Raw genomic sequence first — 230,686 nt, forward strand, 5'->3', positions numbered from 1 at the left:
CGTCTCGCTGCCTTCCAGCGAGAACCGCTTCTGACCGACGTACTTGGTCTGCAGGAAGGTCTCGAAGGCCTCGGCGGCGTTGAGCTTGGACAGGATGTACTTCTGCTCTGCCGCGTCGGGATGCCGGTGCGGCACCTCGACGAGCTTCTGCAGCCACTCCCGCTCGTCGGGCTCAAGGATGTGCATGTACTCCACGCCGAGCGTGCGGCAGTAGGAGTCTCGCAGCACACCGAGCACGTCCCGCAGCTTCATCCGCTCGCTGCCCGCGAAACCGCCGACCGGGAACTCCCGATCCAGGTCCCACAAGGTCAGACCGTGCGACAGGATGTCCAGGTCCGGGTGCCTGCGCTGCCGGTAGTTCAGCGGGTCGGTGTTGGCCATCAGGTGGCCACGGGTCCGGTAGGCGTCGATCAGCTCCAACACCCTGGCCGTCTTGTCGACCGCGCCCTCGGGGATGTCGCTGACCCAGCGGACCGGCTCGTAGGGCAGCCGCAACGACGTGAAGATGTCGTCGTAGAAGCCGTCCTCACCGAGCAGGAGCTGGTGGACCCGGCGCAGGAAGTCACCGGACTCGGCGCCCTGGATGACCCGGTGGTCGTAGGTGGAGGTCAGCGTCATGATCTTGCTGATGCCCAGCTTGACCAGGGCCTTCTCGCTGCTGCCCTGGAACTCGGCCGGGTACTCCATGGCCCCGACGCCCACGATCGTGCCCTGACCGGCCGTCAACCTGGGCACCGAGTGGTTGGTGCCGATGGTGCCGGGGTTGGTCAGCGAGATGGTGGTGCCCGAGAAGTCGTCCGCCGTGAGCTTGCCGGTCCTGGCCTTGCGGATGATGTCCTCGTAGGCCTGCCAGAACTGCAGGAAGCTGGTCCCCTCGCACTTCTTGATGGAGGCGACCACCAGCGAACGCGAGCCGTCCTTGCCGGGAAGGTCGATCGCCAGGCCCAGGTTGACGTGCTCCGGCGTCACCATCGTCGGCTTGCCGTTGGTCTCGGCGTAGAAGCGGTTCATCCCCGGGAAGCTCTCCAGCGCCCGGACGATCGCGTAGCCGATGAGGTGCGTGAAGGAGACCTTCCCGCCGCGCGTCCGCTTCAGGTGATTGTTGATCACGATGCGGTTGTCGAACAGCAACTTGGCGGGCACGGCCCGCACACTCGTCGCCGTCGGCACCGTGAGCGACTGCTCCATGTTCTTGGCGATCGCGGCAGCGGCGCCCCGCAGCGGCTTGCGCTGCTCGCCCTCCGGCTTGTCCGCCGTGTCGGTGTGCCGGACCGGTGTCTTGGTCGCGGCCTTCTGCGGCGAGGGCTTGCTGGTGGCCGGCTGCGGCGTCGCTGCCGAGGGGGTCGCCGTCGGGGAGGTCACGGTGCTCGTCTTCTGTGAGTCGGTGGTCGAGGTGCTCTTCTTCGGCGCGGACGCAGCGGGCGCGGTCGTCGCGCCCTGTTCTCGCTGTCCGTTCCGCTGGGGGGACGTGGCCTGCTGATCGGCCTTCGTCTGGGTGGTCGTACCCGTCGATGAGGAGGTCCCGCCGACCTGCTGCCCGACTGATTCCTTGCCGTCTCGACCCGAACGGTGCGTGGGCTTGTAGTCGGCGAAGAAGTCGTGCCATGCGGGGTCTACTGATGACGGGTTGGTGAGGAACTGTTCGTACATCTCCTCGACCAGCCACTCGTTAGGGCCGAACTGTGACGCAGGGGTGCTGCTGGACACGGCTCCCGTTCGCCTCGCTCCGTCTGCTAGGGGTTATTGAGACACTTCTCCTAGGCTAATCCTCCCAAAGATGTGGTTGTTACAAGACTGGTGCCTGCACCCGACGACTCCGTCACAGGATCGATCACTGTATCGATTCTGTCGTTCCGTTGCCGCTCGTCGCCGTTGGGCCCGGCGTGTCGGCGGCGCGATCGGCCGCCCACAGGCCCGCATATCGGCCGCCCTGGGCGAGCAGCTCTCGGTGCGTGCCGCTCTCGACGATGCGGCCCTGATCGAAGACGAAGATCCGATCCGCCTTGGCTGCGGTGGCCAGTCGATGTGCCACGACGAAGGTGGTCCTGCTCGCCGCCAGCCGATCATCGGCCGCATGCACGATCGCCTCGGTCGCCGGGTCCAGCGCCGCCGTCGCCTCGTCCAGAAGCAACAGATCCGGCTCGACGAGTTCGGTCCTGGCCAGTGAGACCAGCTGCCGCTGACCTGCGGAGAGGTTGTTCCCTCGCTCTCCCACCTGTTGACGGAAACCCTGCGGAAGACCGCCGATCATCGGCAACGCGCCCACCGCACGCGCAGCGGACTCGATCTCGGCCGGACCCGCATCGGGCCTGCCGTAACCGATGTTGTCGGCGACCGTCCCGCTGAACAGATGCGGCTCCTGCGGAACGACGCCGAGGTGCCTGCGGTAATCGACGACGCCGTGCTCGCGGATGTCCACGCCGTCGACCCGGATCACGCCCTCCTCGGTCTGATAGAAGCGCCCGAGCAGCTTGACCAGCGTCGACTTCCCCGCGCCGGTGGCACCGACCAGGGCCACCCGCTCGCCTGCACCCACCCGCAGGGACACATCCGCCAGGGCCTTGCGCTGGGCGCCGGGATAGCTGAAGCCCACCTCGACGAACTCCACCTCGCCGCGCAGCCGGGACGGCACCGGCAGCGGCACGGCTGGTTCCGGGACCGAGGGCGGCGTCCGCAGCAGGTCACGGATCCGTCGGAGGCCGACCTTGGCCTGCTGATAGTTGTCGAAGACGGTGGAGAGCTGCTGCACCGGGCCGAACAGCAACCGCAGGTAGAGCAGGAAGGCCAACAGCACGCCGGGGCTGGTCGAGCCCGACGCCAGGGCGAACGCGCCCACCCCCAGCACGGCGATCTGCGCGACGTCCGAGAGCAGTGCGACGAACGGGAAGAAGATCGAGATATAACGCTGAGCCCGCAGTCGGATGCGCCGATAGTTCTCGCTGCGTGCGGCGAAATTCGCCGCCGAACGTGCCTCCCGGCTGAACGCCTGGGCGACCCGGACCCCGGACACATTCTCCTGCAGATCCGCGTTGACCAGGCTCACCTGCTCTCTGGCCTGCGTATATGCCGCCGAGGACAACCGCTGGAAGATCATCGTCGCGATCACCAACACCGGCAGCGGCGCCAATGCCACCAAGGCCAACGGCACATCGGTGATCAACAGGGCCCCGACGATGCCGAATAGTGTGAGCAGACTCACCACGGCATTGGCCAGTCCGGTCTGCAGGAAGTGCGACAGCGCATCGACGTCCGTCGTCATCCGGGTCATGATCCGACCGGCCTGCTCGCGCTCGTAGTAGTCCAGCCCGAGCCGTTGGAGATGGGAGAACGTGCGTACCCGCAGTAGGTAGAGCAGCGTCTCGCCCGCCTTGGCGGCCACCACGGTCTGCCAGGCCACCGTCAGCCAGGAGACGACGACGATCAGCACCCCGCCGACCGTCGCCCACTGCAGGGCCGTCGCGGCCCCGCCGGAGACTCCTGCGTCGATCCCGTAACGGAACAGGCTGGGCAACGCCACCGAGGCGATCGCATCGAGGCTCACCAGCAGAATCGCCAAGGCCAGCGGCCAACGCACCAGCCGGAGCAACTTGCGCAGCCGGAAATTCGGGTCCGGTGCCGTCGGGTCCTCGTCGTGCAGTCGAGGCCGGTCCAGCGCGGGTGGCAGCCGGTCCACCTGGGCGAGCAACTCCGGCGTGGGCACCATCCCGCCGAACAGCGAGGAGGAACCACCGGCGGCGCGCATCCCGGCACCGCCCGAGGACACGCCACGTCGGTCGTTGCCCATCCCCGCCGATGCGGAGACGCGCTGTCGGTCATCGAAAGCCAGCCCGTTGTCTGCGACCTCCGGCCACAGTGCAGCCGTGACGGCGGGCTCGGCGCCGTTCTCGCCGGGCGCGCTGCTGCCCGGGGAATCGATCGCATCCCCATGTGCCAACAACGCCCGGAACAGCGGGCAGCGGTCGAGCAACTCCGCCTCGGTGCCCACATCGATCACCCGACCGCGATCCAACACGGCGATCCGATCGGCCAGCGCGAGAGTCGATCGGCGGTGTGCGATCAACAGCGTCGTGCGGTCCTGGGTCACCGATTGCAGCGTGTCGTGGATCGCGGCCTCGGTCACCGCATCGACCGCCGAGGTCGCATCGTCGAGCAACAACACCCGAGGGTCGGTCAACAGCGCTCTGGCCAGTGCGATGCGCTGTCGCTGGCCGCCCGAGAGCGACAGGCCGCGTTCGCCGACCCGGGTGTCGTAGCCGTCGGGGAGCCGCTCGATGAAGTCCGCGGCCTCCGCAGCGACTGCGGCGGCCCGAATCTCCGCATCGGTGGCATCGGGACGGCCATAGGCCAGGTTGGCCCGCACGGTGTCGGAGAACAGGAACGCCTCCTCGAACACCACCCCGATCGCCCCGCGCAGCGAGGTCGTCCGGAGCTCGCGCACGTCCTGCTCGGCGCCCGGCGGCCCCAATCGGACCGCGCCGCCATGGACGTCGTAGAACCGGGGCAACAACAGCGAGATCGTCGACTTGCCGGAGCCTGCCGGTCCGACCACCGCCAGCGTCTCACCGGGCTCGATGCGTAGGGAGACGCCATCCAACACCGGATCGTCGCGGGTATAGCCGAATCGGACGTCCACCAGCTCCACGGCCACCGGGCCCTCGGGCAGCTCGACGGCATCCTCGGCCTCGGCGACCTCGGGTTGCGAGTCGATCAACTCGTACACCCGCTCCACCCCGGCCCTGGCCAGCTGCGCGCTGACCAACAGGCTGGACAGCATTCGGGCGGGCCCGACCAGGCCGACCATGTAGGTGGTGAACGCCAGGAAGGTGCCCAGACTGATGCTGCCGTTCATCGCCAACCAACCGCCGACCCCGAGGACGCCCACCTGACCGAGTGAGGGAAGCGCGGCGAGGGTGGCGGCCGGACGCGAGGTCAGGCGGGCCGCGCGGAGCCGGTCACCGAACAGTTTGCGGGCGGTGTTCTCCAGGGTGGCGACCTCGCGGTGCTCCTGCCCGAAGCTCTTCACCACCCGGACCCCGGTGACGGTCTCCTCGACCTGCTGGGCCACCTCGGATGCCCGCTGCTGCGCCACCCAGGTGGCCGGATAGAGCACCCGCTTGGTGCGCAGCGACTCGATGAACACCAACGGAAGGACCACCAGCGCCAACACCGTCAGCAGTGGGGAGAGCCAGAGCATCACACCGAGGGAGACGACGGCGAAGACCAGCGAGCCGGTCGCCAACGGGACCATCGACAGCAGGGAGTTGACCAGCTGGAGGTCGGAGATCGCTCGGGAGGCGATCTGTCCGGTGCGGACGCTGTCCTGCTTGCCCCCGTCGAAGCGGGTGACCGAGGCGAACACCGCCTGCCGGAGATCGTGCTGCACGTTCAGCGCCAGCCGACCGGCCTCGTAGCGCCGGACGAAGGCCGTCCCGAAGCGCAGCAGACCGAGCGCGGCCATCACACCGAGGATCAGCCACAGGCCGTCCGTTCGGCCCGCCACCGCCCCATCGACGGCCTCCCTGGTCAACAGGGGGATGAGGGCTTCCAGTCCTACGCCGACGACCGAGGCGATGAAGGACAACAGGACGGTGCGGCGATGCACCCAGCAGGCGGCCGACAACCTGTGGAGCCAGCCTTGCTGCGACTTTTCCGATTCGGCTGTTGCTTCGGTGTGGTGGGGGGAGCGAAGGGGCACCGAGCCAGGCTATGTCCGGGCGAGTCGGTGCCCCGCCACCCACTCAGGTGATGTCGCGCTTGTTGTTGGCCAACCAGCCTGCCGCGACGAAGATCGCGGTCCACAACAAGAAGACCAGCGCGGAGATCAACCACTGATCCGACATGTCCGTGAACATCGACATCTCCGGAGCTTCTGCGGAGAGCTGGTCGATGGTCACGCCGACCGAGTCCAGGAACGGCTGTAGCCCCAGGGTGACCGCCAAACCGAGCAGCGCGGCCGAGGCCGAACCACCGGGCAGATAGTCGGCCGCGTTCTCGACACCCATCTCGGCGAACAGCTGGGCGATCAGACCCTCACCGATCAGGACGAGCAATACCAGGGTGAGCACCACACCCGCCTGGTTGCTGATCAAGGCCCCGAGTCCCAACCCGAGAATGGTCCACAAGCTCATCACGACCACGGCGACCAGGCTGAGCAACAGCCAGCTACCGATGTCGGGGAAGCTGGTGAAACTCGCGCCGATACCCGCGCCGAGCGAGCCGAGGATCACCGAGACGAGCCCGTAGAGGGCGCCGATCGCGGCGTAGGAGACGACCTTCGCGCCGAGGACGCTGCTACGCGAGTCCGAGACCAGGAACGTGGTGGTGATCGTCTTGTGCCGGGCCTCGCCCGCCATCCCGAGCGCGCCGAAGATCCCCGCGAAGATCCCGGCCGCGACCAGGCCTGCGGCGAAGGTCAGTGTCGTCAGCAGGCTGGTGAAACTGCCGATCGACTCCATCTCGGACTCGGGGATCTCGGTGTTGACCGCAGTTCCGAACATGTTCCCGACCGTGCCGCCGAGCAACGCGAGCAGGAAGCAGAACAGCCCGGCCGGGATCAGCAGCGCCCACCACAGGTTGGTGCTGAAGATCTTGCGGAATTCGGACTTGATGAGCCTGTTCATCAGTGGTTCCCCCCGGTCCCGGGCTGTCCCTGGTTGCCGGGCGGTTGGTTGTACGGGTTGGACGGCGGCGCTCCGCCCTGCGGGTAGCCAACCTGCGGGTAGCCACCCTGTGGCGGGCCCTGTGGTGGGTAGCCACCCTGCTGCGGGCCACCCTGCTGCTGGTACGGGTTCTGCGCGGGGAAACCACCGGATCCCGGCGGCGGACCCCAGCCCGGCGGCGGTTGCTGCTGGTGTTGCTGCTGGCCGAAGCCCGGTGCGCCGACGTACTGGCCGCTGGTCATCTCGAGGAAGAGCGACTCGAGGTCGACGTGCTCCTCCTGGATCCCGTACACCGGGGCGCCCGCCTTCGCGGCGATCTCGGCGACCTGCTTGGTGGTGACGGCGCCGATCGCCAGTCGCCCGTCCGGAGTGCTCTCGATGTTCTGGTGGCCCGCTTCGCGCAACGCACCCACGAGCTTGTTCGCCTCGTCGGTCTGCACCAGGACCCGGCTGGGTCGCTGGGCACGCAGCTGGTCGAGCGAACCGTGGTACATCGACTGACCCCGGCTGATGATCACGACCTGGTCGACGGTCTGCTCGACCTCACGCAGCAGGTGACTCGAGATCAGCACCGTCCGGCCGCGCGAGGCGAAGTCCCGGAGGAAGCCACGCAACCACGCGATGCCCTCGGGGTCGAGGCCGTTCGACGGCTCGTCGAGGACCAGCACCTGCGGGTCGCCCAGCAGTGCCGTGGCCAAGGCGAGGCGTTGCCGCATACCGAGCGAGAAGCCCTTGGGCTTGCGTCTGCCCGCCTCGTAGAGACCGACCAGGCCGAGCACCTCGTTGACGACGCGGTCGGGCGCCCCGATCGCGGCGGCGAAGCTGCGCAGGTGGTTGTAGGCGGACCGCGTCGGATGGAAACTCTGCGCCTCCAATACGGCGCCGACCACCCTGGCTGGATTGCCGAGCTGATCGAAGCGGCGGCCGTTGATGGTCGCCTGGCCCGTAGTGGGATGCACCAATCCGAGCAGCATGCGAAGCGTGGTGGTCTTCCCGGACCCATTCGGGCCGAGGAAGCCGGTGACGGTGCCTGGCTCCACGGTGAAGCCCAGGTTCTGTACCGCTGTGACCGGCCCGAACTGTTTGGTCAGGCCTTGCACAACGATTCGGCCGGTGCCGTCGTGCACATGTCCTCCCCTGACGTAGGGATGTCAAGGGGCCATCCTGCCTCATCGATGAGACGGGCATCGCACGCTTGGTGGTAAAGGCGGATCGCCGTTCCTCGATGTTCGGGTGTCATCGACGCACGATTCATCGATGCGACGCTCGCCGCCGGTCAGGGCCTACTCGGCGGTGTCCTGCGGTTGAACTGGGCCTGTTGTTCCACGACCGTTCGCCGCTGGCCTGCATCCGAGGCAGGTCCGTCGCCCGGCGCTGCCGGTCGAACGACCTTGCCCGTCGGCTTGCGGACGACCGGCGCTGCCGCGTGTGGTGCCTTCGACGCGGGCCGAGGCCGGTCGGCGACCGGGGTCTCACCGTCGAACGAGGTCTCGTCGACCGGGAGAGGCGGGACCACGGTGCCCGTGACCTCGGTGACGCCTGGAGCGGGTGGTCCGCCGGCCGCAGTCCCGGCCCGGCGCCTGCCACTCCGCGAGCCTGCCTCGACGGTGGCCGAGCCTCGGGTCCAGGGGAAGACGAATCGGCCTGCGGCCCGACGCCGGTTGCGAGGCGCCTCGCCATCGCCGATCAGATGCCGGTGCGCCAGCATCCAGACGTTGCACGGCCAGCGTCGGCGCCGCCAACCGGACGGGCACGCCCGGCACCGGCCGTCCCCATCGGGTTGGTGCACGGTGAGCAGCAGCCGCCAGCCGTCGGCCAACCGTTGTAGCTCGGCGCGGGCCAACGGCAGCAGGGCGTCGGAATCCTCGCGGTTCGCGGCCTGATCGAGGTGGGTGAGCCGCGCGAGCACCGCGTGTCGCAGGGCCTTGTCGGCTGCGGTCATGGGCGTCGGTTCCCCGCCGTCCGGGCCGCCCGGTCCAGGGTGCTGCGCAGGCGTCGGGTCTGCCTGGCGGAGAGCACCGCGCCCGCTCCCGGCGGCGGCACGACGGCCACCTCGCCGTCGTCGACGAGCACGGTGACGGAGCGGTCGCGGCCGAAGGGATCGTGACAGGCGACCCACCAGGCCCGATCGTCGTCCGCCCGAACGTCGGCGGGTTCGAGGGCGCTCGCGGTCGCGATGCCGGTCGCCACCTCGTCGGTGGTCGTCGACTCCTGCGGCGTCGCAGGAGTCGGAATCGATGGTGAGGAAGCGTGTCGCTCAGTTGAGTTGTCCACCACATCCATCGTCGGGACATCGGCTGCGACACGCAGCGACTTCACCCCTACGCGGGAAAGTTCACCCATTTGACGTAGTCGTTCTGGGCTGAACGGGGCTTTCTAGACCGAGATCACAAATTCGATCGCCACCAGCTCGGTTTTCGGCCGTACATAGGCTTAGACTGATGGCGGCGGCTCGCTCCCGGTGACCCCCAGGCTGGTTGAGCGAGCCGCCCCTAGCGTCTGACGCCGACGCTGATCTCGTCAGTCTCCGACGACCTCGCCGACATCGACGTAGTCCATCGAATGTGCCTGGCCCACCGCCGCATTGACCAGCGTCCCCTGGTGCACGTTGAGCCCGCCCGCCAGTGAGCGATCCGAGGCACAGGCCGCCCGCCAGCCCCGGTCGGCCAGTTTCGTCACATAGGGCAGTGTCACGTTCGTGAGCGCGTGTGTGGAGGTGTGTGGAACCGCGCCCGGCATGTTCGTCACGCAGTAGAAGAGCGAGTCATGTACCCGGAACGTCGGGTCATCGTGGCTGGTGGGGCGCGAGTCGGCGAAACAGCCGCCCTGGTCGATGGAGATGTCCACCAGGACCGAGCCCGGACGCATCCTGGCCACCAGTTCGTTGTCGATGAGCTTCGGGGCCCGGGCGCCCGGCACCAACACCGCGCCGATGACGAGATCGGCCTCCACGACGGCCTGTTCGATCGTGTAGCTGTTGGCCGTGATGGTGCGCATCGTGCCGCCGTGGATCCCGTCGATCTCTCTGAGCCGGGCGACGTTGGTGTCCAGCAGCTCGACGTCGGCGCGGAGACCGACCGCGATGGTTGCGGCATTGAGCCCCGCGACACCACCGCCGATGACGACCACCCGCGCGGGTGCCACCCCCGGCACGCCGCTGGGCAGGATGCCCCGCCCGCCTGCCGGGCGCAGCAGCGAGTTGATGCCCACCATGGGCGCCAGCCTGCCCGCGACCTCCGACATGGGCGCCAGCAACGGCAGCGTCCGATCCTCGGTCTGCACCGTCTCGTAGGCGATGCCGGTGACACCGGAGGCCAGTACCGCCTCGGTCAGCGCTCGGTCACCCGCGAGATGGAGATAGGTGAACAACACCTGTTCGGAGCGCAACCTCGGATACTCCTCGGGAAGCGGCTCCTTCACCTTCAGTACCAGGTCGCCCTCGGCCCACACGGCCTCCGGCGAGTCGACGATCTTGGCGCCTGCGGTGGCGTAGTCGGCGTCGGAGATCCCCGAACCGACGCCTGCCCCGCTCTCCACCAGCACCTCGTGGCCTCGACCGGTGAGTTCGTTGACGCCTGCGGGTGTGAGGGCGACCCGGTATTCGTGATTCTTGATCTCGCGGGGTACGGCGATCCGCATAGCTGGTTCCCTCCACTGGTGAGCAGGCGAACTGATCGGCGGGTCCGCCCTCGTGGGAGTCACGATGCTGTCTGGCGCGCGTGCCTGTCATCGTTCCCGTGGCACGTCGGATCGGTGATCCGTTAGTCCTGCGCGGACAACGGACCGATCCCGGGGCGGGCCCAACGCCGGATCGTGAGCTGCATCAGCAGGGCTAATCGCACATCCGGGTCAGTCAGATCGAGATCGATCACCGCCTGGAGTCGTTTGAGTCGATAGCGCAGGGTGTTGGGATGAATCCCGAGCTCCGACCCGGCCGTCCTCGGGTCACCGGGGTGCCGCAACCAGGCGAACAGGGTGGGCACGTGCTGGGTGCCGTGTCGGGTGTCGTGGGCCGCCAACACGGCCAACGGGCCGAGATCGGTGAGATCTGCCCGAGCCGCTGTCGAGGCGAGTCGATGCAGGGACACCGCAGGCCACACCTCCTCCCACACCGCGACGACACCGGGCAACAACTCGGACCGCAACAGACCCAGCAGCTCGGCGGCCTGTTCCCTGGACCGAGGCAGCTCGCCCGGCTCTACCGGGGTGCCCACCGTGAAGGCGATCGAGTCCGAGTCGGCGGTATTCACCGGGAGAGCGCGTAACGCGGCCCGCCCGTCGGCGCCCGCCTGCACCACGGCGTAGAGCACCCCGCTCGATTCGGCGACCACGGGCGAGCGTCCGATCCCCCTGGCCACCTGCTCCTTCAGCGCCAGCCAGCTGCCCTCCGACTCCGGCGTGGTCGCCGGGAACCGGGGAGCGATCGCCACGACCCGATACCGACCCGAATCGCAACCCAACTCAGCGGCGGCCGCCTGCCAGCCCTCGCCGCCGTGTAACAACAGTCGCACCCGTTCCTGATGTCGGGCCGCCTCGGCATCCACGGTGGCCCGCCAGCGCAACAGACGCAGCGCCACCACCGGCCCGGCGTCGGCGAAGGCCAGGGCCCGTTCCGGGATGACCGGGTCCGGAACCACGGCCCACATCGACCCGAGCAGCTCGCCGCCCATCCGGATCGGCACGATCAGCCGAGGAAGGGTGCCATCCGGCTGCGCGGGCTCGAAGATCGCACTCTGCCCACGACTGAGCTTGCGGAACACTCCGCGCGACCGGAATCGCGCCAGCACATCGTGGGGTACGCGGCGACCCATGATGGTGTCGACCCTGGCCTGGTCCGTCCGGTCCTGCCGCGCCGAATACGCCACGACCCGCGACTGGGCGTCCTCGATGGTCACCGGCGCATCCACCACCGCCGCCACCGCATCGGCCAGCGTGAACAGATCGCCCGTCGCCGCCCCATGATCACCCCGACCATCGGCCGCCTCGGAGTCCGCCAGCATCGCCGCGTCCAGAACGGTGCGGAGCAGCCAGGTGATCTGCGCCCAGCCCGCCTCCGGTGACACCTCCACCAACGCGGTGCCCAACCGTTCGGCCAGCTCGCGCAGCTCCGGCTCCCGCGTGAAGGGCGGTTTGAGCAGCACCCCGGCGCCCTGTTGCTGGGCGCAGAGCTTGATCAGGTCGGCCGCATGCTCGGTCCTCGTCACCGCCACCCCCAGGACCAACTCGCCCGGGGCGGGCAGGTGCAGACTCGTCCCCTCCGCGATGGCGATGTCCACGACCTGACTGCCCAGCCCCGTGGCGGAGCGCACCCGCAGCAGGGTGGAGCTCATCCGATCCACCACCCCCGACACCGTGACCATCCGGCCTCCCGCGTTGCCGCCCGTGCCGCGTCCGCCCCGTTGCGGACCGGTCATCGGGTTGTTCCTCGGTGGTCGGGCGCATACCCGTCGACCCTCGTGCTGTGCGTGGTGACTGCGGAGGATAAATGCTTCGCCGCCGACCCCGTGGCGGGTTTCCCCCACCGGGTGTCGCCGACCGGTTCGTGGATGGGCCTCGCGGCTACGTCAGCAGGATCCAGCCGAGCCCGAGCAGTCCCAGCAACACGGTGGCGGCGGTGAAGAGCATCGGCAGGCGTCCGCTGGGCAGCGGCTCCGCCCGATGCAGCCGCTCGGCCGTCCGGCGATAGCGACGCAGCGTCAGCAACAGCAGGCCACCGGTCCCGGCCGCAGCAGAGACGGCCAGCACCGTGGCCACCACCGCGTTGATCTCCGCCGCCAGCCGGACCAACGCCAGCGACAGAACGACGAAGGCCAGCGCGGTGCGTCGCCACGACAGGGCGGTCCGTTCGGCCTGCGCCAAATCCCAGACCTCGACCGGCGGCGGGCCAGGTGTCATCGCTCCACCACGAGAACGACGAGGATGAACACTCCGAAGGCAAGCGACACGCTCACCAGCAGCACCCCGGCCGACAACGCGGGCAACGGCGAGCCGGTGCGCAACGCCCGCTCCGCCGCGATCCACCGCAGCAGCCCGAACACGCCGGTGGCCATCCCCGCGACCACCAGGGCGAGCGCGAGCAGCAGGTACGACGTGCGATCGGGGGCCAGTACATCCAGCCCCACACCGCCTGCGGTCAAGGCCATCGCGGTCCGCAGCCAGGCCAGGAACGTTCGCTCATTGGCCAGACTGAACCTCGGATCGGGCTCCGCGCCGACGCCGTATACCCGCCGTGGCCTGCGGAGCCGTTCCCGTCCCATGCCGGTCACCGTAACGCCGTCGGACACCGGCATGGGCGCGTCCGTGCCTCGACCAGCGGTAGGGGCACAGACGTGATCCACCCACCGTCGGGTTAGCGTGGCTCTCGTGCAGCATGAGGTGAACGGCCCAGAACGCGCCGTCAGCGTATGGAGTCCGTCACTGGTGTGGTTGCTGGTCGGCACCCTGGCGGTGTTCCCCGGCTTCTTCCTGTTGTTGTCCGTTGTCCCGCAATACGCGGCGGCGGGCGGCGCGGGCCCCTTCGGCGCGGGTGCGGGCACCGGCGTGTTCATGGCCACTACGGTCGGCATCCAGCTGTTCATGCCCAAGCTGTTGGTCAGGTTCGGCTATCGACCGATGCTGGCGGCGGGCGTGGTGCTCCTCGGCGCGCCGACGGCGCTGCTCGTGCCCTACGACGCGCTCTGGATCATCCTGCTGACCAACGCGGTTCGCGGTCTGGGATTCGGGATCGTCACCGTGGCCTTCTCCGCGCTGGTGGCCGAGCTGGTGCCGCCGCAACGGCGCGGCCAGGGCGCAGGCCTGTACGGCGGAGTGGTGGGCGTGGCCGGAGTCGCCGGGCTGCCCCTCGGGGTGTGGCTGGCGGGCGAGGTCGGCTATGCCTCCGTGTTCCTGCTCGCCACGGTGCTGCCCTTGCTCGCGCTGTTCACCCTGCCCGCGATGCGCGCGCCCGCCGCCGCGGTCGACACCAAGCGTCGCGGGGTGCTCCGGGGCCTGCTCGACGGCGGACTGCGTCGGCCCTTCCTGTTGTTGCTCGCCTTCTCGCTGTCCTCCGGCGCGGTGGTCACCTTCGTTCCGCTCTCCGCAGCCGACACCGCAGGCCTGGCCTCGTTGGCACTGCTCGTCCAGCAGGTCTGCGCCGCAGGTTCCCGCTGGGGTGCGGGCCTGCTGGGCGACCGCTTCGGCAACGGGAGATTGCTGGCTCCCGCCGTGCTGGCCGGGGTGACGGGCCTGGCGCTGACGGCCTGGACCTCGGGTCCGTTGCTGTTGGTGGGCATGGTGCTGTTCGGCCTGGGCTTCGGCGCGGCGCAGAACGCGACGATGGTGGTCATGCTGCATCGGGTCGACCGGGAGGGCTTCGGTGCGGTCAGCACGCAGTGGAACATCGCCTTCGACGCGGGCACCGGCCTCGGCGCCTCGGCGATCGGGCTGATCGTGCAGCTTGCGGGCTTCGAGATGGGCTTCGCCGCGGCCGCTGCGCTGTTGGCCGTCACCCTCGGCGGCGCCGTGGTGGACCGCACCGCCCGTTGAGACAGCCGGTGGATGAACCGATCGGGCGGCCTCCGTTGCGGAGACCGCCCGATCGCGGGTGCTGCATGGCCGTTCGATCAGAACGCGAAGATCGACCCGGTCGCGGCTTCGAGGATGCACTTGTTCGAATAGGTCTTCTCGTGGGCGACCGGGGTGCCATCGATGGTTCCCGTCGCCGTCGCCGTGTACGGCTGGTAGATCATCGTGCACAGCGCCTGGTCGTCGATGGCCTCGAAGCGATCGCCGACGGCCTTGAGATCCGTACAGGCCAGGGCGGGGTCGGGGTGATTACCGCCTGCGGGGTCGCAGGTCAGTACCGCAGTCCGCGTCGACGGCGAGTTCTGATGCGCCGAATAGCCCTCGCCTTCGCTGATGGTGAGGGTCAAATTGGTGGGAATCTGCCCCTCGGTGGTGGGTGCCGCAGTGCTGTCGCCGCTGACGTCGTTGACGCCGGTCACTACGGAAGCGGCAAGCATCGCGGTCGCGACGAGGTGATTCCAATACATGGTGGGTCCTCCTGGGAGCACTACATGCGAACTGGGGTAGGAAGGGTCTATCCGTTGAGTAGGCCGCAGTGCCAGGGGAGCGGGATTTCTTCCCTCATCGGGTATCACTCGATAGTGGACGGATACTGAGGGTTCGCTAAGGCGCGAGAGAGCACTGGAAGCATCGACGGTCAGATCACTCGAATGGGTAATGGGTGGTCGAAAAGTTGTTCCGAACCCAACGATTCGACGAATTCCGACTTGCTCGCATGGCTCGGAGCAGGGATATCTCGCTTCGGTTGACCGGTGACTATCCGATCAGGGCGAGGGTAACGACCCGGACACCCTCAGGACGCGGTCGTCTCCGCACTGAGCCAGTCGAGGTAGTCCTCGTTGCCGCCGAAGATCGGCGTGGCGATGATCTCGGGAACCTCGTAATCGTGCTGCGCTCGAATATGCGCGGTCAGTGTGTTCAACCGAGCGGTGGTCGTCTTGATGACGCACTGCCATTCCTCGTCGAACGTGACCTGGTTGTTCCACCGATACACACTGCGCACCGGGCCGAGAATCTGGACGCAGCCCGCGAGCCGCGCCTCGATGATCCCCGCCGCGAGCCGGTCGGCCTGCTCCTGGCTTGCCATGGTGGTGACCACCTGGCAGTAGACCGAGGGATCCGCCTCATCCGGCGTCGGGGACCCGAGGGCCGGTGCGGTTGCCGTCGGCGCGACCGTGGCGGCGGGGGCGGCAGGATCGGGTATCGACATCGGGCTCAACTCGCTTCCGAGTTCGCGGTTCGCCTGGCCCCTCTTCCTACCAAGCCACTGTGGAACCCGACAGTGCGAGACGGCGGAAGGGCGCCGGATCGAGTGTCGATCCGCCGCCCTTCCGAGTGGTGCGCTGTGACTCAGCGGCCCGCGTGCGGGGCGCCCTTGCCCTGGTGGCCGTGGTGCTCGTGGTGGCCACCCTTGCCGCCATCGGTGATGATCGTCGTGTTCGCGACGTCGTCGGTGATGGGGGCGTTGGTGCAGTCGTTGATCTGGGGCGACAGCACCGGGATGATGACGCCGATCACGGCGGCGACGTTGTTGCCGCAGAGCTGCACCGGGACGGCGCTGATGTTGTTGTCGTTGACCGCGTTGACGCCGTCGTTGTCGATCGAGTCGGCGAACGCGGGGCCGCCGAGCGTCAGGACACCGAGAGCGGCACCGGCTGCAGCGCCGGCAATCCGTGCGGAAGTACGCATGGTGTGCACCTTTCTCATACTTGATGAAGGGCGCCCGGCGAATCACCGCTGCGAATGGCAGGCGGGGGCCGGTTGCCGGTCTAGCTGATGGTGGAGATGGTCAGAACAACCGACCGGGCGACACTCAGTCCTGGAAGACGAGCTTGTTGCCGATGTCGTCGGTGACGGGCGCGTTGGTGCAGTCGCTGATCTGGGGCGACAGCACCGGCACGATGACGCCGATCACGGCGGCGATGTTGTTGCCGCAGGCCTGGATCGGCACGGCGCTGATGTTGTTGTCGTTGACCGCGTTGACGCCGTCGTTGTCGACCGAGTCGGCGAACGCGGGCGCACCGAGCATCATCACGCCGAGGGTGGCAGCTGCGGTGGCGCTGAGGACGCGTGCAGAGGTACGCATGGAAACACCTTTCTCAAAACAGACAAGATCGGACCTAGGAGCGATCGGATTGATGCTTGACCGCTCATAGGGGGTGGTACTGGCGGAGCAGGTGAGCATTCGGATTCCCTGCCCGCTGGGAGCAGTTATGTCGGAACCCGACTACCGGAACGGTGTTCGAATATCAGTCGAGACCTGCGAATCGCTCGCCTGTCGCGTGGGGTACGGCACCATGACTCGGTTGTCGATAGCACTCACGAGTCGCCGTCGCGATCAGGACTTCGAGCACCGCCTGAACTCCACTGATTTCCGACGAACCGGTATGGACGACGACGCCGATCGCGGCCCCACGTATTGCCGTTGCGGAGGTGGATGGACCACGGTGCTCATGGTGGTGTCCCTTGAGTGCGTGGATACGCCGTCGCTATCGACGGAGTGGGCAGGATGGGAACCGCCGACCGTCACTGCGCCAACCGAGGTTTCGGCTATGGCGCTCGCGCGACGAGTGGAGGTATCCACGTGCTGCCTTCCGTCATTTCATCTTTGACCGAGAAGCCCATCCCGCAGTGCTGCCCGGCGGGAAGTGCCGTCAGCATTCTGCACCATGAACCTCCCGATATTGACCGTCTACGCGTCATATCGGCCATTTACACCTTATAGAGTGAATCATCTTTGAAGCGGTTCGCTGGTCGTCGACGTGAAACGAGTCGGAGGGTATATGGCGCAATGGAGGGCTAATCAAGAAAACCGTGACAGGGGTGCACCGAATGGTGTACCCCTGTCACGGTCGATATTGCGGAAGCGGGCTCGTGAACTCAGCCCGAGTGCCGACTTCTATGCCTGTTGGAACCTCGGCTGTTGCTCCGGTCGATCAGCCGATCAGATCGGCAGCTTGCCGATGAGGGGCTGGGTCAGGCTGCCTGCGGCCGCGGGAACCTCGGTCAGCGAGGGAGTCGAGAGCGGCGACTGCGTCTTGGGCGCCTCCAGCGAGCTCGGCACCGTGAGGCCGCCACCGACCAGCTCGCCGAGTCCGCTGCCGTGCAGGGCGTTGAGCTCGGGGGCCTTGTTCGGCTGACGGACGTGGTGCTCGACCGTCGGCTCCGGGGCCGGAGCCGGTGCCGCCGCACCCGGCTTCGGGGCGTTGACGTTGCCCAGCAGGTTGCCGACCGGGTTCGTGCTGATCATGGAGCCCGCCTCGCCGATGGCGTCGGTGAGGGGCAGCTGACGGGCCGAGTCGGCGACGCCGCCGACCGCGTCTGCCGGGGCGGGCAGCGTCGAGGGCGCGCTTGCCGCCGGGTCGATCAGGCTGGAGACCTCGGCGGGCAGCAGGCCGGTGACCGGGCGCAGCACGCCGCCGAGATCACCGAGCTGTTCGGTGCCCTGCCGGGCCGTGCTGGTGGTCTCCCGTGCCAGGTCGGTCACCGGGTTCTGCCTACCGAGACCGTCGACGACGCCGGACACGGTGCCGGTGACCTCGCCGAGCGGCGCGGCCTCGCGAACCCCGTCGATGTCCGAGCTGATCCGGGTGAGGGCCTGGTCTGCGGCGGGGCCGACGACCGGGACGTCGGCGGTCTCCGGCAGCGTCGGCGTCGAACCGAGCGGTCCGCCGCTGACCGCGCCGGTGACCGGGCGGGTGATCGTGTTGGGGTCAAGCGGCTGCCCTAGCGTGTAGCCCTCGACCGCGTTGATCTCCACCGCCGTGTCCACCGCGGAGAATCCGGAGTAGTTCTCCGGCCGCTCCCGAAGCCTGGTCGACAGCAGGGTGTCCGAGGTGCTCTGGTCGAGCACGCCGGTGTTGCCCGGTGCCACGTCCAGTGCGATGTCGGGACGGGTCCGCTGCAGGGCGGTGACCTCGGCCACCTCGGTGCCGAGCGCGCCGCCGAGGCGGTTGACCCGGTTGACGTCCAGCAGCGGCCCGGGGGTGGTGAACTGGTCGGCGAGCGCCAGCGCGGTGCCCTCCAGGGTGTAGGCGGGCTGCACGAACACGTTCGGGATGCTGGCCTTGGCGGTGACGTCGGCGCAAGGCACGATCTCGCTGCCGGTGACGGCGTAGGCAGGTGACTGGCAGGAGTGCAGCGGCAGCTCGGCGCCGATGTCGGTCGGCACGTCCGCCTTGGAGGGCAGCCGATCGGTGGCGTCGGTGGCCATGGCGGTGCCGGCCCCCATCGCGGCGAAGCCCGCGGCCATCACCGCGGCCTGGAGCGTGCGCGAGGTCTTGGAAGGCAAGGTGACTGTCTCCTTGATGTCGTGCGGGAGTCGTTCGGTCTGCCGGATCGTGTGGACCGACGACTCAGGCGGGGGTGCGAACCGGACGGTCCGCGGTCGCGTTGTCGGTCGCAGTGCCGGGCGAGAGAAGCAGTCTTGGCCGTGAGGGCAGCCGCTGCCCGCCACCGGGCACGCACGTTCTCCAGGCATGATCGACCCGAAGACGATCAATTCGGCAGTACTTCGCGGTACAACCACTCGGAAGTGCCGCGAATTTAGCTCGATATGGGGATCTTCTTCGAGTGATCGACGGCGTGGGGAATCCTGCGCCCTCTCGCGAGGTCGCTGCGCATCTGTGCGCCGAGACGGGTCGTCGGCGTCGTCGCCTCGGCCGGTGAACGCCGACTCCTACGGGCGCGTCCCGCCGTTGTTGGGCTCCCAGGCCGAGGACAGGGCGGCGTGGGCCATGGTCGCCAACAGGGTGCGCATCGTGGCCAGATCGGTGTTGGTCGCGCTGTGCGGGGTGGAGTTGAGCAGTCCGAAGGCGGCATGGGTGGCGGCGAGCAGCCTGCCCCGCGCGGTGTGCGGAGCGATCCGCGCCGCCACGGCCACCCATTCCTCGACATAGCGACGTTGCAGGCGGCGTACGGTTCGCCGTTCGGCCTCAGGAACGTTGTCGAGTTCCCGGTCGTGCACCGTGATCAGCGCGGGCTTGCTCAGGGCGAACTCGACATGCCATTCGATCAGTGCGTCCAGCGCCGCCGCCGGCCCCTCGGCGGCCGCGACTCGGGCGGTGCCCTCGGTCAGCAGGCGTTCGCTGACCGCCAACAGCATCTCGGCCAGCACCGCCTCCTTGTTGCGGAAGTGCCGGTAGAGCGCCGGGCCGGAGACGCCGACCGCGCGCCCGAGGTCCTCGATGGACACGCCGTGATATCCACGTGCGGCGAACAGCTCGGCGGCGGCGTCCAGGATCTCCTGTCGCCGCTCGGCGGAGCGTCGCCGCGTTCCGGTCGACTCCTCCTGATGGTTCTGCCGCATCGGCTCAGAGTAGACGGCGAAGGTTAGCGGGCGTTAACATGCGGCTGGAGTTAATGGCCATTAACATCCCGCCCGGTGCCGTGCGCCCTGGTGGGTGCGAACGAGAGGCGGAAGCCATGGACGCACCCGTGCTGTCCAGCGCTGGCGATCCCCACGGCGCGGCCTTTCGCCGCAACGTCGACGCGCACACGGCGCTGGTCCAGGACCTGCGGCAACGGCTGTCGGTGGCGGCCAAGGGCGGCCCGGAACGTGCCCGGACCCGACACCTCGAACGCGGCAAGCTTCTGCCGAGGGACCGGGTGGACACGCTGCTCGATCCCGGTTCCCGTTTCCTGGAGCTCTCCCCGCTGGCCGCGAACGGCCTGTACTCGGACGACGCGCCGGGCGCGGGACTGATCGCGGGCGTCGGCCGGATCGCGGGCCGGGAATGCGTGGTGGTCGCCAACGACGCCACCGTCAAGGGCGGCACCTACTACCCGATGACGGTCAAGAAGCATCTGCGCGCTCAGGAAGTGGCGCTGCACAACCGGTTGCCCTGTCTGTACCTGGTCGACTCCGGCGGCGCCTTCCTGCCCAGACAGGACGAGGTCTTCCCGGACCGAGAACACTTCGGTCGCATCTTCTACAACCAGGCGACGATGTCCGCCCAGGGCATCCCGCAGCTCTCGGCGGTGCTCGGTTCCTGCACCGCGGGCGGCGCCTACGTACCCGCGATGAGCGATGAGAACGTGATCGTCCGAGGTCAGGGCACCATCTTCCTGGGTGGCCCTCCCTTGGTGAAGGCCGCGACCGGCGAGGTGGTCACCTCGGAGGAACTCGGCGGCGGCGACCTGCACTCCAGGGTCTCGGGCGTGACCGACCACCTGGCGAACGACGACGCGGACGCGCTGCGCATCCTGCGCTCCATCGTGTCGACTCTTCCGCCGCGCACCCCGGCGGCCTGGGAGATCGCACCCACCGAGGAACCCGTGGTCGACCCGGCCGAGCTCTACGGCGTGGTCCCGGTGGACTCGCGGACGCCCTACGACGTCCGCGAGGTGATCGCGCGGGTCGTCGATGGCAGCCGGTTCAACGAGTTCAAGCCGGATTACGGCCCGACCCTGGTCACGGGCTTCGCGCGCGTCCACGGTCATCCGGTCGGCATCGTGGCCAACAACGGCATCCTCTTCGGGGAGTCCGCGCTCAAGGGCGCGCACTTCATCCAGCTCTGCGATCAACGCTCGATTCCGCTGGTCTTCCTGCAGAACATCAGCGGGTTCATGGTCGGTCGGGAGTACGAGGCCGGTGGTATCGCCAAACACGGCGCGAAGATGGTCACCGCCGTGGCCTGCGCCCGCGTCCCGAAGTTCACCGTGGTCATCGGTGGTTCCTTCGGCGCGGGCAACTACAGCATGTGCGGGCGGGCCTTCGCGCCCCGTTTCCTGTGGATGTGGCCCAACGCGCGGATCTCGGTGATGGGCGGTGAGCAGGCCGCCTCGGTGTTGGCCACCGTCCGAAGGGACCAGCTCGAAGCCAAGGGCGAGGAGTGGTCGGCGGCCGACGAGGACGCGTTCACCGCACCGATTCGAGCGCAGTACGAAGAACAGGGCGACCCCTACTACGCGACCGCTCGGCTGTGGGACGACGGCGTGATCGACCCGGCGGACACCCGCACGGTGCTCGGACTGGCGCTGTCGACCTCGGCGAACGCACCGCTGGCGCCGGTGAACTACGGCGTCTTCCGCATGTGAGCGACGGAAACCATCGCCCGCCCGGGGCGGGCGGGCAGATCAGGACTGGAGGTAGCCGGTGTTCGAGTCCGTGTTGATCGCCAACCGGGGCGAGATCGCGGTGCGGATCGCCCGCACCCTTACCGACCTCGGCATCCACTCGATCGGCGTCTACAGCGATGCGGACCAGGATGCCCGGCACGTCGGCGCGGTGGACCGAGCGGTCCGAATCGGCCCGGCCTCGGCGACCGAGAGCTACCTGAACATCGACGCGGTCGTGGCCGCCGCCGTGCGCACCGGGGCGCAGGCGGTGCACCCCGGCTATGGCTTCCTCGCCGAGAACGCCGACTTCGCCAGAGCCTGCGCGGCGGCGGGACTGGTCTTCATCGGGCCCTCACCGGCGGCGATCGAGCTGATGGGCGACAAGATCCGGGCCAAACACGCCGTCGTCGCGGCCGGGGTGGGCGTCGTTCCCGGTCGGTCCGAGGCGGGATTGTCCGATCAGGACCTCATCGACGCCGTCCGGGAGATCGGCCTGCCGGTGCTGCTCAAGCCCTCGGCGGGTGGCGGCGGCAAGGGTATGCGGCGGGTGACGACGATCGAGGGGATCGCGGACACCGTGCGGGCCGCTCGTCGGGAGGCACGTGCCGCGTTCGGCGACGACACCCTGCTGGTGGAGCGCTACATCGAGCGGCCCCGGCATCTCGAAGTCCAGGTGCTCGCCGACCAACACGGCACGGTGCTGGCCTTGGGGGAGCGGGAGTGCAGTCTGCAACGCCGCCACCAGAAGATCATCGAGGAGGCGCCGTCGCCGCTGTTGGACTCCGATGCGCGTGCGGACTTCCTGGCCGATGCCGTGGCGGTGGCCAAGGCCTGCGCCTATGTCGGTGCGGGCACCGTGGAGTTCATCACCGACATCGAGGGCCGGGGACGCAGCTTCCTGGAGATGAACACCCGACTCCAGGTGGAGCATCCGGTGACCGAGCTGGTCAGCGGCGTGGACCTCGTCGAGTGGCAACTGCGGGTGGCCGCCGGGCAGCGGTTGCCCGCCGACCTCGGATCGACGGGACCAGGCGGGCACGCCGTCGAGGCTCGGGTCTACGCCGAGGACCCGGACCGGGGATTCCTGCCGACCGGCGGACGAATCCTCGATCTCGTCGAACCCGCCGGTCCCGGCGTCCGGGTGGATTCCGGCTTGCAGAGCGGGGCCGAGATCGGCGGTGACTACGACCCGATGTTGGCGAAGGTGATCGCCTGGGGGCCGGACCGTGCCACCGCGCTGCGCCGACTCGACGGTGCGCTGAGCCGGACCGCCCTGCTCGGCGTCACCACGAACGTGGCCTTCCTTCGCGCCCTGCTGAGCAGGGACGAGGTGCGCACGGGCCTGCTGGACACCGGACTGGTGGAGCGGGTCGTCGACGAGCTGGTCGAACCCCGGCCGCCCGAGGCGGTGCTGGTCGCCGCAGCGCTGGAGCGACAACTGGCGGCGGAACCCTCGGGCAACGTCGTCGACCCCTGGGACATCCCCGATGGCTGGCGGATGGGCGAGTCCTCGGCGCGACGCCGGTGGATCGGCCCGATCGGCGGCGACCAGGTGGAGGTCACCGTGCAGGGCCTGGCGAGCGCGGCCCGCATTCGGATCGACGGGGGGCCGTCGATCCCGGCCGCCGCCCGTTTCGAGCACGGCGAGCTGGTCGTCGCCTACGACGGGACCGTGCAGCGCTACCGACACGCCCGAACCGGCGAGGTCTGCTGGTTGGGCAGCGCCGGTCGGACCTGGGCATTGGTCGAGCGGACTCCGCTGGCCGAAGCCGGGCAGGACACCTCGGTAGCGGACCCGATCGTGCGCAGTCCGATGCCCGGCACGGTGCTCTCAGTCGCCGTGGCCGAAGGCGAGGAGGTTCGGCCGAATCAGCCGTTGCTGATCGTCGAGGCGATGAAGATGGAGCACACGGTGCTGGCCCCCGTGGCGGGGCAGGTGCGCGATCTGCGAGCCCGACCGGGCGCCCAGGTCGCCGTCGACGAGGCGCTCGCCGTCGTGGTCACGGCGGCCGAGCCCACCGATCCCGTTTCCACCTCGGCCGCTGGCTGAGGCCGACGGCCACCCGGCCGAGCCCGACTCGACCGACTCCGACCACCACGACTCGGCCACCGCCGAGGACGTGGGCGAATCGACCCGGCCGTTGCGACCGACCCGGCCGTCAACGAGAAGGAGTGTTCCCAGATGCTCGATCATCGGCTCGACGAGGAGTACGAGGCACTGCGGTCCACGGTGGCCGAGTTCGCTCGGGCAGAGGTGGCGCCGGTGATCGGCGACTACTACGAACGCGAGGAATTCCCTTATCCGATCGTGGCCGGGATGGCCGAGATGGGCCTGTTCGGGCTCCCGTTCCCCGAGTCCTACGGCGGGATGGGCGGCGACTACTTCGCCCTGTGCCTGGCCCTGGAGGAACTGGCCAGGGTGGACTCCTCGGTGGCGATCACCCTCGAAGCAGGCGTCTCCCTCGGGGCGATGCCGATCTACCGCTTCGGTACCGAACAACAGCGGCAACGCTGGCTGCCCGAACTATGTGCGGGCCGCAAGCTCGCGGCCTTCGGCCTCACCGAGGCCGACGGCGGTTCCGATGCCTCTGCCACCAGGACCACGGCCCGTGCCCAGGACGACCACTGGGTGATCAACGGCAGCAAGTCGTTCATCACCAACTCGGGCACCGACATCACCTCGCTGGTCACCGTCACCGCGGTGACGGGCACCAGGGAGGACGGGCGCAAGGAGATCTCGGCGATCGCGGTGCCCTCGGGCACCCCGGGCTTCACGGTGGCGGGCAAGTACTCGAAGGTCGGGTGGAATGCATCGGATACCCACGAGCTGGCCTTCGCCGATGTCAGAGTCCCCGCTGAGAACCTCATCGGCGAGCGGGGACGCGGCTACGCGCAATTCCTCCGCATTCTCGACGAGGGACGCATCGCCATCGCGGCACTCGGCGTCGGACTCGCCCAGGGCTGCGTGGACGAAAGCCTGCGTTATGCCTCCGAACGAGAGGCCTTCGGGCGCAACATCGGCGCCTATCAGGCCATCCAGTTCAAGATCGCCGACATGGAACTACGGGCCCACACCGCTCGGCTGGCCTACTACCACGCCGCCTCCCGAATGCTGCGCGGTGAGCCGTTCAAGAAGGAGGCCGCGATCGCGAAGCTGGTCAGCTCCAACGCGGCGATGGACAACGCCAGGGAGGCGACTCAGATCTTCGGCGGCTACGGCTTCATGAACGAGACCCCGGTCGGCCGGTTCTATCGGGACGCCAAGATCCTGGAGATCGGCGAGGGAACCTCCGAGGTGCAGCGGATGCTCATCGCGCGTGAGTTGGGTATGTCGGCCTGACCTCGATGCGCGGCGGCGGGGCGGCCTTCGCACCCGGCCCGCCGACCTCGGTTATTCGAATGCCTCGGCAGGTAGTGCGGGGATGACATGGCCTGCGGCCTGCGCCGCCGTCTCGCAGGCCGCGTCGAGATCGGGGTTGGTCGCCAGCACGCGGACACTGGAGGTGTCGGTCGCGGCGACGTCGATGGCACACATGTTGCCCTGGGTGCGGACCTCCCTGGCGGCACGGCCGCCCACCTCGGTGCTGGATGCCTCGGTGAGACCGTCGAGGTTCCAGTCGTCCAAGCCGCCGTAGGGATTGAGCGAGACCCCGACGCCGAGGTCGCCGTTGGTCTCCATGTCGACGATGATGCAGTTCCCGCGTCCCCGGTCGCCCTCTCGGTAGCTGGACGGCCCGGAGATTCCGATGTCGTCGAGCATCTCATCGGTGAGGTAATCGCAGGTCGTCGTCGCGTCCAGGTGCGGATTCGGCTCGACGTCGTCCGGTGGTGGCTCCAGGGATTCCGACTCGCTCGGCTCTTCGGAACCCTCGTCGCCCTCGGCTTCGTCGGTGGGTTCCTGTGACTGTTCGAGGAGATCGCCCATCTCCGGCGGGGGCGGAGCCGAACCCTCGGCCGGTGCCGCGCGACCGGCTTCCTGGGTGGTACACGCAGCGAGCAGGAGCGCGCCCGCAGCCACCAGACCACCGACTCGCCACCGGATTCCGACAGTTCTCACATCCGCATCCCTGAACGCCACGCCGGTATTGTGCCCGACACCTCCGGCGCCAACCCGTGGATTCGTCGTGTTCAGCCGGTTCCTAGCGGGATTGAGACCTTCGTTCGCGTCGCCACCCCGCCCTGCGGTCCGCAGGCTCGCGTCGCGTCGGCGACCGTCCATCGGTCGAGTGAGACGGACAGCGGCCCGTGCCTGGCAGGCGGGTTTCTCGCCAGCGGACGCCTGTCTCGGATCTGCTCGTGCCGTCTTGACACCATCCGCACCCAGTAGCACTGTTGGTTCATATAGTGCGTACTCTCCGCACTATATGAACGGAGGTTCGGGTGGCTCGGGTAGCGGGGTGTCTGGACGACCAACACGCCACGGCGATGGTCGGTGGCAGACCCCTGGCCGTCCTGGCCACGACGGACGCCACCGGCGCGCCGCACAGCGCTTTGATCTCGTGGTTCGTTCCGCTGGACGAGTGCACGCTGGTCGCCGCGTTGGACACCCGCAGTCGGCACGTGCGAAATCTCCGGCACAACCCGAGATTCGCGCTGCAGATCCTGGCCGACGACCTGGTGCTCGCGGTGAGCGGCCGGGCCGAGTTCGTCGTGGGCGAGCTGGCCTCAGCGCCGTTTCCCGCGTCGGCCGTTCGGCTCTCCCTGGAGACCGTGGTGGACCAGCAGCTGCCTCAGATGCAGTTCCGGGGGCCGAGTTACACCTTCGACATCACCAAGGGGCATCGCGACGCGGTGGAACGTCGGGTGCTCGCGGAGCTTGCCGCCACAGATCCCCGACCACCGTGGTCGACCGACCGACAGGAAGAACCCGCCTGATCGATCACCGGTCGCCGTCGCGGGCCCGCTCTGGGTGGGCCGCGGCGAACTCGGGAAAGGACTCCCAGCAATGAAGCTGAGCATCTTCTCGGTCACCGACCACTACCCGGCGCGTGACCGCAGCATCGCTTCCTTCTACGACCAGCTGCTCGGTGAGATCTCCTATGCCGAGGAGCTGGGTTTCGCCAACTATTTCATTGCCGAGCACCACTTTCATGATTACGGAATCGTGCCCTCGCCTGCGGTCTTGCTCGCGGCGGCCGCCCGGCAGACCAGCCGAATCGGCCTGGGGGTCGCCGTCGCGGTCCTGCCCTTCCACCAGCCGATGGTGCTGGCCGAGGAATACGCCATGCTCGACCAGCTCTCCGGCGGACGCCTCGCCCTCGGCGTGGGGTCCGGCTACCTGCCGCACGAGTACGCGGGTTTCGGCGTCGACCCGGCCGAGAAACGCACTCGTTTCGATGAGTCGTTGGAGATCATGACCAAGGCGTGGACGGGTGCGCCGGTCCACTTCGAGGGACGGCATCATCGGCTGTCCGGGGTCCGGTCGGCGATCACCCCGGTGAGCTCGCCGCCGCTGTGGGTCGCGGTGATCCGACCGGAGGCCGCCTACCACGTAGGCAGGCAGGGCCGGAACATCATGCTGATCCCCTACGCCTCCGCAACGGACATCGGGCATCTCGGCGAGGTCGTCACGGCCTATCGCCGGGGCTTCGCCGAATCCGGCGCCCCCGGACAGGGCGATGTCGCGGTCGCCCTGCACACCTATGTCGGCGAACAGCCCGACGTCTCCGACGAGGTCGGCCCCGCACTCGCCCAGTACACCGACACCAGGCTCTACCACAAGAGCCACCGCAGTTATGCGGAGCTGGTGGCGGCCGAGTTGGTGTTGTTCGGCGATGCGGACCTGGTGTCTCGTCGGATGCGTCGGTTGGCCGAACTGGGCGTCACCCAGTTGTTGGCCTTGTGCAATTTCGGTGCCCTGGCGCCGGAGCTGGTGAACGCCTCGATGAAGAGGCTGGCAGGCATCGACGCAGACTGACCTCACCGCGGGCCGTCGATCGAGCTGCGGAGGGGATGGCTCGACCCGGCCGACGAGTGGCGCCTGCGGATCATCATCCGCAGGCGCCACCGTCAATTCGTGGTCAGGAAGGATTCCACGGCGGACACGAGCGCCAGTGGTGTCTCGTCGGCGGCGTAGTGACCGGCGTTGGAGAACACCTCGAGGCGGGCGTTGGGATGCCACTGCAGCCAGGTGTTGCGCAGGGCATCGCCGTTGAGCGCCGGGTCGTGCTCGCCTGCGATCGCCAGTACCGGGGTCGCGTCGCCGACGATCGACTCGTGGAAGTCGTGCCGCGCCCAGTCCTGGAGGTAGGCGGCGAAGGCGGGCACCGTCGAGCAGTCCAGTGAATGACGCACCATCGCGTCCAACCAGAAGCCGCTGTGGCGGTTGCCGGTGGTCAGGTCGATGATCGCGCGTCGATTGGCGGGGTTCTCGGCGGCGCCCTCGAAGAGCTGCCAGGACTGATCGTCGAAGGGGACGCCGGATGCGGGAACCGGGGAGATGCCTGCCACCGAGGTCACCCGGCTCGTGTCCGCAGCCAGTACGGCGGCCGCGACCTTGCCGCCCATCGAGTGTCCTAAGAGTGCGAACTCGGACCAACCCAGGTGGCCGGCCAGCGTGAGGACGTCGGCGGCGGCTTCGGCCATGGTGAACTCGCCGTCGAGGTCCCGGGCCGCTCCATAGCCTCGGAAATCGACGAAGGCGTAGCTGAATCGGGTGGTGTCGAGGTAGGGCCGGATCGAGCGGAAAGCGGACCGATCGGAGAACCAACCGTGTAGCGCGATCACCCGTTGCGGTCCTTCGCCATGGATTTCGTGCGGTAGGACTGTCACCATCAGCTCCTCGTCGACGCGGCTGGCCAGTCATGTTGATCTCTGGTGTCGGACCAGCTTCGAGGTCGATGACTCGACTGTCAACGGTTCGAGATGGGTTGCTACCGCGCGGAGGTCACCGCACCGGGCGACCCTCGTTCGAGGGTGGCCGCCGGTGTCGGGTCACCTTGCGCCCCGGCGGCGGGGACCTCGGCTGCTCAGAATTGTTCGCCCGCGCTCATCACGTCGGCGATCCGCAGTACCACGGGAGCGATGGCCGACTCGTCGCCCTGGCCGATGGCCACGATGCCGACGCTGGCCACCGGGTGGCCGTGCGGCGGTCGGATCGGGGCCGCGATACCCCACGCGCCGGTCTGGAGTTCGCCGCTGGTCACCGAGTAGCCCCGCTGTCGTGCCTCGGTGATGGCCGCTCGTTCGCCCAGCACCGGCGGCCTGCCCGCCAGAATGGCGATGCCCGATGCGCCCCGGTCGGCCTCGTGCCGGGTGCCGACCCGGTAGGCGACGTGGGTGATCGTGGTGGACGGCTCGGTCACCGCGACGACGACGCAGGTATTGGCCCCATCGAGCGCCGTGACGAACGCCGTGGCCTGGGAGATCTCCGCCAGCTCACGCAATTGCTGCGCGAAACTCCGGCGAAGTTGCGGCAACACCGAGGACGCCAGCTCCAACACGCCGAGGGCGAGTTGGTATCGACCGTCGTCGGACTTGGTCACGAGCCGGTTGGCCTGCAAGGTGCCGATGAGTCGATAGACGGCGGTGCGCTCGATGCCCAGGCGTCGGGACAGCTCGCCGTGTAGTAGTCCGTCGGGATTCTCGCGGAGTTCCCAGAGGATCCGAAGCCCGCTGTCGAGCGTCTTGGCTCCGCGCGGCGGGTCGGCCTGCTGCGTGCCGTCGGAAACGGTAGTGGGCCGGGAGGTCCTGCTCATCGGCCGTGACCTCCCACCTTTGGATGATCTTCGCTCGCGATCCGGACGGGCCAATTGTGCACTATCTACGCACCTTTGCCAGCTCGGACGCGATTGTCGGGCAGGTCTGTGCAGTTCACGGCGGGAAATCGGCTAAGTCAATTTTCAACCTACTACCTTTCGGTCTATGTGTACTATATGAACAATTTGAGTAGAGTGTGCACTCTGTGGCATCCTTTTGCCAGGTTCCACCGGCGTCCGACGAAAGTCGGACGCGGCCCGGTGCCGCATCGCTGGAAGGTGGTGGAGTGGCTTGTCGATCACCAGGGCTCAGGCGATCCGACGGTATCCAGAACTGTCGTCGCTGGCGAAGATCAAGGACGAGGGCTGGGATTTCCACGTTCTCGTCGATGAGGCTGGCGAACCCTCCTGCCTCGTGGGCTACCGCAGTAGGCGGCAATTCATCGACGCGATATACGTCTACGACACGAATGAGACGACCGCGATCCGGATGAACGTGGAGCGGCCCGGAGTCGCGGGCGGCATCGTCTGGCAGTCCACAGGACCACTCGAGAACACCCTCGAAGAACTACTCGCGCTGCCTGCTCCCGGCGAGCGTTTCGCACCGGTGCTCACCCGCAAGATGGGGCTACTGCTCGGACTCGGTTGATCTACGCGCCGCGCGCTGACCATGCCTGCGCGTCGCGGCCGTCTGGCGGGCCTGCGGGTCCGACATCGCGCTTGTGCGGGCCTTTCCCTTCGCCGCCGACCACGGCGAAGACTCGCACAACAGGTCCGGTCCGACGACGGCGTGCTTGCCCCCACCCGTCGCCGGACCGGATGCGGTCCGAGATACCTCAGCGTTGGATGCCCGACGGGCTCACGCCGCGGTGCCTCCCTTGCCCCGCAGGTGGCTTCGAATCGCCAGCGGCGCCCCGGCCAGATCCTCGTCGTTGCACAACAACTTCACGTCGTAATACGGCGAACCGTCTCGATCGTCGTAATCCAGGTGAATTGCGATCACATCGACCGGTTCACCAAGCCATTCCTGCGCCCGACGCAACCAGGCTGCTGTTCGCTCCAGAGCGGTGGGCAGGTCGTCGTCCCGGAATTCCACCGGACGGTAGGGCACTCCTTGAACCTGGTCTCGCTCATGCTCTGGCCTTGGCAACGCGATCGCCAAGCCGGACTCGTCGAGTTCGAGTTGGATAGTTTCCTCACTCACTCCTGAAGCCTGTCCTAGTGTGTGCCACCAGGCAACTCCCACGGGTGTGACAACGCGCTCGCTTTCGGCGTCATCGCAGCTAGACAGGGGGGAGATCCCCAGGTGCGATCTGCGGTCGACGTGGGTATCCAAGAGTCATGCGGTCGATGTGGCGCGGCGCGATCTCCTTCGGACTGGTCAATGTCACCGTCCGGCTCTACGCCGCTACCGAGGACCACGATTATCATTTCTTCCAGTTGCATCGGAAAGATCATGGCCGGATTCGCTACAAGCGGGTATGCAGTGCCTGCGGCGAAGAGGTCGCCTACGAGGAGATCGCCAAAGGCTACGAGATGGACGACGGCAGGCTCGTGGTCTTGGAACCCGAGGACTTCGCCAAGCTGCCGATCACGACCGAACGGGCGATCGAGGTCCTGGAGTTCGTGCCGATCGAGAGCGTCGATCCGATCTACTTCCAACGCAGCTACCTGCTGGAACCCGAGAACCAATCCGTTCGCCCCTATGTACTGCTGCGGGAGGCGCTGGAACGGGTCGGCAGGCTGGCCGTCGTCAAGATCACCCTGCGGCAGCGGGAGACGCTGGCCATGCTGCGCGCCCGCGACGACGTGATCGTCCTGCACACGATGCTCTGGCCCGATGAGATCCGCCCCGCGAAGTTCGAGTTCCTCGGGCAGGAGGTGCCGGTCCGGCCGCAGGAACTGGAGATGGCCACCTCGCTGATCCAGAACATGACCGGCGAGTTCGAACCGGAGGAGTTCGTCGACGACTACCAACGGCTGCTCGGCCAGCTGATCGAGGCCAAGGCCAGCGGCGCGGAGATTCCCGAGGGCCCGCCGGAGGCCCCATCGGGTGGCGATGTCATCGACTTGATGGACGCCTTGGAACGCAGCGTCGCCCAGGCACGCGGGCGCGGCGAGGCAGCGGACTCGGCGGAGAGCGCCGAGAAGAAACCGGCATCGCGGCGCCGGGCAGGCCAGGGCGGCGAGACCACCCGGCAGGGCGCACGCGGCGGCGCAGGCACCCGGGCGAAGGCGGGATCGAGCCGGTCCAAATCCGCGAATCCCGCCGCCTCCACCGGCGGGAGGTCGGGCAAGACCGCCGACACCGGGTCGGCCAAGGGCGCGGGCAGCGGCGCGGCCAAGGGCGCCAGCGGCGCGGACAAGCAGACCAAGGGCGCCAAGGGCCAGCCGACCACCAGGCGCAAGACCACCGGACGCAAGCGCAGCGCCTGAGCAGCGGCCCGTACCGGGAAGCGAGCAGCCGGTACGGGCTTCGACGCGCCTCGCCTCAGGCAGGCAGCCAGTCGGTGTTCGCGCCACACAGCACGATCGCTGGGTGGCTCCCGGGCACCAGGCCTGCCTCCCAGGCGGCGAAGGGCGTCGCGGCCGCGGGTTCCACCGCGATCCGGAACTCCTCCCACAGCCGATCCCTGGCGGCGAGGATCTGCGCATCGCTGACCAGGACGGAACGCAGGCTGCCCGCCCGGGCGGCCTCGGACAGGATCGCGAAGGGCAGCTCCCCGGCCCGCGAGGCACCCAGCCCGGAAGCGGCGACCGAGTTCACCTCGGCGTCCACGGGCTCGCCCGCTTCGAGGGCGCGGTGCATCGAACAGCAGTGCTGCGGCTCGACCGAGATCGTCGTCAGGTTCGGGGCCACCGCCAGAGCGGTGCCCGCCGCGAGTCCGCCGCCGCCGGTCGCGACGGCGATGACATCGACCTCGGGCGCGTCCTGGACTAGCTCCCAGGCCACGGTGCCCTGCCCCGCCACAACCTCGGAATCGTCGAAGGCGGGCACATAGCGGGCGCCGGATTCGGCTGCGGCGGCCTGCGCGGCGCGGGCGGCATCGGCATAGACCCCGTCGACCCTGACCAGCTGCGCACCCAGCGCCTCGATACGGCGAGCCTTGCCCTCGGGGACCGTCGCGGGCACGTAGACCGCCACCGGCAACTCGGACAGCCGGGCACCCATCGCGACGCCGAGGCCGTGATTGCCACCGGAGGCGGTGATCACCTGGCTCGGGCGATCGCCGCTGAGTACCGCATTCAGCGCGCCGCGCAGCTTGAACGAGCCGGTCAGCTGAAGATATTCCAGTTTGAGCACCAGCGGTTTCCCGTCGACGACGACCCGCATGATCGGGGTGCGACGGGCATACGGCCGGATTCGCTCGGCGGCCTCGCGGACGGCCGAGGAATCGAGCGGTTGGACTGGTGTCGAGGACGGGACGCTGAGAGTCACCCGTACCACTGTGCCACCCGCCCGTCGATAGCTCGATCGATCGCCGATGCCACACGGTCGAATCCCACACCGGGTGCTGTCGCGGTGCCGCCCTCGATCACCTGCCAGGATGACTGTCGGAGGCTGATACCTGCACACCGTCAAGAAGCGACGAGCTGAATCGATGATCTTCGCGAGATCGAGTGGCATGACGGGCCCGCCGCGAGCGACCTGCCCCTACAGTGCCCATGAGGGGCCGGGTAAGTCGAAGGGCCCGGCTACAGCCGCAGCACCCGAGGTGGTAGGCAGTGATCGTGAGCAACCCACCATGGCCTGCGGGCACCGCGACCGCGATCGGCTCGATGCCGGGGACCGACGCCGTCGAGGCGGCCAGGATCGTCTTCGGCGAGCTGCCGGACCTCCCGCACCTGCCGGAGTTGCCCGCCAGGGGTGTCGGCGCCGATCTGCTCGGGCGCACCGCTGCCCTGCTGGAGGCGCTCCAGGTCGAGGTGGTGCCATCCGGTTACCGGCTGACCGCGAGGCCCGGCCGTGACCAGCGGCGCGCGCAGGACCTACTGCGCGCCGATCTCGACGCCGTGGACCAGGTCCTGCAGGAGACGAGACTCCGGCCGGAGCGGATCAAGATCCAGCTGGCGGGACCGTGGACCTTCGCCGCGAACGTCGAGCTGCCCAAGGGGCATCGGATGCTGACCGATGCCGGCGCGTTGCGCGATCTGGCGGAATCACAGGCCGAGGGACTGGCCCAGCACGTCGGCGAGCTGGCGACCAGGACCGGAGCCCGGATCATCGTGCAGCTGGACGAGCCGAGCCTGCCCGCAGTGATCGCGGGGCGGTTGCGTACCCCCTCCGGTCTGGACATGGTGCCCGCGGTCGCCGCGCCGGAAGCACAGGCCGTGCTCACCGATCTGGTCGAGGCGGCCAAGAAGGCGACGGGTTCGCCGGTCATCGTGCACTGCTGTGCGCCCGATGCGCCGCTCTCGGTGCTCGCCGGGTCCGGTGCCGACGCGATCGCACTCGATCTGACCGAGGCCGCCACCGGTTCGTCGCGGGAACTGGATGCCCTCGGCGAGCTCTGGGACTCCGGCACGACGCTGCTGATGGGGCTCGTCCCGGGCGCCGAGCCGACGACTCGACCGAGCCTGCGCGAGGCGGGCGCACCCGCGATGCGGCTGGTGGAACGCCTCGGCTTCCCCCGGTCGTTGCTGGCGGAGCGGGCCGTGCCGACACCGTCCTGCGGATTCGCCTCGGCGAGTGCGGATTGGACGCGACAGGCGATGAAGACCGTGGTGGATCTGGGGCGAGCATTCGTCGACCCACCGGAAGACTGGTGATCGCGTGAGCGATCGGGAACGGACCGCACAATGGGGACTGTGAAGAGATTCCTTCGTCGGCTCTGGCCTGCGGGAAGCGAGTCGGTGGATCCCGACGCAGGCGCGTCGCCCACCGAAGCCGACGCCGGGCGCGCCGCGGCGGAGTTCTGGGCCCGGTGGGAGCAACTGCTACCCGATATCAGTGCGGCCCTCGGCGACGGCGACCCCGATCGAATCGAGAACCGGCTCTGCACAGCGGTCAGCGAGGTGCATCCCAACCTGCACTTCTCGCTGGAACGGGGACACCGGGCGATCTACGCGCTGGTTATCAGCGCGCAGGGCGACACAAACCTGCGGGCCTACACCGATGCCTGGAAGGCCGCCGCGCCGCCGGACGACACCATCTGGGAGTACCACGACTCGGTGCCGCCGGTTCCGGATCCCAACGGGGTCACCGTGAGCCTCGGCGAGCACCGGATCCCGCTGGCGCAGGTGCGCGTCGCGGCGCTCATCGACGAGAAGGCGGGGCTGGTCGACGTCGCGGTGTTCCACCCGCTGATGTCCGAACTGGCCGATGCGGCGAAGGCGGCGATGACGTTCCTGCCGCTGGATGCCACGCTCGGCGAGCGACTGGCAGGCGATCGGCTGGGACGGGTGGAGACGGCGGAGCAGGAGCCCAGCGGGGCCATCGGGCTGCTCGAACTCCGCACGCTCGTCGAGGATCTCGATGAATCATTGCGGCCCGCGCCGCAGCAGCCGTCCGACAGCACCGCCGCCGGGCCCGTCGCCGAGGACGCCGCCTCGACCACGGAGCAGACCGAGGCCGACGCGATCGATCAGGAACTCGATCGACTGGCGGCAGGCATCGATCCGGGGGCGCAGGACAGTCCGGCCTCCGGGCCGGCGCCTGGCGCAGACGAGGAACAGCGGCGTGGCGGCGAGAACGAGGACGAGGACCGCCGCCACCGAGGGCACTGATCAGCTGTTCTCCGGCTTGTCTTTCGGTGCCCTGGCTGCGGGTCCCCCGGAGTCCGTGCGCGGGGCCTCGGCTGCGGAGCGGCCCTTGGGCTGCTCGGCGGGCCCACCCGCGTCGGCGCCGTCCTTCGGTTCGGGCATCGTCTCGATGCGGATCCGGGTGATACGGCGGCCGTCCATCTCGGTCACGGTGAAGCGGCGTTCCAGAGCCTGGGTGGATGCGCCCGGCTCCGGAATCCGGCCCAATCGGTGCAGCAGGAAGCCCGCAAGGGTGGAGTACGGCCCCTCCGGGAGCTCGAAACCGGCGGCCTCGGCTACCTCGTCCTGACGCAGTGCGCCGTCGACCTCGAGGATGCCGGGGCGGGAGGCTCTCTCCGGACGCAGGTCCGGGTCGTACTCGTCCTGGATCTCGCCGACCAGCTCTTCGACCAGGTCCTCGAGAGTGACGATGCCGTCGGTACCGCCGTACTCGTCGACGACCACCGCAAGATGCGAACCCGAGCTACGCAGCTGAGACAACGCGGGCAGCAGCTCCTTGCTGCCGGGAAGCAGCGCGATCTCGCGGACCAGGTCACCGACTCGCAGCCCTTGGGCGCCACGCTGAACGGCGGTCAGGACGTCGCGGACGTGCACGAAACCGATGACGTCGTCGGCCGAATCACCGATCACCGGGTAGCGCGAGTGCGGCCGGTCGATGATCTCCCTGGCGGCCTCGGCGAGCGGGACGGTCGACTCCAGGAAGGCGACCTCGGTGCGGGGCACCATGACCTCGTTGACCGTGCGGTCGGTCGCCTCGAACACGTCGACCAGCACCCGGCGTTCCTCGGCGGTGAGCTGGCGGTGCGTGCTGACCATCTCGCGCAGCTCTTCCTCGGAGACCTCCTCGTTCTGCTGGCGCGGGTCGAGGCCGAACAGCCGGACCACCAGGTTCGTCGAGTGCGACAGCAACCAGATGATCGGACGGGTCACCCCGGCGATCCGGTCGAGCACCGGGGCCACGAAGAGCGAGACGGATTCGGACTTCTGCAGTGCGAGCCGCTTGGGCACCAACTCGCCGAGGACCAGCGAGAAGTACGAGATGACGATGGTGATCAGGACCAGCGCCAATGTGCTGGCCAGCCCCTCCGGCACACCCCATTCGACCAGGACGGGCTGCAACTGCACGGCAAGCGTCGCGCCACCGAACGCGGACGCGAAGAAGCCGGCGACCGTGACGCCGATCTGCACCGAGGAGAGGAAACGGTTGGAATCGCCGTGCAGCTTGGCGACCTTCTCCCCGCGCTTGCCCTTTCCGCTCATCGCTCGTACCTGGCTGCCGCGCAGCGAGACCAGCGCGATCTCCGAGGCCGCGAAGAAGCCGCCGATGAGGATGAACAACAGGATGAGAAAACTGTTGAGTAACGTTCCGTCCATGTGATCAGGATGCCTCCTCGACCTCACCTCCGCTTCACGGTGGGTGCCTGCTCCGATACACCGCACACTTCCGGGTGGGTGGTCGGCAGGCTGCGACGCTAGGCGTCGGTGCTCGCCGCTAGCCTGCCCCGGTGACCAGCGAATCAGCGCAGGAGACGGACGTCCCGGACCTCGACCAGGGCAACCCCCGACCTGCGGAGGGCGTCGAGGATGTGCCCGCCGCGGAGCGGGAGCGCCACGCGGCCCTCGCCGAGGAGATCACCGGACACCAGTTCCGCTACTACGTGCGGGATGCGCCCACGATCTCCGACGGCGAGTTCGATCGACTCCTCGGCGAACTGGCCGAGTTGGAGCGACGGCATCCCGGGCTGGCCACCCCCGACTCGCCGACCCAGCGGGTCGGCGGCACCTTCTCCACCGAGTTCACCACCGTCGATCACCTGGAGCGGATGCTCAGCCTGGACAACGCCTTCGACGACGAGGAACTGACCTCCTGGGTCGATCGGGTCGAGCGCGAGGTCGGCGGCGACGCGCACTACCTCGCCGAGCTCAAGATCGACGGACTCGCGATCAATCTGCTGTACGAGAACGGTCGACTGGTCAGGGCGCTGACCAGGGGAGACGGTCGCACCGGCGAGGACGTCACGCTCAATATCCGCACCATGGACGACGTGCCGGAACGACTGCACGACAACTCCGAGTTCCCGGTGCCGGAGCTGGTCGAGGTGCGCGGTGAGGTCTTCTTCGTGCTGGAGGAGTTCACCGAGCTCAACGCGGGTCTGGTCGCGGGCGGCCGCGCGCCGTTCGCCAACCCGCGCAACGCGGCCGCAGGCTCGCTGCGGCAGAAGGACCCCCGCGTGACGGCATCCCGCCCGTTGCGCCTGATCTGTCACGGACTCGGCAGGCGAACCGGCTTCCAACCTGAGCGGCAGTCCGACGCCTATGCCGCGCTGCGCGCCTGGGGCCTGCCGGTCTCCGCGCACACGGTGGTGCTCGGCTCCAAGACCGAACTGGCCCAGCACATCGCCTACTGGGGCGAGCACCGGCACGACGCCGAACACGAGATCGACGGCGTGGTGTTCAAGGTCGACGAGGTGTCCCTGCAACGCAGGCTGGGCACCACCTCCCGCGCGCCGCGCTGGGCGATCGCCTTCAAGTACCCGCCGGAGGAGGCGACCACCGAGCTGCGCGACATCCAGGTCAACGTGGGTCGCACCGGCCGCGTGACGCCGTTCGCGGTGATGGAGCCGGTGAAGGTCGCGGGTTCGACCGTGGCGATGGCGACGTTGCACAACGGCGACGAGGTGCGGCGCAAGGGGGTGCTGATCGGCGACCGGGTGGTGATCCGCAAGGCGGGTGACGTCATTCCAGAGGTGCTCGGCCCGGTCGTGGACGCCCGCGACGGTTCCGAACGCGAGTTCGTCATGCCGACGCACTGCCCGGAGTGTGCGACGGAGCTGCGCTACGAGAAGGAGGGCGATGTCGACATCCGTTGCCCCAACGCGCGGTCCTGCCCGGCGCAGCTGCGGGAACGACTGTTCCACCTGGCGGGCCGGGGGGCCTTCGACATCGAGGTGCTCGGGTACGAGGCCGCCTCGGCCTTGCTGAGCTCGAAGGCACTGACCGACGAGGGCGATGTCTTCGACCTGGACGAGGACGCCCTGCATCAGGTCGACCTGTTCCGAACCAAGGGCGGCGAGCTGTCGGCCAACGGTCGCAAGCTGGTCCGCAATCTGGCTGCGGCCAAGGAACAACCGCTGTGGCGGGTGTTGGTCGGGCTGTCGATCCGGCACGTCGGTCCCACGGCGGCTCGGGCCCTGGCCAGGGAGTTCGGTTCGCTGGAGCGCATCGACAACGCCGACGAGGCCGAGCTGGCCGCCGCCGAGGGCGTCGGGCCGACCATCGCGAACGCGGTACGCGAGTGGTTCGCCGTGGACTGGCACCGGGACGTCGTCGACAAGTGGCGGCGGGCCGGGGTGCGCATGGAGGACGAGCAGTACGACTCGGTCCCACGCACATTGGAGGGACTGTCGATCGTGGTCACCGGTTCGCTGGAGACCTATTCGCGCGACGAGGCCAAGGAAGCCGTGATGGTGCGCGGCGGTAGACCGGCGAGCTCGGTGTCCAAGAAGACGGCGTTCGTCGTCGTCGGCGACGCACCCGGCTCGAAGTACGACAAGGCCATGCAGTTGGGCGTCCCGGTGCTCGACGAGGCCGGTTTCCGGGTGTTGTTGACCGAGGGGCCCGAGGCCGCCGCGCCGTTGGCCGAGCGGCCCGCTGACGCCGAGATAGACACGCCTGCCGGAGCCGACGGCGAGCCCACGACAGACGAGGGCGGTGCGGCATGACGCAGCGGGCCGACGCCGATGTCGAGTTACGCCGAGCCGTCGCCGCCGATTACCCGGCCGTCGGCGAATTGACGGTCGCCGCCTACCGCACGGACGGCTTCCTCGACGGCGATGAGGACTACGCGGCCACCCTGCTCGACGTGGCCCGCCGCGACCGCGAGGCCGAGGTCTACGTCGCCGCCGATGACTCGGGAACGGTGTTGGGCGCGGTCACCGTCTGCTCGGCGGACAGCAGCTATGCCGAGTTGGCCCGGGATGGCGAGCTGGAGGTCCGAATGCTGGCGGTGGCGCCCGCCGCCCGTGGCCGGGGTGTGGGCCGCCGCCTGATGGACGAGGTGCACTCGCTTGCCCGGCGTCGGGGCATGACACGCATCGTGCTGTGCAGCCAGGACAGGATGCTGGCCGCACACCGCCTCTACGAGCGTTTCGGTTTCGCTCGGTCACCCGAGCGGGATTGGAGCATCGGCGAGATCCGTCTGGTGTCCTTCGCCTTGGAACTGGCGGCGGACGCGAGGACCTCGCCTGCGTCCTGAGAGCGGTGTGAGCCATCACGGTGGGTTACAGCAATCATTGGCGTATGAGCCACCCCGACATCGGTCTGGACGCGCAATCAGTCGGCGAGGACACGCGCCGACACAGCCGTTCCACGAAACGCGAAGCTGTGGATCCGACGCTGCGGGCAACGGTGGGTCCCAACCGCACCGAGGAGCTACTCGCGCTGCGGGGCGTCGGCTGGGACGGTGATCTCGGTGAGATGCGCGCCGACCTGCGGCCGGGATGATCGCGGCCTTACCGATCGGCAGCCCGGGCTGCATCGATGCCCTGCCGGAATGCCGCGGCGAAGCCCGAGACCGATTCGTCGGGCGCGCCGCCGACCCCCACCGGATCGCCAGCCTGCTACTTCGGCAGCAGGCTCGCCACGATCCCGGTCAGATGGGCGAGTCTGGCCACCTCGGAGGCGCGGAACATCGGGCCGCCCGGCCTGCCCACCAGCAGCGCCCGGTCGGGCCTGCCCAGTGGCGTCGCGGCGAGTTCGGTGCCCAGTTCACGCCAGGTCTCGGGCACCCAGTCCTCCTCGCCGTCGAGGACGACCGCCTTGGCCAGCGGCATCCACGGGAGGTTCATGGACCGGGTCTCCGGCGCGGCCGAGCTGGCCGCGAGTCGGAAGGCGCCGTCGCCGTTCTCGGCGAACACCACGGCCCAGCCGGACCGGATGATCCTCGGCACGCCCTCGGCGAAAGCCTCCAGCCCGTGGCGGGGGTTGGCGGCCACCTCTTCGATCAGTTCGAGTTCGCGATAGGTGTCGAGCACGCCCGCGTAGGGGCGTACCGCGTCGACCTCGACGCCTTCCACCGATTCCGCAGCGGTGATCAGCACATCGGGAAGCCTGCCGGAGGGCAGCTCCACCACCAGGTCGTCGATGGCCACACCGACACCGCGTTCCACGATGTCGACGCTCAGAATGTCGGCACCCACCGTGCCCAGCGCGCTCGCGACCTCGCCCAGCTTTCCCGGCTGGTCGGGTAGTTGCACGCGGATCAGGAAGGACACGGGCTCCAACGCCTCCAGTTGCCTACGCGGAACCTTGCCGCCCGCGTCACGACCGGCGGATCGAAAACCCATCGCCGTGATTCGAATCGGAGACGATGATCTTCCTCATCCTCACCGCGCGCCGCAACCGCCTTCTGTGGAAGTCGGTCGCGAACACCACCGCCGTCGGCCGAAATCATGGCAGACCACACCGTCGGATAGATCGCCCAACCGAGTTCGATCAGAGTTTGGAACGAAATTTTCATCTCAACGCAGGTAAGCGGCTGGCTCCGGTTGGGATACGACCCGTGACGACCTGCATAGCGCTGCCCCATAGACTCGCGAGGTCTCGCACATCTCACCGCGACCAGGGGGGCTTCCACAGTGCCCAGCATCTCCCGTGACGAGGTCGCGCACCTCGCTCGGCTGGCCAGGCTCGGCGTGACCGACGACGAGTTGGACACCTTCGCTGGCCAACTCGACGTCATTCTGAGTTCGGTAGCTCAGATCGGCGAAGTCGCCGCCGAGGATATTCCGCCGACCTCGCACGCCGTGCCGCTCACCAACGTCTTTCGCGACGACGTGATCCGGCCAGGTCTCACCCGCCAGGAGGCGCTCGACGGCGCACCAGCCGTCGAGGAGAACCGCTTCCGGGTCCCGCGCATCCTCGGGGAGGAGCAGTGAACAGCCCGTTGATTCGGCTCACCGCGGCCGAACTGGCCGCCAGGATCCACGCCAGGGAGGTCACCTCCGTCGAGGTGACTCAGGCTCACCTGGACCGCATCCAGGCCGTCGATCCTCGGATCAACGCCTTCCTGCACGTCGACACCGAGGGTGCGCTCGACGCCGCCCGTCGGGTCGACGCCGATCTGGACGCGGGCAAGGCGCCGGTCTCGCCGTTGGCGGGTGTTCCGCTGGCGCTCAAGGATGTGCTGACCACCAAGGGCATCCCCACCACCTGTGGTTCGAAGATGCTCGAGGGCTGGCGCCCGCCGTACGACGCGACGGTGACGGCCCGGCTGCACGCCGCAGGCGTGATCGTGCTGGGCAAGACGAACATGGACGAGTTCGCCATGGGATCGTCCACCGAGAACTCGGCCTACGGCGTCACCCGCAACCCGTGGGACACCGACCGCATCCCCGGCGGTTCCGGCGGCGGCTCCTCGGCATCGCTGGCGGCCTTCGAGGCCCCGCTGGCGATCGGAACCGACACCGGCGGCTCCATTCGGCAGCCCGGCTCGGTGACCGGCACCGTCGGTGTGAAGCCCACCTACGGCGGTGTCTCGCGACACGGACTCGTCGCGTTCTCCTCCTCGCTGGACCAGGCGGGTCCCTGCGCGCGGACCGTGCTCGACGCCGCGCTGCTGCACGAGGTCATCGCGGGCCACGACCCGCTGGACTCCACCTCGATCGACGCCCCGGTGCCGCCGGTCGTCGAGGCCGCCAGGCAGGGCGCCTCGGGTGATCTGCGCGGAGTGCGGGTCGGGGTGGTCCGCGAGTTCTCCGGCGATGGCTACCAGCCGGGTGTGCTGCGGTCCTTCGAGGCCGCGGTGAAGCAGCTGACCGCGCTGGGTGCCGAGGTCGTCGAGGTCTCCTGCCCGCACTTCGACTACGCCCTGGGCGCCTATTACCTGATCGCGCCGAGTGAGTGCTCCTCGAACCTGGCACGCTTCGACGCCATGCGCTTCGGCCTGCGAGTGGGCGGCGACGATTCCCGCCTCGGCGCCGAGGAGGTCATGACCCTGACGCGCGAGACGGGCTTCGGTCCGGAGGTCAAGCGGCGGATCATGCTCGGTACCTACGCGCTGTCCTCCGGCTACTACGACGCCTACTACGGGCAGGCGCAGAAGGTCCGCACGCTGATCTCCCGCGACTTCGCCAGCGCCTTCGAGCGCGTCGACGTGCTGGTCTCGCCCACCACGCCCACCACGGCCTTCCGGATCGGTGAGCGGGCCGACGACCCGATGGCGATGTACCTGGCGGACCTCTGCACCATTCCGTCGAACCTGGCGGGCAACGCCGCGATGAGCGTGCCGAGCGGACTGTCCGACGAGGACGGCCTGCCGGTCGGCCTGCAGATCATGGCCCCGGCGATGGCCGACGACCGGATGTACCGGGTCGCGGCCGCCTACGAGGTCGCCCGCAACGCAAGCCAGGACGGCGCCCTGATCAACGGCGTTCCAGACATCACGGTCTGATTCGCATGATCGTCGAGGGAGGAGGTGCACGGTGCTGACCCGGATGGAGATCGACGGGTTCAAGTCCTTCGCGAACTTCGCCGTGGACCTCCCACCCTTCCTGGTCGTGTTGGGCCAGAACGCGAGCGGTAAGTCGAACCTGTTCGACGCGGTGCAGCTGTTGCGGCGGCTGGCGAGCGCGCCCTCGTTGTTCGATGCCTTCGCCGACACACGGGGTGAACTGGCGGAGCTGTTCCGCCGCTTCGAGGGGGGCGCACGAGCCGAGCAGATGAAATTCGCCGTCGAGGTGCTTGTGGAACCGGAGGTGGTCGATCCCTTCGGTGAACGAGTCACGGTGGCGCACACCAGGCTGCGCTACGAGCTGACCATCGGGCTGGCTTCCGATTCCGATGGCTTCCGCAGGCCTCGGGTGCTCCGTGAGTTCGTCAGACCGATCCCGGAGAAGGACGATGCGTGGCCGAAACGGGCACGCGCGTCCAGGGAGTTCTCATCGGCCAAGATCCGATACAACCGGGAGTCAGTGCTCCTGAGCACCGAGACCGATGCGCAGGGCAATCGGTTCTTCGAGATCGCGCAAGAGGGCGATCAGGGACGTACGCGGCAGCTGCCCGCGCATGCGGCCGAGGCCACGGTGCTGTCCAGCATCACCTCGGCTGCCGAGTTCCCACTGTTGTTCGCGCTCCGCCGTGAGTTGGAGTCCTGGCGCTTCCTGCAATTGGATCCGGCCGCGCTGCGCAAGCCGAGCAGTCACGAACAACGCGGGGACGTGCTCAGCGCTGACGGGGCGAACCTCGCGAAGGTTCTCCGCCGGATCGAACGGGCCACCGCAGGCGACTACGGCAGCGGTCTGGACGACATCGCGGCAGCCCTGGCGAAGATCATCCGTGGCTTCTCGGGGGTCGAGGTCGAGGAGAACACGGCTCGCGGCCAATGGGAGACCTACCTCACGACGCGCGACGAGGGTCGGGTCAGCGCCAGGGTGGCCTCGGACGGGACCCTACGGGTGCTGGCGTTGCTGGCCGCGCTGCACGACCCGGACCAGCGGGGCGCGATCTGTTTCGAAGAGCCGGAGAACGGCATCTATCCTCAGCGGCTTCGTGGGCTACTCGGCCTGCTCCGGGGATTGGTCACTGATCCATCCGCCGAAATCGATCAGTATCAACCGCTTACCCAACTGATTCTCTCCAGTCATTCGCCGGTGGCACTCACGGCGTTGGATCGCGCCGATATGGTGATCATGGACTGGTTTTCCAAGGTGGCGGATGACGGGGCCGGTCGGGTCTCGCGGGTGCGAAGGGTCCCTCCCGCCCAGCAGGAGTTCGAATTCAATGATCTTCCGGCACTGACTCCTGCGGAACGACGTGAGCTGCCGGGCATCGACCTCGATGAGGCTAAGCGGGTGCTGGAAGGTTGAGTAGACCGCTTGCGTCGGTATTGCTCGTCGAGGGAACGAGTGACGCCGACTTCCTCCGAGCTCTCGTCGATCGAGTCCTGCAGGACTCGGGTCGCTCCCACCCAGGGTCCGACTTCGAGGTGGCGGAGCCGATTGTGTTGCACCGTCGCGGAGATCGTCCGTTCCACGCATTCGCGGACGAGGTGCTGGCGATGCAGCCCTTACCCGCGTTGGCCTTCTGCCATTACGACGAAGCGCGCAACCTGGAACGGGGAGAATCGCAGGCATGGGCCTTGATGGTCGCGGCCTGGGCGGCGAACAACCCCTCCGACGACAGGATTCGACTTGTCCCGCTCGCCCCGGTTCGGGAGATGGAAAGCTGGGCCTTGGCCGATCTCGACGTGATCTGCACATTGGCTCGCTGCGACATTCGTCGGCCGGATGTGTTCGAGAGCGGGCTGCTTGATCAGGTGGAGAGCCTTACCTACCCGAAGAAGACCCTGAAGGCCGCGCTCCGCGTCGGTACGAAGGGTCGACGGACCTCGATGTCGTCGGAGGACACCTTCTCGCTGCTTGCGGAGCGGATCAGCCTCGACCGGTTGGGTCGGGTTCCGTCGTTCCGCACCTGGCGGGGTAGGACCGAGGACGCGTTGCGCGAGTTGAAATTCATCCGGGGACCGGGTGGCAGTGCGAGATAGCGACCGGTGATGTCGACGGCGGATCGGAATCGAGAGGTGCCGAAGATGGACGACTCGGAGATTGACATGACGAAGCTGAACAAGCTGTTCGGACTGATCGGAATCGTCGGTGGCGCTGCCGCCGCGTTCGGTCAGTTCCGCAAAGCCCGCAAGAGTTCGGATCGGCTGGAACTGGCCCACGCTCTGACCAACCTGGCCGTGACCGTCACCGGTGCCGCACTGTTCGCGCGCAGCCTCAGGAAGGACGACCAGGAGTGACCGCAGTGGCCGAGCTGATGGACTACGACGAGGTGCTCGCCACCTTCGATCCGGTGTTGGGGTTGGAGGTGCACGTCGAGCTCTCCACCGTCACCAAGATGTTCTGTGGCTGCCCCACCGAGTTCGGTGCCGAGCCCAACACCCAGGTGTGCCAGACCTGCCTGGGGATGCCGGGCGCGCTTCCCGTCGTCAACGGCAAAGCGGTGGAGTCGGCGATCCGGATCGGGTTGGCGCTGAACTGCGAGATCGCGCCCTGGTGCCGGTTCGCCAGGAAGAACTACTTCTACCCCGACATGCCGAAGAACTTCCAGACCTCGCAGTACGACGAGCCGATCGCCTTCAACGGCTACCTCGACGTGGTGCTGGAGGACGGCGAGACGGTCCGGGTCGAGATCGAGCGGGCGCACATGGAGGAGGACACCGGTAAGTCGCTGCACGTCGGCGGGGCCACCGGTCGAATCCACGGCGCCGAGCACTCCCTGCTCGACTACAACCGGGCCGGGGTGCCGCTCGTCGAGATCGTGACGAAGCCGATCGTCGGCGCCGGTGCCAGGGCACCCGAGGTGGCCAAGGCCTATGTCGGGGCGCTGCGGGATCTGCTGAAGTCGCTGGGCGTCTCGGACGTGCGGATGGACCAGGGCTCGCTGCGGTGCGACGCGAACGTCTCGTTGATGCCGAAGGGCACGACGGTGTTCGGTACCCGCACCGAGACCAAGAACGTGAACTCGCTGCGCAGCGTCGAGCGGGCGGTGCGCTTCGAGATGCGCAGGCAGGCCGTGCTGCTGACCCAGGGCGATTCGATCCGCCAGGAGACCAGGCACTTCGAGGAGGCATCCGGCTCGACGCGGGCGGGGCGACCGAAGGAGACCTCGGAGGACTACCGCTACTTCCCCGAGCCCGACCTGGTGCCGATCGCGCCGTCGGCCGAGTGGGTCGAGCAGCTGCGGTCCACCCTGGGCGAACCGCCCGCCGAGCGGCGCAAGCGGATCCAGGCAGAGTGGTCGCTCTCCGACGCCGAGCTGCGCGACCTGGAGAACGCGGGTGCGGTCGATCTGGTCGCCGCGACGGTGGCCGAGGGCGCGTCCTCGGACGAGGCTCGGTCCTGGTGGGTGTCCTACCTGCTGGCGCAGGCCAACCAGCGTGAGGTGGAGCTCGCCGCGCTGCCGATCACCCCTGCGCAGGTCGCCAGGGTGGTGGCCCTGGTCTCCGAGGGCGCGTTGACCAACAAGCTGGCCCGACAGGTCGTCGACGGGGTGCTCGCAGGCGAGGGCGAGCCGGACGAGGTCGTCGCGGCCCGAGGGCTCAAGGTCGTCTCCGACGAGTCGGCGTTGCAGACCGCGGTGGCCGAGGCGCTGGCGGCGAACCCGGACGTGGCCGAGAAGATCCGTGGCGGCAAGGTCGCGGCGGCAGGCGCCATCGTGGGTGCCGTGATGAAGGCGACCAAGGGCCAGGCCGACGCGAAGCGGGTGCGTGAACTCGTGCTGGCGGCCGCAGGCGTCGAGGGCTGAGTACCCATCGGATCCGGCGAGGCCACGGGCGGTTCGCACGCCCCGGCCTCGTCGGATCCCGCCCGCCGGTCGGCGGTGCTAGTCCTTGCCGCCCTCGCTGCCGGTGGGCACCCGGTCGATGAGGATCACGCGGTCGTCGCTGCTGGTCGGCTCGGCACCGTCCTTGTTCTCGGTGCCCACCCAGACGTAGTCCTCGACCCCGGCTGCGGCAGCGGAGAACCGGCCGAACTCGCCTTCGACAGTGGTCCTCGGCGGGTTGATGAAGGTCGACTCCGGGCCCAGGTCGAAGTTGATCAGCGATTCGTGGTCGCTCGTGAACACCAGCAGCATGTCGGCCCACGCCGCGCAGCCTGCGACGCCGGGTCGCTCCGGCCAGTTCCAGGCGGGCTCGCCGAGTGGGCTGCCCGGGTCCACCTGGTAGAGCAGATCGCGTTCCTCGGCTCGGTCGGTCACCCAGATCGTCTCGCCCGTCATCGGCTGGCACAGGCCTGCGGGCCCGACGAGTCCGCTGGTGATCACGGGCGTTTCCGGGTCCGGGTTGTCGGCGGCAGGCGCGCCGTAACCGTCGATGCGCAGCAGTTTGCCCGCCAGGGATTCCGGATCGGTCGCGGCCGCCGGGTCGGCGGTGGAGCCCGTGGCCACCAGTAGCGCACCGCGAAGATCGCGCCCGAGCGCTCCCATGGGATCGCGGGGTAGTCCGGTCAGCACCGGTTTGGGTTCGTCGCCCGCCGCGATCCGCACGACCCGGTTGTCCTCCGGCGTGCTCAGGTAGGCGTAGAGCAGGCTGTCCTCGGCGTAGTTGGGCGACAGTGCGATGCCGAGCAGGCCGCCTCCTCCCTCGGAGGCGTCGACGTCGAGGGTGGCGAACTCCGCCTCGGGCTCCGACTTGTCCTCGGGCTCCAAGCCCCACCGCACCCTGATGATCCGGCCGGTGGCTCGTTCCGCCACCAGGGCCTGTTCGCCGTCGGGGAGGACCGCGACCCCGGAGACCGGCTCCAGACAGGTCGCAACGACAGCAGGGTCGTAGTCGACACAGCCGTCCGGTGGCGGGATCTCCGTGGCGGAGGTCTCGGGAGCCGGAACGCCGGGCTGTTCGTCGGGGAACCTCGGGGCGTTGTCCGGCACCGCAGGAGGCGGCGGTTCGGGCTCCCATTCGGCACGGCTGAACTGTTCGTGTTCGGAGACGTCGGCGCAGCCCGCCGCGACCAATCCGAGCACGAGGAACACCGCGAGGACGGCCGGGCGGCTGACGAGGCCGCGTCTCGCTCTGCTCGGCATGTCCGCGAGCCTAGGCGGCGGCCGGTGAGCGGTGGGTGAGTGGTGTGCGATGCCGCCCTGCTGCGCGGCGTCGGGAGCCGTCGTGCCGTTGTCTGTGGTCCGGCGGCGCTCAGGGGGCCGCATGCTCGATCTCCGCACGGTGCAGCGCACGTTGCACCCCGGCGGCCCGTTCCACCAGCAGCGAGGCCTCGGCCAGGATCTCCTCGGGGGCCTCCAACGGGATGAAATGCGAGGCATCCAGGATGCGCAGCCGGGCCTGCGGCAGCGGCCCCACCGATTGGATGAGTGCCCGCCGGTCGGAGACCAGGTCATGACGCCCCACCATCGCGGTCACCGGGCACCGCAGATCGGCGATGGCCAACGGCGGCACCGAACCGATGGCCTGCAACAGGGTGGGGTACCAGTCCCAGTCCAGCCGCAGGAACGGCCGCAACACCTCGGCGACCAACTCCGGGTCGCTGGTCGGCAGCAACACGCCGCTACGGCGCAACACCGCCGCGAGTTGTTCGGCGGGCAGCCTCGGAAGCGTGGCCCCCAACATCGGGGCACTCAGTCGCAGGGCGTCCAGGCCACCGGAGGCGACCCGACCGACCAGACCGCCCGCCCGGAGCGGACCCTGCCCGGCGGAGCCTCGGAACAGGCCGGTGACGAGGTCCGCCGCCGCGCCCCACGGGCCCCGGACGGTGGCCAGCAGGTCACCGGGCGGCCCCGCGATCATCATGAGGCCGGTGATCCGATCGGGGAGCGTGCGAGCCAGCTCGGCCGCGATGGTCGCGCCGGAGGACCAGCCGATCACCGGCGTGCGCTCGATGCCCGCCTCGTCGAGGACCGCCACCGCGTCCGCGACGTGGTCGTCCAGCGTGATGTCGGTCGGGTCGGCCGGCTTGGCTGAGCCGTAGGTGCCCCGGTAGTGCCAGCCGAGGGCGTGGAGTCGGGCATCGGCGGCGGTGAGGCTCGGCCATGCCTGCGCGGGTGCTCCGATGGCGCCACACACCAACACTGGTGGGCCCGACGCCGCGCCGCGCCAACTCACCAGTGCGGTTCCGTCGCCCGAGATCGTGCTGCCTTCCCGCATCACGGAGAAGTCTGCCCCATCGGGCACGGATCCGACCGTTGGACAGGCTGGATCGGCGCTCGACCCGGCCGCGCCTGCCGAGACGAGAGTCCACAGTCCGTGCGGTCCAGCTTCGGAGGTAGCCCGCCGGTCGGGTTACGGTGGCTGCCGTGACGACAATCGTTCTTGTCCCTAACGAACGAGGGCTGCAGGCGCTGGCGGAGACCCCCGGGGTACGCGCGGTGCAATACGCGCCGGGCGAGAGGTTCCCGGCCGAGGCCGCCGATGCCGAGGTGTTGGTGCCAGGTTTCCTCTCGGCGGGCGCCGTGGAGGCGTTGGGCGAGACCATGCCGAGGCTTCGCCTGATCCAGCTGCTGTCGGCCGGCGCGGAGGTCTGGCTGCCGCGAACCCCACCGGGGGTGTGGCTCAGCACCGCGCGCGGGGCACACGGAGGCAGCACCGCCGAGTGGGCTCTGGCCGCGATCCTGGCGATCTATCGAGAGCTGCCCACCTTCGAGATCCGCAGGCAGCAACGCAACTGGGATCAACACGGCACCGACACACTGCAGGGCAAGCGGGTGCTGGTGCTGGGCGCGGGCGATCTGGGCCGGGAGATGCGTCGCAGGCTCGATGCCTCGGACGCACACACCACCTTCGTCGCGCGCACCCCGCGCGACGGCGTCCACGGACTGGCCGACCTGCCGGAACTGCTGCCCCAACACGATGTCGTCGTCGTGATGGTGCCGCTCACCGCCGAGACCACGGGTCTGGTCGATCGCGAATTCCTCGCCGCCATGCCCGATCAGGCGATCCTGGTCAACGCCGCACGCGGTCTGGTCGTAGACACCGACGCGCTGGTGGCCGAGCTGACCGCCGGGCGTCTGCGGGCGGCGTTGGACGTCACCGATCCCGAACCACTGCCTGCGGACCATCCGCTGTGGACGGTGGACGGCCTGTTGCTCACGCCGCATGTCGGCGGCAGCACCCAGGGCGGCCAGGATCGCGCGTGGGCGATCGCCGCGCATCAGATCGGCCTGTTCGCCGCGGGCGAGGAACCGACGAATCTGGTGGCGGGCGAATACTGATTCGGCATCATCTGTCCGAACAGATCGGTGAGTGCCCGTTCGCAGCATTACCCTCGTCGGGGTGACGACGAATATGGACGCCTCCGAAACTCGGCCGCTTCCCGGATCGGCCGGGCACGAGGGCACCGACCCCGGCCCGGCGATCGGGCTGCTGCTGCTCCGGCTGGTCGTCGGCGGCCTGTTCATCGCCTCGGGGACCGAGAAGTTCTTCGGCTGGGCAGGCACTCCCGGCCGGGAGGGCTTCGCCGACAGCCTCGCGGGCTTCGGGTTCACTCAGCCCGGGCTGTTGGCGACCATCACGGCGGTCGTCGAGATCGTCGCCGGATTGCTGCTGATCATCGGCCTGTTGAGTGCGTTGGCTGCGGTTCCGCTGCTCGGGATCTCGGTGGCGGGAGTGGTGTTCCGCTTCGAGGAGGGGCTGTTCCTCACCGACACGGGCGGCTTCGCCTTCGAACTGTTGCTCGCCGCAGCGACGGCGGCACTGGTCTTCTCCGGGCCGGGTCGTTTCGCGCTGGACAACGGCAGGCCGTACTTCAAGTTCCCGCTGCGCAGTGCCATCGTCTTCCTGGCGCTGGGCGGGATCATCACGGCAGTGGTGCTATTCCTGTTCCGCTGATTGGATAGGCGCACGGAGCATCGTCGATATTCGTAGGTCGTTCTCGGTGCGCCGTCTCGGCTGGTGATGCCGGTTCGAGTTCGCTTCACGGCGATGAATTCCGGTGTCCGGCTCTCGCCTCGACGGTGGTCCTGGCTCTACGCTGCCGGCCGTGACTAACTCCGACGACGGATTAGGCCGAGCCGCAGGCCCATACGGCAGGCGGCAGGTCGATGATCACGATTATTTCGGGCTCGATGCAGCCGCCGCCAGGGTCGCCTCCCGGCCCGGCTACACGGGCCCGGAGCTGAACCTTGCGCCGGAACGCACCGGCAGACACGCGATGGTGGAATCGCACGACGATGTCGATCGTGTCCGCCGCCGGGAACCGGCGCCCGAACCCGAGTTCCAACGGGACGACGATCCCTATCTCGTGGATGTGGCGGACCACGACGTCCTCTATACCCATGGCGACGACGATGACGATCGATACGCCGCCTCGACACCCGACCACGAGCCGGCGCGCACCACCGGATCGGAGCGGGCACGCAGACCCGAGGCCTCGGTGCGGGCGGAGCGGGACGACGACGAGTACGACGAGTACGACGAGTACGAGGACTCCGACGACGCATCGGACCAGCGACGCTCCTCGTTGACCGAGCCCGAACGGCTCGACGACTGGGATCCCCGGCCGAAGCTGCCCTCCAACGGGGGCGCCGACCTAGGTCTGCTGATCTTGCGTCTGGTGCTCGCCGGTGTCTTCATCACTCATGGCCTGCAGAAGGTGGCCGGGCTCTTCGGCGGCCCGGGCATCGATGGGTTCGCCGACTATCTGACCGGTGTCGGTTTCCAACAGGCCGAGATCCTGGCGTGGGTCACCGGCGTGACCGAGGTGGCCGGTGGCGCACTCCTCGTGCTGGGACTGGCCACGCCGCTCGCGGCTGCGGGTCTGCTCGCCGTGATGGCCAACGCCGTGTTGATCAAGTTCGCCGAGGGTTTCCTCCTCACCGCTGACGGCGGATTCGAGTACGAGGTGGTGCTGGCAGGCATGGCCGCCGCACTGCTGTTCGCCGGTCCCGGTCGCGTGGCACTGGACAACGGCCGCGGCTGGTTCCGGCATCCGCTCATCACCGGGTTCAGCTGCCTCGCCGTGGCGACCGGTGCCGGTGCCGCCGTCTACTTCCTCCTGCGCTGATCGCCTGCCTGCCGTCTCGTCTTCGAACCGGCGTCCGTCGGGGTATGTCCGACGCCGGTTCGAAGACGGACTCGAAACACTCGGTCTCGGCGCTGTGCGTGGGTGCAGCATTGCCGCGCATCGAATGGGCATCGGCATTCGCGGGCGGCGGTCGACATTGCTTTCCGTCGCGAGGATCAACGGATTTCACCCGGGTAGTCGAGCCGGCGAATCGGGGATTCTCACGGTGGGTGTTCCTCTGATCTCGGCGGTGATCTCGAGTTCCGATCGGCCGTCGACGAATAGTCTTCTGGCTCCGCCCGACCTCCGTTGCAGGTAGTCCGGCCGCGCGGTCGAATTCCGGTCGGGAGATCGTCGGCGGCTGCGGGTTCAACCGGCCGGTGGGTCGCGACCGAACCCCGCTGCCCGTCACCGGATGCGTCGCCGATCGGGTGAGGCGATCGCTTCGGTAGCGTCATGACGACGTCGACGGACAAGCCAGGGGAGCCCATGGAGCCGTTAGAACCCGACGACCCGCAGATCATCGGTCGGTACCGACTGGTCGGGCGGCTCGGGGCCGGGGGAATGGGCCGGGTCTATCTCGCGCTCTCCTCGGACGGCAGAGTCGTCGCCATCAAATTGATTCATCAACAACATGTGGCCGAACCGATGTTCCGCAGCCGGTTCCGTCGAGAGGTCGAGGCCGCACGTCTGGTCAGTGGCGCCTACACGGCAGCGGTGATGGACGCCGACGCCGAGGCCGAACAGCCCTGGTTGGCCACGGTGTACGTGCCGGGTCCCTCGTTGCGGGAGGTGATCCGCAGCCACGGCCCGCTGTCGGTCTCCTCGGTGCGCACCCTGGCGGCAGGCTTGGCCGCGGCCCTGCGCGAGGTACACCGAGTCGGGCTGATCCACCGGGATCTCACCCCGGCCAACGTGCTGCTCACCGACGATGGGCCTCGGGTCATCGACTTCGGGATCACCAGGGCGGTCGATTCCGGTACCGAGCTGACCGCAACCGGCCTGATCATCGGCTCACCGGGTTTCATGTCGCCGGAACAGGTCGAGGGCAAGGATCTGACCCCGGCCTCCGACGTCTTCTCCTTCGGCGCGGGGCTCTTCTTCGCCGCTGTGGGCAGCGGCCCCTTCGGCAAGGTCTCGTCGGCGGCGCTGCTGTACCGCGTCGTGCACACCGATCCGCTCTTCGACCAACTGCCTGCCGAGCTGCGGCCGCTCGTCGAGCCGTGCCTGTCCAGGAACCCGGCGCAGCGGCCCACCCCGGAACAGTTGTTGGACCTGCTCGGCCCGGTGCGCGGTGGGGCATCCTGGTTGCCCGGCCCAGTACGAGATCTCATCGAGAACCAGAATCACCAACTCCGGGTACTGCGGGATGGCACGGCCGCCTATGCGGACGCGGGCGACCCCGACATGACGGCCCGCGTCGGCAGGCAGATCGTGCAGAACCACGCCAGGAACGCGGCGCAGTCCTCGGTGCGGGCTGGGAACAGCGCAGGGGTTGGCGCACCGAACCCCGGGCCCGCATCGGCCGCACCGGGCACCCCGCCGGGTTCCTGGACGGGATGGGCCCCTATGCCGCAGCAGAATCGGGCCAACCATCCGCCTACCGGTCCGTCAGCGCCATCGATGGTCATGAAGGCGCCGAGGCAGCGCCTCTCGCCGACCTCGGCCAAGTACGCGGCGATCACCGTCTCGTTGGTCGTCGTGGTCGTGGTCATCGTGTCGATCCTCATCGCGTTGACGCGCACCTCCAACCAGGCGGCCGACCCGAATGCAGGCGGGCAGGACCCGAACCAGGCCGACTTCGACGACGGGACCACGGGGTCCGATCACGGTGAAACCGGCTACGACGATGCACCGCTGCCCTCGGAGTTCATCGGCCAGTGGACCGCGACCGTCACCCCGGTCGACGGCGAGGGCGCCCATTCCTATGCGGTGCTCGTGCTGGGCGAGGGCGAGGTGGGTGACCAGGTCGGTACCTTCCTCCGGTTCGTCTCGGGTTGCAGTGCCGCGATGGAACTGGTCTCGGTCACGGACGACACCGCCGTGTTCACCGAGGTCGATCAGTACAGCCAGGCCGATGGCCACACCTGCTCGCAGCCCGAGAGCACGACGCTGACCCTCGACGAGGCGGGCACCCTGCACTACGAGACGAGTGACCCCGCCCGAAGCGCGACCTTCGAGCCCGGGATGGAGGAGGTCCCCGAAGGGTTGTACGGAACCTGGTCGGGCACCGTGGACGGCGTCGAGTACCCGGACTCCGCAGAGACCTCCTCGGTCGCGGCGGAGATCGAGGTGGTCGCGGGCGCCCTCGGATCGGCCGAGGTATACGTCAAACTCGGCGAGGGATGCCATCACGCCTCGACCATCGCCTTCGCGGCGCAGGGCTGGGTCGCGGCCAGACAGACCCGGGTCGCCGGCGGTGGTTGCCCCCTGGTGCCGGTCAACGAGGTCCTGCTGATCGACGATTCCGGCCAGTTGCAGTACCGGGGAACCAATCCGAAGCTGTCCGGGACCTTCGGTCTGTCCTGATGCGGTTGGAGGACTTATCGAATTCGACGTCGATTCGATATGGCCTTCGCTCGACGTGCAGGGCGAAGGTCACCGCCGAACCGCTGGCAAGAGTGATACCGATCGAGCGGCCTAGGATGCAAGGCAACCGAAAGGCGTGAGGCGAGGCGACTTCGTTCTGTTGCGCGGGCGTGTTATTCCGCCGGAATCGGGGGCCGGTGTGACGGTGTGTGTGGGGAGGACGAGGGGATCGCCAGCGTCAGAGGTCGACGTCGGAGAACGACGCAGGGGAGATCATGGAGCCGCTAGCGCTCGGCGATCCACAGAACATCGGTCGATACAGGCTGGTCGGGAGACTCGGAGCCGGCGGGATGGGGCGCGTCTACCTGGCGTTGTCCCCGGATGGTCGGGTCGTCGCGATCAAGGTGATCCATCAACAGCATGTGGCCGACCCGATGTTCCGCAACCGGTTCCGGCGTGAGGTCGAGGCTGCCCGCCGGGTGAGCGGTGCCTATACCGCAGCGGTGATGGATGCCGACGCCGAGGCGGAACTGCCTTGGCTGGCCACCGTGTATGTCCCCGGTCCTTCGCTGCGGGCGGCCGTCCGAACGCATGGGCCGCTTCCGATCCTCTCGGTGCACGCACTGGCCGTCGGGTTGGCGGCCGCGCTGCGCGAGGTGCACCGCGCCGGACTCATCCACCGGGATCTCACCCCGGCCAACGTGCTGCTGACCGACGACGGGCCTCGGGTCATCGACTTCGGGATCACCAGGGCGGTCGAGACCGGTGCGGAGCTGACCGGCACCGGTCTGCTGATCGGATCGCCGGGTTTCATGTCACCGGAACAGGTCGAGGGACGCGACTTGAGCCCCGCGTCCGACGTCTTCTCTCTCGGCGCCACGCTGTACTTCGCCGCCGTCGGGACCGGCCCGTTCGGCAAGGTGTCCTCGGCCTCGCTGCTCTACCGGGTCGTGCACACCGATCCGCTGCTCGGCGAACTGCCATCGGAGCTGTTGCCCATCATCGAGCCCTGCCTCGCGAGGAAGCCCGAAGCGCGCCCCTCGTCGGAGCAACTGCTGGACCGGCTCGGCTCGGTGCGGGGTGGACTGGCCTGGTTACCCGGAACGGTCCGCGACCTCATCGAACGGCAGAACGAGCAGCTCCGCATCCTGCGGGACGGGGCAGAACCCGTCGATGACGACGATGCCGATGTCACGGCCCGAGTCGACCGACCGAGTAGGCATGCGCCGGTCACCCGGCCTCAGACGCAGCCGGCCCATCCCGGCCAGTCGCACCCGAATCCGCCCCGCTGGGTACCCGGTCCGGGACACCCGGCGGATCCGGGCGGCAGCGCAGCTGGAGCGAGGTCGGGCAGTATGCCGGAGCGATCCGGGGCGGGTACCCAGCTGTCGCCGCTCTTCGGCCCGCCTGGAGCGGACCGGGCTCGGAACTCGAATACCGTAGCGAGATACGTCGCCATCGCCCTCTCGCTGATCACCGTGGTGACCGTCGCCGTGGTGAGTCTCATCGCTGCCACGAATCGTGGGCGACAGGATGCGGGTGGCTCGCCTGGTGATTCGAGTGCGGAAGGTTCCGAGCAGACAGCGGACCCGCCCGAGGATCAGCCGATGCCGACGGACGCATCGGCAGGCGAACAACTGCCGGATACCTTCCACGGAGAATGGACCGGCTGGGTGATGCCCATCGACGAGGACCCCGACGACTACTTTCACGCGGTGCTCGACCTAGGCGAGAGTGCGTTCGGCGACGCGGCAGGCTCCGTACTGGACTTCATGGCCGACTGCACGACCGACCTCGAGTTGACCGGTCTGACGGAAGACACGGCGACGTTCTCGACCGTCGAACCGGAGAACCAGGACGAGGTCTGCCCTCGTCAACCCGAGACGACGACGTTGACGCTCGACGACGACGTGATCTATTACCAGACCACCGAGCCTGCCTCCACCTCGATCCTCACCCGGCCACTCGCCGAGATCCCCGAAGAGCTGCGCGGCGTCTGGGTCGGCACCGTCGAGGGGGCACGATATGGGGATTCCGAGGCCACGACGGAGGTCGACACGGTGGTGGAGATCACCGGTGGGGCGGTCGACGAGGCGGAGCTGCGTGTCCACTTCGACGGAGACTGCCACCATGTCTCGGAGATCGTCTTCGCGGACCCGAACTGGATCGTCGCCCGACACGAGGGCGCCCAGCCGCAGGGATGTCCGAGCGTGCCCGCCCGCGAGAACATGCACCTACTCGATCCGGATGGCGCTGGCTATAACGGCACCGCTCCCACGATGGAAGGCCAATTGGACAACAGTGCCGATGGCGACCTCGGAGGTTGAGATCCGATCTCGATTCGGCCTCGCCTGGGTCGTAACGTGCCGATCGAGATCGGCACATCGGCGGTCTTGGCGAGGGTGACGCCATCGAGAAGGCATGATCGGAGTCTGATGGGGTGACCACGGACGCAACGCCCCTCTCGGACCTCGTATTCGGGAACGATTAACGGAATCCGGGCGTCAGAGGGGATGCTCGTCGGCGTCGGGGGACAGCTGGACGAAACGGCCGGTCGCCAACGCTCGTTGGCCCTGCGTGGCGATCGGGCTGCGGCCGTGGCGAGATGAGCAGGGACGAGGGTTGGAGAGACATGGAGTCCTTGGCAGCCGACGATCCGAGGACGATCGAGCGATATCGGCTGTTCGGCAGGCTGGGCGCAGGCGGGATGGGGCGGGTCTTCCTGGCGTTATCCTCGGACGGCCGCACGGTCGCGCTCAAGTTGATCCACCAACAGCTCACCACCGACCCGCTCTTCCGCAGCCGCTTCCGACAGGAGGTGGAGGCCGCCCGACTGGTGAGTGGCGCATACACCGCACCGGTGATGGACGCCGACGCCGAGGCGACGGTCCCCTGGCTGGCCACCGTCTACGTGCCGGGTCCCTCGCTGCGCCATGCCGTCGCCGAGGACGGCCCGCTTCCGGTGTCCACCGTGCGCACCCTGGCGGCCGGATTGGCGGCCGCGCTACGTGAAGTGCACCGGGTCAACCTGATCCACCGGGACCTCACCCCGGCCAACGTGCTGCTCACCGAGGACGGGCCGCGCGTCATCGACTTCGGGATCACCCGCGCCGCCGACTCGACCGGCGGCCTGACCGCCACCGGAATGTTGGTCGGTTCGCCCGGATTCCTGTCCCCGGAGCAGGTCGAGGGCCACGAACTCACGCCTGCTTCGGACGTCTTCGCGCTGGGCGCCACCCTCTGCTTCGCGGCCTCGGGGACCGGCCCGTTCGGCACCGCGTCCTCCGCCGCGTTGCTCTACCGCGTGGTGCATTCCGAGCCGGAGTTGGACACACTGGAACCCGAGGTACGGGCGATCGTCGAACCCTGCCTGGCCAAGGACCCGACCGAACGGCCCAGCCCGGACGACCTGCTGCGACAGATCGGGGCCGTCGATACCGGGGACACCTGGTTACCGCAGTCCATCGTCGAGCTGATCGACAGCCAACGCGATCAGGTGCGCACGCTGCGGGCGGGCGCCGAACTCATCGCAGGCACTCCGGGCCAAGGCAGTGCGGCGCCCACTCCCGGCGACGCCGATGCCACCGACGCGGTGCCGGAGTCGGTACAGCCCGAGGTCGACGAGATGGACGCCCCGACGACGCGATCGAGGCCGTCCGGGGGAGCGAAGCCGTTCTCCCACACCCTGGTGTCGAGCTTGGAACCATCGGTGTCGCGTTCCATCGCCGAACATCCCGTTCGTGCGGGCAACGGTGGGCAGCCCCCAGCGCACACCAGGTTGCAGCCCCATCCGGCGGATGCCAATTCGCAATCCGGGTATCACCAGGTACCCCAGCCAACCCACGCCACCAACACTGCGGCGGCCGGGCCCGCCACCGCAACGCAGGCCACACCGCCCCCGCCGCGATCTCGCCGAGGGCGGGTGGCGGCACTGGGAATCACGGTGGTCGTGGTGATCGCCATCGTTGTGTTGGCGTTCAACCTGATTCCGCGTGGGGGCCTACCGGTGTCGGGTACCGGCTCTCCGGAGACCGGAGCTGACGACGTACGGAACGATCCACCGCCGGTGGGCGAGGTCGCCGGTGCCTTCGTCGATGAATGGGCGGGGCTCATCGAGTCGCCCGAGGACGAGTCGGAGACGGTCTACGTCAACATCCGGATCACCGGCGGCAACCTCGGGGCGAGCGTGGGCACGGTGACCGGCACGGTGACCGGCTGTTCGGCCGCGCTGATCTTGGACGATGCCAGCGATACCCGACTGCAGTTCCACGAGCGCGATCTCGAGACGGGGAATGAGGACGCGGACTGCCCGGACGAGTCCGAGAACGCGACGCTGGACCTGCTGGGCGACGGGACGCTGCGCTACACCAGCGATGACCCGGAGCGGTCCGGCACCTTCTCGGAAGCACTGGCCGAGTTGCCTGCCGAGCTCGAAGGCGAATGGAGCGGGTCGGTACTGCCCGCAGGCGAGGACGAGGACGAGGACGCCGAACCCGTGGAGGTCGAACTCGCCCTCGACGGCGGCGCGACGGGCGAGGAGATCGGCGTCTTCACCCGTCCGCTCGGCGGTTGTTCTGCGGTGCTGACGCTTCGGTCTGCTACCCCCGGCGAAGCCAACATCGTGGAGACGGACCAGGGCATCGTCAACGAGGGCTACGAATGCGTCGAGCCCGCGAGCACCGTGCTCCGGCTGACCGAGGACGGCGGACTGCACTACCGCAGCTACGAGCCCAGCCGGGAGGGCGTGCTGGAACTCGACTGAACTCGGCTCAGCGGTTCTTCACTGCGGAGAGGAAGGCGGTGAAGGCGGTGGTGGGGAACCGCAGGTGGGCTCCGTGGGGGTTCTTGGAGTCGCGGACGGCGATGGTCTCGCGGCTTAAGCGCAGCTCGACGCAGTGGCCGTTGTTAGTACTGCGGGTGGATTTGACCCACTGCGTGTCGGGGTGGTTGTTGGAGGAGGGGCTTCTCACGACAACTCCTTGGCAGTGTCCCGAATCAGGCGAAGCGACTCCTCGCGATCGAGCGCGCGTTCCTCTGCCTGGTGATAGGCCAGAGTGTACTCCCGGACGGTCATCGTGTGATCGATCAGCGAGGTAGAGGTGATCGTTTCCTGCCAGGCCAGCGTCGGTAGTCGAGGGCTGGTGAAGCCGACGAGATGGAAGCTGGAGCCATCGAGCGCGTCGAAACCTCCGGCGCTGAAGGGGATCACTCGCACGGTCAGGTTCTCCGGTTGCTCCGCCACGAGCCTGGCCAGGTGTTCGAGCTGTCCGCGAAGTACCGCGACCCCGCCTACGCATTGGCGTAGGGTCGCCTCGCTGATCACTGCGGTCAAATGCAGCGGATCGTCCTCGACGAGTCGTCGCTGCCGGGTCTTGCGTGCCGTGACGCGAAGCTCCTCCTCGGACAGCCGTAGGTTCGGCGCCGCTCCTCGAATGACGGCACGTATGTAGTCCTCGGTCTGCACCAACCCGGGAATCAGCCCGCCGCTGTAAGTACGCACGCTCTCGGCGCCGTATTCATAACCGAAGAACCGCAGTAGCTCGTTGCTGAAGATGCCGGTGTACCGATTCCACCAGCCGCGTTGCGCGCCGTGGTCGTGCAGATTCCACAGTTCGGCGGACTCGTCGGAATCGAATTCGTAAGACTTGATCAGCCGAGTCAGCTTGTCCTTGGTGGCGCGGGTGCGACCGCGTTCGATCTCGGAGACATGGGCTTGAGTGCACCGGGCCAGCCTGCCCGCCTCGGTGGCGGTAAGCCCGAGAAGATAGCGCCGTTCCCGGAGCCGAAGGCCGAGTTCCCAGATCGCGATGGTCGGTGACTGCGGTGCCATTCGAGTGCTCCAGCGCGGTGTCGACAGTGGTACCAGGAAGCGAACCACTCCGACGCGAACTAGATCAATTACACGTTTGAGTGACCAAATACTTATATAAATACGAGTACTGTGAGCCACATCGCAAACCAAACCGAGAGGAGGGTGTTCGATGACGCCGGATGGCGATGTGGTCCAACAGCCGGGTCACGATGATGAAGTGATCACGACCGTGTCCGAACCGAGGATGTGCGCCTTGCGGGAGCTGCGCGAGGACATCGAGGATCGTGTGGTGTTCGCCTGGGGGATGTCCATGGGCACCAGGTCCGTGCTCTGCTATCCCGACGGGAGCCTGTTCGCCACCTCGGGGCGGGCCGAGGAATCGGTGGCCCTCGGGGTGCGCGCGGGTCGCCGGATCGAACTCGTCTGGCTGGGATGAGCGCGTTAACCGGCGTCGAGCCGGCACAGACGGGCGGCCCCGACGAACCGGAGTCCGTCGAGGCCGCCCGTTGGGTGAGTAGGTCAGTGTGATCGGGTCAGGACATGCTCACCGGTTGACGTCGCGCACCGCGCCCATCGAGGCCGAGGTGGCCAGCTTGGCGTAGGCGCGCAGCGCCGTGGAGACGTGCCGTTGCCGGTCCACCGGCTGCCACGGCCGCTCGCCGGCCTCCATCTTGGCGCGTCGCTCGGCCAGGACAGCCGGTTCGACGAGCAGTTCGAGACGTCGTTCGCGGACGTCGATGAGGATCTGGTCCCCGTCCTGCACCAAGCCGATGTCACCGCCGTCGGCTGCCTCCGGGGAGATGTGGCCCACCGAGATACCCGAGGAACCGCCGGAGAATCGGCCGTCGGTGATCAGCGCGCACTTCTTGCCCATGCCGGTGCCCTTGAGGAACGCGGTGGGGTGCAGCATCTCCTGCATCCCCGGCCCGCCGGACGGACCCTCGTAGCGCACCACCAGCACCTCGCCTGCCTGGATGGTCTTGCTGAGGATCGCCTCGACCGCCTGTTCCTGGCTCTCCACCACCCGGGCCGGGCCCTGGAAATGCCACAGTTCCTCTTCGATACCCGCCGTCTTGATCACCGCGCCGTCGACCGCGAGATTGCCGCGCAGCACGGCGAGCCCGCCATCAGCCGTGTAGGCATGGGCGGCATCGCGAATACAACCGCCCTCGGCGTCGGTGTCCAGCGAGGACCAGCGGTTCTCCGTCGAGAACGCCTCGGTGGTGCGCACCCCGCCCGGCGCCGCGTGGAACAGCTCGATCGCCTGCTCGGAAGCCGATCCGGAGCGGATGTCCCACTCGGCCAACCACTCGCGAAGCGAGGGGCTGTGCACGGCACGGACGTCCTCGCGGAGCATTCCGCCTCGATACAGCTCACCGAGGATCGCCGGGATTCCACCGGCCCGGTGCACGTCCTCCATGTGGTAGTCCGAGTTGGGCGACACCTTCGACAGGCACGGCACCCGGCGGCTGATCGCCTCGATGTCGGCCAGCGTGAAATCGATCTCGCCCTCTTGGGCGGCCGCCAACACGTGCAGCACCGTGTTCGTGGATCCACCCATCGCCATGTCCAAGGCCATTGCGTTCTCGAAGGCCTGCTTGTTCGCCAGCGACCGGGGCAGCACCGAATCGTCGTCGGACTCGTACCACCGCTTCGAGATCTCCACCACGGTGCGGCCTGCGGCCAGGAACAGCTCCCGCCGGGCGGCGTGGGTGGCCAACGTCGATCCGTTGCCGGGCAGTGCGAGACCGAGCGCCTCGGTCAGACAGTTCATCGAGTTGGCGGTGAACATTCCCGAGCACGAACCGCAGGTGGGGCAGGCCGACAGCTCGACCTTGGCCAGTCCCTCCTCGTCGACCTGGGAGTTCGCCGAAGCGGAGATGGCGGTGATCAGGTCGGTCGGGGCCTGCGCCACACCGTCGACGACCACGGCCTTGCCTGCCTCCATCGGACCGCCGGAGACGAAGACGGTCGGGATGTTCAGCCGCATCGCGGCGTTGAGCATGCCCGGCGTGATCTTGTCGCAGTTGGAGATGCAGACCAGCGCGTCGGCCTGATGGCCTTCGACCATGTACTCGACGGCGTCCGCGATCACCTCGCGCGAGGGCAGCGAGTAGAGCATGCCGCTGTGGCCCATCGCGATGCCGTCGTCCACCGCGATCGTGTGGAACTCCCTCGGCACCCCGCCCGCCTCGCGCACCGCGCCCGCGACGACGTCGCCGAGGTCGCGAAGGTGCACGTGTCCTGGCACGAACTGCGTGTACGAGTTGGCGATCGCCACGATCGGCTTGCCGAAATCGCCGTCGGTCATGCCGGTGGCACGCCAGAGGGCTCGGGCGCCGGTCGCGTTACGGCCGTGAGTCGTGATGCGGGAACGAAGCTGAGGCACGGTTTCTCCGAGGAGATGTGGTGGTGACGTGATCTTGTCGAATCGCCACGGGTCCGGCGAAGGCGCCTTGCTGCCCTGGTGAGGGCGGTCAGGCGACGATGAACCCGAGACTACCCCTGTGTTCGGGCCGCGTTGCCCGGCCAGCGGATGGCGCTGCAGGGTGCCCGCTGACCTGGCCTGATGTCGCCGTCGGCGCGAACTAGGCGTTTTTCGCTGTGGCGTCCTGAGCTGCGGCCGGTGGTTCCGGTGCGGGCGTCGTCTCCTCGCCTGCGGCGGCCGTGACCTGTTCGGCCTCGAGCTGCTCCTCCCGGATAGCCGGTGCGGACGACTCCTCGGGATCGGAGTCAGCGGTCGGATCGGGCGAGGTCGGGTCCGGCGCCGTCGGATCGGGCCCCGTCAAATCGGCCGCTGTCGGATCGGGCAGTCTGCCGCCGCTCAGCGCGGCCAGCAGTGGCAGATCCCTCGTGCGCATCAGGGGAAGCGCGAGTTCGGCGTCGTTCTCGTGCACCAGATGCACCGAGGAATTGCGGCCGAGACGCAGTCCACGGACCTGGGGCCAGTCGACCCTGGTGCTGCTGAACAACTCGCGGACCTGGATGCCCGTGCTGTCGACCATGGTGCGGCGGCGAAGCACCCACCACAGGATGGCGAGCGGAATCAGATACAGCAGTTGGAGGCCGGGCGCTCCGAAGGCAGCAGGCGTCACACACACTGCGAGGGCCACCACCGCGAGCACCGAGATCGGAGGCACTCGGAAGAGTTCCCTCGTTTGCCGGTCGGTGGCCTGCCGTGCTGACGCATCGCTCATACCGTGATTTTCGCATCGACGGCTTCGCCGTCGGTCCAGCTGGTGAAACCCGAGCTCACAAGGCGTTGACCTGCATGGATCGCGAAAGGCGAAATAGTAGGGCGTCCAACATTCGAGAAAGTCATCCCGCAGAGTTGACGCCCTTGCGCACAGCCGGTTACCGTACTCAGCGTGCTGCGACTGACCGACATTCTCGTACTTCCCTGGCGCGCCGACGTCTAACGGGATCTTCCAGCGTCGACGCGCCTTACCCCTGAGTGGCTCCATGCCGCCGGGGGTTTTTTGTTGCCCGCCCTGCAACCGATACCCACGAGGCAGATCGAATGACCAGCGCAACCTCCAAACCAGTCCCGGGTCCCTCACCTGCCGACTACGCCAGGCCGAAGCCCGCCCCACCGCACGGCGCGCCCGTGCAGGTCACCGGCGCCCAGTCTTTGGTCCGCGCCCTCGAATCGGTGGGCTGCGAGGTCGTCTTCGGTATTCCGGGCGGCACCATCCTCCCGGCCTACGACCCACTGCTGGACTCGGAGAAGGTGCGCCACGTCCTGGTGCGACACGAGCAGGGCGCGGGACACGCAGCCACCGGATACGCGCAGGCCACCGGCAAGGTCGGCGTCTGCATGGCGACCTCAGGCCCCGGCGCGACCAACCTGGTGACCCCGCTGGCCGACGCCAACATGGACTCGGTCCCGGTCGTGGCCATCACCGGTCAGCAGTCCCGAGGGCTCATCGGCACCGATGCCTTCCAGGAAGCCGACATCTGCGGTATCACGCAGCCGGTCACCAAGCACAACTTCCTGGTCACCGACCCCGCCGACATCCCGAGGACGATCGCGGAGGCCTTCCACCTGGCGTCCACCGGCAGACCCGGACCGGTCCTGGTGGACATTCCCAAGGACGTGTTGCAGGAGACCACCTCGTTCTCCTGGCCGCCGGAACTGCGACTGCCGGGCTACCGCCCCACCGCGCGCCCGCACGGCAAGCAGATCCGCGAGGCCGCCAAGATGATCGCGGCCGCCCGCAAGCCCGTGCTCTACGTCGGCGGCGGTGTGCTCAAGGCCGGGGCGGTCGCCGAACTGCGTGAACTCGCCGAGGCCGCCGGGATCCCCGTGGTCACCACCCTGATGGCCAGGGGAGCGTTCCCGGACTCGCACCCGCTGCACCTGGGAATGCCCGGCATGCACGGCACCGTTGCCGCCGTCACGGCCATGCAGCGGTCCGACCTGCTGATCGCCCTCGGCGCCCGCTTCGACGACCGGGTCACCGGCCAGCTCTCCTCCTTCGCCCCCGAGGCGCAGGTCATCCACGCCGACATCGATCCGGCGGAGATCTCCAAGAACCGTCGGGCCGACGTGCCGATCGTGGGCGACTGCAAGGACGTGATCGCCGAACTGACCTCGGCGTTGCGCCTGGAACTGGAACGCGGCGACCGTGCGGACTCCGCACCGTGGGTGACGCAGGTCCAAGGCTGGCGCGAGTCCTTCCCGCTCGGCTACGAGCCGCCCGTCGACGGTTCGCTGGCCCCGCAGTACGTCATCGAGCGAATCGGTGAGCTGGTGGGACCCGATGCCGTCTACACCGCCGGTGTCGGGCAGCATCAGATGTGGGCCGCGCAGTACGTGAAGTACGAGAAGCCGGGCAGCTGGATCAACTCCGGCGGCCTCGGCACCATGGGTTTCGCGGTTCCCGCCGCGATGGGCGCGAAGATGGGCCGACCGGACACCCCGGTCTGGGCCATCGACGGCGACGGCTGTTTCCAGATGACCAATCAGGAACTGGCCACCTGCGCCATCGAGGGAATCCCGATCAAGGTCGCCGTCATCAACAACGGCAACCTCGGCATGGTCCGGCAATGGCAGAACCTCTTCTACTCGGGGAGGTACTCCAACACCGACCTCGGCACACACAAGCGCATCCCCGACTTCGTGCTGCTCGCCGAGGCATTGGGCTGCGTCGGACTCCGCTGTGAGTCCGCCGAGGAGGTCGACGAGGTCATCGGCAAGGCGATGGCGATCGACGACCGTCCCGTAGTGATCGACTTCGTCGTCGGCAAGGACGCCCAGGTCTGGCCGATGGTCGCCTCGGGCACCAGCAATGACGAGATCATGGCGGCTCGCGGTATCCGCCCGGTCTTCGACGACGCCGACTAGAACCGGTGCCCTTCGCGCGTCACCGCAGCCGATCCGGCGGCGGAGCGCTTCCAACGGCGCGGTTGCCGAGACGGGCACCCCGCCCGCTGGGGTCAGCACCGCAGACGTCGATCCGGTGGGGCCACCCGGCACCAGACGAGGGTGCCCGCCAGCTCACATCGGCGACGCGAAAGACTCGGCCACTGCGGCCGAGAAGATCCGATCAGGACAGGAGCAGGAGCGCATGAGTCGGCACACGCTCAGCGTGCTGGTGGAGAACAAACCGGGCGTGCTGGCTCGGATCTCAGGACTGTTCTCTCGCCGCAACTTCAACATCGAGTCGCTCGCCGTCGGCGAGACCGAGCACGCCGACGTCTCCAGGATGACCATCGTGGTGGCCGTGGACGAGCTGCCGTTGGAACAGGTGACCAAGCAGCTCAACAAGCTCGTGAACGTCATAAAGATCGTTGAGCTCGACCCGGCTGCCTCCGTCCAGCGGGAACTCCTGCTGGTCAAGGTTCGGGCGGATGCCACCGTGCGCAGCCAAGTCCTGGAAACGGTGCAGATGTTCCGGGCCAAGGTCGTCGACGTCTCGCCCGAGGCGGTCGCGGTCGAGGCCACCGGAACAGCCGACAAGCTCGACGCCCTGTTGCGCATGCTGGAGCCCTATGGGATCAGGGAGATGGTGCGCTCCGGGATGGTCGCCGTTGGCCGAGGTGCTCGATCCATCTCGGTCTCCGCGGCCCGCTGATCAGTGTCTACCCGCTTGCCGGGTAGGCACCCGAGTAGAGCTTCACTCCAAGAACAGATGAGGAATGACGATGAGTGCCGAGATCTTCTATGACGACGACGCCGACCTGAGCATCCTGCAGGCCAAGAAGGTCGCCGTCATCGGCTACGGCAGCCAGGGCCACGCCCATGCGCTCAGCCTGCGTGACTCCGGTGTCGACGTGCGCATCGGCCTCGCCGAGGGCTCGAAGTCGAAGGCGAAGGCGGAGGAAGAGGGCCTGCGGGTGCTCACCACCTCCGAGGCCGCGGCCGAAGCCGACGTGATCATGATCCTGGCGCCGGACACCGCCCAGCGCACGATCTACACCGAGAACATCGCGCCCAACCTCAAGAAGGGCGACGCGCTGTTCTTCGGCCACGGCCTCAACATCCGTTACGGCCTGATCACCCCGCCCGCCGACGTCGACGTCGCGATGGTGGCGCCCAAGGGCCCGGGCCACCTGGTGCGCAGGCAGTTCGTCGACGGCAAGGGCGTCCCGGCGTTGATCGCCGTGGAGCAGGACGCCACCGGGAACGCACAGGCGTTGGCGCTGTCCTGGGCCAAGGCGATCGGTGGTACCCGCGCGGGCGTCATCAAGACCACCTTCGCCGAGGAGACCGAGACCGACCTCTTCGGTGAGCAGGTCGTGCTGTGTGGCGGCACCACCGCGTTGATCCAGAACGGTTTCGAGACCCTGACCGAAGCCGGTTATCAGCCCGAGGTCGCCTACTTCGAGGTGCTGCACGAGCTGAAGCTCATCGTGGACCTGCTGTACGAGGGTGGACTCGCGCGGATGCGCTACTCCATCTCCGACACCGCCGAGTTCGGTGACCTGACCAGGGGACCGCGCATCATCTCGCCTGCGGTCAAGGACGAGATGCGCAAGATCCTCGGGGAGATCCAGGACGGCACCTTCGCCCGGGAACTCATCGCCGAGGAGGACGCGGGCAGGCCCACGTTCTCCAAGCTGCGCAAGGAAGGCGAGGAGCACCCGGTGGAAGAGGTCGGCAAGAAGCTGCGTGGCCTGATGTCCTGGGTCGACCGGCCGATCACCGAGACCGCCTGACCAACGGAACCGACCGTTCCACCGGACCGAGTCCCCGGCTGCGCGCATGCCGAGCGGCACGGTGTCCGCCCTGCTGGTGCAGGACACCGTGTCCGGCATGTCGCTCGGCCTGCCTCGGCCATCGACGATGGTTCCCCTTCGCCGTCGGCGTTTATCGAGGGACCCGAGTCTCGGATCGGCTGTCTCGATCGGCTGTCTCGATCGACGGTGCGTCGACCCGACGGGGTGTGTGCCTTGTGCGTCGTCCTTCGGTGCGGCGGTGTCTCACGGGGCGCCGGTGTTACGCGGCATCGGCGTCGTGTGCGTCGGTGTCGCATGCGTCGCTGTTCGGTGGATGGGGCCCTCGGCGCGTCGGCTGGTTGATCAACCGTCCGACGCGCTCCTCCAACGTCGCGAGGAGTCAGGGCGGGCGTCGGGGGCCCGCTCTGACCTTGCTGCGGGCCTGTCCTGCTCGGGTCATCGATACCTGAGCAGGACAGGCGATCAGCATCCAAGGCCCCTCCCGGTGGCGAGATCGCCCCGGCTGTCCGCGCCATCCACACACTCGGTTTGCCCGTGCCACGCGACCCTTCGGCTGCTAGGCCGAACCGCTGCTAGACCACGCGGGCTGCTAGACCACGCGGACTGCTAGACCACGCGGACTGCTCGATCGAACCCCACGCGATTGACCAGGTGTCCCCGAGCATTGCCGTGCCGAGTGTTCGCGATCCCGCGATCCCCGCGTTCGTTCGGCTGATCGGCCCCTTCGGTTTCGAGATCGATTCCGTAGCCGAGCTTCGGTCGCACCGATCCACGGTCGACTCGCGCCGAACCCGCAGAGCAGCATCAGCCGCGCACTATGCGGCGCCCTCCTTTCTTTCGGAACCGACTCGATTGCGTCCGGACCCCACCACCGACAGCGATCACAGAGGTATACGGTTCGTCGCGCAAGGTGACGGATTCTCGCGCAGCTGCGTGTCCTGGCGGATGGGGAAGAGAGATTGAGCGACGAGGCATCGACAACCGCACACGAGGTACCGATCTATGACGACAAGGCCCACATCCGCGGCACCCTCGATATCTCCGGTGCCGAATGGATAACCAGCACCGAGGATGAAGATCAGAAGGGCGTCGAGATCGCGTTCGTCGAGGAGTACATCTTGATGCGCAACGGCGCCGAGCCGGAAGGACCGGTGCTCGTATTCACCCAGGCGGAGTGGGACGCATTCGTGGAGGGTGCGAAGGACGGCGAGTTCGACGAGCCGTGGTGAGCCATCAAGCGCCGCCCAGGCGTCCAGGTGGGCCCGGGCGGCGCGGCCGGTCGGCGATGTCACGCTGACCGAGGTTGCTGCCTGCAGCCGCTAACCGAACAGGTTGCCCGCCGCCGGGTGGACGAGCGATCAGCAGGCGCTCGCCGACCGCTGACCTATCGCCCCTCGTTATGGCGGGCCATCCGGTTCCACTGTGCTTCCCTCGGGCAGTGCGTGTGCCCCACGCTGTCGCCTTCCAACGGTGTCACCGCTGATGGCGTTGCTCCGCACACTCCGGCGAGATCGTCGATTCCCGTCCGACGACGTCGTCCTCTCCTGCCAATAGACCTCCTCACACCGTACTGACGTGGACCGCAGAACCCGTGCCGGCCGAGAACGCCGTTTCACGCCGGTCGATACGTTCGGGCCGAGCCCGGTCGAGTCGACGCGGAACGGGGAGACGCACCCAGACGTGCCCAACCGCCCGTGGCCGTCGACTCGGATGCAGACGGCGAAGCCCGCCCCTCGGATCGGCAGTAGACATGGCAGCACTGCGGACCTGCCGGCTCTCGGCTGTCGGATCGGCTCTCGCCGGCCGAGCCGTCTACCGATGACGTCTCTCCATCGAAGTCGTGGTGTCCGTTTTCTGCTGGAATTCCCTACCGCGACCGAGCAGTCCTTTCTCGCGGTGGCATTCGATCGCGGTATTCCTCATCACTTCTGCTGAACTCACCCCGAGCACCGCCGGGGAGTGGCCGTTGCAGGCGCGGCCGCCTACGCGGGTGGTGACGGCTGTATTGCAGGCCGCCGATGTTCACTTCGTGAGCCGATCACCCCGGGGCCTGCGCGCAATGCATCCCGCACTATGAGAAACGTTTCACAAGCCGGGGACTAGACTGCTCGCTGGCGCTGGCCGTAAGGCAGCCGAGGACCGCAACGACCCTCCCTGGAGCAGCTCGTGACCAACACCAGTCGTCCCGTCGCCCTGATCGCCGAGAAGCTCGCACCCTCTGCGGTCGAGGTCTTCGGCGACGAGGTCGAGATCCGCCATGTCGACGGCACCGACCGGCCCGCTCTGCTGGCCGCCGTCGCCGAGGCCGACGCACTGCTCGTACGTTCTGCGACCAAGGTCGACGCCGAGGTGCTCGGTGCGGGTAACCGGCTGAAGGTGGTGGCCCGGGCCGGCGTCGGCCTGGACAACGTCGACGTGCCCGCCGCCACCGAGCGCGGCGTCATGGTGGTCAACGCGCCGACCTCCAACATCGTCTCGGCTGCCGAGCACGCCGTCGCCCTCCTCCTCTCGGTTGCGCGGCACATTCCCGCTGCGGACGCCAGCCTGCGGGCGGGTGCCTGGAAGCGCAGCTCCTTCAGCGGCGTCGAGCTGCGTGGCAAGACCGTGGGTGTGGTCGGTCTCGGCAAGATCGGGCAGCTCTTCGCGCAGCGGATCGGCGCGTTCGAGACCAAGCTCATCGCCTACGACCCCTATGTCTCGCCCGCGCTGGCTGCCCAGCTCGGTATCGAGCTGGTGGACCTGGACGAGCTGCTGTCCAGGGCGGACGCGATCTCGATCCATCTGCCGAAGACCCCGGAGACCAAGGGCCTGATCGGCGCCGAGCAGCTCGCGAAGACCAAGCGGGGCGTCCTGCTGGTCAACGCGGCCCGGGGCGGCCTGGTGGACGAGGCCGCGCTCGCCGAGGCCGTGGCCTCCGGGCAGGTCGGCGGTGCGGGTGTGGACGTGTACGCGACCGAGCCCACCACCGAGAGCCCGTTGTTCGAGCAGCCGCGCGTGGTGGCGACCCCGCACCTGGGCGCCTCCACCGCCGAGGCCCAGGACCGTGCAGGCACCGACGTGGCCCGTTCGGTGCTGCTCGCACTGCGCGGCGATTTCGTCCCCGACGCGGTGAACGTGCAGACGGCAGGCGTCGTGGGCGAGCAGGTGCGTCCGTACCTGCCGCTGACCCAGAAGCTCGGCCTGGTGCTCGCGGCGCTGCTCTCGGCCCCGCCCGCCTCCGTCACGGTGGAGGTGCGCGGCGAGCTCTCGACCGAGGACGTCAGTGTGCTGCCGCTGGCCGCACTGCGTGGCGTGTTCTCCAAGGTGGTCGAGAGCCAGGTGACCTTCGTCAACGCTCCCCGGCTCGCCAATGACCTCGGCGTGGCCGTGGAGGTCAAGACCGAGAGCGAGAGCGCGAACCACCGCAGCCTGGTGACGGTGCGCGTGGTGCTGCCCTCCGGCGAGACCGCCAGCGTCTCGGGCACCCTGACCGGGCCGCAGCAGGTCGAGAAGCTCGTCGAGATCAACGGCAGGCACTTCGATCTGCGCGCCGAGGGCAACGTGCTGTTGCTGGAGTACCCGGACCGCCCGGGCGTGATGGGCACCGTAGGCACCCTGCTCGGCGAGGTCGGCATCAACATCGAGGCCGCCCAGATCAGCCAGACCACCGACGGCGGTGACGCGACGATGCTGCTGCGGGTGGACCGGCAGTTGACCGGGGGCGTGCTCGAGCCGATCGGTGCGGCCGTCGGCGCCAGCACCGCCTACTCGGTCTCCTTCGACTGAGAAAGCCGACGAACCGACCCGCAGCGGTGCCCCGGGGCATGGAGTCCGAAATGGACTCCGGACCCCGGGGCATCGTGCTGTGTGGGCCGGATCCGCCGCAGGAGACGGAGCGGCCCGAGACCGTTCCACAGCCGAAGACGGGAATCCGCGCTTCGGATGGGGCCACCGTTGTCGGTGCTCCGGTGGCGAGCCTCTTCGGGATCGCATCGAGGCGGGGTGCCGGGGGCGGGCGGACTCGGTGAGCCGGACTCGCACCCGCGCCCACGCGACGGTCGGCAAGGAGCGGGAAACCGACCGCTTCGACTCCTTCGGTGGGAGAAAGCGGTATAGAACAACGGCTCCGGACATCTCATTCGAACGCATGTTCGCATGATTTCCCGAGTTCTCTTGTCATCGCAAGGAAATCGGCGTTGATCCATTCCATGGTGTGACGTGCGGTCCGCTTCGGCGCAGTCGTCGGCGTTCGGCAACGGTTGACGCTGCTGACCACCGACTTGGGGGTATATCGGTGAAAAACCAACACCCTGAGTCATGAACCTGGTAAATATCCCCGATAAATCTGTCCGCAGTGGCCCGGTGTTCATCCAAAAGGAGTAACCGGTTCGGTGTGGTGTCGCGTTAAATTCCCAGGAAGAAGGCGGACCAGGCGCAGCGATGTTCGTAGCGCCGAGCCGAGTCGAACCCACCGTGCCTCGCTTTCGAACGGGTCGGCCGAAGCGCGCGGTGAGAGACGCAGAATGCGATGGGGGACGTACTCACGTGGATGCGCTCGCCGGAAGCACTCGGCATGGTCGGAGACAGGTCTTCCGAGTGAGGGCACAGCAGTGACGCGAAGTCGAAGAATGACCACCAGATCCGCTGCGGCGGCACTGGCCGTGGTCCTGACCACCGGAGTGGTGGGCAGCGCGACGGCACAGGATCAACCACTGGCGCCCCCGGTGCCGACGGCCGACGGACTGTCGACGGAGAACCGGCTTTCCGGTCTCGCGCCGAGCCTCGCGGAGGCCCAGGGGCGGATCGGCGCCTTCATCGAGCTGGAGAACGCTCCCGCCGTCGATGTCTTCATGGAGGAGCAGGCAGCCGGAGCCAGCGCCAGTGCGGCGGGCGAGGCGGCAGAGGAGGCCAAGGCCGCGACGCTGGCCACGGCCGAGGTCGTGGTCTCGGATCTGTCTGGTTCGGACCGGGCGACCGAGGTGCTCTACGAGACCGTCAACGCCGTTCCCGGTGTCGCCGTCCGCGCCGACGCCGACTCGATTCGCGAGCTGGCTCAGCGTTCCGACGTCCGCTCGATCCGCCCGCTGGTTCGACACGAACCGGCCAACGCCAGCGCGATCCAGCTCACGAACACGCTGCCGACCTGGGAACAGACCGGTCGTTACGGCGAGGACATGCGGATCGGGATCATCGATGATGGCGTCGACTACACGCACGCCACCTTCGGTGGCCCCGGCACCGCCGAGGCCTACGAGGCGATCGACCGGACGACGATCGACGCCGAGTACTTCCCGACCGACAAGGTCGTCGGCGGTACCGACCTGGTCGGCGACGACTACGACGCCTCCAGCGACGACCCGGACCTGGCTACGCCGAAGCCGGACGACAACCCGATCTCCTGCGGCACCCACGGCACGCACGTCGCAGGCACGGCGGCGGGCTTCGGGGTGAACGGCGACGGGAGCACCTTCACCGGCGACTACACCGAACTCGACGACGAGACCGTCGGCGAGATGCGGATCGGTCCCGGAACCGCTCCCGGCGCCCAGATCTACGCGATCAAGGTCTTCGGCTGCGAAGGATCCACCGACGTCACCTCCGCGGGCCTGGACTGGACCCTGGACCCGGACCGCGACGGCGACTTCACCGACCGCCTCGACGTGGTCAACCTCTCGCTCGGCAGCAACTTCGGCGCGCCGGACGACCCGGCCAGCCTCTTCGTCCGCAAGCTCAACCAGCACGGCGTGGTCACGGTCTTCTCCGGCGGTAACGGCGGCGACCTGTTCGACGTCGGCGGTTCGCCGGGCAACACCCCCGAGGCGTTGACCGTGGCCAGCAGCCGCGACGCCTCGGTGGTCCGCGACGGTGCCGAGGTGATCGCACCCGAGTCCGTGGCGGGTACGGAACCCGGCCAGTACAGCCAGAGCTACCCCGACTACGCCGGGCTCGACCTCACCGCCCCGGTGGTCGCGCTGTCCGAGGAGTCCAACCTCGACGGTTGCGATCCGTTCTCGGAGGCGGACGCGGCGCTGGTCGAGGGCAAGATCGCGTGGCTGGAATGGGACGACGACGACGTCACGCGGCGGTGTGGCTCCGGCGGACGCACCGACAATGCCTCGAACGCGGGCGCGGTCGGCGCGATCTTCTCCTCCAGCCTCGACCAGTTCAGCGCAGGCATCGCGGGTAACGCGGTCATCCCGGTCGTGCAGCTCACCGGCACGGCGACCGAGAAGGTCCGCCCCGCAGTCGAGGACGGCACCCTTGAGATCCGACTCGCAGGCGAGCTGCGGACCTCGGTGCCGACCGTCGACGAGACCCTCGCCGACACCCCGAGCTCCTTCACCTCGCGCGGTGGCCGAGGCCCGAGCGTGAAGCCGGATATCAGTGCTCCCGGCGACACGATCGCCTCGGCGCTGTCCGGTAGTGGCGACGGGACGCTGGTGATCAGCGGAACCTCCATGGCCGCACCGCACACCACGGGAATCGCCGCGCTGCTCCGCGAGGAGCATCCGGACTGGACTCCCGAGGAGATCAAGGCCGCGCTGATGAACACGGCGGGTGCGGACATCACCACCGGTCCCGACGGCATCGTGCACGCGCCCAACCGGGTCGGTTCCGGTCGCATCGACGCGTTGGCGGCGCTGGACAACCAGGTGTTGGCCATGGTCGAGGACGACCCGGGACAGGTCAGCGTCTCCTACGGCACCGTCGAGGTCGACGGGCCGCTCGCGCAGACCAAGACGATCAAGCTGATCAACAAGGGCACCCGCCGAACCACGATGGCGGTCTCCTACCAGCCCGCCACCGAGATCCCCGGCGTCAGCTACGTGCTGGACCGCGAGTCGGTGACGCTCAGCCCGCGTGGCATCGCCCGGATCACCGTGACCCTGTCCATCGACGACCCGGCCGCGCTGCGCAAGACGGCCGACGAGACGCTGGAGAAGGAGCAGGGTGGCGAGGCGCGGCAGTTCCTCGCGGACGCCTCGGGGCGGATCGTGTTCACCCCGGAGAGCGGGTCCTCGGTGCCGCTGCGGGTTCCGGTGCACTCCGCGCCGAAGCCCGTCTCCGACATCGAGGCGTCGGCATGGCTGCGGCTGCCGGAGGGCTCCGAACAGGCGGTGCTGAACCTGCGGGGACGCGGTGTGTCCCAGGGCGAGGGCGACGAGGCGTACCGCTCGCTGATCAGTGTCCTGGAACTCCACGGGGAGAGCGACCGGCTTCCGGAGTGCGTGGGTGATCAGTCCTTGGGCTGCACGATCAACGAGACTGCCAAGGGCGGTGACCTGCGTCAGGTCGGTGCCACCTCCACCGCGCCGTTGGCGGTGCTGCAGGGTGACCCGGAGTCGGCGCTGCTCGCCTTCGGGATCTCGACCTGGAGCAACTGGTACAACATCGGCAGCAACACCGTTCCGTTCGTCGACATCGATGTGGACGGCGACGGGGTGCCGGACTTCGAGACCTATGTCACGAAGTACACCGACAGTGATGTGCTGGTGGCCGCGACCGTCGACCTCAACACCGAGGGCAACCCGGTGGTCGACGTGCAGCCGATCAACGGGCAGCTCGGCGACGTGGACACCAACGTCTTCGACACCAACGTGCTGGTCCTGCCGGTGGCGTTGACGGCGTTGGGCATCGACCCGGCGGCCGAGTCGGCGCCGATCTCCTACACCGTGGGCGTCAGCGGCTACTACGCGGCGCCGGGCGATCCGGAGGGCCTCGTCGATCACATCGACGAGCCGATGACCTTCGATGCCGTCCAGCCCGGTCTCTGGACTCAGGGCGGCGGGGACGCCGCGCTCTCCTACGAGTCCCGGCCCGGTACCGCGCTGGTGGTCAACCGCAACCTGGAGACGGCCGCCGAGGACGCGCGACTGCTCGTCCTGCACCACCACAACATCAGTGGGGATCGCTCGCAGGTGGTGCCGACCGGCAGCACCCCGCCCGTGTTCACCAACTGATCGATCGATTCGCGGATCGGCGCCCAGACCGGCGCCGCAGTGCGGAAGCGATGCCCCGGCCCACCAGGTCGGGGCATCGCCCTTCTCCAGCACTTTTAGGCCGTTCGAGTGGTGTTCACCTGAATGGGCGTCCCGCAGTACGGGAAAGATCATTGTCGAGAGCCTGCCGCCATGTGGAGTATCGATCCGAGAGCGGTAGCCTGCTCGAACGAACTGGTCCCGTTCAGTGGGATCTTTACCAGGGAGGTGCACGGATGCGGCTCGCTGTGATCCCAGGCGACGGGATCGGGCCCGAGGTTATCGCCGAGGCATTGAAGGTGCTCGGTGAAGTTGTCCCAGACGCGGAGATCGTGCGTTACGACCTCGGCGCCGCCCGGTGGCACGCCACCGGCGAACTACTGCCGGAGTCGGTGTTGGGCGAGCTGCGCCAACACGACGCGATCCTGCTCGGGGCGGTCGGAGACCCGTCGGTGCCCAGCGGCATCCTCGAACGAGGTCTGCTGCTTCGGTTGCGTTTCGAGCTCGATCACCATGTGAACCTGCGCCCCGCCCGGTTGTACCCCGGGGTGCGAAGCCCGCTGGCCGACCCCAGCGAGGTCGACATGCTCGTGGTGCGGGAGGGGACCGAGGGCCTGTACGCGGGCAACGGCGGCCTGCTGCGCAAGGACACCCCGCACGAGGTGGCCACCGAGGTCTCGATCAACACGTCGTTCGGCGTGGAACGGGTGGTGCGCGACGCCTTCGCCAGGGCGGCAGCACGACCGCGCAGGCACCTCACGCTGGTCCACAAGACCAATGTGCTCACCCATGCGGGTTCGTTGTGGTCGCGGATCGTGGAAGAGGTCTCTCTTCAGCACCCAGAGGTGACGGTCAGCTATCAGCACGTCGATTCAGTGACGATCCATATGGTGACGGACCCGTCTCGGTACGACGTCATCGTCACGGACAACCTGTTCGGCGACATCCTCACCGACCTGGCTGCCGCGATCACCGGCGGCATCGGCCTCGCGGCCAGCGGCAACCTCGATGTGACTCGCCGCAATCCGAGCATGTTCGAGCCGGTGCACGGCAGCGCGCCGGACATCGCGGGTCAGGGCATCGCCGACCCGACGGCGGCAGTGCTGTCGGTCGCGTTGCTGCTCGACCACCTGGGCATGTCGGAGGCCGCGAAGCGCATCGAGGCCTCGGTGGCGTTCGACCTGGCCACCAGGGACCACGCCTCGCCAGGCGCGACCTACGCGATCGGCGATCGGCTGGCCGCATTGGTCTCGTCGAACATCCGTCCGGAGCGACCGGTCTCGTTGCCGCCCTCGGTCTGATCCCAAGCCGTTGTCGTGGGGCCGTCCGCCAGTCGGTGGGCGGCCCCACGGTCGTCTCCGGGCGGGCTTCGTCAGTCCAGGACGCCCGCCGTCGCCGGTGCGACGGCGAACTCCAGGGCCGTGCGCCCGTCGGCGACCGGGATGCTGCGGAGCAGAGTGAGCCCGCGCCTGCGGCGACCGCGCTCAACTCGTCGACCGTTCGTTCGCGACCGCCGAAGCACATCAGCATGAACAGGTTGATCGCGGTGTCGACCCCGCGCCCCAGGATGGGTTCGATGACCACCACGGTCCCGCCCGGCGCGGCGGCGCGGCCACAGGCGGCCAGGATTCGGCGGGCGTGTTCGTCGTCCCAGTCATGCAGGATGTCGCAGAGCAGATAGGCGTCGGCGCCCGTCGGCAGCGGATCGAAGAAGCTTCCGGAGACCGCGCGGGCCCGGTCGTCGAGCCCGGACTCGGTGAATCGTTGCGTGGCTGCGGCCGCCGTCGGTGCGAGATCCAGAACCTGCCCACGTAGTTCGGGATGTGCGTGCAGGATCGCGGCGAGCACATTGCCATCGCCGCCACCGACGTCGAGGATCGTCGTGAATCGGCTCCAGTCGTAGCGTTGCGCGATCTGCGGCGCCATGGTTTGGAAACGCCAGCTCATCTGGGCGTCGAACGAGCGCCGCAACGTCGGTTCGGTGTCCAGGTCGGCCCAGAAGTCGCGTCCGTAGCGGTGCGGATAGGCGGCGGATCCGGTGGTGATCGTCGTGAGCAGCTCGACGAAGGCCAGTTCGGCGCGCCCGCCCGCGCTGTTGATGTCGAATAAGGGCCGCAGGCCCTCCGGCGAGTCCCGGGCGAGTTGGGCGCCCAACGCGGTGGGCCGATAGCGGTTCGAGACGGGGTCGAGCTCGAAGACGCCGATCGTCACCAGATGTCCTAGCAGCGTTGTGATGGCCGCCTGCTCGGCACCGCTGGCGGCGGCGAGTTGCTCGGCTGTTGCACCCGAGCTTCCGGCGTGATCGGCCCATCCGAGTGTCGCGGCCACTCGGATGCCATGGGGGTGGCCAGATCGGCCAGGTCGCGAATCGAGGGTGCCGATGCTGAGGAGTCCATGGCCCGACGGTAGCCGGCGCGGCACTCGGCAGAAGCGACCTCGTCCTTCGCGTCGCCGCTGGATACTTCATTCGAACGGGTGGGTTCTTCCCAGCATGCGGACGAATCAGTCCTAGGGCTTGGACCGGACCCGTCGCCGTGGCATCATCGCGTCGTGACTCATCGCGGCATGATCATTATCGCCTAGCGCGTCGGGGAGTGCTCCCACCAGCACCCGACGCGCAGACCTCTCGCATTCGCGGGGGGTCTTTTTGTTTGTCCCAGTACTCGTCCCACGCCAGTTTCCCGCGCCAGAGGAGTCTTCTCCGTGTTCCGCACCGTTCCGGCAGCCACCCCGCTCGGCGATGCCTTCCACCTCTACGACACGACGCTGCGCGACGGCGCACAGCGCGAGGGCATCTCGTACTCGGTGACCGACAAACTCACCGTCGCCAGACTGCTGGACTCCCTCGGCGTCGGATTCATCGAGGGTGGTTGGCCCGGTGCGCTGCCCAAGGACACCGAGTTCTTCGCCAGGGCGGCCGAGGGAGAGCTGGAACTGCGCCACGCCGCGCTGGTCGCCTTCGGCTCCACCCGGCGAGCAGGCTCGACTGCTGCCGAGGACCCGCAGGTCCGGGCGCTGCTGGATTCGAAGGCGCCGGTGATCACCCTGGTGGCCAAGTCCGACCGCAGACACATCGAGCGGGCGTTGCGCACCGACGTCGAGGAGAACTGCGCTATGGTCCGCGACACGGTCTCCCTGCTGGTCGCCGAGGGACGCCGGGTGTTCGTCGACGCCGAACACTTCTTCGACGGCTACGCCTTCGACCCGGACTGCGCGCTGCGCGTCCTGGAGGCCGCCGTGCTCGGTGGCGCCGATGTGGCCGTGTTGTGCGACACCAACGGCGGCAGCCTGCCGACCGGCCTGGCCGAGACGGTGACCGAGGTGAGCGCCCGCACCGGTTTCCGGTTGGGAATCCATTGCCAGGACGACACGGCTTGCGCGGTGGCCAACACCATCGCCGCAGTACAGGCCGGGGTCACCCACGTGCAGTGCACCGCGAACGGCTATGGGGAGCGGGCGGGCAACGCCGATCTGTTCCCGGTGATCGGCAACCTCGTGACCAAGCTCGGTATGCCGGTTCTCCCGGAGGGGAAGCTGGCGGAGTTGACCCCGGTCTCGCACGCGCTCGCCGAAATCGCCAACCTCGCTCCCGACGCCCATCAGGCGTATGTCGGGTCGTCGGCCTTCGCCCACAAGGCGGGCCTGCACGCGAGTGCGATCAAGGTGGATCCGGAGCTCTACAACCACATGGAGCCCTCCGAGGTCGGCAACGGCATGCGGGTGTTGGTGACCGAGATGGCCGGCCGAGCCAGCCTCGAACTCAAGGGCCGCGAGTTCGGCCTGGACCTGACCGACAATCCGGAGGCGGTGGGCCGGGTCGTGCGGCGGGTCAAGGAGTTGGAGGCAGGCGGCTGGTCGTTCGAGGCGGCGGACGCATCGTTGGAATTGCTCCTCCGGGAGGAACTCGACGGTGCGTCCGCAGGCTCGGCCGAGGATGCGGCGACCACAACGGGCCGGGTTCAGCCGTTCACCCTGGAGTCGTACCGGGTGGTGCTCGATCACGCCGCCGACGGCACGGTCGTCGCCGAGGCCACGGTCCGACTGCACGTCGACGGCGAGCGGGTGATCGCCACCGCCGAGGGCACCGGACCCGTCAACGCCCTGGATGCGGCCTTGCGGGCGGCTCTGACGCCGTACCTGCCCTGGCTGAGCGAGGTGCGGCTGCTGGACTACAAGGTGCGCATCCTCTCCGGCGAGCACGGCACCGACGCGGTCACCCGCGTACTGGTCGATTCCGGCGACGGCGCGGGGAAATGGACCACGGTCGGCGTGCACGGCAACATCGTCGAGGCGAGCTGGCTGGCCCTGTGCGACGCCCTGGTGCATCGGGCATCCCGGCAGGAGGCCAAGGTCCGCTGACCTGCCCGTCTAGAGTGGGGACGTCCCAAACAGCAGCAGCAGGAGGTTGTCCGTGCGTATCGGCCGTATCGCCCATCCCCAGGGAGTGGCCTTCGTCTCGATCGAGGGCGAGCCGGACACGGACCAGGTCGCGGCGGAGATCGCGGAGCACCCGTTCGGCGACCCGACCTACACCGGCCGCAAATGGCCGCTGGCGGATGTCCGGGTATTGGCCCCGATCCTGCCGAGCAAGGTGATCTGTGTCGGGAAGAACTATGCGGACCACGCCAAGGAGATGGGCGGCGAGGCACCGGCCAGCCCGGTGATCTTCCTCAAGCCCTCGACCTCGGTGGTCGGGCCGGGCGCGAGCATCAGGCTGCCCGCCGACTCGGAGCAGGTGGACTTCGAGGGCGAGTTGGCCGCGGTCATCGGCATGCCCTGCCGGGATGTGTCGCCCGCCAAGGCCAAGGACGTCATCCTCGGTTACACGATCGCCAACGACGTCACGGCGCGAGACCAGCAGCGTGCGGACGGCCAGTGGACCCGAGGCAAGGGACACGACACGTTCTGTCCGCTCGGCCCCTGGATCGACACCACCGTCGACCCGTCGGACCTGCGCATTCGCACCGAGCTCGATGGTGCGGTGCAGCAGGATTCCACCACGGCGAACCTCGTGCACGACCTGCCGACGCTCGTCGCCTGGATCTCGCGGGTGATGACTTTGCTGCCCGGCGACGTCATCCTCACCGGCACGCCTGCGGGCGTGGGCCCGATGAAGCCCGGTCAGACGGTCTCGATCTCCATCGCGGGCCTGGGGACGCTGCGAAACCCGGTGGTCGCGCGCTGATTCGTCCGGCGCCGCCGAGCGAGCAGGACCGTGTTGCACGGTTGTGCTCGCCTCGGCGGTGGCTGGGTCTAGTCGGCGGTGCGGGACGGCTCCTGGTCCTGCTCGGCATCGCGGGGTCGGGGCGCGGGATCTCCGGCGTGGCCTCGATGCGGCTGCCTGCGGGCGAAGCGCGGCGCATGCTCCGGCCTCGGACCGATCCCGACCAGGTATGCGGGGATGGCCTGTAGAAATGGGAATCGAAGCATCAATCGGAATGGGGCGGGCATTCGCCCGTCTGTGCGTTGAGCGCGAGCCTTCGAGCTTGGCGAGGGCAGCATGTTGCGATGGATTCGCCGTTGGATGCCCTGCACGATCCGGGCAGGCATGACTCGCCGTCTGCGGACCTTGGCCAGATCGCGCACGGTCGGTTTGCGCAGTCGCAGTGCGGGCGCCAGCAGGCGCGCAGTCGCCACGGCATCCTGTATCGCCAGGTTGATGCCGACGCCGCCGACGGGAGACATGGCATGCGCCGCATCACCGATGCAGAGCACTCCCGGCGCGTGCCAGCGTCGTAGCCGATTGAGCCGCACCACCAGTGTTGCGAGGTCGTCGAACGACGAGACCTCATCGGCCCGATCGGCAAGCCAAGGGATCAGCCTGCCGATTCGAGATCGGAAATCCTCGATGTCGGAAGCGCGCAGCTCGGCCTCACTGCCCTTCGGAATCAGATAGCCGCACTGCCAATAGTCGCCTCGGTCGATCATCGCGATGCCCTCGCCGATACTGAACCGGCCGAGCACGCCGGTCGGATCGGATTCGGTGCGGGGAAGGCGGAACCACAACACGTCGATCGGCACGCCGAACTCCCTCGGCACGAGTCCGACGGCCTTGCGGACCGACGATGAACGGCCGTCACAGGCCACCACGAGGTCGGCCCGTATCTCGCCCTCTCCGGTCGCATCTCGATAGCGCACACCGTGGACCTGGCCTGCCTCGCGCAGTACGTCGACGAACTCGGTGTTCATCCGGAGATCGAAGCCGGGTTCCTCGGCCGCGACGTCGGCGAGTAGATCCAGAAAGTCCCATTGGGGCACCAGGGCGATGTACTTGTATTTGCCGGGAATCTGATTGAGGTCGCCGATCGGCCCCACCCCTTGGTCCAGCACCACCTTCGCGGTGTTCACCCGGCGCTGCGGCAGCGTTTTGAATCGATCGATCAGGCCGAGCTCGTCCAGCACGGTCAACGTCGACGGGTGCACGGTGTCGCCCCGGAAGTCACGAAGGAAGTCGCCGTGCTTCTCCAACACGGTCACGGCGATCCCCGCTCTGGCCAGCAGCAGGCCCAGCATCATGCCCGCCGGTCCGCCACCGACCACGACGCAGGTGGTCGTCTCGGTTCGGGGTGCGGTGGATTTCGACGCCATCGTCTCCTCCTCGATCATGGGTCCGGGACCGTGGCGGGACCGACGACGGGCTATCGCCAGGCCGGTCGAGTGGTTCCGCAACCGCTCTCGTTCTTATTTCAACGACTGTTGAATAACTTCAGATTCCTCCCGCCTAGCGGTGCTGTCAACCTCGACCGAGGTGGATAGGCTGATCGGGTTATGACTGAGCCTCAGACCAGCCCCGCAGCTGTCCGCGTCCGCTTCTGCCCGTCGCCGACCGGCACCCCACACGTCGGCCTGATCCGGACCGCCCTGTTCAACTGGGCGTTCGCCAGGCACAACCAGGGCTCGCTGGTGTTCCGCATCGAGGACACCGACGCGGCACGAGACTCCGAGGAGTCCTACCTGGCGTTGTTGGATGCCATGCGTTGGCTGGGCCTGGACTGGGACGAGGGCCCCGAGGTCGGCGGCGAGCACGGCCCGTACCGACAGAGTCAGCGGCGCGAGCTGCACCTGGACGTGGTCGAGAAGCTGCGCGCCGCCGGGGAGATCTACGAGTCCTTCTCCACCGCCGAGGAGATCGAGGCCCGGCATCGTGCCGCGGGGCGGGACCCCAAGCTCGGTTACGACGGAGCGGATCGCGACCTCACCGAGGAGCGTCGCGCCGAACTGCGCGCCGAGGGGCGTTCGCCGGTGCTGCGGCTTCGGATGCCCGACACCGACATCACCTTCGACGACCTGGTTCGCGGCGAGGTGACCTTCGCGGCGGGCTCGGTGCCCGACCCGGTTCTGGTGCGTGGCAACGGCGAACCGCTGTACACGCTGGTGAACCCCGTCGACGACGCGTTGATGAAGATCACCCACGTGCTGCGTGGTGAGGACCTGCTGTCCTCCACGCCCCGGCAGATCGCGTTGTACGAGGCACTGCGTCGGATCGGTGTCGCCGACGTCGTCCCGAGGTTCGGCCACCTGCCGTTGGTGCAGGGCGAGGGCAACCGCAAGCTCTCCAAGCGCGACCCGCAGTCGAACCTGTTCAACTACCGGGACCGGGGCTTCCTGCCGGAGGGCCTGCTCAACTACCTGGCGTTGTTGGGCTGGTCCATCGCCGAGGACCGGGACGTCTTCTCCCGCGAGGAGATGGTCGAGGCCTTCGACATCACCCGGGTCAGCTCCAACCCGGCCCGCTTCGATGTGAAGAAGGCGGAGGCGATCAACGCCACGCACCTGCGTGCGCTGCCCGCCGACGAGTTCGTGCGACGGGTGACCCCGTACCTCGTCACGGGTGGTCTGCTGCCCTCGGAGCCCTCGGCGGAGCAGGTCGAGGTCCTGACCGCCGCCGCGCCGCTGATCCAGGAGCGCCTGGTGGTGCTCTCCGACGCGGTCGGCATGCTGCGATTCCTCTTCGTCGACGACGCGGAGTTCGCGCCGGAACCCGAGTCCGCTGCCAAGGCGCTCGACGCGGCCGCCGCTCCGGTGCTCACCGAGTCCATCGCCGCGTTGGACGCGCTGCCGGAGTGGAAGACCGAGGCGATCGAGCAGGCGCTCAAGGCCGCTCTGGTCGACGGGCTCGGTCTCAAGCCGAGGAAGGCCTTCGCGCCCGTGCGGGTCGCGGTGACCGGCCGGACCGTGTCGCCGCCGCTGTACGAGTCCATGGAGCTGCTCGGGAAGCAGCGCACGCTGGGCAGGCTGCGTTCGGCGCTCGAGAAGACGGCGTGAATCCCGACCGGCCGTGACCATTTCGGTCACGGCCGGTGTTCATCTACGTCCGGTCACGGGCTGTATCGAGGAAGCTGCCCCGGAATCACCTTGTCAGCCGTGCTCATCGCACGGTGTGCGCGCCTAACCTCACGGGGTGACATCTGCCCTTGCCTCGCCTGTGACCCTGCCCACTGGACGCATTCGAGCGGTCTGCCTCGATATCGACGACACCCTGGTCGACTACGAGACCTCGGCTAGATCGGGACTCACCGCGCTCCTCGGCCATGACGATGCCTGGCCGGCTTGGCGCAGGACCACGGACATCTATCACCTCCGTTATCACGCTGGCGAGGTCGACTTCGACACCATGCGGCGCGAACGCACCAAGGCATTCTTCGCCGATCTCGGCGAGGAACTCGATGACAGCGAGGCCGCCGAGCGCGAGGAACGCAGGCTGTCGTGTATCACCCGTACCTGGCGACTTTTCGATGATGTCTGGCCCTGCCTGGAAGCATTGCGGGCGAGTGGAATGCAGCTGGCCGTCATTACCAATGCCGCCTCGCTTTACCAACGTAAGAAGTTGCGTGCGGTGGGTCTCATCGACGCCTTCGATCACCTGGTGATTTCCGAGGAGCTGGGCATCGGAAAGCCGGATCCCATGATCTTCCACACAGCGTGCGAGGCCTTGGGGGTGGCTCCAGAGGAGACCGTCCACGTCGGCGACCGATTGGACCTCGATGCATCGGGCGCGGTGGGCGCCGGGCTGCACGGCGTGTGGCTGGATCGTCGGGGCGAAGCGCGACGCGTACCGGTGGGCGTGTCGGTCATCTCCAGCCTTGAGGAGCTCCCTGACCTGGTCGTTCCCCGATTGCCGAGCCCGCGATGACCGCGTCGGGCGACCTTGGGGTGGCCCGATTTCACTTCTTGGGTGTTGGTGGTCTAATATCTGTCACCGGAACGGGGTGCAGGTCGCCGGAGACGGAGATCAGCCGCCGGGACAGTGGGGTATGGTGTAATTGGCAGCACGGCAGATTCTGGCTCTGTTGGTCTAGGTTCGAGTCCTGGTACCCCAGCTGAAAGACACAAACCGATTTGGGAAGCAAAAACCAAGTGTGGTAGGGTCTTTCACAGCAACACAAGAGAATAACTAGGGCCCCGTCGTCTAGCGGCCTAGGACGCCGCCCTCTCAAGGCGGTAGCGCGGGTTCAAATCCCGTCGGGGCTACAGTAAAGAAAAGGGACCGATCAGCATTTAATTGCTGATCGGTCCCTTTTCTTTTTGTCTCCGAGATCGGCGCAAGTCGGTATTTGTGAGCAGCGTCTCTACATTGATTCTCGGGCGGCCGCGCGCCCAAGGCGGCGGCCGACCATCGCCACACCGAATCCGACGGCCACGCCTGCACAGGACGACGCGGCCGTCGGGTCGAGATCAGAGTCGGGTCTGGAGCGCCTCGGCCGCCGCCAGCAGATCAGCCGCCCAGCGGGCCCCCGGCTTGCGACCGATGCGATCGACCGGTCCGGAGACCGAGATGGCCGCGATCACCGCGCTGGCGCTGTCGCGCACCGGAGCCGACACGCTCGCGACGCCTGGTTCGCGTTCTGCGACGCTTTGCGCCCAACCCCGCCGTCGTACCTCGACAAGGGTGCGTTCGCCGTACACCGCGTCCGCCAGGACGGCCCGCTGGGTGCCGGGATCGGCCCAGGCGGCCAACACCTTCGCTCCGCTGCCCGCCGTCATCGACAATCGGCTGCCGATCGGCACGGTGTCGCGTAGACCGCTGGGCGGTTCCGCAGTGGCGATACACACCCGCTGCATCCCGTCGCGCCGATAGAGCTGAACGCTCTCACCGGTGATATCCCGCAGTCTGGGAAGTACGGAAGCCGAGGCCTCAAGGAGCGGATCGCTCGCCGTGCCCGCCAGCTCGCTCAACGCGGCTCCGGGGCGCCACCGGCCGTCGGCACCTCTGCGTAGCAGCCGATGTACCTCCAACCCCACCGCCAATCGATGCGCGGTCGCGCGAGGTAGTCCTGTCCGCGCGCAGAGTTCCGCGAGCCCACAGGGGTCGTCCGCCACGGCGGTGAGGACGGCCACCGCCTTGTCCAGTACACCGATGCCGCTATGCTGTCCCACGAACCGATACTAACTTCTCGCGATCTGGGATGTCCAGATGGTGGGACACAACGACCTCTTGAGGGAGGAGCGATGGCTCGCACACTCGCCGAGAAAGTGTGGGACGCGCACATCGTGCGACAGGGCAGCGGCGACGAACCGGATCTGCTCTACATCGACCTGCATCTCGTGCACGAGGTGACCAGCCCGCAGGCATTCGACGGGTTGCGACTCGCGGGCCGTCCGGTTCGTAGGCCGGATCTGACGATCGCCACCGAGGACCACAACGTCCCCACCACGGACATCGACAAGCCGATCGTCGACCTCGTCTCCCGGACCCAGGTCGATACGCTGCGCGCCAACTGTGCGGAGTTCGGTATCCGACTGCACTCGATGGGTGATGCGGAGCAGGGCATCGTCCACGTAGTCGGTCCGCAGTTGGGGCTGACCCAGCCCGGCATGACCGTGGTGTGCGGCGACAGTCACACCTCGACGCATGGCGCCTTCGGCTCTATCGCACTGGGTATCGGGACCTCCGAGGTGGAACACGTCCTGGCCACCCAGACTCTGCCGCTGCGGCCGTTCAAGACGATGGCCGTGACCGTCAACGGAACCCTGCGTCCCGGCGTCACCAGCAAGGACATCATCCTCGCCGTCATCGCGGAACTCGGCACCGGCGGCGGACAGGGCTACGTGCTGGAGTACCGGGGCACCGCCATCGAGGCATTGTCGATGGAAGCCAGGATGACGGTGTGCAACATGTCCATCGAGGCGGGCGCGCGGGCAGGTCTGATCGCGCCGGACGACACGACCTTCGCCTACCTCCAGGGCAGGCCGCACGCTCCGGCGGGCGCCGAGTGGGATGAGGCCGTCGAGTACTGGCGCACCTTGCGAACCGACGAGGACGCCGAGTTCGACGCCGAGATCGTCATCGACGCCGACCAGCTGACCCCGTTCGTCACCTGGGGCACCAACCCCGGACAGGGGCTTCCGCTGTCCGCCTCGATTCCCGATCCCGAGGCCATCGCCGACGAGAACGAGCGCTTCGCCGCCGAGAAGGCCCTGACGTACATGGGTCTCGAACCGGGCACCCCGCTGCGGGAGATCCCGGTGGACACCGTGTTCCTCGGCTCCTGCACCAACGGCCGCATCGAGGATCTGCGGGCCGCCGCGGAGGTTATCCGCGGCCGGACCGTCGCGGGCGGCGTACGGATGCTGGTGGTGCCCGGCTCGATGAAGGTGCGCAGCCAGGCCGAGGCCGAGGGGCTGCACGACGTCTTCTCCTCTGCGGGAGCGGAATGGCGGGCTGCGGGCTGCTCGATGTGTCTGGGGATGAATCCCGACCAACTGAAGCCGGGCGAGCGCAGCGCGTCGACGTCGAACCGGAACTTCGAGGGCAGGCAGGGCAGGGGAGGTCGAACGCACCTGGTCTCGCCGCTGGTAGCGGCCGCGACCGCAGTACGCGGCACCCTCTCCTCGCCGGAGGACCTGAACTAGCGGGGCCTTGGCGGGTTCTCGAGAAGCGGGCGCGGACGGCTGTCCGTCCCGCTCGCGGCCGCACCGGTGTCCATCCACCGCCAGGCGCGGCGACCATGCACGTACAACGAGGAACAGGGTCTTCACGATGCAGGCGTTCACCACACACACCGGTGTCGGCGTCCCGCTACGGCGTTCGAACGTCGACACAGACCAGATCATCCCGGCTGTCTATCTCAAGCGGGTCAGCCGAACCGGTTTCGGCGACGGGCTCTTCGCGGCCTGGCGGTCCGACGAACACTTCGTGCTCAACCAGGAGCCATACCGCGCAGGCAGCGTCTTGGTGGCGGGGCCGGACTTCGGTACCGGTTCCTCACGGGAGCACGCCGTCTGGGCGCTGGGCGACTACGGGTTCCGCGTGGTGGTCTCCTCGCGCTTCGCCGACATCTTCCGGGGCAACTCGGGTAAGGCGGGGCTGTTGGCGGCGCAGTGCGAGCAGTCCGATGTCGAGCAGCTGTGGAAGCTGCTGGAGAACGAGCCCGGTACCGAACTGACGGTCGACCTCCAGGAGAAGACGATCGTCGCCAAGGACCTGACGGTCCGCTTCCACGTCGACGACTACACCCGCTGGCGGCTGCTCGAGGGCCTGGACGACATCGCACTCACCTTGCGGTCGGCAGCGGATATCGACACTTTCGAGCGGGATCGCCCTTCCCGGCTTCCCACCACGCTTCCCATCGTGTCGGGTTGATGCTGGTTCGTCGGATTCCCTTTCTTGGCAAGGGAATCCGACGATATTCACTTCCGACCTCCCGGTCCCATGGCCCGCTCTGAACCGCCCTCGGCCCGTCGTTCTTGCGTCGGGTACACGGAAATCCGAGGTCACACGCGTGGCGAAGGTCGGAAACCGGGCTTACGGTGACGCCAGAGCCGGCCGGAATGAGCAGGCTCCCCTCGCGCTACCAGGGCTGCGAGCGCACTGTTCGTCTCGGGAGGGACCGAAAGTGAACAAAGCCGAACTCGTCGACGCGCTTTCGCAGCGTCTCGGCGACAAGAAGACCGCGGGTGCTGCGGTCGACGAACTCGTCGACGTCATCGTTCGTAGTGTCAACAAGGGCGACAAGGTGAACATCTCGGGGTTCGGAGTCTTCGAGAAGCGCGCCAGAGCCGCTCGTACGGCACGTAACCCAAGGACCGGCGAGGCCGTCAAGGTCAAGAAGACCACGGTGCCCGCCTTCCGTCCGGGGACGAACTTCAAGGAGGTCATCGGCGGGAGCCGAAAGCTGCCGAGGGTGCCCGCTCAGCGTGGCTCCACCGGTGGCACGACCAAGTCCTCGACCACGACGCAGGCCAAGCCCTCGTCGCGGTCGGGATCCGCTTCCAAGACGACGTCGAGGTCGACCACCAGCCGGTCCGCCACGACCAGGGGCACCGGCAGCAGGACCACCGGCAGCTCCAGCAAGAGCAGGCCGTCGGCAGGCGGGCGTTCGACCTCGTCGCGGTCCTCGGCCGCCAGGACGACGACGCGCAGCACCACCAAGTCCACCAACCCGAAGTCGACGAGTTCGAGCTCGACAGGACGAAGCCGGTCCACCGGTTCCTCTCGTCCGAGCAGCACCAGCCGGACGACGGCCGGGAAGTCGACGACCAAGTCCTCCGGCGCCTCGAAGAGCACGGGCCGGAGTTCCACGACGAAGTCGTCGAGCACCCGGTCGAGCGCGGCCAAGCCATCGAGCCGGTCGACGAGCCGGTCGACGAGCAGCAGCCGCAAGAAGTAGCGGGCCAGCGGTGGGTCGCTCGAAGGGCGGCCCACCGCCCGCATCCGACAGCAGAGTGCTACCGCAGCCGGTGTCAAGCGGTTCTCATCACCAGTCCTCGGCGCTCGAGATGTGTTCGACGCCCATCAGCTCCGGCCGGGTCGGGTGGAAGGACAACACCCAGAGGCTGCCCTTCTTGTTCGGCGGGTCCTCGGGCACCGGGTTGACACCATCGGCCGTCTGTTCCCCCAGCCAGCGCACGACCCCCGGGATCACGGCTCCCTGGCTGCACAGCAGCGTCGTCGGTGAGCTGGAGAGCAATTCCAGCAGGCGATGGTGGGTCCGGTCCGGGTCGCTCGGGTATTCCTCCTCGGACAACAGCGGCTCGTCGTGCACCGTGAGCCCCAGCACGGCCGCCGTCTGTTCCACGGTCTGCCTGCATCGTGTCCTCGGCGCGGAGAAGACCTGGTCGGGGCCGAACAACGGCAATACCTGACTCAGTGCGCTCGCCTGTCGACGACCGGCCTCGCTCAGCGGGCGCAGCCCGTCCGGCCCCGCCCAATCCGAGCGACGTCCGGCCTTGGCGTGCCGGACGAGCAGGAGGGTACGGGTATCCGCGGGCAGTTCGGCGAAACGTCGCAGAATGACCCGGTCATGTGGATAGCTGAGTCGGTCGGCTGCTTCCGAAAGCGGAAACCAGCTCACCTGGTCGACCTCGTCGTCGGCCGGACGCTCGGCGGCCTCCGTGACCTCTTTCGCCGCGTAGTAGCGGACCGTCTTGCGCAGCGGGCCGCCCGGTACGGAAGCGGGCAGTGTGTACGCGACCTCGCCGAGCAGCCGATTCAGCACCGGGCGTACGCCCGTCTCCTCGGCCACCTCGCGCACCGCGGCGGCATGACGGGTCTCACCGGGCCTGGCCTTGCCCTTGGGCAGCGACCAGTCGTCGTAGCGCGGCCGATGCACCAGAGCCACCTCGGGCTCCGCCTGCGTGGCGCCCGTGCGCCAGAGGACGGCACCGGATGCCTGGATGCGCTTGGGACGCTCCGGATCCGACGTCGTGTCATCCGTCGCTTCAGACATGCTTTCCCCCCGACGATCCCGGTCGACCGACCTCGTTGCCGTCAGTCATTGGCGCCGTGCGTGCGAAGCAGTTCTGCCTGGTGGTCGCGGACCTCGTCCCCCGACTTGGGCGACGGAGACCACGCTCCGTCCCGTCCGAGTACCCAGCAGCGGGTGGCGGGATTCAACGCCGAGTCGAACATCGCGTCGATCTGGGCGACCAGGCGTGGCGAGGCGACCCTGACCTGGGCTTCGATCCGTCGGTCCAGATTTCGGTGCATCATGTCCGCGCTGCCGATCCAGTGCTCGGCCGCACCGACGAAATGGAAGATGCGGGAGTGTTCGAGGAAGCGGCCCAGGATGGACCGGACTCGGATGTTCTCCGAGAGTCCCGGCACTCCTGGTTTGAGCGCGCAGATGCCCCTGACCACGACATCCACCGGCACGCCTGCCCGAGATGCGCGATAGAGGGCATCGATGACCTGCTCGTCGACCAGCGAGTTCACCTTGAACCGGATGCCGCAGACCTCGCCCCGACCGGCCTTGACGATCTCGTCCTCGATCCGGCGGACGATGCCTCGGCGAATTCCATAGGGAGCGACGAGGATGCTGCGGTAGGAGTTCTGCCGGGCGTAGCCCGTCAGGGTGTTGAAGAGGTCGGTGAGGTCGGCGCCGATGGCGGGGTCCGCGGTGAAAAGGCCGATGTCCTCGTAGATCCTGGCGGTCTTCGGGTGGTAGTTGCCGGTGCCGATGTGGCAGTACCGGCGGATGGTGGAGCCCTCCTGCCGGACCACCAGCGCGGTCTTGCAGTGCGTCTTCAAACCGACCAGGCCGTAGACGACGTGGACGCCCGCGCGTTCCAGCGCCCTGGCCCACTTGATGTTGGCCTGCTCGTCGAAACGGGCCTTGAGCTCGACCAGCGCGACCACCTGTTTGCCCGCCTCGGCGGCGTCGATGAGTGCGTCGACGATCGGTGAGTCACCGGAGGTGCGGTACAGCGTCTGCTTGATCGCGAGCACCTTCGGATCGGCTGCGGCCTGTTCCACGAAGCGCTGCACGCTGGTCGAGAAGGAGTCGTAGGGATGGTGCACCAGGATGTCGCCGTCGCGCAGCGTGGCGAACACGCTCTTCGGCGTCTCGCCCTCGCCGAAGGCCGGGTGCGTCGCCGGAACGAACGGCGCGTCCTTGAGTTGTGGGCGGTCCACCGCGTACAGCTGGCTCAGACAGGACAGATCGAGCAGCCCGGGCAGTTCCACCACGTCGCCGGGATCGACGTCGAGTTCGCGCAACAGCAGTTCGAGCATGTGCTCGCTCATGGTGTCGGCGACCTCGAGGCGAACCGGCGGGCCGAATCGACGGCGGGCCAGTTCGCGTTCCATCGCCTGGAGCAGGTCCTCGTCCCGGTCCTCCTCGACCTCCAGGTCGGCGTTGCGGGTCACCCGGAAGACATGGTGCTCGATGATCTCCATGCCCGCGAACAGCTTGTCGAGGTGGGCGGCGATCAACTCCTCCAACGGGAGGAAGGTGGCCGATTCGGTGGGCCGATTCGGTCCGGTCCGCACCAGCCGGGGCACGTTGTCCGGGACCTTGACCCGCGCGAATCGCGGCGTGCCGCCCTGCGGATCGCGGACGGTCACCGCCAGGTTCAGCGACAGACCCGAGATATAGGGGAACGGGTGCGCCGGGTCGACCGCCAGTGGCGTCAGCACCGGGAAGACCTGCTCCGCGAAGTACTCCGAGAGCCGCTCCTGGTCCTCGGTGGCCAGCTCGTCCCAGGTGAGGACCTGCACGTCCATCTTGGCCAACGCGGGCCGGACGTCGTCGAGGAACGCCCTGGCGTGCTGTTCGGCCAACTCCTGGGTGCGCATGGCGATGCGGGCGAGCTGTTCCCTGGGGGACAGTCCGTCGGCGCTGCGCACCGACAGCCCCGTCTCGTCCCGCCGCTTCAAACCCGCCACCCGGACCATGTAGAACTCGTCAAGGTTCGAGGCGAAGATCGACAGGAACTTCGCCCGCTCCAACAGCGGTTGCGAGGCGTCCTCGGCCAGCGCGAGCACCCTGGCGTTGAAATCCAGCCAGGACAGTTCCCGGTTCAGATAACGGTCCTCGGGCAGGTCGTCGAGCGGGCCCACGGCTGCGGTCGCGGCGGGCGGAGCCTGGGGATAGCCGCGCAGGCCCTCGGGAAGCTTGATGCTTCCCGAGGCGGTGGCGTTCGCCGTGGGCCTGCTACGCCGGGCAGGCCTCGGATTACGGGGGCGAGGCTGCCGTTCGCCGCTCGGTGGGGTGCTCACAACACCCCATTGTCGCCCAGATCAGGTGTCTTCGGTGTGTCCTCGAGTACCAACGGCAAGTGAAGATCGGACCAGTTTCACTGGTCCAACCGGTGACGGTCCCTACGTCGGTGGGTGACCGCCCTCAGCAGGCATGTCGGTCGCAGCGGCGGTACTGGGCCAGCACCGCCCTGGTGTTCTCACCGAGTCCGAGGCCCGCCGCCGCGCGTAGATCGTCCTCGGTGTCGACGTCGCAGCGCAGCGTCGGTCGATCCGTGCCGACCTGGACCGCGCCGGAAGCCGCATGCCGCTCGGCGGAGCCGACACCGAATCCGGGTAGCAGTGGGGAACCCGGTGCCGCGATCAGCATCGTCGTTCCGGTGCCCTGCCGATCGGCGCAGAAGGCCCGCCGGTCGCCTGCCTGTGCCAACGCCTCGGCGAGGTCCTCGCTGCGCAGCGCGGGCAGGTCGGCCTGTAGCGCACCCACCCGCACGGTGGGGTCACCGCTCAACAGCTGGGTGCTCCCATGCTGCAGCGCCGCGTTCAGCCCGCCCGAGGGTGGTTCGGCGAGCACCGTGAGGCCCTCGGCTCGCACGGCCGCCGAGACGGTCAGATCCGAGGTCACCGCGATCACCCTGCGCACGCCCTCGGCCGCGCGGGCGGCGGTCAGGGTGTCGAGCAACAACGCGACCACCAATTGTGCGTGTCGTTCCGGGTTGCCGACGCCGTCATCGGCGGCCCCGAGAAGCCGGGACTTCGCCGCGTGCAGCATCTTGACCGGAACCAGCAGGTCCACTCCGGTGCACACACCCCCTATCCTGCTGGATGCGGCGATCGGCCGGATCTTCGGACCCCACTCGATGGACCCCGGTGCCGACGCGTTGTGGGATCGGGGTAAGACTCTCGAGACTCGGATCCCCGTCGATCGAGCCAGGAGGACTGCGGTGACCAGCAATGACGCAGAACGGACGGCCAGTGTGCCGCGCCGCCGTGAGCGCGGCGGATTCTGGGTCGGTTTCGCCGCATCGGTATTCCACCCGTTCAGCATGATGGCGGGCAGGCGCAGCCTCGAGAACCGCGAACGGATCCCGGCCACGGGCGGAGCGCTGTTGGTGTTCAACCACATCTCCGAGATCGACCCGGTGTACGACGCGGTCGTCGTGCACAGCGCCAAGCGGGTGCCGCGTTTCATGGCCAAGCACAGCCTGTGGAAGATCCCGGTGGTGGGCACCCTGCTGCGCAGCTCGGGGCAGATCCCGGTGTATCGGGGCAGTGGCGAGGCACAGCAGAGTCTCGACGCGGCGCTGCAGGCGCTTCGCAGCGGCAAGATCGTCGTGATCTTCCCGGAGGGCACGGTCACCAGGGATCCGGAGCTGTGGCCGATGCAGTCCAGGACCGGTGTCGCCCGGCTGGCGCTCGATGCGGAGGTCCCGGTCATCCCGGCGGTCAACTGGGGGACCCAGCACGTCTTCGACTACCACAAACGCAAGTTCCGGCCCTTCGGTCGCAAGCAGATCCGGGTGCGGCTTGGCGAGCCGCTCGACCTGACCGCGTATGCGGATCGCCGTCGCGATGCCCCGTTGCTGCGGGAGGTGACCGACGTCGTGATGGGGTCGGTGCGGGACTTACTGGCCGAGGTCAGGCAGGAGCCTGCGCCCACGAGCTTCTACGTGAACCGTGGTCGGGTCCGGCCGGAGCACGGCGACCTCGACCGTTCGGAGTCCGAGCGAGACACCAACCCGGGCTCATCCTGATCCTCGGCTCGCTGCTGATCTGCTAGGAGTGGTACGCGTGGTGCAGTCGATCGGTCGAGTCGCGGTCATGGGATCCGGTTCCTGGGGTACCGCTTTCGCCAAGGTGATGGCGGATGCGGGTCGTGACGTGGTGCTGTGGTCCCGACGGGCGGCCGTCGCCGAGGAGATCACCCGGCAGCATCGCAATGGCGGCTACCTGCCCGACGTCATCCTGCCCGACAACCTCACCGCGACCAGCGATGCCGCAGCGGCCTTGACCGGCGCCGACGCCGTGGTGCTCGCGGTGCCGAGCCAGACGCTGCGGGAGAACCTCGCCGCGTGGCGATCGCTGCTGCCCACCGGAGCGACCCTGGTCTCCACGGCCAAGGGCGTCGAACTGGGCAGTCTCAATCGGATGAGCGAGGTCATCGCCGATGCCTTGGCGGTGCCCGCCGACCAGGTCGCCGTCCTGTCCGGCCCGAACCTGGCCAAGGAGGTCGGCGCCGAGCAGCCCACCGCGACCGTGATCGCCTGCAGCGATGTGGATCGGGCCGAGGCACTGCAACACGCCTGCTCGACCAACTACTTCCGCCCGTACACCAACACCGACGTGATCGGCTGCGAGCTGGGCGGCGCCTGTAAGAACGTCATCGCCCTGGCCTGCGGCATGGCCGACGGCCTCGGCTTCGGCGACAACACCACGGCGACGCTGATCACCAGAGGGCTGGCCGAGACCGCGCGCCTCGGCGCCACCCTCGGTGCCGACCCGCTGACCTTCGCGGGCCTGGCCGGACTCGGCGACCTGGTCGCGACCTGCTCCTCTCCGCTGTCCCGAAACCGGACCTTCGGGGCCAGGATGGGACGCGGGGACAGCCTCACCGATGCGCAGGCGGCGACCAACGGCCAGGTGGCCGAGGGAGTGAAGTCCTGCGCGTCCATTCGGGAGTTGGCGGCGCGCAACGGTGTCGAGATGCCCATCACCGACAGCGTCTACCGGGTCTGCCACCAAGGGCTGTCGCCCCGGGTGATGGCGGCCCAGCTACTGGGCAGAGCTAGGAAGGCGGAGTGGTCGTGAGCGAGCTGGATCCGGACTGGGGCGACGGAACCCGTTGTGTGCACGCGGGTGAGTCGGCGCCGTCGCGGGGAGCCCCGCTGACCCCGGGCCCGGTCTTCGCCGCCCCGTACCACCTCGGGCCGGAGCCCGCCGCCGATTCGAGCCCGGATCCGGCGACGGGCGCGGACTTCTATGGCAGGGCGGGCAATCCGACCTGGCGGGTGCTGGAGTCGGCCATCGGGGATCTCGACGGCGGCGAATGCGTGCTGTTCCCCTCGGGGATGGCCGCGATCTCGGCGCTGCTGCGGGATGCGGCGGCCCGGGGCGGTCTGGTGATTCCGTCCGACGGCTACTACGCGACCCGTTCGTTCGCCGCCGCCGAGTTGTCCTCGCGCGGGGTGTCGGTCCGTGAGGTCGCGACCACCGGGCCCTGGACCGAGGAGGTGTTCCGGGGCGCGGCGCTCGTGCTGTTGGAGACGCCGTCGAATCCGGGTCTGGAGGTGTGCGACATCGCCGAACTCAGTGCCTCGGCCCACGCGGCCGGTGCCATGGTCGCGGTGGACAACACCACGGCGAGCCCGCTGGGACAGCGTCCGTTGGAACTGGGCGCCGACATCGTGGTGGCCAGCGACGCCAAGGCCCTCACGGGACACAGCGATCTGGTGTTGGGTCACATCTCCACCCGCGATGCTGGCCTGGCGCAGCGGTTGCGCGATGCCCGCACCCTGAGCGGCGCGATCGCGGGCCCGTTCGAATCGTGGTTGGCCCACCGCAGTCTCAGCACCTTGGATCTCCGGCTGGCCAGGCAGGCGGAGAACGCCGCCGCGCTGGCCACGGCCCTGCTCGACCACCCCTCGGTGCGCAATCTCCGTTGGCCGGGACTGGCCTCGGACCCGGCGCATGCCTTGGCTCGCCGACAGATGCGCCGCTTCGGCGGGGTGCTGCGTTTCGAGTTGGCCGATGCGGCCGCCTTCGATCGATTCGTCGCCGCGAGCAGGCTCGTGGTGGAGGCGACCAGTTTCGGCGGGGTGCATTCGACCGTGGATCGGCGGGCACGCTGGGGAGATCAGGTTCCGCCGGGCTTCGTCCGGTTCTCCGCAGGCTGTGAGGACCCCGCCGACCTGGTGGCCGACGTGTTGGCGGCGCTGGCCGCCTGAGTCGAATCCGCCGGTGGGTGGGCGCGTTCAAGGTCTCGTCGAGGGCATTTCACCCGGTCGGGTGGGTTTGGTTCCCACCCGCTGGTTCCTCGGTTGACCCGTGTCCGACCACGTCATACGGTCGGGTCATGTCCGCGCATTCTGATCACGCCGCGAGAGGTCTCATCCTCCGTCGAGCCGTGGGCGCGCACTGTTGTCCGTGCTGAGCGTCTCGCCCTGACCTGCCGCGCTCCGTCATCCCCTCCCGGCTTGCCGCCGGCTCCGGTGGCTGCTGTGCGCGGCCCATCGCACTCGACACCCTCCCGAGGATCGACCATGTTCGCCGTTCCGCCCAACACCGTCGTCCTGCCCTCGCAACAGGCTGCTGCGCACCCGGTCCGGGTCGCCATGGCCACCGCTGCGGACCGGGCAAGCTGGGCCCCACTGCTGCGCTACGACCCCGATCAGCGCTGGGCAGGCCTGCTGGCACGCACCGAGCACCACGAGGTCTGGTTGCTGAGCTGGCTGCCGGGTCAGCGCACCGCGTTGCACGATCACGGCGGGGCGATCGGCGCCTTCACCGTGGTCAACGGCATCCTGACCGAGCGAGTCGCTCGGCGTGACGGGCACGCCGAGCGGATCGAGGTGATCCAGCCGTTGAGCGCGGGGGCCTCCCGGGTCTTCGGGCCCGACTACGTGCACGAGGTCAGCAACGAGGGGCCCGACCCGGCGGTGAGCGTTCACGTCTACCGGCGGGAGCGGCGGGAGATGAACGAGTACGTCCACGAGGCCACCGGATTGCGACGTACCGGACGTCGTCGCTGGTAGTCCGGCTTACGCGGCAGGCTCAGCGTTGGCTGACGCGTTCCGGGACCACGGTGTCGGACGGCAGCAGCGGGCACGGCTGCGGGGCGCCCCAGACCTGGCTCAACGGCAGCACCCCGGCCCAGTGCTCGCCTGCCGCCACGTCCTCGTCGTCGTCCACCGGTGGGCCGGTCCGTACCTTCACCGACGCCTCGTGCAGGTCCATGGCCAACACGATGGTGGCGGCGAGTTCCCGCGCGGTGGGTGGGCGGCTCTCCTCCCAGGAACCGGGGGCGAGGTTCTCCGTCATCACCCGCAATCCATGCAGACGCTCGGTGTCGTCGGTCAACACCACGGCCGAGCCCTGGATAACCGCCGAGCGGTAGTTCGCGCTGTGGTGGAAGACGGAGCGGGCATAGACGACGCCGTCGAGATGGGTGACGGTCACGCAGGCGGGCCCACCCGCCGCCAGGCTGCGCAGGCTGGCGGCTCCCGTCGAGCCGTGCAGGTAGAGGGTGTCGCCGTCGCGGCCGTAACAGGTGGGTAGGACCAGCGGGCCGGAGTCGGTGGACACGCCGAGATGACACAGCAGCCCGGCGTCGAGAACCTCGTACAGTGCGCCGCGCTCTGTTGCGGCCCGCTGCTTACCGCGTCGTATGGTGCTGCGATCAGTGGGGGACAACGGTGCGCCCGGGTACTCCACATCAGTCATGTTCCTAGCTTCCGGGGCAGAATGGCATTCTTCGAGAGCCATTTGTCAGGGAAATCGAAGGGCCACTTGATGATCTCCTCGCGAGCCAGGGGCGGTCCGGTCGCCGAGATCCCGGTCGACCTGGACCGGACTTCGGCGATCCCGCTGGCGGTTCAGCTGGCCGATGCCTTCCGCGCGGCGGCAGGCTCGGGGGTGCTGCGGGCGGGCGATCGGCTGCCCTCCACCCGAAGTCTGGCGAGTTCGCTGCGGGTCAGTAGGACGGTGACGGCGGCGGCGTACGAGCAGCTGCACGCCGAGGGCTGGATCGTGGGACGTCATGGCTCCGGCACCTTCGTGACCACGAGTCCTCCCGGCGCGGCGCAGCGGGGGGAGCCGTCGGCGCGGCCGCCGGAGCGCGATCGTCCGCAACTGGACATGACCCCGGGGGCGCCCTGGGTGCACGGCCTGGATCGGGCGGCCTGGCGTCGGGCGTGGCGGGTCGCCGCGGACGCGCCGCCACTGGTGCGACCGCAGCGGGCCGGTCTGCCCGACTATCGGGCGGCCATCGTCGAGCATCTGCTTCGTCATCGAGGACTGTCCGTCCGGCGGTCCGATGAGCATTCCTCGCCGGTGGAGGCGGTCCTGGCCACGGCGGGCTCCACTGCGGCGGTGGCGGAACTGGCCTCCTCGGTCTTCCGTCCCGGTGACCGGGTGGCGGTGGAGGATCCCGGTTATCAGCGGGCGGTCGGCGCGTTCCGCGCGGCGGGGATCGAGGTGGTGCCCGCCCCGGTGGACACCGAGGGCCTGCTGGTCGAGGAGATTCCCGACGGGGTTCGCGCGGTCTACTGCTCGCCCGCCCACCAGTACCCCCTGGGCGGCAGACTGCCCGCCGAGCGTCGGGTGGCGTTGATCCGCCTGGCCCGGCAACGGGATTTCCTGGTCATCGAGGACGACTACGACGGCGAACTGCGGTTCGATGTGGCGCCGCTGCCCCTGCTCGCGGTGCTCGGACCGGACGTCGTGGTGCATCTGGGCACCACGAGCAAGATCCTCACCCCCACGCTCGGCACCGGTTGGATGGTGGCGCCGCGCCGGGTCCTCGACGCGGTCCAGAACTATCGGGACCTCGGTGGCTCCGGGCCGCCCGCCGCCGGGCAGCGGGTGTTCGTCGAGTTGGCCAGGCACGGCGATCTCGGCAGACATCTCAGGCGGATGCGACGTGAACTGGCGTCGCGGCGGCTCCGGGTGGTGCGCGCACTGGGTGAACGCGGCATCGAGGTACTCGGCGACGAGGCGGGTGCCCATGTGGTCATCCCGCTCACCTCGGTGGAAGCAGAGCAGCGGGTCGCCGCCGAGGCCGCGGAGGCAGGCCTGCTGATCGACGGTCTCGCCCGGCACTACCAACAGACACCGTTGCGATTCGGCGTGCCGTTGGGCTATGCGGCGTGCTCCACATCGGAACTCGACCGGGCGCTGCCGATGATCGTCGACCTCTTCGTCCGGGAACAAGCGCGGACCGGCGGCTAAGAGCGGCATCGCGGCCTCGGCGGGACCTGGCCTGGTCGGTCGGGGGCACGGCGGTCGGCAACCGGAATGGCTGATCAGCGGTCATTCGGGTGCGTGTTGATCACCTTCGGTAGTGCGGCCGTCCGGGAGTGAATCGGAGTCAGGACACCGGTCCAGCCACGCGGCGTTCACCAGATCGAGGGGGTCCTCGGGCGAGGCCTGTCCGCAGGCACTGCTGCGCCGATCGAGGGAGCGGCTGGGCCGGTAGGGTCACGGACCATGACGGAGCGGAGAACACGAGTGGCGGTCGTCTTCGGCGGTCGGAGCACGGAACACGCCATTTCGTGTTCCTCGGCCGCGAGTGTGCTGGCGAATCTGGATCCCGAGCGCTACGAGGTGGTGCCGGTGGGCATCAGCCAGGACGGGAAATGGGTGGTCGGTGCTTCCGACGTCGCCGAGTTGGAGATTCGTGGCCGCGAACTGCCCTCGGTGGACGCCTCGGCCGCAGCGCTGGTCCTGCCCGCCGACCCGACGCGGCAGACCCTGATCTCGTTGGAGCAGGGCAGCGAGGGCGAGGTGCTGAACTCCGTCGACGTCGTCTTCCCCGTCCTGCACGGGGCCTACGGCGAGGACGGCACCTTGCAGGGCATGCTGGAGATGGCCGGGTTGCCCTACGTCGGGGCGGGCGTGTTGGCCAGCGCCGCCGCCATCGACAAGGAGTTCACCAAGAAGCTGCTCGGCGCGGCCGGTCTCTCGGTGGGCACCTACGAGATCCTGCGCCGAGGACAGGAGACCTTGGATGCGGCGCAGCGGGATCGACTGGGCCTGCCCGTCTTCGTCAAGCCGGCCAGGGCCGGTTCGTCCATCGGTATCACCAAGGTCACCGAGTGGGCCGCGCTGCCCGCCGCCATCGAGCTGGCCAGGCAGAGCGACCCGAAGGTCATCATCGAGAGCGCGGTGGTGGGGCGCGAGGTCGAGTGCGGCGTGCTGGAGTTCCCGGACGGTCGCGTCGAGGCATCGTTGCCCTCGGAGATCCGCATCGTCGACGGCGCCGCCGACTGGTACGACTTCGACGCCAAGTACCTCGACGAGTTCTGCGAGTTCGACATCCCGGCCAAGCTCGACGACGAGGTCACCGAGCGGCTGCGCGCCGCCGCGATCACGGCCTTCGAGGGCTTGGACTGTCAGGGACTGGCCAGGGTGGACTTCTTCGTGACCGAGGCGGGCGAGGTGATCGTCAACGAGGTCAACACCATGCCGGGCTTCACCCCGATCTCGATGTTCCCCAAGATGTGGGCCGTCACCGGCCTGGACTACCCGACCCTGTTGCAGACCATGGTCGAGACGGCGGTGGCCAGGGGTACGGGGCTGCGCTGAGTCGATGAGAAGGGTCGGCGCGGATCGCCCCCGACGGGCGTAACTCGATCCGCGCCGACCGTGGCTGTCGGCTCAGCCGGTCCTGCGATTCACCACCCAGAAGGCCGCGCCGAGACAGAGCGCGGTGAGCCCGAGTAGAATTCCCGTCTCGATGAACTGGAATGACCAGTATCTATCGTAGGGGTGATAGTGGTAGACCCACTCTAGGCCCTGATCGCTAGGCACGAATTCGGCTGACGTACCGTTTTCGGCATAGAATTCACCGTACCGCTGCGACATTTCGGCATTGGATAACACCTCTTTGCTCTCGATATCTCGCAGCTCCTGGTCGACTAGCCAAACCGACGTGTCGATCGTTTCGCGAAATCCATCGTTATCACTGTCCACTCGAATGGGATGGTCCGTAGTGCTCAATGGAGTCGCGTAGGTGGGCCGCAAGATGTTGTTGAAGAGCAACCAAGTGCCCCATCCGATGACCGGTCCGCTGACCACGCCGACGATCTCTCGTTTCGTGGCCGCGCCGATCAACATGGCGAAGCTTGTGACGAATACTGCCGTCGCGGGCATCGCCAGGATGTCCTGACTGAAGTAGCCGAAGCCCCGATCGACTGAGATCTGATCCGTAACGGACGTCAGAGCCAGGGATAACGGCACGGACATCACCGCGACGGCGATCAACACAGTGGCGGTTCCGGTGATGAACCAACGGTTTCGAGAGTTCTGCTGAGTGAAGAGGAAGCGATGTGTGCCGCTGTTCAGCTCCTTGGCCAACAGCGTTCCGCCAACCAGGGCTGCCATGAACCCGGGTAACATGGGTGTCAATCCGCTGATACCCCGTACGAACGAGCCCAGAATGCCAACCAGATCGTGCGAAGGGGGCGAAGGTACAGAGGATGGGCGCGTCGCCACGATGAAGTGGGCGAGTGCGATTAATCCACTCAATACCACCAGGGAGATCAGGGCGACACGATTTCGTCGCCAAACGAGCCAAAACATCGTCGGGTTCTCCCAACTGCTGTTGTCTATTCGATCGGAAAGAGAGTCCCGACTCGGCTCTGCCGGGAACGTGCCGGTGCTGATAGGTCGATAGCGTTAGGAAGTAACCCGAGTCTCGAACGGGCGCGGTCATACTGTCCGGCGAGCAACCAATCCGCGGACTCCGAGAAAAACCAACACGGACAGCGCGGTCAGCACGCCGATCTGGACGATGAATACCGATCGGTAGGGCCCGAGTTGTTCGATGAGGGTCATCGCCGCGATCCACGCGGTGGAGGACAGCGCGACCGCAGGAGCGGGGCTGCGCACGGCCGTGCCCATCAGTAGACCGATTCCGATCGCGAGCAGGACCTTCGCCCCCATCTCGACAGGGCCGAGTCCGAAGGTCATCGGTCCGATGGGTCCTGCGACATCCAAACCCAATACGGACCGCCAGAGCAGGTAGCCGGTTTCGAACACCACGAGACCTGCTGCGGCGAAGGCCAACACCGTCGACACCAACCCGACCAGCCATCGATCTCGGCTGATGCCCTGGGTGATGGCCCACCGCGCGGTACCGCTTCGGAACTCCTGTGCGGTGATCGACGCGGCGAGGAAACTCCCGATGACCAGGGGAATGATCGGCCCGAGCAGTTCCGAGGCGGAGAAGACATCGGCGGCAGTGGAGTTCACCAGTTGCGCGAAGCCGCTCCCGCTGCACTGGGACGGGGCGTCGTGCGCGGGCACGAGCGCGCAGACGCCGATGTCGCCGTCGGGATACAGGATGCGCAGCACGGCCGCGAGGCCGCCATACATCATGCCGAGCCCCACCAGGAAAGCCGTTCCGATAAGCAGCGTGCCCCGATGGGCCCGCCACGTGAGCCAGCTCATTCGCTCCCCCGCCCGGTGGCGACGGCCGTGTCCTTGCCACGGAGGTAGCCGATGACCAGTTCTTCCAAGCTCGGTCGAGCCTGCTGAGCCGGACCTGACTGCTCGTCCGATCCGACGGACAGCTCACCGGATGTGCCGACCCGGAGCAGCGCCGTGGTGTGTTGCTCGTCGTCTGTGCGGTCGATCAATTGATGGATGTCACCCAGTCGGTCGGCTTCGTTCCGGCTGCAGGTGATCAGCACGTGCTCGGCCAGCAATTCCTCCACCGAGGCCGCGACCCGGATACTTCCGCCGGTGAGGACGGCGATGTGATCGCAGGCCCGTTCCAGTTCGGAGACGACATGGGAGGAGAGGATCACCGTGGTCTCCCGTTCGGCGACCTCCTCCATGAGCACGCCCATGAACTCGCGGCGGGCCAGCGGGTCCATCGCCGCGACGGGCTCGTCGAGCACCAACAAATCGGGTTTCGCCGCTAGGGCAACGGTCAAGGCGATCTGAGCCTGCTGGCCGCCGGACAGAGCCCGGATTCGTTTGCGCTGCGGCAGTCCCAGCGTATCGACCCGGGACTGAGCCCATTCCTGATCCCACCGCTTGTTCAGGGTGCGGCCCGCTCGCAACATCTCGGCGATGGTGAAGTCGCGGTACAGCGGGTGATCCTGGGCCAGATATCCGACGCGTTCCCGCAGCTCGGGATGCTTGACCGGCTGGCCGAACAACGACAGTTCGCCGCTGGTGGGCTCCAGTAGATCGACGATCAGGTTCATCAGGGTGGTCTTGCCCGCGCCGTTCGGCCCGACCAGCCCGAGCACGGCGCCCTTGGGCACGGTGAGATCGACATCGCGTAGTGCCCAGGTACCTCGGAACTTCTTGCTCAGCCCGGTGGCCTCGACGACGGTGGTCATTCTGCTTTCTCCTTCGGGTCACTCTCGTGCAGCACCGTGTTGAACAGCCCGGTCATTCGATCGGCGTCCAGACCTGCCGCGCGGGCACTGCGGATCCACTCTGCGAGCGTCCGGCGGAGTTCGTCGTGGCTGCCCTCCGGCAACGGGTTCTCGGCTTCGGCGGAGACGAAGGTCCCGCGACCGGGCCTGCCCTGGACGAGACCTTTGTTCTCCAGCTCGCGGTAGGCCTTGAGCACCGTGTTCGGATTGATCGCCAACATGCGCGCCACCCCCTTGACAGTCGGAAGTTGGTCTCCCCGGTTCAGGTAGCCGAGAGCGATCCCCTGCTCGACCTGGTGGACGAGTTGGAGATAGGGCGGCACCCCCGAACTGGGGCTGACTCTGAAATGGATCATTGCGAATCCCATTGGCCTGGCGGCCGGATCTGTTGTGGCCGGTGGTCACGGAAACCTCGGGCGATGGCTGACGGGTCCACCGCACGCCCGAGGTGACGCTGGTACCGCGTGTCGGTGGAGCCATCCGAGCTAGGCGCCCCGGGATACCCCCGAGGATCCCGGGACACAGGTTGTCTCAGGTCGGGTACGGCGGCTGCCAGTAGCCAGCTGCCTGCGAGGCAGACCACCGCCAGCCCGATCGCCGTGCGCCGGGTCTGTTCGACCCGGCTCGCGCGGCCTGCTGACCGTGACCGGTCCGGCAGTGAGCTGCCACCTATCTCGAAGCGGACCACGATCTCCCCGATCAACCTATTTACCTAGCATCGTAGGTAAATAGTACTTACGGCCCGACGTGCTTGGGAAGGGGGTGCGCAACGGGGGAGTGAGGGCGAGAGCCGAGAAGGCGAGATGCCCAGGTCATCGGATGGATGGCGACATGGAAATCGCTGGATCCGGCGGGTGGGGTCACCGTCGGATGGTTCGGTGGCCGAGGTGGCCGAGGTGGCCGAGGTGGCCGAGGTGGCCGGGCGGCAGGCCATGCCGCGAGAAGGCTGAGGGGAGTCCGGCCGGCGATGTGCGGCACCTGGCACGCAGGCCGGAGAAACGCGCGGACTCTACCGATGGCTGCCCTGACCGTGCGGCGTCAGCGTGGATGCACTCGATCGCGTCTCGAATGCGGCGGCTACCTCAGTTGATCTCGATCTCCACGGCGGGCAGTGCCTCGCCGATCGCGGCGGAGGCGCCCTGCAAGGCGCCGCTGCCCGTGCCGTCGGGTGTGGTCAACGCAACGCTGACCGGCCGGTCCACGGCGGTCCAGGTCGTCGAACCCTCACCTCGGATCTCCAGCCACTGCACGCCGGACACGTCCACCAATGCCGAGGTCGACGTCAGCTCGGCGGGGGTCCCGAGGCCGCAACGCAGCACCACCGGATCGTGCTCCGCGTTGCCCCACGCGGCCGCCCCGACCGGTGCCGGGTCCATCAGCTCGCGTCGGTTCAGCGTCTGGTCTCCGGAGGACAGCTCCTCGGGAAGTGCGGCCGTGAGCGACTCACACTCGGCCGACTCGGCGTCTTCGGCCGGTACCTCGACCAACGGCAGCGGACCGGTGCGGTCGACCGCTGGTGTCGCAGCGTCGATCGAACTCTCCTCCGGTGCATTGAGCGCCAGCACCCCGACGGCCACCGCCAATGCGAGAGGGAGTCCGATCGCCGCCACGACCAGCGGCCGTGGGGCCTTCCCCGGATCTGCTTCGGTCATTTCCTCATGACATCACGACCGGATTAGTCGCTGTCCTTGGAGGCAAGCCGAACCACCGGGCAGGTCAGCGTGCGAGTGATGCCCGCCACGTTCTGAACCCTGGTGACGACAAGTCGGCCCAACTCATCGACAGAGGACGACTCAGCGCGCACGATGACGTCGTAGGGACCGGTGACGTCCTCTGCGGTGGTGACACCGGGAATGCTGCTGATCTCGGCAGCCACCGCAGCTGCCTTGCCGACCTCTGTTTGGATCAGGATGTATGCCTGGACCACGGCGTGCCCCTTCGTCTGGACGGGTCTGCTCGGGGTAGGAACGTGAGCAGCAAAGTACCCCAGTTGGTGAAGTATTAGGGACTCAGACCATTGGAGGTCCATTTGCACCCGGAGCCGGCGGAGCGGGACACGGTCGCCGGACTCGGCGAGTTCGGACTCATCGAACGCATCACGGCAGGGCGACCACAATCCGATGCGACGCTGCTCGGGCCCGGCGATGACGCCGCCGTCGTGGCCGCCTCGGACGGCCGGGTGGTGGCGAGCACCGACATCCTCGTCGAGGGAGTGCACTTCCGACTGGACTGGTCCAACCCACACCAGATCGGCCGCAAATCGATCGCGGTCAACCTCGCCGACATCGCGGCGATGGGCGCCACGCCCACCGGCCTGCTGGTCGGGATGGCCTGCCCCTCGGACACACCGACCGAGGTGGTCGACGGCCTGAGCGCGGGGATGTGGGAGGAGGCGGGCTCGGTCGGAGTCGGCCTGGTCGGCGGTGACATGGCGACCGCGCACCAGATCATGATCTCGGTGACCGCCCTCGGCGACCTGATGGGCAGGCCTGCCGTGACGCGGTCGGGCGCCAGACCCGGTGACGTCGTCGCCGTCTGCGGCAGACTGGGCTGGGCGGCAGCGGGACTGGCCGTGCTGGGCCGGGGATTCCGGTCCCCGGGAGCGGTCGTCGCCGCCCAACGGGTGCCCACCCCGCCCTATGCGGCCGGACCGGAGGCGGCCGATGCCGGCGCCACCGCGATGATCGACGTGTCGGACGGATTACTGGCCGACCTCGGTCATATCGCGGAGGCCTCTGCGGTGTCCATCGATGTGTGGAGTGACCGCCTGGAGGTGCACCAGCGGTTGGTGGACGTCGCCTCGGCTCTGGGCGCGGACCCCCTGCACTGGGTGTTGACCGGTGGCGAGGATCACGCTCTGGCCGCGACCTTTCCGGCCGAGGCGGTGCTGCCCGCCGAGTGGCGGGCGATCGGCACGGTCAACACCGGCAGCCTGATCACCGTCGACGGCCGCATCTACGACGGGCCCACCGGCTGGGAACACTGGCGGCATCCGGGCTGAGCGCACCGTATCGTCCGGAAGGTCCGAATCCGCCTGTTGCGGCCGCGGCGGCCGAGGCCGTGCCGCGTCGAAATCGAGCTGAGCGACTGCCCACAACCGCTGGCTCGGCGCCGCACCTGGTCAGTAGCCTGCCCAGCATGGATCTGCGCATCACTCCCTTCGACCACCCGGACTCGGAGCGGTTGATCGCCGAGGTGCAGCAGGAGTACGTGCAGCGCTATGGCGACGAGGACGCCACGCCGGTAGCCCCCGAGCAGTTCGCACCGCCGCACGGGCTCTTCGTGATCGGCTATCTCGACGGCAGGCCGGTGGCCACCGGCGGCTGGCGTCGAGTGGTCGTCGGCGAGGACGGGATGGACGACGGCCATCTGCGGACCGGGGACGTCGAGTTGAAGCGGATGTATGTGGCCGAGGGCTTTCGCGGCCGTGGGCTGGCCCGCCGCACCCTGGCCTTCCTGGAACAGGCGGCCGCAGACGCCGGTTATCGACGCATCATCCTGGAGACGGGCGACGCGCAGCCGGAGGCGGTCGCGCTGTACGGCTCGTCGGGCTACCACCCGCTGCCGAAGTACGGCCACTACCGCGATGACGTGCGGAGTCTGTGCTTCGGCAAGGTCCTCGACGCTGTGGCGACACCGGGTCCGGCGGCCGGCGAGACCGCCATCGCGGAGGCCGTTCGAAATTAGTTGATCGGCGGCTTCGGGCGTCGATCGACTCCGAAGGCCGTGTGCGACTCGACCGGCTGCGGCCGGTGTGCCCCCACGATGAGGAGGAACCGCCGATGGCGATCTACGCGCTGGACGAGTGGGAGCCACGTATCCATCCGGATGCCTACGTCCATCCGGATGCGACGGTGATCGGTCGGGTCGTCATCGGGGCGAACTCCACGGTCTGGCCGCAGGCCGTGTTGCGTGGGGACTACGGATTCATCGAGGTCGGCGAGCGAACCAGCGTGCAGGATGGCTCGATCATTCATTGCACCGAACAGCACGCCACCGTGATCGGCTCGGACTGCGTGCTCGGCCACGCCGTCCACGTCGAGGGCGCGACGGTGGCCGACCACTGCCTGATCGGTTCGGGGTCCGTAGTGCTCAACGGCGTCGTGGTCGAGGAGGGGGCGGTGGTCGGTGCGGGCGCGGTCGTTGCCTTCGGCACGAGGATCCCGGCCCGTGCGATGGCGCTGGGCGTGCCCGCCCGGATCCGGGAGGGCTACCAGGTTCCCGAGGGCGCGTGGCAGGGCAACGTGGACCGCTATGTCGCCAACGGCCTGCGGTACAAGACGGGACTGCGCAGGCTCGACGGCTGACATCTCGCCGAGTCGGGTAGGCCGCCTGCGCCTGCTTGTGCCCCTGAACGGCTCACTCGTTGCCCGAGTTGATCGCGCTGGGGGAATGGGTGGTGAGCATTCTCGCCCGCAGCGCAGCGGCGGCAGGGGATGCGATCGTCGCCAGTCCTGGCCGAATACCGTGCGGCGCGTGTGTGACCGGGTCGCGCCCGCACTCGCACTCGCTGTTCGAGTCCGCTCGCGGTACGGCGCGCCTGGGAAATGGCCTTCGAGTGGTTTCCGATCACTGGGTGGGATCCTTTTCCGCAATTGATAGTGATTACTCACTTCAAAGATGAGGATTTCTAATGAACGCCGTGCCGAAGACCATCCGCCGCCGGACCTGGTGGGTCCTCTGGAGCCTGCTGGCCGCCACCGCCATCGCCACCTCCGGTCTCGCCGTGCCGCCTTATCTGACCGGCGACCCCACCGACAGCACGATGTCGTTGAATCCGGATGTCGCGGCGCACTATCTCTCGATCATCGTGCATGCGGTCCCGGGTGGCCTGGCGCTGATCATCGGCCCGTTCCAGTTCGTCGGAGGACTGCGAGCCCGTTATCCGAAGCTGCATCGAATCGCGGGCCGCGTCTACCTGGTCTGTGTTGTCTGGGCGGCGCTCGCCAGCCTGGTCGCAGCGGTCTTCTCGATCAGCGGCCTTGCCGCGCAGATGGCGTTCGTCATCCTGGCCGCCGCGTGGACCTACACCGGGGTACAGGCGTACCGGGCGATCCGCCGGGGCGAGGTGGCACTGCATCGCACCTGGATGATCCGCAACTACGCGCTCACCTTCGCCGCCGTGACGCTGCGGGTCTACCTCGGCGTCGGTCTCCTGCTGCAGGGGGCATTCCCGTCCCTGACCTTCTCCGAGGTCTACACCGCGAGCGCCTGGACCTCGTTCGTGCTCAATGCGTTGGTGGCCGAGTACTTCATCGTGCAGCGGACGCTGCGCCCGCGAGCTCGGCATGGGCGTGCCGACGCCGAGGACAGCGGACCGACCGCCGTGGCGGTCGTGGGCGCGACGGCGGGACAGCGGGCCTGAGCGAACCGGCCGAGGTGTGCGCCGGGCGCGTCCAACAGCCGGGGAGACCCGAGCAGGGGGGGCTCACCCTGGTTCGGGCCGGTTCGGCCAGCGATGCCTACGAAGCGCCACCGACTGTCGCGGCGCACTGCGATGGGGTTACTCGATCACCTGTCGGTAGGGATCGCTATTGTCGCTTTCCGTGACCGCACGTCCTTTGACGGAAATCATGGAACCCGGCTGGGCCAAGGCAATGGAGCCGGTGGCCGAGCAGATCGCGAGCATGGGCGACTTCCTGCGCGCCGAGATCGCGGCGGGCCGCACCTATCTGCCTGCGGGAGAACACGTACTCCGGGCCTTCACCCAGCCGTTCGACGACGTGCGGGTGTTGATCGTCGGGCAGGACCCGTATCCCCGGCCCGGCCATGCCGTCGGCTTCAGCTTCTCGGTGGCGCCCGATGTCCGGCCGCTGCCGCCGAGCCTGGTCAACATCTTCAAGGAGTACTCGGAGGATCTGGGGCATCCGATACCCGCGACGGGGGACCTCACTCCGTGGGCCGACCATGGCGTGCTGCTGCTCAACCGCGTGCTCACCCTGCAGACCGGGAAGTCCGACTCGCACAAGGGCAAGGGCTGGGAGGCCGTCACCGAGCAGGCGATCAAGGCCCTCGCCGCCCGAGGCGGCCCGTTGGTCTCCATCCTGTGGGGGCGCAATGCCCGCAATCTGGCGCCGTTGATGCCGGGCGTGCCCTGTATCGAGTCGGCGCACCCCAGCCCGATGGCCGCGCGCGGCGGATTCTTCGGTTCTCGTCCGTTCAGCCGTGCCAACGCGCTGCTGGCTGAGCAGGGCGGTCAGCCGGTCGACTGGAAGCTGCCCTGACCACTCCTTGCGTGCCGAACCCCCGTTCCCGAGTCGGAGCGGGGGTTCCTCGCTTCGAGGGGCGTCGCCAACACAGCAGAAAGCCCGAGGAGAGATTCTCCCCGGGCTTCGCTCGGTGCTTGTGCCCCGAAGGCGCCTACGGCGTGGTGTCAGCCTCGGACGACCTTGCCTGCCTTGAGGCAGGAGGTGCACACGTTCATGCGCTTGCGCTGGGACAGACCGATCTTGGCGTGCACGGTCTGAATGTTCGGGTTCCACCGCCGGTTGGTACGGCGGTGCGAGTGCGAGACAGACTTGCCGAAGCCCGGCCCCTTTGCGCAGACGTCGCAGACGGCAGCCACGTCAGTCACCCCTTACGTTTGTGATCAATCACGGGCATCCAGTGCCACGGACGGGCACCAAGACGCCGACATGAGAGCCCGGGCCGGCCGGGCGACTTCGAAAGGGTAGCCGCTTGTGCATCCCGGTTCCAAACCGGGTGCCGGCGGTAGTGTTATCCGAGCACCCGGCCTGCTGGCACAGGCGGGTCCGCACTATGACGAGCTAGCGGACATCGAGACGTTGATCCGGCCTCGCGAGCGGACCGCGACGACCCCGAGGCGACAGGAGACGGTTGGTGTTGCAGGCATTGGACGCCGATGCGGTCAGCCGATGGGCCGATACCTGCGTGGCCGATCTGGAGGCCAACCGCGAGGAGATCGACCGGATCAACGTCTACCCGGTCGCGGATGCCGATACCGGCAGCAACCTGCTGCACACCATGCGATCGGCCTTGGACTCGCTGCGACGTGCGCCCGCCGAGGTCACCTCTGCGGTGGGCGGTGCGATCAGTGCCCTGGCCAAGGGCGCGCTGACCGGGGCCAGGGGCAACTCGGGGGTCATCCTCTCCCAGGTGTTGCGGGGCCTCGCCGAGACGGTGCAGGGCGCGTCCTCGTTCACCGGCGTGGCGTTGCGGGCCGCACTGTCCCGCGCGGACGAACTGGCCACGGCCGCCGTCGCGCGACCGGTTCCCGGCACGGTGCTGTCCGTGCTGCACGCCGCCGCGCAGGCGGCCGGGGAGACCGAGTCCGACTCGCTGCCCGTGGTGGCCGCCGCCGCCCTCGATGCTGCGGAGCGAGCCCTCGACCGGACCCCGGACCAGCTGGCGGTGCTGGCCAGGGCCGGGGTCGTGGACGCGGGCGGTCGGGGCCTGGTCGTGCTGTTGGAGGCGCTGTCCTCGGTGGTGGGCGGCGGATCGGATCGCGACACGGGCACCAGGGCCGCGACCGGTGGCACCGCAGGCGGACCGGCGGCCGAGCCGCCTTCTGCAACGGCCGCGGGCGAGGTGGCCGGCGCGTCCGGTCCCGCCTACGAGGTGATGTACCTGCTGTCCGACACGGATGCCGACCGGGCCGACGAGCTGCGCGGCATCCTCGACGAGCTCGGCGACTCGGTATCGGTGGCAGGCGACGGCGCCGGTCTGTGGTCGGTCCATGTGCACTGCGACGACATCGGTTTCGCCATCGAGGCCGGCGTCCAACGCGGCAGGCCGCACGACATCAGGGTGCTGCGGTTCGCCGACGCCGCCTCGCCCTCGGAGGGACCGAGCCCGACCGGTCCCCGTCAGGCCGATCCCACGCAGGCCGATCCCACCGCCGTGGGAGCACCGGCCGACCAGCTCAGATCCTGCTCGCCACCGATCAAGAGCCCTGCCGCGCCGAGCAACCTGCGGGCCGTGGTGGCGATGGCGGGCAGCGCGCCACTGGCCGAGCTTCTCTCCGAGGAGGGCGCCTCGGTGCTGCAACCGGATCCCGAACCGGGCACCGACCGAATGGCCGAGCTGTTGGCCGTCATCCGAGACACCCGGGCGCGACACGTCTGCCTGCTGCCCGACGGGCCCGCGTCGCTCGACATCGCCGAACAGGCCGCGGGCCTGGCCCGCGATGGCGGCCAGGACGTGGTGGTCGTCCCCGTCCTGTCCCCGGTGCAGGGTCTGGCCGCCCTGGCCGTGCACGATCCGCGCCGCCGACCGGCGGCGGACTGCGTCGCGATGGCCGAGGCTGCCGCCGCCACCCGCAGAGGCGAGGTGGTGATAGCGGACAACACCGCCCTGACCTGGGTCGGGAGGTGCGAACCCGGCGATGCGCTCGGTCTGATCGACGGCGAGGTGGTGATCATCGGTGCGGACCCGATCCGGACAGCGTCAGACCTTCTTGATCGGATGCTGTCTGTCGGCGGCGAGCTGGTCACCATCCTGCTGGGCGCGGACGCACCAGACGGGCTGCTCACGGCCCTGTCCGAGCGGCTCCGCCGTGCTCACCCGGAGGTGGACCTGACCTCCTTCGACGGCGAGCTGCCCGCCACCGTGTTGTTGCTGGGAGTGGAGTGAATGGAACCGATCCCGACCCGAGCGGGGGCCCATCAGCATGACTGACTGGACGGACCCGCTGACCCCGGTCCTCGGTGGCAAGACCGCCGACGCCTTGGAGAACGCGCTGAACCTGCACACGGTCGGCGAGTTGCTACGGCACTATCCACGCCGGTACGCCGAGCGCGGTGAGCTGACCGAGATCGCCGGTCTGGAGATCGGCGAGCACGCCACGGTGCTGGCCGAGGTGCAGCGGGTCGCCAAACGCAGCATGCGATCGCGCCGGGGCAGCATCCTCGAAGTGCGCATCACCGACGGTAGACGTGGACTGAACTGCACCTTCTTCAACCAGGCTTGGCGTGAACGCGAACTGATCCCGGGTAAGAAGGGACTGTTCGCAGGCAAGATCACCGCCTATCGCGGACAGCTGCAACTCGCCAATCCCGAGTACCAGCTCATCGAACCGGAGATGGAGCAGAACCAGGGTGACGCGGCGGGCGGCAGCTCGGTGGTCACCGAGTTCACCTCGGCCCTCATCCCGGTGTATCCGGCTGCCCAGGGCCTGCCGTCCTGGTCGATCGCCCGCTGCGTGCGTCAGGTGCTCGACACCTGGGACGGCGCGGAGGATCCGCTGTCCGGGGAGCTACGCGATCAACTCGGCGTCGCCGATCTGACCCAGGCCCTGCGCGACATCCATCTCCCGGTCGACTGGGCCGCCGTCGACGCCGCCCGGGAACGCTTGAAGTGGGACGAGGCGCTGTCGGTGCAACTAGCGCTCGCCCAGCGTAGGCAGGCGGCGGACGCCCGGCCCGCCCCGGCGTGCCCGCCTCGCTCCGGCGGCATCCTGGACGACTTCGACCAGCGCATCCCGTTCGCCCTGACCGAGGGACAGCAGACGATCGGCGCCGTGGTGAGCCGCGATGTCTCCCGCGAGCACCCGATGAACCGGTTGGTGCAGGGCGAGGTGGGTTCCGGGAAGACCGTGGTGGCGCTGCGCGCGATGCTGCAGGTCGTCGACGCGGGCAGACAGGCGGCGATGTTGGCGCCCACCGAGGTGCTGGCCGCGCAGCACGCCCGGTCCCTGGCCGAACTGCTCGGCGAACTCGCGACGGCGGGCGAGTTCGGCGCGCCCGATCACGCCACGCGAATCACCCTGCTGACGGGTTCGATGGGGGCGGCCCAGCGACGCAAGGCGATGCTGGAGGTCGTCTCCGGCGAGGCGGGGATCGTCGTCGGAACCCATGCCCTCATCCAGGACAAGGTGGAGTTCGCCGACCTCGGCATGGTTGTCGTCGATGAGCAGCACCGCTTCGGTGTCGAGCAGCGGGATGCCCTGCGAGCCAGGGCGGGCTCGCAGATCAGCCCACACGTCCTGGTGATGACGGCGACGCCGATTCCCCGGACGGTCGCGATGACGGTGTACGGCGACCTGGAGGTCTCCGCGCTACGCGAACTGCCCAGGGGCCGGTCGCCCATCAAGAGCACCGTGGTCCCGGTCGCGGAGAAACCCGCGTGGCTGGATCGGGTCTGGCAGCGGATCAAGGAAGAGGTCGCCGCAGGTCACCAGGCATATGTGGTGTGCCCGAGGATCGGTGATCAGAGCTCCTCCGGGGAGGACGTCGAGCCGCCGCCCACCGGCAACGAAAGCTCGGATCGTCGCCCACCGCTGGCCGTCTTCGATGTGGCGCCGGAACTGGCCGAGGGGCCGTTGCGGGGACTGCGGGTGGCGATGTTGCACGGGAAGCTGCCCTCGGACGAGAAGGACACCGTGATGCGGGCCTTCGGCGCAGGCGAGGTGGATGTGCTGGTCGCCACCACCGTCGTCGAGGTGGGCGTGAACGTGCCGAACGCGACCGCGATGGTGATCATGGATGCGGATCGGTTCGGGGTCAGCCAGTTGCACCAGTTGCGGGGCCGGGTCGGTCGAGGCAGCGCGCCGGGGCTGTGTCTGCTGGTCACCGACGCGCCAGCGGGCACGACGACCATGCAGCGGCTCGATGCGGTGGCCGGCACCACCGACGGTTTCGAACTGGCCAGGCTCGACCTCGAACTACGCCGGGAGGGCGACATCCTCGGCGCGGCCCAGTCCGGCAAACGGTCTGGGCTGCGGCTGCTCTCGCTGCTCGACGACGAGGACGTCATCGCCCAGGCCAGGGAGCGCGCCGACAAACTCGTCGCGGCCGATCCGTCGCTGAGCGAACACCCCGGCCTGGCGGGGATGGTGGCGGATCTGGTCGACGAGGACCGCGCGGAGTATCTGCAGAAGACGTGAGCGGGGTCGGGCACCGGTCACCGAGGCCGATTCGGATCGGCCCACCGTCGAGAAGATTGCGCGGTGTCCCGTCGGCGGTCGTCGAGACCACCGACGGGACACCGGCCGCTCAGCCGTTGTGCACGGCGTCGCGGGCGACGCGTCGCCGTCGCAGCAGCGGCGCTGCGATCGAGGTGACCAGGGCCAACGCCACCACGGCCCACAGGGTGACGGTGATCGGACCGGACACCAGGATCGACGGGTCGCCCTCGGACAGGGTCAACGCTCTTCGCAGCTGTTGTTCGGCCAGCGGTCCCAGGATCAGCCCGACCACGGCGGGTGCCACCGGGATATCGGCCTGCCGCATCAACAATCCGAGCAGACCCAACCCGCACAGCACCAGCAGATCGGTCGTGGTGCCGCCCGCCGCGAAGGCGCCGAGGGTGGCGAACACCAGCACGCCCGCGTAGATGCCGTACGCCGGGATGGTGAGCAGTCGCGCCCACAGCCGCACCAACGGCAGGTTCAGCACGAGCAGCATCACGTTGCCGATGTAGAGACTGGCGATGAGCGTCCACACCAGCGGACCCGACTCGCTGAACAGCTGCGGGCCCGGTTGGAGTCCGTAGGACTGGAAGGCCGTGAGGATCACTGCGGCGGTCGCCGAGGTGGGCAGCCCGATGGTCAACAGCGGCACCAGCACGCCTGCGGCCGCGGCATTGTTGGCGGCCTCCGGACCTGCCACGCCCTCGATCGCGCCGTGGCCGAACTCCTTGGGATGTTTGGTGAGCCGCTTCTCCATGCTGTAGCTGAGGAAGGTCGGTACCTCCGCGCCGCCTGCGGGCAGACTGCCGATCGGGAAGCCGAGCGCCGTGCCGCGTAACCAGGCTGGCCAGGACCGGCGGAAATCCGATCGGGTGAGCACCGCACGGTCGCGCAGCGGTTGCACGGTGGTGTGGCCGCTGCCGGTCAGCAGATGCCCGAATGCCTCGCTGAGGGCGAACAACGCCACGACGACGATCACGACGTCGATGCCGTCCAACAGGGCGTCGACGCCGAAGGTGAGCCGTGGTTGACCGGTCTGCGAATCGATGCCGATCAATCCGATGGTCAGGCCGACGAGCAGGGCCGCGAGTCCTTTGAGGAGGTTGGGTCCCAGCAGGGCGCTGACGGTGATGAACGCGACAGCCATCAGGGCCACGTACTCCGGCGGGCCGAAGGTCGTCGCGAAGTCGGCGACCACCGGGGCCAGGAAGGTCAGTGCGAGGGTGCCGATGGTGCCCGCGACGAAGCTGCCGAGGGCGGCCGTGGCCAGCGCGGCGGCGGCGCGGCCTGCGCGGGCCATCTTGTTGCCCTCCAGCGCCGAGACGATCGACGCACTCTCGCCGGGGGTGTTGAGCAGGATCGAGGTCGTCGATCCGCCGTACATGCCGCCGTAGTAGATGCCCGCGAAGAGGATCAGCGCGCTGGCGGGTTCCAGACGGAAGGTGATGGGGAGCAACAGCGCGACGGTCAGCGCGGGCCCGATACCGGGCAGGACGCCGACGGCCGTGCCGATGGTGACGCCCAGCAACGCCCACAGCAGGTGGCCGGGGGTCATCGCCGAGGCGAAGCCATCGAGGAGCAGTCCGAGCTGGTCCATATCCTCAGAACCCCCAGGGGCCGGTCGGCAGGGTGAGCCCGATCAGCCGGTCGAAGACAAGGAAGACGATCGCGGCGAGCGCCCAGCCGTAGGCGATCATCCGGCCGAGGTGGGTGGCGCCGAGCAACATCGCGGCGGCCACGAACAGGCCCGCCGAGGTCACGACGTAGCCGAGGAACGGCAGCAGCACCGCGAAGGCCACCAGCGCGGTGACCATGCCCGCCAGCCGCAGCAGGGCCTTCGGCTGCCATTGGACTCCGGCGGGCGCGGTGCGCAGCCGCAGGACGGACTGTCCGAGCAGGATCGCGCCCACCAGGCCGAGCAGGATGCCGATCGGTAGTGGCACGACGGCAGGCCCGACGACCGCGTTGGTCTCGGGGAGCCGGATCGCGTCGATGATCACCAGGGCTGCGGCCAGCACCATCAGGGCACCGAACGCGCCGGTGGCCAGCACGGTGCGCCGGTCGGAGCCGCTCGGAGCCGGGCGTTCGGCGGGCGGGCCCGCCTGCGGTTCGGGGTCGGTCATCCGGCTCACCCCAGCCCGATCTCGTCGAGCACCACGGCCACGCGTTCCCGTTCGGTGCGGACGAACTCGTCGAACTCCGGGCCCGCGAGGGTGGCGTCGCCCCAGCCTCGGCGTTCCAGGGCGTCCTGCCAGGCCTCGGTCTGTGTCATGTCCACCAGCAGTTCCTCCAGGGCGCGTTCCTCGTCCTCGGAGATGCCCGCAGGCGCGACCACGCCGCGCCAGTTCTCCAATTCGATGTCCAGGCCCTCGTCGCGCAGCGTCGGCACCTCGGGCAGCGACGGCAGACGTTCCGGGCTGGACACGGCCAGCGCCCGGACGGTGCCCGCCTCGATCTGCGGCATGATCTCGGACAGTCCGGAGATGCCTGCCGTTGCGCGCCCCGAGAGCAGCGTGGTGAGTGCTTCGCCGCCGCCGGAGTGTGCGACGTAGGAGACCTCGGCCGGGTCGGCGCCCACCTCACCGGCGATCATCCCGGCGAGGATCTGTTCGACGCCGCCCGCCGAACCGCCGGAGATCGACACGCTGGGCAGGTCCTCCTGCATCGCGGTGACGAGGTCGGCCGTGTCGGCGATGGGGGAGTCGGCGGGCACGACGACCACCTGGTAGTCGGTGGTGAGCCGGACCAGCGGGGTCGTGTCGGCCAGCGAGTTCGGGGAGTCGTTGGTCTCGATCGCGCCGATCATGATCAGTCCGGTGGTCATGAGCTGCGTCGGGTCGGCGCCGAGTCGCACGAACTGGCTGAGTCCGATGGTGCCGCCCGCGCCGCCCACGTTGTAGACCTCGGCGCGGCCGACCAGGTCCCGCAGGGCGCCCTGCATCTCGCGGGAGGTCTGGTCCCAGCCGCCGCCGGGTTCGGCAGGGGCCATCAGTCGTAGTTGTCGATCGCCGAGCACTTCGCGGGCCGTGCCGACGGCGCCGCCTTCCTCGGCGGGTGCGGTGGCGACCACCGTCACCGTCGCCACGACCGCCACCACGGCGGGCAGCCACCTGGTCCAACGCCGCCGGGCCTGCGGTGTTGTCGTCGTCGAGCCTCGTTGCTCCATGCCAACGCCCTCGCTCCTACGTCGAGTCGCCTCACGGGCGGCACAACCGCATCGTCGCGATTGTCGACACTTGTATACATTGATGTGCAGTGAGGGAACAAGCACCGGGAGGACCAATGCCGCAGGGATCATCGGCCGCTGCCCACGACGCCGCGCCGACCGAGGAGTTCGACGTCATCGTGGTCGGCGGGGGCAACGCGGGCTTCAGCGCCGCCCACGCCGCCGCCGAGCGAGGCCGCCGCGTGGTCCTGCTGGAGAAGGGCCTACCCGACCAGGCGGGCGGCAACAGCTACTACACGGCGGGCGCCGTGCGCATCGCCCACCACGGGCTGGCCGACGTCGCCGACCTGCTGGAACCCGATGAGCGCCACGCGATCTCGGTCCTGCCGCCCTATTCGGCCGAGGAGTTCGCCGCCGACATGGCCACGGTGACCTCGGGCCGCAACGATCCCGCCCTCACCGAGGTGCTCTGCCGAGACAGCCTCGACACGCTGCGTTGGCTGCACGGCAAAGGCCTGCGCTACCGCCTGATGTACGAGAGGCAGGCCTACTCCGATCCGCAGGGCAGGCAGGTGTTCTGGGGCGGGCTCGCCGTCGGCAGCGTCGGCGGCGGCAAGGGATTGATCGAACAGCACACCCGCGCGGCCGAGCAGGCGGGCATCGAGATCCGCTACGGCATCCGAGTCCGCGAGCTCGTCAGCTCCCACGGCGCCATCACCGGCGTGACCTGGACCGACGCGGCGGGACGAGAAGGCACGACCCACGCCGAATCGGTGGTACTCGCCGCAGGCGGCTTCCAGGCCGACCCGGAACTGCGCCGGAAGCACCTCGGCGCGGGCTGGCAGGCGGCGAAGGTGCGGGGCACCCCGCTGAACACCGGTGACCTGCTCACCGCCGCGATCGCCGTCGGCGCGGCCACCCACGGCGACTTCGCCACCTGCCACAGCGTCGCCTGGGACGCCTGGTTCCCGGAGAACGAGGGCAATCGCGAGTTCACCAACCAGCTGACCAGGGGCGGTTATCCACTGGGCATCGTGGTCAACAAGTTGGGCGCGCGGTTCATCGACGAGGGCGCCGACTTCCGCAACTACACCTACGCCAAGTACGGCGCCGACATTCTCGCCCAGCCCGAGGGCCTCGCCTTCCAACTCTTCGACGCCACCACGCGGCCCCGGCTGCGCGCCGAGGAATACGACATGCCGGGCGCCTCGGTGGTCACGGCGAACACCATCGAGGAACTCGCCGGACTGATGGGCGTCGACCCGGCGCAGCTGGCGCGCACGGTCGCCGACTTCAACGCGAGCATCGACCGCAGCGTCCCCCTCGACCTGGCGGTCAAGGACGGGCGGGCCGCCAGGATCGAACCGCCGAAATCGCACTGGGCCATCCCGCTGGAGAATGCCCCGTACTACGCCTTCCCAGTGACCTGCGGAATCACCTTCACCTTCGGTGGGCTGCACGCCGACGTCCACGGTCGGGTGCTCGATCAGGACGGCGTGCCGCTGCCCGGTCTGCTGGTCTGCGGCGAGATGCTGGGCGGATTGTTCAGCGGCAACTATCCGGGCGGGTCGGGACTCACCGCCGGAGCGGTCTTCGGCCGACGTGCTGGGACACTGGCCTGAGCACCGACGGTGGCGGACGCGCGGCCTGCGCGAAGAGATGAGAGTGGACAGCGTTGATGACGACCACCGGTGGAACGGGGCGAACCGATGCGCAGACGGTGTACACCGGGCTGCGCGACGAGATCCTCGCGGGCGTCCTGCCACCGGGAACCCCGCTACGCGAGGTGAATCTCGCTACCCGGTTCAGCGTTTCCCGCACCCCGGTCCGGGAGGCGTTGCGCAGGCTGGAGCAGGATCGACTCGTCATCTCGCAGGGCCGAGGCATCCAGGTGCGGGCCGTCGACCCCCAGGAGGTCGTGCAGGTCTACGACATGCGCATCCTGTTGGAGGCGGAGGCAGCCGGGCAGGCGGCGCAGGCCCGCACCGTGGCCGATCTGCTGAGCCTGGAAGGCCTGTTGGCGCGGGATCGTGCGCTGGTCGACCCGGACGACGGCACCAGGATCCGGACCAACCTCGAATTCCACGCCGCGCTCTGGCAAGCCGCACACAACCCGGTGCTCTCGGACCTACTCGGCCGACTCAACATCCACCTCGTGCACGTGCCGAGGTCGACCCTGTCGGTCGGCGATCGTTGGTCGGCAGCGCTGGACGAGCACGAACGGCTCATCGAGGCGATCCGAGACCGGGATACCGCGCTCGCCCGCCAGATCGGCGCCGCGCACATGAGTACCGCGCGGGAGATCAGGATGGCGTTGCTACGGGACGCCGCCGGTCATCGCTGACGGCGTCGGAATCGAAAGCGGGGGGCGCGGGCGGCGAGCTCGCCCGCGCCCTTGCTCACCGCGCGGGCAGCGCCGCCCTGGCGTGGCAGGCCAGTGGATTGGTCAGTTCGCCCACCAGCCGCAACGACCCGGCGGGATCGGTGAGATCGACCATCTGCTTGCTGTTGCGCAGTTGCAGTCGGTTCAGACACGACAGGGCGAAGCGGTCCACGAACAGGTCATACCGGGCGAAGCGGTCCGCCAGGGCTGGCGTGGATTTCTGATAGTCGAGCACACAATCGGCCACCACGGCCCAGAACTCTTCCTCGGACACCAGGTCCTCGCTCACCAGGATGGGTACCAGGAACCGAAAGAAACAGTCGAAGACGTCGGTGAACAGCGACAGCGCGCGCAGCTGTTCGGGCACCTCGGCGCGAATGCGTTCCGCGTCGGCGGGAAGGGGCGTGTCGTTGCTCATGACCACGACCTCTTCGGCGAGGTCCTTCAGCAGCACTCGGCGGACGATGCCGCGCTCGTCGAGCACCAGGATGATGTTCTCGCCGTGCGGCATGAACACCAGGTCGTAGGCGTAGAAGCAGTGCAGCAGCGGCACCAGGTAGGCGTCCAGATAAGACCGCAGCCAGGACGGGCCCTCCTGGCCCGACCCGGCGATCAACGCGCCGACCAGCGAACGGCCGTCGCGGTCGACATGCAGTAGCGAGGCCATCGTCGCGGTCCGCTCGCCCGGTGCCAGGGTGGCGGCCGGGCTCTCCCGCCAGAGCGCGGCGAGCATCTTCCGATAGATCGACCCCTTCGGCGATCCCGCCTCGTACTGCCGGTGGTGATAGCCGATGGCGGCCCGCTCGCGAAGCAGCCCGACCCCGTTGGCCCGCAGCGTGTCATCGCCCGCGAACAGCTCACTCAGCCAGTCGTTGATCGCGGGTGTCACCCGCATGTACTCGGCGGACAGCCCCCGGACGAAACCCATGTTGACCACCGAGAGCGCGGTCTTGACGTAGTGCCGAGTCGGTTCGCTGATGTTGAAGAAGGTGCGGATCGACTGCTGCGCCAGGTAGGAGTCCTCTCCTTCGCCCAGGCAGATCAGGTCTTGTCTGGCGATCTCGCCCGCGAAGGTCACCGAGAGCCGGTTCCACCACTGCCACGGGTGCACCGGGATGAGACGGACGTCGTCGAGGGTCAGGCCCACCACGGCGAGCGTGCCCGCGAAGCGATCGCGAAGCGCCTGCGACAGCTCGCCGCGCATCAGCGTGTCGTAGTCGAGATCGACGGCGCTGGTGAAGGTGGATCTATCTCGGCGTGCGGCGACCCAGATCAGCCGCACCGGCACGCCGGATTCCGGTGCGTGGCGACGTTGTTCCACGACATCGAAACCGATTCGGCCGCCGTTGGCGACGAAGCACGGGTGTCCCTCGCTCATCCCGGTCTCGATCGTCTGGAAGTCGGCGACGGCCAATTCGGCCGCCGTGGGCGCGGGCCGGGACAGCGCCAGTGCGCGGGCGGCCAGGGTGGCGTTGATCTCCTCCAGATAGACGGGCAGCGTCTGCTCGTCGAGTTCCAGCGACGCGCGTAGATCCAGCACGAACTCGATCGCATCCACCGGAAGCTCGACGTCGTCGCGCCGCCGGGTGATGCTCGCCGCGTCGAGCTGCCAGTGGTCCAAGCCGAAGCGACGGGCCGTGAAGGTATAGGCGGTGCGCGAATCGTCGGCGAGGACCTGCCAGCTGCCGTCGGAGAGCGCCTGCGGGTTCAGCAGCCGTTCGTGGGCGAACTCGGCGAGCGCCTTGCGCACCAGATGGCGATTGGCCTGCGCCCACAGCTGCGGGGTGAGGTGGCCGACCATGTCCTGGGGATTCATCGACGTCCTCCGCGGGCTGCCTGATAGCCGGCGCGGGTGCAGATGCTCAGCGCGGCTTGCTTGGTCGGCAGCGTGATGGTCTTCAACACGCCGAAACCCACGGCCGCGTTGAGCACCTGGACCTGGGTGTTACGGACATCCGGTTCGACGACGATGCGGCGAACGCTCGGATCGGCGAACAAGGAATCCATGATCGTGGTCAGTACCGAGGTGGTGAGGCCGTGGATCGGCGGGCCCTCGGCGGGGGCGACGAGGAAGTGCATGCCGATGTCCCCGGCCTGCGCCGGGTAGTGGTCGCCGAGTTCGGTCCGAGGGTCGTAACGCTCCATGAGGAAGAGCGGGCGGCCCTCGTATAGGCCGAGTAGCGCCTCGCGGTCCGTCGCATCGGCGATGGCGCTGAACTCGGCGCGGATCTGCTCGACGGTGGCGTGGCCGAGCTGCCAGAACACCGATTTCGGATGCGTGAGCCAACCGTGCAGCAGGGGTGCGTCGGCGACCGCATCGACCGGGCGTAAGGCGAACGTGCCGAGTCGATCGTCGACTCTCTTCGGTTGCGGTGCTTCCGGGCGGCGCGGGTCTGGCGCCGCCCGGAGTACGTCGTCGAGGTCGGTGGTCTGCGCGTCCAGTGGTTCGGCGCTGCGCGACGGCATGCGGCTCTCGTCCTCTCCTCGCGTCGATTCGGTCACGATCGGGTGACCGACACGAGGTAGGCTAGCCTTGCCTAAATGACTACTGTCAAGACCGCGCTTCGTCACAGCAGGTGGCGCCCGCCGCCACCGGCTACGACGCCGGACTGATCAATCTCAAGTAGAGGAACCGAGGGCCGCCGGTGAGCATCGCGAAGGCTCCCGGGTCCGTCGTCTCGCATTCCGGCAGCGGTTGTGGCTCGGCGAGTTCGTCGACGGTGAAACCCGCCGCCCGCACCGCCGCGAAGGTCGCGCTCAGCGGTCGCCGATAGAACTGGACCCGTTGCGGCGTACCAGCATCGCCCATCGACCATTCGTCGGTCAGGAGTTCGGTCTCGAAATACCGCGTGCCCTCGAACCAATGCCAGTCCTCGGGATGGTGCACCGAGAGCACGACGGCGCCGCCGGGTCGCAGCACCCGCCGGAACTCGGCCAGCGTCGGCGCCCAATCGCGCAGGTAGTGCAGGACCAGCGACGCGGTGATCAGGTCGACGGAGTCGTCGGCGAGGAACTCGAGGGGCTCGGCGAGATCGGCATGCCGGTAGACCACCGAGTCGTCGACCGAGTTTCGCTCGCGTGCGATCGCCAACAACTGCTCGCTCGCGTCGATCCCGGTGACCCGCGCGCCGCGCCGGGCCAGCTCGGCGGCGAGATACCCGGCCGCGCATCCGGCGTCGAGCACCCGCAGTCCGGCGACCTCCCCCGCCAGGTTCAGGATCGCGGGCCGATCGTAGAGCTTCTGGAACGGGTTGGTCGCCGAATGATCGGCGTAGCGTTCGGCGAACTCGTCATAGGCCACGGGTGTTGCGCTCGCTTCGGCCGCCTCGGCGCGCGCCATGATCTCGTCGACGATCTCGTTCTTGGCATCGGCGTAGTGCTGGATGTACTTCCACGTTCTGGCCGCCAACTCCCGCTTGACCGCCGCATAGCGGTCCCGCTCGGAATCATGGTCGCGCAGCCGGTCGCGAAACCGGAGATAGTGCTCGATCTCGACGGAGCCGGGCGAGTAGACGTGCAGATTGATGTTGGTGTCCGGGCCCTTCAACGCGCGGTGCTCGTCCTGTTCAGGCTCCCGGATGACCAGCCGATAACCCGCCGCCTCCAATGCGGCGAGATAACCGGGCTCGTCCGAGGAATCGGGCACCACCAACAGAATGTCGATGATGGGCTTGGCACACAGACCGGGCACGGAGGTCGACCCGACGTGTTCGAGCTGACGGACCTGCTCGCCGAGCACGGTGCGGATCCGCTCGGCCTCCCGCTGGAACAGTTCGGGCCAGGCCGGATCGTAGTCGGCGAGAGTGACGGTGGAATTCAGCTGCGGCGGCTCGTCGACCCAGGCCGAGCGGATGTCGTCGTCGGAGTAGTGGGCGCGTTCTTGCGGTGGCATGACCCCTTGGTCCTTCCTCAAGGCAGTCCTACAACGTAACAAGCGCGCCCGGGTGCGGGCGACGGGTTTTGTGGCCATGGGACGACGATGGGGACGGTCAACCGGACGGACGGGCTTGTCGCCGAGACACGGCGACTCCGAACAGGATCACGACGACGCCGATGAGCGTCGCGGTCAAAGGTTCGCCGAGGAACAACGCGCCGAGTACGACGGCTATGGCGGGAAGCAGGTAGGAGACCAGGGAGGCCTGTGGCGCTCCGTCGGTCCGGATGAGGGCGTAGTTGACGATGTAGGCGAGTCCGGTGCCGAGAACGCCGAGTACGAGCAGGGCCGTGATGGCGGGGGCCGTGAAGGTGGTGGTCTCGGGATCACCGAAAGGCAGCGCCAGGGCCAGCAAGGCGGCTGCGGCGAGGAGTTGACCGGCCGACAACGCGACCGGCGAGAGCTCGCGGGGTGCGAGGTGACGGCCGATGTAGAGGTAGCTCAACGCATAGGAGAACGCGGCGGCCAGGCAGATCAGCGCGCCTACGAGGTCGATACCGTTGGTCGTCCACGGCTGGAAGACGAGCAGACAACCGAGGAAGCCGAGAAGGAAGCCGGCGGCTTGGGCCGTGGTCGGCCGGTTCTGCGTACGCAGCGCCGACGCCAATAACAAGGTCCAGAGCGGGGTGGTGGCGTTGAGCGCTCCGGCGATGCCGGAGTCCACTCGGGTCTCCCCGACCGCGAACAGTAGATAGGGCGCGGCGTTGGCCAGCAGGGCGGCGACGGCGAGATGCCCCCAGGTCGCGGCATCGCGGGGTAGCCGCTCCCGTCGCACACCGACGATGGCGAACAGGACGAGCGCGCCCAAGACGAGTCGACCGAAGGTCAACGTGATGGGGTCGAATCCTTCCAGAGCGATCTTGATCCAGAGGAAGTTCGAACCCCAGGCCAGTGCGAGGACGGCCAACAGGACTGTCCCGCGCGTTCGTCCGGTCACGGGTTAATCGTCCACGGCGAAGGTGTAGTGGAGTCCGGTGCGGTCGCCGCGATGGACGAATCGCGAAACCTCGAAGGGCTCGCCATTTTGGTCGTAGCTCGTATGCAGGACTTCTAGGACCGGAGTGCTAGGAGGAAGTTGAAGGAAGGAAGCTTCGTCGTGACTGGGCATCCTGGCCACGATTTGATCCTGACCGCTAGCCATGTAATAGCCCGCGTCTTCCAACCTTCCATAGATACCACCGGGTCCGGTCTTAGGTTCGAGTAGCAAGGTGCCCGCTGCGTCCTCCCACCGAATGTAGGTGATCACAACCTGGACTGGCTCGTCGTCGGCGTAGTAGAGGTTCTTCCTGCGGATAACCGACTGGTCGCTGATGTCGGCCTTGAGATGTTCAGCCACGTCAGCCGGTGGAGTGATGCGATCGATGGCCACGCAATCGATGCGGGCGCTCTTGCCTTGGCGATGCATTTCCAAACGGAATGGAGTGAGCCCGGTCTCTCGATAGACCTTCTTCGAATATCGCTCATGGCCCCATCGGAACAGTCGTTGCTGTTCGCGTACAAAAACGCCTTTGCCGTGCCTTGCTGAGACCAGTCCCTCGTCGGCCAGTAGGCGAACAGCTTCGCGAGCGGTGTTACGGGCAGTGCCGAACCGCGCGGCCAATTCGCGTTCCGAAGGAAGTTTGTCGCCGGGGTTCAGTTCGCCGTCGACGATCGAGGCCCGGACCGCGTCGGCGATGCGGCGGCTCGGGAGTTGCTTGCTCGCCGTGCGTGCATCGGCCTGCCCGTCATCCATACCGGTGAGCCTACAACTGGTTCAAGCCAGTTCTTTGACCCAGAGCGGGAGACCTGCTTCACTGGCTTAAGCCAGAAGTGGCTCAAGCCAGTTGGAGTTAATATGCACCTGACGTGGACTGTTCTAGGCCTGCTTACGGCAGCCCCCCGCAGTGATCGGCGCTGCTGGCCTGCTGAACATGGGCCTGCTCTCCGTGGTGGTGAGCTGCCGATTCATGCTCGCCGGATGTGTCGGCGACCGTCGTGCACCCGTTGATCTCCGCCGCAGTTGCGCTGTTCGCCGCTGGCCTGCCGATGACGGTCCGGGGTTATCGGACCCCGCGTCCTCGTCGGGTCAAGGCCCATCGCACCCGCGCCCACGCCGGTTCGGTGTCGGTCGCGTCGATCCTTGCGCGCTGCGCCGCCGAGGCCCGGTCCTCCGGCGGCGCACCTCTACTCGTCAACAGCTGGAAGGTTTCTTCATGAGGTCTTTTCGTGATCCGTCGAACTGGGCGGAATGGGTTCCCGCCCTCGCCTCGGGTCAGCCCGCCCGGTCGACGTGGGTGGAGATCGGGTGCAACCGGTCTCGTGGCCACGTGCTGATCGAGGGCCACCGCCCCGGACACAAATCTGTCTTCGCCGCCATCACCGCAGGTGCGGCCCTCGAAGTGATCGGCGGTCTGCGGTACCGCCTGCGCCACGCGGTGACCGTCCCCGCCTTCGGCACCGGGCTCGAAGAACGCGAGTTCACCGTCGTCGATCCCGGCGACGACAGCGCCGTTCTCACCATCGTCAACCGCTTCGGGTCGCTGGGCAGCTGGTCGATCCATGCCGACCGGATCCCCGAACTCAGTTGGGCACTCAAACACGCCCACACCCTGGCTGCCGAACAACCGTGGAACGCCGAAGCTGCCACCCCGGCTGCGGCTAGCGCCCTCGGCGGTGCCTGATGAACGGACCCTGGTTCGTTCGTGCCGTCGGCGATGGCGACACCCATCGCGCCGAGACCGAACACTGGACCACCGACGGCCGCGCGCATATCCGCCCGATCTGCGACGCGACCACGCTGTTCACCGCCCTTAATCGACGCCCGGTCGCGGTGCCCTACTACGACGACCATCGTTGCCCCGACTGCCTCGCCGCAACGCGGAAACCGACCGCGTCTCGTCGGCGCCGCTTGGCGGTCGTCCGATGAGGACCCTCACGACGTTCAAGGTCGTTCCGATCGTGCATCGGATGCGGGCCGCTCGGATCCGGCCGTATATCCGGGCGCTCATCGGAAACCGGCGATGAGCGGCGAGCGGGAGACCGCCACCGAGTCGTTGTTGGTGGAGCAGTTGGCGCGTCCGGTGGCGGGTTTGTTCCTGGACCGCCATCAGATCGCGGTCTTCACCGCTGATCCGATACCCGTCGACGGCGACCAGGTCACCGCCCTCTGCGGCGCTGCGCTGATCCTCGGCCCGCCGCCTGCCGAGGTGCTGCCCGGTATCCCGGCCACCCAGGTCGCCGACTGCGCGGACTGTCAGGCGGTGCTGTGGACGCCACCGGAAGGGGTGAACCTCGGCGCGGAGCAGGTTCCTCGGATCCTCCTTCGGCGCACGGGCGCTGTGCCGGTGCACATCGTGGAGATCGGGGCCGCGACTGCTGCGCCGACACCGCTGGTCGCCCTCTGCGGCGCGGTGTTCGGCATGGAAGAACCCGTTTACAGAGTCAACGCAGGCGACGGCGTCCCCTGCACGCTGTGCCTGTTGCGCTCGTTATCCGACCATGCCCGGCACTGCCATCGCGGCCGAGCGCCCTGCACCACACCACGCGCTCGTCCTGCGCTCCGCCACGATGCGCCCGGCGCCCTCCAAGCGAAAAGGGCTTGCCCGCATCCGGCATCCTGAAGTCACTAACAGTGAGGGGATGTGTCGTGTCGGTTACCGATGTGGTCGCCCAGCTGCGCCGGGCCCATGCCCTGCTGACGGAAGCTCGGCGAGCGGCGGCCCAGGCCGAGGCGGCGATCACCGACGGCGCAACCGTGTTCGCCACCGCCACCACCGGATCGACTCAGCCGGAGGTTTCGCAGATCAACCGGCTAGCTGCACGGTCTGGACAGGACGTCCGTGCAGCCCGCGACTTATTCACCCAAACCCAAGACCTCATTAACGGCTACTGCCACGAGATCGCGGGGCACGGCATCGGCAGCGAACCTGCCCCGCTCGTGGCGTTGACCGCCACCGACACAGTTTCCGGGCCGACACCAGCCACAACCCTGGCCCGCCACACCGACCAGCACCCCGATCCAGCGATCCGTTACGCCGAGCAAATCGCGGAACTACGCCGCAACGGAACGAAAGTCAGCCCGGAACGAATCGTCTTCATGCAACGCCTCCGGACCGGCCGCATCGTATGGCTTGAACACGGCGGCCGGTGGGCAGGACTCGCGCACATTCTCGCTGGCACTAAACGGGAAGAGTTCGAATCCTGTGGGACAGCTGGCGAGCGTGTGCCGGACCTGATCTCGGCCGCGCTCGACCGTGGACGTCTGGTCGGCTATATCGGCGAGGATCGGCCTGTGTACGAAGTGGAGATCGACGGCGATACCCGTCGGGTCGCCATCACGGTCTCGGACAACGGTTACATCGTCGGTGCTCATCCGATGTCGCTGGACAAGGTACTTCGACCACACAAGGAGAGGAACGAGCGATGACCGGATATCACGTCATCCTGCATGCCAACTGGGATGCAGAGGCAGTCTGGTTCTCCACTTCCACGAGCCCGATGCTTCAGCACTCGATCGACGAGACGGCTGAGCTGCTGGCTCTCAGCGCCGACCTGACTCGTGAACTAGCCGCCTGGAAAGCCGAGTTCCAGGGAATCCTCAACCGTGCCGATGCGCGCGAGTCCCGGTTTCCGACCCCGCAAGCGGAGCAAGCCTGGCTGGCGAACGGGAAGGAACTCGCCGCACGGATCAAACAGGAATCCCCGGCAGTCGCCCGTGTCGAGTACCTCGGCGACGGGACCATACCTCGTGGGACCTGCGTGTTCTGACCCGACCGCTGTGTCTGCTGGGCTCGTCTAGCACTCCGACACGATGCGCCCGGCGCCCTCCACACGAAAAGGACTTGCCCGCGCCCGGCTCCTAAAGTCACTGACAGAGAGGGGGAGGAAGCGCAACGGATGTACAACGTGACCTTGCACGCTGGGTGGTCTGGCTATCCCGTGTGGTTCAAAACCCCGGACGACCCCATGCACCAGCACCCCGTCGATGAGGCCGCCGAGCTTCTGATGCTCGGTGACGACCTCGCCCGCGATCTTGCTGCCTGGGACGATGAATACCAAGACATCTTGGACCCGATCGACGCGCGCGAATCGGCATTCCCCACGCCGGAAGCGAAAAAGGCCTGGATTCAGCGGGGTAAAGAACTGGCCGCCCGACTCAAGCAGGAGTCGACCATGGTCAAAAGCGTCGTCTACCGTGCCGACGGCACCATCCCCGAGGGCACCTGTGTGTTCTGACGAGCTGAAAAGGACGGTGGTCATGCCACGGTGGTCGGCGGGCAACAGCGTTGATCGAGCCACTCGGTGAGCTTGTCGTCGATGGGAAGCGATCGGAGATCCCGTCCGGCTAAGTCTTCGGAGAACTCGACCACCACGGTGTTCGGCTCCTGCGCGGCCAAGGAACATGCTGTGTTCGATCGTCCGTCCTCGGCGAGTGGGGCCAGCAGGACGCGATCGTGGTCATAACGCGCCCAGACCCCCGCTTCCTGATAGCAGGCAATCGTCGGGAGATAGCGGATCACGGCGCTACGGCCGTCGTCGCCGATTGCGATCAGCTCCCAGGGCATGGCCGCGACGCCCTCGGGAGGATCGTCGCTCCGGGCCGACACGCTGGGCAGCTCCTCGGCCGAGGCGGATGGAAGGTTCGGATCCTCCGGCCGCAGAACGGTGGATCCATCGAAGTCAAGACCGTCGATAGGCGCTGGACCCCAGGTCTGTTCTCCCTGGCCGGCGCAACTCGTCAGGACGACTGCGAGTAGCGCAATCCCGAGACCGCGCCATGATCGGTTCGTGGTCTTCATCGACTCCGGAACCTCCTGGGCGCGGGCAGGCGGCAACTAAGAACAATCTTGCCGGGTCGCCCGTCCGCGCCGCCACGCGCGCAGACCCTGCCCCATAGCACGCCCCCGGGCAGACGAGAACCACTCAGTATGACCAAGGCGGAGATGTCGATCACATCAACGAGAGAAGAACAGCGCGTTTTCTTCCGATAGGCGAAAAGTAGACCGTTCGAGTGCTCGGAGAGTCCTCCCGATCGGCGAGATGATGCCGGTACGGTCCCCGACAGCGAGAATTCGCTGGTCGGAAGGGAGTCACCATGTTCCGAAAGGTCCTTGTCGCCAACCGAGGCGAGATCGCCATTCGCGCATTCCGTGCCGCCTACGAACTGGGCGCGGGCACGGTCGCGGTCTTCCCCCACGAAGATCGGAACTCGGTGCATCGGCTCAAAGCCGACGAGGCATACGAGATCGGCGAACCCGGACATCCGGTGCGCGCCTACCTGTCGGTCACCGAGATCGTCGCCGCCGCGCGCCGGGCGGGTGCCGACGCCGTGTATCCTGGTTACGGCTTCCTCTCCGAGAATCCCGAACTCGCCAAGGCCTGCGCCGAGGCGGGCATCACCTTCGTCGGCCCCAGGCACGACATCCTCGAACTCGCTGGTAACAAGGCCCGCGCCGTGGCTGCGGCCCGGGAGGCCGGACTGCCCGTGCTGGCCTCGGTTCCGCCCACCGCCGACATCGACGAGCTGGTGGCGGCCTCCGAAGGCATCACCTTCCCCGTGTTCGTCAAGGCCGTCGCGGGCGGCGGCGGGCGCGGGATGCGCCGGGTGGAGCACGCCGCCGACCTGCGAGATGCTGCGGAAGCCGCGATGCGCGAGGCCGAATCCGCCTTCGGCGACCCCACGGTCTTCCTGGAACAGGCCGTGATCAACCCCCGGCACATCGAGGTCCAGATCCTCGCGGACGGCACCGGGCACGCCATTCACCTCTTCGAGCGCGACTGCTCCGTGCAGCGACGGCACCAGAAGGTCATCGAGATCGCGCCCGCCCCCAACCTGGCCCCCGAACTGCGGGAACGCATCTGCGCCGACGCCGTGGCCTTCGCCAGGCAGATCGGCTATGTCAACGCGGGCACCGTGGAGTTCCTGGTCGACGAACGCGGCAACCACGTCTTCATCGAGATGAACCCCCGCATTCAGGTCGAGCACACCGTGACCGAGGAGGTCACCGACGTCGACCTGGTGCAATCGCAGCTGCGGATCGCCTCGGGCGAATCGTTGGCCGACCTCGGACTCTCCCAGGACGGCATCACCTTGCGTGGCGCAGCACTCCAATGCCGCATCACCACCGAGGACCCGAGCAACGGCTTCCGCCCCGACACCGGCACCATCAGCGCCTACCGCTCGCCCGGCGGCGCGGGCATCCGGCTCGACGGTGGTACGACCTTCGCGGGCACCGGGATCAGCGCGCACTTCGATTCGATGCTGGTCAAGCTGTCCTGTCGGGGCCGCGACTTCGCCACCGCCACCGCGCGGGCCCGGCGGGCGCTGGCCGAGTTCCGGATCCGGGGCGTGGCCACCAACATCCCGTTCCTCCAGGCGGTACTCGACGACCCGCAGTTCGCCGCCGGACACATCACCACGTCGTTCATCGAGGAACGGCCCCAGCTGCTCACCGCCCGCCAATCCGCCGACCGGGGTACCCGGCTGCTGACCTACCTGGCCGACGTCACGGTGAACCGCCCGCACGGCGACCGACCCAGCACCCTCGACCCGATCTACAAGCTGCCCGACATCGACCTGGAGACCGCGCCGCCCGCCGGTTCCCGGCAGCGTCTCCTCGAACTCGGCCCGGTCGGCTTCGCCTCGTGGCTGCGCAACGAGAAGGCACTCGGCGTCACCGACACGACCTTCCGCGACGCCCACCAGTCCTTGTTGGCGACCCGGGTCCGCACCAAGGACCTGCTGGCGGTCGCGCCGCATGTGGCACGGATGACGCCGGAACTGCTCTCGCTGGAGTGCTGGGGCGGCGCCACCTACGACGTCGCGCTGCGCTTCCTCACCGAGGACCCGTGGGAACGGCTGGCCGCGTTGCGCGAGGCCGTGCCGAACATCTGCCTCCAGATGTTGCTGCGCGGCAGGAACACCGTCGGCTACACGCCCTACCCGGCCGAGGTGACCAGCGCCTTCGTCACCGAGGCCACCAAGACCGGCATCGACATCTTCCGGATCTTCGACGCGCTCAACGACGTCGAGCAGATGCGCCCGGCGATCGAGGCCGTCCGCGAGACCGGCCAGGCCGTCGCCGAGGTGGCGCTGTGCTACACGGCCGACCTGTCCGATCCCGGCGAGAAGCTCTACACCCTGGACTACTACCTGCGGCTCGCCGAACAGATCGTGGCCGCAGGCGCGAACGTGCTCGCGGTCAAGGACATGGCGGGTCTGCTGCGTCCACCGGCCGCCGCCGCGCTGATCACCGCCCTGCGCCGGGAGTTCGACCTGCCCGTGCACCTGCACACCCACGACACGCCCGGCGGCCAGCTCGCGACCTATTTGAGCGCCGTGCACGCCGGGGTGGATGCGGTCGACGGTGCCGCCGCGTCCATGGCGGGCACCACCTCGCAACCGCCGCTGTCGGCGGTGGTCGCCGCCACCGACCACACCCCGCAGGCCACCGGGCTGAACCTGGCCTCGGTCTGCGACCTGGAGCCGTACTGGGAGGCGGTCCGCCGGATCTACCAGCCCTTCGAATCGGCGCTGCCCTCACCGACCGGCCGGGTATACCGCCACGAGATCCCCGGCGGTCAGCTGTCCAACCTGCGGCAACAGGCGATCGCTCTCGGCCTCGGTGACCGATTCGAGCAGATCGAGTCGACCTACGCCGCCGCGGACACCATCCTCGGTAGGCTCGTCAAGGTCACGCCGTCCTCGAAGGTCGTCGGCGATCTGGCACTGCACCTGGTCGGAGCGGGTGCCGATCCCGGCGAGTTCGAGGCGGACCCCGGACGGTTCGACATCCCCGACTCGGTGATCGGGTTCCTCCACGGCGAACTCGGCGACCCGCCCGGCGGCTGGCCGGAGCCGTTCCGGGCCAAGGCGCTGTCCGGGCGATCCGGCCCCCGAGAGGTCGTGGCCCTCACCGAAGCCGACCACACCGGACTCGCCGAGGACACCCGCGCCACCCTCAACCGGCTGCTGTTCCCCGGTCCGGCCAAGGAATTCCTCGCGCACCACGAGGAGTTCGGCGACACCAGCCTGCTGCGCAGCAAGGACTTCTTCTACGGCCTGCGTCCGGGGGAGGAGTACTCCGTCGACTTGGAGCGCGGCGTCCGGCTGTACATCACGGTCGAGGCGATCGGCGAGGCCGACGAGCGCGGCATGCGCACCGTGATGGCCACCCTCAACGGACAGCTGCGTCCCATTCAGGTGCGGGACCGGTCGATCGCCTCGGCGGTGCCTGCTGCGGAGAAGGCCGATCGGGGCAATCCCGGCCACGTCGCGGCGCCCTTCGCCGGGGTGGTCACCGTGCAGGTCGCCGAGGGGGACACCGTCGAGACCGGGCAGACCGTCGCCACCATCGAGGCCATGAAGATGGAGGCCGGGATCACCGCACCCAAGGGCGGCACGGTGCGGCGGTTGGCGATCGGCTCGGTCGCCCAGGTCGAGGGTGGCGACCTACTGATCGAAGTGGGCTGAGTAGTCACCGCCGAACGGGTCGGGGGACCGGGCGCGGTCCGTCCCCCGGCTCGCGGCAGCCGCCCGACGGCTCAGCCCGCGTCGGTGGTGGCGCCCTCCTCGGCCACACCGAGCTTGTCGTGCAGCCCCGCCAGCAGGATCCGCAGCAGCTCGGCCAACTGCGCCCGCTGCTCGACGTCCAGGTGATCGATGAGCGACTCCTCGTGCCGCAGCAGGTCGTCGACGCTGCGCTCGATGAGCGCATGGCCCTGCGAGGTCGGCTCGACGGTGATCGTGCGTCGACCTGACTCGGTCCGCTCGACCAGCACCAGCCCCTGTTCCTCGGCCTTGGCGACCCGCTGGGTGATCGCACCCGCGCTGATCAGGCTCCGCTTGGCCAGTTCGCTCGGCGCGAGCCGGTAGGGCGGCCCCGCCCTGCGCAGCGTGCTGAGCAGATCGAGGGTCGCCCGGTCGATGTCGATGCGGTGCAGCGTGCGGCGCCGTTCGTCGCCGAGCAACTTGCCCACCCGCCAGAGCCGCGTGATGACCCCGATGGATTCCACCGGGGTGCCCGGCCGTTCCCTGGCCCAGGCGAGCTGGATTCGATCCGTCGAGTCGGTACCGGTCATGGTGTTAGGCTAATCGAGATCTTTAGGCCTAAAGAACTGAGGTTCGCATGCAACGCACAGCCGTCGTCACCGGTGGCGGAACCGGAATCGGCAAGGCCGTCGCCCGAGAACTGGTCGAGGCGGATTTCCAGGTCCTGATCGTGGGCAGGCGGCCTGCGCCTCTCGCCGAGGTCGCCGCCGAGCTGGGATCATCGGTGGACACCCTTGCCCTGGACGTCGCCGACCCGATCGCCCTGGCCGCCGCCGAATTCCCCGAACGGGTCGATGTGCTGGTGAACAGCGCGGGCGGCAACACCGACATCGGGCGAGAGCGTGCCCCCGACGGCGATCTCATCGGGCTGCGGGATTCCTGGCTGGCCAACCTGACCGCCAACCTCCTCAGCGCGATGCTGACCACCGAGCGGTTACGGCCGAGCCTGGCCGAGGACGGACGAGTGATCACCATCGGCTCCATCGCGGCCCAGTACGGCGCGGCAGGCTACGGCGCCGCCAAGGCCGGGGTCGAGGCGTGGAACGCCGAGTTGGCCTTCACGCTGGGCGCCGCGGGCATCACCGCGAACGTGGTGTCACCCGGCCTCACCGAGGACACCGAGTTCTTCCGAGGTCGACTCTCGGAGCAGCGCCGCGCCACGCTGATCGGCAGGACGGCCAACAAACGGGCGGGGCTGTCCGTCGATGTCGCCGCAGTCGTCGGTTTCCTGGCCTCGCCCGCGTCGCGACACGTCACCGGACAGGTGCTGCACGTCAACGGCGGTGCGCACCTGGGCGGCTGACCCAGGGCCCGGCCGACGCCGTGAGCCTGCGAGCGGAGCCGTCCGCCGGATGAGCGAGGATGGCCGGGTGACTCGGATCGTGGCGGGCAGCATGGGCGGCAGACGGATCACGGTGCCCCCTCGTGGCACCCGGCCGACCTCGGAGCGGGTGCGCGAGGCGCTGTTCAACGCCCTGGAGTCGCTGGTGGAGCTGGACGGGCTCCGGGTTCTCGATCTCTACGCGGGCTCCGGGGCCCTGGGGCTGGAGGCGCTGTCGAGAGGCGCCGCGACCGCGATGTTCGTCGAGTCCGACCGCAAGGCGGGACTGGTGCTGCGCCGCAACATCGAGGAGCTGCGCCCCACCGGCGCGATCCTGCGCGCGGGCACCGTCGAATCCGTGCTCGACGACCCGGCCGAGGAACCGTTCGACCTGGTCATCGCGGACCCGCCGTACGACGTGGCCACTGATCGACTCGAAGCGGTCCTCGACCGGCTCGCGGGCAACGGCTGGACCGAGCCCGGCAGTCTGGTGGTGGTGGAGCGAGCCCGCCGGGACCGCGCCATCAGCTGGCGGGCGCCGCTGGCCGCGCTGCGCGAGAAGCGCTACGGCGACACCGTCCTGTTCTGGGGCGAGCACGTCGACTAGCCCGCTCGACCCGCGAGATCAGAAAGGCGCCGTGACTCCGATCACGGCCGACGCGTTGATCGAGGGCGGATCGAGGCGGTACTGCTAGCGTCCCGGCTCATGAGACGCGCCGTCTATCCAGGCTCGTACGACCCGGTCACCAACGGGCACCTCGACATCATCGAGCGGGCGGCAGGCCAGTTCGACGAGGTCGTCGTCGCCGTCCTGATCAACAAGAGCAAGAAGAGCCTCTTCACGGTCGAGGAACGCTTGGAGACGTTGCGCGAGGTCGTGACGGCCTGGCCGAACGTGCGGGTGGATTCCTGGCACGGGCTGCTGGTCGACTACTGCCGGACCCACGAGATCCAGGCGATCGTCAAGGGGCTGCGCGCCGTCAGCGACTTCGACTACGAGTTGCAGATGGCGCAGATGAACCAGCGGCTCTCCGGCGTCGAGACGTTGTTCATGGCGGCCAACCCCGTCTACAGCTTCCTCGCCAGCTCCCTGGTCAAGGAGATCGCGACCTACGGCGGCGATGTGTCGGCGCTGGTGCCCGCTGCCGTGGAGCACCGCATTGTGGCTCGGATGGCGGAACTGAACTCGGCCTGATTACCGAAGATCGCGGCGGACTCGCGGTTCCATCACGCTCTGCCGCGATCGATTCACCGCAGAGTCACCCCGTTGATCATTGGATCACGCTATGGTCACGATCATGGCGACCACCACTCGGCGAGCGATCGCCGCCCTCTTATTCTCCGTTCTCGCGCTGCTGCCGCTGAACGCCGCCGGATTGGCGGCCGCGGAGGCGGGCGCCACGGCGCTGGCCCAGCCCGCCTGCGGTGATCTCTCCGGCTATACCGAGGTCGATCTCTCCGCACTGCCGAACGAGGCCGCCGACACGGTGGACCTGATCGAGGCGGGCGGCCCGTTCCCGTATCCGCAGGACGGCACCGTGTTCCAGAACCGGGAGGACCTGCTGCCGGACTGCTCGACCGGCTACTACCACGAGTACACCGTGGAGACTCCGGGCCTCGATCACCGGGGCGCGCGGCGCATCGTCACCGGAAGCGACGGTGAGTTCTTTTACACCAGTGACCACTACGCGAGCTTCCGGCTGGTGGACGTGCGATCCTGATCGCAGGGACTCCAGGCGTGGGACACGCGCACTGGCGACCACATCCCTGACGGTATCCGGCGGGCAGGGCAGACTTGACGCCGTAGCCGAACGGCGCGCTGCTGCGAGGAGTCGAAATCGTGTACCGGGTGTTCGAGTCGCTCGACGAGTTGGTGACGATCGTCGAGGACGCACGGGGTGTTCCGATGACCTCCGGGTGCGTCGTTCCTCGCGGCGACGTACTCGAACTGCTCGACGACATCAGGGATGCCCTCCCTGGTGAGCTGGACGACGCGCAGGACGTCCTGGACCACCGGGACGAGGTCGTCGGCAAGGCCACCGAACAGGCCGAGCAGACCGTCGGACAGGCCAGGGCCGAGGCCGAGCAGCTGATGGCGCAGGCCAGGGCCGAGGCCGAGCGGATGGTCGCCGACGCCAGGATGCACGCCGATCGGATGCTCGCCGAGGCGCACTCCGAGGCCGACCGGGTCGTGACGACCGGCAACCACGAGTACGAGGAGTTCGTCGCGCGGGCGCGGGCCGAGGCGGAGCGCATGGTCCAGGCGGGCCGGGCCTCCTACGACCAGTCCGTCGAGGAGGGCCAGGCCGAGCAGGCCCGACTGGTCTCGCAGGCCGAGCTGGTCCAGGCTGCGCACGGTGAATCGACCAGGATCGTCGACGCGGCCGGTGTCGAGGCCGAGCGGCTTCGTTCGGAGTGCGACGCCTACGTGGACGCCAAGCTGGCCGATTTCGAAGAACTGCTGGACCGCACCCTGCGGACGGTCGGCAAGGGCCGCCAGCAGCTGCGGGCGCCCTCACGCACCGCCTTCGACTACAGCGAGTGGGACCAGCGCTCCAGCATGCCTGGCTGAGCGGCCCCACATCGCCTAGGACCGAGCATCGGGCGAGGTCGGACGGATTTCCTCTGGCGGCCCTTCGTCGCGTAGCCTGTTTCGGTTGGACCTTTTCCACTTCACCCTGACAGATCGTTGATGTCCTATGCCCCCCAAAACGTCTTCCGACGCGCGCCCCGTTCCGTCCGGGCCGTGGGTGATCGATACCCGCGAGCTCGGCCGACGTGCGGGCGCCAGCCGTCGTTATCACCGCAACCTGCCGCCGACCACGCGGCTCGGGCTCGACCTGGTCAAGGTCCCGGATCAGGGCGAGGTCGTCCTGGACATCCGGCTCGACTCCGTGGTCGAGGGAGTGTTGGTGGCGGGAACCGCCACGGCACCACTCGAGGGCGAGTGCTCGCGTTGTCTCGAACCGATCCTCGACGAGGTCGAGGTCGAGATCACCGAGCTGTTCGCCTATCCGGAGAGCGCAACGGACGAGACCACCGAGGAGGACGAGATGCCTCGGGTGGTCGAGGAGCTGATCGATCTCGAACCGGTGGTTCGGGATGCCGTGCTGCTGGCACTGCCCTCCTCGCCACTGTGCGCACCGGATTGCGCCGGCCTGTGCGTGGAGTGCGGTGGGAAGTGGGCCGAACTCGGCCCCGGTCATAGCCATGAGACCATGGATCCCCGTTGGGCTGCCCTCCGCGAGCGGTTCGGTGACCCCAGTGACCCCAGTAACACCCCTGACAAATCTGAGGAGAACTAGCCGTGGCAGTCCCGAAGCGCAAGATGTCGCGCTCCAACACGCGCTCCCGTCGCTCGCAGTGGAAGGCCTCGGCGCCGAGCCTGGTGGCCTGCCCGAACCGCAACTGCCGTGAGCCCAAGCTGTCCCACGTCATCTGCCCGAGCTGCGGCACCTACGACGGCCGCCAGGTCGCTCGACCGGCCTGATCTCGAAGCACGGCTTCGTGGGAGCACACGGTTCCAAGGGACGATCTAGAGATCATTCCGCATTGCTGACCGCGCTCGGCGTCGAAATCGGCGCCGAGCTGCTGGACCTTGCGTTGACGCACCGGTCCTATGCGTATGAGAACGGCGGTCTGCCGCCCAACGAGCGGCTGGAGTTCCTCGGCGACGCGGTGCTCGGTCTGGTGGTCACCGATCACCTCTACCAACAGCACCCCGACCTGCCGGAGGGCCAGCTCGCGAAGCTCCGAGCCAGCGTGGTCAACATGCACGCCCTGGCCGGGGTCGCCCGAGACCTCGGCGAAGGCGGGCTCGGCGCCCACCTGCTGCTGGGCAAGGGCGAGGAGCTGACCGGCGGGCGTGACAAGGAGAGCATCCTCGCGGACGGACTCGAGGCCGTCATCGGCGCCGTCTACCTCCAACACGGGGTGGAGACGGCTCGTCGGACCGTGCACCGGATGTTCGACGGGCTGCTCGCCGAGGCGCCGCTGCGTGGCGCCGGGCTCGACTGGAAGACCAGTCTCCAGGAACTCACCGCAGCCGCTGGTCTCGGCGTTCCCGAGTACCGTGTGTCCGAGGAAGGCCCGGATCACCGTAAGGAGTTCACCGCCACGGTGTTGGTCGGTGGGCAGGGCATGGGCACCGGAGTCGGCCGCACCAAGAAGGAGGCCGAGCAGCGCTCGGCCGAGACGGCTTGGCGGCAGTTGTCCGAGCAACTGCGGACGGCAACCGAGGAGATCGGCGAGGCCGAGGGTTCCACCACCCAGGACAAGGGCTGAGGACGAGGCACAGTCGGCGGGCAGGCCCGATCTGAGCCCGCCCGCAGGTGAAGGCGAGAGACCAAGTCGTGCCAGAGCTTCCCGAGGTCGAGGTCGTCCGTCGCGGTCTACTCGATCACGCTATCGGTCGAACGATCTCCGAGGTGGAGGTCCTGCATCCCCGGGCGGTGCGTAGGCACGAACCGGGGCCGCAGGACTTCGCGGATCGGTTGCGCGGCGCCACCCTGACCGCCGCCCGCCGCCGAGGGAAGTACCTCTGGCTGGAACTGACGACCACGTCGACGGTGGGCTCGGAGCTGGTCGGTGCCGCCTCGTCGACGGCGTCGCAGCCGCCGGACTCGGGTGCCGTGGCCTCGGCGGACGCCACCGAGGAGGCGGTCGCCGACAGCGCCGCGCTACTCGTGCACCTCGGGATGAGCGGCCAACTGCTGGTCAAGGAGACCGGTTCCCCGGACGAGAAGCACCTGCGGGTCCGCTTCCGCTTCGACGACGCCGCCGGAGAATTGCGGTTCGTCGATCAACGCACCTTCGGCGGCCTGACCCTGACCGACCTGGTGATCGTCGACGGCGTTGCGCTGCCGACACCGGTCGCGCACATCGGCAGGGACCCGCTGGATCCGAAGTTCGACGCCAAGGCCGTCATCAAGGCGATGGGCAGGCGGCGCACGGGCGTCAAACGGGCGTTACTCGATCAATCCCTGCTCTCCGGCGTCGGCAACATCTACGCGGACGAGGCCCTGTGGCGGGCCCGGCTGCACTGGGCGGCCCCGACGGCCACCCTGCCCCCGGCGAAGGCGGCCGAACTGCTGGACGCGGCGACCGACGTGATGCGGGAGGCTCTGAAAGAGGGCGGCACCTCCTTCGACGCCCTGTATGTGAACGTCAACGGGCAGTCCGGGTACTTCGATCGCTCGCTGGCGGTGTATGGCCAAGAGGGCCTGCCCTGCCCGAGGTGTGGCAGCCCGGTGCGGCGCGACGCCTTCATGAACCGTTCTGCATTCTCCTGTCCCGGCTGCCAGCCGGAACCCGTCGACGCGCATCACTGACGGCGCGCCGGGTTCCCGGACTGCGGCGCGGTCGCTTTTCGGCGGCTATGCGCGCTTCGATGCTTCAGCCGGTGGCCCACGCGCTTCGGTCTGTAGGTTCGGTTGATCCGGGTGAATCCACTACTCATCGGGCCCGTCGCCTGGTTGAGCGGTCTTATTCCGTCCGCACGCCTATGGCGACCAAGATCCTTGCCCGCGAGCCGATCTCGTTCGTAAGATCAACCCACTCGACATCGTCAGGTGCGGGATTCTAATTGACCGCAGCTTCGCTCGCCAGAACCATGGCAAGATTGTGAAGACTAGAGTTCGCCTCCAGTGAAGAAATCTGTCTGGCAGATATAAAAAGCGAGACTGACTATGATTGAAGAGTAGTGCGGGTACATCAATTCGAGGCGGCCTGATATGATCAAAGCCGCACAAGAATGGTGTATCGCGAAAATTTAGCCCTCTAAGAGGAGAATCAAGACGCATGGCAGTGAAATTTAATCCCTTGTCGTTAGCGTCCGTCAGCTTGGCAACAGTCCTCACTATCAGTGCGTGCTCTGCAATAGACGATGGATCCTCTGGTGGAAACACTGATGAAACTAGTGCATCGGCTAGTGAGTTGCCTTCTGCCGATCCGCAGATATCGGACTCGTTGGCGCCGCCGGTGTCATCCCGTAAAGACAGTACCGGCGTAGAAAGCTGCGCTCTTCTCACAGCAGATGATGCTTCCGGTTTCGGGCTGGAGCCCGAAGGAAGTCCCGAGGAAGCGGCGGCTGGCACAGACTACGAGCCATGCCGATGGCTGCCAGCAGGGGAGAACACCGGAGGGGTAGTGCTCTACACGGACACGGAGCGAGATGGCTTAGAGGAAATCTACCGTCTGGAATCTGAGTACCCAGATTTTCGCCCACTCGAAATAGCAGGACATCCAGCCGTTCAAGCAACTGCGGGCGGCGCTGACGAGTTCTCCTGCGGGATCTATGTCGGCCTTTCCGATAGTCAATACTTGAACATACTCGCGCAGCGCGCCGCGGGCGTCGAAGAGGATCTTTGTATGAAGGCCGAGAAAGTGGCAGAGCTGGCCCTGTCAAATATTCCCGGCGAGGCATAAGGGGGAATCGTGACGGACCTGAATTCAATGGGAAGCAGCCTTTGGTCTGGTTGACATCCCATCCTTTGAATGGTTCGCATTTCGACCCCTTTCGATGCCGGGTCCGGCAACGTGCTTGGTCATAGAAATCGAGGGTATCCTCGGCGGAGGCTATTCCCTGGTTTTCTCGTTGCTAAGTTCATTCTAGTGTGTTTCGTGAAAATGAAGGTGAGGGTGGTTGCTTCGGACTTGTGGATTGGACTGGGAACTCGGTCGAGTCTTTGATGGTTCCCTACAGTTGGCTGTCTGTGCCGATCGGCGCGCTGGTCTGTCTCCATTCCGACTAGTATTCAGGCCTGGCCTCGGGAACAGCCTCTCTTCAGTGTTCTGCGACCGGTAGTCGGCAGCTCGGATAACCTTGCTGAGCTTTCCGGCCAAAGCATCGAGTGGCTGCGGTGGTGTGGACACGGGTCCTCCCAGGGCGCACAGAGAAGGTGACCGACCGTGACGAACGCCCAGCCATCAAATCCCTTAGCTGAGTCGCTGACCTGGGCCATGCGTTCGGATGGGCTGACCAACACCGCCGCCGCCCAGGCCGACCTGCCTGCGGGGCGCTCGCTTCGCTCTGCGGGTTCGGTTGATCCGGTGTATTCCTACTGATCGGGTCCGTTGCCTGGTGAGCGGGCTCACGCCCGTCCGAATCGCCGAGCGGGCGTCCCCCGTCACACGGCGCGTCAAGAGTCCGTCAATGTCCGGGGCATCGGCATCAAGAAGCCGTCAAAGCCCTCGCGATCGGTTGGGCCCCGGGCGCAGGCTCCGACGGTGTTCGTCCATCAGGGGACGGCAGCCGACGAAGGACTTTTCCACCATGGCTGACCTCGCTTATCTCACGCTGCTTCTCGGCGTGTTCGTGCTGCTCGCACTGACCGTGCGCGGTCTGGAGCGGTTGTGACGGGCCCCGCGACCAGCCTGGCCGCCGACGTGGTCGCCGGTGTGCTGGCGTTGTCGCTGATCGGGTATCTGGTGTTCGCACTGCTTCGCCCGGACCGGTTCTGATGAGCGCGCTGACGGCAGGCCTGATCCAGCTCGCGGTGCTGGTCTTCGCCCTAGCCCTCGTCTACCGCCCGGCCGGTGCCTATCTGGCCTCGGTGTACACCGGCACCACCCACAACCGGATCGAACGGCTGGTCTACCGACTGGTTCGCGTGGACCCGGACTCCGACCAACGGTGGAGCGGCTACGCGATCGGGGTGCTCGGCTTCTCACTGGTGTCGATCCTGTTGCTGTATCTGCTCCAGCGCCTCCAGGCGTTGCTGCCGCTGGACCTCGGCCGGGGTGCGGTCGAGCCCGGCACGGCGTTCAACACCGCGGTCAGCTTCGCGACCAACACCAACTGGCAGTCCTATGTGCCGGAGCAGACGCTCGGCCACCTGGTGCAGACGGTCGGGTTGACAGTGCAGAACTTCGTCTCCGCCGCCGTCGGGATGGCGGTCGCCGTCGCGCTGGTGCGCGGTTTCGTCCGGGCGGGCACCGACCGGATCGGCAATGTCTGGGTGGACATCACCCGGGGCGTGGTGCGGGTGCTGCTACCGGTCGCCCTGTTCGCGGCGGTCCTGTTCGTCGCGGCCGGGGTGGTGATGAGTTTCGCGGAGAGTGTGCGCATCACCGGTCTCGACGGGGTCGTCCACGACCTCCCGCTGGCGCCCGCCGCCAGCCAGGAGGCGATCAAAATCCTGGGCACCAACGGCGGTGGCATCTACAACGCCAACTCCGCGCATCCCTTCGAGAATCCGGCAGCCTGGACCAACGTGCTCCAGATCTTCCTGCTGCTGGTCATTCCGGTCTGCCTGACCAGGGCTTTCGGCATCATGGTCGGGAATCGACGGCAGGGCAACGTGTTGATCGCGGTGGTCGGCCTGCTGTGGAGCGTCCTGCTGGCCGTCACCTGGTGGGCGGAGACCCACGCGCACGGCCCGGCGACACTGGCGGCCGGCGCCGCATTGGAGGGTAAGGAGACCCGCTTCGACATCACCGCCTCGGTGCTGTTCGCGGTGAGCACCACCGGGACCTCCACGGGTGCGGTGAACGCCATGCACGACAGCTTCAGTGGTCTGGGCGGCGGCGCCGTCCTGTTGAACATCCTGCTCGGCGAGATAGCGCCCGGCGGGGTCGGGAGCGGCCTGTACGGGCTGCTGGTGATCGCGGTACTCGCGGTGTTCCTCGCCGGTCTGATGGTGGGGCGTAGCCCCGAATACCTCGGCAAACGCATCGGACGGGTCGAGATCTCCTGCGCGGCGATCTCGATGCTGGCGATGCCGGCCATCGTGCTGTTGGGCACCGGTACGGCCCTGCTGCGCGGCGCGACCCGTGAGGCGATGACCAACGGCGGCGCACACGGACTGTCCGAAGTGCTCTACGCCTACGCCTCGGCAGGCAACAACAACGGCAGCGCCTTCGCCGGGCTCACCGTCACCGACCCGTTCTTCCAGGCCACGCTCGGTGTGGCGATGTTGCTCGGCCGGCTGCTGCCGATCATCGCGGTACTGGCCCTGGCCGGTGCCCTGGCCAGACAACGTGCCGTCAGCCCGAGCGAGGGCACCCTGCCCACTGACGGACCACTGTTCGCGGGGCTACTCACCGGCACCGCCGTGCTCTTCGCCGCGCTGACCTTCCTACCCGCTCTGGCCCTCGGCCCCATCGCGGAGGCATTGGCATGACCCCCACCGACAACCCCACCCGACTCCGGGACTCCACCACCGAGCAGGACACCCGATTCGCCGACCCGGCCGACCAGGCCGGCGGCCGACCGGTGCGGGCCGGGTCGTTCTCGCCTCGCCTGCTGTGGACCTCGTTGCCCGCCGCACTCCGCAAGTTCTCCCCACGGCACCAGGCACGCAACCCCGTGATGCTCGTCGTCGCGGTCGGAGCGCTGCTGGTCACCGTGCTGGCTGTGCTGGACCCCGCGCCCTTCGCCTTCGCGGTGTCGGGCTGGCTGTGGTTCACCGTGCTGTTCGCCAACCTCGCCGAGGCGGTGGCCGAGGGACGCGGACGCGCTCAAGCGGACACCCTGCGCCGCAGCCGGGTCGACAGCGTCACCAACCGGATCACCGCATCCGATGCCGCCGACCGGATCGGACGTCTGCTCGCCGAGGACGACCTCGCCGTCGAACAGGTCTCGGCGGCCACGCTCCAGGTCGGCGACCTGGTGCTCCTCTCGGCGGGCGACCCGATCCCGGGCGACGGTGACATCGTCGAAGGGCTGGCCACCGTGGACGAGTCCGCCGTCACCGGGGAATCCGCCCCGGTGATCCGCGAGGCGGGCGGCGATCGTTCCTCGGTGACCGGCGGCACCTCGGTGCTGTCCGACCGGATCGTCGTCCGCATCACGGCCAAGCCCGGCGAGTCCTTCGTCGATCGGATGATCGGTCTCGTCGAGGGCGCGCAACGGCAGAAGACGCCGAACGAGATCGCGCTGACCATCCTGTTGTCGACGCTGACCATCATCTTCCTGCTCGCGATCCTGGCGTTGCAGCCGATGGCCGCCTATTCCGGCGGTAGACAGTCGGTGATCGTGTTGACCGCGTTGCTGGTCTGCCTGATCCCCACCACGATCGGCGCGCTGCTCTCCGCGATCGGCATCGCAGGCATGGACCGATTGGTACAGCGCAACGTGCTGGCCACCTCCGGTCGTGCGGTCGAGGCGGCGGGCGACGTCAACACGCTGCTGCTGGACAAGACCGGCACCATCACCTTCGGCAACCGACAGGCCGTGGAGCTCGTGCCGGTCGGCGATGTCGACCTCGCCGAACTGGCCGAGGCAGCCCGCCTGGCCAGCCTCTCCGACGACACCCCGGAAGGCCGCAGCGTCATCGACCTGTGTGCCAGGGAACACGGGCTGGATCGCGAGCCCGACGCGGCCGAGAGCACGGCCGAGTTCATCGCCTTCACCGCCCAGACCCGGATGAGCGGCATCGACCTACCGGGTAAGGACGACGCCACCGGATCCGCGGCTACGACGCGCTCGGTGCGCAAGGGCGCGGCCACCGAGGTGGCGAACTGGGTCCGGGACAGCGGCGGCACCGTCCCCAGTGAACTCGGCGACGTGGTCGAGCGGATCAGCGCGGCGGGCGGTACGCCGTTGGTCTGTGGCGAGGTGGGCGGCGCCGGAGCCCGGGTGCTCGGGGTCATCCGACTGTCCGACGTGGTCAAGCCGGGGATGCGGGAGCGGTTCGTGCGGTTGCGGGCCATGGGTATCCGCACCGTCATGGTCACCGGCGACAACCCGCTCACCGCCAAGGCCATCGCGGAGCAGGCGGGCGTGGACGACCATCTCGCCCAAGCCCGACCCGAGGACAAGATCGCGCTGATCAAGAAGGAGCAGGCAGGCGGCAGGCTCGTCGCGATGACCGGCGACGGCACCAACGACGCCCCCGCCCTGGCCCAGGCCGACGTCGGCGTGGCCATGAACAGCGGGACCTCGGCCGCCAAAGAGGCGGGGAACATGGTCGACCTCGACTCCAACCCGACCAAGCTCATCGAGATCGTGGAAGTCGGCAAGCAGCTGTTGATCACGCGCGGCGCGCTGACGACGTTCAGCATCGCCAACGATCTGGCGAAGTACTTCGCGATCCTGCCCGCCATGTTCGTGGGCCTCTATCCGCAGTTGGAGGCGCTGAACATCATGCGACTGGCCACCCCGTCCTCGGCGATCCTCTCGGCGGTGATCTTCAACGCGCTGATCATCGTGGCGCTCATCCCCTTGGCGTTGCGCGGAGTGCGTTATCGGGCCGCCGGGGCGGGCAGGTTGTTGCGTCGCAATCTGTTGGTCTTCGGCCTCGGCGGACTCGTCACGCCGTTTCTCGGGATCTGGCTCATCGACCTCCTCGTCCGTCACCTTCCCGGAATCGGGTGATCACCGTGTCCACCGCTGTTCTGCGCCAAACCATGGCGGGTCTGCGTCTGCTGCTGGTCATGACGCTGCTGACCGGCGTCCTGTATCCCCTGGCGGTGTGGTCGGTGGCCAGACTGCCCGGCCTGTCCCACCAGGCGGAGGGATCGGTGATCGTGGTGGACGGCCAGCCGGTCGGGTCACAGCACCTCGGCATCGACCTGGTCGATCCGGCCTCGGCTCAGGATCCCACCGCCGACCGCTATTTCCACCACCGTCCATCGGCCGGCGCCGACGGCCCGTTGGGCGCGGGCGATCCGAATCAATCGGGTGGTTCGAACCTGGCCGCCGACAACGACGAGCTGACCCAGCTCGTGCACCAGCGGGCGGCGGCGATCGCCGCCCGCGAGGGTGTGTCGGTGGACGCGGTGCCCGCCGACGCGGTGACAGCCTCGGGCTCCGGACTGGATCCGGATATCTCCCCGGCCTACGCCGAACTGCAGGTCGGCCGGGTTGCCCGCGTCGCCGGCCTCGACGAGCAACGCGTTCGAGACCTGGTGACCGCGCACACCGCCGGTCGCGAGCTGGGTGTTCTCGGTGCGCCGACGGTGAACGTGCTCGCACTGAACCTCGCGGTCCGCGACGCCGTGCACGAGCAGCCCTGACATGGATCCATCGATCACCCCGACGGGAAGGGGATAGGACGGTGCCGCGCGCAGGAGCGAGAGAGACTTCTCGGGTGGACGAGGCGTCGAAGCAGGCCGATGCCGCCGACTCAGCCGATCGGCGGGCCGCCGAGCGTGCCGATGGCCCGCCGCGCCGGGGTGAACTGCGGGTCTATCTCGGCGCGGCGGCCGGGGTCGGCAAGACCTACGCCATGCTCGGGGAGGCGGCCCGGCGGCGGGATCGCGGCGCGGACGTGGTGATCGGCTTCGTCGAGAGCCATGGCCGGGCGCTCACCGAGGCCCTGACCGAGGGCATCGAGGCGGTGCCGCGCCGGATGCTGCACTACCGGGGCCGCGAGCTGCCGGAGCTGGATCTCGACGCGGTCCTCGCCAGGGCACCCGAGATCGCGCTGGTGGACGAACTGGCGCACACCAACGTGCCCGGCTCCCGCCACGCGCAACGCTGGGAGGACATCGAGGCGCTGTTGGCGGCGGGCATCGATGTGTTGACCACGCTCAACATCCAGCACATGGAGAGCCTCAACGATGTGGTCGAGACGATCACCGGCACCCGCCAGCGGGAGACCGTGCCCGACGAGGTGGTGCGGGCTGCGGAACAGGTCGAGCTGGTGGACATCACCCCGGAGGCACTGCGTCGGCGGATGGCGCACGGCAACGTCTATCCGGCGCACCGGGTCGACGCCGCCCTGGCGAACTTCTTCCGCCCGGGAAATCTGGGCGCCCTGCGGGAACTGGCGCTGTTGTGGGTCGCCGATCAGGTCGATGTGGCGTTGCGCCGGTACCGCGCCGATCAACACATCACCCAGACCTGGGAGACCCGGGAACGGGTCGTGGTGTCCATCACGGGCGGCGCGGAGAGCGAGACACTGATCCGGCGGGCGCGTCGGATCGCCAACCGTGCCGGGGCCGAGCTGTTCGTGGTCCATGCGCTGCGCGGCGACGGGCTCGCGGGCAGCCAACCGGCCGAGGTGGCCCGGTGTCGGCGGCTGGCCGTCGACCTGGGCGCCAGTTTCCACCTGGTGCTCGGCGACGACGTACCCAGCGCGTTGCTCGATTTCGCCAGGGGCGTCGACGCCACCCAGCTCGTGCTGGGCAGTTCCCGGCGTTCACGGGCCGCCCGGTTGTGGGACGAGGGCATCGGCGCCGCGTTGGTGCGTGAGTCGGGTTCGATCGACGTCCACATCGTCACCCATGCGCACGCCGGTCGGGGACATCGCAAACGGATGGACCCGATACCCGTCGGCCGCAAGGCGCTCGGCTGGGTGCTGGCCGTCCTGCTGCCTGCCGCGATCGCCGTCTTCGGCCTGCTACTGCACTCCAAGCTCGACCTGTCCACCGAGGTCGTCGGTTTCCTGCTGGTCATCGTGGTGGTGGCCCTGGTCGGCGGCCTCGGGCCCGCGTTGTGCGCGGCTGCGGTCTCCGGCGCGCTGCTGACCTATTTCTTCACCACCCCGATGTTCTCGCTGGTGGTCTCGGCTCGTCAGCAGATCGTCACGCTGGTGGTGATGGTGGCGGTCGCGGTGATGGTGGCGCTGGTGGTGGACCGCGCCGCGCGATCCGCCGATCAAGCCGGTCGATCGCGTGCCGAGGCGATGCTGCTCGCGTCCTATTCGCGGACCGTGCTCACCCATTCGGAGCCGTTGCAGCGGCTACTGGACAAGATCAGGGAGAACTTCGGGGTGAGTTCGGTGGTGTTGCAGGAGAACCGGGGCGGAGGTTGGGAACGGGTCGCCGTCAGCGGCGATTCCGACACGCCGACCGAGCGGTCCGACACGCCCGAGGCCGATACCGAGGTCGCGGTCAACCCGGAGGTGCGGCTCGTGCTGCGGGGACGGGTGCTCCCGGCGTCGGACCAGCTCGTGCTGGAGGCCGCGGCCGGGCAGGCGCTGCTGGCCCTGCGTCAGCAGCGGATGGTCGTCGAGACCCAGGACGCGCAACGTCGGGCCGACGCGACCGGCCTGCGCACCGCGCTGCTCGCTTCGCTCGGTCATGATCTGCGCACCCCGCTGACCACCGCGAAGACCGCGTTGGCCAGTCTGCGCGATCCCACGCTGCGGTTGTCCGATGTCGACACCGCCGAGTTGCTGGCCTCGGTCGACGAGGCGACCGATCGGCTCACCGGATTGGTGGCGAATCTGTTGGACTCCTCGCGGCTGGCCACCGGAGCGGTGACCCCGTTGATCGAGCCGGTCGGGCTCGACGAGGTGGTGTACACCGCGCTCTCCGGAATGGAGGGCCGCGAATCGGTGCGGGTCGAGATCGACGAGCGGTCGCCGTCGGTCTCCGCCGATACCGGGCTTCTCGAACGGGTGGTGGCCAACGTCATCGACAACGCCCTGCGCTACGGCCGAACCGAACCCGAATCGGTGGTCTACGTCCGGGCCAGTGTGCACGGCGCCCAGGCCGAACTGCGGGTGGTCGACTCCGGACCCGGGGTGCCCAGCGGGGCGGCGGAGGACGTCTTCGCCCCGTTCCAACGGCTCGGCGACCGGGAGCCACGCACCGGCCTCGGGCTCGGATTGAGCGTGGCCAGAGGCTTCATGACCGCGATGCATGGCACGATCCGCGCCGAGGACACCCCGGGCGGCGGGCTCACCGTGGTGCTCGCCCTGCCGGTGGCAGGCGAGGCGGCGAGCGATCCAACGGACGAGTCGGCGGCGCGATGACCACCGTGCTGGTGGTGGACGACGAGAAGGCCTTGGTTCGCGCCCTGCGGATCAACCTCGCCGCCCACGGCTACGACGTTCTCGCCGCGCACGACGGTGCGAGCGCGCTGCGCGTCGCCGCCACCGGGAAACCCGACGTCGTCCTGCTCGATCTCGGCCTGCCCGATCTGGACGGCACCACGGTGATCGAGGGGCTGCGCGGCTGGAACCGCGTCCCGATCATCGTGTTGTCCGCCCGTACCGACTCCTCGGACAAGGTGCGCGCCCTGGACGCGGGTGCCGACGACTACGTCACCAAACCCTTCGGGATGGATGAGTTGCTGGCCCGGCTGCGGGCCGCCATCCGCCGCTCGGGCGTGGCCGAGTCCGACGAACCTCGGGTGCAGACCGCGTCGTTCAGCGTGGACCTGGCGGCCAAACAGGTGTATCGCGGTGAGGAAGCCGTTCATCTGACGCCCACCGAGTGGGGCATCCTCGAAGTGCTGGTTCGGAATCGAGGCAGGCTGGTGCCTCGGCAACAGTTGTTGCGCGAGGTCTGGGGCCCGGGTTATCCGGCGGAGAACCACTACCTGCGGGTGTACCTGGCGCAGCTGCGCCGCAAGCTGGAGCCCGATCCGCGTAACCCGCGTCATCTGCGCACCGAGGCGGGGATGGGGTACCGGTTCGACGTCTGAGGATGCCGCTCGCTCAGCGGCGATGCACCCGAGACGAGGCAGGCCGCGCCCCCTGTCCAGGGACACGGCCTGCCTCGTGGCGTGGCAATCGGCGACTCAGGCCGAGGCACCGCGCAGTGGGTCACCGGTCGTCGACGTCGGGTCGGTGCTCGACGACGGCGGCGGCGGTGGCGGCGAGGACAACGACGGCGGGTCGTCGCCCTCCGGCGGGTCCGTCGGTTCCGGGTCCTCCTCCGGCGGATCCGAGGGCACCTCGGGATCGCTGGTCGGCGGCTCGGTGGTGTCCGGCGGCGGCGTGTCCGAGGTGGGCGGCGGCGTGTCCGACGTGGGTGGCTTGGTCGGCGAGTCGGGCGTCGAGCTGCCGCCGTCGTCGCTGCCTCCCCCGCCGTTGCCGTTGCCGCCGTTGCTACCGCCACCATCGCCGGTCGGATTCGTCGTCCGGTTCGGCGTGTCCTCGGGCGTGTTGCCCGCCTCGGTCTCGTCCTCGACGGTGGTCTCGTCGCCGACGGTGTCGAGGTCCTCGGTCGTCTCCGAGGTCTCGTCGGTGGTTGTCGACTCCTCCGACGAGTCCGAGGAGCTACCGGGAGTGATCCCGTCCTGCCGGTTGACGACGTCCTGTCGAGTGGGGAGCGGTCCGGTGCCGTCTCCCTGCGGCGGGGCCGAACCCACACCCAGGGTCGCGATGGTCGCGAACGCGGTGGCGGTCACCACGCCCGCAGCGGCGAGTAGTACCGCTGGTGGCGCTTTCTTTCGATCATTGTCGTCGCGGCGGTCATCCCGCACGTTTTTCACCGTCCGAATACTTGTGTCCAGTACCAGCCGTTAGTGTCCAACCCCACTCCGATCGTGGTCAGATCGCAGTTGAGGATGTTCCCCCGGTGGCCAGGGGATTCGAGCCACATCTGCATCACCTGGTCGGCGCTGCGAGCGCCCATCGCGATGTTCTCCGCGGCGGGGCTGGGATGTCCGGCCGCGTTCGCGCGATCCACGAAACTCGTGCCTTCCGGCGATTCGTGGGAGAAGTAATCACGATTCGCCATATCGCTGCTGTGTGCCTGCGCCGCGTTGACGAGTCGCTCGTCGAACTGTAGCTGCCCACAGCCCGCGTCACTCCTGGCTTGATTCACCAGGTCCACCACTGCGGCGGCCTCCGGGGAGTGCCCTGGCGCCGATTCCGGCTCGGGCTGCGGTTCTGGTTCTGGCTCCGGCTCCGGCGGCGGTGGCGGCGGTGGTTCCTCGGTTGTCTCCGAGTCGGTTTCCTCGGTCGTGGTGACCGGTGGCGGCTCCGTCATGCTCGGTTCGGACGGAGCGGACTCGGTGGTGCTCGGTGCGGGCGGCTCGGATTGCGATGTGGGAGCCGACGCACCGTCGGATAAGTGTGGCGGGCCGGTGGAATGCGTCGATTCGACCACCGAATCGGTGGCGGCGAAGAACGAGGAATCCTCCGACGTCACAGTGAGAACCCCGGCCGCGAATGCTCCGCCGACCATGGCCAGCAGGCCGACGGTCGAGCCGAGGCGTCTGCTCCGGTGGTGGACCACGGGCGGAGACGGTACCAGGGCGGGGGGACCGCGAACAGGCCAAGCCAAGATCGTTTCGGAGCGGGACGCGCCGTCGTGACGTGCGGATCTCGGTACGGCACCATGACTCGAATGGATAAGGATCTCGGTGTGGAACCGGGTCGCGAACCGGCTGCGGACCGCGTTGGCGAACAGTCAGAGACCGGCGGTGCCGTCCGACTCACGGCCTGGGTCGCCGGCCGGGTGCAGGGCGTCGGATTCCGCTGGTGGACCCGATGCCGCGCGTTGGAGTTGGGCCTTTCGGGCTATGCGGAGAATCTGCCGGATGGCCGAGTGGCGGTGGTGGCGCAGGGGTCCGTCGAGGTGGCCGAACGGCTGTTGGCCTTGCTGCGTTCGGGCCAGACGCCGGGTGCGGTCGACACCGTCGTGCCGCTGTGGACCGAGCCGCAACCGGGCCTCGTGGGATTCGAGGAACGGTGATCGCAACAGGAACTTGATCGGTCAATCAGCCGGTATGAATGCGACCCGAATCACGCAGGAAACGACGATTGGTCTCGTCGTAGGCCACGCTTTCGTCAAGCCGTTAACGCTCGCTCGGGCGAACCCATAGGGTGAGGCCGTCCCAACCGTCGAATCGGCGGGCGCGGGCAGCGATGTGGGTGGCAACGAAGGGTCGAGGAATGGTCTTCATCGGAATCGGTCTACTGATCGCCTCAGTGATCGCCTTCTTCTTGATGTCGCACACCCGTAGTGAGTTGCACGCGATGATCGCGGCCGAGACGCTTCCGGTCGCGGAGTTGCGCATGCTGCGTCAGGCGTCCGACGACATCGGCGCGAAGGGCTCCTTCCGCAAGGAGTGCGAGGTCGTGGGCGGGGCCACAGCCGGCCCGTCGGGAATGCTGCGTTCCGAGCTGACCGGGACCGAATGCGTCTGGTTCCGCTACCGCATCGAGCGGGAGTACGAGCACGTCACCTACCGGGACAACCAGCGGCATGTCTCCAAGCGCACCGAACAGCTCGCCGACCACAGCTCCTCGCAGAGCTACGCGATCCAGGACGACGCGGGCGACACGATCACCATCGAGCCGGGCAATCTGCGACCGGACAAGCCGGAGCAGGTGCTCAACAGCTACGAGACGGCGCACGGCCCCGGCGGCAGCGGTCTCGGCAACACTCTGATGCGGTTGGTCGGCAATCGGATGGGCGGCGGTGGCACGCTCGGACATCGTTACACCGAGTGGGTGGTCCGCCCCGGCCAGCGGCTTTACATCCTGGGTGAAGTGAACGACCGGCGCGGCGACTTGACGGTGTCTCGGCCGGAGAAGGGCCACTTCATCATCTCCACCCGCAGCGAGGAGGAACTCCGCGCTTCCCGCACTACGACACACAAGTTCATCCGCATCGGCATCTTCGTCGCCGTGCCGCTGGGCATCATCCTCACCATTGCGGGCGCGCTCTCCTGAGCAGGTCGACGACCCGCGCACCCGACACACACAGTCACCTCCCCCCTGGCGAGCCCGCTCCTCCAACGAGTGAGAGCTAGATCGCAGTGGTGGCGCTGCCGTGCCGCGACGGACGCGCGCGAGCACCCACCTGTCCGCCAGCACGCCGGTTGACCTGTGGCGATGAGTACGCTCGTCGGTCTGACCCGCGTCTTGTGGCCGGGAACGAGGAACGTGGAGGGATGGCCGAGCCGTGCACCTGAAGAGCCTGACGCTCAAGGGATTCAAGTCCTTCGCCTCGGCCACCACGCTGCGTTTCGAACCGGGGATCACCTGTGTGGTCGGCCCGAACGGCTCCGGCAAGTCCAATGTGCTCGACGCGCTGACCTGGGTGATGGGTGAGAAGGGTGCCAAGGCGCTGCGCGGCGCCAAGATGGAGGACGTCATCTTCGCCGGGACCTCCGGCCGCGCCCCCCTCGGCCGCGCCGAGGTCACCCTGACCATCGACAACTCCGACGGCGCCCTGCCCATCGAGTACACCGAGGTCTCGATCACCCGCCGGATGTTCCGCGAGGGCGCCACCGAGTACGAGATCAACGGTGACGCCTGTCGCCTGCTCGATATCCAGGAACTCCTCTCGGACTCCGGTATCGGCCGGGAGATGCACGTCATCGTCGGGCAGGGCCAACTCGCCTCGATCCTGGAGTCCAAGCCGGAGGAGCGCCGCGCCTTCATCGAGGAGGCGGCCGGCGTCCTCAAACACCGCAAGCGCAAAGAGAAGGCGCTGCGCAAGCTCGACGCGATGCAGGCCAATCTGACCCGACTCACCGACCTCACCGCCGAACTACGCCGCCAGCTCAAACCGTTGGGCAAACAGGCCGAGATCGCCCGCCGCGCCCAGGCCGTGCAGATGGAGTTGCGGGACGCGCGGCTGCGGATCGTGGCCGACGACCTCGTCACCGCCAGGGCCGATCTGGCGAGGGACGAGGCCGACGAGGTCTCGGTGCGCACCCGCCGCGCCGAGGTCGAGCGCGCGCTGCAGACGGCGCAGGCCGAGCAGACCGCGCTGGAGGAACAGCTCGCGCAGGACGCGCCGAGGCTCAACGCCGCCCAGGACACCTGGTATCGGTTGTCGGCCTTGGAGGAACGGTTGCGCGGCACCGTCCGGCTCGCCGCCGAGCGACACCGCCACCTGGCCGCCCCGTTGGACGGCCCGCGCGGCGGCCGCGACCCGGAGGAGTTGGAGGCCGAGGCGGAGGAGGCCGCCGAGACCGAGGTCGAGCTGGCGGAGGTCCTGGAACAGGCCAGATTCGACCTGTCCGATGCGGTCGAGGCACGCGGCAAGGCCGAGCAGGACTTGGCCGCCGTCGAACGGGCCCACGTCGCGGCCGTGCGCGCCGTCGCGGACCGTCGGGAGGGCCTGGCGAAACTGGCCGGACAGGTCGAGCTCCTGCGAAGCAAGGCGGACTCGACGGCAGAGGAGATCGAACGGCTGTCGGTCGGCCTGGCCGAGGTCTCGGAGCGTGCGGTCGCCGCAGCCGAGGAACTGGCCGAACAGCAGGCGGTCGACGACGGCCAGGACACCGACGACGCGGATCTGGGCGACCGACACCGCACGGCGACGGCCGAACGGGAGCAGGCCAGGGAACGGGTCAACGAACTGGTCGCCGCCGAGCGCGCCGCCGAACGGGAGATCGCGGCCTGGACCGCCAGGGTGGACGCCCTGTCGCTCGGCCTGACCCGCAAGGACGGCGCGGGCGCGCTGCTGGCGGCGGGGGAACGACTGCCCGGTCTGCTCGGCTCGGTCGCGGCCCTGCTCACCGTCGAGCCCGGCGCGGAGGTGGCGATGGCCGCCGCGTTGGGACCGATCGCCGACGCGGTGGCGTTGACCGGATTCGACGACGCACTGGTGGCGCTGGAACTGCTCAAGTCCCAGGACGCCGGCCGGGCGAACCTGCTGCTCGGCGGTGCGCCGCCGATCCCGACCGGCGACCGACCGGCCCTGCCCGCCACGGCCCGCTGGGCGGTCGATCTGGTCGGCGCACCGCAGGGTCTGCGGCCCGCGCTGTTGCGCGCCTTGGACGGTGTCGTCGTGGTCGAGGACCTGGCGGCCGCCAAGACGCTGGTCGCCGACCAACCCGAGTTGCGGGCGGTGACGCCGCAGGGCGACGTACTCGGTGCGGGCTTCGCCTCCGGCGGATCCGGGCGCGACCAGAGCGTCATCGAGGTCCAGGCGGCCGTGGACGACGCCGGTCGGGAGCTCACCGCCGCGCAGCGCAGATTGGAGGGGCTCTCGGCCGCGTTGGAGGGCGCCAGAGCCGACGAGCGGGACCGGCGCGAGCAGATGCGCACCGTCGGCGAGGCCGTCAACGAGGCCAAGGTCCGCAAGGCCCGCAGCACCGAGCGGCTGAGCAGACTCGGCCAGGCCGCACGCGCCGCGAGTGCCGAGGCCGAGCAGCTGCTCAATCGACGGACCAAGATCGAGGCGACCCACGAACGGATCCTGCGTGAGCTGGACGAGTCGAGGGACCGGCTCGCGGCGGTGGAATCGGAACCCCTGGAGCACGAACCGGACTCGGACGAACGCGAACAGGCCGCAGCGGCCGTCGACACCTGCCGACAACGGGAGATGGACGCCCGGCTGGTGCAGCGGACGGCGGAGGAACGGGCGCGGTCGGTGCAGGGCCGGGCCGAGCAGTTGCGCCGGGCCGCCCGCATCGAGCGGGAGAACCGAGCCAGGATCGCCGCCGCACGCCAATCGCGGAATCGTGGTGCCGCCGTGGCCAAGGCGGTGGTCGACGCGGGTGAGTTCGCGGCGGGCCGCATCGCGGTGTCGTTGAGCCGGGCCGTCCATGAGCGCGATGCCGCCCAGGCCGCACGTGCCGACCGGGAACAGGCCTTGACCACGGTGCGCAATCGGGCCCGGGAACTCGGCGTCACCCTGGAGAAGCTCACCGATGCCGTGCACCGCGACGAGGTGCTGCGGGCCGAACGGCGATTGCGGCTGGAACAGCTCGAAACCAAGATCTCCGAGGATTTCGGTATCGGGCTGGACGATCTGGCCGCCGAGTACGGCCCGGATATCGGGGTGCCGCCCAGCGCGGCCGAGATGGCGGAGTACGAGGCGGCCCGGGACCGCGGCGAGGAGGTCACCGCACCCGCTCCGGTGCCCTACGACCGCGATACCCAGCTGCGCCGGGCCAAGCGAGCCGAACGGGACCTCTCGCTGCTGGGCAAGGTCAATCCGCTCGCGCTGGAGGAGTTCGCGGCGCTGGAGGAGCGCTACCGCTTCCTCGCCACCCAGCTGGAGGACCTCAAGGCCACCCGGCGGGATCTGCTCACGGTGATCAAGGACGTCGACGAGCGGATCCTGGAGGTCTTCTCCACCGCGTATGTCGATGTGGCCAGGGAGTTCGAGATCGTCTTCGCCACGCTGTTCCCCGGTGGCGAGGGCAGGCTCGTGTTGACCGAGCCCGAGGACATGCTGACCACCGGGGTGGACGTCGAGGCGCGGCCACCCGGCAAGAAGGTCAAGCGGCTCTCGCTGCTCTCCGGTGGCGAGAAGTCACTGACGGCGGTGGCGATGTTGGTGGCGATCTTCCGGGCCAGGCCGTCACCGTTCTACGTGATGGACGAGGTCGAGGCGGCATTGGACGACACCAACCTCCGCCGCCTGATCGGCCTGCTCGAACAGCTCAGGGAGACCTCGCAGCTGCTCATCATCACCCACCAGAAGCCGACGATGGAGATCGCGGACGCGTTGTACGGGGTAAGCATGCGGGGCGATGGCATCAGCACGGTGATCTCGCAGCGGCTGCGGGGTCGCGAGCGATCTCAGCCGGTGCCAGCGGCGGTCGAGGGCTCCGGCACCGCCGATCCCGGACCGGCGGAGGCGGACGCCGAGTCCACCGCGACCACGGCGTCGGAGGAACCCGAGGGGAACTGAGCCCGGATGGATGCCCGTGGCCGGGCAGACCCCGGGCATCGCGTTCCTCGGTGGGTTACGGGGCGGGTGATCTCCGATGTCACCGGCTCGATCGTGGACCCTTCTCCACCTGATCGAGGAATTCCATCCAGTGGATGATCGGGAACCACAGAACCGGGCCGTTCGGATTCTTGGAGTCGCGGACCCCGATCAGCTCCCGGATCGTGGCTACCTCGACGCAGTTTCCGGCGCCGTTGCTGCGGATGCTCTTCCGCCACGTTCCTGCGGTAAAGAGCTGCCCCATTTTCGGATCCTCCTCGTGGTGCCAGCCGCGACGAGAAGTCTCGGTGGTCGGTGGCGGCGAATCGCCGGATATCGCCTGCCGCGCCTGCCCCGCGAAGCGACTTGGGGTGATGTCAGGAGTGTCGCGTCAGGTCGGCGGCCAACTTTGTCATCAGTTCGGTGGATTCCGCAGGCGAAAGCGCTGCGTCGCACAGATCGCTGAAACTCGCGTTGTAGCGCGCGACGTCGTCGTGGGACTCGACGTATAGACCCCGGCACAGGGTCTCCAGGTAGACCACGTCGTCCTCGCCATCGGGGAAGTGCAGGATGGAGTAGGCGGTCCCGAGCGAGCTGTGTGCGCCTGCGGAGAACGGCACGACCTGGACGGTGACATTGCCGAGCCGGGCGATCGAGATCAGGCTTTCCAGTTGGGACAGCATCACCGATGGGCCGCCGATGAGCTGTTGCAACGCGGCTTGTCCGATCACCGCGTGGAACTCCAGCGGATCCTCCTCGGTGAGTCGGGTCTGCCGGGCGGTGCGTAGTTTCGCCCGCCGATTCACCACGTCGTCTTCGCCTGCGGCACTGGGTTGTTCCCATACCTCGATCACCGACCGGGCGTAATCATGGGTCTGTAGGAGCCCGGGGATGAGATCGATCTCAAAGGCATGAATGGCGGTGGCATCGGACTCCAGACCGATATACGCCTCGAACCAGTCGATTACCGCGTCGCCATAGATCTCCCACCAACCCTTCTGCCTTCCCTCCTTGGCCAGCGCGATCAACGAGTCGGCGCGTTCACCGCTGACGTTGTACGCCTGAAGCATCACCGTTACGTCGTTGGGATGAGCCGCATGTTGCGCACGTTCCAACTTGGACAGTTTCGCCGGTGAGAAGTTGAGCAGCGGTGAGGCTGCTTCGAGAGTGAGTTGGGCCTGTTCTCGCAGCCTGCGTAGTTCGCGGGCGAGTTGGCGCCTTCGCGCCGTCGGGTTGCCGCGTGTTGGTGCTGGCACCCGTACCTCCTTGTCGACGGGACGCGGCGAACATCGCCGACGGGAAAAACTTTCCGAGATCGGGGTCCGCCTTCGGGTCACCCGCCCATGCGCGATGCCCCGGGGAACGACTGCCCTTCGGGAATGACACCGCGCTACCACTCCGGCGGGTGACGGCGAGCCACCGATGAGACCTTACGTACTGAACCGGGTTGCGTGCTGCCACTCGATCGGGTGAATCACATGAAAACTTCAGTCGTGCTCTTGTCTGGCTGAAATTTTCAGACAAGCTGGTTAGCGTAGCCACCGCTGCCCATGATTTCATCCCGACGCATCGCCCCTCGGTATGGGTGGCGTGCGCCCGTAGGCTCTTCGCTGGGGCCTGGCCAGCCTGCCGGTCGGCACGAACCCGCGAAACCAGATCGAACCATCGGACCGCCACAGGGTTTGCGGCGGAGAAGTGAGGATGGCGATGTCAGCGCATTCCCGGCGATCGTTCACCTATTACCGACGAGTGACCGGTGAGGATCTGACCACGGGACACTGCACCAGCCAGATCGAGCTGACCGAGGACCGCAGGCAGGTCTACTTGCGACTGGCATCGACCGCGATGTTCGCCGTGTTATTGGACGCCGACGCGATCGGCGAGGTGATCGAGGGCCTACAGGCCAACGACACCCGCGACGTCGAGGTACCCCACGTCGAGCGCGGGATCGTGACGTTACGCATCGCGCCGCATCGCAGCAGGATCTCGCTGGGACTGTTCCTCAGCGAGGACGAGAACATCCAGGTCGCATTCAGTGCCGAACAACGCAAGGAGCTCGTCGAGCACCTACTGGGCGGACTCGCATGGCTGAACGGCTCCAGCTCCAGCACCGACTCCTGACCGAGGGCTCGCCGGGTGCGGGGCCGACCGAGGACGGACCGACCCCGCTGCTCGCTACTCCGGTGCCGGTCGGTCGCCTGCCTGCGGCGCCACGAGGTCGGCGTACTCGGGGTGCTTGTCGACCCAGCTCGCCACGAACGAACAGGCGGGCTGCATCAGCAGACCACGCGCCCGGACGTCGTCCAGGGCCTGCCGAACCAGCGCGCCGCCGACGCCCCGGCCGCCGAACTCCGGCAGAACCCTCGCGTACTTCAGCACGAGAACCGGACCGGCCCAGCCGTAGTCGATGAAACCGGCGAGCTGCTCGGCGATCCGGCCCTCGTACCGGGTTGCCTCGACGGCGTCGGTCACGGCGAGTTCCGCGTTGCTTGGCTGTTCCATGGTCGCCATCCTGCCCCGCGTTCCAGGCGCGGGCACCGTCGTTCGCGTCACCGTTCGCTCACCGGGTCGGGCCGACCGCTGGGATCGGTGTCCGTCGGTCCCGATTTCTCGATGCCCGCCCCGCTCGGGCCTGCGCCCGCCGGTTTCGACTCCGGCGGCGTGGCGTCGCGAGGCCCGGCATCGCGCGGAATGAAGTCCTCGGTGATGACTCCGGGTCGCGGCCTGCGCAGCGACATCAGCCAGCCGACCAGCATGGTGACCGCCACACCCAGCGGCGCGAACCAGGGGAAGGCCAACACCGTCGGTTCGCCGTCGGCGCCCGGGAATCGGACGAAGGTCATCACCAGCAGCACCACCACGATGGTCGAGGCGAAGGCGACGATGGCATCCACCTGGTTGGCCCGCCGGACGAGCAGACCCAGGGCGAAGGCACCCAGCAACGCGCCGTAGGTGTAGCTGGCGATGCTGAGCCCCACCTCCACCACCGGGTTCGACGTCGTGGTGAACAGCGAGGCGAAACCGACGAACACCAGGGCCCAGACGACCGTCCAGATCCGGCCGTACCGCAGGACCGCCTCATCGGACAGGGTTCGTCGGGTGAAGCGTTGGTAGAGGTCGCTGACGGTGGAGGTCGACAGCGAGTTCAGCGAGGAGGACAGCGTGCTCATCGCGGCGGCGAGGATGCCGGCGATCATCAGGCCCGCCAGTCCGGGCGGGAACTCCTCGATGATGAAGGTCGGGAACAGCTCGTCATTGTTGCCCAGGCCGAGGGCGGCCGGATCCATGCCGCCGTAGAAGCTCCACAGCATCGCGCCGACCACCAGGAACACGGCGAACTGCAGGAACACCACGAAACCGCTGGCGATCAGCGCCTTCTGGCTGTCCCTGACGTTCCGACAGGCCAACAGCCGCTGCACCATGAGCTGGTCGGCGCCGTGCGAGGCCATCGCGAAGATCGCGCCGCCGATCACTGCGGTGATGAAGGAGTACTGGTTGGTGAGGATGCTCGAACCGAAGTCGAGTAGCTGGAACTTGCCTGCCTCGGCGGCGCTGCCCACCCAGCCGTCGGGCAGCCGGTTCGCCAACAGCCACACCGCCGCGACGCCACCGCCGACATAGATCGCCATCTGGACCACGTCGACCCAGACCACCGCCTTGATTCCACCGACATAGGTGTAGATCACGGTGAACAGCGAGAGCCCGAGGATGATCTGCCAGTAGGCGACGTTCAGGCCGAAGGCGTCCAATAGCAGCTTCACGGGGATTGCGGTGGCGAACAGCCGGACACCGTCCGCGAGCAGCCTGGTGACCAGGAACGTCACCGACGCGGTGCCCTGCAGCCCGCGGCCGAAGCGCTTCCCGAGGAAGGCGTAGGCGCTGACCAGGTTGCCTGCGTAGTAGCGCGGCAGCAGGACGAAGGCCACGACCACCCGGCCGATCAGATAACCGATGGCCAGCTGGAGGTAGGTGAAGGAGCCCAGATAGGCGACGGTGGGGACGCTGATCACCGTGAGCGTGGAGGTCTCGGTGGCCACCACCGAGAAGCACACCGCCCACCAGGGCAGGTTCCGCCCGCCGACGAAGTAGTCCTCGGCGGACTTCTGTCTGCCCGCCAGCAGCACGCCGAGCACCGGCATGAGTACCAGATAACCCACGATGACGATGAGATCCAGTGTGTGCATGACGCCTCCTGGTCAGTGCGCGTCGCCGGCCGGACCGGAATCGGTGCGGGTGTTGTCGTGATCGATGCGTAGGGCGTGCACCGAGGTGTCGTGGGGAACGGGTTGTCGAAGTGGTTCCCTGCCGGGCGTGATCGAACCGAGAACCCTCGACCCGGCTGCTCCGGTCGCGGCGGGCAGGTTCCCCGGTAGTCCGTGCCAGCTCAGGAAACCGATCGTCGCGGCGAGATACGCCTCTTTGTCGTCGCCGGGCAGCCCGAGCGAGTCGCTGGTCGTCACCTGCGCCGGTGCCAGCCGAGCACGCAGCGATCGAAGCAGCGTCGGATTGTGCGCACCGCCACCCGAGACGACCACCCGGCCCACTCCGTGACGGTGGACGGCCGCGCCGATGGTCTCGGCGGTGAGTTCGACCAGCGTCGCCAGCACATCGGCGGGCGAGAGGTCGGGACGATTCGCCAACTGCGCACGGAGATACTCCCGACCGAAGTGCTCCTTGCCGGTCGACTTGGGCGGCGCTGCGACGTAGTACGGGTCGGCCAGCAGCACGCCGAGGAACTCCGGATCGGGGCTGCCCTGTGCGGCGAGCCGACCGTCGACATCGTGGCCGGGGCCCGCCGGATCGAACTCGGTGGCCGCCGCGTCCAACAGGGCGTTGGCCGGGCCGATGTCGTAGGCGATGGACCGACCGGCGTCCACCACCGTGAGGTTCGCGATGCCCCCGAGATTGAGCACCCCGATCGCACCCTCGCGGGGCTCCTCGCCCCGGCGTGCGGACAGCCCGGCGATCCAGTACTGGTCGAACAGGCCCGCCAGCGGAGCCCCGTGTCCGCCTGCGGCGACGTCCCTGGTGCGCAGGTCGGCCACGACCGGCAGCCCGGTGGCCTCCGCGATCCAGGATGGACAGCCGAGTTGCAGGGTGCCAAGGCATCGACCGGCCCGCCTCGGCGAATCGGCGGCGGGCTCCTCGGCGGTGTCGATCCAGTGATAGACGGTCTGGCCAAGGGAGGCGATCAGGTCCGCCCGGCCGCCCGCCCGGGTCTCGATCACCCGGGTGGCGGCCTCGGCGAAACACTGCCCGATCCGGGTGTCGAGTTCGCAGAGCAGCCTGGCCGAACAGTCGCCCGCTGCGACGACGGCGGACAGCTTGCGCCGCAGATCCGGCGGGTAGGGCATCGCATCGGAACCCAGCGGGCGTAGCGAGACCGTGTCCCGATTCAGCGCGAGTTCGGCCACGGCAACGTCGATGGCGTCCATCGAGGTGCCCGAGCTGATCCCAACGACCCGAAAACCGTTCACTTGCTGTGGTCTAAAGCACAGCGCGAGTTTGCGCAATAGGTAACGCTCCTGCGCCGAGCTCGACATCACCTCCGGCCGGTTCCCGACACAGCCCACGTCGGGTGGGAGGATGACCCCGTGTCGACCACGTTGATCTGGGTTCTCGTCATCGCTCTCGTCGTGCTCGCCGCAGCGCTGATCACCGGTGTGGCGCTGGTGCGACGACGACGCATTCGCCTGAGCGATGCCGAAGCCGAGAAGCCGACCGAGCAACTGCGTCCCGCCCAACGCGGGGGTGGTTACCAGGCTGGTGGCGGCTTCAACCTGTCGGCGACCACTGCGGCACCCCCGGTCGAACGCACCGAGGTCGACGGGCAGCCCGGCGTCGGTGACGACGCCTCGGTGCCCAGGGATTCGCATCGGCAGGGCATCGTCGACGTGACCCTGCCCGCAGGGGATGTCGCCGCGCCGACGGAGCAGGCCGCGCCCGAGCAGGCCGCGCCCGAGCAGGCCGCGCCCGAGCAGGCCGCGCCCGAGCAGGCCGCGCCCGAGCAGGCCGCGCCCGCTCCGGCGGAGACCGAGCAGCAGACCCCCGGCACGACCGACACCGGCGCGACCACCACGGAGCCGCCGACCACCCCGGTGCCCGTCCAGCCCGCCGAGCCGCCCACGACGCCGGTGCCCGCCCAACCGCAGGCCGCGCCGCAGGCGCCCCCGGCCGTGACCACCGATGCAGCTTCCACCGAGACCGTGGTCCCGACCGAGGTCGAGGAGATCGCCCCGACCGAGGGACGGCTGGAGCGACTCCGGGGACGCCTCTCGCGCAGCCGGTCGGCCTTCGGTCAGGGCCTGCTGGGTCTGTTGGGCGCGGGCGATCTCGACGAGGACTCCTGGACCGACGTCGAGGACACGCTGCTGCTCGCGGACCTGGGTGCCTTGACCACCAGCGAGGTGGTGGGCAAGCTCCGGGAACGCATCGCCTCGCGTGGCGTGCGGACCGCCGGGCAGGTGCGTGAGCTGCTGACCGAGGTGTTGGTCGAGGCCCTGCACCCGGAGATGGAGCGCTCGGTGCGGGCACTCCCACACAGCGGTAGGCCCGCCGTCGTCCTCGTGGTCGGCGTCAACGGCACCGGCAAGACCACCACGACCGGCAAGTTGGCCAGAGTGCTGGTCGCCGACGGTCGGCATGTGCTGCTCGGTGCGGCCGACACCTTCCGTGCGGCGGCTGCGGAACAGCTGGTGACCTGGGGAACCCGAGTCGGTGCGGAGGTCGTTCGGGGTCGCGAGGGCGCCGACCCGGCCAGCGTCGCCTTCGACGCCGTCAAGCAGGGCACCACCCTGGGCGCGGACGCCGTTCTCGTCGACACCGCGGGCCGCCTGCACACCAAGGCGGGCCTGATGGACGAGCTGGGCAAGGTCAAGCGTGTGGTCGAGAAGCAGGCCGAGGTGGACGAGGTGCTGCTCGTCCTCGACGCCACCACCGGCCAGAACGGGCTCACCCAGGCCAGGGTGTTCTCCGAGGTCGTCGATGTGACCGGCATCGTGTTGACCAAGCTGGACGGCACGGCCAAGGGCGGCATCGTCTTCCAGGTGCAGCGTGAGCTCGGCGTCCCGGTCAAGCTGGTCGGCCTCGGTGAGGGACCGGACGACCTCGCACCCTTCGAACCCGCCGCCTTCGTCAACGCCCTGCTCTACTGACCCGGCGGCCGGTCGGCCGTGGTGTGTTGGCCTGACGGTCGTACAACCGTCGACCGATCGTTTCAACGCCGGTACGCCACCACGCTGACCTCGCTGGTCCGATCAGTCGAATCTCCCTCGCCAACACATGAATTCTTCACATCTCCTCTGTCCAAGTCGGTGAAAGCTCGGCACGGTGGGCTGATGACGGCTCCTGACCAGGGGCCGTCGTACTGGGCGGAAGGAAAGACATGTTGAGAATGCTCGGACGCATGGGCGTCTTACTCGCCGCGTTGGTGATGGCGATGGGCACGGTGAGCGTGGTGAGCGCGCCGGAGGCGCACGCCTACAACTGGACCCGCACCCTGCGTCAGGGGGACAGCGGTGCCGACGTGCGGGAATTGCAGATCCGCGTGGCGGGCTACGCGGCGGCGGGCGCGTCTCGCACCGCGTTGACCATCGATGGTGACTTCGGTCCGGCCACCGAGGGCGCCGTCCGGCGGTTCCAGGGCGCCTACGGCCTCGGAATCGACGGTGTCGTCGGTCCGAACACGCAGTCCCGGCTCAACTGGTTGGAGTCCTCCGACGGCTCGACCAGGCACTTCAACTTCTCGGAGTTTCACTCCAAGGATGGGGCGGGATTCAACAACGGCCGGGTCGGTGCGTCCACCGTGCGGGAGAACATCCGTCGGCTGATGTACAAGCTGGAGGCCATCCGCAAGAAGTCCGGTGACCGGCCGATCACCATCAACTCCGGTTTCCGCAGTGTCTCGCACAACAGCGCCGTCGGCGGCGCGTCCAACAGTCAGCACATGTACGGCATCGCCGCCGACATCGTGGTCAGCGGCCGGTCGGTCAGCCAGACGATCGGCTATGCGCAGAGCTCCGGTTTCTCCGGCATCATCCGCTACTCCACGTTCACCCACGTCGATAGCCGCGCCGAGTACTCCTACGGCTCGCGGGCCTGGTACTGGGCCATCTGATTCCGATCGACCGTTCGACCGGGCGCGGCGTTCCCCACCGGGGCGCCGCGCCCGTTCTTTTCGGCGAGGTGGGATGCTCGGTACCCGCCTTTGCGGTGTTCGCGCGGATCCGCCCGATATTCTCCCGCATGCGCCGTGAGCGTTTCGTAACCTCGCGGCCGGAGTCGACGATCTTGGATCTGCGCTCACGTCGATGTTTACCGCTCGGGTGACATCCGTCCGTAACGACTCCTGAAGGTATTTCACGTCCGCGCAACATCGGGTGACACATATCGAAACGCCCCGGATCGAACCTTGGCCCGTGCGTCGGCACGAGTGGAGGCGAGATGGATAGCGGCAATACTGCGTGGGTGCTCACCAGCGCGGCCCTGGTGATGCTCATGACCCCGGGATTGGCATTCTTCTACGGCGGCATGGTCCGCTCGAAGAGCGTCCTGAACATGATCATGATGAGTCTCGGCAGCATGGGCGTGGTCGGCCTGTTGTGGGTGCTGTTCGGGTATTCGATGGCCTTCGGAAACGATGTGGGTCTCGGCCTGCTGGGCAACCCGATCGAATACTTCGGCCTCAACGGTCTATGGGATCCGGAATCGCTGTCCGGCTCGATTCCCACGCTGGCATTCGTGGGTTTCCAGGCGATGTTCGCCATCATCACGGTGGCGTTGATCTCGGGTGCGGTCGCGGATCGGATCAGATTCGGCCCCTGGTTGTTGTTCGCCGGTCTCTGGGCCGTGGTGGTGTATTTCCCGGTCGCCCACTGGGTCTTCGCCTTCAGCGACGAGGAAGCGGGTGTGGTCGGCGGCTGGATCGCCAACACGCTCGGTGCGATCGACTTCGCGGGCGGCACCGCGGTGCACATCAACGCGGGCGCCGCCGCGCTCGCCCTGGCGTTGGTGCTCGGTAAGCGTCGGGGCTGGCCACAGGAGCCGATGCGCCCGCACAACCTGCCCATGGTGGTCCTCGGCGCGGCGCTGCTGTGGTTCGGCTGGTTCGGTTTCAACGCCGGGTCGGCATTGGCCGCGGACGGCACCGCAGCGCTGGTCCTGGTCAACACGTTGGTGGCCACGGGCGCGGCCATGCTCTCGTGGCTCCTGGTGGAACGCATCAGGGACTCCCACGCCACGACACTCGGTGCCGCCTCCGGCATCGTGGCGGGGCTGGTGGCCATCACCCCGGCCGGTTCCTCGGTCTCGCCGCTCGGAGCCATCGCGATCGGACTCGTCTCGGGTGCGCTCTGCGCCCTGGCGGTCGGCTTGAAGTACCGCTTCGGCTACGACGACTCGCTCGACGTCGTCGGCGTCCACCTGGTCGGTGGCCTGGTAGGCACGCTGCTCATCGGACTGTTCGGCGACAGCAGCACCCCGGCAGGCGTGGACGGACTGTTCTTCGGCGGCGGCCTCGAACTACTGGGCATCCAGGCCGTCGGTGCCATCGCGGTGCTGGCCTACTCCTTCGTGGTGAGCCTGCTGCTGGCCCTGCTGGTCAAGGCCGTCATCGGGCTGCGGGTCCCGGCCGAGGCCGAGGATGCGGGCGTCGACGAGTCGGAACACGCTGAAGGCGGCTACGAGCTGGCCGGATTCGCCGTCAGCCGCGTGGCGGCGCAGCAACCCGGCGGTGCGGAGCCCGCCCCGGTCTCGACGAGGCAGGACCCGACACAGCCGCAGCAGGCGTTCGAGGGGAGTAAGCAGTGAAGTTGGTGACCGCGATCGTCAAGCCCGCCACCCTGGGCGCGATCCGCGCAGGCCTGGACCGGCTCGGCGTGCTGGGCATGACCGTGGGCGAGGTCCGGGGCTATGGCAGGCAGAAGGGGCACACCGAGGTCTACCGGGGCGCCGGGGTGTCGATCGACTACGTGCCCAAGGTCCGCATCGACGTGCTGACCGAGACGTCGATCGTCGACGCCGTGGTCGACACCATCGTGGAGACCGCGCGTAGCGGCGCGATCGGCGACGGCAAGGTCTGGGTGACCCCGGTCGAGTCCGTCGTCCGGGTGCGGACCGGGGAACGCGACAGCGACGCCCTCTAGAGACCCCGGACAGGCTGGTAGGCCTCGGACGGACCGATCCCGGCCGACGCACAGCGAAGGAGCCCTCCCCGATGGGGAAGGGCTCCTTCGTGCGTTGGTGACTGGAGGTCCAGCGGCGTTCGATCGGGCGCGATCCGCACGGTCGATGAGTAGATTCCCTCAGCACGGTTAGCCGGATTCACGCTCCCGCGATCACCCGACGACGGGCAGGCTTGGTTCTAGTGCCGCTTGGAGACGAGCGCCCACCGGTCCCGATCGGTCCTCTCCCGGCGCTCGTCACCGGCGGCACCCGAGCAACGCCGCCCGATTGGCCTGGTGAGGGGTGAGGCCAATCGGGCGACGCCTTGCCGCTGTCCACGGGTGCGACCCGATACTCATCAGGCGGGCCGGTTACCGTGGTCTTGGCCATCGTTGAACTCGAAACGCTCCTTGCGCACCCGGTCGGTGATCGTCTGCTCCTCGGTCGTCGTCTCGGTCGTCAGCCGGACCCGTTCGACGGGCACCGTCCGACGCTCCACGACCGCGCGTTCCTCATGCAGGACCACCTCGCGCTGTTCCTCGTGAATCCGCAGGTCGGCACCGGCGGCGGCATCGCGATCGGCGGCGGTGATGGGTTCGGTCTCCATCCGGACCCGCTCGCGCTTGAGCGGCACCTTGATCTGCACCTCCTCGGTGACCACGTACTTGCGTAGCCACGCGCGGCCGGTCTCGACCTGTTCGGCGTGCACGCTGAGCTGCTCCTCGCAGCGGGTGATCGCCTCGCCTCGATCCGCCTGCCGGGTGCCCGGTGTCCCGCCCGACTGCGCGGAGCGTCGGGGTGGGCCGGGGGCGCCCGGGATCTCGTCGGTGGACGAGGTCGGCGTCGGGACCGACGACGCGTCCGCCGCCCGCTTCTCGGCCTCCAACATCTCGGGATAGGTGCTCGCCGCCCGTTGCTGACCTGCTCGTGCCTCGGCCGAGGTGTCCGGCCGCCGGGCGGTTCCCGCTAGCCCGGCCAGTCCGGCGGCCCCCGCCGCACCTTCCGCCGATCGGTTCTGCCCGAACCCGTCGGTCGACTCCACGTCGCCGCCGGACAGCGTCGAGGACCGGTCGGTGCTCAGGCTCTCGGTGCTCTGCCGCTGGCTGGGCAGGCCGTAGTAGTCGTAGAGCCTGCTCTCGTCCTCGATGGGCAGCTCGCCCTGATCCGGCGCCACCTGCGGGGCCTCGTGGACCTGCTCGCGGTTGTACCGGACCTCGACGTCGCCCTCATCGGTACGGCGCATGCCCGCCACGGGAACGAAGCTCTCGCGCATCCCGAACAGTCCGGTGTGCACGGAGATCCAGGATGGTTCTCCCGACGGCCCGTCCAGCCAGACCTGAGCGATCTTGCCGATCTTGATTCCGTCCGCACCGTAGACGGTGCGGCCGGGCAATCTCTTGATGTCCTGTATGCCACTGGTCATGTTCGCCACCTCCAGACGACTCCACTGATAGGAGTACCCATCCGGCCCAACGCGTCCGGAGAATCACCCGAACGGGTGGCTCGGAGACGGCGAGTCTGATCGGCTAGTCGGGCCGAGGTGAGGTATGGCGATTGCCTAGTGGGCGAAGTGCGGGGTCGGGACGCTGCTCCGCGTCGCGGCGGCGTTCCAACGGGCGGGCAGCTCGCCGTCCAGGCATTCCCGGTCGGTCTGCCTCGGCACCGACGGGGTCACCCGTACCGCGATGGAGCTCAGCGCATCCGAGAGTGCCTGGGCGAACTCGGGGGAGAACACCTGGCCTCGGCGGACGGCGACCACCGGTCGGCCTGCCGCGGTGTAGTTGATACACACCGGGGCGGAAAGATCGTCTTTGACTACGAAGAGTGGTGAGCTCATCTGCGACCCTCTTTCGTGCAGCTATGGTCCTCGATCGTGGTCGTCTTCGCCGCCTGGTTCTCGGGCGCCGTCGCGCCGAGCGCCGCTCGACACCCCGACGCGCATCGGCTCGACCGGCCGCCCGCGTCGGTGGGCGACGAGTGGTCGGAATCGGCGATGTCGCTGGCGGGACGTGGTTCGGCCCCCGGCGATGTCGAAGCGTCGCCAGCGCGGCCCGCCCGACGCTACGCGGGCCGTTGAAGCGAACTGCGCCTTTCACCCGAAGGTGGAAAACCGGCGCGTCGCAACCCGCGCAGGTCCACACTTCTTCGTCCTAAGGGATGAGTTGCGCTGCCGCCTGGGCCGCGATCAGCTACGCTGCGTGCCGAATTCCGCCCGGTATGCCGCCGTCGGTGGCACAGGTCTTCCGGCGCGATCGGAAAGCCGGGACCATCTGAAACGTGTCCACTTCGCGGCTCTCGGTGGCGACGGATCTGCTGCCTCGGTGGCGGGATCTGACGCTGCTGATCCAGCGTGCCGCCGATCGTCCTCGGTGGCAACGGGTCCTCGCGGTGATCATGTCGTTGTGGACTGCAGGCTGGATTCTCGGACAGATCGGCCCGCCGGAGACTCGACTCTCGCCGCTGGGCGTCCCCGGCGAGGTGCTGGCCTTCTTCGGGCTCGACGTCGCGCAGGCGGTGCAGACCGCAGGCGACTTCCTCGCCGAACCCGAGCGCCGAACCGTGTTGCTGCTCTGCGCCTGGGGCGCCGGGGTGCTCTGGGCGGCGACCACCGAACGCTCCCAGTTCCCGGCTCTGCTCGGCTGGTCCTCGGTGATGATCGCGGCGGAGGGACTCGGGTACCACGAGGCCGTCTACCGGGCGATTCTCGGCATGGTCGGCCTGATCGCGCTGCTCTTCCTCTGCTCCTTACCGCTGCGGCGGGTCCCGGTGTGCCGCCGGGCCAGGCTGCTGCCCCGCGACGTGCTCAGTACGGGATTCACCGCAGCTGCACTGTCGGCGGTGGTACCGCTGTTGGCAGTCGGGCTGCTCGTGACCCGGGTCTGCAGCCCCTACCTGACCCGGCCGCCGCAGATCCTCGGCCCGGTGCGGACGCCCATCCGCCCGGAGGAGTCGACGGTCGCGGCCCCATCCGCCGACCCGGAACCCACACCGGGCGGCGAACCCGATGCGCCCGGCGCCGCCGTCCGCGCCGACAGGCCCGCCCCCGAAGACGCATCCATCCCCGAAATCGCCATTCCGGACCAGCCGGGCGCCGATCACGATCGGCCGGCGGCGGCCCGGCCGCTGCGCCCAGCGGAATAGGCCGTGGCCCTCGGCGATGGATCGGTGTACCGGCGCACCGATTCGGGTACCCCCGACCCATGTCTGATTCGGCCCGAGAATCGGCCCGAGGAGCCCGACACCGGCGCACCAGGGCCGATTACGAACGTGGCCTGTACGACTACCACGATCCGACGGCGGGTGTCGGCGGCGCGGCACCGACCAGAAGCGCGCTGACCCTCCGGCTGTGGCTTGCGGGCTTCGGACTGGTGTTCTGCACCGTGGCCGCTGTGGTGTGCTTCCGGGCCGAACTGGTGGCCTTCGGCGTGGTACTCGTGGTGCTGGCCGTCATCGCCGCCGTGGATCTGATGTGGGTGGCACATCGCAAGCGACGCGGCGAGCCCGGCTGAGCCGCGTGCGAGAGCCGGATTGACCGAGCGCATCGAGACACATCGAGACCCTTCGCTCCGGTTCACCCCCGTGGTTCGCCAGGCGGAGGTCACGGAACGGTGACGGCTGAGTTGCCGCAGCAGGCGCACTGGGGTGCGCTGTTCGGCGTGGATCACAAGAAGATCGAAGACCAGACCGAATTCGACGTCATCGTGATCGGTGGCGGACCAGTCGGCGAGAACGTCGCCTCCCGCGCCGTCCAGGGTGGACTGCGGGCGGTGATCGTCGAGGCCGACCTGCTGGGCGGCGAATGCTCCTACTGGGCCTGCATGCCGAGCAAGGCACTGCTGCGGCCCGGCACCGCGCTCGCCGCCGCCCGGCGCGTCGCCGGGGCCAAGGAGGCGGTGACCGGCGAACTGGCTGCCGCCGAGGTGCTGGCCAGCCGGGACGCCATCGCCTCCGATTGGAAGGACGACGGGCAGGTGAGCTGGGCCGAGGGCGCCGGAATCACCGTGGTGCGCGGCACCGGCCGCATCGTCGGACCGCGCCTGGTGCAGGTGCGGGATGCCGACGGCGAACGGGAGATCCAGGCGACGCACGCGGTGGTGGTCTGTACCGGCAGCGCACCCAAGACCCCGCCGGTCGCCGGGATCGACCAGGTGCGGACCTGGACCTCGCGGGATGCGACCTCCGCCCGGTCGGTTCCCCGCAGGCTCGCCGTGCTCGGCGGCGGCCCGGTCGGCGTCGAGCTGGCCCAAGCCTGGGCGCGCCTCGGTTCCAAGGTCACCCTGATCAACAACGCGCCGCGACTGCTCGCCAACTTCGAGGGCTTCGCGGGTGATCTGGTGGCCGACGGCCTCCGGGAGGACGGCGTCGACGTCCTGCTGGACACCACCCTGGAACGGGTCTCGGCCGAGGGCGGCGGCATCGCGTTGCGGACTGCGGAGGGCGGTCGCATCAAGGTCGACGAACTGCTCGTGGCCACCGGCCGCAGCCCGGCCACCAACGAGATCGGCGTCGAGACCGTCGGACTGACCCCCGGGCAGCCGTTGCAGGTCGACGATTCCGGGCAGGTCACCGGCGTCGACGGCGGCTGGTTGTACGCGGCGGGCGACGTGACCGGCCGGGCACCACTCACCCACCAGGGCAAGTACGCCGCTCGGGTGGTCGGCGACGTCATCGCCGGCCGGGCGGCCGGTTCTGCGGAGGCCCGCGAGGCGTCGCCGTGGAGCCGCTTCGCCGCGACCGCGGACCACACCGCCGTTCCGCAGGTGGTCTTCACCGACCCGGAGGTCGCCGCGGTCGGCTACACCTCGGCATCGGCCCGCAAGGCGGGATTGAACGTCCGGGTCGTCGAGTTGGACATCGCCGTCGCGGGTTCGACGCTGCACGCAGGCGGATACCGAGGCCGAACCACGATGATCGTCGACGAGGACCGTCGCGTCCTGGTGGGCGTCACCTTCGCCGGTTACGACGTGGCGGAGTTGTTGCACGCCGCGACCATCGCCATCGTCGGCGAGGTGCCGATCGATCGGCTGTGGCACGCGGTGCCCGCATACCCCACGATCAGCGAGATCTGGCTGCGGTTGCTGGAGGAATACGGGCTCTGAGAACGTCAGCCCTCGGTGAGGATGAGGCCGGTCTCGGCGAGTTCGACCAGTTCCGTGTCGTCCGGCGCCGACGGTTCGTCGAGCCAGACCGCCTGCGCGATCCGCAGCCGGGCACCATCCCTGGCGGTGACGAACGCGGCGTTGTCGAACGACTCGGGTCCGCCCTGCCAGCCCTGCCCGTCCCGCACGAGGTCGCTGACGGCTCCACGTCCCGCGCCGTTGACGAGTTCGTCGAAGTCCGCAGCGGCGGACTCGTCGGGGAACACGAGCACCGAGGCTGCGATCGCCGCCTCGGGCGTCTCAGCCTGATAGAGCCCCCGAGTCAGCTCCGTGCACGGATTCTCGGCCAGCCAGACCGCAGCGTCCCCATAGGAGTGTTCGGCACAGTCCTCGGTGGTGTCCGAGCCTCGGACGATGAAATCGATGCCGTCCGCGCTGACGACCTCGGTGTGCTCCGGCTCGGTATCAGAGCTCGCGCCCCGACTGGAGTCCACCACCAGCACGGTCATCACACCGAGGACGACGGCGGCGATGACCGCGGCTAGCACGAGTTGGCCGCGCACCCCGCGAGAACCCGTCGGCGCCGGGCGGACGGTGTTCGGTCGGCCCGCCGGAGCGACCGGGCCTGCCTGCGCCGCCGGAGCGGCCTGCGGCGTGACACCGGGACCGCCCGCGCCACGGTGTTCCAGCGCAGCCACCGGTGCCGCCTCCGTCACGACCACGCCCGATGCGGTGGGCGCGGCGCCGAGCCCGATGTGTTGGGGCAACGCCACGGTGGGGGCGTCGCCTGCCTCCGCGACGAACCCCTCGGCCAACAGTTCCGTCTCGCCGAGAGCCTCCGGCGCCAGCTTCTCCTGACCGGGGAACAGCGCCGTCAACAACTGCCGAACCTGGTCGATCCGCAACGGTGTCGGAGCCTGGGTGGACGCGCGCAACGCGCCCAGCATCGACGGCGGCGACGGATGCAGGGCACGGAAACCTCGGGCGACGTCCTCCTCGGGCTGCAGCACCTGCTCCACATAGGGACCGATCGCGATCACCGTGGTCAGCGGGGCGTTCTGCGCGCCGACGATGTAGGAGCGTTCGCGAACCGCCTTGGCCAACTCGACCGCGTCGGCGGCGGGATTGGGGCTCTCGTCGTTGCGGGTCAGCAACCAGCCGTCCACCCGCCACCGCCTGCCCAGCGGCGCGTCCAGTTTCAGTGCGGGATCGGGGAGATCGACGCCGACCACCAGGGTCAACCCCGATGGCCGAATGATCACCGCGTCCACCGATCGGTGCGCCCCGGTCGGGGTACCGCCGAGAACCGCCACTCCGCCGACGAGCGCATTGCCCTTACCCCAGGAGGAAAGGGTTGCCCGGATGTCGACACTGATCACCGATGGGTCTGCACCGAGCCGAATCAGCCGCACTGGCCACCTCCCACGATGTACATGACCTGGCCCCGACCGATCTGCTTGGGGGTGTGAGGTATCACGGTAGCCCCAGTCCCGACGGCCCTCACTCTACTCACCGGTAAACACCGGTTCGTGCGTAATAGAACACGTTTGGATCATGGAACTCGTCGTGGTGATCGCGTCTTCGGCTGGCGAAGATCGGCACGATCGGTGCAGAATGACGCTATTGATTGATCGGGCAACCGATCCATTCGGGTTGATCAATGGAGACGGTCCGCGTTGTCGCCGTTGCTTGCGAGGTCGTAGGGGAAGACGCCCATCGTCGAGTAACGGAGGTCAGCAGTGAGCACCGATGGCAGCACCAGCGGCGTCGTCTACGTCCACTCGTCGCCTTCCGCAGTCTGCCCGCACGTCGAATGGGCGATCTCGGCGGCGGTGGGTACCAGGGTCGGTCTCCAATGGACGGCCCAGCCGATTGCGGCCGGTCAACTGCGCGCCGAATGCAACTGGTCGGGCGAGGCGGGTACCGCGATCCGGCTGGTCTCCGAGCTGCGTGCCTGGCCGATGATCCGCTTCGAGGTCACCGAGGCTCCAAGCCACGGCGTGGATGGCGAACGGTTCTGTCACGTTCCGGGCCTCGGTCTCTGGCGGGCCAGGACCAGCGCCAACGGCGACATCGTCGTCAACGAGAACCAGCTCCGGTCACTGCTCGCCGCCGATATCGGCCGCGAGACGGTGGCGCATCGGCTCGGCGAGTTGTTGGGCGAGGCTTGGGACGAGGCACTCGAACCCTTTCGCCTCGCAGGCGACGGCGCTCCGGTCACCTGGCTGCATCAGGTCGGCTGATCCGCACCGTTTCGGCGCAAGATCGAAAGGAGCCCCGGATTGTCGGCAGGCGTCGGCTGCGGGAAAGCGATCATTCGTCACGGATGCAGTGCCCGCGATTCTGCCCGAAATTACCTTCCGGGCCGGAGAAATCCGAAAGGGTCGACATAGTCGACCCAACGCGGTCGGACTGTGATGAGAAGGCCCGAGGCGCACCGCACGATCGGGCGAAGACCGGCAAGCGAGTGTGCCATTCTTGGTGAGTGCGGACCGACAGTGCAGATTCCGGGCAGGACCGGGAACCGAACTGGCTACCGAAGGCCTGGTTCGCGCTCGGCGTCATCGGCGTCCTGGGTCTCGCCGTGATCGCCGGGCTGTTGATGGCTCGCAGCAATACCGGGATGGACGTGGTGGCTGGTCAGCGGGTCGAGCTCCCGGAACCGGCGAACCGACCTCGCCAGGGCGACCCGGTGGAACCGACTCTGTCGCCAGATGTGCTCGCCCACCCCGATCAGGACGCCATCCGGGTGCTGGTCGACACCCATTTCGAGTCGATCAACCAGCTCAACTACGAGCTGTGGGGGACCACGGTGGCGGCGCACCGCGTGGAGGCGCTGCCCGAACAGGACTGGTTGGAGAGCTACCGCTCGACGACCGACGGCAACGTGATCATCCACCGCATCGACCCGGGTCCGGAGGACTCGCTGCGGATGGTGCTGAGTTTCGTCAGCCTTCAGGACCCACAGGACGCGCCGCCCGAGGTTCCCTCGGACTGTGTGTACTGGCGAGTGGTCTATCCGCTGACGATGGAGGACGGCAAACTCAAGATCGATAGCGGTTTGCCGAACAGCTCCATTCCCAGCCCCTGCGAACAGGACTGAGGGCCGCAGGCCGGACCGCCCCGACCTGGACTTGAGTTACCAGGCAGCACGCCTCGATCAGACTGCGAGGATCAGGCGGGCACCAGAGGTGCCACCGCCCGATCACCGCAGCACAGGCCTGCACCTGATCGGTGGATATCCGCCCACCGCGAGGCCGCCGCAGGGCGCAGGCAGCACGCGCTGCGGCGCGCGTCCCGACGTCGAAGAGCAGCGTCCGTCGGGTACGGGCCCAGGTGTTACAGGCTGGGGCTCTCGCTGGTGAAGGCGAGCGCGACGTTGTGACCGCCGAATCCGAAGGCGTCGTTCAACGCCACCGAGAAGTTGCCCTTGCGAGGCGCGTCGGCGACGACGTCCAACTCCACCGCCGGATCCAGCTTCTCGAGGTTCTGCGTGTGCGGCACCACTCCGTGGTACAGCGACAGCAGCGCGATGATCGATTCGACCGCGCCCGCAGCCCCGAGCAGATGGCCCATGGCCGACTTGGGAGCGTTGACGACCGGGTGGTCCCCGATGGACAACCGAATCGAGGCCGCCTCCGCCACGTCACCGACCGGGGTCGAGGTCGCGTGTGCGTTGACGTGATCGACGTCGGATGCCGACAGCCCCGCCGACCGGAGCGCCTTGCGGATCGCCGTGGCCTGACCTCGGCCACTGGGTTCCGGGGCGGTGATGTGGTGTGCGTCGGCACTGGTGCCCACGCCGGCGAGCCTGCCGTAGATCCGTGCCCCTCGAGCCGCCGCGTACTCGGCCCGCTCCAGCACCATGATCCCGGCGCCCTCACCGAGGACGAATCCGTCCCGATCGGTGTCGAACGGCCGCGAGGCGCGTTCCGGCTCGTCGTTGCGGGTGGACAACGCACGCATCTGTGCGAAGCCTGCGACCGGCAGCGAGTGGATCACCGCTTCGGCGCCACCCGCCACCACCACGTCGACCTCGCCCGCCTTGAGCATCCGCCAGCCCCAGGCGAGTGCCTCGGCGCCGGAGGCACAGGCCGAGACCGGCGCGTGCACGCCGCCCTGCGAACCGAGCTCCAGACCGACGACGGCCGCCGGGCCGTTGGGCATCAGCATGGGGATGGTCAGTGGTGAGACCTTGCGGAGGCCCTTCTGCTCGAGCAGGTCGTCCTGATCGAGCAGCGTGATCGCACCGCCGATACCGGTACCGACGACGACGGCCAGCCGTTCCGGGTCGACCTCGGGGGTTCCGGCATCCGCCCAGGCTTCCCTGGCCGCGATGATCGAGACCTGTTCGCAGCGATCCAGCCTGCGGGCCTGGACCCGGGGGAGCACCTCGGTGGGCTCCACCGCGAGAGAGGCGGCGATGCGGGCGGGCAGCTCGTACTTCTCCGGCCAGTCCGCGTCGATGGACCGGACACCGTTGCGTCCGGCGAGCATTGCGTCCCAGGTGGACGCGACGTCACCGCCGAGCGGTGTCGTCGCGCCGAGCCCGGTGACGACTACGTCGTGTTCGGTCACTTGTTGTCGTCGATGTACTTCACCGCGTCGCCCACGGTCTTGAGGTTGGCCAGCTCGTCGTCAGGGATCTTGACGCCGAACTTGTCCTCGGCCTGGACGGCGATCTCCACCATCGACAGCGAGTCGATGTCGAGGTCGTCGATGAAGGACTTGTCCGGGGTGACCTCGGCTGCCTCGACACCCGCGACCTCTTCGACGATCGCGGCGAGACCCTCGGCGACATCGACTGTTTCGTTGTTCGAGGCGGTCTTCTCGTTGTTCGACACAGCTTTCCCTTTCCTCTGCACTTAATCCGGTCGACCTGGTCGGTCGGCCCGGAAGACGACGAATGCAGCCCAACGCGCGAGAAGCGCGCCGGAGGTGCACACCACGGGTCCTCACCTCTCGGTGAGAACCGAGCTCCTGACGTGCGGTAACCCGATCAAGGGCACACCACCACCTGTCCCGCGTACGACAGTCCTGCACCGAAACCGATCAGCAGGAGCACGTCGCCGTGCGAGATCTCCCCGGCGGAGCGCATGTGATCAAGCGCGATCGGGATGGATCCGGCCGAGGTGTTGCCGGTGTGCACGATGTCCCTGGCGACCACCATGTCCTCGCGCGCGCCCTTGGAGCGGAGCCGCTTGGCGATCGACTCGACGATGCGCAGGTTCGCCTGATGCGGGATCAGCGCATCGATATCGGACAGCTGTAGGCCCGCAGCCTGCACCGCCTGTTCGGCGACCGGCGCGATCTGGGTGGTTGCCCAGCGGAAGACGGACTGGCCCTCCTGGTAGATGTAGCGGTTGTCGCGGAGGTGGATGGTCTGCGCGAGATCGCCCGCGCTGCCCCAGGCCACCGGCCCGATGCCGGGCTCGTCGGCCGGTCCCACCACGGCCGCGCCCGCACCGTCGGCGAAGATGATCGCGTTCGCCCGGTCGGTCCAGTCGACCCAGTCGGTGAAGCGTTCCCCGCCGACCACCAGCACCCGCTTGGCCGAACCGCCTCGGATCAGGTCGGACGCGGTCCCCAGGGCGTAACTGAATCCGGCGCAGGCCGCGTTGAGGTCGAAGGCAGCGCCCGCGTTGATCCCGATCGCGGCGGCGGTCTGTGCCGCGGCGTTGGGGATCGGACCGGGCATCGTGCAGGTCGCGAAGACCAGAGCGTCGATCTCGGCGGCTGCTAACCCCGAATCGGCGACCGCCTTGGCGCCTGCCTCGATGCCCATGCTCACCAACGACTGCTCCGGATCGGCCAGCCGCCGACTCACGATGCCGACCCGCTCCCGGATCCACTCGTCGCTGGTGTCGATCGTCTCGGCGAGATCGTGGTTGGTGACCACCCGATTTCCCAGCGCGCTCCCGAGGCCGAGGATTCTGGTGTTCTCCGGGCCGGTGCGCAGCGTGAGACGGGGCCGTTGGGCGCTCATCGAGTGGTCTCCGAGGTGTCGGCGGGGGTGGTGCGGGCCGCGTCGGAGGTTACCGACTCCGCGCTGCCGGGATTACCGTCGGTTGCCGCGCCATCCTGCGCCGCGACCAACGTGAGCACCTTGCCGAAACTGGCAGGCGTCTTCAACGGGACGGCGGTCACACCGGTCATCCCGCGCTTGACCAGACCGGCCAGCGCACCGGCGGGCGGCAGTTCGATGGCGCCGGTGATGCCCCGATCGGCGAGCGTGGTCATACAGACATCCCAGCGAACCGGGAGGGTGACCTGCGCGACGAGCCTGCGCAGCACCTCGGCGCCCGAGGTCACCACCGCGCCGTCGAGATTGGACAGCAGCGGGCGTACCGGGTCGGATACCGACACGCTCTCGGCGTGCTTGCGCAGTGCTTCCTCGGCGGTGGCCATGAAGCGGGTGTGGAAGGCGCCTGCGACCGACAGCGGGCGAATCCTGGCTTCGGCGGGCGGGTTCGCGTCGAGCTCGGCCAGCGCCGCGATCGGGCCTGCGGCGACGATCTGACCGGCGCCGTTGCGGTTCGCGGCGTCGAGACCGAGCTCGTCGAGCCTGGCCAGTACCTCCTCGGAATCGCCGCCGAGCACGGCGGTCATCCCGGTCTCCTCGAAGGCGCAGGCGGCGGCCATCTCCCGCCCTCGGACGGCCGCGAGCCGGACCGCGTCGAGCGGACTGAACACCCCGGCCAGGGCGGCGGCGGCGAGTTCGCCGACGGAGTGCCCTGCGACGGGGGTATCGGCGGGGAGGTCGACCTGGCGGCGCAGCTCCTCGGCGGCCAACAGGGTCAGGGCGACGACCAGCGGCTGGGTGACCGAGGTGTCCTTGATCTCGTCTGCGTCGGCCTCGGTGCCGAGCCGCACGAGGTCCAGGCCCGTCGCCTCGGACCACTCGGCGAGCCGTTCACCGGCTCCCTCGGTCTCCAACCACGGGGCGAGCATGCCTGGTGCCTGGGAGCCCTGTCCGGGTGCGAGCAGTGCGATCACTCGTTCACTGAACACGTCCAGCGGGACGGTCTGTGATGCTGTGGCTGACGAAGTCCCAGCCGCTTCGTTGTGGGTTTCCTACAAGCGCGTTCGGTTCACTTCGAGATGCAGGCACGGATCCTTGTCGCTGATCACGAGGGTGTGTCCTCGGGAACCCGCCGGGTTCGTCGCCCATCGATGACGGCGTGTGCCCGCCGATCGGTGCGGACGCCCTGCTACCAGAGGCCCCTGGCCTGGGCGAGCCTGCCGACTTTGAGCGCCACCTGTAGGACGAGCGCATCGCGTGGCTGCGTGGGGTTGTAGCCGGTCAACTCGGCCACCCTGCGCAGTCGATACCGGACGGTGTTGGGGTGGACGAACAGCGTCTTCGCACAGGTCTCCAGTACGCCGCCCACCTCGAGGTAGGCCTGGACCGTCTCCAGGAGCCCGCCACTGGAGTCGGCCAGTGGCAGCATCACCTGTTCGACGAGCAGCCGTTCGGTGCCCGGATCGCCCGCCAGCGCCCGCTCCGGCAGCAGTTCGGCCGAGCGCACCGGCCGGGGCGCCGCAGGCCAGGCCACCACGGCACGCAGGCCGGAGAGGGCGTCCTCGGCGGAGCGGTGCGCATCGGCGAGGCTCTCCACGGTGGCGCCTGCCACGACGGGACCGTCACCGAAGCCCTCGGAGATCTTCGACAGCACGTCGCGTTCCTCCGCCGGGTCGACGGCGCCGCCGAGCACCACCACGAGCCGCGATCCGTGGACTCCGAGCAGAACGGGTCGGGAGACCCGGGCCGCGCGGCTGCGCACCTCGTACAGCACCGCGGGCGGGTCGGTGGAGGGCGGATTGCCGACCAACACGGTCGCGGGGACCGGTTGATCCCAACCGAGGGCCGATGCCCGGGACAACAGGGATTCCTCGGCATCACCGCGCACCACGCCGTCGACGATCAGTGATTCCAACCGGGCATCCCAGGCGCCTCTGGCCTCGGCGGCCGCCGCATAGGAGGTGGCGGCGGCGAAGGCGATCTCCCGACCGAAGCGCAGGATGCCGTCGGTGAGGGCGGCGCGTTCCTTCTCATCGGCGGCGAGTTCGGGGAGCCGCTGCTCGAAGACGTCGATGGCGATGCGGACCAGCTCGACGGTCTGTCGCAGGCTCATCCAGCGGGACAGATCCCGAGGCGCCGCACGCAGGAAACCCTCGGCGGTCAACCGAGGACCGGTCTGTGAGTCGCTCAACCAGACGATGAAGTTCGCGACGCCCGCTTGGACGATCAGCAGGATGCTGGCGCGTTGATCGGCGGGCAACCTGCGGAACCAGGGCAGCAGGTCCTGCATGGACGTGATGCTCGCGGTCGCCAGTCCACCGGAGGCGTATTCGAGCCTGCGCAGGGTCTGTACGGACAGCCGATCCCCGGCCTGTCCTGCTTCGATGGCCTCGCCCATGACCGCCAGAATCGCATGGGGGCCGATGCCCGACCGTGGCGGGCATACTCTGACCGTGGCCGAATACCGGGATGCGACACCGCTGGCCGTCGTGGGCGATCCGGTCGGTCTGCGTGACTGGGAGCCTGCCGACATCGCACCGCTGCGCGACTACCTCCGGCCGGATCGGCCCTGGTACGACACGAACGGGCCGTACTTCGGGCGGCCGACTGCGGCGGAGATCGCGGCCAGGATCGGGCGTATCGAGTCGATCGCAGGCCTGTCTGCCGAAGAGCGGGAGGTGCCCCGACGCTCGGTCGCGGTGGTCGAGACCGGCTCGGACCGGCTGGTGGGCGAGGTCAGTTGGTACTGGGAGTCGGAGCCGACCGACTGGCGTCGAATGGGCGTGGTGATCTACGACGAGAGCGTGTGGGGCCGTGGTTATGGCACCGAGGCGCTCCGGTTGTGGACCGATCTGCTGTTCTCGATCACCGATGCGCTGCGACTGGATTTCGCCACTTATTCGGGTAATCCGGGAATGCTGGCGGTCGGAACTCGGCTCGGCTTCACCGAAGAGGCCCGATTTCGTCGGGCGCGACGTTGGTCGGGCGGAGTGCACGATTCTGTGGTATTCGGCATCCTCCGCGAGGAATGGGAGTCGGTGAACTCGAACAACAAGATCGGCTAGGAGTTCTGCCCGGGTATAAGTCCGCTCTGGACCCCGTTTCTGAGCGCATCGCGATGTGATGTCTGGTCGTTGGTGGCCGGCTGATCTGCTGGTCTACGCGCTGGCAGGGCGTCTGTAGGCAGGACAGTGAAGGACTTTCACAAGCATTTCCCCCGTTCGTGCTGCGTGGCGTTGGCGACTAATGGTGGTCCGCCGGGAAACGATCCTCCGAGACGGAAGAACACAAATCGCTCGACGAGGAGGAAGCGGTGGGCCAGAACATACGTAACGGGCTCGGGGAAGCCTGGTCCATGATCGCCACGTTCGTGCCAAAACTCATCGGTTTCCTCATCATCCTGCTGATCGGCTGGTTGATCGCCAAGGGGGTGTCCAAGGCGCTCGGCCTGCTGTTGCATCGCAGGGGATTCCACCGCTTCGTCGAGAAGACCGGCCTCTCCGACATGCTCAACAGATCGAAGGTCGATCTCGGCGAGATCCTGCTGAAGATCATCTACTACTTCATCCTGCTGATCACCTTGCAGATCGCCTTCAGCATGTTCGGCTCCGGCAACGCCATCAGCCAGCTGCTGCACTCGGTCATCGTCTACATCCCGCGTGTCGTGGTGGCACTCATCCTGGTGCTGATCGCGGCCTCCATCGGTCGGGTCGTGCGGGACCTGATCCGCTCGGCACTGGCGGGCCGGTCCTACGGACACCTGCTCGGCACCCTGGCCTTCGCCTTCCTGATCGGTCTCGGTGTCATCGCCGCCCTGAACCAGCTGGGCATCGCGATCACCGTCACGCTGCCGGTACTGATCACGGTCCTCGCGACCATCGGCGGCATCCTGGTGGTCGGGCTCGGCGGCGGCCTGATCCGGCCCGCTCAGCAGCGCTGGTCCACCTGGCTGGAGCACTTCGAGAGCGAGCGTTCCACCGGTAGCCGAGGCTCCGGCGCCGGACAGCACACCGGTGGTTCCTCGGCGGCGGGCGGTGCCGGCGGTCGGACCCGTCGCACGCCCGGTGAGTCCGACCCGTTCGACCCGCCGCAGCCCACCTGACCTGGCCCGATCCCGTATCTCCTCACGCGCGTCGGCGACCCGGCGACGTTCCGACCTCTGCTCATCCGAGATGGGAGAGTGTCTCAGCTCACAGGCGATGAGCTGGGCGGTTGGAATGTCGCCGGGCCGTCGGCGGTTCTGGCCCTATGAAGACGACGTGCGCTGGCGGGGTCGGTGTAATTCCGAACCGGCGGTGACAGTCCGCGACCCGCCGAGGGAGAACACAGCTCGGCGGTTGACCCGGTGAAACTCCGGGACCGACGGTGAAAGTCCGGATGGTAGGCGGCGCACGCGGGTCGGCGGGTGCCGTGTGTCCTCGTCCGTCCTCGCGTTCGCGACCCTGCGGCAACCGAAGGTTGGCGAGGAGGACGCGATGAACCTGCTGTTGGAACACCACCTGGTGCTACTCGGTCAACAGGTCTCCTGGGCCGAGTTCATCGGCCAGCTCTGCGCGCTGGCTGTCGTGTTCCTCGCGCAACGCCGAACCCTGTGGACCTGGCCCGTGCAGGTCGCCGCCACCGTGCTGCTGTTCAGCGTGTACCTCTCCGCCCAGCTGGGCGGGCTGGCCACCCGACAACTGGTGATCCTGGCCATCTCGATCTACGGCTGGTGGGCGTGGAACCGGCGACGAGACCCGGTCTACGGTGTGGCGATCCGCGCGTCCACCGGGATGGAACGGCTGGTGCTGCTCGGCCTGATGGTCGTCGGAACCACGGCCTTCGCGCTGCTCCTGTCCGCGCTCGACGCCTCCTGGGCCCCGTGGCCGGATGCCTGGATCTTCGTCGGGACGGTCGTCGCCTTCCTCGCGCAGAGCCGGGGCCTCGTGGAGTTCTGGCTGGTCTGGCTCGCGGTCGACGCCGTCGGCGTTCCGCTGCAGCTCGCCTCGGGACTGTGGTTCAGCGCGGCGGTGTACATCGTGTTCGCCGTCCTGGTGATCCAGGGCTGGCGCCAGTGGTCGCGCACCGCGCGGACCCAGCGAGTCGCCGAGCAGGAATCGATCGCCTGACCCCGGGCGGCTGCCGCACCCAGGCGGCCCGACGACGGCAAACGATCCCCGGTCATCACACCGGGGATCGCTGCCGTGCCGAGGACCTTGAAGGGGCCGATCAGTCGGGCCACCGGCGAGGGTGTTCATCGCGGGCGCCGACGCCGACCGGCCGAGATGCGCTTCGGACTTAGAAGAGCACGCCGTTGGCGCTGGGCTGGAGGGTGCCGACCCGGAGACCGGTCAGCGGGATTTGGACCAGCTCGCCGTCGGTGCCGACGACCTCCGCCTGGATCTCGCCGTCCACCTCGGGCAGCGTGGCGGTGAAGCCGCTGGCGACGTAGGTGTCGGAGTCGGCCTTGTCGCCGAGGTCGAACTGCACACCCGCGAAGGCCGTGCGGTCGGGCGCCAGGGTGATCGGTGCGGGGGCGCCGGGGTGGTCCACGGCGTCATGGGGAACCTGGTCGATGGGCTCGCCTGCCATGTTCTGCGGCGTCAGCCCGAACGTGCCGCTGAACTCGCACGTCGCGTCGGAGGTGTTGGTCAGCGCGAGCAGATAGTCGGCGGGGCGCCCGGGCTGCGGGTTGAGGTCGACCTCGATGTCCTCCGCAGTGCAGGCCGCATTGCCCTTCGGCGCCTCTGGCTCGGTCGTCGTACCCGCGATCGCCTGCCCGCCGACCAGCAGCAGCGCGCCCCCGATGACGCCGGCCATGGTGGTCGTCGTCCGCATCGTGTTCCGCATGTGGAGTCCTTCCGTGTACTTCGTTCGGCCCGGTCCTCTCGTTCGTCAGACCTGTCCGTAGGACGTCTCGTCGAAGGACGGGGTTGCCCGCCGCCCTTGATCGGGAGGTTCCCCCGACGGAGTGCGAGGCTGCGGGCGAGAGCTATCGGATCGGCATCCGAGCAGGTCACGCGCGCGGTGTCGGTCTGCGGCCGCGAGGCTCGGGCCTTGTCGAATCGGGCGGTGCGCAATTCGACGAGCCCGGACCGCTTATCTCACGGCGTCGGGTGCCAGAAGTCACATCGGAGCAGATCGCCGCTGCGTGCCGCCGCCAATCGGTCCGGTCGGTAGCACCTCGCCGCCATAGGCGGGCGTGATGAAGCCGTGGTGTTCGGCCGGTAGCGCCTCGACGGGCAGTGCCCGTAGGCAGTCCAGCGCGGTGGTCGGATCGGGGCGCGGGCACCGCGACCTGCGGGTGGCGCTCGCCTTCACCGCACGGGCGCTCGTCGACCCGGAACTGGGCGACCGGCTGCGCGAGGACTACCTCGGCTTCCAAACGCTGATCTCGCAGCTGCTGCGCTCCGCCCAAGCTGCGGGCGAGCTCACCCCGGGCGTCGACCCCTCGGCCGCCGCAGCCAGATTCTTCGCGCTCCTCGACGGGCTCGGCACCCAGGTACTGATCGGAAACCACTCCGCCATGGCCGCGCGAGAGCTGGCCTCGGGTGCCATCGCCGCCCTGTTTCGGGACAGCCGGGCGCGCTCGGACTGACGAAGGGCTCGCCCCGCCACACCGGCCGAGCCGGAACAGTCGATCCGCGCTGCCGATCGAGGATCACCATGTCCGGCAGCGCGTCCGGGGCTGTTCGGCGCCCGCACCGGCATAGGTTGTGCTCGAACACCGGTGGCGGGCGGGGAGGCGGACACGGTGGACGAGGACGGACTCCGGGAGCATGTCGAGGCCGAGGACCTCGTCGGGCTACGTCGATGGCTCGACGGGCGCCCACCACACGAGGTGGCCGCCGAACTCGCCCGGTTGGACGCCCCATCGATGGCCCTGCCGTTCCGACTGCTGGACAAGGACAGGGCGCTGGAGGTCTTCGAGGAACTCGACCCCGTCCACCAGCAGTGCGTGCTCACCGGGCTACGCGAGAAGGCCTACCAGGAGCTCGTCGAGGGCATGGACCCCGACGACCGGGCCCGAATGCTCGCCGAGGCGCCCGCCACGGTGGTGCGGCGGGTGCTGGCCGGCCTGAGCCCGCGCGAACGACGGTCCACGGCGGCGCTGCTGGGTTATCCCGACGACTCCGCAGGCCGGGTGATGACGCCCGAGGTCGTCTGGCTGCATCCGCAGCAGACGGTCGCCGAGGCGCTGGTCGAGGTCCGCACCCGGGGAGCCGAGGCCGAGACGATCTACACCCTGCCCGTCATCGACACCGGACGACGGCTGCTCGGGGTCGTCTCGCTGCGCACGCTGGTGCTCAGCGGAACCGAGGAACGTGTCGAGCAGGTGGCGATCAGCTCGCCCAGCGTCGCGGCCACCGACCAGGCCGAGGCCGCCGCCCGGCTCATGCAGGAGGCCGACCTGCTCGGTCTTCCGGTGGTCGACAGCGAGGGCAGGCTCGTCGGGATGCTCACCGTGGACGACGCCATCGAGGTGATCGAGGCGGCCGACACCGAGGACGCCGAACGACAGTCGGCGGCCAGTCCGCTGGGCAAGCCCTATCTCGCGGCGAGCGTGTTCACCCTGGCGCGCTCCCGGCTGCCCTGGCTGTTGCTGCTCATCGTGGCCGCCACCATGACCGTCAACGTCCTGCAGTTCTTCGAGGCCAGCCTCGCGGAGGTGACCGCGCTGGCGCTGTTCATCCCGCTGATCACCGGTAGCGGGGGCAATGCCGGATCGCAGTCGGCGACCTCGATCGTGCGGGCGTTGGCCGTCGGCGATGTGCGCCTCGGCGATCTGCCGAGGGTGATCTGGCGGGAGAGCAGGGTCGGGTTGTTGCTGGGGCTGGCGTTGGCGTTGATCGGTCTACTGGTCTGTTCCCTGTTCGCGGGCTGGCAGCTGGGGCTCGTCGTCGGAATCTCGCTGATCGTGGTCTGTACCTGGGCGGCCATCGTTGGCGGGGGCATGCCGCTGCTGGCCAGGAAGATCGGCGTCGACCCCGCCGTGGTGTCGGCACCCATGGTCACCACCCTGGTCGACGCCACGGCATTGATCATCTACTTCCTGACAGCTCACCTGATCCTGAACGTCTGACCGCCGAGCACGGGCGGTGCCGCAGGCTGCGGGCGGCGGCGGGGTTCGGTGGGCCGCCATCGCCGGTGGGCCGGACCACCTGAGAACATCGAGTCGTCGATGAGAGGGTCGGCCGCGCGAACGAACGGCAGGCCCCGTGCGTCCGAAGTGAATGAGACGAGAACCGAGCGTCCCCATGTCGAGAACGTTCTGCCGACCACCTGGAGTGGTGTGCCGATGACCACCCCTGCCTCCGCGCCTCGTCTCGACTGGACCACCTGGTGGCGGGCCTGCGCCTGGCTGGCGGTCAGTGCCACCGGCAGCATCGCGATCGGACAGCTGTTCGACGCGGCATCGGTCCTGCGCGGCTGCGGCGATGCTTTCGGCCACCCGCTGACCGGCAGGCTGGACTCGACCGAGTGTCTGCTGGTCGAGAACGGCATCCCGGTGTTCCAGCTGCCCTGGCTGGATCTCGCGGTGATGGGCGGCTTAGCACTCATCGCGCTGGTCGGTGTCCTGCTCACCATGCGTGCCGTGCGGGTAGGAGGCGGACTGCGGGCCGCCGCACTGCCCGTTCCCGCGCTGTTGCTGATCTGCGGCATCTCGGCCTGGCGCGAGGCGCGATTGATCGCTCCGAACTCGTGGTTCGTGCATCCCGCCGTCATCACGCAGGACCCGGCCGCTTCCTACTCTTACAGCTTCAACACCGACCCGGTATACGAGATGCGTACCCCCGGTGGCCTCTTCGAGTTGCCCACCCCGCAGCCCTGGTGGGTGCTCGCGTTGTTGGCGGCGCTGGTGAGCCTGGTCGTCGTGTTGAACGCCCGGACCGCCCGCGCGGCGGTCTCCCGAACTTGATCCGCCGATGTCCTGGCGTGCCGAAGGGGCTTCTCGGATCGCGCAGGCGATCAACCCAAAGCGCCCATAGACGTCATTCGGGTATGAGTAAACGCAGATTTGACGGGTCCGTCCCATTGTGGTGGTGGATCCTCGTCGGACTGCTGTTCGTCACGAGCCTGTTGCCCGCCGCCGCGTGGCTCTGGTACGGGGTCCGGGTGATGTCCGACTGCGTGGGCGGCTACGACAATCCTGGCCTGTCCGGGCGGTTGGAGGGCTGGTGGTGCGTGTTGTCGCTGGACGGCGCCGTCTTCTTCCGGCTACCCGCGGCCGAGGTGATAGCCAGTGGACTGACCGCCAGCGCGGTGGCCGTGATGACGTTGTTGGTGATGGGCGCCGCCGGGCGCCGGGCGGCGCGTTGGCTGGCGCTGCCCGCCATTCCCGCGATGTTGGCCATCGGCATGGTGATGAGCCGCCGCTCCCTCGATATCGCCACCGGCTATGTCGGGGACTGGTTCCTGTTGACCCCGGACATGCCGGCCCTGGAGAGCTACGCGCTGCGAATGCAAGCCGACGAGCTCCTGGTCCGGACTCCGACCGTCGACGTGCTGTTACCGGAGCCGCCGGGGTTCTGGCGGGATTCGGCCCTGATCGCCCTGGCGCTGTCCGTGGCGGTCGCGATCGCCACCGCGCGGCTGATGGTCGGCGATCAACAATGAAGCGGCGCCCCGTCCGTTCGCCGGACGAGACGCCGCTTCGTGAATCCGTGGTCGAGATCGATGCTCAGGAGACGCCGGGATCGGAGGTCTGCGGCCCCGCCGCCTGGACGTCCTCGATCCGATAGCGCCGGGCGGCCTGCTCGGCCACCGAGTGCTCGATGTCGCCGCGCCGCGCCAACGCCAACAGGGTGCCGACCGTGATCGACTCGGCGTCGACGAGGAACTTCCGCCGCGCCGCCGGTCTGGTGTCGGAGAAGCCGAACCCGTCGGTGCCCAGGGTGAGCATGTCGGTGGGTACCCACGGCCGGATCAGGTCCGGAACCGCACGCATCCAGTCCGACACCGCGACCACCGGACCGCCGGTGCCCTCCAACGCGCTGGTCACGTGGGGCACCGCCCGCTTGGCGCCCGGCCGGATCAGGTTGTCCTGCTCGGCCCGCACGGCCTCCCTACGCAACTCCGCCCACGAGGTCGCCGACCAGACCGCCGCCTGCACGCCGTGGTTCTCCGTGAGGAGTTGCTGGGCCTTGAGCGCCCAGGGCAGTGCGACGCCCGAGGCGAGGATCTGTGCCGTGGGCCCATCGCCCGCAGGTGCCTTCGCGTACTGGTACAACCCGCGCAGCAGACCGTCGACGTCGAGGTTCTCCGGCTCGGCGGGCTGCTGGTACGGGTCGTTGTAGACGGTGAGGTAGAACATGATGTCCTCGCCGTGCGGGAACTCCTCGGACTCCCCGTACATCCGACGCAGACCGTCCTTGACGATGTGCGCGACCTCGAACGACCACGCCGGGTCGTAGGAGACCACCGCGGGGTTCGTCGCGGCCAGCAACAGCGAGTGTCCGTCGTTGTGCTGGAGACCCTCGCCGGTCAGCGTCGTCCTACCCGCGGTGGCGCCGAGCACGAAGCCCCTGGCCATCTGGTCCGCGGCCGCCCAGATTCCGTCGCCGGTGCGCTGGAACCCGAACATCGAGTAGAAGATGTAGACCGGGATCATGTGCTCGCCGTGGGTGGCGTACGAGGTGGCGGCCGCCGTGAACGAGGCCGTCGAACCGCCCTCGTTGATGCCCTCGTGCAGGATCTGACCCTGTTCGCTCTCCTTGTAGGCGAGCATCAGCTGTGCGTCCACCGAGGTGTACAGCTGGCCGTTGGGGTTGTAGATCTTCTGCGTCGGGAACATCGAGTCCATCCCGAACGTGCGTGCCTCATCCGGGATGATCGGCACCAGCCTCGGCCCGATCTCGGCGTCCTTGGCCAGGTCGCGGATCAGCCGCACGAAGGCCATCGTCGTGGCGACCTCCTGCTTGCCGGAGCCGCGCTTGACGACGTCGTAGATCTTGTCGCCCGGCAGCACCAACGGCTTGGCCTTGACGCGGCGCTCCGGCAGGAAACCGCCGAGCTTGCGGCGCCGGTCCAGCAGGTACTGGATCTCGGGCGCGTCCTCGCCGGGGTGGTAGTACGGCGGGAGGTAGGGATCGGCCTCCAGCTGCGCGTCGCTGATCGGGACCCGGGTGCTGTCGCGGAACAGCTTGAGGTCGTTGAGGGTCATCTTCTTCATCTGGTGCGTGGCGTTGCGACCCGCGAAGGTCGGCCCCAGACCGTAACCCTTGATCGTCTTGGCCAGGATCACCGTGGGCTGGCCGTGGTGGCTCATCGCGGCCTGGTAGGCGGCGTGCACCTTGCGGTAGTCGTGGCCGCCGCGTTTGAGGTTCCAGATCTGCTGGTCGGTGTAGTCGTTGACCAGTTCCTTGGCCCGGGGGTCGCGCCCGAAGAAGTGCTCCCGGACGTAGGCGCCGTCATTGGCCTTGTACGTCTGGTAGTCGCCGTCCGGCGTGGTGTTCATCAGGTTGACCAGCGCGCCGTCCCGGTCGCCGTGCAGCAGCGAGTCCCACTCGCGGCCCCAGATCACCTTGATGACGTTCCAGCCCGCGCCCCGGAAGTAGGACTCCAGCTCCTGGATGATCTTGCCGTTGCCGCGAACCGGGCCATCCAGCCGCTGCAGGTTGCAGTTGATCACGAACGTGAGGTTGTCCAAGCCCTCGTTCGCGGCGACGTGGATCAGTCCGCGCGACTCCGGCTCGTCCATCTCGCCGTCGCCGAGGAACGCCCAGACATGCTGGTCGGAGGTGTCCTTGATGCCCCGGTTGTGCAGGTACCGGTTGAATCGCGCCTGGTAGATCGCGTTCATCGGGCCGAGGCCCATCGATACCGTCGGGAACTCCCAGAAGTGCGGCATCAGCCGGGGATGCGGGTAGGACGGGAGTCCGCCGCCCGGGCCCGCGTGGGAGTACTCCTGACGGAAGCCGTCGAGCTGCGACTCGGTGAGCCTGCCTTCGAGGAACGCCCTGGCGTAGATGCCGGGGGAGGCGTGGCCCTGGATGAAGATGTGGTCGCCGCCGCCCGGGTGATCCTTGCCTCGGAAGAACCAGTTGAAGCCGACCTCGTAGAGCGTCGCGGAGGACGCGTAGGTCGAGATGTGTCCGCCGACCCCGATGCCCGGCCGCTGGGCCCGGTGCACGGTCATCGCGGCGTTCCAGCGGATCCACGCGCGGTAGCGGCGTTCGGTCTCCTCGTCCCCGGGGAACCAGGGCTCCACCTCGGTGGGGATCGAGTTCACGTAGTCGGTGGAGGTCAGCGACGGCAGGCCGACGCCGCTCTCTCTAGCTCGCTCCAGGAGCCGCAGCATCACGTACCTGGCGCGCTGTCTGCCGGTGGTGGACAGGACCGAGTCGAAGCTTTCCAGCCACTCGGCTGTCTCCTCCGGGTCGATGTCCGGAAGGTGCGCGGCAAGGCCGTCACGGATCACACGTACCCGAGGGGGCGCGTTGTCGGCGGCGTTGCCGTTGTTCTGCGGGGCCAAGGGATCTCCTCGCCAACGTTCGACAGTCGTCAAGCTGGGCTTCGCCCAACGTCGTCATCCTTCACCATGGTCGTCGCAGACCGCTGGTGCCGTCATCTGTACCCGTCGGTAACTTTTTGGCGACGCGGGTACCCTGACCGGTGGTGATTCGATCTCCTGCGGCGTGTCCACCTGGCAGCGGTTGCGCTCAAGGGCCCGATCGGTGTTCGCTAGCCGGAATCGGTCGTAGGAGACTGGACAGAACAAACGTGTGTGAGGGTCGTTTCGAGGCCCTGGCACCTCCACCGTAGGAGGAGTGGTAAGCCGTGGTCGCCGCGGGAGACGCCGGAAAGGTCGGCGTCGCCGACAGGCTCGGGATCGAGCCGGAGATGGTGGTCCAGGAGATCGGCTGGGACGAGGACGTCGATGACGAACTCCGCTCAGCGGTCCAGGAACGTTGCGGCAGTGAGCTGCTCGACGAGGATGTGGACGAGGTCGTGGATGTCGTCCTGCTGTGGTGGCGGGATGACGACGGCGACCTGGTGGACACACTCGTCGACGCGATATCTCCGCTGGCCGACAACGGCGTGATCTGGGTCCTCACGCCGAAAACGGGCAGAGACGGCTATGTCGAGCCCAGTGAGATCGCTGAGGCCGCGCCGACGGCGGGACTGTCTCAGACGTCCAGCGTGAACGTCGCGGAGGACTGGTCTGCAACACGACTGGTCTCACCGAGGAAACGCTGAACCCACCATCTCCCGTACACCGCTGTCCCGGTCTGCCCCGAAGCGGTCCGGACAGCTCCCACCAGAGCTCATGCACCAGAGAAGGGGTCGCGTCAATGACGGTCGAGGTCGGTACCCAGGCCCCAGACTTCACGCTCAACGACTACAACAAGCAGCCTGTCACGCTGTCGTCGTTCCGGGGCGACAGCAACGTGCTACTGGTTTTCTACCCCTTCGCGTTCAGCGGAATCTGCACCGGTGAGCTGTGCCAGATCCGTGACGAGTTCGCGGAGTACCAGGGCGCGGACGTCACGGTGCTCGGTGTCTCGACCGACACGTCGTTCGCCCTCAAGACGTGGGCGGACCAACAGGGCTACACCTTCCCGCTGCTGTCGGACTTCTGGCCGCACGGGGCCGTGGCGCAGTCCTACGGCGTGTTCAACGAGGACGCCGGATTCGCCAACCGGGGCACCTTCCTGATCGACAAGGAGGGTGTCGTCCGGTTCGCCGAGCGCAATGGGGCGGGCGAGAAGCGCGACCAGGCGGGTTGGAAGAAGGCGGTCGCCGGACTGACGGCCTGACTCGAACGTGTCGGGAGGCAAGGTAGGCTTCCCGACACGATCGGGCGCATAGCTCAGCGGGAGAGCACTCGGTTTACACCCGAGCGGTCGCAGGTTCGAATCCTGCTGCGCCCACTTGCGGGTCCCTCGTCGAGGACCCAATCCAGCTCGTCTCCACTCTTGCGCTTCCTCGGGTGATCCGATCGTGTTCTCATTTGCGCAGGTTCAGCGGGCAGGCTCGCGCCGCGCCCTGTCCGGGGGAGCGTTGCGCTCTCCGAGACACCGGCGCCGACGTCGTGCATCGATCGGACACGGCCAAGCCATCCGGGGTATCGCCCACATCGCAGGGGAAGGCCTCAGCCAAGGCTGTCGGCCAGGTTCGACATCGCCGTGACCCGGCAGGTGCACGCACCATCCAGAGCGGAAGGACGATATGAGCGACACCGTCGACACCGGACCCGGTTGGATCGTCGATTTCTGGCTCGACCCGTCCTGCCCGCTGACTCGCAACACCGCAGGCTGGATCAAACTCGTCGCCGAAGAGGTCCCGTTAACGATCCGCTGGCGCGTGATGAGTCTGTCGGTGCTCAACGAGCATCGCGACGACGATCCCGAGGACGATCCCCACGGCTACCTCTGGTTTCCGGCCCGAGTCGCCGCAGCCGTCCAGACCGAACACGGGCACGACGCACTCGGCGCCTTCTACGACTCCCTCTGGGCTGATTCCGATGACACGGAACAGCAATGGATGGCTGGCATCCAGGAAGCGCTGCGGCGTGCCGGTCTGCCCGTCGAACTCGCGGAAGCCGGTATGTCCACCGAGTACGACACCGAACTGCGAGCCTCTCATCACGATGGTGTGAACCGCATCGAGGCCGAGATCGGTACCCCCGTGCTGGCGATCACCACATCCGGTGGCGAGCAGACAGCGCTCTTCGGCCCCGTCCTGACGGCCATCCCGAGCCGAGAGGACGCGATACGCCTATGGGAGGCCACGCTCCTACTCGGCAGCATCCCGGACTTCCGTGAGATCAAGCGCTGAATCCCTGCGTCGGCGAGGACGACGCGATGCCGCGAGTTGTCTCGTCAACGCGGGTCGGGCAGAGCCGTAGTCACCGGTAAGCGCTGGACGCCCGCGAGACGCCCCGCTGATCCGTGCCCGGTCCATCTCCATCGAGACGGCCACGATCAGGGGAAGGGCCAGCCGTTGGGTCTGCACCCCTGCAGCCCGTAGGTCTGCTGCTGCATGACCGGGGCGACGCCGTCGGGTTCCGGGCAGTTGACATGGCCGTGGCCGAGCGCGTGCCCGACCTCGTGGTTGATCACATAGATCCGGTACAGATCCACGTCGCCCTCGAAGTGCGGGACGCCGCTGACCCAGCGGTTCTGGTTGATCACCGACTGCCTGCCGTTGAAGCACGACACCTCGCCCTGGGTCTGCAGCGGTGCGCACAGCTCGTCGGTGAACTCGGGCGAGGCCAGGGTGACATGGAAGTCGACCGGACCGGAGTCCACTCGCTGGAAGGACATCGCCCCGTCGGCGCCCCAGCTGCGCGGGTCGCCGAGCGTGAGTTCGACGGCCTCGGCGAAGGCCAGCGGATAACCGGGCAGCCCGTCCTCGACCTCGACGAGGTATCGAACGAGCGGACCCTCGCCGTAGACCCGGCCCTCTCCGGGGACCACGGTCAAGGTCTTCTCGGCGCGCCACACCTCGGGCTCGTCGAAGTCCACGTCCGGTGGGCGGATGCCCTCGTCGTCATCGTCCGGGCCGTGCCCGGGACCCCGACGGTCGTCATCCGGCCCTCGGTCGTCATCCGGTCCTCGGTCGTCGTCGTCCGGTCCTCGGTCGTCCGGCCGGCCGCGTTCGTCGTCGGGCCCGCGTTCATCGCCCGGATTCGGGTCGGGGCCGGGCGTCGGCACCGCCTCCTCCTGCGCGGCCTCCGACGGGATCGGCTCCTGACGCAGGCCGCCCGCGGTATCGAACGCCCAGAGCAGCGCCACCGGGATGGTGATCAACAACAGCAGCCTGCGCACCCGGCGAAACGTCGATCCCTTGGCGGCCGGGGCATCGGTTCTCCCAGGTGAGGAGCCATCCGAGTCGTGCTCGGATGGTCCGTCGCTTCTCTTGCTCTCGCCGTTGCTCATCGCTGCGGAAGAGTAGTCGGCACCGCCGAGGGCGGCTCGGTATCGGTCCACGGGTGGGCTACCCCCGGCCGACGGACCCGACCAAGAACCAACATCGACAGAACCGGGCGCGCGGCCGAGCGACGTCCCGGCGGTGACCTCGTGATACGTCGACTGCCATCCGCGGGAGCGGGCGGCGGCGACGCGACGGGGATCGCGAAACGGGCCCCGTGCTCGGCCAGCCTGCCCCGCTCCCCCGGGCGGTAGACCCGACGACGTTCTCGTCACCCACCGGGTCCGGCGACGCGGCGGAGACCCCCATCACCACCGTGCCGGGAGACACCTTGCCGTATGCCGCTAAACGTTTCCTACATTCGCGTGATATTCGTGCGGAGCGTTTGACAGACCTACCCGTCGTCGATACCGATCAACGGTTCTGATCGGCCAGGTCGCGGCCATCCCAGGTGGTGTGGGTACAGGCCAGCCCGCCGCCGCTCTTGGGTCGGAGCACGTCGTAGATGTGCATCCGGGGAATCTTCGGCGAGACCCCCCAACCGCTGGGCCAGGTGATCAACCAGTCCATGTCCACATCGACCAGCAGCCCCAGCATCCGGGCGATCGTCGGATCGTCCAGCCGCTCGAACGCCTCATCCAGCAGCACCAGCCGCAACGGTTCGACGGCCGATTCCTCGGTCCCGGCCGCGCCCACCGCGTCGTAGAACGAGGCGGCGGCGGCGAACAAGGTCACATAGGACACCAACCGGGTCTCCCCGGACGACAGCTGCCGCAATCGGCGCACCCTGGGCTTGCCGTCCGGGCCGTCGTCCCGGACTCGGACCGTGAAGGCGTGCCAGCTCCGGTAGTCCAGCGCTCGGGTCAGGATCTCGGCATAACCGCCGGTCCGGGTATCGCGCTCGGCCTCGATGCGTTCGGTCAACGCCCGCCGCAGTGCCTCGTCCTGATCGCCGTCGCGGTCCGCGAAGGGCGTGCGCACCAACTCCAGGGCCTCCCGGGTCGGCTCGTCCAACGCCGCCGACGGACGCCACTCCAACTGGACGTGCACGCCCTGGCTGGACCTGGCCCGATCCAACACCTCGTTCATCCGCCTACACAGATCCTCGGCCACCGCGATCTGCCCACGCAGCCGCTCCGCGAGATCGCGGATCAGGTAGTCCGAGAAGATCGTCTGATAGCGCTCACCGAGAAAGCCACGCTGTTGCAGCAGCTGATCGGCCACCCGGCTGGCGGCCTCGGCCACCGGCCTCGGACCGTCCTCACCGCTGACCGTCACACACAGCACGCCCGCCTGCTCGCTCGCCTGGATGTCGTGCGTACCGGACAACGCGGCCTGCAGGGCCTGCAGCCTGCCGATCACCGACGCCTCCGAGACGGCGGGCCCCGACCGGCCCTCCTCCAGCACCCGCAGTGCCTCGTCGAGGTCCGTGGGCGGGGTCCGAGGAACCTCGGCGGGCGCCTCGGCCACCGCCGCCGCCCACAACCCGGGGGTCCGCAGCGATTCGGCGAAGGCCTGCGCCGCCCGCGTCTCCTGGCTGCTGCGGCCGTCCAATTGGGCCTGTCGGGTCTCGATCAGCGTGGCCACCTTCGCGGCCCGCTCCCGAGACGCGGCGACGCGCTCGCGGGCGGCGGGCAGCTCCGCGCGGCAGTCGACGCGGCGTCCCTCCAAGGTGGACAACAGCTCGGCGACCTCGCCCGCCTCCCGGCCGACCGCATCGGTCAGCTCGGTCAACGCCGTCGCCTGCTCCAGGTAGGAACCGCAGGACCGATCGGCCTGCCGCTCCGAGTCGACGCGGTCCTCGGTCGCGGAGTGCAGGTGCCGCAGGCTCTCGGCCAGGTCGGCGACCGTGCGGATCGCGCGTTGGGTGAGCGACTCGCTGAGCCGCTCGATGGTCTGGCCCGCCTGATCGGCGGCCTGTCGGGCGGCGGCCAACTCGACGCTGTCCGAGGACAGTCCCGAGGCCGCGCCCGCCCTGGCCAGCTCCGCCGCCACCGCCTGTTCCCGCTGTTCGGTCAGCCGGTGTCGGGACCGCAGCGACTCGGCGCGTTGCGCGGCCTCCTCGGCGACATCGCGGGCGCTACTGGCCGAGGCGTGCGCCGCGATCAGCTCGCCGTCATCGGGGAAGGACTCCAACCACCCGGTCAGCTCCGCTTCCGCCTCGACTGCCTCGGCCAGCGCCCGCTCGGCGGCCGCCTGCTCGCCGCGAAGCCCGCTCAGTTCGTCCTCCAGCTCGACGACCCGACGCATCCGGGCCGCCTTGCGGGCACCCTCGCCCACGTACTCGGCGGCCTCCTTGTGCCACGCCCCGCGCAGCACGCCCGCCGACCACGCCCCGGTGGTCGACACGGTCACACCGTTGCCTGCCGTCGCGCCGGGTCGCTCGTCCACCGCGACCTGCCGCAGCAGCGCCTCGACCACCTCGGCGGGCACCGGCGAATCGACCTCGGCCGTCGGAACCAACAGTTCCGCCAGCGTCCGGGACAGCGGCTCGGCGGGCGAGGTGCTCCGGGCCGAGGCCAACAGTTCCTCGGCGTGGGGCAGCCGAGTGGTGCCCGCAGCCTCCACCCAGGCGGTGAGCAGGCCCGACGCCGTCAACGCCGCCTCGATGCCTGCCCGCTCGGCCGGACCCACCTCGGGCCGGAAATCGACCAGCCGATAGAACGGCGCGCCCTGCGTGGACTCGTGATCACCGCTCACCCAGCCGGGCTGCGGCGGCCGGTGCCCATCGCCCGCGCGAGTCGCCGTCAGCTCCCGATCCCGCTGCTCGATCGCCTCGCGGACCCGGGAGAGTTCCGTACGGACCGACGCGGTCCGGTTCGCCGCCGCACTCAAATCCGGCGCCGACCATGCTCGGGCCGCGTCCCGCAGCGCTCGTGGCGCGGCCAGGTCCCCCCGGACCTCGGACGCGGCGGGCAGCTCGGGCGCCGCCGAACGCGTCGACTGCGCACCGGGGATGTCCTCGAACCAGGACCGGGTGCGCTCCCGCCAACGCTCGACGGCATCGCCCAGCCGTTGGTCGGCCTCGTGTCGGCGACCCGCCGCCTCGGTCGCGGCCACCTGCGCGGCCCGTACATCCCGGTGGGACTGGGCCAGCGCGGCCGCCGCCCGATCCGCCTCGGCGGCCTGCTGGTGCAGGCTGGAGATGAGAGCCACCCGCTTGCGGACCTCGGCGGTCGCCCGCTGGGCCCCCGAGGCGGCCGCACGGAGCTGGTCGGCCAGCATCTCGGGCGACAACGCGGGCAGCCGCCTGCGTTGCACCGGCAGCGGATCCACCCCCGGATCCGGCTTGGCGAGCACCGTCTCCTGCCACACCGCGACGTCGACACTGGGCGCGGGCGGCACCGAGGGACACAGCGCCGGGTCGAGTCCGGCCGAGGCGAGCCGGGCGGCCGCCGTCTCGGCGAGATCCTGCGCGGCGGAGGCGTCCTGTTGCAAGCGGCGCAGGACCGCGAGGACGGCCTCGACGGCGCGATCCTCCTGCCCACGCTGCCGGGCCGCGGTCTCCAACGCGGTCTGCGCGGACGCCTTGCCCGCCGCCACCAGTGCCTCCCGGTCCTGGAGATCCCGAAGTCCCTGATAGGCGGGCATCGACTTCAATCCGTCGATGCGCACCTCCAGCTCGCTCTCCTCGGTCTCCAGGCGCTGCACGGACTCGGCCGAGGCCTCCCGCTCGCGGTACGCCTCATCGCCGCGACGTTCCAGGTCCACCAGCTCGGTGCGCAGCGCGGCGAGTTCGGCGGTCGCGGTGTTCAGTTGTCTGCCCAGCTTGCGCAAGGAACCGGCCGCGTAGCCGGAGTAACCGGCCACGAAGGTGCTCAAGGCGCGATCGGCGGTGCTCAACCCGATGATGTTCGTCCGGATCGACTCCAGATCATCGAAGGAACCGGCCAGCGACTCGACCAGGGTCGTCTCCAGCGGCGGCAGCGCGTCGGAGAGGATCTGTTCGAGCTGGCCTTCCAGCACTTTCAGCCCGACATCGGGATTGCGCAGCGTGCGTTGCAGGTGCAGCAGATCGCCGTACCGCGCGGCGGGCAGCCGGTAGACCAGCTCGGCGATCCTGGCGCGGAAGCTCGTCTCGTCCAGGACGCAGTCCGGTCCGAGCAGATCCCGCAGCGCGGTCATGCCCAGCGGTACCTCGTCGGCGCCGACCAGCCGCAGCTCCTCGCCGATCCGGCGTGCGGTGATGAATCGCCACGAGTCGGTGATCTGCTGGGAGGTCTTCGACGCCTTGACGCCGATTCCACAGGTCAGGTACTCGGTGTCGACCCGGCCGCTCTCCTCGTCGATGCGGGGTCTGGCCAGCTCCACCCAGGCGTAGCCGATGCGGTTCGGACCGCCGGAGTAGTCGTCGAGCATCAAGCGGCGGATGCTCACCGTGTCGAAGCCCTTGGAGCCGAGTTGCCGCAGATCACCGTCGAGGCAGAGCGGCAGCAGCAGTTCGAGGGTTCGGGACTTGCCGGAGCCGTTGGTGCCCTGGAAGATCGCCCGTCCGCCGGACAGATCGAAGGTCTGCTCGGCGTACTGCCAGATGTTGACGATGCCGCCGCGATGCAGCCGCCATCGACCCGACTCGCTCACAGCAGACCTCCAGTTTCGTCGAACAGCGACCAGTCGGCCTGCGGGGCCGGGCGCGGGGCGGGCGCCTCGGTGGGGCGTCCCGGGGTGTCATCGGGTTGCGGCAGCCAGCGATGCGCGGCAGGGGAGAGCAACCACCTCGGCGATGCGCCCGCCACGGCGTCCACACTCGTTTCCTGCCGCTCCTCGGGTTCTCGGCGCAGCAGTCGCAGTCGCACCAGCAGGGCGATCACGTCGGCGGTCAGGCCGTCCAGATCCTCGGTGGCGGCCCGCGACCATGCTGCCGGGAACGCCGTGACCAGCTCGGCGCAGGCATCCCGGATCTCGACGGTCGACACCCGGGTGGTGCCGTCGGCCAGCGGCTCGCGCAGATCGGTGAGCACCGGCAGGGCCAGCAGCGTGATGCGGGAGACGGTGCTGGCGCCGGGGAAGACGACGTCGGTGAGGTACTCCTCGGGGTCGGTGACCGCGATCCCCTCCACGCGGGTCTCGCTGATCAGCCCGAACACCCGATCCAGCAGCAGCGATTCACGTCGCTGATTGCGGCGCAGCCAGTCGGACTCCTCGGCGGACAACTCGCTGTGCAGGACGATCGGGTCCTCGACGAGCTTGCGGCGCACCGTGTGCTCCACACCGCGAGCGCCGGGTCGGGCCGCCAGTCGGATCAGCTCCTCGGGAGAGTCCGCCTCGCCCAACGGCCCGCTGATCAGCAGGCCGAGGAGATCGGTGTCCACGGTGAGCAGTGCCTCGGCGGGGCCGTCGCTCTGCCACGGGGCGACCGTGCCCTCGGTCTCGCTGATCACACCGAGGGTCAGCAGGAAGCGAAGCGCCGAGGTCAGCGCGCGTCGATCGGCGACATCGTCGACCACGCCGATGCCCGCCTCGGCCGCTGCGGCCCGCAGATCGTCGACCAGCCGGGACAGCAACAGTTGACGGCCGGCGCCGGTCAGACAGGCCAGCGTCAACGCGACGTAGGCATGGCCCCTCGGCGAGAGCGTCGGCTCGTCCCGGGTCGCGTCGCGGCCGGGGCCGGTCTTGTACAACCGGGCGAAGCGGCGCTCGATCACCAGGCGATAGCCGAGCAGCATGGTGAACAGCTCGACGAGCAGCCCCCGATGCCGGTGGATCAACGGCAGCAGATCGCCATCCGGGCCGTCGGCCCGCAACAGCGGTCGACGCAGCAGCACCCTGGCGCACCGCGCGACATCGGCGGCGTCGATATCGGGCAGACCGTCCAACAGCGCGAGACCGGCGGCGCCGCTGCCCCGGCCCCGAGGGGTGCGCGTGCTCATCGGGCAGCCTCGCTCGTGCTGGGAACCAACTCGGCCCGGGTGGACTCCACGAAGGTCGGTTCGACGGCCGTTGCGGTGCGAGCCGACTGGCCCCGGCTCGGTGCGGGGCCGCCCGCCGACAGCGTGACCACCGTGTCGTGCAGGGTGAGTCGACCGCTGCTGCCGTGCAGCGTGGTGTGTCGACCCGCCTCCGGGGTCAGGGTCAGCCGCAGGCCGTGCACCGGATCGCTCACCGAACTCGCATCCCGGGTGCTGTCCCGACCAGCCATGGCCAGGGTCAGCAGCCCGCACACCAGGTGCAGCGCTGCCGGGGACAGGCTGGTGGCGGTCAGATCCGAGGCGGCGGCCGTGAGTTCGTCCACGGCGGCGCGGTGTGCGCGAGCGTCCTGCCGGGCCTGCGCCAACAGGGTCTGTTCGGTGATGGGGTCGAACACCACCCGAGACGTCCGGCCGCGCGCCCCCCGATCCGCCCGAGAACGGACGCTCACCGACACATCGAGCACCGGGCCGTCCCGCCACGCGGTGTGCTCGTCGTCGCCATCGTGCTCCGGCGGCGGCAGCAGATTGCGGGACGAGTAGAGCCCGAACGCCGCCGCCGAGAGCATCGCGGCCTGTTCACGATCCGAGGCGTCGAACCAGCTCGCCAATCGAAGGAGATCGGCCCGCCGACCGGGCAGCGCTCCCGCCCCGGCGGTGGCGCGTTTCACGCCCGCCAGCAGGGTGCCGATGGCGCGGGCCGTGGCCTCACGCAGCGCGGTGACCTGACTGGGCCGTCCGGCGCGGTCGACGAACCAGTCGGTGAGCTGCCGCCAGTCGGAGGCCGACCGGCCCCTGGCGCGCTCCAGACCGGCATCCCAACCCTCGGCGGGGCCCAGCAGTCGGAGCAGTTCGCCGCGCGAGCGGGCGAGCCTGGCCAACAGCCCACCGATGTCGGGGGTGTAGCGCAGGACGTCCTCCACGACCATCTGGATGTAGTCGACCAGCAGGTCCCGAAACCCGGACAGCTCCGCCGAGTCGAGTTGATGCCGGGTGACCACCTGACCGAGATAGGCGTAGAAGTCGCGGACGGTCGCGGCGAGTTCGCCGTGCTGGAGGAACAGCGTCGTGACCTGCTCGGCGAGCAGTTCCCGATTGCTCTGGAACAACCGCGACCGGGGATCCTCGTGTTCGGCGGCCAGCGTCTCGGCCAGGGTGACGCCCAACGCGCGCAGCCCACGCTCCACCGCGGGTAGCAGTTCTCGGGACACCTCGCGTGCGCCCTCCGGCACGGCGAGCAGCTCGTCGACGTCCCGCTGCACCCGGACGGCGAGTTTCCCGACCTGGTAGCGCACGCTCCCGTGTTGGAACTCCGCGATGCTGGCGGCGACCGTCTCCCGCCTGCCGTGCACCAGATTTCCCCACTCGACGAGCTGCCGAAGCCGCGAGATCACCGTGTCGACGTGGTGCTCACCGGGATCGATCAGCCCGGCCCGCTCCGCGCCTGCCAGTGCCCCGGCGACCTCGCCCGCCGAGAGATCGGCCAACAGGGTGCCCGCGAACAGCCGCATGATCGCGAGATAGGTGCGTCGGTAGTCCCGGGCGCCGAGGTAGGCGAAGAGCTGGAGCCTGCCCGTCGGGTCGATGTCGGCGGCCTCCTGCGCCGGGGTGGAGGCGAGGGCGGGTTGTTCCGGGCGCCGCGATGCTCGGTGTGGCGAAGCCGTCCCCTCGGCGTCGGTGCGCGTCGTGGTCCGGGGAGTCCGCGCAGGATCGTGCGGGTCGGCGGCACCGGCCGAGACGCTCGGTCGCGCGCCGGGATCCCCTGGGAGATCGGGGGATCGGCCCCACGACGACGGCTCTTCGGCTTCGGTCACGGCAGGTCACGATAGAGGCAACCGGCCCTGCACAATCGGGTCGGGTGGGCCGCTTCGCGATCCCTACCGCGCGTGAACCTCCTAACGCCTGCGCGCTACTCTCGCCCGCATCGGAGATCGCGATGATCACTCTGATGGACCAGTCGTCGGCGTTGCGTCGCGAAGGCCGGACGGCTTGGCGGAATGATCATGGCCGCCGGTGTTGTCGTGCCGATCGACGCGGGGCCGCGATCAGGCGGTCCACTGCGGCGTGGACCTGCCCGGCGATCCCCGATGGGCCGACGGTGCGGTCGGTCCTGCCAGCCGCCCACCGGGCCGGTTGAGATCACGTGTTGACCAACGAGCCCGGGTGCGCCGGGACAGGGTCATACGATCCTCGGATGGATGTCAGCCGGAATGCCCGGTCGGCGAAGCAAACCGAGACCAGAGCGTGGTCGTCGATCGGGCGGGGGCCGTCGACGACAGCGCGGAAGAGGACTAGGGGGCATCAGTGAGTGCGGGGCGTGCGGTAGGTCTGCTGCTGGGGGTGGCCGCGGATGCGGCGTTCGGCGACCCACGACGAGGGCACCCGGTCGCGGGTTTCGGGCGGGTGGCCACGGCGGTCGAACACCGGATCTATCGGGACCATCGCGCGGCGGGAGCGGCCTTCACCGGACTCCTCGTCGGCGGCGGGGTGGCGGTGGGTCTGGCCGCCCAGCGCCTCGCCCGGGTGAGCCCGATCGCCGAGGCGGCCACCACCGCGTTGGCGACCTGGATGGTCCTCGGCGGCGCGTCGCTGGCCGAGGAGGGCACCACGATGGCCAGGGCACTGGACTCCGGCGAGATCGACGAGGCCCGTGAGTCGCTGCCCCGGCTCTGTGGGCGCAATCCGGGTTCGCTGGACGGACCCGGTCTGGCCCGCGCCTCCGTGGAGTCCATCGCCGAGAACACCTCGGACGCGGTCGTCGCGCCGCTGCTGTGGGGCGCCGTCGCCGGGGTACCCGGCCTGCTGGGCTACCGCGCCGTGAACACCCTCGACGCGATGGTCGGCCACCGCTCGCCGCGCTACCGCCAGTTCGGCTGGGCGTCGGCTCGACTAGACGACCTGGCCAACCTGGTGCCCTCGCGGGCCACCGCGATGTTGACCAGCCTGTGTGCCCCGGTCGTCGGCGGTTCCGCCCAGGGTGCCTGGCGGACGTGGCGCCGAGACGCCGCAGCGCATCCCAGCCCGAACGCCGGCCAGGTCGAGGCGGCCTTCGCGGGTGCGCTGGAGGTGCGACTGGGCGGTCGGACCGTCTATCACCACGGCACCGAGGAACGGCCGATGCTCGGCGACGGGCGTACCCCCGACGCGGGAGACGTCACCAGGGGAGTCGAGCTCTCCAGGGTGATCGGCGCCGTCGCGGGCGTCGTCTCAGCGGCGGCCGCCGTAGCGATCGGCCAGCGTGTCGGTCGAGGATCGCGTCGTCGTCGGCTGCTCCGCAACGGCGGCACGCAAGGCTGACCTGGTCGATTGGCGCGGGGGCCTCGGCTCGGCGACAGCGTCGTCGGTGGGCGTCGGAGCCCCGTCCTCCCCGGTGGCAGGCTTCGGGTGCGCCTCCCGCCAGATGTAGAAGATCAGCGCACCCACCGCCATCACCGCGAAGGCGACCCACTGGAGTCCGTAGGCGAGGTTCTGCCCGGACTGCACTCGCGGCAGCGGCAGCGCCTCCAGCCCGCCCGGTTGATCAGCGGCCAGCTGCAGATAGCCGGGCCGGATGGTGAGGCCCACTGCCTCGCCGACGGTGCCGGAGTTGATCGCATACACCTGTTGGACGCCGTCCTGCTCGAATGCCGACCGCTGTTGCGTGTCGTTCTCGTCGCGGCGGACGCGGGCGACGAGGTCGGTCTGCTCCGAGGGCGCGGCCGCGTAGTCCGGTACCGCACCGTCCTCGTCCGGCCGGACGAATCCGCGGTTCACCAGGACCGTCGTGCCATCGGTCAGTTCGAACGGGGTCAGCACCTCGTAGGCGGGCTCGCCCTGCACTGAGCGCAGCCGCGCGACGGTCTCGCTCGCGGGCAGATAGCGGCCATCGAGCGTGACCTGCTGCCAGACTGCGTCATCGGCGGGAGCCTCGTCCGGGGACAGCACGGTGTCCAGGGCCACCGGGTCGCTGTGCTGCGAACGCTCCACCGCCTCGTTCTGGGCGAGTTTGTCGGTGTGGCGGCCGAGTTGCCACGGGGAGAGCAGGAACACGGAGATGGCTGCGAACACCAGGACGGCGACGGTCATGGTGATCCATCCCGGCCGCAGCAGGAACCGGTAGCGCACCCACTTACCGTACGTCACGGTGTTCGGCCACCTGCGAGGCTCCCGACCTGGGAGGACGACGGAAGCCGGCTCCGCCTGCGGGCGTGCCGCGAAGCGGAGCCCCTGCGGCCCCGCCTCAAGGCCGCCGCTGCGTGGAAAATCGATCGCCACCGGCCATCCGGGCTACCTACCGTGTCGGCATGAGCGAGCCCGACAACGTCGACCCCCGGCAGCGGGTCGCCGACCTGTGCCGCCAGGAGGCCGCCGGACGCAGGCTCCGATTCGTCTTCTTCTGGGGCGAGCGAGGGCGTGGGGACGGCAGCGTCGGCGCGGAGTGCCTCAGCCAGTGGTGGTGCGCCCGGTTCGAGGTGGCCGGGCGTGCCTATCGCAGCGCCGAGCACTACATGATGGAGCGCAAGGCCCGGCTCTTCGGCGACGACGACACCGCCGAGCGCATCCTTGCCTCGGGCCATCCCGGCGCGGCCAAACAACTCGGCCGCCAGGTGCGCGGCTTCGATCCCGACCGGTGGGCGGCGCATCGCGAGCAGATCGTCGTCGAGGGCAATCTCGCGAAGTTCACCGCGCATCCGAAGGCTGCCGATTTCCTGCTCGGCACCGGCAGCCGGATCCTGGTCGAGGCCAGCCCGCTGGACCGGATCTGGGGCGTCGGCCTGTCCGTCCGCGAGGACGGGGTCTCGCGTCCATCGCGGTGGCGTGGCCTCAACCTGCTGGGGTTCGCGCTCATGGAGGTGCGGTCCCGGCTCGCCGCCCGATGAGTAGGCGCCCGCCGGGGCGCGCGAGGCGAAGTCGCTGCGGGAATCGCCTCGGCCGATGCCTAGACTCGCGCCGGTGAGCAGCGAAGATCCCGAAACCGACCATGCGTCCGGCGTCGTCTCGACGTCGCAGGCCGGGTCCGGCGCCGGGGAACTCGCCGCGCTGCGACATCACGGCGACGTCGAGGCGACTGCGGGACTGCTCGACTTCGCCGTCAACGTCCGGCTCGACCGACCCCCGGCGTGGCTGCGTACGCGGCTGGCCGAGGCACTGACCGACCTCGGGCGGTATCCCTCGGCGGCCGACGACCACGCCACTCGCAGCGCCGTCGCCGCTCGGCACGGCAGGCACCCCTCGCAGGTCCTGGTGCTGAACGGCGCCGCTGAGTGCTTCGCGTTGCTGCCTGATCTGCGGCCTCGGCATGCCGCGCTGGTGCATCCGTCCTTCACCGAGCCGGAGCTGGCCCTGGTCCAAGCGGGGGTGCCGGTCACCAGGGTCGTGCTCGATGCCGCCGATGGCTTTCGGTTACGGCAGGCGGCCGTGCCCTCGGACGCCGATCTCGTGGTGCTGGGCAACCCGACCAATCCGACCTCCGTGCTGCATCCGGCCGCCACGATCCGATCCCTGGCGCGCCCGGGGCGCACGCTGGTGGTCGACGAGGCATTCATCGATGCGGTGCCGGGCGAAGCCGAGTCGCTGGCATCCGAACGAGGTATCCCCGGGCTGTTGGTGGTCCGCAGCCTCACCAAGACCTGGGCGCTGCCCGGCCTGCGCGCGGGGTACGTATTGGGCGATGCCGAGTTGTTGGCTCGACTGGCGGTTCGGCGGCCGCACTGGCCGGTGAGCAGCCTGGTGCAGGTCGCGGTCCGGGCCTGCTGCGAGCCCGACGCGCTGGCCGAGGCCGACGCGGCGGCCAGCGCCCTGGTCGGCAGGCGGCGGGCGATGATCGAGGAATTGACGACCGCCGCTCCGACGCTGCGGGTTCATGGACCGGCTTCGGCGCCGTTCCTGCTTCTGGAGGCGGCTGCGGGCACCGGTTCCCGCTTGCGACAGGGCCTGCGCGACCGGGGAATCGCGGTCCGTCGGTGCGATACCTTTCCCGGATTGACCGACGATCATCTTCGTGTTGCGGTGCGGTCCGCCGAATACACGCGCCCGTTGTGCGCGGCGCTGGCCGAGCTGTGCCGCGAGGCAGAGTGTGAGAGAAGGGCCCAGTCGTGAGTCACACCGTGGCCGATGTCATCAAGGCCTTGGAATTGGCCTACCCGCCGGAGTACGCCGAGGACTGGGATGCCATCGGTCTGGTCTGCGGCGACCCGGCCGCCACCGTCGAGCGGGTGCTGATCTGCGTCGATCCGACCGAGGAAACGGTGTCGGAGGCACTGGAGCGCGGGGTTCAGTTGATCATCGCGCACCATCCGCTGATGTTGCGTGGGGTGCACGGGGTGCCCGCCGATCAACCCAAGGGCAGGCTGATCCATCGGCTGTTGCTCGGCGGATGCGCGTTGTACTGCGCCCACACCAACGCCGATATCGCGGTACCCGGGGTCTCCGATGCGCTGGCCGAGACGATCGGGCTGCGGGTGCGCTCTGCGTTGCGTCCGCATCCGACCGCGACCGACGCGACCCCGCTGCTGGGCTCCGGTCGAGTCGGTGAGCTGCCGGAGACCGAGCCCTTCTCGCGTTTCGTTCGGCGGGTCGCCGACGCGCTGCCCGCCACGAGCTGGGGCGTTCGCGGCTCGGGAGATCCGGACCGGCCGATCCGGACCGTCGCGGTCTGCGGGGGTGCGGGCGACAGCTACCTGGGTGCGGCCGTCGCACTCGGCGTGGACGCCTATGTCACCGGCGATCTGCGGCATCACCCGGCCGCCGAGCACGGCGCACTGGCGACCGTTCCCGGTGGGCGGGCGCCAGCGTTGGTCGACATCGCGCACTGGGCAGGCGAGTGGCCGTGGTGTGCGCAGGCGGCCCGGGTCGTCCGCGCGGCGACGCAGAGTACCGTCGAAGCTCACGTCTCGCAGCGTCGGACCGACCCGTGGAACCTGCACGAGTCGAGCACCAGCCCGCGACCCTGACCGTTCACCGCGCCCAACACCTGGAGGACGCCCGCGTGAAAGCCGATCCCGCCACCCAGCGCAGGCTGCTCGATCTTGCCGATGTCGACACCGAGTTGAACCGGGTCGCCTATAGCCGCACCAACCTGCCTGAACACGCCGAGATCGACGAATCCGAGACCACGATGCGTGCCAAGCAGGACGCCCAGGTGGTCGCCGAGACCGCCCTGAGCGACCTTCGTCGTGAGCTCGGCCGCCAGGAGAAGGAGATCGACCAGGTCCGCGCCAGAGGCAAGCGGGACCGCGAGCTGTTGGACGCCGGAACCGTGGGCGCCCGGCAGGTCACCGATCTACAGCACGAGCTCGAATCGCTGATCCGGCGGCAGACGACGTTGGAGGACGAGCTGCTGGAGGTGATGGAGCGCACCGAGGCCGCCGAGGCCGATGTGCGGTTCGCCGAGGCAGACCTGGCGGGCACCCGCGAGCAGCTGGAGCAGATCGTCCGTCGCCGCGACGAGGCGCTGGCGGACCTGGGCACCCAGGAGACCCGGCACGCCGAGCGCCGCGCGAAGCTGGTCGAGGGTCTGCCCGCCGACCTCCTCGCGCTCTACGAGCGGGTTCGCGCGCAGCGGGGCAATGGCGCCGCGTTGCTGCGGGCCCGCCGCTGCGGGGCCTGTCGTCTGGAGCTGGACCGGGTCACCGTCAGCAAGCTCAAGGCCGCCGATCCCAGCGAGGTCGCGCGCTGCGACGAGTGCGGCGTGATCCTGGTACGAACCTCGGAGTCGGGTCTGTGACCTACGCCGGTCTGCTCGTCGAGGCCGACGGTGGTTCCCGTGGGAATCCCGGGCCCGCCGGTTTCGGCGCGGTGGTCAAGGACGCGGCCACCGGCGCGGTGCTGGCCGAACGGTCTGGCGGTCTCGGCGTCGCCACCAACAACGTCGCCGAGTACCGGGGGTTGATCGCGGGCCTGCGGGCGGCCTCGGAGCTCGGTGCGCGATCGGTCGAGGTGCGGTTGGACTCGAAGCTGGTCGTGGAGCAGATGTCCGGCCGCTGGAAGATCCGGCACCCCGAGCTCCGACCGCTCGCCGAGGAGGCCGGGACGCTGGCCAGGGCCTTCGATTCCGTTCGGTACGAGTGGATGTCCAGGGCGGACAACGCACACGCGGATCGGTTGGCCAACCAGGCGATGGACGAGCAGCAGGCCGGTGCGGGGCTCGATGCGCCCACGGGCGGGGTCGTCGACGAGGTGCCCGCCGAGGCCTCGGCGGCGAACCGGATCCGGCCCACCGGTTGGAGCGGTGCCAGCGGCATCCCCACCAAGCTGTTGTTGGTCCGGCATGGTCAGACCGCGTTGTCGGTGGAGCGGCGCTACTCCGGTCGGGGCGATGTCGAGCTCACCGAGTTCGGGGCCGCGCAGGCTGCGGCGGTGGCGCGTCGGATCGCGACGATGGACGGGGTGGACGCGAGCACCCCGGTGGTGACCTCGCCGCTGACCAGGACCCGACAGACCGCCGCCGCGATCACCGGGGCCCTGTCGGCACCGGAGCCCGTGGTGCATTCAGGACTCATCGAGACCGACTTCGGCGAGTGGGAGCGATTGACCTTCGCCGAGGCCGCCGAGCGGGATCCCGAGACACACGGCAGGTGGCTGAGCGACACCTCGGTGCCGCCGCCCGGCGGCGAGAGCTTCGACGAGGTGCACGAGCGGGTGCGGCGGACCCGCGACGACTTGATCGACACCTATGGCACCAGCACGGTGATCGTGGTCAGCCATGTGACGCCGATCAAGGAGTTGCTGCGGTCGGCGCTGGACGTCGGGCCGTCGCTGCTCTTCCGGCTGCATCTCGACCTGGCCTCGCTCTCGATCGCCGAGTTCTATCCGGACGGCAACGCGTCGGTTCGGCTGGTCAACGACATCTCGCACCTCGGTTGAGCCCGCGCCGGTCGGCCGCCGGTGCGGTGACCGGGGTGGCCAGCCGGAAGAGCGCCGAGTCCGACGACTAGGATGGTTGGCTGGACGAGCCGGCCGGGCGGCCGCGTCGGGGGGAGACCCCCGCCGAGGAAAGTCCGGACTCCGCAGGGCAGGGTGGTTGCTAACGGCAACCCGGGGTGACCCGCGGGACAGTGCCACAGAAAACAGACCGCCTGGTCGCGCTTTGTGTGGCCAGGTAAGGGTGAAACGGTGGTGTAAGAGACCACCAGCGCCCCGGGTGACCGGGGCGGCTCGGTAAACCCCACCCGGAGCAAGGCCAAGAGGACATCGGAGACGGTGTCTGCGCGAGCGTTCGAGGGCTGCCCGCCCGATGCTCGCGGGTAGGCTGCTGGAGCCCGTCGGCAACGGCGGGTCTAGATGGATGGTCGCCGGTCGAGCCCGCTGCAAGGCGGTACTCGACGACAGAATCCGGCTTAGAGGCCGGCTCGTCCCCACTTCGCTCGCGGTGTCCGCGGCCCGCAGGAGCCCGGTCGGCCCGATATCACCCGTTCGAGTGATGCATGCAGGTCTGGCTATATGACCGCGTCGAGCCGGGTACGTCGAGGAGGCGAGCGCGGGCGCCTGGCCGCGCCCGATTCGGCTCATCGACCGGAAAACAGCGAGGTGTTGATCATGACTGCGGCGCATGTCGAGCATTCCAGCCACCAGCACGAGCACGGCGAAGGCTGCGGTCACGTCGCCGTCCCACACGGCGACCACACCGATTACGCCCACGACGGCCACCTGCACCGGGCGCACGACGGTCACTTCGACGAATGCGAGTCGGCGATGCACATCGAGCATGCCGCCCACCAGCATGAGCACGGCGAGAACTGCGGCCACGTCACGGTCCCGCACGGCGACCACGTCGACTACGTGCACGACGGTCACCGCCATGCCCTGCACGACGGACACGTCGACGAGCACTGACCCTCGGAGCGACGGCATCCGGCCGGTCGGCATCCCTCGATGCCGACCGGCCGGACTCGTCGCCGGGCCTGCCGCAGGCGAACGGGTGACAGGTGTCCGCCCGGAGCCGGCGCGTTGACGGCTCGACCTCGCCCCGACGAGAGCCGACGGGCCGGAATCCCGCGGCGGCTCGATACGCCGAGCGGGTGTTGCGCCGTTCGCCGAGAAAGATCGTCCGAAGAGACCAGCCCCGATTCCTCCCGGCCAATTCGGATGGCTCGGACGTTGCCGGGGAGCGGAATCCGCCTCGGCCCCGGCGAACGGCGGCCTCCGGGACGGAATCGATTCAACGGTCCGAGGAAAGAAGACCGACCGCGTACCGTTGCGGACCACTTCGCCCGGCCTGCGTGGGTCCTTCGTCGAGGCGGCACAGGGGCAACCGTTGTGAGGCCTGTGCCTGTCGGGCAATCGACGGACAGAAGGCTCGATGCGCGCACGCGATCGCGGCGCCCTCGGCGTCGTCATGGCGACGAGCTGGCCCGTTGATGGGCGCAAGCCGCTATCGACGTCGATGGTGGGAATCGCGATGGAGCGGGCACGGGAATGCTCGAGGTCCGACTTGCGAGTCGCCCGGCACGGTGTTGCAGTGCTGATCGACGTCGCTTCCTATTCGGCGACGGCTCGGACAACAGAGGGAGTCGGCCATGCGGGAAACCGAGATTCTCGAACGAATCCGTGAATTGGTCGATGAGGAGCATGCACTTCGACACGAACGCGAATCGGGCCGGGTCGATAGGCAGGCCGAGACCGAACGACTTAATCAGGTGGAATCGGCATTGGATCAATGCTGGGATCTGTTGCGTCGGCGGCGGGTGCAGGCCGATGCCGGGGCGGACCCGGACGACGTCGTGCCGCGCGACCCGGCGGAAGTACAGCGGTACCAACAGTGACCGAAGGCTGACCGGTGGCGGCGAGATCGCTCTCGGTAGCCTTAGGCGCCTGCGTCGGAGATGATCCGCTTGGTCGCCGAGGCGCCGTCACCGACATCCGCAGAGGTTCATTCTGTTCCCGCCGATCAGGTTCGCGCAGTTCAGCGCAATGCTCCCCGCCCCCACTCGTCGTCGAGTCGACTCCGACGAGTCGGCACCCCCCGGTGTGCTGTCACAGTGTGAGATGCGCTGGCGGCAATGCCTCGTTGTGGAACCGAAGGCAAACCCACAACGGTTGACGATCACTCGGAGTAGTTGCAGCGGGCGCAAGCGGGTGAACCTGCTCGGCAGTTGGGAGAAACAGGGTGCGGCTATTCACGGCTCCGGAGTTCGCCATGATGATGGTGGGCGCCGGAGAAGACGAAGAAGAGTGCGAAGGGACCGTTCTTGCATCGAGACCTGGCACTCTGGTCAGTGCACCTTGCCCGCGAGGCATGCTGTACTCGAAGGTGCCCCAAGGGGCCGAAGCATCCCGCTCCGGCCCGATGACCACGCTCCTCATCCCCGGGAGTAAGCGATGACCGCGACGGCTCTGAACATCTTGGCGGAGGACGCCCTCGGCACCTCGGGCATCCAGGACTGGATGATCGACAACGTCCTACCCCTTCTGCTGCTGACCGTGGCGATCCTGCTGCTGTGGCTCGGTGCGGGCCGAGGTGACAACGCAGGCGTGATGCGCCGTGTCGGCGGGATCTTCATCGCGCTGGCGGTGATCGGTCTCGCGGTGACGGGCGGCGGCGTCAACATCGGTACCTGGCTGGCCAGTTTGTTCGGCGGCGGGTGAGCCGACGTGCGCATCCGTACCGATGACGAGGTCTATCGGGTCGATGCCGTCTGGCTCGGTCCGCCCAAGGCCACCTTCCCGTGGCGGGCTCGGTACGTCGCCTGGGGCATCGGGGTCCTGGTCTTCCTCGTCGTGCTCACCGCCGAACGGCAGATGAACATCGGCTTCAACTTCTTCTCCACCGCGTGGGCCGTGGTCATCACGGTGGCGCTCACCACGTTCATCTGCTCCCGGATCAGCCACGAGCGTCCCTTCGCCGCCGTGCTGTCGATGTGGGCGCGTGAACTGAACACCCCCCGACAGAACAACTCTGCCCGGGGCGGCGCCGCCAGCGCCGACCGGATTCGGATCCACAGTCAGCGTCCCCGGCCGGCGCGGTCCGCACGCGGCTCCGCCTCCCGCCGGCCGTCCCGTGGGTCCGATCGCAAGAGGAACAAGAACAAGGAGGTTCGCCGTGGCCGGGCGCCGAGGCGATAGGGAGCCGGAGTCGCGCAAGCGCTCCAAGGGCAACAAGTCAGGACGAGGCTCCTCGGCCGCCTCCCGGCGTTATACCGAGCCCTACGCCGCGGAACCCCGTGGTGGCAAGGCCGCCAAGAAGAAGCGGGATCGCAGGCTCCCCGGCGAGCAGTCGATCCCGAGCTACACGCCGTCGATCCTGGCTCGCAGCATCGACGGGCACCTGCTGCGCACCAGCCACGACGTGTACGCCTGGTACCGCCTGGCCCCGCAGCGCTGGTCCTTCCGCTCGGATGCCCAGCGTCAGGACCTGATCCACGCGATCGGCGGCCAGTACGCCGAACTCCAGGGCCGCTGGCTGCACCTGCGCGCCACCACCCGGCCCTATCCGATCCGGATGTGGGCCGAGGCGCACGTCCACAATGCCGTTCGCAGGCTGCCCGACAGCAAGGGCGCCATGACCTTCGACGACTACATGGTCGGCGAGCAGCAGCAGTTGATGGGCCGGTCGATGGCCGAGAAGGAGGTCTATCTCGGCGTCCAGGTCCAGACCCGCAACGTGATGGACCGGGCCGTGGAGCGCGCCGCGCCGCTGCTGCGCCGCATCCTGCCCGAGGCCGTCGACGCCGAACTCCTCGCGCTGGACAGCGAGATCGAGCACCTCGACCAGGTGATGGGCTCCTCCGGGCTGGAGGGACGGCCGGTCACCGCGGACGAGATGTCCTGGCTGATGCACCGGTCGTGTTCGCTGGGCCTGCCTTCGCCGCGCAACATGCCCGCGGTGCCCTCCGACACCTGGGAGCCGGAGGACCTCGCGTCGTTCACCGACGCCGCCGACCTCCACCAGGACCCCTACGCGCCGACCGTGACCGTCCGGGGCCGCACCGGTTCCAACGCGGGCATGACCCGCCACGTCGCCGTGCTGACCGTCGGCATGATGCACGGACTGCGCATCCCCGAGGTCGACGATCCCTGGATGCAGCGAGCCGACCGGCTGCCCGCCCCGGTGGAGTGGTCGGCCCGGATCTACGTGCGGCGCCCGGAGGAGGTCGCGGGCGAGCTGCAACGGCAGATGAACAAGGTGCGTTCCCAGGTGCGGCACTACACCGACGAGCACGAGCTGGAGCCACCCCAGTCGTTGTCCCGGCAGGCGGGCCGAGTGCTGGAGATCGACGACGAGATGACCACCGGCTTCACCGCACTGGCCACCAGGGTGCGCTCGTGGTGGCGGCTGGCGGTGGCGGGCTCCACCGAGCGCGAGGCCCTCCGATTGGCCCAGCAGATGTTGGAGCTGTACAAGCCGAAGGTCGCGATCGAGCATCCCGAGGCGCAGTACGCGATGGCGCGGGAGTTCATTCCCGGCGAGCCGCTGACCTCCGGGGCCTATCAACGACGCGGCTCGGTCGTCTGGGCCGCCTCGGCCGTGCCCGCGGCGACCGCCGACGTCGGCGACCGGCGCGGCATCCTGCTCGGCGAGACCTGCACCGCGACCCGCAGGCCGGTGGCCTGGGACCCGTGGATGGCGCAGGAGGTGCGCGACGCCTCCGGACTGACGGCCATGGTCGCGGGCCTGGGCGGCGGAAAGTCGTTCCTCGGCGGCGGCGTCGTCTACAAGACGCTGCGCTCGGGGGCGAACTGGACCCTGCTGGACCCGTCCGGCCCGCTGGCCGCGCTGTGCGAGCTGCCGGAGCTGCGGCCGTATGCCCGGCCGATCAACCTGCTCAATGCCGAACCGGGAATCCTCAACCCGTATCGGGTGGTCGCCGAACCACAGATCGAGCACTTCATGGACGAGGAGGACCCCGAGCGGGCCTGGCGCCGCGAGCGGGCCCTGTCGGCGGCGACCCGGCGACGCCTGGTGCTCGACGTCCTGACCGGTCTGTTGCCCTACGAGGTCTCGCGACTGGCCCAGACCAGGATCGTGTTGTTGCGTGCGGTACGCACCATCGGCGGCAGGCCCGATGCCCACCCCGGCATGGTGTTCGAGGCCCTGCGCCGCGATGCCAGCGAACATCACGAACACGCCGTGGTGGTCGCCGACTTCCTCGACGAGCTACGCGAACGGATGTCGCTGCTCATCCCGGAGCAGGACGCCGACCCGTACTCGCACCAACGCGACGACCGACTGACCGTGCTCACCATGGCAGGCCTGACGATGCCCAAGGACGGCATCGGCCGGGAGCACTGGACCGACGCCGAATCGCTCGGTGTCGAGCTGCTGAACCTGGCCGCCTGGCTGACCCAGCGGTCGATCTACGAACGGCCCAAGGACGAGCGCAAGGGCGTCTGGATCGACGAGGCGTTCTTCCTCTCCGAGGTGCCGACCGGTCGGGTGCTGATGAACCGGTTCGCTCGCGACTCCCGGAAGTGGAACGTCCGGGTACTGCTCTCCAGCCAGGTGCCCGGCGACTTCCTCAAGATGCAGGGCTTCGTGTCCCTGCTCGACTCGGTGTTCATCGGCCGGATCGACGACGAGGACGCTCAGGCCGATGCCCTGCGGCTGCTCAAGGTCCCGGTCGGGGCCGGTTACGAGCAGGTGGTCGCCAGCCTGGGACGCAGGCCGACCGGTCATCGGGCCTCCACCGAGCGCGACATGGCGCCGAGGCAGTTCATCTTCGGCGATGGCGCGGGCGGTGTGGAACGCATCCGCATCGACTTCTCCGGACCGCACCTGGCGCATCTGCGGTCCGCTTTGGACACCACGCCGACCGGTGCCGCCGATCCTCGTCAGAGCATGGCCAGAGGCGGCATCCCCAGGGAACTGCCCACCCCGTCGGCCGCGACCGCCGGGGTCTACGAGGAGATCGGGCTGGACCCGATCCTCGACGCCGACCTCGAACCCAGGGAACTGGACGAGGTGGGTGCCAACGGCCGAGCCAAGGGCAGCGACGGCGGCCTTGGCGGGGGCAGGGACGACACGGCATGATCACGCTGCTGCTGGTTCTCGGGATCTCGCTGCTGACGGTGGCGGGATTCCGAGCGCTGCGGCGTCGCTCGGCCCGAGCGGCAGCAGGCGGCCTCGGGTCGGTTCCGCCCGGCAGGCGCAACCGTCGCCGAGCGTTGGTCCTGGTGGTCGCGGTGCTCGGCGCGCAGGTCATCCTGGGCTCACCGGCGACGGGGCAGGCCGAGGACGGCTGTCGGGTGGCTCCCAACCCGGAGCGACCCGGTTCGGGGATGGTCGGCGTGCTGGACCCGGCCCGGATCGGCACCGGCCAGCCGGGCACCGTGTACGACGAGGTCGGCTACGCCGGACTCGTCTGGCACACCTACGACCTGGGTTGCGGGCCGGAGGGCATGCGCAACCCGAACGCCCTGATCGACACCTGGGCGGGCAACCAGCTCTTCAACGTCGGCAAGACCCTGGTCGGCGCGACCAACGGACTGCACTACGCCCTGTTGGGCGGCGAGCTGATGGGCCCGCTGGACGGGCTGATCACCACCGGGACCACCGCCCTCTACGACACCGTCTACACACCGCTGTTCGGCGTTCTGGCGATCATCCTGGGCATCCTGATGTTCCGGCAGATCTGGCGGGGCGACCTGGCCGGGATCAGTAAACGCGGCATGTGGGCGCTGGCGGCCATCTGGTTGGCGGCGGCGACCTATCTCACACCGCTGATCTATACCAACCTGCTCGACGACATCCTCATCACCGGAACCTCCGCCGTGCAGGCGGGCTTCCTGGACGAGGTGGACGTCGACGAGCGGAACGCGTTGCCCGAGCTGTTGCACCAGCGGGTCGTCTACGACAACTGGTTGCGTGGCGAGGTCGGGTCGCTGGAATCCCCGCAGGCCGACCTCGGCCGTGATCTGGTGCTCGCGCAGGCCTGGACCAAGGAAGAGGTCGACCAGGGGCTCGACGCGGAGTCACCGGAGGAGAAGCAGGCCGCGTTCCACGCGATCGCCGACCAGATGGGCGGCTCCTACGGTTACTTCCAGGGCGTCGACGGCAGCCGGATGGGCGCGGGGCTGTTGGCGACGGTGCAGGGCTTCGCCTATGCGTTGTTCCAGCTGTTGGCCAAGGCCGCGATCCTGCTCGCACAGGTGTTGCTGCGGGTCCTGATCCTCGCCGGACCGATCATCGGTCTGATCGCGATGATCCAACACGAGTTGCTGCGCCGGGTCGGTCGTGCCGTGGGCGCGGCCCTGCTCAACGTGGTGGTCGTCTCCGCGTTGGCAGGCGTGCACACCCTGATCCTGACCTGGTTGTTCAACCCGGCCAACGGACTGGAACTGCTGCCGCAGATGCTGTTGGCGATCCTGATCACCGTCGTGCTGTTCATGATCGTCAAACCGTTCCGACGAATGTGGCAGATGGTGGAGCTGTCGGCGGGGGCGGTCGGCGGCAGCCTGCCCAAGGGACCGCCGGGACTGTTCCGCAAGCGCCGCGAGAAGCAGCGCACGCCGCAGGACGACTTCTGGGATCAGGTCCGCGAATCCGAGGCCGACGACTCCGCCACCCCGACCCGCGGCAGGCAGCGGGTCCGGCCGGAGGCGGCCAACCCCGTCACGGCCGCCGCCGAACGGATGGATCGCGCAGGCGTGGCCAACTCGACCGCCATCGGCTCGGGCGAGAATCCGGAGGTCGCGTCCTCCTGGTCCGGTACCGCCGCCGCGTTGCCACCCGGCAGCTCGGCCGGTCGAGCCCGCGAGTCCACCACCGAGCGGGCCAGCACGATGGCAGGCGGCATGCCGCGCGGCAGTCGAGTGGTGGACACCTCGCCGGTGACCGGCGGAATGGACCGACGGGACGACGACGTGGTCGTCCTGCCGTCCCGGATCTCCCGGGAACGGGGACAGGCGGACCCGGCGAATCGGGTCGGGCCTGTGGCCGCGCCGCGCCGCGCGGAGATGGAGGTCGTGGCGGGTAGGCCCGTGTTCGTGGTGTACCGACCCTCTCGCGGGCTGGAAGTCCGGGAGAGCGGCGGCGATGTCCGATGAGTCAGTGAGGAGCGACCGTGCCGATTCGCACCAACCGAGGCAGGGCCGCGGTGTATCGCAGGCTCTGGGGCTGGCCGATGCGGTCGCCCAGACATCTCGTCGTCACCCTCGTGCTGTTCGTCCTGTTGGTCACCGGACTGGGCTACATCCTGCCGGAGCAGGAGGAATCGGCCGCGAGCCCGACGGACGAGACGTCGACGGTCGAGACCGACGCGTCGGCGGCCACGACGGGCCCGTCGGTGGAGGGTTCTGCGGAGTCCGGTGAACCGCAGCCGCCGACGTCCGACGAATGGGAGGACGCGGCGCCGCCGGACATCGAACTCACCGAGACCGATCTGCCCACGCCTCCCGAGGAGGACGGCATCGAGGTGGCCCGCGAGTGGGGTGCCGCCTGGCTGAGCTTCGATGAGACCGCCGACAGCGAGGAATGGCTGGCCCGACTCGAGCCCTTCACCACCGAGGAACGACTGGCCGTGATGAGTTCCGTCGACCCACAGAACATCCCGTTCGACGAGATCACCTCGGACCCCGAACTGGTGGACTCCGGCGACTCGACGATGACGGTTCTGCTGCCCACCGATGTCGAGCCACTCGAACTGATCCTCATCGTTCGCGAGGGCCAGTGGCGGGTGTCGGCCTACAACCAGGTGAGTGCCTGATGAGAAAGCTGCTTTTACTCGGGATCGTCGCGGTCCTCGGATTCGCGGGCTTCCTGGTCTACGGCGGTATCAACACCGTCGTCACCGGGTCGGTGGCCCACGCCGAGACCTACAGCTACTGCGTGCCGCAACACGGACTCTGGGGCGGTGCGGACGCCGACCTCGGGGAACGCGACGCCGCCACCCTCGACGACGAATCGCTGGACATCACCGGGCAGATCATCAGCATCGGCCAGCAGCGCGAGGAGTCGCCGAGGGCGTGGCAGATCGCCATCCAGGCAGGCAAGACGGAGTCGAATCTGCACAACCTGGACTACGGCGACCGCGACTCGCTCGGGATCTTCCAGATGCGGCCCTCGATGGGCTGGGGAACCCCGGAGCAGTTGCAGGACGTCGACTACCAGGTCAACAAGTTCTACGACGTGCTGTTGACGGTGCCCGGCTGGGAGGACATGCGGCCCGGCGACGCAGCGCAGGCCGTGGAACGGTCCGCCTTCCCGGATCGGTATCACCGCTGGGAGGCGATGGCGGTCTTCCTGATCGGCGAGCTTGGCGGAGTCACCGATATCAACGACTGCCAGGACCTGCCGCCCGCCGACGAGCGGGCCGCGTTGGCGATCGACTTCGCACTGGACCAGGTCGGCAAGCCCTATGTCTGGGGCGCCACCGGACCGGGCACCTTCGACTGCTCCGGTCTGACCCTGCGCGCCTGGGAGGCGGCGGGCGTCACGATCCCCCGAGTGTCTCAGGACCAGTTTCTCGGCGCGGGTGTGCCCGTTCCTCTTGACGAGGCTCGGCCAGGTGATTTGATCTTCTGGGGAGCCGGACGCAGTCCGCGATCGGTCGATCACGTCGCGTTGTACCTGGGCGACAACGAGGTGGTGCACGCCCCTCAGCCGGGAGACGTGGTCAAGCGGGCGCCGCTGTGGGACGGGGGCAAGTTGATCCCGACTGCGATCCGTCCGGGTCCGGCCACCCAGCTGACCTGACTTCACAGCACGACCCGAGGAGGGGCATGTTCTCGCCAGAGCCGATTCCCAGACACTCCGGTCCTCCGGCGTCGAGTTCTCCGCTGCGTGACTACCTGTCGGGTGCGCACGCCCATGGCCGGACGGGGGTGGACTCGGCGTATGCGGTGTTGCCGCGATCTCTGGTCGAGTCGATGCCGCTGCCCTGGCAGCAGCAACTCGTCCACCTGCTCGCGGAGTTCCACCAGGCGCACGGGCACCTGCCGTGGCCGGTGTACCGGGTGGTGCCCTCGCGAAGCGAGCGATTGATCGATCTCGACGAGGAGCAGCTCGCCGAGGTCGGGTGTCTGGTGGAGATCGACGCGGTCGGCGAACTGGTCTACCGGGAGCGCAACGGACGACGGATCGAGGATCCGGAGGATCGGACCGTCCTGGTGTCCTGTCTGGACCCGGTGATCCGCCAGCCCTCCAAGACGACGGGTTCGGCCTGAGGAATCGGATACCACGGAGATGGCGCCGTTCGTCGCTCCTGCGGGCAGGACGACGAACGGGTGGCCAAGCCCTCGCCTGAGCGCGTCGGCGGATGACATCGGCGGGCAGGCGTGCCAGGCTTTGCGCTGTGGTCGATCCCGCTGGTTGGTACTACTGCGTCAAGCACGGCAAGGTCGAACACGGTTCGGGGTGTCGATCCCTGGACCGGTTGGGCCCCTATCCCGATGCCGAGACGGCGTCGAACGCCTTGGCCATCGCCAAGGCCCGCACCGAACAGGCCGACGCCCAGGACCAGGCCTGGAAGGACGAGGACGAGGACGAGGACCGCTGATCCGTTCGGGAAGATCGACTGCTCAGCGTGATCCGCGTGACATCCCGCTCCCGGCGAGATACTCCTCCACCTTGCGGATGCGCACCGCGTGGCTGGGGTGGGAGGCGAAGAGCCGGGTCCGCAGGCTCGGCGGTGGGCGGTGCGCGGCCTGACTGTCGCGCATCCACTGGCCGAGGACCTCGATCAACGCGGGCCCGTAGCCGAGCTGTGCGGCCATCCGATCGGCGCGGATCTCGCCCATCCGGCTGGTGGCCGCCAAGAACACCGAGGCCACCGGGACCAACAGCAGCAGCGGACTGAGGTACACCACCAGCACGATCCCGCCGACCAGAGCCGCCAGGCTGAGCACGATGCCGAACACGTTGCCCGTCCGAGCGATCGCCCGCCCGATCGAACCGATCACGCCGATCGCCGCGATGACCAGCGCGAGGAAGATCCTGGTCGGAATCGAGTACCAGCCATGCAGGCGCAGCACCACCGAGTGCCCGCCGAGATGGTGGCCGAGTTCGTGGGCCAGTACCGCGGCCAGTGCACGCGGCGGTAGCCGCAACGCCCCCTTGGTGACGATGACGATCCGGCCGCCCGCCGCCCCGGCGTTCAACTCCTGGGTGTCCTGAACCCACAGTTGGAAGCGGCGGGGATCGACCACCACGTCGTCCAGCACCGTCTCCCACACCGGTTCGACGATGCGCCGCTCACCCTCGCTCGGCGGCCGGGAGTTCAGCGAGACCCGCGCCAACAGCCGTTCGCAGCCCGCGAGGAAGATCACCGCCCCGGACGCCAGCCAGCCGAGCGGGATCAGCCAGAGCAACGGCGCCCACAGCCGGTCGCCCAGCATCGTCGACACCATGACGACCAGTCCCAGGCTGCTCAGCGTCCACGGCAGGCTGAGCAGCAGCCCGAGCCAGGCGGTCATGTCGATGCGGTGCTTGGCGATGGGCGCCGCGCCGGTCGGCAACGGTGGCGGTGTCGGAGGGCCGCTCGCCCGCCGTGGGGCGGCCCGGCCGGGTCGCGGTGGCGGTTCGGGTCGGGTCGGCAGGCCTGCGGAGCCCTGCGGGGTGGGGAACTCGGGCAGGGTCGGTCGCGGCGTCGATGCGGTTCGCGTCGACTCGGTTCGGGGGATCGGCCTCGGGGCCGGGGGGAGCGGGGTCTCCTCGGCGGCGGACGGGAACCGGGGGCGCACCCGGAACGGCGGTGTCTCGAGTGCGGCGGTCGTCGAACCCGTCCGGTCGGGGGCGGTCGGGGCGGGGATCGTGTCCGCGGGGTTCTCGTCCGCGCGCACGTCGTCGTCGGGGGACCTGCCGATTGGGGTGTTCACCGAAGGCTCCTCGTGGCAGAAGAAGTTCCAGGACGTGATCAACGGTGACTCGGGGTGACTGACTCCGATGATTCCATCACGATGAGAAGTCGGGGAAGAACCTGGTGTGTTCGACACGGATTTCCCAGTAGGGTCGAAAACCGTGTCCGCCAGGACGAGCCGCAGTGCAGACGTCAGCCTGGACTTCACCCGGGTGCGTGCCGAATTCGGACTGCCGTCCGAGTTCCCACCCGGCGTGCTCGCGGAGGCGCAACAGGCGGTCGGACGCGATCTCGCCCCCGGTCCGAGGCGGGACGCCACCGCATTGCCCTTGGTCTCCATCGATCCCCCGGGAGCCAAGGACCTGGACCAGATCATGTATCTCCAACGGCGAGCGCGCGGCTACCGGGTGCACTACGCGATCGCCGACCTCGGCGCCTTCGTCGTTCCCGGCGGACTACTCGACCGCGAGGTCCGCAGCCGAGGCCAGACGCTCTATCTCCCGGACGGCATCGTTCCGATGCATCCGCCGGTCCTGTCCGAGGACGCGGCCAGTCTGCTGCCCGACCGCATCCGGCCCGCCGTGCTGTGGACGATGGATCTCGACGCCGACGGCGAACTCGAGAGCACCTCGGTGTGCCGGGCCGTGGTGCGTTCCACCGCCTGCCTGGACTTCGACATGGTCGCCGCCTCGCTGCGGGCGGGCAGCCCGCACCCCTCCATCGCGCTGCTCCCGGAGATCGGCCGGTTGCGCCGGGCCCTGGCGTTGCGACGCGGCGCGATCGAACTGGGACTACCCGACCAACAGGTGGTGCCCGACGGCGCAGGCGGGTGGCGGCCCGCGTTGCGGCGCCGCGTCGAGATCGACGACTGGAACGCCGAGATCTCCCTGCTCACCGGCATGGCCGCCGCCCAGATCATGTTGACCGCAGGCGTCGGGGTGCTGCGCACGCTGCCCGATCCCGACGAACAGGTCATCGCCCGCCTTCGCGACCACGCCGAGGCCCTCGGGGTCGAGTGGCCCGCAGGTGCGGGGCCGGCCCAACTGTTGGCAGGCCTGGACTCGACGCGGCCGGAGGCCATGGCCCTGTATCTGGATGCCACCCGCCTGTTGCGTGGTGCGGGATACACCGCCTTCGACTCCGGCGCACCATCGCACAGCGGCCACGCCGGAATCGGGGCGCCGTATGCGCACGTCACGGCGCCGCTGCGTCGGCTGGTCGATCGATTCGGCACCGAGATCTGTCTCGCGGTCACCGAGGGCAGCAGGCCTGCCGAGTGGGCGTTGGCGGCGCTGCCGAAGCTGCCGTCGCTGATGGGTTCCTCCGATCAGATCGCGGGCCGGGTGGAGCGGGCGTGTGTGAGTCAGAGCGAGGCCTGGGTGCTGGCCAGTCGGGTCGGCCACGAGTTCGAGGCGACGGTGCTGCGCATCGCAGGCACCACCGGTGAGATCTTCATCACAGATCCGCCGGTCGCGACCCGCTGCGAGGTCGGTGCGGTGCCGCCCGGCGGGCGACTGCGGGTCCGGTTGACCTCGGTCGACCCGGAGACCAGGAAGGTGCGTTTCGAGGCCGTGCCACCCGAACCCATCGCGGACGAGGCCATCGCCGATGCCGCCGCCTGGAACGCCGCGACCATCGCGGGCGGCGACCCGGTACCCGAGGCGTCGATCCTCGGTGCGCGCCTGACCAACCCGGCAGCGGGCTCGCCCAGGGCACCGGCCGCCGAGGCCGACCGATGATCCGGCGTGACGACCTCGGCGCTCCGGTGCCGTTGGTGGGCCCGCCGCGTCGAGTGGTGTCCTTGGTGCCGTCGCTGACCGAGACCATCGCCTCGGTCGCGCCCGGGCGGCTCGTCGGCGCCACCGACTACTGCGTGCACCCCGAAGAGCTGGCCGTGCGGCGGATCGGCGGTTCGAAGTACCCGATGGTGGACGAGGTGCTCGACCTGTCGCCGGACCTGGTGGTGGCCAACGGCGAGGAGAGCCGACCCCAGGACGTCGAGCGGCTACGGGAACACGGCATCCCGGTGTGGGTCACCGCCGCACCCGCCACCGTGCCCGAGGCCCTCGAATCGCTGCGCAGACTCCTCGACGAGGTCTTCGACACCCCGCCGCCCGCCTGGTGGCAGCACGCCTCGACACAGTGGCAGGACATCCCGCCGATCCGCGCCAGGGTCGTCGTCCCGGTCTGGCGCAAGCCCTGGATCGTCCTGGGCCCGGACACGTTCGCGGGCGATGTGCTGCGCAGGATGGGACTGGCGAATGCCTGCGTCGACCTCGTCGACGAGGCGACCTCCACCGACGAACGACGCTATCCGAGACCCAGCCTGGAGCGGCTGCGTGGCCTGTTCACCGACACCGCCGCAGACCTGCTGGTCCTGCCCGACGAGCCGTACGCGTTCCATGCCGCCGACGGCCCGGAGGCGTTCCCCGATGTTGCGTACGCCCTGATCTCCGGCAGGCATCTCACCTGGCACGGGCCCAGCCTCGCCACCGCCCGCAGCGTGCTCGCGGCGCCGATCGACGACGCCCTGGCCGCAGCCGGGCTCACCGACCCGGCCTAACCCACCCGGGTCGACCTCGAAGCACCAGCCGGCCTCGGCGGGTATCGCCGCCACATGGCTGCTGCCCAGTTCGGCGCGGAGACCTCGTCCGCAGGCGAGTTCGTCCGGCAGGCGAACCGCTTCACCGACCGCATCACCGCCGACGGCTCCGACGGTGTGCCCGTGGAACCGGGCCGCTACCGACTGGTGGTGTCCAAGGCCTGCCCCTGGGCGCACCGCTCGCTCATCGTGCGCGGACTGCTCGGACTCCAGGACGCGCTGTCCTTGGCCGTCGTCGACCCGATCCGGGACGAACGGGGCTGGCGGTTCAGCCTCGACCCGGCGGGCCGCGACCCGGTCCTGGGCATCGAGTTCCTGTCGCAGGCCTACCTCGCCCGCGACCCGGAGTTCACCGGCCGGGTCACGGTGCCCGCCGTGGTGGACACCACGACGGGGCAGGTCGTGACCAACGACTATCCGACGATCTCGCTGGATCTGTCGACCCAGTGGCGGGCTTACCACCGGTCGGGCGCCCCGGACCTGTATCCGGCGGCGCACCGCGCGGAGATCGACGCGGTCATGGAACCGATCTTCCGCAACATCAACAACGGCGTCTACCGGGCGGGCTTCGCCGTCTCACAGGAGGCCTACCAGCACGCCTTCGACGACCTCTTCGGCGAACTCGACCGGGTGGCCGACCGGCTCGCCACCCGGCGTTACCTGGTCGGCGACTCGATCACCGAGGCCGACATCCGGCTGTTCACCACCCTGGTCCGCTTCGACGCCGTCTACCACGGCCACTTCAAGTGCAACCGGCACAAACTCACCGAGCTGCCCGTGTTGTGGGCCTACGCCCGGGACCTCTTCCAGACGCCCGGTTTCGGCGACACGGTGGACTTCGACCACATCAAGCGGCACTACTACCGGACCCACCACGAGATCAACCCCAGCGGCATCGTGCCTGCGGGCCCCGACCTCGCCGGTTGGCACGCGCCGTCCGGCAGGCAGGTGCTCGGCGGTAGCCCCTTCGGCGCCGGGACAGCCCCCGAATCGAGCTGAGCCCGCTCGGACGGGAGTCCGACCGAGCGCGCTCTCGGCCGCCGTCGGGCGTCGACCGACCTCAGCGGAAGGAATGCTCCTCGGCGGGGAAACTGCCGCCGCGCACATCGGCGGCGAACGCGCCCGCCGCCTCGGACAGCACGCTCGCCAGGTCGGCATAACGCTTGACGAACCGGGGACTCCTGCCCTGGTTGAGCCCGGCCATGTCCTGCCACACCAGGACCTGCGCATCGCAGCCCGGACCCGCGCCGATCCCGACCGTGGGGATGCGCAGTTCCGAGGTCACCCGCTTCGCGGCCTCGGCGGGCACCATCTCCAGCACCACGGCGAACGCCCCGGCCTCCTGGAGGGCCAGCGCGTCGGCGATCAGCGCCTCGACTCCGTCGCCCCGGCCCTGCACGCGATAGCCGCCCAGCCCGTGCTCGCTCTGCGGCGTGAAGCCGATATGACCCATCACCGGAATGCCTGCGGCGGTCAACGCCTCGACCTGCGGGGCGAACCGACGGCCGCCCTCCAGCTTCACCGCGTGCGCGCGCCCTTCCTTCATCATCCGCGCCGCCGTGCCGAAGGCCTGTTCGGGGGATGCCTGGTAGCTGCCGAACGGCAGGTCCGCCACCACCAGCGCGCGGCTGACCGAGCGGGTCACCGCTCGCACCAACGGCAGCATCTCCTCGACGCTGACCGGCAGCGAGCTCTCGTAGCCGTACACGGTGTTGGCCGCCGAGTCGCCGACGAGCAGCACCGGGATACCGGCGTCGTCGAAGATCTTCGCGGTGTACGTGTCGTAAGCGGTGAGCATCGGCCAGGCCTCGCCGCGCTCCTTCATCTCCCGCAGGTGGTGCACCCGCACCCGGCGGCCGGGCTTGGGCTGCGCCGCTGGGGGCTGTCCCGCTCCGGTGCCGTAGGGCGCGGGCTGTTCGGACTGCGATGCGTCCTCACGAACAGTGGTCATCGTCGACCGTCCTCCCTCGAGGCCCGACAAGCGGGTCCCCGGGTCGTCGTGAATCGTCTCGCCTTCGAGCGTGTCACGAACGGGAAGGCCAGACCGGTGGTTGCGATCCGCCTCACAACCGTGCCCTCGCGGCCTTGTGCCAGGTCAACGCGGGTGCGTCCCCTCCCGCTGTGGGATGTTGCACAGCAGGGCGCCTGCGGATATTCGGCTGCGGCGCCCGTGGGCGACCGGGCACCATGTGCCCACCGACGAGCGAGGGAGCCCCGACACCGTGATCGACGACCGGATCGACCCGCCCAACGAGGGCACCGAACGCGAGGTTCTGCTCGGGTTCCTGCGTTATCACCGCGACACCCTGGTGATGAAGTGCGCCGAGTTGTCACCGGCACAGTTGGCCACCCGAGCCGTCGGGCCGTCCAAGCTGTCCTTACTGGGGTTGGTGCGACACCTCGCCGACGTGGAACGCCACTGGTTCCGACGGGTGCTGGCAGGCGAGGACGCGCCACCGTTGTTCTACAGCGACACCAGTCCCGACGGTGAGTTCGACGACATCGACCCCGAGACCATCACCCAGGCCGAGGTCGATCGGGCCTTCGCCGGTTGGCGTGCCGAGGTCGCCGCCGCCGATGCCGCCGTCGCCGCCGCCGAATCGCTGGATCTGCGCAGCGTGGGCGGCCGGGAGACCTACTCGCTGCGGTGGATCCTCGCCCATCTGATCGAGGAGTACTGCAGGCACAACGGCCACGCCGATCTGCTGCGGGAGAGGCTGGACGGTCGGACGGGGGAGTGACCGCGCGCCGCCGGGTCCGATACCCCGGCGGCGCGGCATCGACTCAGCCCTGCGGCTTGCGCTCCCGCCACCGGCTGGTGATCGGCAGCCGCCGGTCGCGCCCGAAGGCCCGCAGCGTGATCTTGGTGCCCGGCGGGTACTGCCGACGCTTGTACTCGGCGCCGTCGACCATCCGCACCACCCGCTCGACCAGCTCCGCGTCGAAGCCTGCCGCCACCAGATCCGCGTAGCCCTGGTCGCCTTCGACGTAGGCGTCGAGCACCGCGTCCAACATGGGGTAGTCGGGCAGGCTGTCCGAGTCCATCTGATCGGGACGCAACTCGGCCGACGGCGGCTTGGTGATCGAGTTGGGCGGGATCGGCAAGGTCTCGCCGCGCCGCTGCGCCTCCTCGTTGCGCCACTCGGCCAGCCGCCAGACGAAGGTCTTGGGCACGTCCTTGATCGGGGCGAAGCCGCCGACCGCATCGCCGTAGATGGTCGAGTAGCCCACCGCGAGCTCGGTCTTGTTGCCGGTGGCCAACACCAGGTGTCCGTACTGGTTGGACAACCCCATCAGGGTCACGGCTCGACAGCGGGCCTGCACGTTCTCCTCGGCCAGCCCGGTCAGCCCCAGCTGGTCGACGAACACCCGCACCATGTCGACGATCGGCTGGACCTGGTAGTGCAGCCCGGTGCGCACCGCGAGATCGGCGGCATCGGAGCGCGAGTGCTCCGAGGAGTACACCGAGGGCATCGACACGCCGTGCACCCGGTCGGCGCCCACCGCGTCCACGCACAGCGCGGCCACCACGGCCGAGTCGATGCCGCCGGAGAGCCCCAGCAGGACCGTCTTGAAGTTGTTCTTGGCCACATAGTCGCGCAGGCCGGTGACCAGCGCCGACCACACCTCGGCCTCCTCCGACAGCGGCGGCGGCACGGTGGGCGGTGCCAACGGCTGCTCGGGCACGGGAAGCGGATCCGCCGAGATCGTGGTGCGCACGATCTGCGCGGCATCCGGTCCCGTCGTCTCCTCGGCGCGCTGCGGCAGGTCGAGATCCAGCAGCAGCAGGTCCTCGACGAACTGCGGCGATCGGGCCAGCAGCTCGCCCTGTGCGTCGACCACCATCGAGTCGCCGTCGAAGACCAGTTCGTCCTGCGCGCCGACCAGATTCACATAGGCCAGCGGCGCCCCCAGCTCCCTGGCCCGTCTGGCGACCAGCGCGCCCCGCGTGTCGTCCTTGGCCCGCTCGTAGGGCGAGCCGTTCAGCACGATCGCCAGGTCGACTCCGGCTGCGGCCAACTCGGCCGTCGGTCCTTCCTCCCGCCAGATGTCCTCGCAGATCAGCACGCCGATGTCCACCCCGCCGAAGCGCACGATGGGCAGCCTGCTGCCGGGCACGAAGTAGCGGAACTCGTCGAAGACGCCGTAGTTGGGCAGATGATGCTTGGCGTACCGCTCGATCACCCGTCCGTCATGGATCAGGGCCGCGGCATTACGCGGCCCCTCGTCGTCGTGATCGAGGTAGCCGACCGCGATCAGCGCCGCACCACACCCCGACTCCGCCAGTCGACCGGCGAGCACATCGATCTCGTCCCGCGCCGCCGTCGCGAAAGACCGCCGCAACGCCAGATCCTCGATGGGATACCCGGTCAACACCATCTCCGGGAACACCACCAATTGAGCACCCGCCTGCACCGCCTGCCGCGCGCGGTCGACGATCACCTTCCCGTTCTCCACGAGATCGCCGACTGTCGCGTCGACCTGAGCCAAAGCCATCCGGAGTCGCCCCATAGCCGACATCTTCGTACCTCGGATCTCGGAGACGACAGCAGGTACGGCCGGTGTCACCGCGCACTGGCAGGATCTACCCGTGCGACATCTGAGTCGAACCCCCGTGTTCGCGATCTCTCTGCTGGCCATCTCCGGACTCGTTGCGGGCTGCACCACCTCGGTGGACGGCGCTCCGGAACCCGAAATCGCGGTGGAACAACGCGGACCGGCGGGCGTGGTGCCCGAGGGCCTGTCGGAGTTCTACGGCCAAGCGATCGAATGGGGTTCCTGCGAGGACTTCGCCCTGGCGCCCGAGGAATCGGCGCTACTCAATCAGGACGGCCTCGAATGCGGCCGTGCCGAGGCACCCCTGGACTACGCGGACCCCGAGGGCGACACGATCAGCCTGGGCCTGGTCCGGCGCCCTGCGGACAACGAGACGGACCGCATCGGATCGCTGCTGGTCAACCCCGGTGGTCCCGGCGGATCCGGTGTCGTCGCCGGTGCAGGCCTCGCCTCGGCCGTCGCGGGCACCGAGCTCGGCGAGCGCTTCGACCTGATCGGCTTCGACCCGCGCGGCGTCGGGACCAGCGAGCCCGCCGTCCGCTGCCTGACCGACGAGGAGGCCGACGAGGACCGCCTGATCACCAGCGTCGACACCTCGCCGGAAGGAGTGGCGGCCGCGGAGGAGCGCCTGGAGCTGTACGTGTCGCGATGCGTCGAGCGCTCCGGCACCGACCTGCTGGCCAAGGTCGGCACCGTCGACGCGGTCAAGGACATCGACCTGCTGCGCTCGGTGCTCGGCGACGAGAAGCTCTCCTTCCTCGGCTTCTCCTACGGAACCTCGCTCGGCAGCGCCTACGCCGATGCCTTCCCGGAGAACGTGCGGGCCCTGGTCCTGGACGGCGCCGTCGACCCCGACCAGGACGCCGTCGACGAACTGGTCGCCCAGGGCGCCGGATTCCAACAGGCGTTCGACGCCTTCGCCGCCTGGTGCGCCGGGATGGAGACCTGCGCGCTCGGCGGCGACCCCGCGCAGGCCGCGCAGGTGTTCCGAGGACTGGTCGAACCTCTGATCGACAATCCGCTGCCCACCCAGGACGGCAGGCAGCTGTCCTACGACGATGCCGAGACGGCCGTCGTCCAGGCCCTCTACACCCAGGACCTGTGGGACCCGCTGGAGATGGGCCTGACCGAACTCGCGCTCGGGCAGGGCGACATGCTGATCCTGGTCGCCGACCTCTACCACGGTCGGGACGGCGCCGGTAAGTACTCGAACATGACCGACGCGTTCAATGCGATCCGCTGTGTCGACGAGACCGAACGGATGGACGTCGAGACCGCGCAGGAGGCCGAGCGCCGCTACCGGGAGGCCGCCCCCTTCCTCGACGACGGTCGGGAACCGGGCGGAATCCGCGATGTCTGCTCGTTCTGGCCCGTGGAGGCCACCGCCGAGCCGCTGGAGTTCGACGTCGACACGCTGCCGGAAACCCTGGTGATCTCCACCACAGGTGACCCGGCCACGCCCTACCAGGCGGGCGTCGACCTCGCGGCCGCGCTCGACGCGAGCCTGCTGACCTTCGAGGGCACCCAGCACGGCGTCTTCCTGCAGGGCGTGTCCTGTGTGGACGAGATCGGCATCCGGTATCTGATCGACCTCGAGGTGCCTGCGGAGGACGCCACCTGCTGAGACCGTGGGGTTCGATGCCGATGAACGGCGAGGCGTAGCACGCCGTTCATCGGCGTTGCCTACGCTGCCGCTCATGGATCGCCAGCAGGAGTTCGTCCTTCGCACGCTCGAGGAGCGGGACATCCGATTCGTTCGGTTGTGGTTCACCGACGTGCTCGGCTTCCTCAAATCGGTGGCGGTGCCCCCGGCCGAACTGGAGGGCGCCTTCGCCGAGGGCATCGGTTTCGACGGTTCCGCGATCGAGGGTTTCGCGCGGGCCTACGAGTCGGACATGGTGGCCCGGCCGGACCCGGCCACCTTCCAGGTGCTGCCCTGGGAGACCCCGGACGGCGAGCACTACTCGGCCAGAATGTATTGCGACATCACGATGCCGGACGGCTCGCCCTGCTGGGCCGATCCACGTCACGTGCTGCGTCGCACCCTGTCCAAGGCGACCGAGGCGGGCTTCACCTGCTACGTCCACCCCGAGATCGAGTTCTACCTGCTGCGCAACCTGCCCGACGACGGCACCGAGCCCATCCCGGCCGACTCCGGCGGCTACTTCGATCAGGCCAGCCACAACACCGCCCCGCACTTTCGGCGGCGGGCCATCGAGACCCTGGAGGCGATGGGGATCTCGGTGGAGTTCAGCCACCACGAGGCCGCGCCGGGCCAGCAGGAGATCGACCTGCGTTATGCCGACGCGCTCACGATGGCCGACAACGTGATGACCTTCCGCTATGTGGTGAAGGAGGTCGCGATCCAGCAGGGCGTCAACGCCTCGTTCATGCCCAAGCCCTTCACCGGGCAGGCAGGCTCGGGCATGCACACCCACGTCAGCCTGTTCGAGGGCGATCGCAACGCCTTCTACGACGGCGAGGACCCGCACGAGCTGTCCGACATCGGTAAGGCGTTCGTCGCGGGTCTGCTCCGACATGCCAGAGAGATCTCCGCCGTGACCAACCAGTGGGTGAACTCCTACAAGCGGCTGATCACCGGCGGCGAGGCCCCCAGCGCGGTGTGCTGGGGCCGCTCCAACCGTTCCGCCCTGGTGCGGGTGCCGATGTACTCGCCGGGCAAGGCGTCGTCCCGCCGGGTGGAGATCCGCAGTCTCGACTCCGCCTGCAACCCGTACCTGGCCTACGCCCTGATCATCGCCGCAGGTCTCAAGGGCATCGCCGAGGGCTACGAGCTACCGCCCGCCGCCGAGGACGACGTCTGGTCGCTCAGCGACCGGGAACGGCGCGCGGCCGGGTACGCGAGCCTGCCGCACAACCTGATCGAGGCCCTCGAGGTGATGGAGTCCTCCGAACTGGTCGCCGAGACGCTCGGCGAGCACGTCTTCGACTTCTTCCTGCGCAACAAGCGCGCCGAGTGGGATGCCTACCGCAGCCACGTCACGCCGTACGAGTTGCGCACCATGATGCCGATGCTGTGAACCCGTTTCCGCCCCACCGGCCGGACGGATTCCTCCGCCAGGGCAACCGGTGTAAGCGGGCTGTCCACCGCGTCCACCTCGGACTTCATGCCCGATCGCCGCCCACCACCGACGGTGGGCGGTGATCACTCGCGGCCCGCGAGCCGTCGGCCGGATGGGATCGAGGCGGCAGGCCGAACCACGGAGGCGATAGGTTCGCCTCCGTGACGGATGTGCCAGTAGACGGCGAGCGCATCGCCTACCTCGCCGCTGGAGACCAGCCTGCCGTTTCAGACGCCGCCGCCGAGACCGAAGCCGGTCCTCCCGAGGACGAGCTGGAGGCGCAGTGGCCTGAGGAGAACGTGGAGCTCGACGGCGAACCGTCGACCACCTCGGAGATCATCGGTGATACCGCCGAGGTACCGGTGGCCTGGGCGATCTCGGTCTGCTCGATCGCGCTCGCGGGCGAGACGCCGGCCGCGAGAGTGCTGCGTCGATCGCTGACCAATCAGCATCCGGACACCCGGTTCATCCTCCTGAGCCTGG

203 protein-coding genes, 3 tRNA genes, 1 other RNA gene, 3 pseudogenes and 1 riboswitch (2 of these 211 only partly in view) are annotated in these 230,686 nt (G+C 68.6%); of the genes and pseudogenes, 131 read left to right on the forward strand and 79 right to left on the reverse strand.

The genetic code is table 11. The features are described from left to right. The 10 genes from BKA25_RS04220 to BKA25_RS04265 all read right to left on the reverse strand — a co-directional run. Positions 1-1,707, reverse strand: the 5' end (the start) of a protein-coding gene (locus tag BKA25_RS04220; RefSeq protein ID WP_084643369.1) for a multifunctional oxoglutarate decarboxylase/oxoglutarate dehydrogenase thiamine pyrophosphate-binding subunit/dihydrolipoyllysine-residue succinyltransferase subunit. 2,106 nt of this gene lie to the left of the window's left edge; 1,707 of the gene's 3,813 nt are visible here — the first part of the coding sequence; its start codon is at positions 1,705-1,707; its stop codon lies off the left edge, out of view. A gap of 124 nt (positions 1,708-1,831) precedes the next feature. Further along, positions 1,832-5,695: an ABC transporter ATP-binding protein gene (locus BKA25_RS04225; protein ID WP_084643368.1), complete on the reverse strand. Its 3,864-nt coding sequence runs from the start codon at positions 5,693-5,695 to the stop codon at positions 1,832-1,834. Between the two features lie 43 nt (positions 5,696-5,738). Beyond that, positions 5,739-6,620: an ABC transporter permease subunit gene (locus BKA25_RS04230; protein ID WP_069851934.1), complete on the reverse strand. Its 882-nt coding sequence runs from the start codon at positions 6,618-6,620 to the stop codon at positions 5,739-5,741. Further along, complete coding sequence (locus BKA25_RS04235; protein WP_069851932.1) at positions 6,620-7,786, reverse strand: ABC transporter ATP-binding protein; 1,167 nt, start codon at positions 7,784-7,786, stop codon at positions 6,620-6,622. Before BKA25_RS04235 ends, BKA25_RS04230 begins: the two co-directional genes overlap by 1 nt. A 149-nt stretch (positions 7,787-7,935) precedes the next feature. After that, positions 7,936-8,601 carry a hypothetical protein gene (locus tag BKA25_RS04240; RefSeq protein WP_069851930.1) on the reverse strand — a complete coding sequence of 222 codons (666 nt, stop codon included), beginning with the start codon at positions 8,599-8,601 and terminating at the stop codon, positions 7,936-7,938. Continuing rightward, positions 8,598-8,933 carry a hypothetical protein gene (locus tag BKA25_RS04245; protein WP_157421259.1) on the reverse strand — a complete coding sequence of 112 codons (336 nt, stop codon included), beginning with the start codon at positions 8,931-8,933 and terminating at the stop codon, positions 8,598-8,600. Before BKA25_RS04245 ends, BKA25_RS04240 begins: the two co-directional genes overlap by 4 nt. A 246-nt stretch (positions 8,934-9,179) precedes the next feature. Beyond that, complete coding sequence (gene ald / locus BKA25_RS04250) at positions 9,180-10,298, reverse strand: alanine dehydrogenase (RefSeq protein ID WP_069851928.1); 1,119 nt, start codon at positions 10,296-10,298, stop codon at positions 9,180-9,182. Between the two features lie 122 nt (positions 10,299-10,420). Continuing rightward, positions 10,421-12,019, reverse strand: a complete 1,599-nt coding sequence (locus BKA25_RS04255; RefSeq protein ID WP_069854046.1) for a helix-turn-helix domain-containing protein — start codon at positions 12,017-12,019, stop codon at positions 10,421-10,423. Between the two features lie 199 nt (positions 12,020-12,218). Next, positions 12,219-12,554: a DUF202 domain-containing protein gene (locus tag BKA25_RS04260; RefSeq protein WP_069851926.1), complete on the reverse strand. Its 336-nt coding sequence runs from the start codon at positions 12,552-12,554 to the stop codon at positions 12,219-12,221. Continuing rightward, on the reverse strand, positions 12,551-12,916 hold the full coding sequence (locus tag BKA25_RS04265; RefSeq protein WP_069854045.1) for a YidH family protein: 366 nt from the start codon (positions 12,914-12,916) through the stop codon (positions 12,551-12,553). Before BKA25_RS04265 ends, BKA25_RS04260 begins: the two co-directional genes overlap by 4 nt. A gap of 106 nt (positions 12,917-13,022) precedes the next feature. On the opposite strand from BKA25_RS04265, the gene BKA25_RS04270 reads away from it, so the two are divergent. Beyond that, entirely contained in the window at positions 13,023-14,183 is a 1,161-nt protein-coding gene (locus BKA25_RS04270; RefSeq protein WP_172803860.1) for an MFS transporter, read from the forward strand. 77 nt (positions 14,184-14,260) lie between these two features. On the opposite strand, the gene BKA25_RS04275 is transcribed toward BKA25_RS04270, so the two are convergent. The 6 genes from BKA25_RS04275 to BKA25_RS04300 all read right to left on the reverse strand — a co-directional run bounded on the left by BKA25_RS04275 (position 14,261) and on the right by BKA25_RS04300 (position 19,530). Then, positions 14,261-14,689 carry an SSI family serine proteinase inhibitor gene (locus tag BKA25_RS04275; RefSeq protein WP_084643366.1) on the reverse strand — a complete coding sequence of 143 codons (429 nt, stop codon included), beginning with the start codon at positions 14,687-14,689 and terminating at the stop codon, positions 14,261-14,263. Positions 14,690-15,015: 326 nt separating this feature from the next. Next, positions 15,016-15,432: a divalent-cation tolerance protein CutA gene (gene cutA / locus BKA25_RS04280; RefSeq protein ID WP_084643365.1), complete on the reverse strand. Its 417-nt coding sequence runs from the start codon at positions 15,430-15,432 to the stop codon at positions 15,016-15,018. Positions 15,433-15,572: 140 nt separating this feature from the next. Then, on the reverse strand, positions 15,573-15,911 hold the full coding sequence (locus tag BKA25_RS04285) for a cousin-of-CoaP protein (protein WP_069854041.1): 339 nt from the start codon (positions 15,909-15,911) through the stop codon (positions 15,573-15,575). A 124-nt stretch (positions 15,912-16,035) separates the two neighbouring features. Further along, complete coding sequence (locus BKA25_RS04290) at positions 16,036-16,308, reverse strand: cousin-of-CoaP protein (protein WP_172803859.1); 273 nt, start codon at positions 16,306-16,308, stop codon at positions 16,036-16,038. Positions 16,309-17,166: 858 nt separating this feature from the next. Then, a complete protein-coding gene (locus tag BKA25_RS04295; RefSeq protein ID WP_157421258.1) occupies positions 17,167-18,513 on the reverse strand; it encodes a hypothetical protein in 1,347 nt (448 codons plus the stop codon). Between the two features lie 387 nt (positions 18,514-18,900). Then, positions 18,901-19,530: an SACE_7040 family transcriptional regulator gene (locus BKA25_RS04300; RefSeq protein ID WP_069851922.1), complete on the reverse strand. Its 630-nt coding sequence runs from the start codon at positions 19,528-19,530 to the stop codon at positions 18,901-18,903. 116 nt (positions 19,531-19,646) lie between these two features. Here BKA25_RS04300 and BKA25_RS04305 point away from each other — a divergent pair, with 116 nt between their 5' ends. The 3 genes from BKA25_RS04305 (at position 19,647) to BKA25_RS04315 (ending at position 24,621) form a co-directional block, all read left to right on the forward strand. Then, positions 19,647-21,260 carry a carboxyl transferase domain-containing protein gene (locus BKA25_RS04305; protein WP_069851920.1) on the forward strand — a complete coding sequence of 538 codons (1,614 nt, stop codon included), beginning with the start codon at positions 19,647-19,649 and terminating at the stop codon, positions 21,258-21,260. Between the two features lie 58 nt (positions 21,261-21,318). Next, on the forward strand, positions 21,319-23,331 hold the full coding sequence (locus BKA25_RS04310) for an acetyl/propionyl/methylcrotonyl-CoA carboxylase subunit alpha (protein ID WP_069851919.1): 2,013 nt from the start codon (positions 21,319-21,321) through the stop codon (positions 23,329-23,331). Positions 23,332-23,463: 132 nt separating this feature from the next. Beyond that, positions 23,464-24,621 (forward strand): acyl-CoA dehydrogenase family protein, encoded by a 1,158-nt coding sequence (locus BKA25_RS04315; RefSeq protein WP_069851917.1) that lies wholly within the window; start codon positions 23,464-23,466, stop codon positions 24,619-24,621. A gap of 51 nt (positions 24,622-24,672) precedes the next feature. Here the strand turns inward: BKA25_RS04315 and BKA25_RS04320 are convergent, their stop codons facing one another. Continuing rightward, positions 24,673-25,338, reverse strand: coding sequence for a DUF3558 family protein (locus BKA25_RS04320; protein ID WP_172803858.1), 666 nt, complete (start codon positions 25,336-25,338; stop codon positions 24,673-24,675). Positions 25,339-25,661: 323 nt separating this feature from the next. On the opposite strand from BKA25_RS04320, the gene BKA25_RS04325 reads away from it, so the two are divergent. Both BKA25_RS04325 and BKA25_RS04330 read left to right on the forward strand, forming a co-directional pair. Continuing rightward, positions 25,662-26,156, forward strand: coding sequence for a pyridoxamine 5'-phosphate oxidase family protein (locus tag BKA25_RS04325; RefSeq protein ID WP_157421257.1), 495 nt, complete (start codon positions 25,662-25,664; stop codon positions 26,154-26,156). A gap of 70 nt (positions 26,157-26,226) precedes the next feature. Next, entirely contained in the window at positions 26,227-27,198 is a 972-nt protein-coding gene (locus tag BKA25_RS04330) for an LLM class flavin-dependent oxidoreductase (protein ID WP_069851911.1), read from the forward strand. Between the two features lie 92 nt (positions 27,199-27,290). On the opposite strand, the gene BKA25_RS04335 is transcribed toward BKA25_RS04330, so the two are convergent. Beyond that, positions 27,291-28,055, reverse strand: coding sequence for an alpha/beta fold hydrolase (locus BKA25_RS04335; RefSeq protein ID WP_069851909.1), 765 nt, complete (start codon positions 28,053-28,055; stop codon positions 27,291-27,293). 194 nt (positions 28,056-28,249) lie between these two features. Then, positions 28,250-28,978, reverse strand: a complete 729-nt coding sequence (locus BKA25_RS04340; RefSeq protein ID WP_084643364.1) for an IclR family transcriptional regulator — start codon at positions 28,976-28,978, stop codon at positions 28,250-28,252. Positions 28,979-29,270: 292 nt separating this feature from the next. Here BKA25_RS04340 and BKA25_RS04345 point away from each other — a divergent pair, with 292 nt between their 5' ends. Beyond that, the gene (locus tag BKA25_RS04345; protein ID WP_069851908.1) at positions 29,271-29,627 is read left to right on the forward strand and encodes a hypothetical protein; all 357 of its coding nucleotides are present in this window, start codon (positions 29,271-29,273) and stop codon (positions 29,625-29,627) included. 210 nt (positions 29,628-29,837) lie between these two features. On the opposite strand, the gene BKA25_RS04350 is transcribed toward BKA25_RS04345, so the two are convergent. Continuing rightward, a complete protein-coding gene (locus BKA25_RS04350) occupies positions 29,838-30,182 on the reverse strand; it encodes a hypothetical protein (RefSeq protein WP_069851906.1) in 345 nt (114 codons plus the stop codon). A gap of 137 nt (positions 30,183-30,319) precedes the next feature. Between BKA25_RS04350 and ku the strand changes: the two genes are divergently transcribed. Then, a complete protein-coding gene (gene ku / locus BKA25_RS04355; RefSeq protein ID WP_069851905.1) occupies positions 30,320-31,414 on the forward strand; it encodes a non-homologous end joining protein Ku in 1,095 nt (364 codons plus the stop codon). Between the two features lie 55 nt (positions 31,415-31,469). Here the strand turns inward: ku and BKA25_RS04360 are convergent, their stop codons facing one another. Continuing rightward, positions 31,470-32,417, reverse strand: a complete 948-nt coding sequence (locus BKA25_RS04360; RefSeq protein ID WP_069851903.1) for a serine/threonine dehydratase — start codon at positions 32,415-32,417, stop codon at positions 31,470-31,472. A 293-nt stretch (positions 32,418-32,710) separates the two neighbouring features. Here BKA25_RS04360 and BKA25_RS04365 point away from each other — a divergent pair, with 293 nt between their 5' ends. Together BKA25_RS04365 and BKA25_RS04370 are read left to right on the forward strand one after the other, a co-directional pair. Then, positions 32,711-33,748: a methionine synthase gene (locus tag BKA25_RS04365; RefSeq protein WP_069854038.1), complete on the forward strand. Its 1,038-nt coding sequence runs from the start codon at positions 32,711-32,713 to the stop codon at positions 33,746-33,748. A 30-nt stretch (positions 33,749-33,778) separates the two neighbouring features. Beyond that, positions 33,779-34,459 (forward strand): annotated as a pseudogene (locus tag BKA25_RS04370) (hypothetical protein); the annotation flags it as partial. Between the two features lie 246 nt (positions 34,460-34,705). On the opposite strand, the gene BKA25_RS04375 reads toward BKA25_RS04370, so the two are convergent. Then, the gene (locus BKA25_RS04375) at positions 34,706-36,115 is read right to left on the reverse strand and encodes a hemolysin family protein (RefSeq protein WP_069851899.1); all 1,410 of its coding nucleotides are present in this window, start codon (positions 36,113-36,115) and stop codon (positions 34,706-34,708) included. 131 nt (positions 36,116-36,246) lie between these two features. Between BKA25_RS04375 and ligA the strand changes: the two genes are divergently transcribed. Genes ligA through BKA25_RS04390 form a run of 3 tightly spaced genes read left to right on the forward strand, consistent with a single transcriptional unit; the run spans position 36,247 to position 39,244 of the window. Next, positions 36,247-38,463, forward strand: coding sequence for an NAD-dependent DNA ligase LigA (gene ligA, locus BKA25_RS04380; RefSeq protein ID WP_069851897.1), 2,217 nt, complete (start codon positions 36,247-36,249; stop codon positions 38,461-38,463). Beyond that, complete coding sequence (locus tag BKA25_RS04385) at positions 38,460-38,996, forward strand: GNAT family N-acetyltransferase (RefSeq protein WP_069851896.1); 537 nt, start codon at positions 38,460-38,462, stop codon at positions 38,994-38,996. Before ligA ends, BKA25_RS04385 begins: the two co-directional genes overlap by 4 nt. 44 nt (positions 38,997-39,040) lie before the next feature. Continuing rightward, a complete protein-coding gene (locus BKA25_RS04390) occupies positions 39,041-39,244 on the forward strand; it encodes a hypothetical protein (RefSeq protein ID WP_069851894.1) in 204 nt (67 codons plus the stop codon). Positions 39,245-39,360: 116 nt separating this feature from the next. Here BKA25_RS04390 and BKA25_RS04395 read toward each other — a convergent pair whose 3' ends face one another. Continuing rightward, positions 39,361-40,014, reverse strand: coding sequence for an ACT domain-containing protein (locus BKA25_RS04395; RefSeq protein ID WP_069854037.1), 654 nt, complete (start codon positions 40,012-40,014; stop codon positions 39,361-39,363). Positions 40,015-40,377: 363 nt separating this feature from the next. Between BKA25_RS04395 and gatC the strand changes: the two genes are divergently transcribed. The 6 genes from gatC to gatB all read left to right on the forward strand — a co-directional run bounded on the left by gatC (position 40,378) and on the right by gatB (position 46,048). Next, positions 40,378-40,677 carry an Asp-tRNA(Asn)/Glu-tRNA(Gln) amidotransferase subunit GatC gene (gene gatC / locus BKA25_RS04400; protein WP_069851892.1) on the forward strand — a complete coding sequence of 100 codons (300 nt, stop codon included), beginning with the start codon at positions 40,378-40,380 and terminating at the stop codon, positions 40,675-40,677. After that, positions 40,674-42,191 carry an Asp-tRNA(Asn)/Glu-tRNA(Gln) amidotransferase subunit GatA gene (gene gatA, locus BKA25_RS04405; protein ID WP_069851890.1) on the forward strand — a complete coding sequence of 506 codons (1,518 nt, stop codon included), beginning with the start codon at positions 40,674-40,676 and terminating at the stop codon, positions 42,189-42,191. The genes gatC and gatA overlap by 4 nt, the downstream gene beginning before the upstream one ends. A 31-nt stretch (positions 42,192-42,222) precedes the next feature. Further along, a complete protein-coding gene (locus BKA25_RS04410) occupies positions 42,223-43,605 on the forward strand; it encodes an AAA family ATPase (RefSeq protein WP_069851889.1) in 1,383 nt (460 codons plus the stop codon). Continuing rightward, a complete protein-coding gene (locus BKA25_RS04415) occupies positions 43,602-44,282 on the forward strand; it encodes a DUF4276 family protein (protein ID WP_084643362.1) in 681 nt (226 codons plus the stop codon). The genes BKA25_RS04410 and BKA25_RS04415 overlap by 4 nt, the downstream gene beginning before the upstream one ends. A 66-nt stretch (positions 44,283-44,348) precedes the next feature. Beyond that, positions 44,349-44,540 carry a hypothetical protein gene (locus tag BKA25_RS04420; RefSeq protein WP_069854036.1) on the forward strand — a complete coding sequence of 64 codons (192 nt, stop codon included), beginning with the start codon at positions 44,349-44,351 and terminating at the stop codon, positions 44,538-44,540. Further along, a complete protein-coding gene (gene gatB, locus BKA25_RS04425) occupies positions 44,537-46,048 on the forward strand; it encodes an Asp-tRNA(Asn)/Glu-tRNA(Gln) amidotransferase subunit GatB (protein ID WP_069851885.1) in 1,512 nt (503 codons plus the stop codon). Before BKA25_RS04420 ends, gatB begins: the two co-directional genes overlap by 4 nt. A gap of 78 nt (positions 46,049-46,126) precedes the next feature. Here the strand turns inward: gatB and BKA25_RS04430 are convergent, their stop codons facing one another. Continuing rightward, entirely contained in the window at positions 46,127-47,326 is a 1,200-nt protein-coding gene (locus BKA25_RS04430; protein WP_069851883.1) for a PQQ-dependent sugar dehydrogenase, read from the reverse strand. A 109-nt stretch (positions 47,327-47,435) separates the two neighbouring features. Continuing rightward, on the reverse strand, positions 47,436-48,428 hold the full coding sequence (locus BKA25_RS04435; protein WP_157421256.1) for an alpha/beta hydrolase: 993 nt from the start codon (positions 48,426-48,428) through the stop codon (positions 47,436-47,438). A gap of 122 nt (positions 48,429-48,550) precedes the next feature. On the opposite strand from BKA25_RS04435, the gene BKA25_RS04440 reads away from it, so the two are divergent. The 6 genes from BKA25_RS04440 to BKA25_RS04465 all read left to right on the forward strand — a co-directional run bounded on the left by BKA25_RS04440 (position 48,551) and on the right by BKA25_RS04465 (position 58,546). After that, on the forward strand, positions 48,551-49,465 hold the full coding sequence (locus BKA25_RS04440; protein ID WP_069854035.1) for a 2-hydroxyacid dehydrogenase: 915 nt from the start codon (positions 48,551-48,553) through the stop codon (positions 49,463-49,465). 61 nt (positions 49,466-49,526) lie between these two features. Continuing rightward, positions 49,527-50,081 (forward strand): DoxX family protein, encoded by a 555-nt coding sequence (locus tag BKA25_RS04445; protein WP_157421255.1) that lies wholly within the window; start codon positions 49,527-49,529, stop codon positions 50,079-50,081. 151 nt (positions 50,082-50,232) lie between these two features. After that, on the forward strand, positions 50,233-51,255 hold the full coding sequence (locus BKA25_RS04450) for a DoxX family protein (protein ID WP_069851877.1): 1,023 nt from the start codon (positions 50,233-50,235) through the stop codon (positions 51,253-51,255). A gap of 456 nt (positions 51,256-51,711) precedes the next feature. Beyond that, positions 51,712-53,784 carry a serine/threonine-protein kinase gene (locus BKA25_RS04455; RefSeq protein WP_084643360.1) on the forward strand — a complete coding sequence of 691 codons (2,073 nt, stop codon included), beginning with the start codon at positions 51,712-51,714 and terminating at the stop codon, positions 53,782-53,784. 275 nt (positions 53,785-54,059) lie between these two features. Beyond that, entirely contained in the window at positions 54,060-56,111 is a 2,052-nt protein-coding gene (locus BKA25_RS04460; RefSeq protein ID WP_069851874.1) for a serine/threonine-protein kinase, read from the forward strand. A 305-nt stretch (positions 56,112-56,416) separates the two neighbouring features. Then, positions 56,417-58,546 (forward strand): serine/threonine-protein kinase, encoded by a 2,130-nt coding sequence (locus tag BKA25_RS04465; RefSeq protein WP_069851873.1) that lies wholly within the window; start codon positions 56,417-56,419, stop codon positions 58,544-58,546. Between the two features lie 7 nt (positions 58,547-58,553). On the opposite strand, the gene BKA25_RS04470 is transcribed toward BKA25_RS04465, so the two are convergent. Both BKA25_RS04470 and BKA25_RS04475 read right to left on the reverse strand, forming a co-directional pair. Further along, positions 58,554-58,754: a DUF397 domain-containing protein gene (locus BKA25_RS04470; RefSeq protein WP_069851871.1), complete on the reverse strand. Its 201-nt coding sequence runs from the start codon at positions 58,752-58,754 to the stop codon at positions 58,554-58,556. Next, positions 58,751-59,614, reverse strand: coding sequence for a DUF5753 domain-containing protein (locus BKA25_RS04475; RefSeq protein WP_069851869.1), 864 nt, complete (start codon positions 59,612-59,614; stop codon positions 58,751-58,753). Before BKA25_RS04475 ends, BKA25_RS04470 begins: the two co-directional genes overlap by 4 nt. Positions 59,615-59,765: 151 nt before the next feature. Between BKA25_RS04475 and BKA25_RS04480 the strand changes: the two genes are divergently transcribed. After that, positions 59,766-60,032 carry a hypothetical protein gene (locus BKA25_RS04480; protein ID WP_157421254.1) on the forward strand — a complete coding sequence of 89 codons (267 nt, stop codon included), beginning with the start codon at positions 59,766-59,768 and terminating at the stop codon, positions 60,030-60,032. 108 nt (positions 60,033-60,140) lie between these two features. On the opposite strand, the gene ilvD is transcribed toward BKA25_RS04480, so the two are convergent. Both ilvD and BKA25_RS04490 read right to left on the reverse strand, forming a co-directional pair. After that, positions 60,141-61,985, reverse strand: a complete 1,845-nt coding sequence (gene ilvD / locus BKA25_RS04485) for a dihydroxy-acid dehydratase (protein ID WP_069851865.1) — start codon at positions 61,983-61,985, stop codon at positions 60,141-60,143. A gap of 199 nt (positions 61,986-62,184) precedes the next feature. After that, complete coding sequence (locus tag BKA25_RS04490; RefSeq protein WP_069851864.1) at positions 62,185-62,793, reverse strand: PH domain-containing protein; 609 nt, start codon at positions 62,791-62,793, stop codon at positions 62,185-62,187. A gap of 323 nt (positions 62,794-63,116) precedes the next feature. On the opposite strand from BKA25_RS04490, the gene BKA25_RS04495 reads away from it, so the two are divergent. The 7 genes from BKA25_RS04495 to BKA25_RS04525 all read left to right on the forward strand — a co-directional run bounded on the left by BKA25_RS04495 (position 63,117) and on the right by BKA25_RS04525 (position 76,037). Continuing rightward, complete coding sequence (locus tag BKA25_RS04495) at positions 63,117-64,943, forward strand: acetolactate synthase large subunit (RefSeq protein ID WP_084643357.1); 1,827 nt, start codon at positions 63,117-63,119, stop codon at positions 64,941-64,943. Positions 64,944-65,166: 223 nt separating this feature from the next. Further along, complete coding sequence (gene ilvN / locus BKA25_RS04500) at positions 65,167-65,673, forward strand: acetolactate synthase small subunit (RefSeq protein ID WP_069851861.1); 507 nt, start codon at positions 65,167-65,169, stop codon at positions 65,671-65,673. 70 nt (positions 65,674-65,743) lie between these two features. Then, positions 65,744-66,757: a ketol-acid reductoisomerase gene (ilvC, locus tag BKA25_RS04505; protein WP_069854034.1), complete on the forward strand. Its 1,014-nt coding sequence runs from the start codon at positions 65,744-65,746 to the stop codon at positions 66,755-66,757. A gap of 980 nt (positions 66,758-67,737) precedes the next feature. Next, on the forward strand, positions 67,738-68,007 hold the full coding sequence (locus BKA25_RS04510; protein WP_172803856.1) for a DUF397 domain-containing protein: 270 nt from the start codon (positions 67,738-67,740) through the stop codon (positions 68,005-68,007). Between the two features lie 937 nt (positions 68,008-68,944). Then, positions 68,945-70,543 (forward strand): phosphoglycerate dehydrogenase, encoded by a 1,599-nt coding sequence (gene serA / locus BKA25_RS04515; protein ID WP_069851859.1) that lies wholly within the window; start codon positions 68,945-68,947, stop codon positions 70,541-70,543. A gap of 842 nt (positions 70,544-71,385) precedes the next feature. After that, entirely contained in the window at positions 71,386-74,718 is a 3,333-nt protein-coding gene (locus BKA25_RS04520; RefSeq protein ID WP_157421252.1) for a S8 family peptidase, read from the forward strand. A gap of 254 nt (positions 74,719-74,972) precedes the next feature. Continuing rightward, on the forward strand, positions 74,973-76,037 hold the full coding sequence (locus BKA25_RS04525; protein WP_069854032.1) for a 3-isopropylmalate dehydrogenase: 1,065 nt from the start codon (positions 74,973-74,975) through the stop codon (positions 76,035-76,037). A gap of 220 nt (positions 76,038-76,257) precedes the next feature. Here the strand turns inward: BKA25_RS04525 and BKA25_RS04530 are convergent. After that, positions 76,258-77,157: pseudogene (locus BKA25_RS04530) on the reverse strand (methyltransferase); the annotation flags it as partial. Between the two features lie 282 nt (positions 77,158-77,439). On the opposite strand from BKA25_RS04530, the gene cimA reads away from it, so the two are divergent. Further along, the gene (gene cimA, locus BKA25_RS04535) at positions 77,440-79,095 is read left to right on the forward strand and encodes a citramalate synthase (protein ID WP_069851854.1); all 1,656 of its coding nucleotides are present in this window, start codon (positions 77,440-77,442) and stop codon (positions 79,093-79,095) included. A 52-nt stretch (positions 79,096-79,147) separates the two neighbouring features. Continuing rightward, entirely contained in the window at positions 79,148-79,921 is a 774-nt protein-coding gene (locus BKA25_RS04540) for a fumarylacetoacetate hydrolase family protein (RefSeq protein WP_069851853.1), read from the forward strand. Between the two features lie 68 nt (positions 79,922-79,989). On the opposite strand, the gene BKA25_RS04545 is transcribed toward BKA25_RS04540, so the two are convergent. Then, the gene (locus BKA25_RS04545; protein WP_084643816.1) at positions 79,990-81,324 is read right to left on the reverse strand and encodes an FAD-dependent oxidoreductase; all 1,335 of its coding nucleotides are present in this window, start codon (positions 81,322-81,324) and stop codon (positions 79,990-79,992) included. A gap of 180 nt (positions 81,325-81,504) precedes the next feature. Between BKA25_RS04545 and gltX the strand changes: the two genes are divergently transcribed. The 4 genes from gltX (at position 81,505) to BKA25_RS04565 (ending at position 84,207) form a co-directional block, all read left to right on the forward strand. Further along, positions 81,505-83,001 (forward strand): glutamate--tRNA ligase, encoded by a 1,497-nt coding sequence (gltX, locus tag BKA25_RS04550; RefSeq protein ID WP_069851849.1) that lies wholly within the window; start codon positions 81,505-81,507, stop codon positions 82,999-83,001. A gap of 136 nt (positions 83,002-83,137) precedes the next feature. Further along, on the forward strand, positions 83,138-83,869 hold the full coding sequence (locus tag BKA25_RS04555) for an HAD family hydrolase (protein ID WP_069851848.1): 732 nt from the start codon (positions 83,138-83,140) through the stop codon (positions 83,867-83,869). A 115-nt stretch (positions 83,870-83,984) separates the two neighbouring features. Then, positions 83,985-84,056 (forward strand) — tRNA-Gln (locus tag BKA25_RS04560). Between the two features lie 78 nt (positions 84,057-84,134). After that, positions 84,135-84,207: transfer RNA gene (locus tag BKA25_RS04565), tRNA-Glu, on the forward strand. A gap of 204 nt (positions 84,208-84,411) precedes the next feature. Here BKA25_RS04565 and BKA25_RS04570 read toward each other — a convergent pair. After that, a complete protein-coding gene (locus BKA25_RS04570; protein ID WP_069851846.1) occupies positions 84,412-85,113 on the reverse strand; it encodes an IclR family transcriptional regulator in 702 nt (233 codons plus the stop codon). Between the two features lie 72 nt (positions 85,114-85,185). Between BKA25_RS04570 and leuC the strand changes: the two genes are divergently transcribed. The 3 genes and pseudogenes from leuC to BKA25_RS27540 all read left to right on the forward strand — a co-directional run. Then, complete coding sequence (leuC, locus tag BKA25_RS04575) at positions 85,186-86,589, forward strand: 3-isopropylmalate dehydratase large subunit (RefSeq protein WP_069851844.1); 1,404 nt, start codon at positions 85,186-85,188, stop codon at positions 86,587-86,589. Between the two features lie 127 nt (positions 86,590-86,716). Beyond that, on the forward strand, positions 86,717-87,319 hold the full coding sequence (leuD, locus tag BKA25_RS04580; RefSeq protein ID WP_069851843.1) for a 3-isopropylmalate dehydratase small subunit: 603 nt from the start codon (positions 86,717-86,719) through the stop codon (positions 87,317-87,319). Positions 87,320-87,572: 253 nt separating this feature from the next. Further along, positions 87,573-87,824 (forward strand): annotated as a pseudogene (locus tag BKA25_RS27540) (HU family DNA-binding protein); the annotation flags it as partial. A 44-nt stretch (positions 87,825-87,868) separates the two neighbouring features. Here BKA25_RS27540 and BKA25_RS27545 read toward each other — a convergent pair. From BKA25_RS27545 to cofC, 4 genes are all read right to left on the reverse strand, one after another. After that, positions 87,869-88,381 (reverse strand): hypothetical protein, encoded by a 513-nt coding sequence (locus BKA25_RS27545; protein ID WP_236751061.1) that lies wholly within the window; start codon positions 88,379-88,381, stop codon positions 87,869-87,871. Positions 88,382-88,433: 52 nt separating this feature from the next. Next, the gene (locus tag BKA25_RS04590; RefSeq protein ID WP_069851840.1) at positions 88,434-89,405 is read right to left on the reverse strand and encodes an NUDIX hydrolase; all 972 of its coding nucleotides are present in this window, start codon (positions 89,403-89,405) and stop codon (positions 88,434-88,436) included. Between the two features lie 41 nt (positions 89,406-89,446). Then, positions 89,447-91,675 carry an RNA degradosome polyphosphate kinase gene (locus BKA25_RS04595; RefSeq protein WP_084643355.1) on the reverse strand — a complete coding sequence of 743 codons (2,229 nt, stop codon included), beginning with the start codon at positions 91,673-91,675 and terminating at the stop codon, positions 89,447-89,449. 124 nt (positions 91,676-91,799) lie between these two features. Continuing rightward, on the reverse strand, positions 91,800-92,462 hold the full coding sequence (cofC, locus tag BKA25_RS04600; protein ID WP_236750375.1) for a 2-phospho-L-lactate guanylyltransferase: 663 nt from the start codon (positions 92,460-92,462) through the stop codon (positions 91,800-91,802). 136 nt (positions 92,463-92,598) lie between these two features. On the opposite strand from cofC, the gene BKA25_RS04605 reads away from it, so the two are divergent. The 4 genes from BKA25_RS04605 (at position 92,599) to BKA25_RS04620 (ending at position 96,405) form a co-directional block, all read left to right on the forward strand. Beyond that, the gene (locus tag BKA25_RS04605) at positions 92,599-93,408 is read left to right on the forward strand and encodes a lysophospholipid acyltransferase family protein (protein ID WP_069854029.1); all 810 of its coding nucleotides are present in this window, start codon (positions 92,599-92,601) and stop codon (positions 93,406-93,408) included. A 67-nt stretch (positions 93,409-93,475) separates the two neighbouring features. Then, complete coding sequence (locus BKA25_RS04610) at positions 93,476-94,462, forward strand: NAD(P)H-dependent glycerol-3-phosphate dehydrogenase (RefSeq protein WP_084643811.1); 987 nt, start codon at positions 93,476-93,478, stop codon at positions 94,460-94,462. Between the two features lie 5 nt (positions 94,463-94,467). Continuing rightward, positions 94,468-95,598, forward strand: coding sequence for a cystathionine gamma-lyase (locus BKA25_RS04615; RefSeq protein WP_221312925.1), 1,131 nt, complete (start codon positions 94,468-94,470; stop codon positions 95,596-95,598). Positions 95,599-95,913: 315 nt separating this feature from the next. Next, the gene (locus BKA25_RS04620; RefSeq protein WP_069851836.1) at positions 95,914-96,405 is read left to right on the forward strand and encodes a cysteine dioxygenase; all 492 of its coding nucleotides are present in this window, start codon (positions 95,914-95,916) and stop codon (positions 96,403-96,405) included. Between the two features lie 19 nt (positions 96,406-96,424). On the opposite strand, the gene BKA25_RS04625 is transcribed toward BKA25_RS04620, so the two are convergent. Then, complete coding sequence (locus BKA25_RS04625) at positions 96,425-97,093, reverse strand: pyridoxamine 5'-phosphate oxidase family protein (protein ID WP_069851835.1); 669 nt, start codon at positions 97,091-97,093, stop codon at positions 96,425-96,427. A 69-nt stretch (positions 97,094-97,162) separates the two neighbouring features. Between BKA25_RS04625 and pdxR the strand changes: the two genes are divergently transcribed. After that, complete coding sequence (gene pdxR, locus BKA25_RS04630) at positions 97,163-98,599, forward strand: MocR-like pyridoxine biosynthesis transcription factor PdxR (protein ID WP_069851833.1); 1,437 nt, start codon at positions 97,163-97,165, stop codon at positions 98,597-98,599. A gap of 258 nt (positions 98,600-98,857) precedes the next feature. Next, positions 98,858-99,955, forward strand: coding sequence for a D-alanine--D-alanine ligase family protein (locus BKA25_RS04635; protein WP_069851831.1), 1,098 nt, complete (start codon positions 98,858-98,860; stop codon positions 99,953-99,955). Positions 99,956-100,027: 72 nt separating this feature from the next. Here BKA25_RS04635 and BKA25_RS04640 read toward each other — a convergent pair whose 3' ends face one another. The 6 genes from BKA25_RS04640 to BKA25_RS04665 all read right to left on the reverse strand — a co-directional run bounded on the left by BKA25_RS04640 (position 100,028) and on the right by BKA25_RS04665 (position 104,689). Next, positions 100,028-100,951, reverse strand: a complete 924-nt coding sequence (locus tag BKA25_RS04640) for an ABC transporter permease (RefSeq protein ID WP_157421251.1) — start codon at positions 100,949-100,951, stop codon at positions 100,028-100,030. 129 nt (positions 100,952-101,080) lie between these two features. Then, positions 101,081-101,821, reverse strand: a complete 741-nt coding sequence (locus BKA25_RS04645; protein ID WP_157421250.1) for an ABC-2 membrane transporter-related protein — start codon at positions 101,819-101,821, stop codon at positions 101,081-101,083. Then, complete coding sequence (locus BKA25_RS04650) at positions 101,818-102,723, reverse strand: ABC transporter ATP-binding protein (RefSeq protein WP_069851826.1); 906 nt, start codon at positions 102,721-102,723, stop codon at positions 101,818-101,820. Before BKA25_RS04650 ends, BKA25_RS04645 begins: the two co-directional genes overlap by 4 nt. Then, the gene (locus tag BKA25_RS04655; RefSeq protein ID WP_069854027.1) at positions 102,720-103,118 is read right to left on the reverse strand and encodes a GntR family transcriptional regulator; all 399 of its coding nucleotides are present in this window, start codon (positions 103,116-103,118) and stop codon (positions 102,720-102,722) included. Before BKA25_RS04655 ends, BKA25_RS04650 begins: the two co-directional genes overlap by 4 nt. Before the next feature lie 726 nt (positions 103,119-103,844). Further along, positions 103,845-104,414, reverse strand: coding sequence for a DUF3515 domain-containing protein (locus tag BKA25_RS04660; protein WP_069851825.1), 570 nt, complete (start codon positions 104,412-104,414; stop codon positions 103,845-103,847). Between the two features lie 23 nt (positions 104,415-104,437). After that, positions 104,438-104,689 (reverse strand): Lrp/AsnC family transcriptional regulator, encoded by a 252-nt coding sequence (locus BKA25_RS04665; RefSeq protein ID WP_069851823.1) that lies wholly within the window; start codon positions 104,687-104,689, stop codon positions 104,438-104,440. 102 nt (positions 104,690-104,791) lie between these two features. Between BKA25_RS04665 and BKA25_RS04670 the strand changes: the two genes are divergently transcribed. From BKA25_RS04670 to BKA25_RS04690, 5 genes are all read left to right on the forward strand, one after another. After that, entirely contained in the window at positions 104,792-105,763 is a 972-nt protein-coding gene (locus BKA25_RS04670) for a thiamine-phosphate kinase (protein ID WP_069854026.1), read from the forward strand. Positions 105,764-105,900: 137 nt separating this feature from the next. After that, entirely contained in the window at positions 105,901-106,449 is a 549-nt protein-coding gene (locus tag BKA25_RS04675; protein ID WP_069851822.1) for a GNAT family N-acetyltransferase, read from the forward strand. A 95-nt stretch (positions 106,450-106,544) separates the two neighbouring features. Then, positions 106,545-107,069 carry a gamma carbonic anhydrase family protein gene (locus BKA25_RS04680; RefSeq protein ID WP_069854025.1) on the forward strand — a complete coding sequence of 175 codons (525 nt, stop codon included), beginning with the start codon at positions 106,545-106,547 and terminating at the stop codon, positions 107,067-107,069. Between the two features lie 326 nt (positions 107,070-107,395). After that, complete coding sequence (locus tag BKA25_RS04685; protein WP_069851820.1) at positions 107,396-108,127, forward strand: DUF2306 domain-containing protein; 732 nt, start codon at positions 107,396-107,398, stop codon at positions 108,125-108,127. 181 nt (positions 108,128-108,308) lie between these two features. Further along, on the forward strand, positions 108,309-108,986 hold the full coding sequence (locus BKA25_RS04690; protein ID WP_069851818.1) for a uracil-DNA glycosylase: 678 nt from the start codon (positions 108,309-108,311) through the stop codon (positions 108,984-108,986). A 149-nt stretch (positions 108,987-109,135) separates the two neighbouring features. Here BKA25_RS04690 and rpmB read toward each other — a convergent pair whose 3' ends face one another. Beyond that, complete coding sequence (gene rpmB, locus BKA25_RS04695) at positions 109,136-109,327, reverse strand: 50S ribosomal protein L28 (protein WP_069851817.1); 192 nt, start codon at positions 109,325-109,327, stop codon at positions 109,136-109,138. 275 nt (positions 109,328-109,602) lie between these two features. On the opposite strand from rpmB, the gene BKA25_RS04700 reads away from it, so the two are divergent. Together BKA25_RS04700 and recG are read left to right on the forward strand one after the other, a co-directional pair. Then, on the forward strand, positions 109,603-111,354 hold the full coding sequence (locus BKA25_RS04700; RefSeq protein WP_069851815.1) for a fatty acid kinase ATP-binding subunit FakA: 1,752 nt from the start codon (positions 109,603-109,605) through the stop codon (positions 111,352-111,354). A gap of 37 nt (positions 111,355-111,391) precedes the next feature. Then, positions 111,392-113,605 (forward strand): ATP-dependent DNA helicase RecG, encoded by a 2,214-nt coding sequence (gene recG, locus BKA25_RS04705; protein WP_069851813.1) that lies wholly within the window; start codon positions 111,392-111,394, stop codon positions 113,603-113,605. Between the two features lie 109 nt (positions 113,606-113,714). On the opposite strand, the gene BKA25_RS04710 is transcribed toward recG, so the two are convergent. From BKA25_RS04710 to BKA25_RS04720, 3 genes are read right to left on the reverse strand one after another with little or no spacing between them, the layout of a single operon-like run. Next, the gene (locus tag BKA25_RS04710; protein WP_069851812.1) at positions 113,715-115,226 is read right to left on the reverse strand and encodes a tripartite tricarboxylate transporter permease; all 1,512 of its coding nucleotides are present in this window, start codon (positions 115,224-115,226) and stop codon (positions 113,715-113,717) included. A 4-nt stretch (positions 115,227-115,230) separates the two neighbouring features. Beyond that, positions 115,231-115,752: a tripartite tricarboxylate transporter TctB family protein gene (locus BKA25_RS04715; protein ID WP_069851810.1), complete on the reverse strand. Its 522-nt coding sequence runs from the start codon at positions 115,750-115,752 to the stop codon at positions 115,231-115,233. Positions 115,753-115,757: 5 nt separating this feature from the next. Beyond that, complete coding sequence (locus tag BKA25_RS04720) at positions 115,758-116,795, reverse strand: tripartite tricarboxylate transporter substrate binding protein (protein ID WP_069851808.1); 1,038 nt, start codon at positions 116,793-116,795, stop codon at positions 115,758-115,760. A 116-nt stretch (positions 116,796-116,911) separates the two neighbouring features. Between BKA25_RS04720 and tcuA the strand changes: the two genes are divergently transcribed. Continuing rightward, positions 116,912-118,417: an FAD-dependent tricarballylate dehydrogenase TcuA gene (gene tcuA / locus BKA25_RS04725; protein WP_069851807.1), complete on the forward strand. Its 1,506-nt coding sequence runs from the start codon at positions 116,912-116,914 to the stop codon at positions 118,415-118,417. A 56-nt stretch (positions 118,418-118,473) separates the two neighbouring features. Further along, the gene (locus BKA25_RS04730; protein WP_069851805.1) at positions 118,474-119,139 is read left to right on the forward strand and encodes a GntR family transcriptional regulator; all 666 of its coding nucleotides are present in this window, start codon (positions 118,474-118,476) and stop codon (positions 119,137-119,139) included. Between the two features lie 55 nt (positions 119,140-119,194). On the opposite strand, the gene BKA25_RS04735 is transcribed toward BKA25_RS04730, so the two are convergent. From BKA25_RS04735 to BKA25_RS04755, 5 genes are all read right to left on the reverse strand, one after another. After that, complete coding sequence (locus BKA25_RS04735) at positions 119,195-120,994, reverse strand: IucA/IucC family protein (RefSeq protein ID WP_069851803.1); 1,800 nt, start codon at positions 120,992-120,994, stop codon at positions 119,195-119,197. Then, positions 120,991-121,644 carry a GNAT family N-acetyltransferase gene (locus tag BKA25_RS04740; RefSeq protein WP_084643352.1) on the reverse strand — a complete coding sequence of 218 codons (654 nt, stop codon included), beginning with the start codon at positions 121,642-121,644 and terminating at the stop codon, positions 120,991-120,993. The genes BKA25_RS04735 and BKA25_RS04740 overlap by 4 nt, the downstream gene beginning before the upstream one ends. Before the next feature lie 130 nt (positions 121,645-121,774). Continuing rightward, positions 121,775-123,070, reverse strand: a complete 1,296-nt coding sequence (locus BKA25_RS04745) for a GrpB family protein (RefSeq protein WP_069851802.1) — start codon at positions 123,068-123,070, stop codon at positions 121,775-121,777. 97 nt (positions 123,071-123,167) lie between these two features. Then, positions 123,168-124,049, reverse strand: coding sequence for a DMT family transporter (locus tag BKA25_RS04750; protein WP_069851800.1), 882 nt, complete (start codon positions 124,047-124,049; stop codon positions 123,168-123,170). A 3-nt stretch (positions 124,050-124,052) separates the two neighbouring features. After that, complete coding sequence (locus tag BKA25_RS04755; protein WP_069851799.1) at positions 124,053-124,844, reverse strand: GntR family transcriptional regulator; 792 nt, start codon at positions 124,842-124,844, stop codon at positions 124,053-124,055. A gap of 227 nt (positions 124,845-125,071) precedes the next feature. Between BKA25_RS04755 and BKA25_RS04760 the strand changes: the two genes are divergently transcribed. The 7 genes from BKA25_RS04760 to BKA25_RS04790 all read left to right on the forward strand — a co-directional run bounded on the left by BKA25_RS04760 (position 125,072) and on the right by BKA25_RS04790 (position 128,326). Next, positions 125,072-125,308 carry a hypothetical protein gene (locus BKA25_RS04760; RefSeq protein WP_069851797.1) on the forward strand — a complete coding sequence of 79 codons (237 nt, stop codon included), beginning with the start codon at positions 125,072-125,074 and terminating at the stop codon, positions 125,306-125,308. Next, on the forward strand, positions 125,305-125,772 hold the full coding sequence (locus tag BKA25_RS04765; protein WP_157421249.1) for a hypothetical protein: 468 nt from the start codon (positions 125,305-125,307) through the stop codon (positions 125,770-125,772). The genes BKA25_RS04760 and BKA25_RS04765 overlap by 4 nt, the downstream gene beginning before the upstream one ends. Continuing rightward, positions 125,772-126,017 carry a hypothetical protein gene (locus BKA25_RS04770; RefSeq protein WP_069851793.1) on the forward strand — a complete coding sequence of 82 codons (246 nt, stop codon included), beginning with the start codon at positions 125,772-125,774 and terminating at the stop codon, positions 126,015-126,017. Before BKA25_RS04765 ends, BKA25_RS04770 begins: the two co-directional genes overlap by 1 nt. 94 nt (positions 126,018-126,111) lie before the next feature. Beyond that, the gene (locus BKA25_RS04775) at positions 126,112-126,711 is read left to right on the forward strand and encodes a hypothetical protein (protein ID WP_069851792.1); all 600 of its coding nucleotides are present in this window, start codon (positions 126,112-126,114) and stop codon (positions 126,709-126,711) included. A gap of 26 nt (positions 126,712-126,737) precedes the next feature. After that, positions 126,738-127,517: a hypothetical protein gene (locus BKA25_RS04780; protein WP_157421248.1), complete on the forward strand. Its 780-nt coding sequence runs from the start codon at positions 126,738-126,740 to the stop codon at positions 127,515-127,517. Beyond that, positions 127,514-127,858, forward strand: a complete 345-nt coding sequence (locus BKA25_RS04785; RefSeq protein ID WP_069851790.1) for an immunity protein CdiI family protein — start codon at positions 127,514-127,516, stop codon at positions 127,856-127,858. Before BKA25_RS04780 ends, BKA25_RS04785 begins: the two co-directional genes overlap by 4 nt. A 129-nt stretch (positions 127,859-127,987) precedes the next feature. Further along, positions 127,988-128,326 carry an immunity protein CdiI family protein gene (locus BKA25_RS04790; protein ID WP_069851788.1) on the forward strand — a complete coding sequence of 113 codons (339 nt, stop codon included), beginning with the start codon at positions 127,988-127,990 and terminating at the stop codon, positions 128,324-128,326. Positions 128,327-128,346: 20 nt separating this feature from the next. Here BKA25_RS04790 and BKA25_RS04795 read toward each other — a convergent pair whose 3' ends face one another. Continuing rightward, the gene (locus BKA25_RS04795; protein WP_157421247.1) at positions 128,347-128,697 is read right to left on the reverse strand and encodes a hypothetical protein; all 351 of its coding nucleotides are present in this window, start codon (positions 128,695-128,697) and stop codon (positions 128,347-128,349) included. A 488-nt stretch (positions 128,698-129,185) separates the two neighbouring features. Here BKA25_RS04795 and BKA25_RS04800 point away from each other — a divergent pair, with 488 nt between their 5' ends. Further along, on the forward strand, positions 129,186-132,563 hold the full coding sequence (locus BKA25_RS04800) for a pyruvate carboxylase (RefSeq protein ID WP_069851783.1): 3,378 nt from the start codon (positions 129,186-129,188) through the stop codon (positions 132,561-132,563). A gap of 71 nt (positions 132,564-132,634) precedes the next feature. Here BKA25_RS04800 and BKA25_RS04805 read toward each other — a convergent pair whose 3' ends face one another. Further along, the gene (locus BKA25_RS04805) at positions 132,635-133,171 is read right to left on the reverse strand and encodes a MarR family winged helix-turn-helix transcriptional regulator (RefSeq protein WP_069851781.1); all 537 of its coding nucleotides are present in this window, start codon (positions 133,169-133,171) and stop codon (positions 132,635-132,637) included. Positions 133,172-133,218: 47 nt separating this feature from the next. Here BKA25_RS04805 and BKA25_RS04810 point away from each other — a divergent pair, with 47 nt between their 5' ends. The 17 genes from BKA25_RS04810 to BKA25_RS04890 all read left to right on the forward strand — a co-directional run bounded on the left by BKA25_RS04810 (position 133,219) and on the right by BKA25_RS04890 (position 149,281). Continuing rightward, positions 133,219-133,944 carry an SDR family NAD(P)-dependent oxidoreductase gene (locus BKA25_RS04810; protein ID WP_069851780.1) on the forward strand — a complete coding sequence of 242 codons (726 nt, stop codon included), beginning with the start codon at positions 133,219-133,221 and terminating at the stop codon, positions 133,942-133,944. A gap of 67 nt (positions 133,945-134,011) precedes the next feature. Then, entirely contained in the window at positions 134,012-134,569 is a 558-nt protein-coding gene (gene rsmD / locus BKA25_RS04815) for a 16S rRNA (guanine(966)-N(2))-methyltransferase RsmD (protein WP_069854022.1), read from the forward strand. 99 nt (positions 134,570-134,668) lie between these two features. Next, on the forward strand, positions 134,669-135,157 hold the full coding sequence (gene coaD / locus BKA25_RS04820; RefSeq protein ID WP_069851778.1) for a pantetheine-phosphate adenylyltransferase: 489 nt from the start codon (positions 134,669-134,671) through the stop codon (positions 135,155-135,157). A 103-nt stretch (positions 135,158-135,260) separates the two neighbouring features. Continuing rightward, positions 135,261-135,683: a guanyl-specific ribonuclease gene (locus tag BKA25_RS04825; RefSeq protein WP_069854021.1), complete on the forward strand. Its 423-nt coding sequence runs from the start codon at positions 135,261-135,263 to the stop codon at positions 135,681-135,683. 119 nt (positions 135,684-135,802) lie between these two features. After that, positions 135,803-136,534, forward strand: coding sequence for a DivIVA domain-containing protein (locus tag BKA25_RS04830; protein WP_069851777.1), 732 nt, complete (start codon positions 135,803-135,805; stop codon positions 136,532-136,534). 127 nt (positions 136,535-136,661) lie between these two features. Then, on the forward strand, positions 136,662-137,267 hold the full coding sequence (locus tag BKA25_RS04835) for a YceD family protein (RefSeq protein ID WP_069851775.1): 606 nt from the start codon (positions 136,662-136,664) through the stop codon (positions 137,265-137,267). 2 nt (positions 137,268-137,269) lie between these two features. Further along, the gene (gene rpmF, locus BKA25_RS04840; protein ID WP_084643350.1) at positions 137,270-137,452 is read left to right on the forward strand and encodes a 50S ribosomal protein L32; all 183 of its coding nucleotides are present in this window, start codon (positions 137,270-137,272) and stop codon (positions 137,450-137,452) included. A 17-nt stretch (positions 137,453-137,469) separates the two neighbouring features. Continuing rightward, positions 137,470-138,246, forward strand: coding sequence for a ribonuclease III (gene rnc, locus BKA25_RS04845; RefSeq protein WP_084643349.1), 777 nt, complete (start codon positions 137,470-137,472; stop codon positions 138,244-138,246). A gap of 68 nt (positions 138,247-138,314) precedes the next feature. After that, complete coding sequence (mutM, locus tag BKA25_RS04850) at positions 138,315-139,292, forward strand: bifunctional DNA-formamidopyrimidine glycosylase/DNA-(apurinic or apyrimidinic site) lyase (protein WP_069854020.1); 978 nt, start codon at positions 138,315-138,317, stop codon at positions 139,290-139,292. A gap of 469 nt (positions 139,293-139,761) precedes the next feature. Beyond that, positions 139,762-140,388 (forward strand): DUF3558 domain-containing protein, encoded by a 627-nt coding sequence (locus tag BKA25_RS04855; RefSeq protein ID WP_084643348.1) that lies wholly within the window; start codon positions 139,762-139,764, stop codon positions 140,386-140,388. A 483-nt stretch (positions 140,389-140,871) separates the two neighbouring features. Next, positions 140,872-141,027, forward strand: a complete 156-nt coding sequence (locus BKA25_RS04860; RefSeq protein WP_157421245.1) for a hypothetical protein — start codon at positions 140,872-140,874, stop codon at positions 141,025-141,027. 288 nt (positions 141,028-141,315) lie between these two features. Further along, the gene (kdpF, locus tag BKA25_RS04865; protein ID WP_069851772.1) at positions 141,316-141,423 is read left to right on the forward strand and encodes a K(+)-transporting ATPase subunit F; all 108 of its coding nucleotides are present in this window, start codon (positions 141,316-141,318) and stop codon (positions 141,421-141,423) included. Then, positions 141,423-143,084: a potassium-transporting ATPase subunit KdpA gene (gene kdpA, locus BKA25_RS04870; protein ID WP_069851771.1), complete on the forward strand. Its 1,662-nt coding sequence runs from the start codon at positions 141,423-141,425 to the stop codon at positions 143,082-143,084. Before kdpF ends, kdpA begins: the two co-directional genes overlap by 1 nt. Beyond that, positions 143,081-145,279 (forward strand): potassium-transporting ATPase subunit KdpB, encoded by a 2,199-nt coding sequence (kdpB, locus tag BKA25_RS04875; protein WP_084643347.1) that lies wholly within the window; start codon positions 143,081-143,083, stop codon positions 145,277-145,279. Before kdpA ends, kdpB begins: the two co-directional genes overlap by 4 nt. Positions 145,280-145,311: 32 nt before the next feature. Beyond that, a complete protein-coding gene (kdpC, locus tag BKA25_RS04880; RefSeq protein ID WP_069854018.1) occupies positions 145,312-145,920 on the forward strand; it encodes a K(+)-transporting ATPase subunit C in 609 nt (202 codons plus the stop codon). A 74-nt stretch (positions 145,921-145,994) separates the two neighbouring features. Then, on the forward strand, positions 145,995-148,607 hold the full coding sequence (locus BKA25_RS04885; protein WP_069851770.1) for a DUF4118 domain-containing protein: 2,613 nt from the start codon (positions 145,995-145,997) through the stop codon (positions 148,605-148,607). Further along, a complete protein-coding gene (locus tag BKA25_RS04890; RefSeq protein ID WP_069851769.1) occupies positions 148,604-149,281 on the forward strand; it encodes a response regulator in 678 nt (225 codons plus the stop codon). The genes BKA25_RS04885 and BKA25_RS04890 overlap by 4 nt, the downstream gene beginning before the upstream one ends. 96 nt (positions 149,282-149,377) lie before the next feature. On the opposite strand, the gene BKA25_RS04895 is transcribed toward BKA25_RS04890, so the two are convergent. Both BKA25_RS04895 and BKA25_RS04900 read right to left on the reverse strand, forming a co-directional pair. Further along, positions 149,378-150,064 carry a hypothetical protein gene (locus BKA25_RS04895; protein WP_157421244.1) on the reverse strand — a complete coding sequence of 229 codons (687 nt, stop codon included), beginning with the start codon at positions 150,062-150,064 and terminating at the stop codon, positions 149,378-149,380. A gap of 5 nt (positions 150,065-150,069) precedes the next feature. Then, positions 150,070-150,822, reverse strand: a complete 753-nt coding sequence (locus tag BKA25_RS04900) for a CAP domain-containing protein (RefSeq protein WP_236750374.1) — start codon at positions 150,820-150,822, stop codon at positions 150,070-150,072. Between the two features lie 111 nt (positions 150,823-150,933). On the opposite strand from BKA25_RS04900, the gene BKA25_RS04905 reads away from it, so the two are divergent. From BKA25_RS04905 to smc, 3 genes are all read left to right on the forward strand, one after another. Then, positions 150,934-151,281, forward strand: coding sequence for an acylphosphatase (locus BKA25_RS04905; protein WP_084643346.1), 348 nt, complete (start codon positions 150,934-150,936; stop codon positions 151,279-151,281). Positions 151,282-151,481: 200 nt separating this feature from the next. After that, positions 151,482-152,264, forward strand: a complete 783-nt coding sequence (locus BKA25_RS04910) for a GIDE domain-containing protein (RefSeq protein WP_069851767.1) — start codon at positions 151,482-151,484, stop codon at positions 152,262-152,264. Positions 152,265-152,496: 232 nt separating this feature from the next. Then, the gene (gene smc, locus BKA25_RS04915; RefSeq protein WP_069851765.1) at positions 152,497-156,189 is read left to right on the forward strand and encodes a chromosome segregation protein SMC; all 3,693 of its coding nucleotides are present in this window, start codon (positions 152,497-152,499) and stop codon (positions 156,187-156,189) included. Between the two features lie 79 nt (positions 156,190-156,268). On the opposite strand, the gene BKA25_RS04920 is transcribed toward smc, so the two are convergent. Together BKA25_RS04920 and BKA25_RS04925 are read right to left on the reverse strand one after the other, a co-directional pair. Continuing rightward, positions 156,269-156,472, reverse strand: coding sequence for a DUF397 domain-containing protein (locus BKA25_RS04920; RefSeq protein WP_069851761.1), 204 nt, complete (start codon positions 156,470-156,472; stop codon positions 156,269-156,271). Positions 156,473-156,584: 112 nt separating this feature from the next. Continuing rightward, positions 156,585-157,463: a helix-turn-helix domain-containing protein gene (locus tag BKA25_RS04925; RefSeq protein ID WP_069851759.1), complete on the reverse strand. Its 879-nt coding sequence runs from the start codon at positions 157,461-157,463 to the stop codon at positions 156,585-156,587. Positions 157,464-157,914: 451 nt separating this feature from the next. Between BKA25_RS04925 and BKA25_RS04930 the strand changes: the two genes are divergently transcribed. Then, the gene (locus BKA25_RS04930) at positions 157,915-158,328 is read left to right on the forward strand and encodes a hypothetical protein (protein ID WP_157421243.1); all 414 of its coding nucleotides are present in this window, start codon (positions 157,915-157,917) and stop codon (positions 158,326-158,328) included. A gap of 54 nt (positions 158,329-158,382) precedes the next feature. Here the strand turns inward: BKA25_RS04930 and BKA25_RS04935 are convergent, their stop codons facing one another. The 3 genes from BKA25_RS04935 to BKA25_RS04945 are packed head-to-tail and all read right to left on the reverse strand — an operon-like array spanning position 158,383 to position 161,684. Next, positions 158,383-158,709, reverse strand: a complete 327-nt coding sequence (locus BKA25_RS04935) for a GNAT family N-acetyltransferase (protein WP_069854015.1) — start codon at positions 158,707-158,709, stop codon at positions 158,383-158,385. Positions 158,710-158,756: 47 nt separating this feature from the next. Then, positions 158,757-160,391 carry a sodium:solute symporter gene (locus BKA25_RS04940; protein WP_084643344.1) on the reverse strand — a complete coding sequence of 545 codons (1,635 nt, stop codon included), beginning with the start codon at positions 160,389-160,391 and terminating at the stop codon, positions 158,757-158,759. A gap of 12 nt (positions 160,392-160,403) precedes the next feature. Next, positions 160,404-161,684, reverse strand: coding sequence for an anhydro-N-acetylmuramic acid kinase (locus BKA25_RS04945; protein WP_236750373.1), 1,281 nt, complete (start codon positions 161,682-161,684; stop codon positions 160,404-160,406). Positions 161,685-161,801: 117 nt separating this feature from the next. Here BKA25_RS04945 and ftsY point away from each other — a divergent pair, with 117 nt between their 5' ends. The 4 genes from ftsY to BKA25_RS04965 all read left to right on the forward strand — a co-directional run bounded on the left by ftsY (position 161,802) and on the right by BKA25_RS04965 (position 166,349). Beyond that, complete coding sequence (ftsY, locus tag BKA25_RS04950) at positions 161,802-163,361, forward strand: signal recognition particle-docking protein FtsY (RefSeq protein ID WP_069851753.1); 1,560 nt, start codon at positions 161,802-161,804, stop codon at positions 163,359-163,361. 230 nt (positions 163,362-163,591) lie between these two features. Then, entirely contained in the window at positions 163,592-164,323 is a 732-nt protein-coding gene (locus BKA25_RS04955; protein ID WP_069851752.1) for a D-Ala-D-Ala carboxypeptidase family metallohydrolase, read from the forward strand. 326 nt (positions 164,324-164,649) lie between these two features. Beyond that, positions 164,650-166,014 carry an ammonium transporter gene (locus BKA25_RS04960; protein WP_069851751.1) on the forward strand — a complete coding sequence of 455 codons (1,365 nt, stop codon included), beginning with the start codon at positions 164,650-164,652 and terminating at the stop codon, positions 166,012-166,014. After that, entirely contained in the window at positions 166,011-166,349 is a 339-nt protein-coding gene (locus BKA25_RS04965) for a P-II family nitrogen regulator (RefSeq protein ID WP_069851750.1), read from the forward strand. The genes BKA25_RS04960 and BKA25_RS04965 overlap by 4 nt, the downstream gene beginning before the upstream one ends. Before the next feature lie 377 nt (positions 166,350-166,726). On the opposite strand, the gene BKA25_RS04970 is transcribed toward BKA25_RS04965, so the two are convergent. Next, positions 166,727-167,791: a DUF2382 domain-containing protein gene (locus BKA25_RS04970; protein ID WP_069854014.1), complete on the reverse strand. Its 1,065-nt coding sequence runs from the start codon at positions 167,789-167,791 to the stop codon at positions 166,727-166,729. A gap of 135 nt (positions 167,792-167,926) precedes the next feature. Beyond that, positions 167,927-168,205 carry a hypothetical protein gene (locus BKA25_RS04975; protein WP_157421242.1) on the reverse strand — a complete coding sequence of 93 codons (279 nt, stop codon included), beginning with the start codon at positions 168,203-168,205 and terminating at the stop codon, positions 167,927-167,929. A gap of 36 nt (positions 168,206-168,241) precedes the next feature. Between BKA25_RS04975 and BKA25_RS04980 the strand changes: the two genes are divergently transcribed. From BKA25_RS04980 to BKA25_RS04995, 4 genes are all read left to right on the forward strand, one after another. Beyond that, on the forward strand, positions 168,242-168,445 hold the full coding sequence (locus tag BKA25_RS04980) for a hypothetical protein (protein WP_157421241.1): 204 nt from the start codon (positions 168,242-168,244) through the stop codon (positions 168,443-168,445). A gap of 200 nt (positions 168,446-168,645) precedes the next feature. Beyond that, positions 168,646-169,509: a hypothetical protein gene (locus BKA25_RS04985; protein WP_069851747.1), complete on the forward strand. Its 864-nt coding sequence runs from the start codon at positions 168,646-168,648 to the stop codon at positions 169,507-169,509. Positions 169,510-169,568: 59 nt separating this feature from the next. Next, the gene (locus BKA25_RS04990) at positions 169,569-169,877 is read left to right on the forward strand and encodes a DUF6343 family protein (RefSeq protein ID WP_069851746.1); all 309 of its coding nucleotides are present in this window, start codon (positions 169,569-169,571) and stop codon (positions 169,875-169,877) included. A gap of 162 nt (positions 169,878-170,039) precedes the next feature. Then, positions 170,040-171,467: a dihydrolipoyl dehydrogenase family protein gene (locus BKA25_RS04995; protein WP_069854013.1), complete on the forward strand. Its 1,428-nt coding sequence runs from the start codon at positions 170,040-170,042 to the stop codon at positions 171,465-171,467. 5 nt (positions 171,468-171,472) lie between these two features. Here the strand turns inward: BKA25_RS04995 and BKA25_RS05000 are convergent, their stop codons facing one another. After that, on the reverse strand, positions 171,473-172,879 hold the full coding sequence (locus BKA25_RS05000; RefSeq protein ID WP_069851744.1) for a hypothetical protein: 1,407 nt from the start codon (positions 172,877-172,879) through the stop codon (positions 171,473-171,475). Between the two features lie 327 nt (positions 172,880-173,206). Between BKA25_RS05000 and BKA25_RS05005 the strand changes: the two genes are divergently transcribed. Together BKA25_RS05005 and BKA25_RS05010 are read left to right on the forward strand one after the other, a co-directional pair. Continuing rightward, positions 173,207-173,710, forward strand: coding sequence for a DUF3145 domain-containing protein (locus BKA25_RS05005; protein ID WP_069851742.1), 504 nt, complete (start codon positions 173,207-173,209; stop codon positions 173,708-173,710). 242 nt (positions 173,711-173,952) lie between these two features. After that, a complete protein-coding gene (locus tag BKA25_RS05010; protein WP_069851741.1) occupies positions 173,953-174,570 on the forward strand; it encodes a hypothetical protein in 618 nt (205 codons plus the stop codon). Positions 174,571-174,806: 236 nt separating this feature from the next. Here BKA25_RS05010 and BKA25_RS05015 read toward each other — a convergent pair whose 3' ends face one another. From BKA25_RS05015 to BKA25_RS05035, 5 genes are all read right to left on the reverse strand, one after another. Next, positions 174,807-176,045 carry a beta-ketoacyl-[acyl-carrier-protein] synthase family protein gene (locus tag BKA25_RS05015; protein WP_069851739.1) on the reverse strand — a complete coding sequence of 413 codons (1,239 nt, stop codon included), beginning with the start codon at positions 176,043-176,045 and terminating at the stop codon, positions 174,807-174,809. Beyond that, positions 176,042-176,311, reverse strand: a complete 270-nt coding sequence (locus BKA25_RS05020) for an acyl carrier protein (protein WP_069851738.1) — start codon at positions 176,309-176,311, stop codon at positions 176,042-176,044. Before BKA25_RS05020 ends, BKA25_RS05015 begins: the two co-directional genes overlap by 4 nt. Positions 176,312-176,466: 155 nt before the next feature. Next, positions 176,467-177,453, reverse strand: coding sequence for a beta-ketoacyl-ACP synthase III (locus tag BKA25_RS05025; protein ID WP_069851736.1), 987 nt, complete (start codon positions 177,451-177,453; stop codon positions 176,467-176,469). Next, a complete protein-coding gene (locus tag BKA25_RS05030; RefSeq protein ID WP_269466148.1) occupies positions 177,450-178,478 on the reverse strand; it encodes an ACP S-malonyltransferase in 1,029 nt (342 codons plus the stop codon). The genes BKA25_RS05025 and BKA25_RS05030 overlap by 4 nt, the downstream gene beginning before the upstream one ends. A gap of 200 nt (positions 178,479-178,678) precedes the next feature. Next, on the reverse strand, positions 178,679-179,887 hold the full coding sequence (locus tag BKA25_RS05035; protein ID WP_069851734.1) for a PucR family transcriptional regulator: 1,209 nt from the start codon (positions 179,885-179,887) through the stop codon (positions 178,679-178,681). Positions 179,888-179,942: 55 nt separating this feature from the next. Here BKA25_RS05035 and BKA25_RS05040 point away from each other — a divergent pair, with 55 nt between their 5' ends. The 3 genes from BKA25_RS05040 (at position 179,943) to pnuC (ending at position 182,597) form a co-directional block, all read left to right on the forward strand. After that, entirely contained in the window at positions 179,943-180,554 is a 612-nt protein-coding gene (locus tag BKA25_RS05040) for a GNAT family N-acetyltransferase (RefSeq protein ID WP_184285076.1), read from the forward strand. A gap of 248 nt (positions 180,555-180,802) precedes the next feature. Then, on the forward strand, positions 180,803-181,591 hold the full coding sequence (locus tag BKA25_RS28275) for a mechanosensitive ion channel family protein (protein WP_157421240.1): 789 nt from the start codon (positions 180,803-180,805) through the stop codon (positions 181,589-181,591). Positions 181,592-181,748: 157 nt separating this feature from the next. Then, a riboswitch (FMN riboswitch) is annotated at positions 181,749-181,882 on the forward strand. Positions 181,883-181,964: 82 nt separating this feature from the next. Then, a complete protein-coding gene (pnuC, locus tag BKA25_RS05050; RefSeq protein ID WP_069854011.1) occupies positions 181,965-182,597 on the forward strand; it encodes a nicotinamide riboside transporter PnuC in 633 nt (210 codons plus the stop codon). Positions 182,598-182,766: 169 nt separating this feature from the next. Here the strand turns inward: pnuC and BKA25_RS05055 are convergent, their stop codons facing one another. Then, positions 182,767-183,318, reverse strand: a complete 552-nt coding sequence (locus tag BKA25_RS05055) for a DUF4232 domain-containing protein (RefSeq protein WP_069851731.1) — start codon at positions 183,316-183,318, stop codon at positions 182,767-182,769. 355 nt (positions 183,319-183,673) lie between these two features. Between BKA25_RS05055 and BKA25_RS05060 the strand changes: the two genes are divergently transcribed. From BKA25_RS05060 to BKA25_RS05075, 4 genes are all read left to right on the forward strand, one after another. After that, on the forward strand, positions 183,674-184,066 hold the full coding sequence (locus tag BKA25_RS05060; RefSeq protein WP_157421239.1) for a TetR family transcriptional regulator C-terminal domain-containing protein: 393 nt from the start codon (positions 183,674-183,676) through the stop codon (positions 184,064-184,066). 156 nt (positions 184,067-184,222) lie between these two features. Beyond that, positions 184,223-185,551, forward strand: coding sequence for a magnesium transporter (gene mgtE, locus BKA25_RS05065; RefSeq protein WP_069854010.1), 1,329 nt, complete (start codon positions 184,223-184,225; stop codon positions 185,549-185,551). Between the two features lie 216 nt (positions 185,552-185,767). Continuing rightward, entirely contained in the window at positions 185,768-186,388 is a 621-nt protein-coding gene (locus BKA25_RS05070; protein ID WP_157421238.1) for a hypothetical protein, read from the forward strand. 83 nt (positions 186,389-186,471) lie between these two features. After that, positions 186,472-187,086, forward strand: a complete 615-nt coding sequence (locus BKA25_RS05075) for a hypothetical protein (RefSeq protein WP_157421237.1) — start codon at positions 186,472-186,474, stop codon at positions 187,084-187,086. A gap of 64 nt (positions 187,087-187,150) precedes the next feature. On the opposite strand, the gene aceE is transcribed toward BKA25_RS05075, so the two are convergent. Continuing rightward, positions 187,151-189,943 carry a pyruvate dehydrogenase (acetyl-transferring), homodimeric type gene (gene aceE / locus BKA25_RS05080; protein ID WP_069851722.1) on the reverse strand — a complete coding sequence of 931 codons (2,793 nt, stop codon included), beginning with the start codon at positions 189,941-189,943 and terminating at the stop codon, positions 187,151-187,153. 305 nt (positions 189,944-190,248) lie between these two features. On the opposite strand from aceE, the gene BKA25_RS05085 reads away from it, so the two are divergent. From BKA25_RS05085 to BKA25_RS05100, 4 genes are all read left to right on the forward strand, one after another. Then, positions 190,249-190,668, forward strand: coding sequence for a DUF3052 domain-containing protein (locus tag BKA25_RS05085; RefSeq protein WP_069851720.1), 420 nt, complete (start codon positions 190,249-190,251; stop codon positions 190,666-190,668). Positions 190,669-190,763: 95 nt separating this feature from the next. Continuing rightward, positions 190,764-191,228: a peroxiredoxin gene (locus tag BKA25_RS05090; protein ID WP_069851719.1), complete on the forward strand. Its 465-nt coding sequence runs from the start codon at positions 190,764-190,766 to the stop codon at positions 191,226-191,228. Positions 191,229-191,270: 42 nt separating this feature from the next. Beyond that, positions 191,271-191,342 (forward strand) — tRNA-Val (locus BKA25_RS05095). Between the two features lie 298 nt (positions 191,343-191,640). Next, entirely contained in the window at positions 191,641-192,249 is a 609-nt protein-coding gene (locus BKA25_RS05100; protein ID WP_069851716.1) for a mycothiol-dependent nitroreductase Rv2466c family protein, read from the forward strand. A 146-nt stretch (positions 192,250-192,395) separates the two neighbouring features. On the opposite strand, the gene BKA25_RS05105 is transcribed toward BKA25_RS05100, so the two are convergent. From BKA25_RS05105 to BKA25_RS05120, 4 genes are all read right to left on the reverse strand, one after another. After that, positions 192,396-193,352 (reverse strand): DUF3152 domain-containing protein, encoded by a 957-nt coding sequence (locus BKA25_RS05105; protein WP_084643800.1) that lies wholly within the window; start codon positions 193,350-193,352, stop codon positions 192,396-192,398. Between the two features lie 406 nt (positions 193,353-193,758). Beyond that, a complete protein-coding gene (locus tag BKA25_RS05110) occupies positions 193,759-197,925 on the reverse strand; it encodes a TIGR02680 family protein (protein WP_069851715.1) in 4,167 nt (1,388 codons plus the stop codon). Further along, positions 197,922-199,214: a TIGR02678 family protein gene (locus tag BKA25_RS05115; RefSeq protein WP_069851713.1), complete on the reverse strand. Its 1,293-nt coding sequence runs from the start codon at positions 199,212-199,214 to the stop codon at positions 197,922-197,924. The genes BKA25_RS05110 and BKA25_RS05115 overlap by 4 nt, the downstream gene beginning before the upstream one ends. Further along, on the reverse strand, positions 199,211-201,064 hold the full coding sequence (locus BKA25_RS05120; RefSeq protein WP_236750372.1) for a DUF2397 domain-containing protein: 1,854 nt from the start codon (positions 201,062-201,064) through the stop codon (positions 199,211-199,213). The genes BKA25_RS05115 and BKA25_RS05120 overlap by 4 nt, the downstream gene beginning before the upstream one ends. A gap of 490 nt (positions 201,065-201,554) precedes the next feature. Between BKA25_RS05120 and BKA25_RS05125 the strand changes: the two genes are divergently transcribed. Continuing rightward, a complete protein-coding gene (locus BKA25_RS05125) occupies positions 201,555-202,547 on the forward strand; it encodes a cobalamin biosynthesis protein (RefSeq protein ID WP_069851711.1) in 993 nt (330 codons plus the stop codon). On the opposite strand, the gene BKA25_RS05130 is transcribed toward BKA25_RS05125, so the two are convergent. Next, positions 202,458-203,372 (reverse strand): SURF1 family cytochrome oxidase biogenesis protein, encoded by a 915-nt coding sequence (locus tag BKA25_RS05130; protein ID WP_157421236.1) that lies wholly within the window; start codon positions 203,370-203,372, stop codon positions 202,458-202,460. The two genes, BKA25_RS05125 and BKA25_RS05130, sit on opposite strands and share 90 nt — an antisense overlap. 161 nt (positions 203,373-203,533) lie before the next feature. Between BKA25_RS05130 and ybiA the strand changes: the two genes are divergently transcribed. The 16 genes from ybiA (at position 203,534) to BKA25_RS05210 (ending at position 218,662) form a co-directional block, all read left to right on the forward strand. Next, positions 203,534-204,109, forward strand: a complete 576-nt coding sequence (gene ybiA / locus BKA25_RS05135; protein WP_069851708.1) for a riboflavin biosynthesis intermediates N-glycosidase — start codon at positions 203,534-203,536, stop codon at positions 204,107-204,109. A 160-nt stretch (positions 204,110-204,269) separates the two neighbouring features. Further along, the gene (cobC, locus tag BKA25_RS05140) at positions 204,270-205,328 is read left to right on the forward strand and encodes an Rv2231c family histidinol phosphate aminotransferase CobC (protein WP_069854009.1); all 1,059 of its coding nucleotides are present in this window, start codon (positions 204,270-204,272) and stop codon (positions 205,326-205,328) included. Continuing rightward, positions 205,325-206,182 carry a Nif3-like dinuclear metal center hexameric protein gene (locus BKA25_RS05145; protein WP_069851707.1) on the forward strand — a complete coding sequence of 286 codons (858 nt, stop codon included), beginning with the start codon at positions 205,325-205,327 and terminating at the stop codon, positions 206,180-206,182. The genes cobC and BKA25_RS05145 overlap by 4 nt, the downstream gene beginning before the upstream one ends. A gap of 35 nt (positions 206,183-206,217) precedes the next feature. Continuing rightward, complete coding sequence (locus tag BKA25_RS05150; protein ID WP_069854008.1) at positions 206,218-206,955, forward strand: zinc ribbon domain-containing protein; 738 nt, start codon at positions 206,218-206,220, stop codon at positions 206,953-206,955. An 11-nt stretch (positions 206,956-206,966) separates the two neighbouring features. Next, on the forward strand, positions 206,967-208,094 hold the full coding sequence (locus BKA25_RS05155) for a bifunctional RNase H/acid phosphatase (protein WP_069854007.1): 1,128 nt from the start codon (positions 206,967-206,969) through the stop codon (positions 208,092-208,094). 85 nt (positions 208,095-208,179) lie between these two features. Continuing rightward, an RNA gene (gene rnpB / locus BKA25_RS05160) (RNase P RNA component class A) lies at positions 208,180-208,586 on the forward strand. A gap of 180 nt (positions 208,587-208,766) precedes the next feature. Beyond that, entirely contained in the window at positions 208,767-209,063 is a 297-nt protein-coding gene (locus BKA25_RS05165) for a hypothetical protein (RefSeq protein WP_069854006.1), read from the forward strand. A 683-nt stretch (positions 209,064-209,746) separates the two neighbouring features. Beyond that, positions 209,747-209,992: a DUF2630 family protein gene (locus BKA25_RS05170; RefSeq protein ID WP_069851705.1), complete on the forward strand. Its 246-nt coding sequence runs from the start codon at positions 209,747-209,749 to the stop codon at positions 209,990-209,992. A gap of 556 nt (positions 209,993-210,548) precedes the next feature. Further along, a complete protein-coding gene (locus BKA25_RS05175) occupies positions 210,549-210,815 on the forward strand; it encodes a hypothetical protein (protein ID WP_069851703.1) in 267 nt (88 codons plus the stop codon). A 6-nt stretch (positions 210,816-210,821) separates the two neighbouring features. Next, the gene (locus tag BKA25_RS05180; RefSeq protein WP_069851701.1) at positions 210,822-211,292 is read left to right on the forward strand and encodes a hypothetical protein; all 471 of its coding nucleotides are present in this window, start codon (positions 210,822-210,824) and stop codon (positions 211,290-211,292) included. After that, a complete protein-coding gene (locus BKA25_RS05185) occupies positions 211,270-214,197 on the forward strand; it encodes an ATP-binding protein (protein WP_084643340.1) in 2,928 nt (975 codons plus the stop codon). Before BKA25_RS05180 ends, BKA25_RS05185 begins: the two co-directional genes overlap by 23 nt. Then, the gene (locus tag BKA25_RS05190; RefSeq protein WP_221312319.1) at positions 214,194-216,212 is read left to right on the forward strand and encodes a hypothetical protein; all 2,019 of its coding nucleotides are present in this window, start codon (positions 214,194-214,196) and stop codon (positions 216,210-216,212) included. The genes BKA25_RS05185 and BKA25_RS05190 overlap by 4 nt, the downstream gene beginning before the upstream one ends. Before the next feature lie 17 nt (positions 216,213-216,229). Further along, positions 216,230-216,871: a hypothetical protein gene (locus tag BKA25_RS05195; RefSeq protein ID WP_069851699.1), complete on the forward strand. Its 642-nt coding sequence runs from the start codon at positions 216,230-216,232 to the stop codon at positions 216,869-216,871. Next, positions 216,871-217,860, forward strand: a complete 990-nt coding sequence (locus BKA25_RS05200; RefSeq protein WP_069851697.1) for a C40 family peptidase — start codon at positions 216,871-216,873, stop codon at positions 217,858-217,860. Before BKA25_RS05195 ends, BKA25_RS05200 begins: the two co-directional genes overlap by 1 nt. 26 nt (positions 217,861-217,886) lie before the next feature. Next, on the forward strand, positions 217,887-218,330 hold the full coding sequence (locus BKA25_RS05205; RefSeq protein WP_069851696.1) for a hypothetical protein: 444 nt from the start codon (positions 217,887-217,889) through the stop codon (positions 218,328-218,330). Between the two features lie 128 nt (positions 218,331-218,458). Continuing rightward, on the forward strand, positions 218,459-218,662 hold the full coding sequence (locus BKA25_RS05210; RefSeq protein WP_236750369.1) for a hypothetical protein: 204 nt from the start codon (positions 218,459-218,461) through the stop codon (positions 218,660-218,662). Positions 218,663-218,684: 22 nt separating this feature from the next. Here BKA25_RS05210 and BKA25_RS28280 read toward each other — a convergent pair whose 3' ends face one another. Then, a complete protein-coding gene (locus tag BKA25_RS28280; protein WP_157421235.1) occupies positions 218,685-219,980 on the reverse strand; it encodes a M48 family metalloprotease in 1,296 nt (431 codons plus the stop codon). A gap of 142 nt (positions 219,981-220,122) precedes the next feature. Between BKA25_RS28280 and BKA25_RS05220 the strand changes: the two genes are divergently transcribed. Genes BKA25_RS05220 through BKA25_RS05230 form a run of 3 tightly spaced genes read left to right on the forward strand, consistent with a single transcriptional unit; the run spans position 220,123 to position 223,562 of the window. Beyond that, complete coding sequence (locus BKA25_RS05220) at positions 220,123-221,700, forward strand: RNB domain-containing ribonuclease (protein WP_069851692.1); 1,578 nt, start codon at positions 220,123-220,125, stop codon at positions 221,698-221,700. Next, a complete protein-coding gene (locus BKA25_RS05225; protein ID WP_069851690.1) occupies positions 221,697-222,524 on the forward strand; it encodes a helical backbone metal receptor in 828 nt (275 codons plus the stop codon). The genes BKA25_RS05220 and BKA25_RS05225 overlap by 4 nt, the downstream gene beginning before the upstream one ends. 54 nt (positions 222,525-222,578) lie before the next feature. Further along, positions 222,579-223,562 carry a glutathione S-transferase family protein gene (locus tag BKA25_RS05230; RefSeq protein ID WP_069851688.1) on the forward strand — a complete coding sequence of 328 codons (984 nt, stop codon included), beginning with the start codon at positions 222,579-222,581 and terminating at the stop codon, positions 223,560-223,562. 61 nt (positions 223,563-223,623) lie between these two features. On the opposite strand, the gene panB is transcribed toward BKA25_RS05230, so the two are convergent. Further along, positions 223,624-224,514, reverse strand: a complete 891-nt coding sequence (gene panB, locus BKA25_RS05235; RefSeq protein WP_069851685.1) for a 3-methyl-2-oxobutanoate hydroxymethyltransferase — start codon at positions 224,512-224,514, stop codon at positions 223,624-223,626. 175 nt (positions 224,515-224,689) lie between these two features. On the opposite strand from panB, the gene BKA25_RS05240 reads away from it, so the two are divergent. Next, complete coding sequence (locus tag BKA25_RS05240) at positions 224,690-225,304, forward strand: DinB family protein (protein ID WP_084643337.1); 615 nt, start codon at positions 224,690-224,692, stop codon at positions 225,302-225,304. Between the two features lie 43 nt (positions 225,305-225,347). Here BKA25_RS05240 and BKA25_RS05245 read toward each other — a convergent pair whose 3' ends face one another. Then, the gene (locus BKA25_RS05245; protein ID WP_069851684.1) at positions 225,348-227,075 is read right to left on the reverse strand and encodes an NAD+ synthase; all 1,728 of its coding nucleotides are present in this window, start codon (positions 227,073-227,075) and stop codon (positions 225,348-225,350) included. Positions 227,076-227,154: 79 nt separating this feature from the next. On the opposite strand from BKA25_RS05245, the gene BKA25_RS05250 reads away from it, so the two are divergent. From BKA25_RS05250 to BKA25_RS28285, 3 genes are all read left to right on the forward strand, one after another. Beyond that, positions 227,155-228,744 (forward strand): alpha/beta fold hydrolase, encoded by a 1,590-nt coding sequence (locus tag BKA25_RS05250; RefSeq protein ID WP_236750368.1) that lies wholly within the window; start codon positions 227,155-227,157, stop codon positions 228,742-228,744. Between the two features lie 73 nt (positions 228,745-228,817). Continuing rightward, positions 228,818-230,161, forward strand: coding sequence for a glutamine synthetase family protein (locus tag BKA25_RS05255; protein ID WP_069851683.1), 1,344 nt, complete (start codon positions 228,818-228,820; stop codon positions 230,159-230,161). A 203-nt stretch (positions 230,162-230,364) separates the two neighbouring features. After that, a protein-coding gene (locus BKA25_RS28285; RefSeq protein ID WP_157421234.1) for an FkbM family methyltransferase crosses the window boundary here: on the forward strand, positions 230,365-230,686 show its beginning. The gene runs 3,599 nt beyond the window's last position; only the first 322 of its 3,921 coding nucleotides appear in the window; it begins with the start codon at positions 230,365-230,367; its stop codon lies beyond the right edge, outside the window.

Origin of the sequence: Actinoalloteichus hymeniacidonis (assembly GCF_014203365.1) — a bacterium.
Lineage (GTDB): Bacteria > Actinomycetota > Actinomycetes > Mycobacteriales > Pseudonocardiaceae > Actinoalloteichus_A > Actinoalloteichus_A hymeniacidonis.

Excerpts from the sequence above, each read along its gene's own strand:
- BKA25_RS04455 (WP_084643360.1), top strand. The coding sequence starts at position 51,712 with ATGACGACGTCGACGGACAAGCCAGGGGAGCCCATGGAGCCGTTAGAA.
- BKA25_RS04790 (WP_069851788.1), top strand. The coding sequence starts at position 127,988 with ATGTACAACGTGACCTTGCACGCTGGGTGGTCTGGCTATCCCGTGTGG.
- ilvN (WP_069851861.1), top strand. The coding sequence starts at position 65,167 with ATGAGTCGGCACACGCTCAGCGTGCTGGTGGAGAACAAACCGGGCGTG.
- panB (WP_069851685.1), bottom strand. The coding sequence starts at position 224,514 with ATGACCACTGTTCGTGAGGACGCATCGCAGTCCGAACAGCCCGCGCCC.
- BKA25_RS04260 (WP_069851926.1), bottom strand. The coding sequence starts at position 12,554 with ATGACACCTGGCCCGCCGCCGGTCGAGGTCTGGGATTTGGCGCAGGCC.
- BKA25_RS05255 (WP_069851683.1), top strand. The coding sequence starts at position 228,818 with ATGGATCGCCAGCAGGAGTTCGTCCTTCGCACGCTCGAGGAGCGGGAC.
- BKA25_RS04240 (WP_069851930.1), bottom strand. The coding sequence starts at position 8,601 with ATGACCGCAGCCGACAAGGCCCTGCGACACGCGGTGCTCGCGCGGCTC.
- BKA25_RS05115 (WP_069851713.1), bottom strand. The coding sequence starts at position 199,214 with ATGAGCACGCGCACCCCTCGGGGCCGGGGCAGCGGCGCCGCCGGTCTC.
- BKA25_RS05165 (WP_069854006.1), top strand. The coding sequence starts at position 208,767 with ATGACTGCGGCGCATGTCGAGCATTCCAGCCACCAGCACGAGCACGGC.
- BKA25_RS05175 (WP_069851703.1), top strand. The coding sequence starts at position 210,549 with ATGACCGCGACGGCTCTGAACATCTTGGCGGAGGACGCCCTCGGCACC.
- BKA25_RS04375 (WP_069851899.1), bottom strand. The coding sequence starts at position 36,115 with ATGGACGGAACGTTACTCAACAGTTTTCTCATCCTGTTGTTCATCCTC.
- BKA25_RS04825 (WP_069854021.1), top strand. The coding sequence starts at position 135,261 with ATGGCGACCACCACTCGGCGAGCGATCGCCGCCCTCTTATTCTCCGTT.
- gltX (WP_069851849.1), top strand. The coding sequence starts at position 81,505 with ATGACTGAGCCTCAGACCAGCCCCGCAGCTGTCCGCGTCCGCTTCTGC.
- BKA25_RS04800 (WP_069851783.1), top strand. The coding sequence starts at position 129,186 with ATGTTCCGAAAGGTCCTTGTCGCCAACCGAGGCGAGATCGCCATTCGC.
- BKA25_RS04730 (WP_069851805.1), top strand. The coding sequence starts at position 118,474 with ATGACGACCACCGGTGGAACGGGGCGAACCGATGCGCAGACGGTGTAC.
- BKA25_RS04255 (WP_069854046.1), bottom strand. The coding sequence starts at position 12,019 with ATGGTCACGGTGTCGGGGGTGGTGGATCGGATGAGCTCCACCCTGCTG.
- BKA25_RS05055 (WP_069851731.1), bottom strand. The coding sequence starts at position 183,318 with ATGCGGAACACGATGCGGACGACGACCACCATGGCCGGCGTCATCGGG.
- BKA25_RS04905 (WP_084643346.1), top strand. The coding sequence starts at position 150,934 with ATGGATAAGGATCTCGGTGTGGAACCGGGTCGCGAACCGGCTGCGGAC.
- BKA25_RS04660 (WP_069851825.1), bottom strand. The coding sequence starts at position 104,414 with ATGACCGAAGCAGATCCGGGGAAGGCCCCACGGCCGCTGGTCGTGGCG.
- leuC (WP_069851844.1), top strand. The coding sequence starts at position 85,186 with ATGGCTCGCACACTCGCCGAGAAAGTGTGGGACGCGCACATCGTGCGA.
- BKA25_RS04955 (WP_069851752.1), top strand. The coding sequence starts at position 163,592 with ATGTTGAGAATGCTCGGACGCATGGGCGTCTTACTCGCCGCGTTGGTG.
- BKA25_RS04525 (WP_069854032.1), top strand. The coding sequence starts at position 74,973 with ATGCGGCTCGCTGTGATCCCAGGCGACGGGATCGGGCCCGAGGTTATC.
- BKA25_RS04640 (WP_157421251.1), bottom strand. The coding sequence starts at position 100,951 with ATGTTTTGGCTCGTTTGGCGACGAAATCGTGTCGCCCTGATCTCCCTG.
- BKA25_RS05105 (WP_084643800.1), bottom strand. The coding sequence starts at position 193,352 with ATGAGCAACGGCGAGAGCAAGAGAAGCGACGGACCATCCGAGCACGAC.
- kdpA (WP_069851771.1), top strand. The coding sequence starts at position 141,423 with ATGAGCGCGCTGACGGCAGGCCTGATCCAGCTCGCGGTGCTGGTCTTC.
- BKA25_RS04475 (WP_069851869.1), bottom strand. The coding sequence starts at position 59,614 with ATGGCACCGCAGTCACCGACCATCGCGATCTGGGAACTCGGCCTTCGG.
- ybiA (WP_069851708.1), top strand. The coding sequence starts at position 203,534 with ATGAGCGAGCCCGACAACGTCGACCCCCGGCAGCGGGTCGCCGACCTG.
- BKA25_RS04305 (WP_069851920.1), top strand. The coding sequence starts at position 19,647 with ATGGACGCACCCGTGCTGTCCAGCGCTGGCGATCCCCACGGCGCGGCC.
- BKA25_RS04290 (WP_172803859.1), bottom strand. The coding sequence starts at position 16,308 with ATGCGTACCTCTGCACGCGTCCTCAGCGCCACCGCAGCTGCCACCCTC.
- BKA25_RS04680 (WP_069854025.1), top strand. The coding sequence starts at position 106,545 with ATGGCGATCTACGCGCTGGACGAGTGGGAGCCACGTATCCATCCGGAT.
- BKA25_RS04675 (WP_069851822.1), top strand. The coding sequence starts at position 105,901 with ATGGATCTGCGCATCACTCCCTTCGACCACCCGGACTCGGAGCGGTTG.
- BKA25_RS04770 (WP_069851793.1), top strand. The coding sequence starts at position 125,772 with ATGAACGGACCCTGGTTCGTTCGTGCCGTCGGCGATGGCGACACCCAT.
- BKA25_RS04430 (WP_069851883.1), bottom strand. The coding sequence starts at position 47,326 with ATGCCGAGCAGAGCGAGACGCGGCCTCGTCAGCCGCCCGGCCGTCCTC.
- leuD (WP_069851843.1), top strand. The coding sequence starts at position 86,717 with ATGCAGGCGTTCACCACACACACCGGTGTCGGCGTCCCGCTACGGCGT.
- BKA25_RS04340 (WP_084643364.1), bottom strand. The coding sequence starts at position 28,978 with ATGAGCAGGACCTCCCGGCCCACTACCGTTTCCGACGGCACGCAGCAG.
- BKA25_RS04620 (WP_069851836.1), top strand. The coding sequence starts at position 95,914 with ATGTTCGCCGTTCCGCCCAACACCGTCGTCCTGCCCTCGCAACAGGCT.
- BKA25_RS04970 (WP_069854014.1), bottom strand. The coding sequence starts at position 167,791 with ATGACCAGTGGCATACAGGACATCAAGAGATTGCCCGGCCGCACCGTC.
- ku (WP_069851905.1), top strand. The coding sequence starts at position 30,320 with ATGCGGTCGATGTGGCGCGGCGCGATCTCCTTCGGACTGGTCAATGTC.
- kdpC (WP_069854018.1), top strand. The coding sequence starts at position 145,312 with ATGGCGGGTCTGCGTCTGCTGCTGGTCATGACGCTGCTGACCGGCGTC.
- BKA25_RS05190 (WP_221312319.1), top strand. The coding sequence starts at position 214,194 with ATGATCACGCTGCTGCTGGTTCTCGGGATCTCGCTGCTGACGGTGGCG.
- BKA25_RS04335 (WP_069851909.1), bottom strand. The coding sequence starts at position 28,055 with ATGGTGACAGTCCTACCGCACGAAATCCATGGCGAAGGACCGCAACGG.
- ilvC (WP_069854034.1), top strand. The coding sequence starts at position 65,744 with ATGAGTGCCGAGATCTTCTATGACGACGACGCCGACCTGAGCATCCTG.
- BKA25_RS04775 (WP_069851792.1), top strand. The coding sequence starts at position 126,112 with ATGAGCGGCGAGCGGGAGACCGCCACCGAGTCGTTGTTGGTGGAGCAG.
- BKA25_RS04765 (WP_157421249.1), top strand. The coding sequence starts at position 125,305 with ATGAGGTCTTTTCGTGATCCGTCGAACTGGGCGGAATGGGTTCCCGCC.
- BKA25_RS04655 (WP_069854027.1), bottom strand. The coding sequence starts at position 103,118 with ATGATCCATTTCAGAGTCAGCCCCAGTTCGGGGGTGCCGCCCTATCTC.
- BKA25_RS05240 (WP_084643337.1), top strand. The coding sequence starts at position 224,690 with ATGTTGCACAGCAGGGCGCCTGCGGATATTCGGCTGCGGCGCCCGTGG.
- pdxR (WP_069851833.1), top strand. The coding sequence starts at position 97,163 with ATGATCTCCTCGCGAGCCAGGGGCGGTCCGGTCGCCGAGATCCCGGTC.
- BKA25_RS04710 (WP_069851812.1), bottom strand. The coding sequence starts at position 115,226 with ATGGACCAGCTCGGACTGCTCCTCGATGGCTTCGCCTCGGCGATGACC.
- BKA25_RS04930 (WP_157421243.1), top strand. The coding sequence starts at position 157,915 with ATGTCAGCGCATTCCCGGCGATCGTTCACCTATTACCGACGAGTGACC.
- coaD (WP_069851778.1), top strand. The coding sequence starts at position 134,669 with ATGAGACGCGCCGTCTATCCAGGCTCGTACGACCCGGTCACCAACGGG.
- BKA25_RS04480 (WP_157421254.1), top strand. The coding sequence starts at position 59,766 with ATGACGCCGGATGGCGATGTGGTCCAACAGCCGGGTCACGATGATGAA.
- BKA25_RS04390 (WP_069851894.1), top strand. The coding sequence starts at position 39,041 with ATGAGCCACCCCGACATCGGTCTGGACGCGCAATCAGTCGGCGAGGAC.
- ald (WP_069851928.1), bottom strand. The coding sequence starts at position 10,298 with ATGCGGATCGCCGTACCCCGCGAGATCAAGAATCACGAATACCGGGTC.
- BKA25_RS04465 (WP_069851873.1), top strand. The coding sequence starts at position 56,417 with ATGGAGTCCTTGGCAGCCGACGATCCGAGGACGATCGAGCGATATCGG.
- BKA25_RS04735 (WP_069851803.1), bottom strand. The coding sequence starts at position 120,994 with ATGAATCCCCAGGACATGGTCGGCCACCTCACCCCGCAGCTGTGGGCG.
- BKA25_RS05205 (WP_069851696.1), top strand. The coding sequence starts at position 217,887 with ATGTTCTCGCCAGAGCCGATTCCCAGACACTCCGGTCCTCCGGCGTCG.
- BKA25_RS05035 (WP_069851734.1), bottom strand. The coding sequence starts at position 179,887 with ATGGGCGAGGCCATCGAAGCAGGACAGGCCGGGGATCGGCTGTCCGTA.
- BKA25_RS05100 (WP_069851716.1), top strand. The coding sequence starts at position 191,641 with ATGAGCGACACCGTCGACACCGGACCCGGTTGGATCGTCGATTTCTGG.
- BKA25_RS04835 (WP_069851775.1), top strand. The coding sequence starts at position 136,662 with ATGCCCCCCAAAACGTCTTCCGACGCGCGCCCCGTTCCGTCCGGGCCG.
- BKA25_RS05170 (WP_069851705.1), top strand. The coding sequence starts at position 209,747 with ATGCGGGAAACCGAGATTCTCGAACGAATCCGTGAATTGGTCGATGAG.
- BKA25_RS05230 (WP_069851688.1), top strand. The coding sequence starts at position 222,579 with ATGGCTGCTGCCCAGTTCGGCGCGGAGACCTCGTCCGCAGGCGAGTTC.
- BKA25_RS04265 (WP_069854045.1), bottom strand. The coding sequence starts at position 12,916 with ATGGGACGGGAACGGCTCCGCAGGCCACGGCGGGTATACGGCGTCGGC.
- BKA25_RS04685 (WP_069851820.1), top strand. The coding sequence starts at position 107,396 with ATGAACGCCGTGCCGAAGACCATCCGCCGCCGGACCTGGTGGGTCCTC.
- BKA25_RS04300 (WP_069851922.1), bottom strand. The coding sequence starts at position 19,530 with ATGCGGCAGAACCATCAGGAGGAGTCGACCGGAACGCGGCGACGCTCC.
- BKA25_RS05200 (WP_069851697.1), top strand. The coding sequence starts at position 216,871 with ATGAGAAAGCTGCTTTTACTCGGGATCGTCGCGGTCCTCGGATTCGCG.
- BKA25_RS04890 (WP_069851769.1), top strand. The coding sequence starts at position 148,604 with ATGACCACCGTGCTGGTGGTGGACGACGAGAAGGCCTTGGTTCGCGCC.
- BKA25_RS04715 (WP_069851810.1), bottom strand. The coding sequence starts at position 115,752 with ATGACCGACCCCGAACCGCAGGCGGGCCCGCCCGCCGAACGCCCGGCT.
- BKA25_RS05090 (WP_069851719.1), top strand. The coding sequence starts at position 190,764 with ATGACGGTCGAGGTCGGTACCCAGGCCCCAGACTTCACGCTCAACGAC.
- BKA25_RS04230 (WP_069851934.1), bottom strand. The coding sequence starts at position 6,620 with ATGAACAGGCTCATCAAGTCCGAATTCCGCAAGATCTTCAGCACCAAC.
- BKA25_RS04810 (WP_069851780.1), top strand. The coding sequence starts at position 133,219 with ATGCAACGCACAGCCGTCGTCACCGGTGGCGGAACCGGAATCGGCAAG.
- BKA25_RS05245 (WP_069851684.1), bottom strand. The coding sequence starts at position 227,075 with ATGGGGCGACTCCGGATGGCTTTGGCTCAGGTCGACGCGACAGTCGGC.
- BKA25_RS04610 (WP_084643811.1), top strand. The coding sequence starts at position 93,476 with ATGGGATCCGGTTCCTGGGGTACCGCTTTCGCCAAGGTGATGGCGGAT.
- BKA25_RS04960 (WP_069851751.1), top strand. The coding sequence starts at position 164,650 with ATGGATAGCGGCAATACTGCGTGGGTGCTCACCAGCGCGGCCCTGGTG.
- BKA25_RS04940 (WP_084643344.1), bottom strand. The coding sequence starts at position 160,391 with ATGCACACACTGGATCTCATCGTCATCGTGGGTTATCTGGTACTCATG.
- BKA25_RS04590 (WP_069851840.1), bottom strand. The coding sequence starts at position 89,405 with ATGTCTGAAGCGACGGATGACACGACGTCGGATCCGGAGCGTCCCAAG.
- cutA (WP_084643365.1), bottom strand. The coding sequence starts at position 15,432 with ATGTCGATACCCGATCCTGCCGCCCCCGCCGCCACGGTCGCGCCGACG.
- BKA25_RS04855 (WP_084643348.1), top strand. The coding sequence starts at position 139,762 with ATGGCAGTGAAATTTAATCCCTTGTCGTTAGCGTCCGTCAGCTTGGCA.
- recG (WP_069851813.1), top strand. The coding sequence starts at position 111,392 with ATGACTGACTGGACGGACCCGCTGACCCCGGTCCTCGGTGGCAAGACC.
- BKA25_RS04745 (WP_069851802.1), bottom strand. The coding sequence starts at position 123,070 with ATGCCACCGCAAGAACGCGCCCACTACTCCGACGACGACATCCGCTCG.
- tcuA (WP_069851807.1), top strand. The coding sequence starts at position 116,912 with ATGCCGCAGGGATCATCGGCCGCTGCCCACGACGCCGCGCCGACCGAG.
- BKA25_RS04990 (WP_069851746.1), top strand. The coding sequence starts at position 169,569 with ATGTCTGATTCGGCCCGAGAATCGGCCCGAGGAGCCCGACACCGGCGC.
- BKA25_RS04755 (WP_069851799.1), bottom strand. The coding sequence starts at position 124,844 with ATGGATGACGGGCAGGCCGATGCACGCACGGCGAGCAAGCAACTCCCG.
- BKA25_RS04420 (WP_069854036.1), top strand. The coding sequence starts at position 44,349 with ATGACGAAGCTGAACAAGCTGTTCGGACTGATCGGAATCGTCGGTGGC.
- BKA25_RS04920 (WP_069851761.1), bottom strand. The coding sequence starts at position 156,472 with ATGGGGCAGCTCTTTACCGCAGGAACGTGGCGGAAGAGCATCCGCAGC.
- BKA25_RS04935 (WP_069854015.1), bottom strand. The coding sequence starts at position 158,709 with ATGGAACAGCCAAGCAACGCGGAACTCGCCGTGACCGACGCCGTCGAG.
- BKA25_RS05060 (WP_157421239.1), top strand. The coding sequence starts at position 183,674 with ATGAAGCCGTGGTGTTCGGCCGGTAGCGCCTCGACGGGCAGTGCCCGT.
- BKA25_RS04330 (WP_069851911.1), top strand. The coding sequence starts at position 26,227 with ATGAAGCTGAGCATCTTCTCGGTCACCGACCACTACCCGGCGCGTGAC.
- BKA25_RS04545 (WP_084643816.1), bottom strand. The coding sequence starts at position 81,324 with ATGGCGTCGAAATCCACCGCACCCCGAACCGAGACGACCACCTGCGTC.
- BKA25_RS04635 (WP_069851831.1), top strand. The coding sequence starts at position 98,858 with ATGACGGAGCGGAGAACACGAGTGGCGGTCGTCTTCGGCGGTCGGAGC.
- BKA25_RS04645 (WP_157421250.1), bottom strand. The coding sequence starts at position 101,821 with ATGAGCTGGCTCACGTGGCGGGCCCATCGGGGCACGCTGCTTATCGGA.
- BKA25_RS04740 (WP_084643352.1), bottom strand. The coding sequence starts at position 121,644 with ATGCCGTCGCGCAGCGCCGAACCACTGGACGCGCAGACCACCGACCTC.
- BKA25_RS04285 (WP_069854041.1), bottom strand. The coding sequence starts at position 15,911 with ATGCGTACTTCCGCACGGATTGCCGGCGCTGCAGCCGGTGCCGCTCTC.
- BKA25_RS05075 (WP_157421237.1), top strand. The coding sequence starts at position 186,472 with ATGAGTAAACGCAGATTTGACGGGTCCGTCCCATTGTGGTGGTGGATC.
- BKA25_RS04785 (WP_069851790.1), top strand. The coding sequence starts at position 127,514 with ATGACCGGATATCACGTCATCCTGCATGCCAACTGGGATGCAGAGGCA.
- BKA25_RS04495 (WP_084643357.1), top strand. The coding sequence starts at position 63,117 with ATGACCAGCGCAACCTCCAAACCAGTCCCGGGTCCCTCACCTGCCGAC.
- BKA25_RS05025 (WP_069851736.1), bottom strand. The coding sequence starts at position 177,453 with ATGAGCGCCCAACGGCCCCGTCTCACGCTGCGCACCGGCCCGGAGAAC.
- BKA25_RS05070 (WP_157421238.1), top strand. The coding sequence starts at position 185,768 with ATGACCACCCCTGCCTCCGCGCCTCGTCTCGACTGGACCACCTGGTGG.
- BKA25_RS04275 (WP_084643366.1), bottom strand. The coding sequence starts at position 14,689 with ATGTATTGGAATCACCTCGTCGCGACCGCGATGCTTGCCGCTTCCGTA.
- kdpB (WP_084643347.1), top strand. The coding sequence starts at position 143,081 with ATGACCCCCACCGACAACCCCACCCGACTCCGGGACTCCACCACCGAG.
- BKA25_RS04315 (WP_069851917.1), top strand. The coding sequence starts at position 23,464 with ATGCTCGATCATCGGCTCGACGAGGAGTACGAGGCACTGCGGTCCACG.
- BKA25_RS04625 (WP_069851835.1), bottom strand. The coding sequence starts at position 97,093 with ATGACTGATGTGGAGTACCCGGGCGCACCGTTGTCCCCCACTGATCGC.
- BKA25_RS04385 (WP_069851896.1), top strand. The coding sequence starts at position 38,460 with ATGACGCAGCGGGCCGACGCCGATGTCGAGTTACGCCGAGCCGTCGCC.
- BKA25_RS04650 (WP_069851826.1), bottom strand. The coding sequence starts at position 102,723 with ATGACCACCGTCGTCGAGGCCACCGGGCTGAGCAAGAAGTTCCGAGGT.
- BKA25_RS04975 (WP_157421242.1), bottom strand. The coding sequence starts at position 168,205 with ATGAGCTCACCACTCTTCGTAGTCAAAGACGATCTTTCCGCCCCGGTG.
- BKA25_RS04910 (WP_069851767.1), top strand. The coding sequence starts at position 151,482 with ATGGTCTTCATCGGAATCGGTCTACTGATCGCCTCAGTGATCGCCTTC.
- BKA25_RS04805 (WP_069851781.1), bottom strand. The coding sequence starts at position 133,171 with ATGACCGGTACCGACTCGACGGATCGAATCCAGCTCGCCTGGGCCAGG.
- BKA25_RS05225 (WP_069851690.1), top strand. The coding sequence starts at position 221,697 with ATGATCCGGCGTGACGACCTCGGCGCTCCGGTGCCGTTGGTGGGCCCG.
- BKA25_RS04460 (WP_069851874.1), top strand. The coding sequence starts at position 54,060 with ATGGAGCCGCTAGCGCTCGGCGATCCACAGAACATCGGTCGATACAGG.
- BKA25_RS04520 (WP_157421252.1), top strand. The coding sequence starts at position 71,386 with ATGACCACCAGATCCGCTGCGGCGGCACTGGCCGTGGTCCTGACCACC.
- BKA25_RS04490 (WP_069851864.1), bottom strand. The coding sequence starts at position 62,793 with ATGAGCGATGCGTCAGCACGGCAGGCCACCGACCGGCAAACGAGGGAA.
- BKA25_RS04720 (WP_069851808.1), bottom strand. The coding sequence starts at position 116,795 with ATGGAGCAACGAGGCTCGACGACGACAACACCGCAGGCCCGGCGGCGT.
- pnuC (WP_069854011.1), top strand. The coding sequence starts at position 181,965 with ATGAACCTGCTGTTGGAACACCACCTGGTGCTACTCGGTCAACAGGTC.